Source organism: Peptacetobacter sp. AB845, from assembly GCF_047528295.1.
Lineage (GTDB): Bacteria > Bacillota > Clostridia > Peptostreptococcales > Peptostreptococcaceae > Peptacetobacter.
The window spans coordinates 461,372-692,057 of sequence record NZ_CP180001.1 but is presented as its reverse complement, the minus strand read 5'-3'; the positions used below and the strand labels follow the sequence as shown (position 1 = coordinate 692,057).

Genomic DNA, 230,686 nt, shown 5'->3' with positions numbered 1-230,686 from the left:
TTTCTCTCATCCTCAGTTAAAAGTGCAAGTGTTCCTACAATTGAGGCAAATACCCCACCTCGATCTATATCAGATACCAAAACAACTGGAGCATCGGCAATTTGAGCCATACCCATATTTGAAATATCTCTTTCTTTTAAATTTATCTCGGCGCAACTTCCTGCACCCTCCATAACAATAACATCGTACTCATTTTCTAAATCAGAAAATGTGTCCTTTAAAATATCTACTAATTCTAATTTATATTCATGATATTCAGAGGAGTGCATCTCTCCAACAACCCTTCCTCTAACAATCACCTGACTTCTATGATTTCCGCATGGCTTTAATAGGATTGGGTTCATGTCTGCTTTTGGCTTTATACCTGCTGCTTCTGCCTGAAACACTTGAGCTCTTCCCATCTCTAGTCCTTCATCTGTAATGAAAGAGTTTAATGCCATGTTCTGTGGTTTAAAAGGAGCTACTTTGTATCCGTCTTGAGCAAAAATTCTGCACATACCTGCAGCAATTATACTCTTTCCTACATTGGATGCAGTTCCTTGAAACATTATTTTTCCTTTCAAAAATTTCACTCCTTTCAACGTATAATTTTCCTATCTTATATTATACTATTTAACTACGATAATAATTATCTTTTTTAAGTATTTTGATAGCAAAATTCTTATTTTTTTGATATATAATTAAATAAACAAAAAATAGTAAATGTTTTTTACTTATAAAATTGTTGTAACACACTTCTCAAAAAGAAAATAAAATAAATAGGGAGAATTTATTATGAAAAAGCAAAAGCCAAGTATTTTTAATGATGTTATCGGCCCAATAATGAGAGGCCCTTCTAGTTCACATGTTGCAGCTGCAGCAAGAATTTGAGAAATTGTTAGACAGTCAGTAAATGCAGATATTAAAAAAATTGTCTGTGATTTTGATGTTAATGGATCTCTTGCAGAATCTCATGACGGACATGGAACAGATATGGGGTTTGCGTGTGGAATTTTAGGAATACCACTTACTGATTCTAGAGTAGACCAATATCACACTCTTGTCCCAGAAAATGGAATCGACCTTGAGTATAGAATTTTAGATTATGGTGTAGAACATCCAAACTACTACAGAATAGAAGTAACATCTGGAAGTGGAAAAGTAGTACATATAGATGCCATATCTACTGGCGGTGGAATGATAGATATAATCAAACTTGAGGGCTTTGAAATCTCTATGGTTGGGGACTATTTTGAATTATGCATAATTACAGATGAGAGCCCAGGTGAATTATGTGTTGTTGAAGAATTTTTAAGAAAAGAGATAAAATCTTTTGAAATGGTATCTATCTCAAAAAAAGACTCAAAATTCTGTATAAATCTAAAAACTTCTGCCAACCTTACAGAAGAAAACTGGTTCCTTCTTGACGGAACATGGCACATAATTGATAAATACTACTTCACTCCTGTACTAACTACAAGAGCAAAAGCAGATACTGTTGTACCTTTCTGCTCAGCTAGTGAAATGCTTGAATATAACAAAGATAAGAATCTAGAACTTTGGGAACTTGCAACAATCTATGAAAGTGTTAGAGGTGCTACAACAAAAGAGGCTGTTTTTGAGCAGATGAGCAATCTTGTCGAAATAATGGATACACGGGCAAAAACTGGTCTTGCTGGTACAGAGTATGAAGATAGAATCCTTCACTCTCAGTCTCATAAAATAAGAGAAAATGAAAGTAGATTAGTTCCAGGCTCTGTCATGAACTCAGTTATTGAAAATATAACTGCTATAATGGAAGCAAAAAGCTCTATGAATGTAATTATAGCTGCTCCAACTGCAGGTTCTTGTGGATGCCTACCTGGAACTCTTCTTGGTGTAGAAAAATCTCTAAAAACTTCTAGAGAAGAAACTGTTAAAGGAATGCTAGCTGCAGGACTTATCGGTGTATTTTTTGCCGAAAGAGCTACATTTGCCGCAGAAGTTGGTGGATGTCAGGTTGAATGTGGCGCTGGATCTGGAATGGCAGCAGCAGGTGTTTGCCAGATGATGGGTGGAGATGCTAGAGAATGTATAGATGCTGCATCTATGGCACTTCAAGGACTTACAGGACTTGCTTGTGACCCAGTTGCCAATAGAGTTGAGGTTCCTTGCTTAAACAAGAATGTTATCGGTGGTATGAACGCACTTAGCTGTACAAATATGGTTCTTGCTGGATTCGATAAAGTGATTCCTCTTGATGAGACTATAGATGCTATGTACGATATAGGTATGAAACTTCCTATAGAGCTTAGATGTACTTTTGGTGGTTTAGGTAAGAGTGAGACTTCTTTAAGGATAAGAAAAGATTTAGAATGTATTTCTTGTAAAGGATGTAAATAGATTATAAAAATTATATAAAAACTAGTATATACAAAATAAATGGGGCTATTGCAATAATCATCTGCTATAGCCCCTATTTTATTACTATATTATTTTTAACTCTATTTTACAAATCTCAATACATGGTCTGGTCCATACGAATATATTTTCATTGTCTTTTTATTTACTAAATAGTTTAAATCCCAAGAACTTAACTCATAATCTCCATATTCCATGTAGAAGTCATCTATACTAAATATATAATAATCTTTTCTTAAACTAGCCTTGTTTACGTAGTTTTCCTTTGGATTATATGTATAGCACATGCTATTTCTCTTGTTTCCTAATTTTTTGTATAGAGTTTCATAAGCCTTATATACACCTTTTCCTGCTGCTCCAGCTAAACAAGATGATTCTATATTTGGATGAAGAGTTTCAAAGTATACAAATAATAATTCTTTCGCTCCACTTAATACACTTTTATCGCTCTTAACATCTGCTAATACTATCGGCTGATTTGCTGTTATCGCCTGAAGTGCAAATGATCTATGTATTCCATTAGATTCTAATATCATAAATTTTTTACAACCTGGATAGAATTTCTGTATTATCTTTTTATTAGTTTCAAATCTATTTTTTCCACCAAGTCTTATTGCTTTTGTTTTCTTAACTAAACTTTCACTTATTACTGAATTTCCACCTATTGCATAAGTTTTTACTGAGCTTAGGTTAGAATTTAATTTTTTACCGTCTGTAACTATTACAGGCATTTTATTTTTTATAGCTGCAGAAGCTATTGAAACTGCATCGGCTTCTCCATTTTTTCCATTAACTATTGCTACATCGTCAACTTTTGTAAGTCTAGAAACTTCTTCAGCTACTCTATAACTAGTTTCGTATCTATTTTTTCCTGCTAATCTAGTTACATTATGTCCTGATTTTTTTAGTTTATTTTCTAGCTCCTTAGTTATTACCTGTTCCCCTCCGATTATATATACATCTTTTGTAAATATGTAGTCTTTAACAACTCCACTGCTTCCATGGCTTGTATAAACAGGTACTAAGTTTGCATTTGCTGCTCCAACAAGTCCACTTGCACTTAGTCCATCTGCCATATTTCTTTGAGAAACTAATACGGTTGCATCTGCATCGTTTTTTAGAAATTTTTCAAAGTTGTCGTATGAATCGTATGGACCTATGTTGACATATTTTGCATTTATTCCGTCATTTACATAGTCTGGTAGAGCAAATGTTGGAGATATTGTTGATAACGTTAACATCGCACCTAGTGCTATTGATAGTAGTTTTTTGTGCATATGGTTCGCCTCCTTTTGTTTGTTAGCTTTATAGTACTACTGATTTTATTTAAATTCAATGTTTTGTATTTAATATTTCTATACTCTTAATATTATATTTATTATCTTTCACTATAAGTGAATTTTGCCTTATCTGTTTGCATGCGATAATATTCATATATAGTGAAAGGAGTTTTATTATGTATTTTGAAAATGATAAAGAATTATTCAAAACAATAGGAAATAATCTTCGTATATTTCGTAAAAATGCAAATTTGACACAATCTCAATTAGCAGAAGCTGTTGGAATAAGCATAAGTTATTTATCAAAAATTGAAGCAAGTAATTGTGATAAGAGTATTTCTCTTTCTATTCTTAATCAAATTGCAAATTTTCTAGAAGTTGATATTATTGATTTTTTTAAGGGGGAATAATTTATGTCAAGAAAAGCTAATACACATGGTGGGGGAGCAAAAACTAATGAAAATGGTCTTTTATTTGAACAATCTACTTCTCTTGTAGATTCATTAATTAATGCTGGCTTTACAGTTAAAAATGATGAGGTCTTTTCTGATGGAAAACTTTTAGGTTATACATATAATAAATTTAAATTTTATAAGCATTTTTTATCAAAAAAAGGAATTAATTATAAGGATTATAACTCAAAACGATGGCTTCCTGATGATGTATTTATAAATGAAATCAACAAAACAGTGTATATAATCGAAAAAAAATTTCAAAATAGTTCTGGTTCAGTTGATGAAAAACTAGCAACATTCAAATTTAAAACATACGAATACGAAAAACTTCTTAATCCTATTGGATATAAAATCCAATATATTTATCTACTATCTTCTAATTGGTTCAAACAGAAGAAATATGATGATTATTTTACTTATATGGAACTACATAATTGTCCTTATTATTTTGATGAATTACCTTTATCAGCAATTGGTCTATAACTTTATAAAACAAGATATTCGTTATTAGAATTACTCTGGAAGATATATGACTTGGGAAATAATTCCTGAAAAATAACAAAAATACAAATTATATTTATTAACATAAAAAGGATGCATTTTTGCATCCTTTTTATAAATCATAATTTAAACAATTACCTCAGATATTATATTATTTTCTAAATCATCAATATTATAAATATGTTCCATAATATCAAATGTTTCTCTAAGATTCTCTCTAGCTGATTGCCAGCCTAAACCATCTGTAAACCAAACAAATTTAAATCCTTCTATTTCTTCGGCTTCCTGAGCTATCATCTTATAACTTCTAGCTGTTTCATTTAACTTCGATCCCTGACTTGCGTAAAAATTAGTCTCTATTGCATAAATTGTACTCTCTGTCTTTATCACAAAATCAAATCTTTTTACAACCTTACCTTTATTAGATAATACAGACAAATCTAAATTCCACATTTTTTCCATTTCAGTTGTTTTTAACTCTTTAAAATAGTTTACATCTTTTATAAATCCAGCTTTTTTTATGTATCTTTCAACAAGATCTTCCATCTGGTGACCTCCTCTATTTTTTCTACCATTAGAATCTAGACCTGTTTCTACACCATATACATAATCCACTAAATTATTAACTATATGATTTTGCAACATATCAAATAAACCAGTTTTTTTCATAAATATCTTGTACTGTTCTACACTCTGATTTATATTTTTAAAATTATAATCAAATGCACCTTCTTCATCTTGAGCATATAGTTCATCAGCTCTAACAGCTAATAACAATGGTATACATTTCAATGTTTCTGGGTACTTACCTACAACTTTTTCAAAATCACTTTCTATATTTTTAGAACCTACTAGAGAATTAAGTATATTAAGTTCTATTTTTATATCCTCAACATTTTTTTTAACTTTCTCAAAATCTACATAATAGTTATAACTTGATATGCTTTTTCTAAACTTACTTCTCCATAAGTCAAAATCTCTACCCTTCATAATCCTCTTTCTCCAATCTTTTTTTAGTTATATTTAGATATTCTATTTCATTATCTATACCGATAAATTTTCTTCCATATCTTTTTGCTATAACTCCTGTTGTTCCAGAGCCACAAAAAGGATCTACTATTATTTGATTTTCTTCAGTAGAAGAAAGTACTATTCTCTCCAATAAATATTCTGGCTTCTGTGTTGGATGCTTTCCTTCTGACTTTTCGCTTTTTTTAGTTAAGCTGCCAGTCCAAACATCCTTCATTTGTTTCCCACCATTCATATTTTTCATATCATTATAATTAAATAAATGCTTACTTTTTTTATCATTCTTCTTTGCCCATAAAATAGTTTCTGTAGAATGAGTAAAGCATCTACAAGCTAAATTTGGTGGAGGATTAGTCTTCTGCCATGTTATATTATTTATTATTTTAAATCCTTCTTGCTCTAAAGCCATCCCTATTGAATATATATTATGCATTGTTCCTGAAATCCAAATTGTTCCATTTGGTTTTAAAATTCTTTTACACATTTTTATCCATTTTCTATTAAATTTATGTTTTTCAGAAACACTATTTTCAACACTTAAAGTATCCCAACTTCCTTTATTTACAGATACCATTTTTCCACCACTACAAGTAATTCCATCATTACTTAAAAAATATGGTGGATCTGCAAATATCATATCAATACTTTCTTTTTTTATTTTAGAAAGTATTGAAAAAGTATCTCCTAATATAAGTTTACTTTTTTCATCCTCATAATATATTTCAATTGATTTAGATATTATTTTTTCTTCCATTTTTCTAGTAATTACAAATAATTACTTCCTCCCCTTTTCGATTTGATGCATCTGAATTTATCATTCTTTTTACACTGACAACATCTATTCTATATCCTTTATTTGAATACAGTTCATTTATAAATTCCGTATTGTGATTAGTCAACATGCAATAACATCCTCTTTCTGTTAGCTTATCATACAATTCAGCTAATCTTTTATGACTTTCTACATCAAAACCTTCTTTTGTGTATGCTTCAAATGAAGTTGGGTTTAGTGGAGCATAAGGACTATCAAAGAATATAAAATCTCCTTTTTTAGCATCCTTACAAGCCTCTTCAAAATCACCTTCTAATATATTTACTGTTTTCAAAAATTTTGCAGTTTCTCTAACAGCTTCTTCCTCTATAGAAGTTCTTCTACTTTTATTGTAAGGTACATTAAAAAGACCTTTTTTATTTACTCTATATAAACCATTGAAACAATGTTTATTCATAAAAGTAAATAATGCAGCAAGTTCTAAATCATATTCTTTTTTTAATAATTTATCATTGTATTTTTCTCTGATATCTAGATAGTATTCCTTCCCATCTTCCCACATTTCTGAATCTAATTTATTTACTAATTCTATAAATTCTTCAGTATTATCTTTAACTTGTCTATATACATTAATTAACGATATATTTATATCATTGATTGTAGCTTTTTCTGGTTGTAACTCAAATAAAACAGCCCCCCCACCTATAAATGGCTCGTAATAATCATTATATTCTTTAGGCATTCTCTCTTTTATCTGATTTAATAATTGTCTTTTTCCTCCTGCCCATTTTAAAAATGGGGCTACTTTCACATTACTACTCATACTTTGTCCTTTCTTTATTCTCAATCTATAGAACAATTATAGTTTGAAAAATAGAAAAAAACAAGTTAACGTAGTATTGACAAATTATTTAAATTTTATTTTTTAAATACAAATAAATATTCATGCTCTAGCAATAAAAAATTCATTTCAAAACTTTTCTTAATCCAATAATCTCTACTCTTACAGTTATACTGCTCCTTTATGATTATTTCTTTATTAATAAATCCTACCTTTTTGAAAATATTCATAACTTCAAACCCTAGTGGTATAACATTACCATTTTTTCTAATATCTCCCATAAGAATTGCACAATATTTTCCTTTTTTTAATACTCTGTAACTCTCTTTAGCAACTTTATCCATTTCTTCCAAAAAACTCTTATAATCTAATAAAGAAATATCTTCAACAATATCTTTACTGTATTTTATTGCATCTGCGTAAGGCGGATGTGTACAGATAAAATCAATTTTTTCATCTGGTATGAAATTTAAGTTTCTAGCATCCCCTCTTCTTAAATATACTTTGCCTGCATTCTCGTATTCAAAATTTGTACTAGACCTACATAGGGCTAATGCTTGAATATTTACATCTACACCTATAATATCTCTCCCTAGCAATTTTGATTCTATAAGTGTTGTTCCCCCACCAGCAAATTGGTCTAATATCATATCTCCTTTTTTCGAATATCTTAAAATTAAATTTCTTGGAACATAGGGTGAAAAATTTCCCCTATATTTTGGAGTATGTGTAGCCCAGCTACCTCTTTCAGGAAATCTCCATACAGTTCCCGTTTCAAGCTTAAAATTACTTGGTTGCCAATTTACCATAGTTCTCCTCCTTCCTTCTATTTAATATTTTTGACATTTTTTATAATTTATATTTAATTTTTTACAATAAAAAAGCAACAGATTTTCTGCTGCTCCAAATAATTATTTTTAAAACTTTAACGGCTCCATCTTATCCTCTTCCGTAATCTCTCTAAGCACCCTACAAGGGTTCCCAACAGCAATCACTCCACTTGGAATATCCTTAGTTACCACACTTCCAGCACCTATAATAGTCCCATCACCTATAGTCACTCCACCACAAACAGTAGAATTTGCTCCGATCCAAACATCATCCCCAATCGTTATCGGTGCAGATGTACCAATACCCTCCGCTCTTTGTTCAGCATCTATTGCATGACCTGCACAAGCTAAACAAACCCCAGGCGCAATAAACGCATTCTTTCCAATATTTACAGGAGATGTATCTAAAATCACGCAATTGTAGTTGATTATTGTAAGTCCATGTGTATGTATATTAAATCCGTAGTCGCATCTAAAAGATGGCTCGACAAATGTAAGTGGGTTACAAGTTCCAAAAAGATTTTGAAGAATCTCGGCTCTCTTTTCTGACTCATCAGGTCTACTCTGATTGTATTCCCAGCAAAGATTCTTTGCTTTTATCTGTAATTCGTTTGGCATATCTCGATGATCTGAGCAGTACTTCTGTTGTTTTTTCATTATTTCTAACATATCCATTTTTTTCACCTCTTAACTTTATTTACTAAAATTATAGCATACAAAAATTTTTCATATAATATTTAAAATAGGGAGACATTTTAAGAAATTCTTAATATGTTCTCCCTTTATTTTTAATATATAACCTCTATTAACTTTTCATACAACTCAGTATTATCATACATCCCACCAAATTCACTCTCTCCCACTCCTTCAGCAAATACAGCCATTGGAGCTGCTGTATGTGAAAACGAAGTAAATCCTATTCCACTCTTTTGAGCAAGTATTCTCGCAGCTTCCACAGTTATAGGTTCGTGACTTCCGTATAGCATACTTTCTTCCTTTGTTCTATCTTTTGAGCTTTTTTCAATAGTTAGCTCATATGCCTTTTTTAACCTTTCATATTCAGATTTACTAAGCTTCAAACTATTTTCGTCTGAATGCTTATGGTCATCATCTGAGTCTTTTTTTGCCTTTTCTTCCTTAAATATCAACGGTTTTTCAAGTCCAAATACATACTCTATATCTTTTAGTACATATTTAAAATCAGTTTTTTCCTTTTTATATTTAGAAACATACTCCTCATTAAATCTATCACACGAAATCTTCTGTAATCCTAGATTTTCAAGGTGTGTGTCGTATTCTGAGCTTGAATTTCCTATTGCTAAACCGCCTGTTTCATGGTCTCCAGTTACTATTATTAAAGTCTCATCTTTATGATTATTGTAAAATTTAAGTGCCTCATCAACCGCATTGTCTAAATCAATCGTTTCATGAAGTGCTGATGCTGCATCATTTTTATGACAGGCCCAGTCTATTTTTCCACCTTCAACCACCATTAAGAATCCTTTATCTTTTTTATCTTTTTTATCTTTTTTATCTTTTTCATTATTATCATATAAAATATCTATTCCCTTTTTTACATAATCTGAAAGAGATGCCGATTCCTCTGCTCCATTTTCTAATTCGTATCTTTTGTCTATACTGTACTTCATCGCATCTGTTTTTTCTCTATCCTCAGATATTACTAAGTACTTCTCATCTTTTGAGGAATTTTTCAATTTTTCAACATCAAAATCATTTCCCAATTTATCAAATTCTTTTTCACTATCAGCTACAGTATATCCTTTTGCCTCGGCTATTTTTTCAAGGCTTTTTTTATCTCTATTTTCACCGTTTTTATCTTTAAAATCTCCACCTGCAAAATAGTCAAATCCTGTGTTTAACATCTCTTTACCTATTTCATAGTACCCTTTTCTAGATTCCCGATGTGCAGAAAATCCAGCAGGTGTAGCGTGATTTATATTCACAGTTGTAGCAATTCCAATCTTATACCCATCTTTTTTTAATTTCTGCGTAATTGTTTCGTATTTTTTTGATCCATCCTCGCTTACATTTATATTTCCACTTTTAGTTTTTTTACCCGTAGCCATGGCAGTTGCTGTAGATGCTGAATCTGGAATTAACGATGTTTTATCTGGGTTTTGCATAGTTCCATTTGTACTAAGCCTTAAAATATTTAACCCATTATTTTCTGTCTCTTTTAGGTAATAGTCCGCCAACTGCAACTGAGAATAGCTCATACCATCGCCTATGAATAAGAATATATACTTAGGCTTTTTGCCACTGTAATTTTCTTTAGATGCAGTTATTTCAATAGTTTTCTTATTATTACCAATATCCAAATTAGTTCTATCTTTAGTTTTTATATTATATCCAAGCAAAAAACTAGCTATCAGAGAAATAATTACAGTCAATATAGATATTATTTTTATTTTTATTTTTTTATTTTTCATAATCCACTCCAAAAGTTATTTTTTAGCTTTTTTAATCCATTATATTTTTATAATTTTATGTTTTATTATTTTATTATTTTCTTATTTTTCATTATTTTTCTAAATCCGTTTTAATATAGCTTCAACTGGACAGACTTCCACACAATTTCCACAGCTTAAACAGTTTAAGTGATTAATTTTGACCTGATGCCAGTTCTTTTTATCCTCAACTATACAATTTTGTGGACAGACTTCTATACATCTTCCACAGTTTATACACTTATCTGTTACAAAATATCCCTTTTTCTCTTTTACTTCTCCCCCAAAAGAAAATTCATGTCTTTTTATAGGTCTGCTTCTTAAATCGAAGCACTCTCCTACACCTTTATTAATTTTAAAAACTGTAAGATTCATTTTTGATTTTTCTGTTGGATATATTTTTTTCATATATTCATTTTTTGAGAATAAGTATCCTATTTTCTCTGGCCCAATCTCTTTAACTGAACCTCTTATATTTATCGAAACTGTCTCTAATGTTGAATTTCCATTCATCGCACTTAGAGATATATTAACGTTATTTTTTAATCTTTTATAAAAACTTTTTCCTTTAGATGTTAGAAAATATATTCCTCCCTCATCATAATCCATTATATCTATTGCACATGTAACAGGTCGGTTATTTTCATCAACTGTAGCTATAATTGTAGAATGTATTTCTTCTACTATATATTTAAAAATTTCTTCTGTCGTTTTCATATTTATCCCACCTTTCTGTTTTATTCGGATAAATATATTATATAATATATGGCAAAAAAATCTCCTCTTTGAAGTATATTTTTTAATATTTCTTAAGAAAGTTCTAAATATATTTTGTCTATTTAAATTTTATTTGTTTAGAGATATAATTAAATCATAAAAAATACTTTAAAAATATACTTTTTTAAAGTCAAGTTCAGGTTTTTTAATAGGAGATATTCTTATGAAATCAAATAAGTTTTCTAAAATTATGGTTATAGGGTTTAGTGGCTCAGGAAAGTCTACAATTTCAAAGATGATTTCTAATACTTTAAATATACCTGTGCTTTATTTGGATAAGGTTCATTGGCTAGAAAATTGGGTTGAAAATGACAAAGAATCTGAGTGTAAGATTGTCTCTGATTTTCTAGAAAATAACGATAGCTGGGTAATCGACGGAAATTATTCTCATATGTCGTACAATAAAAGGTTAGAGTCTGCTGATTTGATTATTTTCATGAATTTTAATAGATTCAATTGCTTGTTTAGAGCTTTTAAAAGATTATTTGAAAATAGAGGAAAAACCAGAGAGTCTATGGCAGATAATTGTGTAGAAAAGGTTGATTTTGAATTTATCAAATGGATTCTTTGGGACTCTAGACAAAAATCTCAGACTAATAATTATAAATATGCATTAGAAAATTATCGAGATAAAGTTATAATTATAAAAAATCAGAAAGAATATGACGATTTTATAGATAATTTTAAGGTTAAATATCAAGCTTTTTAAATCCTCTAACCCTTCTCTTTCAAAATTTTAATTTTATATTTACTTCACTATTTTATCATGATATTTTTATAATAATGATTAAATTTGAGGAAACTTAGTATTTTAACTAAGTAGGAGGATTTTTTATGTCAACAAGTGAAATGTCAACCAAAAGACATTGGAAGAGAAATTATTTTACTATTTTAATAGGTCAAACTTTTTCTCAAGTAACCAGTGGTGCTTTACAGATGGCCATTGTTTTTTATCTTACACTAAAAACTGGCTCATCTATGGTCTTATCAATGGCTACGATGATGGGATTTTTACCACAGGCTGTTTTAGGCCCTTTTATAGGAACTTTAATAGACCGACACAGTAGAAAAAAAATTATGATTACATCTGATTTAGTAATTGCAGGGGCTGCAGCTATCTTAGCTTTTATTGCAACATATCGAGAGCTTCCTGTTTGGATGATTATGCTAGTTCTTCTTATAAGAAGTATCGGAACAGCATTCCACACACCAGCTTCTGGTGCGATAACTCCTATGATTGTTCCTGAGGAAGCACTTACAAAATGTACAGGATATAATCAGTCTATGCAGGCAATAGGGTATATTTTAAGTCCAGCTATTGCTGGAGTCTTATATGCTGCTTGGCCACTTGAAGCCATAATAATGTTGGATGTTTTTGGAGCTGTTGTTGCAAGTATTTCTGTAGCACTTATCCATATACCAGATCCTAAAAAGGATAAAAGCTCAGAAAAAGCAAACTACCTTCAAGATACATTGGATGGTTATAGGGCTCTTAGAGAAAATAAAGGTTTATTTGGAATGGTATGGGTTGGGACAATTTATATGTTCTTCTACATGCCTATAAGTGCACTTTTCCCTCTTATGAGTATTTCTTATTTTGGTGGAACTCCTGTTCACTCTTCAATAACAGAGGTCGCCTTTGCTGTAGGTATGCTTTTAGGAGGATTTGCTCTAAGTCATTGGAAAGGATTTAAAAATCGTATGACAACGATTGGAATTTCAATATTTGTCATGGGCTTTTGTATGGCTCTCTCAGGACTACTTCCTAGAGGATTTTTCCCTATGTTTGTAGTTTTCTGCACAATTATGGGATTCTCTGCTCCATTTTATGGACTTAGAAATGTATTATTCCAAGAACAGATTGCCCCAGAATATTTAGGAAGATGCTTCTCTCTTCTTTGGAGTACTATTTCTTTAGCTATGCCTGTTGGATTATTTTTCTCTGGGATTTTTGCAGAAAAAATCGGTGTAGAAAAATGGTTTATCCTTTGTGGAGTGAGTATTTTATTTGTAGCAGCATCTACATTTGTAATTCCAACACTTAGAACTGCAGATAGAAAATATCAGGACAGTTTAAATTCCTAAGAATAGGTATAGAGATATTAATCAAAAGATAAGCATATAAAAATAAATATCATGCTCTTAGTTTAGCTAAGGAATATTTAACTGAGTTATATAAATAAAAAAGATGTTTCCTTTTTGGGGCAACATCTTTTTTATTATAGCTTTTTAATTTTTCATTTATTATTATCTTATCTATTTATTATTATCTTCTTTATTCATTATTTATTATTTTTTATTTTTTATTCATAACACTTTTATATTTTACACTAGTTTTTCCTTCATCTTTCGTCTTTTAGAAAAAATCGGTTTATCTTGAGAAGAAAGCCACGCTCCTACAATCATAAATCCCAATGCTACAAAATAAGTAGACTTTGGAATTTCTCTAAAAATAATAAGTGACAATGCAACCGCTATAAATGGAGCAATCGCATAATATGCGCTTGTCCTAGCTGCTCCAAGCAATCTCTGTGCATAAACATAGAAGTATATACTAAGTCCATAGGCTACAAATCCAACTGCCAATACAGCTACAATACTCCAAATTTCAGTTACTCTCTCTCCAATTGCAACACCTATAATTATTGAGCCTAATCCAGAGAAAATTCCTTTTAAAAGTACTATCTCAAGAGGATCTTTTGACGATATTTTTCTAGTACAGTTATTTTCAAATCCCCAACATACCGCTGCAAGAAGTACAAACAATGAGCCATAAGAAAAATGAAGACTAGATATATCTTCAAATGATAATATCCCACATGAAATGGTAACAAAAATTATCCCAAGCCATAATCTAGGGCTTATTTTTTCATTGAATACAATTAGCGCAATTATAGCAGTTGCAACTATTTCAAAGTTATTTAACAACGATGCATTTGCTGCAGTTGTTTTTTTAAGTCCGTACATTAAACAAATCGGTGCAACTATATCTAACAAAATCATCGCTATTGTATATGGCAGTTCGTCTTTTGTAAGTCCCTGCTCTTTATGAGAAATTCCTCTAATTTTTCTTATTATCGCTATCAAAAGCATCCCTATTCCAGCACCTATATACAAAAATCCAGCCATAAGAGTTGGTGGCATAAAATCGAGTAATACCTTTGAAAATGGTGCATTTATCGCATAAAGTACAGCAGCTAATACTGCAAAAATAATTCCCTTTTTTATATTTTTATCCATATTTCTCCCTCCTTGACTAACTCTTATATATACGATATTATTTATACGTTATCGTACATTATGTTTGATTTTATCATGAGAAATTTTGCTAAACAATAATTAAAACATTCGAAATGTACGTTAATGAACATTTTAATAAATTTGTACGGAGAAATATTATGGATAGAAGACAACAAAAGACAAGAAAGGCTATTTTTGAGGCTTTTAGCAAATTATTAGAGAAAAAAAGCTATAATAATATAACAGTTCAAGAAATTATCGACGAGGCAAATATTGGACGTAGCACTTTTTACGCCCATTTTGAGACTAGAGATGAGCTACTAAATTCTATTTGTAGCGAAATATTTGGACATATTTTTTCCAATGTTTTAAATGCAGAGGAGCATCACGATTTTTCAAAGGAAGAGGGTAATTTGTCTAATAGGTTGATTCACCTTCTTTATCATCTTAGAGAGAAGAAAAATGATATAATTGTTCTACTTTCTGGGGAAAGTAGCGATCTTTTTATGGGCTATTTTAAGAAATATTTGGAGCAGCTTTTTAGGGAATACCAAGATAGTTATACTTTTGATGTGCCTACAGATTTTGTGATTAACCATTATGTCAGCAGTTTTGCTGATGATGTTAGATGGTGGATTAGAGATGATATGAGGACTTCTCCAGAAAAGGTTGTTGAGTATTATAACTTATTGACAAGAAAAAATAAAATATAGTGTAAATATTATTTCTTTAATAAAAAGAAGACTCTATAAATTTTTTTATATAATCTATAGAGTCTTTTCCATTATTTAGTTTTTATTTTTTTATTACATATTTTCTAGAATTTTTGAATATGCATTAGGTAATGCTTTAATTAACATTCTATCAGGAATAGGTATTATCCCTCTCTTTGCATAAATTTGTGGGTTATGCATTACAGGATAAACAACTATTTCTTTTGTTTTATTGTCTTTAGTTACAGTAATTTTATTTTCTTTATCTTCTATCTCAAATTCTTTATCAACTACAACACATTCCTTAAGTCCTTTTATTAATTCCTTTTGTATATTTAAATCTAGTTTTTTTGGTAAAGTTTCATCAATACACCAATTTAATAATTGTTTTGCTAAATGTCTATCTAAATCATCTTGAACTCTTTGATTATGATAATGTTTTAAACAATCGTGGCATGCCGTTTTACAATTATTTTTACACTCTAGTACTTTTTTAGTTTCATCAAATAACTTATCTATTTTATTTTCAAGCATTGAACTATATCCAGCACCACTTGAAAGACTATCAAATAGATATATATCTACATATGTGTAATCTCCATCTGTATATCTTATACGATATCCACTTTTTAAATCATTAAAATCAATATCTAACAACTGGCTTGCTCCTAAAGCCATTGCTTCCGATAAAGTAAGTGCCGCACTTTTTACCCATAGACTATCTGCACTTGTATCAATTTTTCTTTTATCTAATTTGATTTCAAATAAAATCATATCTGTTAAGAATTTATGTCCTAAGAATGTATTAACTATATCATGGTTACACTCTTTTGAACCTTTGTTTAAAGGTTTAAATGGTTTTTTTACACCATATAATTTTTCTTCTTTGTCACCTGGAACAGCCGCCCCACAATTTTTACATACACTGAACCCCTCACCTTTAGGTCCTTTATTTAAAATTAAAAGAGGCTGATTTTCAAGTTTAGCAAATCTCAATTTCTTATATTTTCCATATTTATTCATATTTTTATCCTCAATTGGAACTGAATAACTTGGCTCTTCTGCATATGATTTTTCTATATCTGCAACGGCATCTCCTATATTTTTACCATCCAGAGGTGCAAATCCCCATGGTTTTAATAAGTTTTGTTTTCCAATAGCCTCTGCACCACAGAAAGGACATTTGTCATCACTTGGTGATTCAAAGGATACCCAATTACAAGAACTATTATTACAATAATATATTCCTTTAAAATAATCTTTACTTTCAAAATAAGGTGCTGCTGGGCGATTAAGATAGTTTCTATCTTCATTAAATTTAGAATGGAAACTATAAATTCCTCCAGATTTATACGTTTTCTTATTTACAACTAACACTCTTCCTGGAGCATATTCACTTATTGCTAAATCTAAAGATCTATCAGGTTCTTGCTCTAAATTCTTACCTGATACATCTTCTATATTAAAACCAACAACATTTCTAGGGAATGAATATGTTGGTAATAATCCTTCTTCCAATAAAACATCTAATGTCTTCTTTTGTCTCTTTCTTTCTTTATTCCCTTCAAAATATCTAGATTCAAACTTTTCTACCTTTATTTTTAACTCTGATAATTCTTTAATCAAACTCCCCTTTAAAGAATCCACTATTTCCTTTTTAGAATTTGGAACCAATATAGAAAGTCTTTTATCATTAAATGAATAATTTATAACAAATTCACTAAATAAATCTAAATCATTTTTAACAAAATCAATAATACCTAATTTACTAGCATCTTTTTCTTTACTTAATAAAAATTCTGTTAAATATACAACATTTAAATGTCTATACAATAATCTAGCATTATCTATATCTATGCCTGGTGTACTTGGTTCCCCAGAAATAATATATTCAGGATTATTAAAGTAGTAATTATCATGAGGTCCATCATCTGTATAAGTTACAATTGTCGAAATCGCTGAACTACGTCTACCAGCTCTACCAGCTCGCTGCTGATAATTTTCTCTCATAGGAGGAATATTTCTCAGACCGACCGCCGTTAATGAACCTATATCTATTCCAACTTCCATAGTTGTAGTACAACTTAATACATCAACAGGTCCCTTTCCATCAATTCTTACATTTTGGAATCTTATCTCATACTCTTCAGTTGTAGACCACAAGTTATTTCTTTGATCTTTATGAGATAATTGTGCTGTATGTTCTTCAGTATTTATTCTTGTCATTAATGAATTTTTTTCTCCATTAACACTAGCAATAACTGGTTCTCTCCAGAATGATAATCCTTCAAACTCACTTTTTCCCATTATCTTTGGTTCTCCTTCTCCACAAAGAGCACATTTCCCAAACAAAGTAAATGGGAATATTCTACCACATCTAGGACACTTATACCATTCTTTATCTTTATCATATTTTAATATAATACAACTAGGATTTAAAAATCTCTCTCCTGAACCATCGTTATTGCTTGATGTAAATTCTTTTATAAATAAATCATATATTATATTTATTTCATCTTCATCAAATTTATTTTTTAATATTTTTTTTATATAGCCTTTTAATCTATTGTTTTGCGGTATTCCTACATCCGGATAATTTGTTATATTTCTTCTTACTTCATATCTAACAGATGGATCATATGCATAATGAGTTTTCAATACATCATTTACCCATACACAAAATATTTTTTTAAAATCATCTACATTTATTTCAATTCCTTCTTCCTCTTCTAATTCAGCTAAAATAGCAATTAATTTTTCATTGCATGGTTCTATCCAGCAAAGTCCTAAGTCTGTTAATGATTTGAAACTATCACATAAATGCTTTAATAAATATTTAGAATATAATTCTGGAATGGATTCATACCCTTTTAACTTATCAAACTTTATTTTTCCAAATATTTTGTATTGTCTTTTAATATCTTTTTTTATTTTTTCTATAGATTCAGTTATTTTTTCCTCATCATTTCCAAAGAAAAATTTAAGATTATTTTCATATGCTACTTTTAAAAATACTCTATATAATAAGTCCATTGTTGGCTCAACATCACTTTCTTTTGTACATTCTAAAAGCATGTTGGCCGAAACTACTATAGCCTTTCTTAATGCTTCTTCATCTGCTATAGATGTTAATTCTTTAGCTAATTTTGCAGCCTTTTGTCTACTATCAGAGAATAACAAGACCTTTCTTCCTCCATTTGGATTATATTCTAGCTCATCTTCATCAAATATATTTTGTGGCTGTACCGCAAGTTGTTCAGATATAAGATTGAAAAATGATTCATTTCCTTTTGTAGAAAAGTCTGTCAATTTTAAATCCTGCCTCTTGCATTTAGGACAATTTTTAAATGTATTTATATTAATATCTTCATCCGATTTATTTTCACTATATATAAGCCTTACATAATAATCTTTATCAGCATTATTTTCATTTGTTTCTAATCTTCCTGATAAAGAATTCATATATACACTTTTAATTCCATTTTTCTCATCACATTTAAAAGATTCATTCTTTAAAGGTATATAATAATGAATCTCATTGAATGAATCCTTATCAAGCATCCCTTTTTTATTCCAAAGATATTTTTTATCGCTATTCTCTTCATTTTTATTTATATATCCTCTGTAGAATAAAGCCCCACATGTACGATCATTAATTAACTCGTATATTTTTCCTCCACATTCACAAATATCGTCATGTGCACCAAAATAAATTTCACCTATTGGCAACGTTGAATTATGTGTTTTTTTACTACAGTTCGGATTTGAACACGCATATAATCCCTGTAATCCTCTAAACATTAGATGCAACCTAGTAGGGTACAATACCCTACCATCTTTATTCTTAGCTAAAGGAGCAATTGCAAGTATACTACTTACAGCTTTTTCAGCTGTTTCAAATTCATCATTTGGAAACACTTCTTTAACTAAATTTTTTAAACTTGTTGCATCTCCTCTTGTTTTTTCCATTATTTTTAGAAGTGGTCCAAATTTCGATAATTCTTCATATAACCAAACTTCAACATCTTCTTTATTAGAAAAACTACATTTACTTACATCTAATCCTGCTATTTCACCAAAACTTTTAATTGAACTTAATTTTTTATCCTCTTCTACATATAAACTGTTTATATCAAATTTAGCTAGCTCTACCGCTGAACATTTTAAAGAATTTTCATAGCTTATACTTTCTTTTTCTCCTGTTATAATTTCAAATCTTTGATTTTCAATTTTTTCTCCTGTTAAATCACATGCAAATTTTAATACATCTTTTTCCCCTTCACTTGGAATACTTGCACTGGTTAGTATAAACTGTATTCTATCTCTACTTATTTTTAATCTTTGCATAAATCTTCTTATAAGCAAGGCTACCTCTCCTCCAGAAGCTCCTTTATACATATGTGCCTCGTCAATAATAAATAGTAATTTATTATCTTCCGATGAATCTAGCCATTCTTTAGTGTCATCCCATATAGGTTGTTCTAATTTTCTCATTAACATATATTCAAGCATTGAATAGTTCGTAATTAGTATGTCTGGTGTATGATTTTGCATTTCAAAGCGTGTTATTAATTCTGCATCATTTTCATCATAATAATCTTTTTTTCCATCTTCTAATGAATCAACAAATTTTTCTAATTTGTATTTAGATGGATATTTTCCTAAATTAATTAATTTATCTTTAATTTCTTCATCTCTATCTAATAAATCTCTTCTAAATGTATCTGCAAGTTCTTTACATTTAGCTGTATCAAAATCACCAGCAAATGGAGTTCTACCAGTATACATTCCAAATTGTGGTCTTCTTTTATTTTCACTGTATTCATTAAATGCATTTAAAAATTTATTATCTTTATCTCCTATCATTTTTCTTAGACGGCCCATTTGATCCGCAACAAGAGCATTCATCGGATACATCATAATTACACGTATACCTCTATTTTCCCAAACTTTTGGAGATGTTTTTGCTTCATTAACCAATTTTGTAACTATAGGCCACATAAAACATTCTGTCTTACCAGAGCCTGTTCCAGTAGCAACAAATAAGTCCTTTCCTTTATAAAATTCTTCTATTGCTTTTACCTGATGAAAATATGGATTCGGGAAAACTCCAAGTTTATTATCTTGGAGAATATTTAATATTTCTTTAATATCTTTTGGAATTTCTTTACTTTCTTTTAGTCCATTTTTTATAACTTTATATGCTGGGTTCCCTTCAATATATGGTTCTTGCCATAGAACACCTTCTTTTTCCAATCTTTCAACACATATTTTTCTAAGTTCATCATTTTTACCAAAATATGCAGTTTTTATATAATCAATTAAACGTTTTTTAAGAGCTTCGTGAGTACTCTGTATTCCATAATTCTCCAATTACAAAACCTCCTCTATTTCTAAATATAAACTAATTAAAATATCTCTAATATATTCCCAGATTTCATTTGATACAATATATTCTCTAGGATTATACATATTATTACTTGGCCAACAATATGTTTTTAGTATCATCATTTCATTTATTGGTAAAGCTGCAAAAAGCCTTAATTTTTTGCAACTTCCAAGATTTTTAACTTGAACTTTTATACTATTCTCATATTTTTTTCTTAAAGCAAGTATTATTCTTCTACACTCTTTCCATTTCACTAAAATATTATTTATTCTAGATATATAATATTTATTACCATCTTCTATTTTTAAAAGAAAATATCTAGTTGCCCACTTATGGTTCATACTTTTATCCCTTGCTAAATAAATATCTCCTTCTAAAATCATCGACTTATTTAAATTCCAAGATTGAGATGGTATCTTTTTACTTTTAGGATCAAATACATCTAATATATCTATATCATTGAATCTTTCCCAAGTAGAATTTTTGATAAGCCAATTCAAAAAATCATCTGGATTAATGATTTTTGTACTTTCGATTTTTTCACTTTCTTCATATAATCTATTCTTTTCAATTCTTGTAATTCCAACATGAATAGATGTAAATTCATCTTTTTTTATTCCAATTTCCCTTTCAATATTTCTATAAATTTTCTTTTTATTATATTGTGGCAACCCTACATAGGCATTTGGATTTATTTCATATATTTCTCCTGAGTTTAACATTCGTTCTCTTATAGTTTTAATTGCTTCATCAACTTCAACAGCTATTTTCTTATTATTTTTCTCTTTACATAAAAAATAATCCGCACATTCTGGAAATAAATCTAAATAATTTTTTAAAAGATCCTTTCCCCTAGCCATAATATAATTTTTACTTTTTTTGTTTATATCGGAATCATTATTGGATTTATCCAGTATAAAATATCTAATCCAGCATGAAATTGCTGTATATATCAATCTAGAATAAAATTCTGCTTCTGATTCTCCTTTATAGCGTTCAATCTTTAAATCAGATGAAATTCTTGTAACCAACTGTTTTTTCATTTGTTTACTCCTCATTAACAAATAAAGATTTTAAAATTTCTTCTTCTGAAAAACCAAATTTAACCAAGTCTCCAAATAATTTAGCTCTATTAACATCACTTGCTTGCAAATATATATTATTAAGAAAATCTAAAGATATTATTTCTCCTATTTCTTTAGATAAGTTTGCATAAAGTGACATATCTAAATTATTTCTCTTATTTATATACTTCCTTTTATATAGTCTTCTACATGTATCTTCTTCCTCAAATAATTTTTTAAGTTTATATTCCTCAAAAATTCCGGATTTCTCAATATCAAATAACTTATCATAGTTTCCTATAATTTTTTCATTATCTCTTCTAAATCTAATTTTATCGTAATAATCAATATAAATAGAATAATTCCAAATTGATTTTGGTAGTTCAAGAAGATTTTCTTCTAAAAATCCTAAAATTATCCGCTTATTATTACAATTTTTATATATAGTAGATACCAAGTTGCTGTTAAATGTATCTAATAAGCCATCTATATATACTACAGATGATTTACTACCATTTATAATTTTAATTAATAGCTCTACATCAATATCTACATTTGTAATTGAAATATAATCTGCTGTAGATGAAGATATAATCATTGCTAAATCATCAGCAATTTTTCGTCCAAGGTATTCATCAACAACAATAAATTTTTTCATCAAAATTGACGTAATTATACTAATAGCTATATCCTCAGACTTAGAAAGATTTTCCTCTAAATTTTCCGATAGTGAATAGTATACATCTTCTAAATCTTCATACTCTTCTCTCCTATATATATCACTCTCTTCCAATTTTTCAGATTCAATATAAAGTATACTCTTATCCTTACTTTCTTTTTTTCTAAAATTATCTGTATTATAAGATTCAGCAACCCCTAATAATTTAGTTGTTTCTACTATATTAGACTTAAAATCAATTAATTGGTCTTCTATTTCAAGTTCTATATTAATTTTTTTATTTTCTAATTCATTAATAAAATCGTTCTTTTCAATGATAGATAAATCTAAGCTTTCAATCTCTTTTTTCTTTTCATCTTTTTTTAATTTTAAATTATCAATTTCAGATTTTATAATCTTAGATAACTCTTCCCATTCTTTTAACTCATTTTTTACCTTTGTTATCTCTTCATCTTTAGAGTTAAGCCATATTTCCTTTGCTAACTCAATACATTCTTTCAATACTTTTTCATTTTTTAAAAGATATTCTCCTACTAAATTATCTAATTTATCATTGCCTAAATATAAATCTAAAATAGGCTTAAATATAGATTCTACCGTTCTAATCAAATTATCATATGATAATCCTGTTATATTTATAATTTCTTTTATATATTTTTCATCTTTTAAAAAATTACTTATTATTTTTATTATTTTATATTTCTCATCATCCGTAATTTGAAAAACATTTTTCTTTTGTTCTATATATTTTATTGCAAATTTTTGTACTAAAGCATTTTTTTCCATAGTCACAAAATTTCCTTCTTTTTTAGGTAGTTCTAAACGATTATAAAAATATCTATTCTTTAGTATAATATTTTCTATATTTAAAATATCTGTTAATCCTTTTGTCGACACAGTTTCATTAGGTGGAATTTTATAAATAGGAATAGAAATAATATCGCTGTTTTGATTTAAAAAGTATGTTTCTCCATAACAATACTCATCATTTTCATATTCTTTTTTTTCAAAATCTTTTTTATTACATAGCAATGTAATCCAGTTCCCATTTTTATTTCCAACTAAAAGTAAAAATTCATTATCTACGCCAAATGGTATTTCAAATCCTTTATATAATTTATCTCTCACTTTTTTATAATCATATTCTAAAGTATCAATATTATCTTCTAAAAATACAATCTCATTTATTTTTCCAATATTTATAAATCCATTAAAAACTTTTCTCTTTTCTTTATCCCATCTTTTTAATACTGGTTTATTTTCATATTTTCTTTCTTTGGGATTTAAATATAGCTTTGCTATAATATAAGGATCATAATCAACTTCAGCATAATAATCTATATCTTCTAATTTGTTTAAATTATAATCAGCTATTCTATAATATTGTAGTTCATCATTCCAATTTCTATACGATATACACAATGAAATCGTTCCATCAAAGTAATTTGCCACCTTATTTTCCTCCTCTTAAAATCATATAAACTCTTAAAGGTACTCTATTTTCTACTAGATATTTTCTTAGTAAAGTCTTTATTTCTTTATTTTTTATATATTTTAAATTATAAGTTATCGTTTTCCTCACATCTTTAGAAATAGCTATAAGATTTGTTCCACTCGACTTCTTTATAGTCCTAAGCAATTGCTTCTCATCAAAGATTTTATTATTTATTATTTTTTCTTTTATTATTATTTCTGCTATTTTATTTATATTAGATAATAAAAAATATCTATCTCCAAATTTAACATCCTTTATTTTAAAATTATTTTTATTATGAAACTCTTCTACTTTACCACCATTACCTACCTTTATTAAATTAATATCACATAAAGATTCAATTGTAATATCTCTTGTATCATTCAGCTCTATTTTTCCTTTTATACTATCACCATTTTCTAAATTAATTAAAATTCTATCTTCTTTTACATATGGTAATTCATTTTTTCTAATTATAATTCCTGTTGATGTTACTTTTCTATCTACATTTATTAGAACTTCTTCATATGTAGCATCTATAGCAGATATTTTTTCTTTACCCATATAGTCAACTTTAATATTTAATGCATTAATTAAACTTTTTCTATAAGAATATACTTTAGGATTATCATTAGAAGATAACACTTTATTATATACTTTTGTTACTTTATTTACTTCATAACCATCATTACTTTTCACACAAGGAGGCCAAATAGGATAAATGTTAGACTTCTTTTCTAAAAGTATAACATTTAAATTTTCCTCTAAATAATTTGCTATTCTTTTATAGGTCTTTCTATTTTCTAAATTTACATTAAATGAACATTTAAAAACATTATAAATTATTCCTTTTAAACAAATTTTACCTACGTTCTCCATTTTGATTTCTTCATATGGAATAATTTTTTTCGATTTTTTAACCCAATAATACTCAGTATATGTTGATATATTCTCCCAAGGCCTTATTATTTTCCCTTCATTTTCTTCTGCTGAAAATAATGCACCGTTGATTGGTAATGGACAATTTATATAATTAGACCAATATTTTTTCAAAATATTTTCTACTGAACTCTCTGAATATCTTATATATAATCTCGAGCTATTTTTAGGTAATATAGATATTGTAATAAAGTTACTTTCGTCATCTAAAAACTTTCCTCTATTTAAATAAAATCTTTCATATTCTTTAATATTAAATTTATCATATATTTCAATATATGAATCTTTTTCTTTACATGCTAAAAAAGCTTTTGTAGGAATTTTTTTGAAAAGAATAGAAAAATAATAATCTCCATTACAATTTTTTCTTAGATATAGTGGCAACCCTAATTTTTCATAAACCGTTAAATTTTTACTTCCCTTTACTCTTTTATCACATTCTTTAGATATTTCAGTTTCTTTATGATGTTTAAAATACTTTGTTTTTTCTTTTTCTACAAAAGATACCTGTTCTCCACACTCGGGGCATATAAATTTATATCCCTCTGCCTCATATTTATTTTTAAAAATATTAGCATTTATTTCCTTTTCTTTTCCAAGCTCATATGCACAAATCGCAGTTTTCATACAATCTTCCTATTCTTCATTTTTATAAATTTTTAGATTAATATATTATTATTTTTTATTTTATATACTTATATTTATTTTCATAATTAATTTTCAACAATTTTATTATAACATCTTTATATATTACAGTCATTAAAATTAGTTCTAACTAAAAAAATAAAAAGGGGATACCACATTAACATTAGTTGATGTGATAGCCCATTTTCCGTTCTACGATTTCTATTTTTTAAGTAGATAAATGATTGCTGTTGCAAGTTTTCGCAATAGGTCTTTAAGTGATTAATCACAAATTAATTTGCATCGACAATTCCGCAAGCGCCCCACACCTTTAAATATTTTCCAATAATAATTGGGGCGCTGAGGACTGGAGAGCAAATAATTGTGATTAATCACTTAAAAAGGCCATTGCAAAAACTTACAACAGCCTAATCTTTTAATAAATTTCTCTTTACATATTTTCATTCATCAAAGCTTTATGCTCTCTATAAATCTTAACCATATAAACAATAGCAACCAACATAGTTACAAATTCAGCCATAAATATCGCCCACCATATACTATTTCCACCGAAGAACACAGGGAAAATCATAAGGAAAGCTCCATTCAAAATAACACCTCTTAATAATGAAACAATAGTTGCTTTTTTAGGATGCACAATAGACTGCAGATAGAATACGCAGTACACACAAACCGCCTGTGGGATATATGAAAGCGAGAACACTCTCATAATATATGGTGTAACTTCCTTAACCTCGGGAGTCATCTGCATGAATAATCCTGTCACTCCCACTGGGAAAATTATACTTATTGCAGCAAATACAATTCCATACATAAGTGCATTTTTCATCCCCAATCTTTCTACTGCCCAACAACGATCAATTTTTCCAGCACCGTAGTTTTCAGATGCAATTGGCTGAATTGCCTGCCCAATTCCAGAAAAAATACTTGTGAATAGAGATGAAACTGTACCTAAAACACCGTAAACAGCAAGTGCTGCACCTCCAAGGTAGTTCATTATCTGGTTATTGGCAATAAATGAAACCGCTATTACCGCAAGAGCACTCACACCAGAACTAAATCCGGTAGCCATAATCTTTTTAAATGCCTTAAACCAGTGATGTGGTCTTGCCAATTTTAAAGTAGTTTTTTTCATAAGTACATATCCTAGAATCATAATTGCCTGTACCGCAGAACCAAGAGCTGTTGCAATCGCTGCACCTCTCATTCCCATATTCATAGGGAATACAAAAATCCAGTCTCCTATTATATTTACAACTCCACCTGTTAAAATAGCTGTCATTACAAATTTAGGAGAGCCATCAGTACGCACAAATGCTCCTAAAAATGAAGTGATAACAAATGATGGTATAAATGCAAAAATCCATTCTCCATAATCTCTAGCAAATGGCATAAGCACATCGTCTGCACCACAAAGTCTGTAAAACTCATCTTGATACATCATTCCAGGTATCCATACAATCAATGTAATAATCGTAACCAATACAATCGAAGCTGCAAAGTACGCATCTCCCTTTTCCCTATTTCCTTCTCCACGAGCATGAGCCATAAGTACAGACCCACCTATTCCGCAAAGAAGTGCAATAAATAGAGCTATTGAAAATATAGGTAGCACTATTGCACAGGCCGCAGTCCCGTCTGGCCCAGCTCCATGTCCAATCGCTATAGTGTCTACAAGGCTGTAAATCGCTATAGCCAAAGAACTACTTATCGCAGGTATCAAAAATTTGTAGAATAGCTTTTTAATATCGTCTTTAATTAAGTTCATATTTTTCTCCCCTTTTAATTTTTATTTTTCCTCTTTTTCAAACTCCTCATCAAAAGCCTCTTTTAAACTCTCTCCAAAAAACTCAAGCCCCTTTATAAATTCATCAGAGTACTTATCTAAAGTTTTTTTAAGGGCTTTTTCCTCTGCTCTATAAATAAATCCCATAAAATCCTTAGCGTATTCACGTCCTGCATCTGTCAGAGTTATGTATTTTTCCCTTCTTTTCTCTGGAATTGGTGTAAGTGTCAATAACCCCTCTTTTTCCCATCGCTTAACTATTGTATTTACAGTTGTTTTTGGAACAAGCCACTCTTGAGAAATCTCTCTTTGTGAATGTGGCTTCCCGTCATCTAACGCGTACATGACACATAACTCAGAATATGCTAATTTTTTCTTACCTTCATTCATGTAATATATTTCATCTATTTTGTATAAAGCAAGCATCAATCTTCTTGCAATTTCTCTCATAATTTTATTCTCCTTTTTAAAATCCGTAATCGTACTTTAAATATTATAGTACGTTTTCGTACTTTAATCAACGATAATTTTACTATTTATATATTAAATTACATTGTTTCTAAAAAATAATAATTTATAATAAAAATCTTCAACTTCTCCAACAAAAAATAAAAAAGACCTCAATATTATTTCTAACAATGAGGTCTAATTATTTTGATTTAACTGTTATTTTTTATATCCTATTAAGCAATTATTACCGATAAACCACTCTTATACTATAAACAGTTTTTACATTATAAGCAATTCTTTAAGTATTCTTCGTCGTCTATTTTTGCACTTTCAACTGCTTTCTTTATAGCCTGTTCCATAACTTTAGCTGATAAGCTTCCTACAACATTTACATCACTTACAACTTCTCCAATGCTACAAGCGTATATACTATCTCCATCTGCCATAGTTCCAACAGGATTTATACATCTAGCATAAGCATTTCTAGTCATTGAAGCTATTTTATTAAGCTTAGCCTTGTCAAATTTTGCATTACATATAACACATCCTATTGTAGTATTTGTCTTAAATAAATTTTGAGGAGTAGTTACCATTTTTACAAAAGTTTCTTCTAAATCCCAGAAAACTTTTCTTTCTGGATCCATAAGTCCTGCAATCTTTTGTGCATTTGATGAGTCAAATATATCTCCAAATGCATTAACTACAACTATTGCAGCGATTTTTAAATCTCCTACCTGAACTGCATGTACTCCTAGTCCTGCTTTTGTTGCCTGTTTCATTCCAAGTAGTTTTCCAACACTTGCACCTGTTCCTGCTCCAACATTTCCCATAGAATCATCGCAACCTTCTAAAGCTTTTATACATGCTTCATAACCCATATCTGCATCTGGTCTAACATCTGATTTTCCATATCCTAAATCGAATATGCAAGATTGACAAACAAGCGGAACTTTTGCAAATCCTGTATCAAATCCAATTCCTCTTTCTTCAAGACAACGCATTACACCATCTGATGCAGCAAGTCCAAATGCACTTCCTCCAGATAATACTACAGCATTTAGAGGATTATCAGCAGTCATGCTACTTGTAAGAGGAGTTTCTCTTGAAGCTGGCCCTCCTCCACTTATATCACAACCGGCCTGTGCTCCATTTTTAAAGTATATTACACTTACACCAGTTTTTGCTTCATCATTTTGAGCATGTCCGATTGAAACACCGTCCATATCTTTAATAGAAATTTCTTTTATTAGACTTTCCATTCCTTCAACTCCTATTTATTAGTTTTATATTTATCGTTTTTATCATTAGTTTTATATTTATCTTTTTTATCTAGTATTTTAATTTATATCATTTACTATTCTTCATCTAAAAATTTTAAGAATTCTTCTGCTTGTTTTTTTAATTCTTCTTTCTTATCATCAGAAAGAGTTAACTCATTATTTGCCCAAGCTTCAGGATTTATTGTAACTCCTACTTGAGTTTCCATTACCTTCATTCCTATGATTTCTAATAAATCTTTTAATTTTCCTCTACTTCCAGCAGCTGCACTCTTTCCTGCAACCCCACTTATAGCAACCTTTTTACCTGTAACTGATGAACCATTTGCATAGTCATTTGGCTTGTGTGGTCTTGAAAGCCAGTCTAACAGATTCTTTAAAACTCCAGGGTAACTTGAGTTGTACTCTGGTGTGAATATCCATAGTCCATCTGCACCTTCAACTTCTGAACGTACACGAAGAATTTCTTCAGGTGTTGGGAATTCTATATCCTGATTCATAAAAGGAATATCCTCGTATGAAAGGAATGACACCTCTGCTTTTCCTTTGAGTTCTTCTGCTACCATTGTAGCCCGCTGTCTATTAAAAGACTCTTTTCTCATAGAACCTACAACAAATAATATTTTTTTCATGATAAAACCTCCATTTCCTTGTAAATAAAATTTTTTGTATTATACACTAGGAATTAATGTAGCTTTTCCATTACTTTAATTATAATACAAAGGAAATAAAAAACAATCTTTTACGTTTATGCCTTTATTTTTTATCATTTGAAACTTTTTTGTATTGCTAATGAAACTTATCTGTGATAATCTAAAAATGAGGTGAAATTATGAATAAAAGACAATCGCAAATATTAGATTTGCTTACACAGAATAAAAAACTAAAAGTAACTGAGCTTTCTGAGGTTTTAAACGTATCTCAAGTAACTATTCGTAAAGATTTATCTGCTCTTGAAGAAAGTGGAATAATAGTTAGAGAGCATGGATATGCAAAATTAAACGAAAGCGACGATATTAATAATAGATTGGCGTACCATTACGATATTAAACAAAAAATAGCAGAAAAAGCTGTAGAAAGTATAGAAGACGGAGAAACAGTTATGATTGAATCTGGATCTTGCTGTGCTCTAGTTGCATTAGAGATTGCTAAAACAAAAAAAGATGTAACTCTTATAACAAATTCTGCATTTATAGCTGACTATATTAGAAAAACAGGAAATGTTAGAATTATATTATTAGGTGGTGAATATCAGGAAGAATCTCAGGTTATGGTTGGCCCAATCACTAGAAAATGTGCTGAGGGATTTTTTGTAGATAAGCTATTTGTAGGAACTGACGGTTTTACAAAGGAAACAGGATTTACAGGAAATGATTACATGAGAAGTGAGGCTGTAAAAGATATGGCTAAACAAGCGAGCAATGTAATAATTGTAACGGACTCTGTAAAATTCCAGCAAAAGGGTGTTGTAAGCCTACTTGATACTAAAAAAGTATCTTATGTATACACAGACTCAAACATTCCTGAAGAAACTGAGGAATACTTAATAGAAAATAACATAAAAATCATAAAAGCATAAAAATTGTGATTACTCACTAAAAAGGCCATTGCAAAATTGCAACAGCCTATCATTTTTACTACTTTTTAGAAAAAGCAATTTAGTCCCTTATCTTCAAAGATTTTCTGATATTCTTCTAAATCTTCTGGATAAAGGGCTTTTTTGTTTTTATATTTGTAGTTTCTGTTTAGTAGTTCGTATTTTTTTTCGCCAAACTGGTGGAATGGAAGTAGCTGCACTTTTTTAGCTCCAACCTCTACTAATAATTTCGCTAATCCTTCTGCATCCTCTAATGAATCATTAAAATCTGGGATAACTGGAATTCTAGGAAGTACTTCTATTTCATTATCTATAGCCCATTTTAAGTTTTCCACTATTAAATCATTGTACACCTTTGTTCCGTTGTAGTGTTTTTCTCTGTCGTAGTGCTTAACATCAAATAGAAGTAGGTCTAACTCTCTAGCCAATTCTTCAAAAGTTTCCTTCTTTACATATCCTGTAGTTTCAATCGCAACATGTACTGAATTTTTCTTTAATTCTGCTATAAGTCTTTTTAAAAACTCAGGCTGGCTCATACCTTCTCCACCAGAGATTGTAACTCCTCCACCAGATTCTTCATAGAAATCTATATCCTGCATACATATATCTACAATCTCTTCTATTGTCTGGTAATCCCCTTCATAAGATAATGCTCTATTAGGACATGAATTTACACAAGTTAAACATCCCACGCACTTATCTTCATTTATAATTATCTTATTATCTTCGTGAGTTATCGCTCCATTTGGACATGTTGCCACACAAGATAAGCAATGAGAGCATTTACTCTGATCGTGTAAAATCTGAACATTTTTTATCTGAGATTCAGGGTTTGAACACCACTCACATCTAAGCGGACATCCTTTAAAGAATACTGTAGTTCTTATCCCTGGCCCATCGTGTATACTAAACTTCTGAATATTAAACGTAATTCCCTTTTCCAAAAAATCATCTCCTTATATATTAATCTCTATTATTTCCAAAATTTATCTTTTATTACATTTAAAATAATATCATTTACTCTCTTAAAAGTAAATATTAAAGTTTCATTTGAAACTTTTTAAACTTTTATTTGAAGTTTTTATTTATCTTTTTTGCAATACGTGGTATACTTTGATTGTAGAATGAAATACTAAATAGTTACGGATGAAACTAAAAGGAGGATATTTTATGAAAAATGTTGAGCATTTCGGTGATTTAACACCGAGAATGAATGAATTTAGAGAAAATGTATTAAACAAAAAGCCTTATATATGTGCAGAACGTGCATTATTAGCTACAGAATCATATAAAGAAAATCGCAATCAGCCCGTAGTAATAAAACGTGCTATGATGTTAAAAAATATATTAGAAAAAATGTCTATATATATAGAAGACGAAACTTTAATCGTAGGGAACCAGGCATCTGCTAACAGAAATGCTCCGATATTCCCAGAATATACACTAGAATTCGTACTTAATGAACTTGATTTATTTGAAAAACGTGATGGAGATGTTTTCTATATAACTGAAGAAACAAAAGAAGATTTAAGAAGTATCGCATCTTTCTGGGAAAACAACAACCTAAGAAGCAAAGGTGGAGCAATGCTTCCAGAAGAAGTTAGTGTATATATGGAAACTGGATTCTTCGGAATGGAAGGTAAACTAAACTCTGGTGATGCTCACCTAGCAGTTGACTACGAAACAGTTTTAAAACAAGGATTAGTAGGATACGAAAAAAGAGTTTTAAAATTAAAAAGTGAATTAGATTTATGCGTTGCAGAAAATATAGATAAATATCACTTCTATAGAGCAGTTTTAATAGTAATAGATGCTGTAAAAACTTATGCTGAACGTTTTAGCAAATTAGCTGCAGAAATGGCAGAAAAAGCTGAAGGTCAGAGAAAAGAAGAACTTCTTGAAATATCTCGTATATGTGCAAAAGTTCCTTATGAACCAGCAGAAACATTTAAAGAAGCAATACAGTCTACTTGGTTCATACAGTTAATATTACAAATAGAATCTAACGGACACTCTTTATCTTACGGAAGATTTGATCAGTATTTATACCCATACTATAAACACGATAAAGATTTAGGATTAATAACTGATGATGAAGTTGTTGAAATATTAGACAACTTATGGATAAAAACTTTAACTATAAATAAAGTTCGTAGCCAGTCTCATACATTTAGTAGTGCAGGAAGCCCAATGTATCAGAACGTTACAATAGGTGGACAGACTGTAGATAAAAAAGATGCAACTAATGAATTATCATTCTTAGTATTAAAATCTGTTGCACAGACTAGACTACCTCAGCCTAACTTAACAGTTAGATACCACAGAAATATACCAAAAGCTTTCTTAGATGAGGCTGTTGAAGTTATGAAATTAGGAACTGGTATGCCAGCATTCAACTCTGATGAAGTTATAATACCTTCATTTATAGAAAAAGGAGTTAAGGAAGAAGATGCATACAACTACTCTGCAATAGGATGTGTCGAAACTGCAGTTCCAGGAAAATGGGGATACAGATGTACAGGTATGTCTTACATGAACTTCCCAAGAATACTTCTTATGGTAATGAACGACGGTGTCGATATGACAAGTGGAAAGAGATTCTTTGAAGGAAGCGGATACTTCAAGGACATGAAATCTTACGAAGAATTAGAACAGGCTATAGAAAAAGCTATGAGATACTTAACTAGAATGAGTGTTATCGTTGAAAATACAATAGACTTAGCTCTAGAAAGAGATGTTCCAGACCTACTATGCTCAGCTTTAACTCAGGACTGTATAGGTAGAGGTAAAACTCTTAAAGAAGGTGGAGCAATATACGACTTCATATCTGGATTACAGGTTGGTATAGCAAATATGGCGGACAGTTTAGCTGCTATCAAAAAGCTTGTATTCGATGAAAACAAAATAACTCCAGAACAGTTATGGAATGCATTATTAGATGATTTCTCAACTGAAGAAAATAAAAAAATACAGCAGATGTTAATAAACGATGCTCCAAAATACGGAAATGACAACGACTACGTGGATCAGCTAGTGGTTGATGTTTACAACGTATACATAGATGAAATGAAGAAATATCCAAATACTAGACATGGTAGAGGTCCAATAGGTGGAATCAGATATGCTGGTACATCTTCTATATCTGCCAATGTAGGTCAGGGATTCTCAACTATGGCAACTCCTGATGGTAGAAATGCGAGAACTCCTCTTGCAGAAGGATGCTCTCCTGCTCATTCAATGGATAAAAAAGGACCAACAGCGGTATTCAAATCAGTTTCAAAATTACCAACTCACGAAATAACTGGTGGTGTGTTATTAAATCAGAAAGTAACTCCTCAGCTATTATCAAAAGAGGAAAATAAGGAAAAATTAGAAATGTTAATAAAAACATTCTTCAATAGATTAGATGGATACCATGTTCAGTACAATGTTGTTTCAAGAGATACACTTATAGATGCTCAGAAACATCCAGAAAAACACAGAGATTTAATAGTTAGAGTTGCAGGATATAGTGCATTCTTCAATGTATTATCAAAAGCAACACAGGACGATATAATCGGAAGAACAGAACAGACATTATAATAAAAAAATACATTATACTTTAAAAAGTTATTTTGTATTATAATAATATATGTTTAGATAAAATTTTTTAAAAAGCTATTATAGCTTTAGGGGGATATAATAAAATGGAATTTATAGTAGATACAGTTAATTTAGAAGAAATCAAGGATGCTGTTGAGCATATGCCAATAGTTGGGGTAACTAGCAACCCTTCAATAGTTAAACAGACAAATCCAGAAAACTTCTTTGAACACATGAGAAAAATAAGAGAAATAATAGGTATGGAGAGAAGCCTTCACGTTCAGGTAATTTCAAAAAATAGCGACGAAATGGTGGCTGAAGCTCATAGAATATTAAAAGAAATAGATGACCAGGTATATATAAAAGTTCCTGTTTCTTATGAAGGTATAAAAGCTATAAAAGCTTTAAAAGCAGAAGGTGTTAAGGTTACGGCTACTGCAGTTTACGATTTAATGCAGTCATACATGGCTTTAGCTGCTGAAGCTGATTATATAGCACCTTATGTTAATAGAATAGGAAACCTTGGTGCAGATCCAATGGATTTAATAAGCAATCTATCTGATAGAATAGCTGTTGACGGATATAATACTAAGATAGTTGCTGCATCATTCAAAGGTGTTCAGCAGGTTAGAGATTCATTCAACTATGGGGCACATGCGATAACTGCTCCAGTAGCTGTATTAAAACAGATATTTGCAAATCCAAACATTGAAAAAGCGGTAGATGACTTCAATAAAGATTGGTATGCAATGTATGGAGAAAATGTAGGTATTTGTGAATTATAAAATAGAATATCTTCGGGTTATTTTATAAATTAGAACCATAAAAATAACAACCGATTCCCACTCCAGGCTTCGACGTGATGTAAGTGATTTGTTTTATTGAAAATCATTATCAAGTCTGCAGATTGTCGTTGGGAATTCGGTTGTTATTTTTTATGGTATAGATTTTAAAATCATACCCGAAATTATTTCTATTTTATAATTACAAATTACTACATCTAATCGAAGATTTTTTATTTGTGATTTTATTAATACTTTTTTTATTTAGCCGTAGGCTTAGTGATAAAATAATATATTAATCTTTTTTATTTCACCGATAGGTTTTTATACTTTTTATGTATATGTATATTATATAATTTTTAGTCTAGTAAGTTTTTTAGTAGTATTTCTCTATTGTTTATGAACATTTCCGTTATTTTGTAGCTTTCTGTTTCTTCGTAGGTGCATTTGTGTATTTTTCCGTCATCAAAGTTGTATATTTCAGCATCTGGGATTCCGAGTAGTATTGGCGAGTGCGTTACGATTATGAATTGCGCTCCTTCTTTTGCATATTTGTTTATCTCCATCAACAATGTCAACTGTCTTTGTGGTGATAGTGCAGCCTCAGGTTCGTCAAATATGTATAATCCATTTGGTCTAAGGCTATTTTGAGCTAAAGCTAGGAAACTTTCTCCATGAGATCTCTCGTGGTATTTTGCAGAAGGATGTAAATCGTCTGCGTATGTTGCAACATTGTAAAAGCTCTCTGCTCTTAGAAAATATCCGTATTTTTCTTTTCTAAATCCTTTTACAATCCTTATCGCATCACATAATTCTGAATGAGTATCATGAGTTGAAAAAGAATAATTTTTAGTACCACCTTCAGGATTAAATCCATGAGAAACAGCTATTGCTTCAAGTAGAGTCGATTTTCCTGTACCATTTTCTCCTACAAAGAATGTGATTGGATTTGAAAATTCTAGACTTTCAATGTCTTTTAGAGCTTCAATTTTTCTAAGATAGCTATCTTCTGGTATATTGTCCCATTCAAACTTAATTCCTCTGATAAATTGATTATTCATATTTTCTTCTCCAATCTATTTGTATTTTATATTTTTTAATATTTATTATTCTATTTATTTTATTTTTATTATTTTATTCTTAAAAAATATGATTTATAACTTATACTCTAAAAATGCTAATTCTTCTTTTATCAGACCCTCTAACAGACTTTCATGATATCCGGCAATTCTAAATCCATTTTTCTTGTAAAGACTCTTTGCTGGCTCATTGTGTGCATAGGTATCTATTCTAATAGCCTTACATCCTAATTCTCTAGCATATTCTTTTGCATAATCGACCATCTTCTGACCGTATCCCCTACCTGCTTTCTGTGGTGGTATGCAAAGTGTGTGAATAACAAGAATTTCCTCACCTTCTCCTGGATAAATCCAATCAATCTCTTTGTATTCCTCAGCTTGAAAATGATTTAAAATCATACTTGCACAGATTTCTCCCTCTTCTTCAAGCACATACATAGTTCCTGTAGGAATCTTCTCCTGTGGAACTTTTATTGTTGGGTATACTCCTAATTTCCAATTTGAATTACTTCCATGTTTTTCCTCATAAGTTAAAAGTTCATTGTATGTATCTGATATTGCGTTTATATCTGACTCAACTGCTTTTCTTATCATAACTTTCCCTCCAATATTAAACTATATTTTATCAAGATTTAGATTGATTTTTTTATTATACTGATATTTAAACTGACATTAATGCCGACAGTTTTTTATTTTACCGACATCTAAACCGACATTAATGCCGACAGTTTTTTATTTTACCGACATCTAAACCGACATTAATGCCGACAATTTTTTATTTTACCGACATTTTATCAAATTAACCACATTTTTTTCTGGCATACTCAACAATGCCAATGCCACGATTACTAGCACAATTCCTACAACTGATAAAACTGTAGGAATTTCTGAAAAGAAAATAACTCCAAAAATCATGGCTGCAACTGGTTCTCCAGATGCCAAAATTGAAGCCATTCCCGCATCTATATACCTAATTGAAAAAGTATATAAAATGTATGGAAGTACTGATGTGCAAAGTGAGTGAATCACTAAAAATACACTCATTTTTATTGGATTTGCTACAACAACATTTGTTACCAATTTCCAATTTGTAAGCGGAATTACAACTAGCATAACCATAAATAAACAATAAAATGTAGTTGTAAATGCATGGTACCCTCTTTCCATTGCAGTTTTACTTATAATTCCATATAATCCATAGAAAAATGCACCTATTATCCCAACTATTATCCCTTTTACAGACCATCTCATAGTAGATGCAGATTCTAGCACTCCACTAGCAAGCACGCATCCAGCTATTGCAATAGTCATGCAGATTACTTTCTTTGATGTAATTTTTTCCTTAAATAATATCGCCGCCATGAAAAGAACAAACACAGGTGAAAGGCTCAAAAGAACTGCTGCTAACGACAATGACAGCTCACTTATTGCAAAATTATAGCAAATATTAAGCCCAAACATTCCAACTACTCCACCTGCTACAAAAATCCATAAATCTTTTAACTTTATTTTTAATAAATTCCTATCATAAATTCCTAACCATACTGCAAGTATAAGTACCGCAAGAATTACCCTAACTGACACAACTGTATAACTATTCATTCCTTGTTCTGTAAGTTTCCTAACAAAAATTCCAGCAGAACCCCACATTGCCCCAGAAATTATCGGCATTAAATATAAAAGCTGTTTCAAACTATCTCCCTCCTATTAATTTTTTGATTTTTATATTTTTTATTTTAATTTTTCTAATTCTTTATATGCTTCATTCAAAACCTTATAAAATTCCTTTTCTTTTATTTCAGGTGTCAAACCTGGCTCATCAATATAAATAATACAGGCATCTGCGACAGTATCAAGAAATTTTCTTTTAAATATCTCATTATTACAGCAATCAGCATATTCACCATAAAAAGGTTCTGCTATATCATAGTATTCTTCTTTTGTAATTTCTCCCTTGAGATATCTTCTTATCTGGTTTAATATTTCTTTCTTAAATTTTATCCAATCCATCTTATATTCTCCTTACTAATTCTTTCTTTAATAAGAATTATAGATATGTAGCAGAATTTTCCTAATTCATCTCTTCTTTATTTTAATTTAATTTCTTCTAAAAAGAAAGACATGGCAAATTTTCTTAAAGTATTATTTTGGGTTAAACTTTCAACTGAAACGCACTCGACAATCTGCAGACGTGAAAATTTTTCCCAATAAAACATATTACTCACACCACGTCGAAGCCTGGAGAGAAGTTCAGTTGAAAGTTTAATCTAAAAATAATTTCTTTAAAAATTTGTCATGTCTTTCTCTTTTGAGATATAAATAAAATAAAAAAAGAGATGCACACAGGAAAACCTGCGACATCTCTATAATTCTTATATTAATCTTATTCCCATTCTATTGTTGCACTTGGTTTTGGACTTAAATCGTAGCAAACACGGTTAACGTTTTTAACTTCTTTAAGTATTCTATTAGTTATCTTGTCTAATATAGCCCAATCTATGTGCTCTATTGTAGCTGTCATAGCATCTACAGTGTTTACAGCACGGATTATTACTGGGTATTCGAAGCTTCTTGCGTTATCTCTTACACCAACTGATTTGAAATCAGGAACAGCTGTGAAGTACTGCCATACAGTTTTGTCTAATCCAGCATTAGCAAATTCTTCTCTAAGTATTGCATCTGATTCACGAACAGCTTCTAATCTGTCTTTTGTTATAGCTCCAAGACATCTAACTCCAAGACCTGGTCCTGGGAATGGCTGTCTGTATACCATATCGTGAGGTAGTCCTAATTCTACACCACAAGCACGAACTTCATCTTTGAATAAGTAGTATAGTGGTTCAACTAATTCGAATCCTAAATCTTCTGGTAGTCCACCAACGTTGTGATGAGATTTAACAACTTTAGCTGTTTTTGTTCCACTTTCTACTATGTCAGGGTATATAGTTCCCTGTGCTAGGAAGTCTATTCCTTCTAATTTACGAGCTTCTTCTTCAAATACTCTTATGAATTCAGCTCCTATTATTTTTCTCTTTTCTTCAGGATCTGCTACACCTTCAAGTTTTCCTAAGAATCTTTCTTCTGCATCTACGTATATAAGGTTTGCATCCATCTGGTTTTTGAATATTTCAACAACACTTTCAGATTCACCTTTACGCATTAAACCATGGTTAACATGAACACATACTAACTGTTTTCCTATAGCTTTTATTAAAAGTGCTGCAACAACAGAACTGTCAACACCACCTGATAAAGCAAGTAGTACTTTTTTATCTCCAACCTGGTTTCTTATTAATTCTACCTGGTCTTCTATAAAGTTTTTAACGTTCCAGTTAGCTTCTGCTTTACAAGTATCGAAAACAAATGCTTTTAAAGTTTCTTCATCTGGCATTTCATCGAATTTTGTTTCACATTTTGAAGTTGGGTGGTCTATTGAAATCATTGGGAATCCTAATGTATATAGGTCTTCGTTGATTTCTACAGCTTCTCCATCTACTATTCTATTTTCTCCACCGAATAGAACAATACCTTTTAAATTTTTTAATTCTTTTATTTCCTCAGCTGTTATATCGTGTGGGTATATTTCACTGTATACACCTAAGTCACGTATAGCTCTAGCTAAGTTTGTGTTTTTTGTGCTACCTAAGTCTAAAATAGCAATCATATCTTGTTTCATAGCTCAACATCATCCTTTTCTTATTAATCTAATATAATTTTATAATTAAATTGTATCTCATTTTTTGACGACATACAATAAAAATGTATATTAGATTAAGTAATATTTTTTTACTTTAATAATTTTCCTTTTAATATATTATCAATATTCTCTATTTGAATACATTGAGAGAAATAATCTTCTACATTACTTGAATGATCTATCACAATAAGCGTCTTTCTTTTCTCTCTTATTTTATTCAAGTAATTTGCTACTGCATCAATTTCTATATTACTTAACCCTTTAAACGGCTCGTCAATGCCAATAACTTTTGCATTAGATTTTGATGCTTTCATAATTTTTATTCGAATATTTTCCCCACCAGATAATGTTTCCGTTGCTTGTCCAATTTGTAAATGTCCTAACATAATTTCCGATGCATTTGTACATATATTTGTAATTGATTTATCAATATCATTAAAAAATTCTATTGCTTCATTTATAGTCATTTTCCAAATATCAAAAATTGATTTATCTTTAATTTTATATTTTTTTAATCTTTTGTTAAAACCTGTTCCTTCACATTCTCTACATTCAATTTTTAAATTTTTGTGATAATCACCACCATACTCAATATATCCAGCTCCTGAGCATACTGGGCACATTCCTTCATTTCCAGTCAAGTTTGAAAAGAACTTTTTATCTTTTTTATACTTCTTTGAATATAATTCTGATATTTTATTTGATAAATCTAACACTGTGGCTACACAAGAGTTTTTATTTCCTAAAATAGGTTTCTGATTTATATACAAATATTTTTCAAAATATTGCGGAAAATACTCTTTTAACAAAGTGGATTTACCTACACCCGAATATCCTGTAATCAAATTCATGCAATTTGCCGCTAACGACAAATCAACACCTTTATATTTATATATATGACTATTTAGAACTATTCTAATTTGTTCCTTTGCAACTTCTGGAGTATATTTTTTTATAGTTCGTTGTTTTTTTAAAAATTTATCAACATCAACTAAATATCCCCCTTCTTTACCACCTTTTTCACCTAAAGCAATTATATTATCTGCTATTTTATAAAACGTATCTCCATGATCTACTAATACTACTGTATGTTTTTTTGATAGATAAATAATATTGTCATAAAGTGACTTCTTTTCATTACCAGATAATCCTGCTAGCGGTTCATCAAGAACAATAATTAAATTAGAAAGTTGTGTTATGAATACTTGAACCATTCTTAATCGTTGCAATTCTCCTCCAGATAATGTAGGTATTGCTCTATGAAAACATAGGTGACCTAAATTCAATTCAATAGCTTTATTTATAAATAATTTAAGATTTTTAATTGTAAAATTAAGCCTATCATCATAAATTTCTTTAGAAATTTCATCTACAATATCTTTTAAATCTGAAAACTCTTTAGACATAAACTCACCTATTGAAATACCATGTACCTTATATTCATCATATTGTTTGCCGTATTTCTTTCCATGGCAATATTCACATTCAAAGTCCGAATAATATGTTTTTCCAATATTATAATTAGGTAACATAGGTATTCCAGTCAACACACCATAATACTTAGATGTTCTTCTTGAAAAAGAATTATTTTTTTTATATCTTACAGAATATTTATCTGCACTTTCTCCATAAAGTATTAATTTTTTTTCTTCTTCATTTAACTCTCTAAAATTTTTTTCACTATCTATATTATATTCTTTACAAAAGTTAACAATCATCTGTGAATAATAATCTTTATATCTATTCCAGCATCTAAACGGAACTTTTTTTAATTGAATATTAAAATCAATTATTTTGTTGTAATCTAGTTTTTTTACAAAGCCAAGCCCATGACAATTTTCACATAAATTACACTCTTTATTAAGAACAAAAAAATCTTCTGAAAGACCTAGCATTACAGCATATATTAATCCTATACTTCTATTTAAACCAAAGTATGTTCCAATAGTCGACCTAATATTATTATTATAATTTGACTGCTTAATTGGAACAGCAGCTACCATATTAGAAAATGAGCTAACTTTATAAGATGGTTCACTTATTTCATCAGCAAACATGGCCATAAATTCATGTTGACCAATTTGCGCAATTGTATCATAAGCCAAAGATGATTTTCCACTGCCAGAAGGTCCTATAATTAAATTGATACCATTTTTTACAAGTTCAATATCAATATTTTTTAAATTATTTGTTTTTATACCTTCAATAACAATGTTATCATTCATTGATATCACCCTTCCTTTATTATTCTATATAAATCTTTTATCAAAAATTCTAAAGTCATTTTTGAGTGGGTACAAAAACGTTCATCTAAATCATGTATTGTATTTCCTTTTTTTATATGCATTGCATTTATAGGACATCCTCCACCACAAATACCAAGAGCTGGGCACTCTTGACACTCGTCTTTATTTATCGGGGTTAATTGAGACCATTCAATAAAATCTTTATGCTTTGATGCATTAAAATCTTTATCATCAATATTCGAAACAAAATACTGTTTATTATGCAAGCATCCATGACAAATTCCAATTTGTCCATTAGGTGCTATTACAATTTGTCCGCCACTAGTTGCCGCACAGTCAGAAAAATAAACTTGTGATTTTGAAAATGATTTTAGTTTTCTCATTATACGATCTTCATATATTCCACGTTTTCTTAATTCAATAAACTCATCAATTATGAATTGAGCAGCTTTTTCATTATACTCTTGTGGAAGCACAAAGTTTTCATCTGACATCATTATATTAAATCCAAATGATTTAATGCCATAATTATCTACAAGTTTAAGAATATCTTTTGTATCTTTTATCGTCTCTTCACTCAATGTTACAGACAAAGATACATCAACACCTATTCTATTACACATATCAAGTGTTTTGAGAATTTTATTATATACCCTATTTCCTGCGAGATCAACTCGCATTGCATTAGCTTCTTCAGTAAATCCATCAACTGAAATTGCAATAGAAACTCCTAGTTTTTTTAATTCAAGAGCTCTTTCTTCACTTAAAAGTAAACCATTAGAGACTACTGACATTTCTAAATTTTTCACACATTTTTCAATATCTCTAAGTCTATTAATTTTCTCAGCCACATAAACCAATACATCATAATTAACAAGAGGTTCACCACCGTAAAAAATAATAACTGGCTTATTTTCTTCAAAATCCATACCAGATAATTTAATCTGATTAATAAAGAAATCAACAGCTTTATCTGCAGTTTCAATTGACATATTTTCTAGAGAAAAATTACTTCTCTTACATGTATCATTATTTCCTAGAAAACAGTATTTACATGCAAGGTTACACTGTTCACTAGTAATTATATAACATACATTTATTGCTGGTTCTGGTATCCTACTTCTTACAAATTTTAAAACTTTATCATCATCTTCTTCTGAATGATTTAAAATTTTAAATTTTACTAATTCATTCACTTCATTTATAATATTTTTTGGTGCATCTTCATAATCATTACAAAAAGGACTTGCAAGCCATTCCTGCAAGTCCTCATAAGCCTTCTTATTTAAATACACCGGTTTCATTCTGAGTGAATGATATAACGCCACATCCTCACCTAAATCATAAACATGAGTATAACGCGATAATCTTACCATTCTATCTCCTCCATTGTATTTATATTTTGGCATCTGCAACAGCAATCATGCCACATAATGTAGTATTTACTGTCTTATATACCTAAAAATTTTAAATTCTAAAAACTGTATCATATCTTGTATTATTTAGACAGTATTACCAGTCAATTTCATCAAAGTCTGGAATATTACGACATGAACATGCACATGTACAAGAATTACAAGCTACGCAAGCACATCTAGCCATTACTGCAACTCCATCACAAATTATTCCAAACATCTTAGCGTATTCTACACTATTTGCAATCATTTTACATTTCCTCCCAATCCACATCTGCTATAATGCCACCAGAACAAGAACAACGGCAATTGCACATACATCCTGTACACTGAGATATGCAAGATGCAGCACTTTGAATTGTATTTTCTGTGATATTACCAAGCATTTTACCATAAGAGTCAACGTTGTAATTAATCATTGTAATTACCTCCTCGTATAGTCTATTAATTACATTATACTACTCAATAATAAAAAGTCAACAATTTACTATTTATATACAAAAATATAATCTATGATAATCTTTAAACTTAACTTTTCTTATTTAATTATAAATATCGAAAAAAGTGTGCCAGACACCAAATTTCATTCGGTATTTAGCACACTTTTTATTATCTAAAGCATTTAAAGTTCAATTTTTATCTTATTCCCATTCTATTGTTCCTGGTGGTTTTGAAGTTATATCATATAGAATAATTGACAAAATAAACGTTGATTTTCTTAGACTTTTAAAAAATAACTTAGGTATTTAACACATATATTTTATATGCTTTAATAGTAACATTTCTTAATATTGTTGTAAATAAAAAAAGAGAGTAAGAAATTAATCCTACTCTCTAAAATTTATCTATTACCGTTTTAAACCAGATAAAGAAGTCTTTGCAACCTCTGAATTATCTTTTAATTTATTATAATATTCTTTAAATACTCTTTCTATCTGCTCCAATTCTACCATCTGATAGTTATACTCATAACCTATATTAGTTATTAATTCAGATACCATTTCAGCAATTATTTCGCTATAATTTTCGTATTCTATCATATATTCTTTAAACGCTTTCATAGTCTTAATATCTCCTTTAATTATAATATTTATTTAATTCTTCTATTTCTGCTTCAAGATCCTTAGCTTCGGCTTTCTTTTCTTCTAACTCTTTCTCATAAAGCTTTATATAGTCACCAGGATATTCAAGTTCTTTTTCTATTGCTACATCTGACATATTATATAAATCAGCTATTAATAATTTTAGTGCATATTCAATCATTTCAACTTCTACAAATTGATATTCGTTATCTAGCCCCATTTCTAACAAATAATGCAGCTGCTCGCACATAATTTTACTATATTCATTAAAATCTAATATGTGTATTTTTTTCATTTTTTATTTATCCTCGCTTTCTATAAAATCTACTTTTTCTAAATAATAATCCATTAATTGATAAACTTCAGCTACATCTTTATTATTTTTAATGTATTCTACAACATAACTTGTTATCATTTCATCGATTGAGTTCTTATATTCTCCTATAAATATATCTCTTTCTTTTAATCTATTTGTTGCTTTATCTAGTATTAGAGTTGTGTCTTTTGGACTTGTACTCAATACTTTTATTTTTTTGCCGTGAGCTTGTTCAACTAAATATCTATCATTGATATGTCTTTCAGCTACATTTTTATTCTTTTCATTTAAAAAAATCATTTCTTTAGCTTTAAAAAATCTTTTAACAACTTCAATAATATCCTCGTTTTTTTCATTAACATAATAATTTATATAGTTAACAAAAAATTCTCTTATTTCCTTTGAAGCTTTTTTTCTCTTTACAATGTCCCGATAAAATTGATAGTCTCTATCTCTTTGGGTTCTTCTGGTGTGCGAACCACAATATATGTACCGTATAGGCTCTAAATCATATTTAGATAACACTTCATCTGGCCCATCTCTAAAATCCCATTTTCTTAAATATGTTGTAGGTTTATATATTGGATAGCCTTTACTTCTTTTGCCGAAGCAATCCTTCGGTATAGTAAATAATTTACCTTTTTCTTTATCGCACCGTCGTTTTATTTGTTCTAAATCATATATCATTTAATACCTCTTTCCGAACAAAATAAGATATTAAAAACTCTCTAAAAATGATATAATATATATGCGAAAATTTTAATTTATTATTCATTTTTAGGAGCAAAAAAATTATCTTTTTTGTTCTTTTTTTTATTATTAAAATTAAAATCAAATTTTTCCACTATTAAGTCCATTCGAGTATATTCTAAAAGTCCATTTGAGTATATTACTTAGTCCAACTTGATATATTACTTAGTCCAAACTTAATAGTATATTATAGTTAATTATAGTTATATTATAGTTAACATTATAGTTAGCATTAAGGTCGAAGAGGTTTTCTAATTATCTTCTATTTTAAATTTATATCTTTTTATATTTTTCCCCTCAACATATTCAAAATAATAACTATAATCAATTAGATCTTTTTCTTTTAAGTTGTCAATATATTTTTTTATAGTCCTGGCTGTATTCGTTTCAGATAATCCAATATTTTTAGCTATATAGCTTAGTTCAATATTTCGCCAGCTATAATCATATAATGTATATCTTAATACTAAATAAACCTTTATTTCATTACTTGTTAATGTTAAAAGCTTTTCTATTTCTTTATCAGATAATAGAACAAAATTATTTTCTAACTCGTTAAATTTATATATTTGTTTTAGTTCTAAATTATCATTTAATATTGTATCTTTTTCAACTAGATTAAATTTTAAAAATTTTCTAACTAATTTGTTCAAATTACCTTTACTAGTATTTAACTTTTCCGTCAAATAGTCTTTATTTGAATAATAGTTAATGTTATAGATGTATCTGTAATTTTCCTCTGGATAATAAGTGCTATCTTTAAAAAAAGTTAAATAAGTCCTATAATCAACATCTTTATTTGTCATATATTCAACTTTTGTTGATATAGGGTATATAGTTGAATTATTTCACCGTTTATTCATGCTTTTCACCTCCTATATTTCATTTAATATTCGTGTTTTCCTCCCTTCATCTACTATATTAATCTATAGTATAAAAGATTTCAAGTGATTTATTTTTAATAAATATATTGACTTGCCAGGCGTCTATTATTAAAATTAACTAGATTATTTTAAATATAAACCAAATCAAAAACATTGATATTTCAATATTTTTAAGCTATAAAAATCTACCTACTGCTTTATTTCGCATATTTATTTTTTTAGGTTTTTTATAAAAATACCCCCGTTATTATATAGTTCGTGTTTTAGACATAAATATACAATTATAACACTTTAATATTCGTATTTTGTTAACCCGGTTTTATATTAATATTAACCTCATATTATCAATATAAAATAAAGAATGTTTATTTATTAATATTTTCATTCACTCATACAGATAATATATTATTATCTGCCAGGACAAATATAATACGTTTGTGATACAAACTTTATAATTTATTTGTATTGTTGTTGTAGAATGTTTTAGAACTAAAAAATTTTTTTTAATAAAGTTATTGTATTTTATAGATTTTAGACAACTACAACATCAATAAAATTATTATTTTATTCTTTTAAATCAATTCTAAAATTTTAAAGGTATAAACACAAGCTGAAGTATTTAAAACTTCTTAAAATCGATTTTACGAGCTTGTTTTGTTGCTGCTAGTCAATAAAAAAGAGAAACTATTATAGTTCCTCTCTTAATTCTTTCTTATATTTATAATAGGTATTGCGTGATAGTCCAACAAGTTTCATTACTTCAACATCTGATAAAGTACCTTTAAAGTCTTTTGAGTACTTAACTATATCCTCTTTAGCTTTAAAAGACTTTTTAACTACTAATTTTTTACCTTCAGCTTGTCCGATCTGTTTACCTTGTTGTCTGGCTGTCTCAATACCTTCTTTAGTTCTTTCTCTTAAATCATTCACTTCCTTTTCAGACTGTTCAAAAGCTATTTTTATCTGTTCTTTAGCTAAAGTTATTAAATACTTATTAACTCCTATCAATATATCATCTACAGCTGTATTAGTCATTTGTATATTATTATTTAAAGCTTTTTTGTATGTTGTAGTATTAATATAACTTTCTTTTAAAAATACAAGTTCTATACCTTTATCATATAATTCAAAATATAGTTCTGTACCTTCTTCAGCATTTCTACTCATTCTACTAACACTATCAAATACAATTGTATCTCCTTCCTTAGCAGCTTTAAGAAGTTTCTTAAATTCTTTTCTACCACTAACTTTAGTACCAGTATATGCTTCTTGATAGATTATTGCGTTATTATCATAATTTAATATATTTCTTATCTGTCTTTCTATAGATTGTTTTTTAGTACTTATTCTTGCATAACCGTAAGTAGTCATTTTCTTGTCCTCTTTTCTATTTTTAGTATTAATTCTGACGAACGTTAATTTTGACACTTTAATATTAACCGATTTAATACTATATGTCAATACTTTTAATACTAATTTGCATAAGGTTAAAATTAATACTACTTTTAATACTATAAACTAGATACTTAATGATAATCTTTATCAATTAGTTAATAGGGGATATTTTCATAATTGGAGTGAGTTTATTTTGTGCTAGAACATTATTAGTTGATTTATTTTTATCTCTCAAGCTTTAGATCCTTTAAAAGATTTTATTTAACATTCATAAATTTTTTTATCTCAAAAAAATATATCTCGAAGTGGTATAAATTGAGCTGCTGAGCTGCTACAAAAAAAGAGAGTGTTTAAACTCTCTTTCTAATATTTATTTAAAGAATTTTTTCTTTTTTGTTGGTTTTGGTGCTATATCATCTATGATATTAACTATATCTCTAGGAGATGCGTTATAATATCTGTTTAATTCTTTCATAGTTGTATGACCGGTTATTTTTTTGAGTATCAAAGGACTAACATTTTGATTTACAGCATTGGTAATGAATGTATGTCTAAATAGATGAATTGAATATTTATTTACACCTCTTTTAAGATTATAATCTTTTATAGATTTTTGAACAGCTGTCTGAGATATTTTTTCACCGAACACATTACAAAATAAATATTCTTCACTTTCCCCACCTCTATATTCAAAATAATCTTGTAGTGCTTCCATTAAAGCCATTGATATGGGTAGTATTCTACTTTTTTTATTTTTGGTATCATTTAGTGTTATTGTTCTATCTATCATATTTACATTTTTTATTTTTAATTCTCTCAATTCTCTTAATCTAATGCCAGTACTGGCAAAAGTTATTATCATAGCCCACGTTCTAATTTCAACAAAATTTCTTGATTTTGGTTTTTCTAATAATTTATCTAGTTCTTCAGCTGTATAAATTTCTTTAACTTTTTCTTGTTCTTCAGCTGTTGGAAATTCAAAATCACTATAGATGTATCCTTTTCTATAACCATATTTAATTATAGGAGATAGGTTTCTTATGTAACTATTTAAAGTTGTACCATTTGTTAAACCTTTTTTATCTCTTAGATATAATAGATATTCTTCTATTAGATGTATATCTATATCCTCACATAAAAAGTTTTTTCCAATAAATTCAAGAAAATATTTTGAATGATATTTATATGCTTTAATTGTATATTCTGAACGGTTCAAAGCCTTGCTATATCTTAGATATTCTTCCAATAATTCTTCAAATGTTTTTCTTGTTACCTTCTTTTCACTAAATAATCGTTTCTGTTTGATGTCTTTACTCATGATGTTTAACCTCCCTAATGTCAAACACCTAAATCAATCAAAAAAGTGTGCTGAATGTAAATATTATATAAATACATCAAGCACACTTTTTATTATCTAAAGCATTTAAAGTTCAATTTTTATCTTATTCCCATTCTATTGTTCCTGGTGGTTTTGAAGTTATATCATAGACTACTCTATTAGCACCTTCAACCTCATTTACTATCCTATTTGAGATTTTTTCAAGAACGTCGTAAGGCATTTTGTACCAATCTGAAGTCATACCATCTGAAGAACTAACAGCTCTTATACCTACAAGGTATGCGTAAGTTCTTTCATCTCCCATAACACCAACAGTCTTAACATCTGGAAGTGTAGCAAATGCTTGCCATATATCTTTGTATAATCCAGCTTTCTTTAACTCTTCCATATATATAGCATCTGCTTCTCTTAATATGTCACATTTTTCTTTTGTAACTTCACCGATAACTCTTATACCAAGACCTGGTCCTGGGAATGGATGTCTGTATATAAGGTCTTCATCTATTCCAAGCTCTAAACCTATTCTTCTAACTTCATCTTTGAATAATTCTCTTAATGGTTCTATTATTTCCTGGAAATCAACATCTTCAGGAAGTCCACCAACGTTGTGGTGAGATTTTATAGTAGCTGCACCGTTTCCGTGTCCACTTTCTATAACGTCAGCATATATTGTTCCCTGTACAAGGAAGTCCATTTTTCCTAGTTTTTCTGATTCTTCTTCGAATACTCTTATGAACTCTTCACCTATTATTTTTCTTTTTCTTTCAGGTTCTGTAACACCTTTTAATTTAGATAAGAATCTATCTTCAGCATTAACTCTTATTAAGTTCATGTCGAATTTATCTCTGAATATTCTTTCTACATCGTCACCTTCATCTTTTCTAAGTAGACCGTGGTCAACGAATACACAAGTTAGGTTATCACCTATTGCTCTGTGCATTAATACAGCTGCAACAGATGAGTCAACTCCTCCACTTAATCCGCAAAGAGCTTTTCTATCTCCAACTTTTTCTTTTATTTCTTTTATTTTATCTTCTATGAATGAATCTGTAGTCCAGTCACCTTTTACTTTACATATATTGTATAAGAAGTTTCTTAAAACTTTATCTCCGTCTAAGCAATGTTCAACTTCTGGGTGGAACTGAACTCCATATATATTTCTTTCAACGTTCTGCATAGCAGCTATTGGACAATCAGCAGTATAAGCTATTACTTCGAACCCTGCTGGTAATTCAGATATGTAGTCAGTGTGGCTCATCCATACTGAGTTAGTGTTTATTCCTTCGAATAAAGCAGATTCTTTATAAGTTATTTCAGTTTTTCCGTATTCTTTCTGCTGTTTTCCACCTTTTTCAACTTTTCCGCCTAAAAGATGAGCTATTAACTGATCTCCGTAGCATATACCTAACACTGGTACACCTAATTCAAATATTTCAGTAGATATAGTTGGTGAATCTGGTAAGTATGCACTGTTAGGTCCACCTGTGAATATTATCCCTGTAGGGTTTTTAGCTTTTATTTTTTCGATGTCAGTTGTGCATGGAAGTATTTCACAGTACACATTGTTATCTCTTACTCTTCTAGCTATCAGCTGGTTGTACTGACCACCGAAGTCTATGACTAGTACTAATTCATGTTTCATATTTTGTTTCTCCTTATATAAATTTTTATTTTTTACACAATTATTATTATAATATATCTATTATACTTTAATTTCCCAACAATTAAAAGATTTATCATTAAATTGTCAACTTATATCCTTATATTTTTTAACTTTATTTCATAAAAACTTCATATTTTTTTCATAAAAAAAGATATTAATCCAATTTTAAGTTATTATATTTAAAATCGACTAATACCTTTTACTAACTTCTTTTAGTTTTACTATTTTTCATCTACAACTTTTCTAAGAATCATAAAGAATAGTATTATTCCTATTGCCATAACTATGTGCGCAAGTCCTGCTATTCCAGATATAGATGCGTTCATCGCTGTACTAAGTGCCATATATTTTACCTGAGTCACACCTCTAACTAAAAGCATAATTACCATTCCTATTAGCCCTACATTGTAAATTACAAAGAACTTATTTATTCTTTTGTCTGAAGATATTTTAAACTGTTTTTCTAAAAGTGCAACCACTAAGAAGAATATCATTCCAAGTACAAATAAATGTACATGTACCTTTCCAAGTGCTGTTACACCAACAAATTGATTAAACTTTGTAAACTCTCTGTAGAATACTCCACCTATCATTGCAAGTATTGCATATAAAAAAGATGTGTTTATAAATTTCTTTTCCATCATAAAAATCCTCCATTCAAGCTATTTGATTAAATCGTACAATCAAATGCAATATACTTATACTAGTATATTACCCAGCTAAATGGAGGATAAACAAATTTTATTTTATACTATAATGTTTTTTATATTTAAATATTTTTAAGAGGTATTTTGCTATATATAATTTTGTATTTAAATCTAAAAACTCATTACATCATTCCTGGCATTCCACCTGCCATAGGATCAGCTTCTTTTTCTGGTATATCTGCAACAGCTGCTTCTGTTGTTAAGAATACACCTGCTATAGATGCAGCATTCTGTAAAGCTGTTCTACTAACTTTAGTAGGGTCAACTATACCAGCATCTATCATATTTACATATTCTTCGTTTAATGCATCAAATCCTACATGAAGGTCTGCATCCATTACATTTTTAACTATAACTGCACCTTCAAGTCCAGCATTTATAGCTATCTGTCTTAATGGTTCTTCAAGAGCTTTTCTTATTATATTAGCACCTAGTTTTTCTTCACCTTCTAGTGAATTAACTAGCTCTTCTACTGCTGGTATTACGCTTACAAGTGCAGTACCACCACCAGCTACTATACCTTCTTCAACAGCTGCTTTTGTAGCATTTAAAGCATCTTCTATTCTTAATTTCTTTTCTTTCATTTCAACTTCTGTAGCAGCACCTACTCTAACAACCGCAACACCACCAGCAAGTTTTGCTAATCTTTCCTGAAGTTTTTCTCTATCAAAATCAGAAGTTGTCTGGTCTATCATGTATCTTATCTGATTTATTCTTTCGTCTATTGCTTCTTTAAATCCAGCTCCACCTACTATTGTAGTAGCTTCTTTTGTAACTTTAACTGATGCTGCATTACCAAGCATGTAAAGTTCTGTATCTTTTAAATCATATCCTAGTTCATCAGATATTACCTGAGCACCTGTTAATGTAGCTATATCTCCTAGCATATCTTTTCTTCTATCACCAAATCCTGGAGCCTTAACAGCTACAACATCAAATGTTCCTCTTAATTTATTAACTACTAATGTAGATAATGCTTCACCTTCTACATCGTCGGCTATTATTAATAATTTTCTTCCCTGCTGAACTATCTGTTCAAGTATAGGTAATATTTCCTGTATGTTAGATATTTTCTTATCTGTTATTAATATGTATGGATTGTCTAAAACAGCTTCCATTTTATCTACATCTGTTACCATGTAAGCTGATACGAATCCTCTGTCAAACTGCATACCTTCAACAGCGTCTAATTCAGTGTGCATAGTTTTTGATTCTTCAACTGTTATAACACCATCTTTACCAACTATTTCCATAGCTTCAGCTAATAATTTACCAACTTCTTCATCTCCTGAAGAAACTGATGCAACCTGAGATATTTCTTCTTTAGTAGATATATCTTTTGAATGAGCTTTTAACTGTTCAACTGCAACATCTACAGCTTTCTGTATACCTTTTCTTAAAAGAACTGGGTTAGATCCTGCTGTTACGTTTTTTAAACCTTCTCTGATTATTGCCTGAGCAAGTACTGTAGCTGTTGTAGTACCATCTCCTGCTATATCATTAGTTTTAACTGCAACTTCTTTAACTAGCTGTGCACCCATATTTTCAAATCTATCTTCAAGTTCTATTTCTTTTGCTATTGTTACACCGTCATTAGTTATAAGTGGAGTTCCAAATTTTTTATCAAGTATTACATTTCTTCCTTTTGGTCCCATTGTAACCTTAACTGTATCTGCTAATTTATTTACTCCTGCTGCTAATGCTTTTCTTGTATCTTCTGAGAATTTTATTTCTTTTGCCATTTTAACTACCTCCCCAAATTAAAACAAATATTATAAAATTAAATCGTTTAAATCTAATCTTTAATTAAATTTGAATTTAATTCTGTTAATCAAATCTTTTAACCACGCTTCTATAATTTTAATTATTCTAATACTGCTAATATATCTGCTTCTTTTATTATTATGTATTCTTCACCTTCAACTTTAACTTCTGTTCCTGCGTATTTAGAATATATAACCTTATCACCTTTTTTAAGTTCCATTTTTATTTCTTTACCGTCTACTATTCCACCTGGTCCGACTTCTATTACTTCAGCTATCTGAGGCTGTTCTTTTGCTGCACCTGCAAGTATTATTCCGCTTGCAGTTTTTTCTTCTGCCTCTGCTCTTTTTATTACTACTCTGTCTGCTAATGGTCTTATTTTCATTATTAGCGCCTCCTATTTTATATACATCAATTTATAAGTTTAATCGCTTATTTTTTCTTTAGCACTCTAAGACTATGAGTGCTAACAATTATTATAATATACCTTTTATTTTTATTTTTCAATACCTTATAAGCAAATTTTTATCCTTTATTTACAACTATTAATAACTACTTTTCATACTATTTTCCTATACCTAATTCTCTAGCATAATAGAACAGATACTGCTGTGCATATCCAGCTATATCACCAAATTTTTCAAGAGCAAATTTTCTCATCTTAGGTAGACTCATATCTTCTTCAATATAGAATTCCTGCATAACTCTCTTTACCCAAACATCCACTGGGAACGTATCTATCTTCTGCATTCCAAATAATGCTATGCAATCGCAAACTTTTGGACCAACTCCATTAAATTTTTTAAGCTCTTTACAGCAATCTTCTGTACTAAGTTTTCTAAAGTCTTTAACATCTAGTCCAAGCTCTACAACTGATTCACATGTACTCTTTATGTATTTATCTCTAAATCCAGTTTTACACTCTCTTATCTCTTCCTGTGTAGCCTTGTTTAGCTCTTCAGGTGTTGGAAATGCGTAGTATTTATTTCCTCTGTATTCTCCTATGAATTTTCCATATCTTTCAGATAGATTTTCTATAGCTCTCTGTATCATAGGTATTCTGTTGTTTGAAGATATTATAAATGATATAAGCATCTCCCAACTGTCCTGTCTAAGTATTCTGATTCCCCATCCAAAATCTACGGCTTTATCTAGATATTCATCGAATTCTTTAAGAGTGCTTTTTATTTTTCCATAATCTGTGTCCATGTCGAAGTAGTCACGCCATATATTTTCGTAGTCCTCTTTTGTTGTATTATCTATAGTTACATTGTTTCCTTCTCTTTTTACGTTAATCACTTTCCCCATAGCAACACCTGTGTATGATCCGTCTTCTTCTGCTTTCCATCTGAAGCACTGACCACATTCGAATATATGCTTTGGATCAAAGTCTTCCACATTTTCTAATATTATTCCATTTTCTTTTTCTATAATATTCATAATCCACCTCTTAAGTTCTTATTTTATATATAGTTTAATAAAAAAAGAAGAAACTATCAATAATATAGAATTATATCTATAATATTGATTAGATTCTTCTTTAAATAATTCTCTTATTATTAAACTTGTTCATTATATTCCCATTATTCTTTGATATACATCATTAAGATATGTCCATATTGAATCTGTAGACTTATATGTTTTTCCATTATCCTTATCTTTTACATTTAATACAAAATATTTATCTTTGTCTCTATCAAAAAATACTTTGAAATTATAATTTCCTGTTTCGCTATTTGTACTATCCATGTTAATTAATGTTCCATTGTCATAGGATTCAACTTCGTATATATCATAATTATACATTACTTCTGATATAGTGGTTGTTGCACCTCCCCACCGACATATAGAATTTAAAAAATTGTTCATATCATCATCGTATACTGTACAACTTCCACCAGATGGTAAATCAGAAGAATATGTGTATATATTTGATTTCTTTTCTTCTTCCTCTTCTACTTCTTCATCTTTTTTTATTTTGACAAATTCTTTCTTCAATTCTTTATTCTCTTTCTCAAGAGCTGATAATTCTTTTTCCATTTCTATGTGCTCTGATACACTACATTTTGGAGCTGTTTTTCCTCCTATAAAGAAACCTACACCTAAAAATATTAATGCTAGTATAGCAAATATAATTATTGTAGAAATATTTTTATTTCCTTTATTCATTTATTTACATCTCCTTTAATATATTAATATCTAGATACTTCTGTAATCATATTTAAAATATTTCTAACTTCTTCTGGTTTATCGCTGAAAGAATCCTTATATCTAGCTGCATTAATAAAGTACCTTTCTTCCTCTGGGTTACATTCTGCATATATTTCATAATTTATCATTTCATCCTCATAATATATACTTATTAAACCTTTATTATCTGGAGTAACCTCATAAGTTACAATACTAGCCCCAGGAAACATATCTGTCATTATTACACCTGTATCAAGATATTCACTTTGTTTAAAACTACTTTCAAATATTCCATTTTTTAATTTGAAATATCCACCTGGATATCCATTATAGCTATTAATTTTTTTATTTGTTTCTTTGTCTTTTGCTTTATTTTCTTCTTTGTCTTCCTTTTGTGCTTCTTCTCCTTTTTCTGCATTTATATAATTAGATAACTTATTATTTTCATCTTTTATAGAAGAAATTTTATCTTTTAGGTCGTCATGACTTGAATTAACACAAGCAGGAGCCACTTTTCTTCCCATAAAAAATCCTACACTCAAAAAAACTATTAAAATTATACCTACTACTCCTATTGTAGCAATTTTATTATTTTCTTCGTTTTTCATTATATATTACCCCTTCAATTTATTTTAATTTCCGCATGAGAAACATATTCCTGGTGTATCACTTTCAAATTCAAATAAACTATTTCCACAATTTTGACATGTTGGATATGACTCAAGACAACTTATATGAACTGTATATCCTATTCCATGTAGATGTTCTAAATTATCAAGAGAGTCCTGTTTTCCACATATAGCACATGTTCCCATCTTTTCGTTTGATGTAGTTTCTGCCTCAGAATCGTCTCTATCTTCATTTGGTGTTTCTTTTACTTCTTCCTCTTCTTTTATTATTTCTGGCTTTTCAACTGCCCAAGTAGTTTCTTCTTCACAAACTGAACAAACTTTTTTAAGTTCATTAGATTCTGAACCGCATTTTGCACAATATACCTTTATTTCTTGTTTAGGTTCTTCCTTAACAACTGCTTCCTCACTTTTTTTATTACAAGCCATTAGACTTGCGCTAATTATCATACTCATTATTAAAACACATAATTTTTTCATAAAATATCCTCCCTAATTGATAACTTTTAATAAAAAGCACTTGCTTAAATTACACATCTATTGTTGAATAATTTAAACAAGTGCTATAAATCTTTATTTAATACTTTTTATACTTAATTATAGCTGCATATAAACCCCTAGATCTTCATATTCTCCTATTTCTGGATTATATGCTGATAAGAATATGTTTCCTGTCATTTCATATTCAAATTTCATTTCTAAATTATATCCATCAACATCTGCTTCAATAATATATATATATGTTCCCTCATCGTAATCTGATTTTATAACTTTATACGAATATCCATTTATACTATTTTTTGTCACTTCTAGCTTATCACCAGTAAAATCATTTATCCATGTTCCATAACATTTTTCAAATCCATTTTTCATAGGGCTTTCTGTTAATAATGAAGATGGTTCAAATTTTCCTTTTTCCTCATTATATTTACAGAACATTACCCCTAATTCTGTCATGCCATCTATTTTATATTTTTTTACAGAGTTACCTTCATATACTTCAAATACACATTTATATTTATCTGGTGTACTGATTACCTTGCAAGGATGTCCATTAAATGTATCTTTTGTAAAAACTATTTTTTTGTTGTTATCATTTATATCATACCAAGCATTTTTACAGTATAAGCTCTGTATTCTTTTGCCTGTTTTTATTTTTCCCTTTTGAATATTATTTGCCTCCGCAAATGCTTTTTCATTTCCATTTCCGCCTACCTGAACTATCTTTTTAAACTTTTTACCATTAAAAATTCCCTTCTGTGATAAAGCTAACTCATTTGAAGCAATAAGCACAGGTGATTTTTCTTTTGCAGCTAATACTCCTACAGCTAGCGCATCTACAAGTTGGCTTGAACTTTTACTTCCATCTTTTGCTACATATATGTTGTTTAAATTCTTTGCACTATAGAACTTATTTATTACTTTAGCATTAGTTATATTTCTATTTCCCCCACTTATTCTTTCAGGATTAGGTAATGAATTCTGCACACTCTGAGAAACTGCAGCAGTCCCACCTATTATATAAGATTTTTTTATTCCTTCTTTTTTTATAAACTCTTTTGAAGCATTTATCCCTGATTTTTTATTAGATAAAATTATAGCCATATTATTTTGTGCTGCAGCTGCTGAAACACTAACCGCATCTGCTAAACCAGTCACACCATTTACTACTGCGACTTCTTTTATATCTACTTTTTCAGATAGTTTTTCTGCTATTTTTATAGCTGTTTCTTCTCTTGTATTACCTTTTATTCTTTCTACATTATATCCTTCTGATGATAAATTTTCTTCAATATTACTTGGAAGAACTGCTTCTCCACCTATAATATATACATTTTTTACTCCAAGTCTTTCAAGTTCTGCTTTTGTTTTAGCATTTAAGCTATTTTTTCCAGTAAGAAGTATTGGTGCATTTATATTTTTTGCAAATGGTGTTGCTGCAAGTGCATCTGCTATTGCAGAATCATTTACTATTATTGCGTTTTCTGCACTTTTCCATCCCTTCTGACTTATTTTAACCGCTGTTTCATGTCTTCCACTTCCTATTATTTTATCGGCTGTTGCTGCTTCACTTGTAGATGATACTGAAGCTACCATTCCAACAGACATTACTGCAGCCATTGATACACTTAAACCTTTTTTTAGACTCATTATAAATCACCTCATTTTAATAATTGTAGTATCTTGTTTCTGTATCATTATTTGATACCTCATAAGCTAATTTAAATTTTAAATTTTTTCATCCTCTCTTAATAATGATAAATACATATAATTGCCCCCTTATAAAAAAATTATTAATTAAAAAAGCACAAAGTAACCATATATTAATATATAGTTTCTCTGTGCTTTACTATCAAATCATTATTTTTTGCACCAAAAGAAAGAGGCATAAATCTTATCTGTCTCTCTTTTAATATATAAATATCTTTCAAAATAAAAAGCATTTCTGTCATCTTCCTTCTTATGATTTTGGTTTATATTAAAATTATATCAAAAATACAATCACTTTTAAACCTTTCATACTAAAATATCATCTATTTTTTTATAATTTTATTTATTTTTATAATATTTTATTTTATTACTAATATATTTTAAAATATTTATATATGTTATAATATACTAGAATTTCTAATTTTAACTATTTAGAAAGGGGCGAGAGATTTGTTAGAGGAATTAAAAACATTTATCGCTGTTGTTGAAATCAAGAATTTTACCAAAGCTGCAGAATATTTAAGTCTTTCACAACCAAGTGTAAGCGTACACATCAAAAATCTCGAAAACTATTTTGGAGAAAAACTAATAGATAGGTCAGTTAGACAAAAGTCGATAAAAATAACTGAACAAGGCTATCTTCTTTACAAAAGAGCAAAGGAAGTAGTTTGCATAATTGATGCTGCTAAGCTAGAAGTCAAAATAGATAGCGATTATGTCAGCGGAAGTATAAAAATTTCAGCAGTACCATCAGCTGCAAATTACATACTTCCAAAATACATAGCTAATTTTTCAAAAAAATATCCAAATATAGACATTGAGCTAGCTATGAAAAGTTTTGATGAGGTAAAAGAAGATTTAATAAATTTAAATGCAGATATAGGTATTATAGACAGAAAAATTATGTCTGATGATTTCGAACAACAGGAATTCTTTAAAGAAAGTATGAAGTTGATTTTCCCTTATGATTACAAAAGTTATATATCTAATATACATTCTTATGAAAATTTGAGTGGAAAAAATTGGATTTTAAGGGAAAAAGGATCTGGTACAAGATTCCTTACAGAATATTTTCTAAACAAAAAACAGATAATCCCCAAATCTGTTTTCATCATAGGAAGTAGTTATTCAATAAAAGAGGCTGTAAAAAATGGAATGGGAATTTCTATTTTATCTGGTTCCGCTTGTAAGCAATTTGAAAATTCTAATGAAATATTCTGCGTTGATATAGACAACGAATTTTCTAGAACATTCTATTCTATTTCTCAGAAAAACTTCAAACCCAAAAGATCAGTTTCATTATTTTTAGATGAGATAAAAAATGAATATAATCAAATTTAATAATTCTAAATAGTTCTATTCTAGTTATACAAATATTATTTATTTTTATAAACTATATTACAAATACCTTATAAATAAAAAAGTCATCCCTTTTCAGAGATGACTTTTTTTATTTTATAGATATTATATTATACCTCTTATTTCATCAAGAGATTTTATTCCTTCCCTATCCATAAAATCATTAAGGTCTTTTATTATTTTTGTTCCTATTTCTGGATCCATAAAGTTTGCAGTTCCTACCTGAACTACAGTAGCTCCAGCCATTATAAATTCTATAACATCTTCTGCTGTAGATATTCCACCTATTCCTATTACTGGTATGTTTACGGCTTTACTTACTTCGTATACCATTCTAAGAGCTATAGGTTTTATAGCAGGTCCTGAAAGTCCAGCAGTTACATTTTCAAATACTGGTTTTCTTCTTCTTATATCTATTGCAAGGGCTTTAAATGTATTTACTAAAGATACACCATCCGCACCTTCTTCTTCACAAACTTTTGCCATTCCAACTATATCCTCTGCATTTGGAGATAGTTTTACAACTAGAGGGTGTTTGCAAACTTTTCTTACTTCTCTTACCACTTCTCTAGCTACTTCATTTTTTATTCCGAAAGCCATTCCTCCAGCTTTTACGTTAGGGCAAGATATGTTAAGTTCTACCATATCTATATCCTGATTATTTAAAAGTTCAACACCTTTTACGTAATCTTCTAGGCATCCTCCACCAACGTTAGCTATTCTAACACAGTTTAGATTTCCGAAGAAAGGCATTTCGTGGTCTATAAATCCCTGTACGCCTGGGTTTTCAAGCCCAACACTGTTCATTATTCCTGATGGAGTTTCGTGTATTCTTAAACCATTATTTCCTGGTTTTGCATTTAAAGTTAATCCTTTACTACTTACTCCACCAAGTTCGTTTATATCATAATATTCATTGTATTCTTTACCAAATCCGAATGTTCCTGAGGCCATTACTATAGGATTTTTAAATTCTATTTCTCCAAATTTTACTCTTAAATCTGCCATTAGAAAATCACATCCTCTCCCCAGAATACTGGACCGTCTTTACAAGTCTTTTTATTTCCGAATTTTGTTTTACAAGTACATACTAGACATGCTCCTACACCACAAGCCATGTGATTTTCAAGAGAAATCATTATTCTTGTATTTGTACCTTCACACATTTTAACTAATTTTTCCATCATTGGTGTTGGTCCACAAGATAGTATGTAGTCGTAATCTTCTACATTTAGTATATCTGTTATGAATGTATTTCCTGTAGTTGTTTTTACTTCATTACAGAATTCTTTGTATTCATCTACTAATATCGCTTCTTCTCTGAATCCAAGATATGCATCGCATCCAGGTATAGTTTTAGCTACTAAGTAAAGAGGTGCTACACCTATTCCACCACCAACTAAAGCTATTTTTCCTTCTACTTTTTCGTATCCGTTTCCATATGGTCCCTGAAGTTTTATTTCATCTCCTGGAACAAGCTTAGCAAATATTTCTGTTCCTTCTCCTACTACTTTGTAAAGGAATGTTATTCCTTCTTCATCTATGTCATGTATACTTATCGGTCTTGAAAGTACAGGGTATTTGTCCCAAGCTCTTAGCATATAGAACTGTCCCATTTTTCCTTCAAATTTTCCTGCGACTTTCATTCTGTACATATCTTCGCCGATATAACTATTTTCTATTATTTTGTACATCTATATTCTCCTTCGCATTATTTTTTGATAGTTTATTCTGGGTCTTTTATTCCTAGAAGTTTCATTATTAGAGCCATTCTAACATACATTCCAAATTTTGCCTGTTCGAAGTAAACAGCTCTCTTATCATCGTCTACATCAGTAGATATTTCATTCACTCTTGGAAGTGGATGAAGTATTAACATATCTTCTTTTGCATCAGTTAATTTTTCTTTGTTTAATATATATGTATCTTTTAATCTTTCGTATTCTTCTATATCATCAAATCTTTCTCTCTGAACTCTAGTCATGTAAAGTATATCAAGGTCAGGTATAGCTGATTCTAAATCATTAGTTTCTACAAATTCGTGTCCTTTTATAGCTTCTTTAACGCTATCTGGCATTTTTAATTCATCTGGAGCTATAAATACAAATTTTGTATCTGGGTATCTAGACATTGCTTTTACTAAAGAATGTACTGTTCTTCCGTATTTTAAATCACCACAAAGTCCTACTGTGTGGCCGTTAAGATTTCCTTTTAAAGTTTTTATTGTTAGTAAATCTGTAAGAGTCTGAGTTGGATGCTGGTTTCCACCGTCTCCAGCATTTATGAAAGGAACACTACATGCTTCTACCGCTTCAGCTGCTGCACCTGCTACAGGATGTCTCATAGCTATTATATCTACATAGTTAGATACTGTTCTCATTGTATCCTGAAGAGTTTCTCCTTTAGATGTAGATGAAGCTTTAGGATCTGAGAATCCCACTACACGTCCACCAAGTCTGTTCATAGCTGATTCAAAGCTTAGTCTTGTTCTTGTTGATGGTTCATAGAATAGAGTTGCCAAAAGTTTTCCATCACACACATGTATGTATTTTTCTGGATTTTTCATTATTCTCTGTCCAAGAGATAGAACCTCATCTATTTCTTCAACAGTAAAGTCTTCTGGCTGTATTAGATTTCTTGATTTTAACATTTTTTAATTCCTCCTTCTCGGCCTCACTGGACCGAATTTAAAGCTATTAGTAGCTTATCACCTTTACCTATCTAATGTCAACTAAATATATTAATTATATTTTAGCATAATTACAAGAAAGATGATTGTATTATTTTCGCTCCAGGCGATCAAGTCGCATTGTCGCTAAAAATGATACAATCATCTTTCTTATCCACTAGTAAAATTAAATATATTTAGTTGAATCATTAGATAAGCTAAAATGTTCTGCGCCGTGCTGAAGCCTGAAGCAAAAACACATATTTAGGTATTCTATAAAATAATCAATATAAAAAGAGCCATCTTATAAATCTACAAGATGACTCGTTTATATCATTTAAATTTTATTATAATACTCTTCTTGCTGTTACAAAATGACTTGAGTAGTAATCTGATGTTATGTCAGTTACTTTTACTACTTCTCCACTGTGAGGTGAATGTATCATACATCCATTTCCTACATATATACCAACATGACTTACTCCACCACTTCCATCTGTTGTGAAGAATACTAAATCCCCTGGCTGAAGCTGATCTCTAGTTATTTCTGTTCCTACATTTGCCTGATCAGAAGATACTCTTGGCAGAGATACCCCTACAGAGTTTATATATACATACTGTACAAATCCTGAACAGTCAAATTTATCAGGACCTGTTGCACCCCAAAGATATGGGCTTCCTTTTTTAGAATATGCTAAGTTTAATACAGCCTGTGCACTGTAGCTATCTACAGAAGGAACATCTATTATATTTCCATCTACGTCTACAGTAGGTACTACAGGAGCTTCATCAGTTACATAATCAGCGTGAACATATCCTTCTTTTCCCTGATTTCTAACCTGTATCCAATCACCTTCCTGCTTAACTACTACTAAAGCACTTCCTTTATCTAATTCTTCTAATACTTCTGAAGATGTATTGTCCGCTGCTCTTAGGTTTAATGTAGATGCTGTAGTAAATGCAACACCTTCTGATATAGCAACATATTCAGAAGCTATCCAAGCATCATCTTCACCATCTTCAACATTAACCCATTCTCCCTGGATTCCTTTAACTTTAAACTGTTCTCCTTCTCCAGCTACTCTTTTAGTATTTCCATCCACTCTTACATTAACTGATTTACCATCTTTTACAGTTGCTACTTTATATGGAGATTCTTTATATTCATCTATTGTTATTCCTGTTTCTGTATCTGGTACAGCATTTATATCATCTATCTCATCCGCACTTGCTAACACTGTCCCTGTAGCTACCATAGCAACAGATACAACTAATGAAAGTAATTTTTTCTTATCCAAATCTAACCCTCCTCAAAATTTATTATTTATATATTTCTATTTACATTATCATCTTTTTTATTTTTATTTATACATTTCAAAATTATTATCTTATTGTTCTATTTTTCAATACATATACAATATATTATACCTTGTAGAATTTATAATGTAAATAATTATGTCACCTTTGAGTTGCAGTTATTTTCTGCTTTCATACTTTTTAAACTTATTATTTTTATATACTTATAAATAATAAATCTTATTATTTCATAAAAAAATACTGCCACAGAACACCTTTAAAAGGTGTTCTTGTGACAGTACCTTTACTGACACCTAACGGTCGTCAGTTTTTTTGTATTCAAATTTAGCTCCACAATTAGGACAAATTAATTCTGGCATATTTTTTTCATTTAGCGAAGCTATCGCTCCTGATGAAAAGAATGCATCTTGTCTTAATTCTTCTACTATAAATTCTGGTACTCCTTTTTCAAATCCACAAGACTTACATTCATAATTATATAACTTTTGTCCTTTACTCATTTCTTCTAATTCTTTTAACATACTATTTCTCCTAATAATTTTAATTACACTAATTATACACTATTATTTATATTTGAGTATAGCAAAGCTAGCCTATTTATTAATAGACTTTTAAAATAATTCTATTTGTGTTGTTGTATTCAAAGAAATTTCTTTTTCTATAATTTCTTCGTAGATTATTCTTTTATAATTTGATTTATCTAGTGCATTATATATTAATCCATATTTATAATGCCATATTTCCCATAGAATCATGTCTTTTCCACAATTTTTACAAATATAAGGATTTACTCCAAATGATTCTATCAATCTATCTTTAAAATTTTTCTTTACTGTATTCTTCTTTTTTATCAGCTTAGATATATTTCTGTGTCTCATAAAGTTATATAACTTCAATATTTCTATGCTTAATTTATTTTTTATTCTTGAATATAGACCGTATCTTCTTGCAACTCTAAAACCCTTCGGGTGAATATGTTGGGTTATTTTACCTATAAATTCTAATACATTTACAGTTATTTCTCTTTTTTCCTTAGGTTTTTTGTTTTCATACCAGTAAGTTACATTTTTTCCATCGTAATTAATTATTCTATATTCAGCGATAGCTGGTCTAGCCAAATATCTACCTATATATTGAGTTGCCTGTTTTATATTAGTTAAACGTCTTTCTGCATTTACATAGAATTCTTTCTTATATAGCTTATTTATCAAATTTTTAGTTTTTCTATCGCTAAAATTGTTTTTTATTATATCTAGTACCAACTTTCGCCATACCTTTTTCATATATGTATATGGTATGAAATCTAATTTTTTGAACCACTTATTATTTCTATCTATTCCACCTTCGGTGTATAAGGCGTGTATATGAGGATTCCATTTTAAATCTCCACCAAAGGTGTGTACTACAGCAATTACCCCTAATTCATAATTTCCCTTTGTTTTATTTTTATGAAAACTATCTAATACCTCATATGTAGCATCTTGTAAATCTTTTAAAAGCTCTCGCTTTCTGTAGAAATAAACTCTCAACTCCTCCGGAATTGTGAAAACTGCATGTCTATGAGAAACATCAAGCATATTTTCTACCTGTTTTTCTGCCCATTCCATAGAATATTTTCTTCCACACTTTGTACAAAACTTACTTTTACAAGTGAACCCTTGGATATACTCTTCTCCACAGTCTATACATTTGTGTTTTATATATCCGTTCTCTATATTTCCACAATTTAAAGCCTTTATTACAGTATTTTCTATCTGATCTCTCATTTCTCTTCTAACTTTATTCCAATATTTTAGTTTGAATTCTTCAAAGTGATTTTTTAATATTTTCTTAATGATTTTTTCATCTTTTTGTTTCTTCAATACATTCATATTACTATTGTACATAAGTTTTCCACAATTTTAAATTATTATAATTTCCTTAGGAATAAAAAAATAGTAGACACACCTATCTACTATTTCTTATTAATCAAAATAAAAAGGAGACACCATCATAAACATGGTATCTCCTATTAAATTCATTTAATATTTACAACTGTACTGTTGAGTTAAATCTTAGTACCATCCTCTTAATTTCATAGCTTCAGCTACTTTTTTAACTGAGTGCATGTAAGCAGATTCTCTCATTGTTACGTTGTATTCTTCTTTTATTTTCCATAGAGATTCGAAAGCTTTAACCATAGCTTCTTCTTCTTTAGCTTCTACGTCAGCTTCTGACCAGTAGTATCCGTATAAGTTCTGTACCCATTCGAAGTAAGAAACTGTAACACCACCAGCATTAGTTAATATGTCTGGAGTTAAAGTTATTCCTTTTCTAGCTAATACTTCGTCAGCTTCTGGAGTAGTTGGTCCGTTAGCTGCTTCACATATTAATTTAGCGTTTATAGTTTCAGCAACATCTGCAGTTATAGCATTTTCAAGAGCTGCTGGTACTATTATGTCAACGTTTAATGCCCAGAATTCTTCTAAAGATATAACTTTTGCACCTGGGAAGTCATATAAATCTCCATTAGCTGCTCTGTGATCCCACATAGCCTGGAAATCTAAACCGTCTTCTTTGTATATTACGTAAGTACCATGTTTAGGGCACCATTCAGCCATAGCTACAACAGTTCCGCCTAATTTCTGTATATTTTTAACAGTGAAAGCACCAACGTTACCGAATCCCTGAACAGCTAATTTAGCTTCTTTCATATCTATACCTAATTTTTTAGCTGCTTCTCTTGCAGTAACTGCAACACCAAATCCAGTAGCTTCATTTCTTCCTAATGATCCACCGAATGCAACTGGTTTACCAGTTATAACACCTATGTTGCTTGATCCTGTTAATTTATTGTATTCATCAACCATCCAAGACATTATCTGTCCGTTAGTGTTAACGTCTGGAGCTGGTACGTCTACTTTTTCACCTATTAATTTGTATATTCCGTCTATGTATCCTCTTGATAATCTTTCAAGTTCTCCCTGAGATAACTGGCTAGGGTCAACTATTATTCCCCCTTTACCACCACCATATGGTATACCTGTTACTGAACATTTGAAAGTCATCCATATAGATAAAGCTTTAACTTCTTCTAATGAAACGTTTGGATGGAATCTAACTCCACCTTTTGTTGGTCCAACTGCATCATTGTGCTGAGATCTGAATCCTTTGAATACTTTTATAGATCCGTCGTCCATTTTAACTGGTATGTTTACTTCTATAACTCTCTGAGGTTCTTTTAATAATTCGTAAACATTAGGTTCCATTCCTAATTTATCGCATGCTTTTTTTACCTGTGCCTGTGCGTTTTCAAAAACATTTCCTGACATTGTGTAAGCCCCCTTAAATACTCTAATATAAATAATTCATATAAACTTTCACGCTTGAAAAATCATTTTCCCGCGTCTACAGTTTGATTATAACATACTTTTTATAAAATAGTACAACATTTTTACAATAAATTTCAAATTATTTTGATATATTACTACAAAACTATTTATCTTTTATTTTATTAATATAAACATCAATTTTGCTAACATTAATTAATGTCATTTCTTCTACATTTCTTTTTATATTATGTTGAATGTTTTTTAAACTTCTAAACGCTTCTACATTTCTTATATTTATATTTGCTTTTATCTCTATTTTTCCATTAGAATCATCTACACTTATTCTATTTATTCTAGATATATTTGAATTTTGAAATATTGTATATTTTATAATTTGATTCAGTACTTCTGGCGCTATGTAGAACTTACCCATATAGCTAAAAGCTGGTCTAATCACAGTCTTTTCAAGCACTTTAGTCTCTTTATTAGATGTCATAAAAAACCTTCTTAAAGGATTTATTCTTAATCCATTTATCCTTTTCTTAATCTCTACAGTAGGAACTGGTATTATATGATTCCCTCCTTTTCTAGACTCTATAGCTTTTTTTATTTCTTCATCAGTACTTATATCGTTTATATCTATAATCTTATCTATCTCACCTAGTTCAAGAGCCGCACAAATTTGCCTTACCATTTTTATAGAAGTCCCTAAAACTAGTATACGTTCTATGTCCAATTCGTTAATTTTTTTCTTAACAGATTTTCTATGATTAATATCAGAAAATACAGCTCTTCTAACAGCCTCCATCCTAGTCTGTGACTGCTTTGCAGATATTCCTTCTACTATTTGTCCCTTATAAATAAGTAGACCATCGTCTATAATATAGTCTATATTATTTTCACAAGCTAATTCTAATGATTTATAGCTTTTTCCTGTCCCACTTTTTCCTACTAAAACATAAATTTTCAAAAGTATAGCCGCTTTCTGTGTTATCGTTTTCATATTGCATTCTATTTTTTTAAATTAAGTTATAAATAACTCTATTTAGATAGTATTAGTATATACTATTTATTGTGTATAATGTACACTAATACATTTAACATTATTTTTACGATAAAAATGCGACCTTATTCACCTCTTCTCTCTATTCTTTAAAATTGAAATTTTTTTAACATATTTTTTTTAACATGAAAATCTCAAATTAAAATGAATCTTCATTATAAATTAGATGCAAAAAAGAATCATTATTCTCCAACAAATTTTTTCAAATTTCTAGAAGTATTGAAGTTTCTATGTTTAAGTTATATGATACAAAAATATTTGCTTTTCATCAATTAATTTAATTGTTATAAGAAGACTTTTTTGTTATAATGTACTTACAATAAATTTATAATTATTAGGAGGAAACTAAAATGGCATACAAAATAACTGATGCTTGTGTAAGCTGTGGTGCTTGTGCAGCTGAATGTCCAGTTGGAGCAATATCTGAAGGAGATAGCATATACGTAATAGATGCAGATGCATGTGTTGAATGTGGTGCTTGTGCAGAAGCATGTCCAGTAGGAGCTCCTCAGGCTGAATAATTTTAGTAAACAAAAAGACTGATTTTTTCAAATCAGTCTTTTTTATTTCTCAATTTTTAATTTTTACAAATTCAATCAATTAAAATATAACAAATTTAACCCAAATAATTCTACTCAATACAATCAAGATTCTTTTTTTAAATTTACTTCTTCAAAAATTTACTTCTTTAATTCGTTATTTTCTTTCATTAAATAAGAAAGAGTAAATAAGCTTTCAGTTAAGTTAACATTCTCAACTATGATTCCTTTTGGAACCTCTGGATCTATTGGAGCAAAGTTCCATATACCTTTTATTCCAGCTCCAACTATTCTGTTTATTAGTTCCTGAGCTCCATTTTTTGGTATACATACGATTGCTATGTCTATTTCGTGTTCTTTTATATAATCTTCTATAACATCAGAATCTAATATTTCAAGCTCTCTTATTTTTAGACCTATCATTCTTGGATTCGCATCAAATAATGCCTTTATTTCAAATCCTGAATTTCTAAATCCTGAATAGTTTGTTATAGCCTGTCCTAGATTACCTACACCTATAAGTACTGCATTATAAGGTCTATCAAGTCCTAATATTTTACCTATTTCTTTATGTAGGGCCTCTACATTATATCCGTACCCCTGCTGTCCGAATCCTCCAAAGTTGTTTAAATCCTGTCTTATCTGAGAAGCTGTGAAACCTATTATTTCACTTAATTCTTTTGATGATATTCTCTGAACATCATTGTCTAGAAGTTCTCCTAAATATCTGTAGTATTTAGGTAGTCTTCTTATAACCGCCATCGAAATATTTTTATTTCCCATCTCAATTAGCACCCCCTAACTCTAATTATAATCCATCATGGTTTATTATATAACATACTTTTTTCTAAAACCATACATATAGCCTTGAATATATTATATCAAAACATTATAATTTTAGGTAGCTTGAGGAGGTAGAAATTTATGATTATTTTATCATGTAATAACTTAACTAAGAGTTTTGGCGTAGAATCAATACTCGAAAACATAAGTTTTACTGTTAATGAGGGCGATAAAATTGGTGTCATAGGTGTAAACGGTACTGGAAAAACCACTCTTTTTAAGATAATTTCTGGTATTTACGGATATGACAGTGGAGAAATCTATACATCTAAAGATTGTGAAATCGGTTATTTAGAGCAGAATACCAACTTCTACTCAGACAATACTATTTTTACAGAGGTTTTAGAAGTTTTTAGCGACCTCATAAAAATGGAGGAAGATTTAAGAAAAATGGAATGTGAGATTTCTGACAAAAGTTCAGAAAATAATTCTCCAGATTTACAAAAACTTATGGATAATTATTCACATAAACTAGAGCTTTTCCAAAACTCAAACGGCTACGGATATAAATCTGAAGCAAAAGGAGTTTTAAAAGGTCTAGGTTTTAACGATGACGAACTAGAAAAACCAATCAAAATTCTTTCAGGTGGAGAAAAGACTAGAGTTCTTTTAGCTAAGCTACTACTTAAAAAACCTACTCTTCTTCTACTGGACGAACCTACAAACCATCTTGATTCTGATGCTCTTGAGTGGTTGGAGTTGTTCCTTAAACAGTATAAAGGGACTGTCATCCTTATTTCCCACGACAGATATTTCTTAGATCAATCTGTAAACAGAATATTTGAGATACATAATAAGAAGTTAAAAGCTTATAACGGAAACTATTCTTATTATGTAGAAAAATCTGCTATAGATAAGGAAATAGAGAGAAAAACTTATGAAGACCAACAAAAAGAAATAAAAAAACAAGAAGAATCTATTGAAAGATTAAAGGCTTACGGAAGAGAAAAGCATTTAAAAAGAGCCAGAAGTAAGGAAAAAGCACTTTCTAAGATAGAAGTACTTGATAGACCTGATGGTGAAAGAAAAAGAGCTAAAATTAAGTTTATACCTGCAGTTGAAAGTGGTAATGATGTTTTAGCTGTTAGAGATGTGGGGATGAGATTCCCAGACAAGGTCCTATTTAAAGATTTAAACCTTGATATATACAGAGGTGAAAAAGTTGCACTTATAGGGCCAAACGGAGCTGGAAAATCTACATTATTCAAGATAATAATGAACGAATTACAGCCTATGGAAGGTGAAGTTAAATTTGGTACAAATGTAAATACTGCTTACTTCCATCAGGAACAGAAAACTCTAAACCTTGATAACACTGTAATTGACGAGATTTGGGATGCAAATCCTCATCTTACACAGACAGAGGTTAGAAATATGCTTGGAGCATTCTTATTCGAAAATGAAGATGTATTTAAGAAAATATCTTCTCTAAGTGGGGGAGAAAGAGCAAGGGTTGCAATCCTTAAACTGATACTATCTCAGTCTAACTTCCTACTTCTTGACGAACCTACAAACCACTTAGACATAGATTCAAAAGAAGTATTAGAAGAAGCTCTTGTAAACTATACTGGAACTATATTTACAATCTCACACGATAGATATTTCTTAAATAAAGTAGTCGATAAAATATTAGTACTTGGCGAAAATGGGGTAACAGAATACCTTGGAAATTACGATTATTATATTGAAAAGAAAAGACAGCTCAGTGAAATGAACAAAGAGGAAAATACTGAGACTAAAACAAAGACTCAGTTAAAAGAGGAAAAAAGAAAAGAAAAAGAACAGAGGGAAATCGAAAGACGGAGCAAAAATAAAATCAAAAAATTAGAAGATGATATTGAGCAGACTGAAAAGAAAATAGCAGGTCTTGATATGATGCTTTGTCAGGAAGAAATTTATTCAAATCCAGAAAAATCAAAAGAAGTAAACCTAGAAAAATCAGAATTAGAGGATAAGCTTGCCTCTCTTTATGAAAAATGGGAACAGATAATGGAGTAAATTATTGAAAAAACTATTTGCACTTGACGATTATAATAAGAGATTTTTCAGTATTCTTTTATCTTTATGCATACCTATAATTATTCAGAACCTTATCTCATCTTCTGTAAATGTAATAGATACAGTTATGATAAGTAGTTTGGGAGAGGTTTCTGTTGCATCTGTAGGTGTTGCAAACCAGTTCTTCTTTGTATTTAATATGTTTCTTGCCGGTGTTTTAGGGGGATCAGGGCTATTTATATCGCAATTCTTTGGAAAAAATGATATAACAAACATTAAAAAGGTTACAGCCCTAAGCATATTATTAGGACTTGTTATGAGCCTTCCTTTTGTAATAATAGCTTTTGTTTCACCTGAAAGCATAATACATATTTTTTCATATGACCCTGAGGTCGTAGCTTTATGCAAAAATTATTTTAAAATAGTAGTAATCAGTTACCCTTTAACTGCTATAAGTATGGGGTTTGGGGTATGTTCTCGTAGTATAAAAAATCCAAATATAGGTATGAAATGTAGTGCAATTGCAATAGTTGTAAATGTGTGTTTAAACTATGTTCTTATATTTGGTAAGTTAGGATTCCCTAAAATGGGAGTTGTAGGTGCTGCCCTAGCTACTTTAATTGCTAGGTTAGTCGAAGCAATTATAATGGTTTGGTATGTGTATCTATACAAAAAAGATTACATGCTTAGATTTAATATTCATCACTTTGGAATGTTTAAAAAAGACTTTTTAATAGCTTATGGCTCTAAGAGTTTTCCTATATTTATAAATGAGTCTTTCTGGGCAATTGCGACTGTTTGCTATTCTGTAGCCTATGCTATGGCTGGTACTTCTGCAATTGCTGCAAGCCAGATAGCTACAACAACTAGCAACTTCTTTATAATGACTGCAATGTGTATCGCTATGGGTTCATCTATAATGCTTGGAAATGAGCTTGGTTCTGACCATATTGAAAGGGCTTTAGACTATTCTAAAAAATTAGGTGTAATAATAACTATAACAGGATTCTTAATGGGTATTCTTTTAATAATATCAATACCTATGCTTTTAAAGGTGTTTAGTGTTTCTGAGACACTTGCACCAGATATAACTAAGATATTTATTATAATGGCTATTGTAATGGCTCTGAGGGCTTTTAATACATTTATAATTATAGGTGTACTTAGAAGTGGTGGAGACACTAAAATGGCTCTTATTATAGAAATGGGCTCTATGTGGCTTGGTTCAGTTCCTTTAACATTCCTTGCTGCAAAATGGGGATTGCCTATATATTTACTCGTACGGTGTACATCGGTTGAAGAAATAATAAAATTTGTCTTTGGAGTACCGAGGGCATTGAGTAAAAAGTGGGCAGTTAATATTGTAAAAGATTTATAAATTATACGGAAAAAGGGTATCGTATATCACAGTCGCTCCAGGCTTCAGCGACTCGCACTTTTATGTAACACATTTATAAGTTGCGAGTCGCTTGCAGAATTGTCGCTGAGTTGTGATATACAGATACCCTTTTTATAACATATAAGTTTTAAATTTTTCTACATATATTTTGATTCTTTACAATTATTAACTTATATTTAAGTAATAATTTTATTCTTTTTTTCTTAGTTCTTTTACCATGTCATCATATACATCAAGATTTTCTCCGTAACTATCTTTCATGTCAAATTCTACTTCTATACCTACTTCTTTTAATCTCTCCGCTATAGCTACCTTTTCTTTAGGGAATTCTACCGGATTTATAGTCATGAATACACCATGAGCAACATTGTAGAACATTTCTCTAGGCATTGATATACCTATTTCATCTTCTCCAAAAGCACCGTATTTTCTAGCACCTTTGCAGAATAGAGTAATATTTATATCATTATTGTAAAAAGGTTTTGATATTATATCTCCACACATAGCCTGATTACCTATAAAACTTATATTTTTAGGTGCACCGTAGTAGTATGCGTACCCTTGCATAATTCTCATCGCCTGTCTAGTATTGCAAACAACAAAAACTAAATCCGCATTATCTACTTCACTAATAGGTCCTATTTCTATACCTTTAACTTCTTGTTCTAGGTAATGTATGCTTTCAACTATTGAGCGCGCAACTGGTTTCCCACTGTATAAACCGCATGCTGCGTAACTCTGCCCTGAGGAGATAGTTATATCTGGATTTGATATACCAAGTGCAAATGCACCATATGTACATAAAATATGATTTTCATCTGCTTTTAAATGAGTTCCTTCAAGTCCTCTTCTACATAAAAGACATACACTTCCCTTTACTTCTGGAAGATCAAGTTCTTCATATTCATGTTTAAATTCTATAAAACGAGCAGCTGCTATATTTCTTTTTAAATTTAAAATAAGGTCTAAATACTTAAAAGCATTATTTTTATCTATCATTAAAAAACCTTCTTTCTTAAAAAATAATTTTCTTCTTTTATTAAGTACAATAATTAAATTATTCAACTATTATATCATCAAATTTTCTTTTTCCTTTATTGGATTTATTCTTCCAAACTACACCTATACCTAAATATGCCATTATTAACGAAACTATTGGAGAAAGGTAGTTTAGAAACGCGTAAGGAGCAAATTCTAATCCTGAAATTCCTAATGTAGAAAGACAAAATGCTCCAAAAGTAGTCCAAGGCATTAATGGTGCAGGCATTAGTGCTCCCTCACTTATCAATCTTGCCAACATTGCACGATTAAGCCCTCTCTTATCAAATTCTTTTTTATAAACAGAACCATTAAGTATAAACGATAAATAAGCTTCTCCTAAGCTAGCTGTTGATATAAATGAGCTAATTATAACTATAAGAGAAAGAGAACCTACGCTATTTACTTTTGTTAATAATCCGGAAACTATTGCATTTAAATAACCACATTTGTCTAAAAGTCCACCCATACATATTGCCAGGAATGCTATAGAGAATGTGTTTAACATACTCTGTAGACCTCCTCTGTTAAGAATTGGGTCAACGTACTGTGAACCTGTTTCAATAACAAATCCTGAGTTTAAAGCTTCTATACAGCTAGAAAGAGTTTCTCCTTGTAGAACTATAGAAACTACTATACCTGCAATTATGGCAACTGCCATACTAGGTAAAGATGGATATTTTTTTAATGATAAAATTAAAAGTATTACTATAGGAAGTAAAACTATTGGATTTAAATTGAAATTATCAGCTAAAACAGTCTGTGTTTCATTTATTATTTCATAATTTATGCTTGAACCTGCAAATTTAAAGCCTAAAACAGTGAAAAGAATAAATGAAATAATATAAGCCGGAGTCATAGTAGTAATCATAGCTTTAATAGATTCATATAAATCGGCACCACATGACATAGAAATTAAGTTTGGGGTATCTGATACCGGAGACATTTTATCACCAAATGCTGCTCCAGAAACTATCATAGCCGCTGTTATAGGTAGTGGTATTCCCATGCCTTGACCAAGTGCAATCAAAGCTATACCTATCGTTCCAACTGTACCCCAAGAAGTACCGGTACATAGTGCTGTTATACTGCATAATAATAAACCTGCTGGTAGGAATATCTTAGGACTTATGATATTTAATCCATAGTATATAATAGCAGGAACAGTCCCGGACATCATCCAAGAAGCTATTATACCACCTATAGCTATAAAGAATAATAATCCAAAAGTACTGTTTTTAAGACTTTCAGCCATTATATTCATTAACTCATCAAATTTATATTTAAGCTTTAAACAAGATATCGTACAAACTAAGGTAATAACAACTATCAAACAAGCTGGTATAGATATTGTCTTTAACCACATAACACCTATAAACATAATACAAACAATCATTAAAAGAACACCTATAGCAAGTCCAAAAGTTGCTTGCTTATGATTTGAAGAATTAACATTATTTTTTTCTTCCATATTTATTCTCCTTTAAATTATGATCTTAAATTTTTAACATGCATGTATATTGTTAAATATAGCAAAGAGAATAGAAAAAAACAATTAAATACATATTATATAGATAAAAAGTATACTTCATATAATAAATATTGAGAAAAACACTATATTTATATGATTAAATAGATAAATAATATACTTAAATGAAGTTATATAGATTTATATATATACATATTTTATATTTTTAAATGCTGTTCCTGTTCTTCGGTTTACAGTTTGTTGATGATAAAATAAAAAATAGGACTAATACGATGCAACAATTTGCAGACGTCTCACTTCATTTTATGGTTTTATATGATAAAGTGGGACGTCGAAACCTGGCGCAAGTATTAGTCCTATTTTTCTTGATGGTTCTATTTATCTGTAATCTGTAAGTTAGGAACAGCATTTAGATTCATATCATCTACTCTTCCTTTGATATAGTTATAATATCCCGCACATCCTATCATTGCTGCATTGTCTGTGCAAAGTATTAGCGGTGGATATTTTACTTCTATTCCGTTTTCTTTTCCTAGCATTTCTATTTTTTCTCTAAGTCCAGAGTTTGAAGCAACTCCACCAGATAGAGTTACTACGTTATATCCTTTTTCCTTAGCTGCTTTTATAGCTTTGTTTGCTAGTACATCTGTTACAGCATCCTGGAAAGATGCCGCAACATCTGCTTCTACTATCTCTTCTTTTTTCATTTTTTTAGCATTTAGATAGTTTAATACCGCAGATTTTATTCCACTAAAGCTAAAGTCGTATCCTTCATCCATATACGCTCTTGGGAATTCTATTGCATCTTTATTTCCTTCTTTTGCTAATTTATCTATTATTGGCCCACCTGGATATCCAAGTCCCATAGCTCTTGCTACTTTGTCAAATGCTTCTCCAGATGCATCATCTCTTGTTCTACCTAATATTTCATATTCTCCATAGTCCCTAACCTCAACTAGATGAGTATGTCCTCCAGAAACTATAAGTGTTATAAATGGTGGTTTTAAGTCCTTGTGAGCTATGTAGTTCGCACTTAGATGTCCTTCTATATGATTTACACCAACTAGAGGAATATCTAGCGCATAAGCCATAGCTTTTGCATAAGATAATCCAACTAAAAGCGCTCCAACAAGTCCTGGACCGTAAGTAACTGCTATATGAGTTATATCGTTCATAGTTATATTTGCTTCATCTAAAGCCTGCTGCACAACTATATCTATATTTTCTATATGTTTTCTTGAAGCTACTTCTGGAACTACTCCACCAAATTTTTTATGTATATCTATCTGTGTTGATATTATATTTGAAAGAACTTCTCTCCCGTTTTTAAGGACAGATGCAGCTGTTTCATCGCAGCTACTTTCTATCGCTAAAGTTATTATATCGCTCATTTTTTACACCTCCGAAAGCTGATTCCACATTATTATTGCGTCTTCTCTGTTATCGCTATAATACTCTTTTCTAACACCAGCCATTTTAAATCCGTATTTTTTGTACAGATTTTGTGCTACTAAATTGCTTCTTCTGACCTCTAAAGTCATAGCAACTATTTTATTTTCTTTACAAAGTTTTACCATCTCTTTTAGTAGTTCATTTCCTATTTTAAGTCCTCTATAATCGCTGTGAACTGCAACATTTGTTATATGTCCTTCATCGATTATAAGCCAAATTCCTATGTATCCTACTATTTTAGAGTCCTTTTCAGCAACTAAATATCTAGCATTGCTGTTTTTAACTTCATCTATAAATGACTGCTTAGACCAGAAATCTTCAAAGCAATTTTTCTCAACTTCGAAAACTCCATCCACATCGTCCATAGTCATTTCTCTTACTGTTACATCAGAAAGTTTTTCTGTATTTTCCATTTTCCCTCTTTTTATTTGAATCCCTATATATCCCTATATAGAAATTCAATTCCTTCTTTCTTTCAAATTTCTATTTATTATAATTTCCTATTAATTATAATTCTAGCTAATATATTTTTTATTTATTTTCGGCTTCTTTCTGAGCCTCTAATTTTTTCATTTTTTCTTCGTACTGTACTTCTGCCTGAGATTTTCTTATATAAATTGGATTTACATCGTAGCAGCTGTGCACTCCCTCACCTCTTTTATACTTAGCTAAAGCAACTGCACAAGCACTTGCTGCCTTAGTTACATTGTGAGAAACTGCTGGGATATGTATATTTTCTACTTCTGATAGCTTATCTTCGTATTTTGAAACAGCTTCTCCAAGAACTATACATTCTTCTCCTGAATTTTTTATAATCTCTATTAAATCATCTATCTCTTTTACATCCATTCCTTCAAGCTCTACAAGCTCGTCGTTTTTATACTCGTATTTTGCTGTGTATACCTGAGTTCTCTGTGCATCTAGTATTGGATATATTTTCTTATCGCAAAGGTCCATATTTCCAGCTAAGCTCTCTAACGCATTAACTGCTAGTATTGGAATATTATTTACATGAGATATAGCCTTTGCTGTAGCCATACTTATTCTAAGACCTGTAAAAGATCCTGGCCCTACAGAAACTGCTATTGCATCCATATCCTCTATACTTAAATCGCTCATATTAAGCATAGTTTCTATCATAGGCATTAATTTCTGTGAGTGAGTCTTTTTGTTATTTATAACAAATTCACATATAAGACAATCATTCTCTACAACAGCTACACTACAAGCTCTTGAAGATGTGTCCATTCCTAAAATTTTCATCTATAAATTCATCTCCTCAATCATTTTTTCGTATTTTTCTCCAACAGGCTCGAATGTTACCTCTCTACCCATTTCTTTATACTTCATATCTATTTTTAAATATTCATCTGGAAGTATATCCTCTATTAAATTTGCCCATTCTATTATACAAACCCCATCTGAGTTTATATATTCGTCATAACCTATATCGTACATTTCCTCACTGCATCCTATTCTGTAAACATCGAAATGATATAGAGGCAATCTACCCTGATATTCGTTCACTATTGTAAATGTAGGGCTAGTTATATAATCATCTACTCCAAGTGATTTTGCGAAACTTTGAGTAAATGTAGTCTTTCCTGCGCCTAAATCTCCAACTAGACAAATAACTGAACCTGCATCTACTAATTTTCCTAGTTTTTCACCAAGTTCCTTTGTCTTATTCTCGTCTTCTAAAAAAATTCTTTTCATATTTATCTCCTATAAACAACTTTTCCATTTATTATTGTACACATTACTTTTCCACCTAAATCAAATGGCGAACCTTCCCATAAAACTATATCAGCATCCTTACCCTCTTCAAGAGAGCCTACTTCTTTGTCTATTCCAAGTGTTTTAGCTGGGTTTATAGTTATCGCTCTAAGTGCTGCATCTTCTTTCATACCATTTTTAATAGCCATTCCTGCACACATTGGAAGGTGCTGAACTGGTATTACAGGGTGGTCTGTCATTAAAGATATTTCTATGCCCGCATTTGAAAGGATTCCCGCTGTTTCAAGAGAAAGATTTTTAAGCTCTGGTTTAGATCTATCTGTCAATGATGGCCCTACTATTATTGGATATTCTCCTTTTTCTTCAACAAGCTCATCTACTATTAGATGACCTTCTGTACAGTGGTCTATAGTTAGCTTTAAGTCGAATTCCTTTGCAATTCTCATAGCTGTAAATATATCATCAGCTCTATGTGCATGTGCTTTTAGAGGGATTCTTCTTCTAAGTACCGGTATTAAACTTTCAAGCTTCATATCGTACTCAGGTTTATCTATATCATTGTCATCGGCTTCACTGTAAAAGCTTAATTCTTCAAGATAGTCCTGTGCTTTTCTAAAATTCTCTCTAAGTGTAGCTGCAATTGCCATTCTTGTCTGAGGAGATTTTTCCTCCTGACCATAACAACTTTTTGGATTTTCACCAAATGCTATTTTTACAGCTACAGGATTTTTTATTACCATTTTATCTATTCTTTTTCCAAATGTCTTTATAGCTATACACTGTCCTCCCATTACATTTGCACTTCCTGGAGTTACACATACAGACGTGATTCCTCCTTCGTATGCTTCCTTAAATGTATGGTCCATTGGGTTTATAGCGTCTATGGGGTTTAGATTAGGTGTAATTGGATCAGTTTCTTCATTTCCATCTGCTCCCTCAAACCCTAGACCATCTTCCCAAAGTCCAAGATGTGTATGAGCATCGATAAATCCTGGAAATACATTCAATCCATCTGCATCGATTATTTCAACATCTTCAAGGCATGTTGTATCTATTGACTCTGCAATTTTTTCTATTTTTTTATTTTTTATAAGGATATCTCCTTTTATTTCTCCATTTGTTACTGTGTTTATGTTTCCATTTTTTATAAGAATCATATCAAATCTTCCTTTCTGTGAGATGATATACTATTATACAACTTCACTATATCATTGCATACTGTTTCATAATATATTATATTAAAAATTTTTAGCGTTATCAAATAAAAAGACTGCTAACGAATAATTGTAGCAGTCTTTTTCTGTTTATTTTTTATTTTTAATTTCAGACTCATACTTGAATCTATATTTTCCTCTTCCTTTTCCATTAACTTGTACTATTACATCTATCTCTTTCAATTTTTTTATAATTTCCGCGGTATTACTTTTAGATTTTTTCAATATATCACATATTTCCTTATTCCCTATAATTTGATTTGTTTCTACTTCATAATATAATTTAATAATATTTTCTTTTGTAGTATTTTTATAACTAGATTTTTCTAAAATTTCTTCTAATGTTTTTATCCATATTTTTGAATCTAGTTCCATTTTATTTCCCAAAGTCCGGTTTCCTTCACTTGTTATACCTACTTTATTTCCCAAAGTCCGATTTTCTACACCTGTTATACCTATTTTATTTCCCATAGGCCGGTTTCGTTCATCTGTTATACCTACTTTATTTCCCAAAGTGTCATCTGATTGTATAATATACTGTAGTTTTGATGAATCTACTTTATTATTAAATACAATTGCCTTTAAGATAAAGGTATCCATATAATACTCAACTTCTCTAAATCCAGCAGAATCTAACTCCTTATAAATACGATCCACACCTTCTCCGTATTCCTTAACATATCCAAAATATTTTAAGTACTCGGCAATCTTTGGATTTCTAGAAAAATGAGTGTGTCTCATATTATCCTTTTTAACAAGCCCTGGTAATTTTCCTGGACTCTCTACAACCAATCTATCGTCAAACATTTTTATTTGTATTTCTGTTCCTCTAATACTATAATCTCTATGGGTTACAGCATTAACCACAAGCTCTTGCCTTACAAATTTAGGATATTCTTCTACCATCACAAATCTACCATCTTTTTCTAAGAAAGTCTTTTCTTTTATTTGAGAATCTATATACTCTATAGTTTTATTTAGCATATCATATATTTTCCCCTCAAATACAATATCCTTAATTACATTCATCTCAGCTCCAGTTTTTTCTTCTATTCCTTCATATTTTATAAATCTAACTCTAGCTCTAGGAAGAAAATCTTGTGGTCTTTTTCCAAATAAAAGTATTGCTGCTGTACTCAAAACTTCTTTTCCATTCTTTTCTTTTAAAAATCCTTTATTTTCCTTTAGATAGCTTATTTCATCTTTTGAATACCCTATTCTTTTTATATAATCTTTTAAAAAAGGAATGTCTATATCATCTAATATCGCATCAACAACTTCTGTATCCTCAAAGTTTCTCTCTCCTTTATCATACATAAGTTGTATTCTCTCCTCAAAATTTAATTTTATAGACTTATCTCCAACCCTTATAAATACCTCATCTTGATGATTTTTATGTACAACAGAATCGGACTCTATCTCCATAAGTAATATATGATTTTCAAAACCATCAGAATCAATACACTCTATTCTTTTAGACTTTACTCTTATACTTGGAAAACAATACCTAAAAGGGACTTCTAAAATATCATTTATTTTTTCTTCATAGTAGTCTATCCCCTCAATGATTCTATTCTTATCTGTTATTCCTATAGCTATCATCCCACCATCTGAATTTGCAAATGCTATTATATGTTTGGCCAATTCCTTTGGCTTAATTTTAATACTTTTTCTATCAAATACAGATCCCTCTTCTAAACCTAATATATAATTTATATCCATACTCATACCCCTTTTCTTTGTCTATTTATCTCTATTTTCATTCTTTCCAAATAATTCAATAAATAAAAGAAAAGAGTATTAAAAAAATAAAAACAGCTGAGAAAAATCCCAGCTGCCATTTATCACTTTCTTTTTATATATTTTTCTAAAAAATTATACATTCATACTTAATGCTATTCTATTTTTTTCCTTGTCAACATTTATAACCTTAACATCTATTATATCCCCAACAGATACAACTTCCATCGGATCATTTACCTTTACACCCATCTCTTTCTTATGCACAAGTCCATCAGTTTTAACACCAATATCGACAAACGCACCAAAATCGACAACATTTCTAACAGTACCTTTAAGCACCATTCCATCTCTTAAATCGTCCATGCTAAGCACATCAGTTCTAAGAATTGGCTTCATACCATCTTCTCTAGGGTCTCTACCTGGTCTTTTAATCTCTGCAATTATATCTTTGATTGTAGGCACTCCTGATTCAAGCTCTTCAGCTAATTTAGTTAATCCCTTAGCCTTAACTTTTTCATCTATATCTTTTAAATTTCCATTTTTTATATCGTCTTTAGAATATCCAAGCACAGTTAGCATTTTTTCACAAGTAGCATAACTTTCTGGATGAACTCCTGTATTATCAAGAGGATTTTTAGCCTCTGGAATTCTTAAGAATCCCGCACACTGTGTAAATGCTTTTGGTCCAAGTTTGCTTACTTTTTTAATTTCACTTCTAGATTTGAATTCTCCATTTTCTTCTCTGTATGCTACGATGTTTTTAGCTACAGCTGAACTAATTCCTGCAACATGTTCTAAAAGCGATGCAGATGCTGTATTTAAGTCTGCACCTACACTGTTTACCGCATCCTCTACAACACCGTCTAATACTTCCTCAAGTCTTTTTCCATTAACATCGTGCTGATACTGACCTACACCTATGCTCTTTGGATCTATTTTTATAAGCTCAGCAAGAGGATCCTGAATTCTTCTAGCTATAGAAATCGCACCCCTGATAGATACGTTTATGTCTGGATGTTCTTTAGCTGCTAATTCTGAAGCTGAATACACAGATGCCCCTGCTTCACTTACAATAACGTATTTAACATCTAATTTATTTTCCTTTATCATATTTGCAACAAATGCTTCAGATTCCCTAGAAGCTGTACCATTTCCAATAGCTATTATATCTATATCGTGTTTTTTAATTAATCCAATTAATTCCTTTTCTGCCTCAGATTTTTTAGCCTGACTTCCTGTAACAAACACAACAGCAGAATCTAAGAACTTACCATTTCTATCAACTACCGCAATCTTACATCCAGTTCTAATTCCAGGGTCAAATCCCATAACATTTTTCCCATGTATAGGTGGCTGAAGAAGTAGGCTATTTAAGTTCTTACCAAACACACTTATAGCTCTTTCCTGACCTTTTTCTGTAAGCTCGTTTCTTATCTCTCTTTCAATCGCAGGGAAAATAAGTCTCTTATACGCATCTTCTATAGCTTCAACAACTATTTCCCTACATTTTCCAGATAATTTTTTAGTATATCTTCTTTCTATCCAACCTTTTACATATTCGTCATCTATTTCTATTTTAACCTTTAAGATTTTTTCATTTTCTCCCCTATTTACAGCTAATATCCTATGTGGCGCTATGTATTTCACTGGCTCTGAATAGTCGTAATACATTTCGTAAACAGTCTTTTCATCAGAGTTTCCCCTAGATACAACTCTACCTCTATTTCTAGCATTTTCTCTTAAATATTTTCTAACTTCTGCATCATCTGAAACAATCTCGGCAATTATATCATTAACACCTTTTAAAACATCTTCTACAGATTTTAAATCTTTTTCTTCGTCTATATATTTACTAGCTAGTCCATCTACATCATCAGTTTTACCATACATTATCTCAAGTGCAGGTTTTTCTAATCCCTTTTCCTTAGCAATAGATGCTCTAGTTCTCTTTTTCTTCTTGAATGGTGCGTACACATCCTCAACTTCCTGAAGAGTATTCGCCTTCTCAACAGCCTTAGAAATTTCCTTAGTCAATTTTCCTTGCTCATCAATAAGCCTAATAACATCTTCCTTTCTTGCCTCTAAATTTCTAAGGTAAACTAGTTTTTCGTGGAACTGTCTAAGAACAGTATCACTCATCTCCCCAGTCTTTTCCTTTCTATATCTCGCAATAAACGGAATAGTATTCCCCTCATCAATAAGCTCTATCGTATTAACAACCTGAAAATCCTTTAGGCTGAACTCTTCCTTCAAAATTTCCTTAATATCCAAGAAAATCACTCCAATCTTAAAATCATTTAATCTAAATAATATTATACTTCAAAAAACAAACTTCTCCAACATCTCACTCTTAAGATACATTTACTTAATTCGTTTTTTAACTCGGTAAAAAATTTAGAACTTGTAAATCAAAAGAAGGGAGTAGCTTGCACTACACGCCCGTAGCCTGTAGAGGCGCAGTATCGTCTACCTCAGATACATTTACTTAATTCGTTTTTTAACTCGGTAAAAAATTTAGAACTTGTAAACCAAAAGAAGGGAGTAGAATTGCACTACACGCCCGTCGCCTGTAGAGGCGCCAGTGTAGGCAAGCTACTCCCTTCTTTCCAATTTACTTACTTAATTTTTTCCGAGTTAAATACGAATTAATAAATATATCAATATTTCCATTCATCACAGCATCAACATTTCCTGTTTCCGTATTTGTTCTATGGTCTTTTACCATTTTATACGGCTGGAATACATAAGATCTTATCTGGCTACCCCAAGTTATCTGAGTATATTTGCCCTGTAAATCCTCAATCTTTTCCTTCTGTTCCATTTCCTTAATATCAATAAGTTTAGCCATAAGCATTCTCATAGCAACTTCTCTATTAAGGTGCTGAGACCTTTCATTCTGACACTGAACTGTAATTCCTGTTGGAAGATGAGTTATTCTAACAGCAGAGTCCGTAGTATTTACATGCTGACCACCTGCACCAGATGCTCTATATGTATCTATTTTTAAATCACTCTGATTTATCTCTACCTCTATATTTTCATCTAGTTCTGGTATTACATCAACAGATGCAAAAGATGTATGTCTCTTTCCAGAGGGGTCAAATGGAGAAATTCTTACAATTCTATGCACTCCTTTTTCTCCCTTTAAATATCCATAGGCGTTGTCTCCCTGAATAAGCATCACAGCTGTTTTTATACCAGCTTCTGGATCTGAGATTAAATCTAAAAGTTTAACCTTATAATCTCTACCTTCTGCCCATCTTATGTACATTCTAAGAAGCATCTGAGCCCAATCCTGAGCATCAAGTCCGCCAGTACCGGCATTTATAGAGACTATTGCATTATTCTTGTCGTATTCACCGCTTAAAAGCGTCTGAATTGTCATTTCATCAATTACATCTTTTAACTTATTTATAGAATCAGAAACTTCCTTTTCTATATCTTCTGAATCGTCTTCTTCAAGTCCAAGCTCGATTAATACTTCTATATCTTCAAGATTTTTTTGAAGTTGCTCAAATTTTTCTACAGTCTCACAAAGTTTTTTGTTTTCCTGAAGAACCTTATGTGCATTTTCATTATCTTCCCAAAAATCCTGTCTTTCCATATCTTGCTCGTTTTCTATTATCTTTTCTTTGAGTCTTTCTATGTCAAAGAGAAACACTCAATTCTTGTATATTTTCAGACATCGCATCTAATTCATGTCTGTATTCCTGCACATTTAGCATTGTTTCCTCCTAAATTGTCCAGTCCTCTAATTATCTTCCACAGCAGTTTTTATATTTTTTACCGCTTCCACAAGGACAAGGATCATTTCTTCCTACTTTTTTATCAGCTACAACTGGTTTTTTACCTGTTCCTTCTGTATCAGGAGATTCTAATTTATCTACGTCTACTACAGCTTTTCTTTCAGCTGGAACTTCAACAGTTATATTGAATAAGAACTTAACTGTATCTTCTCTTATAAGTTTGTTCATATCATCAAACATGTCGAAACCTTCCATTTTGTATGCTATGACTGGGTCTTGCTGTCCTAAAGCTCTTAGTCCTATACCCTGGCGTAACTGATCCATTGCATCTATATGGTCTATCCAATGGTTATCAACAGACTGAAGAAGTACTATTCTTTCAACTTCTCTCATTCTATCTGAACCTATATTTTCTTCTTTTATAGTGTATAACTGTATTGCTCTTTCATTAACTTTTTCAGCTAATTCTATAGAGTTTAATCCTGTAAAGTCTATATCTTCAAGACTTCCAACAGGCATAAATTTATTGTAAATATATTTTTTGAATTCTTCTGAATTGAATCCAGTTTCTAAGTCGTATTCTGAAACTGCATCTTCTATTATTGAGTGAATCATATCCTGAATCTGTTCCTGTAAGTTTTCTCCAGCAAGAACTCTTCTTCTTTCTTTGTATATGATTTCTCTCTGTTTATTCATAACATCATCGTATTCTAGGACATGTTTTCTTATACCGAAGTTTTTACCTTCGACTTTTTTCTGAGCAGATTCTATAGATTTAGTAAGCATTTTATGTTCTATTGGCATATCTTCTTCTAATCCTATTTTATCTACTAATCCCTGAATTCTTTCAGAACCGAATAGTCTCATTAAATCGTCGTCAAGTGCTATATAGAATCTTGAAGAACCTGGGTCACCCTGTCTACCGGCACGACCTCTTAACTGGTTGTCTATACGTCTTGATTCGTGTCTTTCTGTACCTATTATGCAAAGTCCTCCAGCTGCAAGAACTTCTTTCTGTTCAGCATCTGTCTGTTCTTTGAACTGTTTGTATAGTTTCTGGTATGTTTTTCTAGCTGCATCTAATTCTTCATTTTCTTCAACACCAGCTACTTCATTAGCTGCATTTACTCTGTTTATAGTTTCTTCAGTGAAGTTCATTTTCTTCATTTCTCTTATAGCCATGAATGAAGGGTTACCACCTAGAAGTATATCTGTACCCCTACCAGCCATATTAGTTGCTATTGTAACAGCACCTAATCTACCAGCCTGAGCTATTATTTCTGCTTCTTTTTCATGGTATTTTGCATTTAGAACCTCGTGTTTGATTCCTCTTTTTCTTAATATATCTGAAAGTATTTCAGATTTTTCTATTGAAACTGTACCTACTAGAACTGGCTGATTTTTAGCATGTCTTTCTGCTATATCATCCGCAACAGCATTGAATTTACCTCTTGTACTTTTGTAAACTGTATCTGGTAAATCTTCTCTTACCATTGGTTTATTTGTTGGTACCTGGAATACGTCCATTTTGTATATTGCTTTGAACTCTTCTTCTTCTGTTTTAGCTGTACCAGTCATTCCTGATAGTTTGTTGTACATTCTGAAGTAGTTCTGGAATGTTATTGTCGCTAAAGTTTTAGATTCTCTCTGAACTTTTAATCCTTCTTTAGCTTCTATAGCTTGATGAAGTCCATCTGAGTATCTTCTACCAAACATTAAACGTCCAGTGAATTCGTCAACTATTACGATTTCACCGTCTTTTTCAACATAGTCAACATCTCTCTTCATTATAACGTGAGCTTTTAAAGCCTGGTTTATATGATGATATAATTCTGTATGAGCTACATCAGTTATATTATCAACATTGAAGTACATTTCTGCTTTTTTAACACCTGATTCAGTAAGTGAAACAGCTTTATCTTTTTCTTCCTGTTCATAATCGTCTGGTTTTAAAGTATTTACAAATGTATTTGCATCTGTGTATAGATGAGTTGATTTATCCCCAGGTCCAGATATTATAAGTGGAGTTCTGGCTTCATCGACTAATATAGAGTCGACCTCATCGACTATAGCATAGTTTAATTCTCTCTGAACCATCTGTTCTTCGTGAATTACCATGTTGTCTTTTAAGTAGTCGAAACCAAATTCGTTGTTTGTTCCGTAAGTTATATCGCAGTCATACTGTCTTTTTCTAACTTTTGGACTCTGACCATGTACTATAACACCTACTGTCATTCCTAAGAATTCGTATACTTTTGCCATCTGATCGCGGTCACGTTTTGCTAGGTAGTCGTTGACAGTTACAACGTGTACCCCTTTTCCTTCAAGGGCATTAAGATATACTGGACAAGTAGCAACAAGAGTTTTACCTTCCCCAGTTTTCATCTCAGCTATTCTACCTTCGTGAAGTACCATACCACCTATTAACTGAACTTTGTAGTGTCTAAGACCTAATGTTCTTTTTGAAGCTTCTCTAACAACTGCAAATACTTCTGGTAGTATATCGTCTACTGTTTCGCCATTAGCTAATCTTTCTTTAAATTTATCAGTCATTCCCCTTAATTCTTCATCATTCATTGCCTCATATTTTGGCTCTAATGATTCTATAAGGTCTGCTGTTTTTTCGAATTTCTTTAAATCTTTTCTATCAGCCATATTAAACAGGCTATCTAAAAAACCCATAATTCAATCTCTCCTTTGAACTAATTTATGTTATATTTTTACATATTCTAATTTTATGCTATCTTTCATTTTACCATAAAAAAAAGGTGTATGTATGAAAATTTGAAAAATAGATTAAGTATATAATTATAGTATAGTTTTTTTCTATCGACTTGTCATATTGTATTGGAATAACTTTACTTTTAGCAAACATAGATTTAACATAATATTTAATTTTTAATTTATCATGATATAATTAAATCTAATATTAAAAATGAATTTTATTTACACGAGGTACGGTATATGAAAAATATAATAATAAAAGATAAAAAACAATATTTAATATTGTTGAAAAAATTATTTGATAAATGCGATTCTTTTAAAATAGTAGTCCCTTTAAACAAAAATTTTTTTAACTTAAATAATAACTCTATGCCATTAATAATACAAAAACTTTTGCCCTATTCTACTAATTCAGAAAATACAAGTACATGGTCTGGAACAAAGGTAAGCAGAGGACAAAAGAAAAACTATCGAATATATACTTTTAAAATATGTTCTCAAACATTTGACATAATGAAAAAGTACTCTAACTTTTTTAATGTAAAGGTTGAAAATGAAATAGAATACTATACTTCTTTTAATGAAGATATTCAGCTAGATATTTCTTTCTTTAAAGATAATAATTGTATATTCTATACTACTGTTCATGAAGGAATCTGTATGATAGAAAAAGAATTGTAAATATAAAAAAGAACCTATTAGAATAGATACTTATGAAAGTTATCTCTATCTATAGGTTCTTATTAACTATATTTTTATTTTATATTAAAATTTTATTATTTTTTTCTTTTAATATAATCAATTTCTTACATGATATTTTAGTATTCTTCCTGTTCTATTATACCATATCCACCATTTTTACGTTTGTAAACTAGAGTTATTGCATCAGTTTCATCATTTTTGAATATATAGAAATCATGTCCAACTAATTCCATCTGAAGAACTGCTTCTTCTTCACTCATAGGTTTAACATTTATTTTTTTACGTCTCTTGATTTCAAATGGTACTTCTTCAAAGTCTTCTAATTCTTCTTCTAGTATAGCATCATTTATTTCTGGACTATCGAATCTTATACTCTTATTGTCCTGATATCTCTTCTGCATTTTGTCTTTATATTTTTTAAGCTGTATTTTTAATTTATCAACTACAAGATCTATTGCAGGATATAAGTTTTCCTGAGATTCCTCTGCTCTTATAACATGACCATTTTTAGGAGTTATAGTTACTTCTATTTTATGTCTTCCTTTCTTAGCGCTTACAGTAACTTTTACATCTGTATCAGGACTTATGTATTTATCTAATCTACTTAATTTGCTTTCTACATTGTCCTTGATTCCCTGAGTTAATTCCATTTGTTTTCCAGATATAGTAAGTTTCATAACTACCTCTCCTTTCGGTATCAAGCTAATATTTCTATACTTTTTTAGTGCTTTTAAAGTACTCGCTTGATATTTATTTCTTGTTATATATATTCTACATATGTTTTATATTTCCTTCTTTTTTTGTATAAATTTTTATTTTTTTCTGACAATTTTGTAGAGAAAAGCCCTTTTTAATAGTTATTTTTACACACATATTCGTGGATAATGTGGATATTATTCTGTTGATAGTGTGGATAAGTTTGTTGATAAGTAATTTTTTGTGTATATTACTTTAGTGTAGCTTTTTATTTTTCCACAGAAAACTGTGTGCATTGTTATTAAATTGTTAATTATTTTTTATATATTTAACATAGCTTTTTTCATTTAATTTTGATTTTAATTAAACTTTACAAATAGTCTTAATTCTATAGTTTACACAAAAAGCTGTTGAATAAACTTTTCAACAGCTTTCAATATTAATTATTTTATTTTAGATATTGCATCTCTAAACTCATTTATCTTTTTAGAAACTTCTTTTTTTACATTTGAATAATACATATCTAATACATCATTAACCATATATTCTGCTTTTTCATCAATATCAACATAGTTTACTGAACTTTTTAAGTCTGATATAAATTCCTTTATCGCATTCATTACATTACAGTAACAATACATTGTTTTTTCTTTAGGGTTTCCTCTCCAGTCACTTCCAATATATTCATCTCTATCATCAACATCCATGTAACTTGCATAATCTGATAATTTAGTATAACTATTAGATCTAAATTCTGTCATTACACCAGATTTATCACTCTGTTCTTCGAAGTGAGCTAATTTATAAGTTACATCTTCAAATGGGAAATACTCTGTCTCTGGAAATACATTAAATTCTGTAAAGCTATCTTTTAAATTTATACTATTATTTGATATATATTTAGCTTCTGTAGCAATTTCATTTAATATTTTTTCAATCTTTAAATTAAATTTTTTATAAAATCCATTTTCATCTTTAGTATAATATTTTCTTAGTTTATCACTTTTGTATTGTACAAATAGCTCTATTAAAAACTTAGAATATTGTGAATATGCTATTTTATCAAACTCTTCCAAACCAGCTCTTTCAGCTCTGCTATAGCTACTATAACTATAACTATATTCTCCTCTAGGATATGCATGACAAACTGTGTATTCTTTTGTTTCAAATTTAAATTCTTTTGTTGTTGGATGGTACTCTTTAAAATTTAACTCTTTTGTCATAGCACTTAATAATTCATTTAATCCTTCTTTTCCATCATTTTTTGCTCTTCCCGAAGATACTATACTAATTGCATTTGTAGGACAAATCCCTACTATTTCTTCAGCTTTAGCAATATCCTCAATATATTTTTCTGATTTAGCTAAAGCCATTCCTCTTTCATCTTCTTCAAAAAAATCACTTGCTGTAAAACAAAGTCCACAAGCATTACATTTAGTTGATACTTCAAATTTTTTCATAATCTTCCTCCATAATAAACTCTATTTTTTATTTTAAATTATTTATTTTTTCTAAATATTCATTTCCAATAGAAATAATTTTTAAAGTTTCTTCTTTAATTTCTCCATTTTCATCTATTATAGGTGCATCTATTATTTTTTTTATTGCATCTGCTATATTTATACAAGTCATTAGTATATCTCTATCTTCCTTATTGTAATTTTTTCTATTAATTCCCTTTTCATTTATTAATATTTTACTTTCTTTTATAGATTTATTAAATAAAATATTTAACTTAGATAATAAACTTGCTATTTTACCACTTATATCTGTTATATAATCTAATATGACTGATATACTTTGAGCTTGTTCTTCTATAACTCTTGAAATTTTCATTTGGCTATTAGCAATTGATAAGTTTCTTTTTGAATCTGCTATCATTAATCCACCCACCCCAGTTAAAGCAAATTTTAAAATTATCTCTTTATCACTTAGAGGTAATGCCGCATTTGATACACTACATTTTAGCTCCGATATATTTTGTAAAGCTAGTGAACTTTGATTAAGTTTCTTTATCTCATCACTTTCAATAAAATTTATTTTTATAATTTTATCGTATATTTCTAAAAATTCTTTAATAGACGTGGATAAAATACCTCTTTTTCTATTTGCAACTCTTAACAAGGCATTATCCACTTGCTTTTGTTTTTCTTCTATCATATTTTTAGCATTAAATTCTTTATCATATGCCTTAGATAGTTTTTTTCTAGTTTGCCGATCAATCCTAGATGATTTTTCAGCTGATGCTGCAATTGCTAGTAAACCTGCCCCTACTAATATACTCATAACTTATTTCCTTCTTTCTATCTAAAATTGTAATATACTATTTTCATTATCAAAAAAGTAATCAAATTCATCTCTACTTTTAAAAAGAGACTCTTTATTAAATATTTTCAATATATCATCCAATCCGTTAGCTATTAATGAAACATCATTATTTATAGTTCCTTTAAATATATTTTTAAAACCTTGATCTACACTATTATCAAAATTAATATTTTCATTAGAAATTATTTCTTCTAAATTTTCTCTTTGTCTTTTTATTTCAACTATAGCTTCATTAGATATAGAATTTATTCTTGATATAATCATTTTGTTATGTTTAGAAATCTCTCTATATTCATTAACAATTCTATCAATTTCAGAAAGAACAAATGAAGTTACTGTTGATGCAACCATTGCCCCTATAGGTCCACCTAGTGATAATCCTAGTCCATATGCTAGCATTCCTATGCCATTATCAAGTATTTTTCTTACGCATTCTTCAGCTGTTATTTCATCATTTATAAAATCAATAACATAACTTCCCATGTTTATTGCAGTTAAAACTTCAAATATTGGTAAATCTTTATTTCCTCCAATACCTATTTCCTTTAAAAGTAATTGTATTCCATCTAATGATATCGCTTTTATTAAATCATTTCCTACATCTTTTCCAATATCCTTCATTGCTTCGTCAATCTCTTTTTCATTACTAGCAACCAACATAATATTGCTTATTGATGTTGTAATAAGCGACATAAAAATTACATCTTTTTTATTAGATATGATTTCCTCATTTGAAATATCATTTTTTATTTTTTCTGAATGATATTCCACACAACCTTTTGCATTCCTAAAACTCAATTGTACATCTGTTGATTTTTCTTGTACAACTCCATCTACAGCAAATTTAATTTTTTCTGTTGTAGAAAGATTTCTATAAACTTTTTCTTGCTTTAAAGCTTCTAAGTTAGTTTTCCGTCCCTTTGCGGTGTTAATCTCCTTCGTTATAATTTGTATATTACTTTTTCTATTAACAACTTCTCTTATATCATCGTCATTAATATACTTCTTATTTTTATTTCTAGAATGTGCATTTGATATTGGGTCTATATGATCCGGCTCTACAACATGACGTGCATAGGTACTACTTTTATATTTTCTTCTAGCCGCATTTGTATCTTTATGTAACATATTATTATTTGAATCAATTTTTACTTTTTCATTACCAAAGAAATCATCTTTTACTTCCTTTTGTATTTTCTTTTCTCTAGCTGTTTCATAATTGGCTCTATTATATTCTTGAGTAACACCATATTTTTTATCGTCCAATTTTTAATTCCCCCAATTATATAAAATATTAAATCGTCTCGCTTTTATAATAGCACTATTTTTATTTTAATTCAACCATTTATATATTAACAAAAAAAGAGATGAAGCATTTGCTTCATCTCTTTTTTTAGATATTCAGCCGACCTGGTCTTTTCCCCCACACTCGCCTACTGGAGGGTTCGCTCTGGTTCGCATCACTACTACTCTCTCTCGATTGGAATTTATTTTTGAATATCGGTAGGTCTTACTTCTAGGCCGCACTATGATCACTGCCCCGCTTTTAGGACTAGCTTACGTGGATCCCTTTGCCTGCGACTGGCTTGGACTTTCAACCACAGACCTGAACATCTTTACATATTTTAATATATTTATCTTAACTCGTCAATATTTTTCTTTATTCTAATAAATATTTCCCACGCTTAATCTATATTTCTAGTCAAGAATGTCAAAACTATTATCTCATCTACACCATATATTTTAAGCTTTTTAGAAATTTCATTTACTGTAGTTCCTGTTGTGAATATATCATCTATTAGAAGTACTCTTTTGCATTTTATTTTTTCACTACCATCTTTAACTTCAAATGCATTTTTTAATTCTTTTTCACGTTGAAATTTATTGAGTGCATAAAGTCTCTTTGTATTTCTATTTCTCTTTATACAGTCTATTATAGGTATTTTGGTATAATCAGATAGATAACTAGCAATCTTTTCAGCCTGATTAAATCCTCTAGTCCTCATTCTCTTTTTATGTAGAGGCGCTGGTATTACATAATCTGCAGAAAGCTGCTCAAATTCCAACTTATCCCTCATTACCTGGGCAATATATCTGGACATATATGTATTTCCGTAGTATTTCAACGAAAGCACTAACACCTTACTCTTATCACAATACTCTATGCAAGATATTGCCCTATCAAAATAAAAATTCTTATTCTCACAGAATTTACATCTACTGTACTCTACTTTTGAAGAGCTTAAATCTTTATTTTTATTTACTCCATATCCTTCTTTATACTCTTCAAATTTCTCTAAAATATATTCCTCATCATCGTAAATATTCAAATTCACTGCATTTTTTGACTCACTATTTCCCGTCAAAATTATACAGTTATCCTCTATTTCCTTAATATCCTCATCTGTAAATTTGTCCTCTTCATCATCGTCCTTTTCAAAATTTATCCTATTTATTACAGGTTTTCCACATTTAGGACACTCTTCTTTGATAAATGTCATCTCTTCAAAGCAGTCCTTACAAAGAGAATATGTGTTGTTTGGATCTATAGGCTTTTGACATATTAAACAGGTTATATTTTGTGGAAAGAAAAAATCCATAATCAATGATAGATAATTCAATTATTCTAGCACTCCTTCTCTTTTTATCCGGTTAAGCTTTAAGGCTAAGTTTGAATATCTAGCATTCACTCTATTATTTTGAATCATCTGTTTTAAATATTTAACATCTCCTACAAGTACAACTAATTTCTTTGCCCTAGTTATAGCTGTATATAGCAGATTTCTAGATAATAGCATAGGCGGTGCCCACGCTATTGGTATTACTACCACTGGGAATTCACTACCCTGACTTTTGTGTATTGTAGTACAGAAACTGTGGTCGAGTTCGTCTAATTCTTCAAAATTGTATTCAACTATTCTTGAACCTTCAAACATAACGTAGATAATTTTTTTATTCTTGTCTATATAATAAATATATCCAATATCTCCGTTATATATACCGTCTCCACTTTCTGTTTCATCCTCATTTTTCCAACTCTTTGTATAATTGTTTTTTATCTGCATTACCTTATCGCCTATTCTAAATATCCTCTTGTTTAGAGTAACTTCGACCTTTTTTTCTGATGGCGGATTTAGGTACCTCTGCAGAATTATATTCATATTTGTAACACCAATATCTCCTTTTCTCATAGGGCTTAATATCTGTATGTCATCCAATGGGTCTACATTATAGAACTTAGGTAATCTAGTTTCTACAAGCCCTATTATAGTGTTCATTATTTCCTCATTTGTAGCTGCATTTAAGAAGAAAAAGTCTTTATTTTTTACATTTAAATACGGAGCTTCTCCATTGTTTATCTTATGTGCATTAACTATTATCATACTTTCCTGAGCCTGTCTAAATATCTCATCTAGTCTTACAACTTTAATAACTTGAGAATCTATTATGTCCCTAAGCACATTTCCAGCCCCTACTGAAGGCAACTGGTCGCTATCTCCAACAATTATAAATCTCGTTCCAGGTTTTATAGCATTTACAAGACTAAACATCAGTAAAATATCTATCATAGATGCCTCATCTACTATTATTACATCTGCTTTTATAGGCTCATCTTCATTTTTAAAGAATACCAAGTCATCGTTTGTAGAATATCCCATCTCAAGAAGTCTGTGTATTGTCTTAGCCTCTTCATTTGATGTTTCACTCATTCTCTTTGCTGCACGTCCTGTTGGCGCTGCAAGTACTACTTCCTTCTTTTGACGCTTAAATATCTTTATTATAGTATTTATAGTGGTTGTTTTTCCTGTACCTGGCCCACCTGTGATAACACTCACACCACTCTGTAGAGCCTCTGTAACAGCCTCTCTCTGTCTATTAGCTAGTTTTATTCCTTCTTCTTTTTCTACAGTTTCTATTTCAATATTTATGTCTATTTTTTTATCTTTTTTAAAATCAAAAGTTGCAAGCTCTATAAGTTTCTTGCACACTCCATTTTCAGCAAGATAATAGTTCATAAGGTATACAAGTAGAAAATCTCCAACTTTATCTAGCTTAATCTTTTGAGCATATGCCAAATCCAATAGACAGTCATCTATTTTTTCTACATCTACTCCTAAAAGTTTTACTGCTTCTTTTTCTACAACATTTTCTGGTAAAAATGTATGTCCTTCTCCAAGTGCATTTTTCAACACATAGATTATCCCCTGACAAATTCTATCCTTAGAATCTCTATCTATACCTATCTTTTGAGCTAGGTTATCTGCTATTTTAAACCCTATTCCTCTAATATCCTCTGCAAGCCTATATGGATTGGATTTTATTAGCTTCATAGCCCTATTGTTGTATTTTTTATATATTTTTAAACACAGATTTGGGGTTATTCCAAATGGAGCCAATTCAAGAATTATCTTTCTAAGCTCTCTATCCTCTTCATAGCTTTCTACAATCTGAGCAACTTTCTTTTTTCCTATTCCATCTATTTCTTGAAGTCTTTCTGGAGCATTTTGGATTACATCTAGTGTATCAACACCAAATTTATCTATTATTTTATTTGCCATTTTTTCACCGATACCTTTAATCATTCCAGATGCCAAGTATACCCTAATTCCTTCAATAGATGTCGGTGTAACTGGTACAAAATTACTAACTTCAAACTGATTTCCATATACTTTATGTCTTCCCCATTTACCTTCAACTTCGACAGTTTCTCCTACAGAAAGAGTTGGCATACACCCTACAACAGAAATTTCTCCATCTTCATTCGTAAGTTTTGCAATTGTGTATCCATTGTCCTCATTTTGAAATACTATATCGGTTATCAATCCCTCTATTCTCTCCACTTTTTCACCCCCTATGTTATATTTTCACTGCATATAAGATTAATTATACTAATTGTACAAGTTTTTTTCAAACATAAGTTCGTTTTAAGATACATAGATTTATCTCTTTTTCATAACAGCATTTCCTGGAGCTCCTATTAATTCACATATACTTTTAAACCTTCTATCATGTCCACACGCTTCTTTATGAATATCATTAGCAGCATAATGTGCGTATTCATGTCTAATTATTCCAATAACTGTCTTTTCGTCAAATTCCCCAGATACTGTCTTTGGAGCAAATTCAAAACAAATAGGTATTATTTTTTTATCTTCTATTTTGAATTTATACATTCCAAGACTTCTAGTCATTCTCTTATTTATTTTTATAGGAAGCTCTGAGCCTTTTTTCCCAAGAATTTTATCCATCTTTTTCATTTCTTTTCTTATCTCTTCTACTGTCCAAGATTTACCCACAAAATCCACCTCTATTCAAATATTTCTATATTTATAATAATATATTTTACAAAAAAAATGCATACACTCATCAAATGAAAAGTGTATGCATATAAAAATTCTAGTTAATTTTTTAGATTTTATTATTCGCCTAGAGCTTCTTTTCTAAGTATTTCAGCTTTGTCAGTTCTTTCCCATGGAAGATCTATATCAGTTCTACCAAAGTGTCCGTAAGCTGCACACTGTTTGTATATTGGTCTTAGAAGATCTAAATCTCTTATTATTGCTCCTGGTCTTAAGTCGAAGTGTTTGTTTACTAGTTCTACTAGTTTTTCTTCAGAAACTTTTCCAGTTCCAAATGTATCAACGAATATAGATAAAGGTCTAGCTATACCTATAGCGTATGATAATTCTATTTCACATTTATCAGCAAGTCCAGCTGCTACTATATTTTTAGCAACATATCTTGCTGCATAAGCTGCAGATCTATCAACTTTTGTTGGGTCTTTTCCAGAGAATGCTCCACCACCGTGTCTAGAGTATCCACCGTAAGTATCTATTATTATTTTTCTTCCTGTAAGTCCTGTATCTCCCTGTGGTCCACCTACAACGAATCTACCTGTTGGGTTTACATAGTATAATGTTTCTTCATCAAGAAGTTCTGCTGGTATAACAGCTTTTATAACATGTTCTATTAAATCTGCTTTTATCTGTTCAGTTGTTACATCTTCACTGTGCTGAGTAGATATTAATATTGTATGAACTCTAACTGGTTTGTTGTCTTCGTATTCTACTGTTACCTGAGTTTTTCCGTCTGGTCTTAAGTAGTCAAGAAGTCCAGATTTTCTAACTTCTGTTAATCTTCTTGATAATTTATGAGCTAAAGATATTGGTAATGGCATAAGCTCTGGAGTTTCGTTACAAGCGAATCCGAACATTATACCCTGGTCTCCTGCTCCTACTTTTTCTATTTCTTCTTCAGTTACTTCTCCTGATTTACTTTCTAATCCTTCGTCAACACCCATTGCTATATCGCCTGACTGTTCATCTATAGATGTTATAACCGCACAAGTATCGCAGTCAAATCCGAATTTAGCTCTTGTGTATCCTATTTCTTTTACTGTTTCTCTAACTAATTTTGGTATATCAACGTATGCTGATGTACTTATTTCCCCTGCTACTAATACTAATCCTGTTGTTACTGTAGTTTCACATGCAACTCTTGATTTTGGATCTGTTTCAAGTAATGCATCTAATATTGAGTCTGATATCTGGTCACAGATTTTATCTGGATGTCCTTCAGTTACTGATTCTGATGTAAATAAATGTCTTGCCATTTTTTCTGTCCTCCCTTTTCTTTGAAATTACCTTTTATATTCTCGAATCTTCCTATAATGGATTTTTCCCATTGGATTTCTCCAAAAATTTATTTCTTATTACTTTCTTACACTGGGTATTGTTTAATTTCTTGTTGCTTCATATAGCAAAAGATTTTTCATAATAAAAAAACCTCTTCACTAAAAGAAGAGGTTAATTATACGTAACTAATTAACATAACCTCATCTTTCAGGATAAATCCTGTAGGAATTAGCACCTCTTCCCATTGTGGGTGGTTGCCGGGCTTCATCGGGCCTGTCCCTCAGCCTCTCTTGATAAGGTAATCAAGATTGTCTATTTTTTCAACGTATCTAATTTTATAATAGATTATATATTTTGTCAATATAAATTTCAAACTAAAAAACAAATTATTATTTTTGCATAAATTTATTTTTCTGTAAGTGCAAACATTAGCTCACCTTTGCACACTAATTCACCGTCAACATAAGCTGCGGCATCTGCTTTTCCTATATTTCTTTTTAAAGCCTTCATCTCAACTTCCATTCTTAGTGTATCTCCAGGTCTTACTTCTCTTTTAAATCTCACTTTATCTATACCTGCAAATACTCCTAATTTACCCTTATTTTCTTCAAGAGACATCATAGCAACTGCCCCAACCTGTGCCATTGCTTCTATTATTAAAACACCTGGCATTAGTGGATATTCTGGGAAATGACCCTGGAAAAACGGCTCATTAGCTGTTACATTTTTTATACCAACAGCTCTTTTTCCTTCTTCAAGCTCAACTACTTTATCTACTAAAAGAAATGGATATCTATGAGGTATTATCTCTTTTATCTGGTCTATATTTAACATAATATTCTCCCAATTACTCTATTTATTAAAGACTAAGGACTTTAAATAAATCCTTAGTCTTTCTAATATTTGATTATTTATACTCTATTATTTTTCTTCTGATGGCATTGATTTGAAAGAACCACCAGTTTTTAATATATCTAATGATCCTAATGCAGCACCAGTACCTGTTGCAACACAAGATAAAGGATTGTCAGCTATTTTAACTTTTATTCCTGTTCTCTGTTCTATTTTTTTGTCTAATCCATATAATAATGATCCTCCACCAGTCATAACTATTCCAGATTCACTTATATCTGCAGCTAATTCAGGTGGTGTTTTTTCAAGTACAGAGTGAGTAGTAACAACTATCTGTTCTACACATTCATCTAAAGCTTCTAATGTTTCAGCTGAGCTTATTTCAACAGTACATGGAAGACCTGTTATCTGGTTTCTTCCTGTTACTTTCATGAATTTTTCTTCTTCTCTTTTGAAAGCACTTCCTATTTCTATTTTAACTTTTTCAGCTGTTCTTTCACCTATTATAAGGTTGTGCTGTTTTTTCATATATTTTGTTATTGCATCGTCGAATTTGTCTCCACCCATTTTTATAGAGTCACTTACAACAGCTCCACCAAGAGATATTACAGCTATATCGACAGTACCACCACCGATGTCTATTATCATATTTCCGCTTGGTTCACCTATTTCTATTCCAGCTCCTATTGCAGCAGCTATTGGTTCTTCTATAACATAAACTTCTCTAGCTCCTGCCTGTTTTGTAGCATCTTCAACTGCTCTTTTTTCAACTTCTGTAACTCCTGTTGGTACACATACCATTATTCTAGGCATTACAAATTTTCCGAATCCTTTTTTCTCAACTATCTGTTCAACAAAATGTTTTAACATTTTTTCAGTTGTATTGTAGTCAGATATAACACCATCTCTAAGAGGTCTTATAGCTGATATATTTGCAGGTGTTCTACCTATCATTTTTTTAGCTTCCTGACCAACTGCAAGTATTTCATTTGTTTTGTTATCTATTGCAACTACTGAAGGTTCTTCAAGTACTATTCCTTTTCCACTTACGTATACTAAAACATTAGCTGTTCCTAAATCTATTCCTATATCAACACCAGATACTTTTGCCATTTCAAAAACTCCTTTGTTATAAATATTCTTTTTCTCTAAATCTTTTTAATTGTTTCAATCTCACAATTACATTATATCACATTTCAATTTATTATTATCTTGTATATTTATTATTTTGTGCATCATTAATAAACCTTAGGTATATTATCAAATCAAAATACTATTCTACTATTTCTATATTTCCACCTAAAGCTCTTATTTTTTTGTCTATATCCACGTAACCTCTCTGTATGTGGTATATTTCACCTATCTGAGTTTCACCTTCTGCTATAAGTCCACATAATATAAGTGCTGCACCAGCTCTTAAATCAGTTGCATTAACTTTAGCTCCGTATAATTTGTCAACTCCATTTACTATTGCACTTCTTCCTTCTATTTTTATGTCTGCTCCCATTCTGTTAAATTCAGCAACGTGCATAAATCTATTTTCAAATACAGTTTCTATAACAACTGCTGTACCATTAGCTATTGTAAGCATTGCCATAAACTGTGCCTGAACATCTGTTGGGAATCCAGGATGTGGAAGTGTTTTTATATCTATTGGTTTTAATACTTCTGGTCCTATTACTCTAACCGCATTTTCCATTTCGATTATTTCACATCCAGTTTCTCTTAATTTCGCTATTATTGGTTTTAAGTGTTCCATAAGTACGTTTTCCACAGTTATATCACCTTTTGTCATAGCTGCTGCAACCATATAAGTAGCTGCTTCTATTCTATCAGGTATTACTGTGTGTTCAGCACCTTTTAAAGATTCAACACCTTTTATTTTTATTGTATTTGTTCCTGCACCTTTAACGTTTGCTCCCATTTCATTTAAGAAGTTAGCTAAGTCTACTATTTCTGGCTCTTCTGCTGCATTTTCTATTATAGTTGTTCCTTCTGCTAATGCTGCAGCCATCATTATGTTTTCTGTAGCTCCTACTGATGGGAAATCAAGGTATAATTTATTTCCTGTTAATTTTTCTGTCTTCGCTTCAACGAATCCATGATCTATTTCTACTTCTGCTCCTAGTGATTTAAATCCTTTTAGATGTAAGTCTATTGGTCTTGTTCCTATAGCACATCCTCCTGGCATAGATATTTTTGTATGATTAAATCTAGCAAGTAAAGGACCCATTACTAAGAATGAAGCTCTCATTTTTCTTACTAATTCGTATGGTGCTTCACAAGTTGTTATATTGCTAGCATCTACTGTTAAAGTTGTTCCTTCATATGTTACCTCAGCTCCTAGATGTCTTAAAAGATCTGATATAACATGAACGTCTCTAAGATTTGGAACACCCTTTAATACTGATTTTCCATCTGCAAGTAATGTTGCTGCTATTATTGGTAATACGGCATTTTTTGCTCCGTCTATTTTAACTGTACCTCTTAAAGGTGCACTTTTTTTAACGATTATTTTTGGCATATTATTTTCTCCTCTAACTTATTTCTCTATTTAAAATTAGCTATCTATCTTTTTTTATCTATTCTATCTATCGCTTATATTTTTATATTTATCTCTCTATATATATTGAATACATTTTTAAATATGTTTTTATATTTATTTTTATCGTATTCTTTATTATATAATAATTCTCTAAAAATTTCATTACTATACCATAGTTTGTAACTTTTTTTAATTAGTCGAATTAATCGAAAAATTTGAATCATTTAATCATTTATTTTTTAAACCAAATTTTTCAGACCTTATCAATTATATCACTTTATGTAAACTTTATGAAGAGAATAACAAAAAAAAGACTGTATTTTTATAAATACAGTCTTTTCTAAAAAACAATCTATTATTTTATTTTAATTATTCACCTTTAACTAAAGCGTATTCGTACTGTTTAACACCGTCTGCATTGTAAACATCTGTAAATCCATTGTCCACTAAGAACTGTGCTAATTTTCCACTCTTATTTCCTGAGTTGCAGTATACTATTACTTTTTTGTCTTTGTACTGTTCTAATTCACCTAATTTATCTTTAGCTTCATCAACGAATACATTTATAGCACCATCTATATGTCCTTTTGCGAAGTCTTTAGCATCTCTTGCATCTATTACTACAGTGTTAGCAGTATCTTTCATTGCTTCTACTACTTCATCACCTTTCATAGTTTTAACTTCTGCTTTTTCTGCTTTAGGTTCTTCTTTCCCTTGAACTAATTCATATTCATACTGTTTAACACCATCTGCATTAGAAACATCAGTAAATCCGTTGTCTACTAATAACTGTGCTAATTTTCCTGATTTTTTACCAGAGTTGCAGTATACTATTACTTTTTTGTCTTTGTACTGTTCAAGATCACCAAGTTTAGATTCAGCTTCGTCTACAAAAACATTTAATGCTCCTTTTATATGTCCAGCTTCGTATTCAGAAGCATCTCTAGCATCTATTACTACAGTATTAGCATCTTTCATTGCTTCTACTACTTCATCACCTTTTATAGTTTTAACTTCTGCTTTAGCCTGTTCCTGTTTAGCTTCTTCTTTTGGTGCTTCTTCCTGTTTGCTGCATCCAACAGCACCTATAGATAATACTAATGCTGCACCTATTGCTAGAACTTTAAATTTTTTGTTTAATTTCATTGTGTATCCCTACCTTCCTTAGTTGATATGAGTTCTTGTTTTCATTATACCATATAAAAAGCTTTTTTTATGTTTTTACTTTTTTTAACTTATAGTTAATAACTATATTATACTATCTATGTATAGTTTTAATAAATAAAATTTTACTTTAGTTTTTTATAAGTAATACTTATATTCCTTGTATATTTGATGTGTAATTATTTATATAGATTTTTATATTAATATATATGTTTAATTTTCATGATATTATTTTTATACAAAATCATACTTTTAAACATAAAAAAAAGTGTATTTTCATACACTCTAATTTATTTCTTTATTTTTCATTTTTGTCTTTTATTCTAAATAATCTCTTTAACCCACGCCCAATTACCTGGAAGAAAGTTAAGGATTTTAGTAATTTGTCTGATTCTATATATTTATTTACAGCTCTTAAAGTAGCTTTATTATCTCTTGTAGAAAAGCTGTATGTTCCATTTTCTTTTGTAACTATTGCAAAACGAGATATCCATTTTCCACGAAAACTTACAGAACCTAATACATGATCTACCTCTGTCCAAGGAATCTGAATATAATCATTTACATTTTTTTCATTATAGAATTCAAACGCTTTATCACCAATCATTACATTTCCGTAGCTAGTTAAACCTAAGAATGATGTCGCAGGTACTGTATAGTCTACCTTTGTATTCATTGATTGAGCCATAAAACACCCTCCTAAAAAATCTTATATTTAAAGAAAAAGCTCAGATAACTGAGCTTTTCCTTTAAATATATTTGAAAATATTTAATTACATTATACCTAATAAGTGAGCACCTATACCAACTATGAATAATGCTATGATTATTACTATTGGAGATACATTTTTCTTTAATAACTTACAGCATAATAATGTTAATAATAAAGCTGCAAGTCCAGGTATTAACTGGTCTAAGTTACCCTGTAATGTAGTAGTTTTAACTACATCTAGAGCATTTCCACCTAATGAGTTATACATTGTAAGTGCCTGTTTTATACCTTCTGTTCCAGCTGGTAAGCTAGCCCAATCTATGTAAGCACCTTCAGACTGTGTAACCTGAGAAACTATTGGAGTAAATGATATACTTACCCAACGCTGAACTAGAGAACCTATTATGAACATACCAAGTATTGAAGCTCCCTGAGTTATTTTTCCTAATAATCCACCAGATAAATCCTGTGCTATTGAGTTACCAACTTTGTATCCGAATTCCTGAGTGTACCATAAGAAAGCCATACGGATTATGTTCCATGCTAAGAAGAATATTAGTGGACCAACTATGTTTCCACCTAATGCTAATGAAGCACCTAATGCTCCAAGTATTGGTCTTAGAGTGAACCAGAATACTGGGTCACCAACCCCTGCTAGAGGTCCCATCATACCAACTTTAACACCCTGTATTGCCTGGTCGTTAACTTCAGCACCATTAGCTCTTTCTTCTTCAAGTGCTAATGTAACCCCTATAACTGGAGCTGATACGTAAGGATGTGTATTGTAGAATTCCATGTGTCTTTTTAAAGCAGCAATCTGGTCTTCTTTATTTGTATATAATTTTTTGATAGCTGGTATCATTGAATAACACCATCCACCATTCTGCATACGTTCATAGTTCCAAGAACCCTGAAGGAACTGATGACGCCAAGCAACAGACATACGATCTTTTTTAGTTAATGATTTTCTTTCTGCCATTTTTCTTTTCCTCCTTCAAGATTAATATTCATTTAATATATCGCCAAGTGGATCTCCAGAACCACCATTTCCATTACCGCCGTTTCCAGCACTTTCTTTTAGTCCTAAGTATAATAGAGCTAAAGATACACCTATTACACCAAGAGCTATAAGTGTTAACTGGTTTATAGCAGCTAGAACAAATCCTAGAGCGAAGAATGGCCATGTTTCTTTTGTTGACATCATGTTTATAACCATTGCATACCCAACAGCGGCAACCATTCCACCACCGATTGTCATACCTGTTGCTAACCATTCAGGCATTGAGTTTAATGCACCTGTTACAACTGATGCTGGTACGAAACATAAAGCTGCAGCTGGTATAGCTATTCTTACACCCTGAAGTAATATAGCTATTATGTGCCACATTTCCATTTTTCTCATGTTTGCTTCTTCAGCAGCAGCATCCATGAAATGAACTATTGGTATAGATAATGTACGAACTATCATAGTTAAGAATAAACCTGCTACTGATAGTGGTATAGCAACTGCTATAGAAGTAGATATTGCAGTCTGAACATTAGTAGTTCCACCATTTAAACCTAATACCATTATTATTGCAGAAGCAACTGATGCTAAAGCAGCATCTGGTGCAACTGCTGCACCAACGTTTGCCCATCCAAGAGCTATCATCTGTAATGAACCACCAAGGATAACACCCTCAGTTAAATGTCCACTTACTAATCCTATTAATGTACATGCCACTAGAGGCTGATGGAACTGGAATTCATCTAGAACCCCTTCCATACCTGCTAGCAAGGCAACAACAATTATTAAAAGTACTGTTATCATTGACATAACTTTATATCCTCCTCGCCTTTATGCTTTTGCTAATTCAGCTTTTGCTTTTTTAAGAAGATCATCGATATTTTCTCCAGATTCACTTGGAACCTTACGAACATCAAATTTTATTCCCATATCTTTTAATTCTTCTATTGTTTCTATATCTTTTGCGTCCATAGCTATTGCTTTATTTGCAACAACTTTACCTACAGAGTGAGCCATAGAACCTAAGTTTAGTTCTTTAACTTCAACTCCACCTTTTATTGCTCTTAAAGCATCCTGTGGTGTTTCGAATAATAACATTGCTTCAGTATTTCCAAAACGAGTATCTTTCTGAACTTTTATCATTTTGTCGATTGGAACAACGTTTGCTTTAACCCCAGGAGGAGCCGCCTGTTCTATCATTTTTTTACGTAAATCGTCATGAGCAACAGAATCTGAAACTACGATTATACGATTTGGTTTTGTTGTTTTTGTCCAAGTTGTAGCAACCTGTCCATGTAATAAACGTGTGTCTATACGAGCTAACACGTATTTTATTTTTCCGTCACCTATTACTGTTCCTTCTGGTATTGCACCACCAACAGTTACCTGAGCTGGAGCAGCTTCTTCTTTTTTAGGTTCTAAAGATTCAGGACAAACTTTTATTCCTTCTCTTCCAGCACCTACTATATAAGCTGCTATTTCATGAGCAGTATCCATAGATAGACGTGCACCATATGCTTCTACAAGCATTGGTAAGTTAAGACCAGTAACTATAGCCCATTTTTCGTGTCCTTCAACAAGTCCTGTAGCCTGATTGAATGGTGTTCCACTCCATAAGTCTACTAAGAATAATACTTCTTCAGGATTTTCGAATGTAGCAATAGCTTCTTCCATCTTAGCTTTTAAATCGTTTGGTCCTTCACTTGGCTGTAAAGTAACAGCTTTGACATCCTGCTGTTCACCGAATATCATTGATACTGACTGTAGTATCCCGTTAGCGAAGTCACCATGACTAGCAAGAACAATTCCTACCATATCTCTTTTCCTCCATCCATTAATTTTTATATTTCCGAGTTTTTTTGATAGAGAAGACAAATTATCATCATAAAATTGCATTTTAAACCAACCTCTTAAAGTTAAAAATATCACAATTCGATTAATATAATAGCTTTCACTACTTAAAGTAGTACATTGTATTCTCTTCCCGAAACTCTTTAAATACATTATACATTATATAGAACATTAAAAAATTTTTCAACAATTATTTGACAAACTAAATTTGTTATGAAAATAGGATAACCTTTATCCACTTTAATTTCAAATAAAAAAAAGCTATGTATACTTTTTATTTACAAAGTTTACATAGCTTTACTTTATATTTTTATTTATTATTTTTATTACTAAATTATTTTTTCATTTTATTTATCAAAATTAACTAATGAATAGATTTTTTCAATACATTATTCAACTGTAACTGATTTAGCTAGGTTTCTTGGTTTATCTACATCAAGACCTTTCATTGTAGATACATAATAAGCTAATAACTGCATTGGAACAACTGCAACTATCGGAACCAACATGTCATCACAGTTTGGTATATATATTACCTCATCAGAAACTTTTTCTACACTTTTATTATGTTCCTGAGCTATTGATGCAACAAAGGCACCTCTTGCTTTTACTTCCTGCATATTTGATACCATTTTTTCAAATAATTTTTCCTGTGTTGCTACAGATATTACTGGAGTACCTTCTTCTATAAGGGCTATTGTTCCGTGTTTTAATTCTCCAGCAGCAAATGCTTCTGAATGTATATACGAAACTTCTTTTAATTTTAGAGAACCTTCCATAGCTAGTGAGTAGTCAACTCCTCTACCAAGGAAAAATACATGTTCTTTTGAAACTATTTTTTCTGCAATTTCTTTTATTTTATCTTGGTTGTCTATCACATTTTGAATTTTTTCAGGAAGCTTTTTCATTTTTTCTATAGTTTCTAGATATTCTTCTTTAGTTATTGTTCCTTTTTCAAGAGCAAAGTTTAGAGCTATCATATATAAAGAAGTTATCTGAGTAGTGTACGCTTTTGTTGATGCAACTGCTATTTCAGGACCAGCCCAAGTATAGAATACTTCATCTGCTTCTCTTGATATTGATGAACCTACTACATTTGTTACCGCAAGTATTTTAGCACCTTTAGCTTTTGAATCTCTTAACACCGCTAGAGTATCCGCAGTTTCTCCAGACTGACTCACTAGTATTACTAAAGAATGTTCATCTACAAAATTGTCGCTATATCTAAATTCTGAAGCTATATCTGTTATTACCGGCACTTTTAAGTATTTTTCAAGTGCATTTTTTCCAAGTAATCCAGCATGGTATGCAGTACCACAAGCAACTATATATATTCTATTTATATTATCTAAGTCTTCTTTAGTTAAATGGATTCCATCTAATACTATGTTTCCATTTTCATCTATTCTTCTTTCAAGTGTATTTTTAACACCTTCTGGCTGTTCATTTATTTCTTTAAGCATGAAACAATCATATCCACCTTTTGAAGCAGCTTCTATATCCCATTTTACATCGTATATTTCTTTTTCAACAGGATTTCTTTCTGCGTCGTATATTTTAAGTTCATCGCCTTTTATATGAACAACTTCTCCATTTTCAAGGAAGTATACTTTTCTAGTATATTTTAAAAGTGCTGGTATATCTGAAGCTATAAAGTTTTCTCCTTCTCCAACACCTGCTATAAGAGGACTGTCTTTTCTCACAGCTACTAATTCATCTTCATTATCTTTGCATATAACTCCTAATGCATAAGCACCTCTTAATCTAACTACTGTCTTATAAACAGCGTCAAGAAGATTTCCTTCATAGTATTTGTCTACTAAGTGAGCTATTACTTCTGTATCTGTTTCTGATCTGAATTCTACTCCATCTTCTTTTAATTCTTCCTTTAATTCCATATAGTTTTCTATTATCCCATTGTGGACAACTGCTATTGTTTTGTCCATATTGAAATGAGGATGAGAGTTTACATCTGATGGTTCTCCATGAGTTGCCCATCTTGTATGACCTATTCCTAGGTGACCTTTCATTTCATTTTTTTCAATGTCTTCTGCAAGTACAGCAAGTCTACCCTTGAATTTTCTGATTTCTAATTCACCGTCATTGCATACAGCAACCCCAGCTGAATCATAACCTCTGTACTCTAATTTTGATAGTCCATCAACTATCACCTCTGATGCATTTTTAGTACCTAAGTACCCAACTATTCCACACATATTTCTGTGCCTCCTAAAAATTATTTATAATATATATTTTTAGAAGTAGTGATAAAAAAATTATTTACTCAAATTTCCCTTTGTACAAAGAATCACTTCTAAGTTTTGAAGAAATTTTACGATGGTAAATACACCGCAGAGCACCCGCCGAATATTCGATTAACTCTGACCTCGTCAACTTGAAATTATATTCAATTTACAAGTTCTGGCGCTAAAAACAGAAGCGGAAACAAATAGTTTCCGCATCCGTAATTTTACAACTAAGCAAGTTTTTCTTTTATAAGTTCTGCAAGATTAGTTGCTAATTCCTTTATCTGTTCTACTTCTTTACCCTCTAACATTACTCTTACAAGAGGTTCTGTTCCTGATGGTCTTATAAGAACTCTTCCTTCTCCATCAAGAAGCTTTTCTATTCTTTCTATTTCAGCTTTAACCTCTGGGAATTCCATATATCTATTTTTATTTTCATTTTTAACCTTAGCATTTATAAGTACCTGAGGATACTGTTCCATAACAGATGCTAATTCAGAAAGAGTTTTTCCTTCTTCTGCTATTATTCCTGATAATACAAGTGAACTTAATGTACCATCTCCAGTTGTATTATTGTCTAAGAATATTAAGTGTCCAGACTGTTCTCCACCAAGAACATATCCTTCTTTTAGCATTTCTTCCATTACGTATCTATCCCCTACTTTTGTTATAGCAAGGTCTATATCATTTTCTTTTGCTGCTATTTTTAGACCTATGTTAGTCATTACAGTAACAACAAGAGTATTTTTAGCAAGTTTACCTTTTTTCTTTAAGTTTATAGCGCTTAGTATCATTATTCTATCGCCATCAACTATATTACCTTTTTCATCTACAGCTATTAATCTATCTGCATCTCCATCATATGCAAGACCGTAGTCTGCACCTTCTTCAACCACAACTTTCTGTAAATTTTCTGGATGAGTTGATCCACATTTATCGTTTATGTTTGTTCCGTCTGGTTCAGCAGCTATAGCTATTACTTCAGCCCCTAATCTTCTATATGCTTCTGGAGCTACTTTTGAAGCTGCACCATTTGCACAATCTAGAACTATTTTTTTACCAGTTAGGTCAACTCCCGCAGATTCTATTAGGAAGTCTATATATTCATTCTGAGCTTCGTGTTTGTGTATTCTTTTTCCAACTTCTGTTCCTGTTGGATTTGCATCTACTGCATCTATATCATCTATGTATTTTTCTATTTCTAATTCTATATTGTCGTCTAATTTGAATCCATCTTTATTGAAGAATTTTATTCCGTTAAACTCAACTGGATTGTGTGAAGCAGATATTACAACACCACAGTCAGCGTTATATCTTCTTGTTAGATATGCAACTGCAGGTGTAGGTATAACACCAACTGTTATTACATCACATCCAACTGACATAAGACCTGATATTAAAGCAGCTTCTAACATATCTCCTGATATTCTAGTATCTTTACCAACTACAACCTTTACTCTATGGTCTCCTTTTGCAAGGACGTATCCACCTGCTCTACCTAATTTGTATGCAAGATTACAATCAAGTTCTGTGTTTGCTACTCCTCTTACTCCATCTGTTCCAAAATATTTTCTCATACTTTTCTCCCTTTCTCGGTATAAAATTAAATCCCTATTAAGTTTAATTAACCCATTATTTTATAGTCTCTTAAATCTTACTAATTAATGTGTTCCTTACTTATTTTGATATTTATTTTATTTTTTTAAACATTCTTTTTACTTAATTAAATATTTATAATTTAAATCTACATCTATTAATATTTCTATTTATAAACGTTATCTTTTTACATAAGACTATTTTATTACTTATCTATAAAAAACTCAATAGAAATATTTTTAATTCATTTTTAATTCAATTAAAAAAGAAAGCCGTTGAATAATCAACGGCTTTCAAATCTATGATAATTTATTTTTACCTAAACAAAATTTATTATTTTGTAGCTTCTATACCTTTTTCTAATGCTGATCTATTTAATGGTATGAATTTAGCTTTTCTTTCTCCGAAAACTTTTTTGAATGCTTCTAATACAGAATCAACTTCAACAGTTCCTGATACTCCAAGGTAAGCACCTAGCATTATCATATTAGCAACTTTAGGGTTTCCTAATTCAGCTGCTATATCATTTGCTGGTACATAGTAAACATCTACGTCATCTCTTTCAACTTTTTCTTTTATTAAAGAAGAGTTTACTAATATTTTTCCTCCAGGTATAACATCGTTCTGGAATTTGTGGAATGCTGGTAAGTTCATTAATATAGCTGCTGTAGCATCATCAGTTATTAATGGAGAACCAACTTCGTGATCAGATACTGTTACCGCACAGTTAGCAGTACCTCCACGCATTTCTGGTCCATAAGATGGTAACCAAGAAACTTCTTTATTTTCTAGCATTCCTGCATAAGTTAGTAACTGTCCCATAGACATAACACCCTGGCCTCCGAAGCCTGCACATATTACTCTAGCTGTAGACATTTACTTCACCTCCTGTTCATCAAGATCTATATCTTTAAAGTTTCCTAAAGGATAGTATGGTATCATGTTATCTCTTAACCACTGTAATGCATCTGGTGCAGTTTTACCCCAGTTTGTTGGGCAAGTAGATAATACTTCAACTATAGAGAATCCTTTTCCAGCTAACTGAACCTGGAAAGCTTTCTTTATAGCTTTTTTAGCTGCTCTTACGTGTGCAGGAGTATCAACAGTTACTCTTTCTACGAATACAGCACCTTCTATTGTAGCTAACATTTCAGATATTCTTAAAGAGAATCCATTTATTTCTGGATTTCTACCATCCTGGCAAGTTGTAGCTTTCTGTCCAACTAATGTTGTAGGAGCCATCTGTCCACCAGTCATACCATATATAGCATTGTTTACGAATATAGTAGTTATTTTTTCTCCTCTGTTTGCAGCATGTACTATTTCTGCAGCACCTATAGATGCTAAGTCACCATCTCCCTGATAAGTGAATACTACTTTGTCAGGCTGGCATCTTTTTATTCCTGTTGCACAAGCTGGAGCTCTACCGTGAGCAGCTTCCTGTGTATCACAGTTGAAGTAGTTATATGCTAAAACTGAACATCCAACTGGAACAACACCTATAGTGTCACCTAAAACACCTAATTCTTCTAAAACTTCAGCTACTAATCTGTGGATTATACCATGAGTACATCCTGGACAGTAGTGAGTCTGGACTTCCTGAAGCCCTTTAGTTCTTTCAAATACAACAGCCATTATTTAGCACCTCCTGAAAGTATTTCTTTTGCAAGTCTTGTTAAATCTTTTGGTAGTGGAACCATACCACCTGGTCTACCATGGAAGTGAACTGGTAATTTACATTCACATGCAAGTTTAACGTCTTCTATCATCTGTCCCATAGACATTTCTACAACGAATAAATCTTTAGCATTAGGTATTTTTGTAAATGCTTCATTTGGGAATGGCCATAAAACTTTAGGTCTTATTAAACCAACTTTTAATCCTTCTGCTCTTAAATCATCAACTGCATTTTTAACAACTCTTGAAGTAGTTCCGTAAGCAACGAATACTAATTCAGCATCTTCTGTATGATACATTTCATACTGAACTTCATTAGCTTCCATAGCTTTGAATTTTTCATTTAAATGCCAGCAGTGTTCTTCTAGAACTTCTGGTGATAAGTATAAAGAGTTTATAACATTTGGTTTTCTCTGTCCTTTAGTACCAGTTGTAGCCCAGTCTTTTGGAGGTAATTCTCTTTTTCTTTCTGGAGCTTTAAATTCTACTGGTTCCATCATCTGTCCTATCATACCATCAGCCATAACCATTACTGGTGTTCTGTAGTAATCCGCAACATCAAATGCTTCCTGTATCATATCAACTGCTTCCTGAACTGTAGCTGGAGCGAATACTGGAGTTCTGTAGTCTCCGTTTCCTCCTCCTCTAGTTGACATATAGTAGTCTGCCTGAGATGGCTGTATACTTCCTAGTCCTGGGCCACCTCTCATTACGTTTAGTATAACGCATGGTACTTCAGCACCAACTGCATATGTTATACCTTCCTGTTTAAGTGCAACACCTGGTGAAGATGAAGAAGTCATAACTCTAACTCCTGATCCTCCTGCACCGTAAACCATATTTATAGCAGCAACTTCAGATTCAGACTGAACGAATGCTCCACCTATTTTTGGTAATTCTCTTGATAAATATTCTGGTAATTCACTCTGTGGAGTTATTGGGTAACCGAAGAAATATTTACATCCAGCTTCTATAGCTGCTCTACCAAACGCTTCGTTACCTTTCATAAGTATCTTAGCCATTAAAATTCCCCCCTATGATTATTTATTAAATAATTAGTCTCTTTCTACAGTTATAACTACGTCTGGGCACATCATTGCACAGCTAGCACAACCTATACATTTTTCCATTTCTATTACTCTAGCAGGGTTATATCCCTTTTCATTTGTTGTTTCAGTGTCTAGTGATATTATTTTCATTGGACATACTTCTACACACAATCCACAACCTTTACAGTACTTTTGATCAAAAGATACTCTTCCTTTAGCCATTTGCTTAAGCCTCCTTAAACTATCATTTTATTTGAAACCAGACTACATCATCCAGTCGTCTCTCATATATAGATCTATTGGAAGTATTTCTCCTTCCAATCCTTCTGGAAGCTGGCTTGCAACTTCTCTTAAACAAGCTACATATTTAATAGGTATGTTTCTCGCCTTAGAAACTTCTCTTGAAACTTCCTGTCCTTTTAATACATCTTCAACTGTAGTAGCTTTCAGCATATGAGTATTGTTTATAAGTCCAGTTACTTTCAACTGAGATGATGCTTCTATTTCGTCTATATACTCCATAACTTCTTCAGCAGTCTGAGTTCTTTCTCTGTTAGCATTGACAACGAAGAATAAATCATATTCGTCGTCAGGGATTGAGCCACGGAATCTTGCTATTACCCTAGCTCCTACTTTATCTCCACCTAAATCGATAACATACTGATAAGATTTATCGTTCATTGGAGCTGTAACTTCAGCAGATACAGCTGGTAAATCTAAACTTGGTGCATCTACTGAACTATCTATAGGGTGTATACCCATAGCTTTCATTTCTTCTTTTCTTTCTCTTGATCTGAAGTAAACATTTACTACGTCAAGATCTGCAAGTGCTACTTTATCTTCTGTTTCTTTTCTTAGCTGTACGACATAGTTAACGGCAACTTCACTTTTACCACTACCATAGTGGCCAGTTATTATTCTTATTCTTTTATCTTTATTTACCATATACTAAAGCCTCTTCTTCTCCATTAAGAACTCTTAGTCCACCCTGAGCTAAAGCTATCATTTCATCTTCTCCTGGATAAACTTTAACTTCTGCGATGAAGCCAACTCTTTCTGATATTTCTTTAGTGAATGATTTTGAATAAGCTATACCACCTGTTAATAATACAGCATCTACGTTACCTTTTAATACAGCTGCACATGCACCTATCTCTTTAGCTACCTGATATGCCATTGCGTCATATACAAGTTTAGCTTTTTCATTTCCTGCTTCTATCATTTCTTCAACTTCTCTTGCATCGTTAGTGTTTAGATAAGAAACAAGTCCTGCACTACCTTTTATTTTTTTCTTCATATCATCTAATGTATATTCTCCACTGAAGCACATTTTTATTAAGCTTCCTACTGGTAGTCCACCAGATCTTTCTGGAGAGAATGGTCCTTCACCATCTAATGCATTAGCAACATCTATAACTCTACCTTTTTCATGAGCTCCTACAGATATTCCTCCACCCATATGAGCTACTATTAGGTTAACATCTTCGTATGATTTTCCAACTTCTTTAGCATATCTTCTTGCTATTGCTTTCTGATTTAAAGCGTGGAATATACTTGTTCTTTCTATATCAGCCATTCCTGATATTCTAGCTACATCCTGTAATTCATCAACAACAACAGGGTCTACTATGAAAGAAGGTACTCCTACTTCATCACCTATCTGTTTAGCTATTATTCCACCAAGGTTAGAAGCGTGTTCTCCTGAAACACCAACTCTTAAGTCTTCTACCATATCAGCATTAACTGCATAAGTTCCACCTTTTATAGGTTTTAAAAGACCACCTCTACCAACAACAGCGTCTAATTCAGATGTTTTCACTCCACCTTCAGCTAAAGCGTCTTCTATAACACCTTTACGGAATTCGAACTGATCTGCTATTTTGTCGTATTTCCCTATTTCTTCTGAAGAGTGTCTAAGTGTTTTTTCAAATACTAGTGATTCATCATCGAAAACAGCTATTTTTGTAGATGTTGAACCTGGGTTAATAGTTAATATTCTATTTACTTTACTCATGTAGTTTTTACCTCCTGTAAAATTTAAAAACCTATTGTCTAATAAATTAATTAAAAAATATCAAATTTAAGCTAATTTGTAGCTTTTATACAATCTAAAATATTTTTTATTTTAGAGTTAATCAAATTTAAATTATTTTGCAGTTTTAGCTGCCATAAGAACTCCAAGTGCTATAGAGTTCAGTTTAGTTTCTTCTGTATCTGCTCTTGAAGTAAGTATTACTGGTGCTTTTGCCCCAACTATCACACCTGCATTTTTAGCCTGTGCAAAGAATACCATTGATTTGTAAAGAACATTACCAGCTTCTATATCTGGAACTAATAGTATATCAGCTTTTCCTGCACCTGGATGATTAACACCTTTGTGTGCTGCTGCTTCTTCTGAAACTGCATTATCTAGTGCAAATGGTCCACCTACTACACAACCAGTTATTTCACCTTTTTCACACATTTCCTGAAGTTCTGCTGCTTCAACTGTATCTTTCATTTTTGGATTTACTTTTTCTTTTGCACATAAGCATGCAACATTTGGTACTTCTATATCTAATGCATGTGCAACATCAACAGCATTTTCTATTATCTGTTTTTTAGCTGCAACATCTGGAGCTAAGTTCATAGCTGCATCAGTGATGAAGAATAATCTATCGAATCCATTAACATCAAATACTGCAACATGGCTTAATACTTTTCCAGTTCTTAAACCTATTTCTTTATCTAATACGGCTTTAAGAACTATTGATGTATCAACTATTCCTTTCATTACCATATCAGCTTTTCCTGATGAAACAAGTTCAACAGCTTTTCTTGATGCTTCTACTAAATCTTCTATATTTATTAATTCATAATTAGCTAAATCTATTCCTAATTCTTTTGCTATAACTTCTGTTTTAGCAACATCCCCAACTAATATAGCATTTGCTATGCCTTCTTTTCTTGCCATTTCAACTGCAAGTAAAACTTCTTTATCCTGGCAGCAAGCAACTGATATTGTTTTAGGTCCTCTTTCTTTTGCAAATTTTATAACTTCTTCAAAGTTTCTCATAAACTCCACCTCGTAGTAGTATTTTTTATTTGTATATCATAATTATATTATACTCTATTAATAAAATAAAATAAATCGTTTTCCAGTTATGTGTAATTTTATTTCTTAACAGAATATGTCTTCCAAAATACATTATATATTTATAATATCTCTAAAATAAATAAGTTGCAATAAAAATATAAATTTAACAAAAATAAATTTATATTTCATTGCAACTTCATTTTCATATAGTTCTAATTTTATATTTTTTGTTCTTATTTCTTTATTTTATTAAATACACTTCGCTTTTATTATTTTTATTTTCAGAAAATTTATTATTAAAGCTTTTTTATTAAATCTTTATTTTTTGAATTTTTACACATAATCGCTTTTTTATTAAATGTTAATATTCAACTTTTAAAGCCCTTTTCGTTATTTATGTATCAAATTTTTCATGAATATATAAATACATATATTTTCATCATTATTATTTATTTGTATATCACTTTTGCAATAAATTATTTTTATCTTTCTATATTCACTCTTATTTTTTCATCATCACATTTAATTCCTGCAGGAATTGTCAACTTTAATTCAACAATTTTTTTATCCTTAAGCTCATCTACATTAAGCTTTTCTGTCTCTATGTATTTTATATTTTTTATATCACTTTCTTTACCTACTATAGTTACATCTTTCTTGCTTAATTCATAATTTAAAGGTTCATCTTCATTATCAAGAGCAACCTTTACAGGAACTGATTTAGAAGCTAACATTTTTATGTATAAATTCACATAATTATTATTCATTTTTATTCCATTTACTTCCTTATCTTTTGAATCTACAGGAATAAGTCTAACTCTTTTAGTTATAGTTTTATTATTTTCGGCTTTTATAGAATCAACTTTACCAACAACTTTTTTAACTTTACTCATCTGACTTCTAGGACCTGATATATTTACATATTCATCCTCTAAATTAACTGACTCTATATTTTCTTTGTCCTTATCATTAATACTTAGTGATATTTTATATTCTTTGCTTATTTTTTTCTCTAAGTTTATAATTATTGTACTTTGAGTAAACTCATGGCTTACCCTTTCAGACATATTAGCCCTTAAATAAACCTCATTTTTCCCTTCTATGGGATTATCAATTTCTCCATATACCTTTATATCTTCTTTATCTACATTTTTTACATTAGATAATTTACCACTTACATTCATACTACACAGTAAAGATTCATCTGGATAAACAACTAAATCTTTTTCATCTACCTCATCTAAATTACTTACTGTTACTGGTATATCCTCTATTAATTTTGTATCTTCTGGATCAACTATCGCTATTACATACATCCACAACGCTATTGCACTAAAGAGCGCAATCAACTTTACTTTTGTATTATTTTTTAGTCTCATCATTTAAATAATCCTCCTATAAAAGAGCTTTTTTCTTCTTTTTTAGCCTGAAGATTATGAGATAGTATACTCTTCATTCTTTCTTTTGTAATATCTCTATATAATTTACCTGATTTTGCTATAGAAACTCCCCCTGTTTCCTCTGAAACTATAAGTGTTAGGCAGTCAGATACCTCACTAACCCCTACACCAGCTCTATGTCTTGTACCTAAATCTTTACTTAAATCCTTGCTCTGTGTCAAAGGTAAAAAACATGCAGCTGCTTTGATTTTTGACTCCCTTACAACAACTGCTCCATCATGTAATGGAGTGTTTGGTATAAATATATTTACTAATAACTGTCTTGAGATTTCAGAGTCTAGTATAGTACCTGTATTTATTATATCATTTAACTTAGTTTCTCTTTCCATAACGATTAAAGCACCTATTTTTTGTCTAGCTAGTGAATATAATGCTTCTACAATTTCATCTATTACATGATTAAATTTCTCTTCAGATACACCAGATTGCTTCTGGAATATTTTTAATTTTGTTCTCCCTATATGTTCTAGACCAGCTCTTAATTCTGGCTGGAATATAATGAAAGGAAGTATAAATCCAACTTCTAAAGATTTTACTAATAACCAGTAAATTGTATGTAATTTAAATATTTTACTTGCACCAGTTGCAACAAGTAATATTAAAAGTCCTTTTAAAACCTGTTCTGCTCTTGTATCTTTTATAAACATAAATATTTTATAGAATAAATATGTTACTATTGCTATATCAAGTATATCGTTAATACCCATCTGGTATATCATATCTAAAAATTCTCCAACAAAAGAACCAAAATCTAACATTTCTCTTCCTCCTTATATTTTTATTTATATTAAAAATATTTTAATTTATCATATCATTTCAACATCAATTTCTTACATTAAATATTATACTATATATAAGAATTAAAATACACAAATTATTTATATCATAAATAACTTATCAATTTCTTTATTAATGCTAAATTCATTTTTAATTTATTTTTATATTTTTATAAAGTTTTTATTATTTCATTCCAATTTAAATTTATTATTTATTTTTAAAGAGGCATATTAAATATTTTATAGATTATAAGTATAAATTGTAAAAAAAAAGATCCTGTTAAAAAACAGAATCTTATAAATGAGCGCAGAAGGATTCGAACCTTCGACACACGCCTTAGAAGGGCGTTGCTCTATCCAGCTGAGCTATGCACCCATATTAAATTTGGAGCGGGAAACGAGATTCGAACTCGCGACTTCGACCTTGGCAAGGTCGCGCTCTACCGCTGAACTATTCCCGCATATATAAAGTGGCGACTCGGATGGGGTTCGAACCCACGACCTCCAGCGTGACAGGCTGGCATTCTAACCAACTGAACTACCGAGCCACTTTATTTGGTGGGGTTAACAGGGCTCGAACCTGTGACCCCCTGCTTGTAAGGCAGATGCTCTCCCAGCTGAGCTATAACCCCATTTTGGAGCGGGTGAAGGGGATCGAACCCTCACAGCTGGCTTGGAAGGCCAGAACTCTACCATTGAGCTACACCCGCATATTTAGTTGGTGACCCGTAGGAGAATCGAACTCCTGTTACCACCGTGAAAGGGTGGTGTCTTAACCGCTTGACCAACGGGCCATTTAACGTGGCTACGTCCTACTCTCCCAGAGGCCTTCGCCCCAAGTACCATTAGCGATAGAGAGCTTAACTTCTGTGTTCGGAATGGGAACAGGTGTATCCTCTCTTCTATAATAACCACATTTTTGGAGCGGGTGAAGGGGATCGAACCCTCACAGCTGGCTTGGAAGGCCAGAACTCTACCATTGAGCTACACCCGCGTATTGAAAGCTATACTTTCAAAACTACATACATATTAATCAAATTACCAAATATTTACTTGGTCAAGTCCTCGACCTATTAGTATCGGTAAGCTGCATACATTACTGCACTTCCACCTCCGACCTATCAACCACGTAGTCTTCATGGGGTCTTACTTCCGAGGAATGGGAAATCTTATCTTGAGGCTGGCTTCGCGCTTAGATGCTTTCAGCGCTTATCCGTTCCGTACATAGCTACCCAGCCATGCCTCTGGCGAGACAACTGGTACACCAGCGGTACGTCCACCCCGGTCCTCTCGTACTAAGGGCAGATCCTCTCAAATTTCCTACGCCTGCGACGGATAGGGACCGAACTGTCTCACGACGTTCTGAACCCAGCTCGCGTACCACTTTAATGGGCGAACAGCCCAACCCTTGGGACCTACTACAGCCCCAGGATGTGATGAGCCGACATCGAGGTGCCAAACCTCCCCGTCGATGTGGACTCTTGGGGGAGATAAGCCTGTTATCCCCAGGGTAGCTTTTATCCGTTGAGCGATGGCCCTTCCACTCAGAACCACCGGATCACTAAGTCCGACTTTCGTCCTTGCTCGACCTGTATGTCTTGCAATCAAGCTCTCTTATGCCTTTACACTCTATGCACGATTTCCGACCGTGCTGAGAGAACCTTTGAGCGCCTCCGTTACCTTTTGGGAGGCGACCGCCCCAGTCAAACTGCCCGCCTGACAGTGTCCCAAGACCTGATTCAAGGCCTCTGGTTAGAGTCCCAGTACTACAGGGGTGGTATCCCAACGGTGGCTCATCCAAAACTGGCGTCCTGGAATCAAGGCCTCCCACCTATGCTGTACATGTAGTACCAAGACCCAATGCCAAGCTACAGTAAAGCTCCATGGGGTCTTTCCGTCCTGTCGCAGGTATCCGGCATCTTCACCGGAATTACAATTTCACCGAGTCTGTTGTTGAGACAGTGCCCAAATCGTTACGCCTTTCGTGCGGGTCGGAACTTACCCGACAAGGAATTTCGCTACCTTAGGACCGTTATAGTTACGGCCGCCGTTTACTGGGGCTTAAGTTCACTGCTTCGATTGCTCTAACAGATCCCCTTAACCTTCCAGCACCGGGCAGGCGTCAGCTCCTATACATCGTCTTGCGACTTAGCAGAAACCTATGTTTTTGGTAAACAGTCGCTTGGGCCTATTCTCTGCGGCCATCTTTCGATGGCACCCCTTATCCCTAAGTTACGGGGTCATTTTGCCGAGTTCCTTAACAACAGTTCTCTCGCTGGCCTTAGGATACTCTCCTCACCCACCTGTGTCGGTTTGCGGTACGGGCGCCTTTAAACTCGATAGAGACTTTTCTCGACAGTGTGAATGCAGATGCTTCGCTACTAAATTTCGCTCCCCGTCACACCCCAGCATTGTATCCGTGGATTTGCCTCCGGATACTGCCTCAGTGCTTGGACGCGCATAACCAACAGCACGCTCATCCTGTCCTACTGTGTCATCCCATTTCTCAAACGCTTATTGGCGGTACAGGAATTTCAACCTGTTGTCCATCACCTACGCCTTTCGGCCTCGGCTTAGGTCCCGACTAACCCAGGGAGGACGAACCTTCCCCTGGAAACCTTGGGTTTACGGCCTGTGGGATTCTCACCCACATCTCGCTACTCATGCCAACATTCTCACTTCTTTACAGTCCACATGTCCTTACGGTCATGCTTCTGCCCAGTAAAGAAAGCTCCCCTACCCATCATAAATGATGCCGTGGCTTCGGTAGTAGGTTTTAGCCCCGGAAATCTTCGGCGCAGGATCACTCGACCAGTGAGCTATTACGCACTCTTTGAATGAGTGGCTGCTTCTAAGCCAACATCCTGGTTGTCTGTGCAATCCCACATCCTTTACCACTTAACCTACATTTGGGGACCTTAGCCGACGGTCTGGGCTGTTGCCCTCTCGACCGTGAATCTTATCACCCACGGTCTGACTCCCAGATAAAAGATGACGGCATTCGGAGTTTGATAGTCTTCGGTAGGTGCAATACCCCCTAGGACATTCAGTGCTCTACCTCCGTATCTCTGAATCTGAGGCTAGCCCTAAAGCTATTTCGGGGAGAACCAGCTATCTCCGGGTTCGATTGGAATTTCACCGCTATCCACAAGTCATCCCCGAGCTTTTCAACGCTCGTGGGTTCGGTCCTCCACGAAATTTTACTTTCGCTTCAACCTGCTCATGGATAGGTCACCCGGTTTCGGGTCTACGTCATGCAACTAAACGCTCAGTTAAAACTCGCTTTCGCTGCGGCTGCATACATGAAGTACTTAACCTTGCTGCATAACGTAACTCGTTGGCCCGTTCTACAAAAAGTACGCGGTCACACAAGAAATGTGCTTCCACAGTTTGTAAGTACAGGGTTTCAGGTTCTATTTCACTCCCCTCCCGGGGTTCTTTTCACCTTTCCCTCACGGTACTATGCGCTATCGGTCACCGGGTAGTATTTAGCCTTGGAGGGTGGTCCCTCCTGCTTCCCACGGGGTTTCACGTGTCCCGTGGTACTCTGGATCATATCGGAAGTCTTCTCACTTCGACTACAGGGCTGTTACCTTCTGTGGCGGAGCTTTCCAAAACTCTTCGTCTGTAATAACCTCTTCCTGATGATATGTCCGCAACCCCTAAGAAGCGAACTTCTTAGGTTTGGGCTGTTCCGCGTTCGCTCGCCGCTACTAGCGGAATCGAATTTCTTTCTCTTCCTTCGGGTACTTAGATGTTTCAGTTCCCCGAGTTCCCCTCAACGAGCTATGTATTCACTCGAAGATACCATGACATTACTCATGGTGAGTTTCCTCATTCGGAAATCTATGGATCAAAGTTTACGTGCAACTCCCCATAGCTTATCGCAGCTTATCACGTCCTTCATCGGCTCCCGGTGCCAAGGCATCCGCCCTGCACCCTTAATAACTTGACCAGTTACAGTTGATATTTTTTTATAAGGTTATCGTCCTTATTTATCACATTAAGGAAATAAATGATGTCATATCATAATATATATGTAGTTTTCAAAGTACAGTTTTGAAGGAATGAACCTTCAAAACCGAACAGCAGATAATTCTCCCTAGAAAGGAGGTGATCCAGCCGCACCTTCCGATACGGCTACCTTGTTACGACTTCACCCCAGTTATTGATTCCACCTTCGACGACTTCTCCCAAAAGGTTAGATAGTCGGCTTCGGGTGTCTCCAACTCCCATGGTGTGACGGGCGGTGTGTACAAGACCCGGGAACGCATTCACCGCAGCATTCTGATCTGCGATTACTAGTAACTCCAGCTTCATGTAGGCGAGTTTCAGCCTACAATCCGAACTGAGAATGGCTTTAAGGGATTTGCTCCACCTCACGGCTTGGCTGCCCTCTGTACCATCCATTGTAGCACGTGTGTAGCCCTAGGCATAAGGGGCATGATGATTTGACGTCATCCCCACCTTCCTCCAGGTTATCCCTGGCAGTCTCTCTAGAGTGCCCAACTAAATGATGGCAACTAAAGACAAGGGTTGCGCTCGTTGCGGGACTTAACCCAACATCTCACGACACGAGCTGACGACAACCATGCACCACCTGTCACTTCTGTCCCCAGAGGGAAAGAGGAGATTAGTCCTCGGTCAGAAGGATGTCAAGCCTAGGTAAGGTTCTTCGCGTTGCTTCGAATTAAACCACATGCTCCGCTACTTGTGCGGGTCCCCGTCAATTCCTTTGAGTTTCACACTTGCGTGCGTACTCCCCAGGCGGAGTACTTAATGCGTTAGCTGCGGCACCGAAGGGGGTAACCTCCGACACCTAGTACTCATCGTTTACAGCGTGGACTACCAGGGTATCTAATCCTGTTTGCTCCCCACGCTTTCGTGCCTCAGCGTCAGTTACAGTCCAGAAAGCCGCCTTCGCTACTGGTGTTCCTCCCAATATCTACGCATTTCACCGCTACACTGGGAATTCCGCTTTCCTCTCCTGCACTCAAGTCAGACAGTATCAGGAGCTTACTACGGTTGAGCCGTAGCCTTTAACTCCTGACTTGAAAGACCGCCTACGCACCCTTTACGCCCAGTAAATCCGGATAACGCTAGCCCCCTACGTATTACCGCGGCTGCTGGCACGTAGTTAGCCGGGGCTTCCTCCTCAAGTACCGTCATTATCTTCCTTGAGGACAGAGCTTTACGACCCGAAGGCCTTCATCGCTCACGCGGCGTTGCTGCATCAGGCTTGCGCCCATTGTGCAATATTCCCCACTGCTGCCTCCCGTAGGAGTTTGGACCGTGTCTCAGTTCCAATGTGGCCGATCACCCTCTCAGGTCGGCTACTGATCGTCGCCTTGGTGGGCCATTACCCCGCCAACAAGCTAATCAGACGCGGGTCCATCCTGTACCGAAAAATCTTTGATATAAAAGTCATGCGACCCTTATATATTATCCCGTATTAGCATACCTTTCGGTATGTTATCCGTGTGTACAGGGCAGGTTGCCCACGCGTTACTCACCCGTCCGCCGCTCTTCTCCGAAGAGAATCGCTCGACTTGCATGTGTTAGGCACGCCGCCAGCGTTCATCCTGAGCCAGGATCAAACTCTCAAAATAAAATTTCTTCGAAATTTTATATCGCCAACGAATTTTTCGCTAATGCTCAAAATTCCGTTGCTCAAAATAAAATTAGTTTGTTAAATCCGCTCAGATGTTATCTCAAAATATCTGGCATGGTTTGTATGGCGTTCGAATTATTCATTCGAACTAAATATATCTGCTATTCAGTTTTCAAAGTTCATAATCACTAATAATATAGCTCAGTAGCGGTAACAGGAGTCGAACCTGTGACCTTTCGGGTATGAACCGAACGCTCTAGCCAACTAAGCTATACCGCCATGTTCTATGGTGCCCAGAGGCGGAATCGAACCACCGACACGGGGATTTTCAGTCCCCTGCTCTACCGACTGAGCTATCTGGGCATAATCATAATAAGTGGGCCTAGCTGGACTCGAACCAGCGACCTCACGCTTATCAGGCGTGCGCTCTAACCACCTGAGCTATAGGCCCATAAATGGTCGAGGTGAAGGGACTCGAACCCCCGGCCCCATGGTCCCAAACCACGTGCGCTACCAAACTGCGCTACACCTCGATTTTTGGTTCTATATGGCAGGGGTAGAGGGACTCGAACCCCCGGCGCACGGTTTTGGAGACCGACGCTCTACCAACTGAGCTATACCCCTATGTTTTTTTTAGATAAAAAAAGATGGACCATCAGGGACTCGAACCCCAGACCTACCGGTTATGAGCCGGGCGCTCTAACCAACTGAGCTAATGGTCCATAAAATTGGTCGAGGTGAAGGGACTCGAACCCCCGGCCCCATGGTCCCAAACCACGTGCGCTACCAAACTGCGCTACACCTCGATTTAAATATAAATGGCGGAGAAGGAGGGATTCGAACCCTCGCACCGGTGTTACCCAGCCTAAACCCTTAGCAGGGGCTCCTCTTATAGCCTCTTGAGTACTTCTCCTAATATGGCGGAGAGGGTGGGATTCGAACCCACGGTGCCGTTAAGCATCACTGGTTTTCAAGACCAGCTCCTTAAACCACTCGGACACCTCTCCATATTAAAAAATGATCTATCCGCGATTCGAACGCGGGACACCTTGATTAAAAGTCAAGTGCTCTACCGACTGAGCTAATAGACCATAAAAAATGAGCGCAGAAGGATTCGAACCTTCGACACACGCCTTAGAAGGGCGTTGCTCTATCCAGCTGAGCTATGCACCCATATCAAATATTTGGAGCTGGTGATAGGACTCGAACCTACAACCTGCTGATTACAAGTCAGCTGCTCTACCAATTGAGCCACACCAGCATATTGGCGGGAATAACAGGACTCGAACCTGTGACCCAATGATTAACAGTCATTTGCTCTACCAACTGAGCCATATTCCCACATTTTTAGTATTTATTTTTTTATAAAGTGGCGACTCGGATGGGGTTCGAACCCACGACCTCCAGCGTGACAGGCTGGCATTCTAACCAACTGAACTACCGAGCCACTTTATTTGGTGGGGTTAACAGGGCTCGAACCTGTGACCCCCTGCTTGTAAGGCAGATGCTCTCCCAGCTGAGCTATAACCCCATTTTGGAGCGGGTGAAGGGGATCGAACCCTCACAGCTGGCTTGGAAGGCCAGAACTCTACCATTGAGCTACACCCGCATATTTAGCTGGTGACCCGTAGGAGAATCGAACTCCTGTTACCACCGTGAAAGGGTGGTGTCTTAACCGCTTGACCAACGGGCCATTTAACGTGGCTACGTCCTACTCTCCCAGGGGCCTTCGCCCCAAGTACCATCAGCGATAGAGAGCTTAACTTCTGTGTTCGGAATGGGAACAGGTGTATCCTCTCTTCTATAATAACCACATTATTTTTGACAAGTATTATATTAACATATCCATTCGAAAGTGTCAATATATTTTTTCAGAGATTGTACTCTGAAAACTACATACATATTAATCAAATTACCAAATATTTACTTGGTCAAGTCCTCGACCTATTAGTATCGGTAAGCTGCATACATTACTGCACTTCCACCTCCGACCTATCAACCACGTAGTCTTCATGGGGTCTTACTTCCGAGGAATGGGAAATCTTATCTTGAGGCTGGCTTCGCGCTTAGATGCTTTCAGCGCTTATCCGTTCCGTACATAGCTACCCAGCCATGCCTCTGGCGAGACAACTGGTACACCAGCGGTACGTCCACCCCGGTCCTCTCGTACTAAGGGCAGATCCTCTCAAATTTCCTACGCCTGCGACGGATAGGGACCGAACTGTCTCACGACGTTCTGAACCCAGCTCGCGTACCACTTTAATGGGCGAACAGCCCAACCCTTGGGACCTACTACAGCCCCAGGATGTGATGAGCCGACATCGAGGTGCCAAACCTCCCCGTCGATGTGGACTCTTGGGGGAGATAAGCCTGTTATCCCCAGGGTAGCTTTTATCCGTTGAGCGATGGCCCTTCCACTCAGAACCACCGGATCACTAAGTCCGACTTTCGTCCTTGCTCGACCTGTATGTCTTGCAATCAAGCTCTCTTATGCCTTTACACTCTATGCACGATTTCCGACCGTGCTGAGAGAACCTTTGAGCGCCTCCGTTACCTTTTGGGAGGCGACCGCCCCAGTCAAACTGCCCGCCTGACAGTGTCCCAAGACCTGATTCAAGGCCTCTGGTTAGAGTCCCAGTACTACAGGGGTGGTATCCCAACGGTGGCTCATCCAAAACTGGCGTCCTGGAATCAAAGCCTCCCACCTATGCTGTACATGTAGTACCAAGACCCAATGCCAAGCTACAGTAAAGCTCCATGGGGTCTTTCCGTCCTGTCGCAGGTATCCGGCATCTTCACCGGAATTACAATTTCACCGAGTCTGTTGTTGAGACAGTGCCCAAATCGTTACGCCTTTCGTGCGGGTCGGAACTTACCCGACAAGGAATTTCGCTACCTTAGGACCGTTATAGTTACGGCCGCCGTTTACTGGGGCTTAAGTTCACTGCTTCGATTGCTCTAACAGATCCCCTTAACCTTCCAGCACCGGGCAGGCGTCAGCTCCTATACATCGTCTTGCGACTTAGCAGAAACCTATGTTTTTGGTAAACAGTCGCTTGGGCCTATTCTCTGCGGCCATCTTTCGATGGCACCCCTTATCCCTAGGTTACGGGGTCATTTTGCCGAGTTCCTTAACAACAGTTCTCTCGCTGGCCTTAGGATACTCTCCTCACCCACCTGTGTCGGTTTGCGGTACGGGCGCCTTTAAACTCGATAGAGACTTTTCTCGACAGTGTGAATGCAGATGCTTCGCTACTAAATTTCGCTCCCCGTCACACCCCAGCATTGTATCCGTGGATTTGCCTCCGGATACTGCCTCAGTGCTTGGACGTGCATAACCAACAGCACGCTCATCCTGTCCTACTGTGTCATCCCATTTCTCAAACGCTTATTGGCGGTACAGGAATTTCAACCTGTTGTCCATCACCTACGCCTTTCGGCCTCGGCTTAGGTCCCGACTAACCCAGGGAGGACGAACCTTCCCCTGGAAACCTTGGGTTTACGGCCTGTGGGATTCTCACCCACATCTCGCTACTCATGCCAACATTCTCACTTCTTTACAGTCCACATGTCCTTACGGTCATGCTTCTGCCCAGTAAAGAAAGCTCCCCTACCCATCATAAATGATGCCGTGGCTTCGGTAGTAGGTTTTAGCCCCGGAAATCTTCGGCGCAGGATCACTCGACCAGTGAGCTATTACGCACTCTTTGAATGAGTGGCTGCTTCTAAGCCAACATCCTGGTTGTCTGTGCAATCCCACATCCTTTACCACTTAACCTACATTTGGGGACCTTAGCCGACGGTCTGGGCTGTTGCCCTCTCGACCGTGAATCTTATCACCCACGGTCTGACTCCCAGATAAAAGATGACGGCATTCGGAGTTTGATAGTCTTCGGTAGGTGCAATACCCCCTAGGACATTCAGTGCTCTACCTCCGTATCTCTGAATCTGAGGCTAGCCCTAAAGCTATTTCGGGGAGAACCAGCTATCTCCGGGTTCGATTGGAATTTCACCGCTATCCACAAGTCATCCCCGAGCTTTTCAACGCTCGTGGGTTCGGTCCTCCACGAAATTTTACTTTCGCTTCAACCTGCTCATGGATAGGTCACCCGGTTTCGGGTCTACGTCATGCAACTAAACGCTCAGTTAAAACTCGCTTTCGCTGCGGCTGCATACATGAAGTACTTAACCTTGCTGCATAACGTAACTCGTTGGCCCGTTCTACAAAAAGTACGCGGTCACACAAGAAATGTGCTTCCACAGTTTGTAAGTACAGGGTTTCAGGTTCTATTTCACTCCCCTCCCGGGGTTCTTTTCACCTTTCCCTCACGGTACTATGCGCTATCGGTCACCGGGTAGTATTTAGCCTTGGAGGGTGGTCCCTCCTGCTTCCCACGGGGTTTCACGTGTCCCGTGGTACTCTGGATCATATCGGAAGTCTTCTCACTTCGACTACAGGGCTGTTACCTTCTGTGGCGGAGCTTTCCAAAACTCTTCGTCTGTAATAACCTCTTCCTGATGATATGTCCGCAACCCCTAAGAAGCGAACTTCTTAGGTTTGGGCTGTTCCGCGTTCGCTCGCCGCTACTAGCGGAATCGAATTTCTTTCTCTTCCTTCGGGTACTTAGATGTTTCAGTTCCCCGAGTTCCCCTCAACGAGCTATGTATTCACTCGAAGATACCATGACATTACTCATGGTGAGTTTCCTCATTCGGAAATCTATGGATCAAAGTTTACGTGCAACTCCCCATAGCTTATCGCAGCTTATCACGTCCTTCATCGGCTCCCGGTGCCAAGGCATCCGCCCTGCACCCTTAATAACTTGACCAGTTACAGTTGATATTTTTTTATAAGGTTATCATCCTTATTTATCACATTAAGGAAATAAATGATGTCATATCATAATATATATGTAGTTTTCAAAGTACAGTTTTGAAGGAATGAACCTTCAAAACCGAACAGCAGATAATTCTCCCTAGAAAGGAGGTGATCCAGCCGCACCTTCCGATACGGCTACCTTGTTACGACTTCACCCCAGTTATTGATTCCACCTTCGACGACTTCTCCCAAAAGGTTAGATAGTCGGCTTCGGGTGTCTCCAACTCCCATGGTGTGACGGGCGGTGTGTACAAGACCCGGGAACGCATTCACCGCAGCATTCTGATCTGCGATTACTAGTAACTCCAGCTTCATGTAGGCGAGTTTCAGCCTACAATCCGAACTGAGAATGGCTTTAAGGGATTTGCTCCACCTCACGGCTTGGCTGCCCTCTGTACCACCCATTGTAGCACGTGTGTAGCCCTAGGCATAAGGGGCATGATGATTTGACGTCATCCCCACCTTCCTCCAGGTTATCCCTGGCAGTCTCTCTAGAGTGCCCAACTAAATGATGGCAACTAAAGACAAGGGTTGCGCTCGTTGCGGGACTTAACCCAACATCTCACGACACGAGCTGACGACAACCATGCACCACCTGTCACTTCTGTCCCCGGAGGGAAAGAGGAGATTAGTCCTCGGTCAGAAGGATGTCAAGCCTAGGTAAGGTTCTTCGCGTTGCTTCGAATTAAACCACATGCTCCGCTACTTGTGCGGGTCCCCGTCAATTCCTTTGAGTTTCACACTTGCGTGCGTACTCCCCAGGCGGAGTACTTAATGCGTTAGCTGCGGCACCGAAGGGGGTAACCTCCGACACCTAGTACTCATCGTTTACAGCATGGACTACCAGGGTATCTAATCCTGTTTGCTCCCCACGCTTTCGTGCCTCAGCGTCAGTTACAGTCCAGAAAGCCGCCTTCGCTACTGGTGTTCCTCCCAATATCTACGCATTTCACCGCTACACTGGGAATTCCGCTTTCCTCTCCTGCACTCAAGTCAGACAGTATCAGGAGCTTACTACGGTTGAGCCGTAGCCTTTAACTCCTGACTTGAAAGACCGCCTACGCACCCTTTACGCCCAGTAAATCCGGATAACGCTAGCCCCCTACGTATTACCGCGGCTGCTGGCACGTAGTTAGCCGGGGCTTCCTCCTCAAGTACCGTCATTATCTTCCTTGAGGACAGAGCTTTACGACCCGAAGGCCTTCATCGCTCACGCGGCGTTGCTGCATCAGGCTTGCGCCCATTGTGCAATATTCCCCACTGCTGCCTCCCGTAGGAGTTTGGACCGTGTCTCAGTTCCAATGTGGCCGATCACCCTCTCAGGTCGGCTACTGATCGTCGCCTTGGTGGGCCGTTACCCCGCCAACAAGCTAATCAGACGCGGGTCCATCCTGTACCGAAAAATCTTTGATATAAAAGTCATGCGACTCTTATATGTTATCCCGTATTAGCATACCTTTCGGTATGTTATCCGTGTGTACAGGGCAGGTTACCCACGCGTTACTCACCCGTCCGCCGCTCTTCTCCGAAGAGAATCGCTCGACTTGCATGTGTTAGGCACGCCGCCAGCGTTCATCCTGAGCCAGGATCAAACTCTCAAAATAAAATTTCTTCGAAATTTTATATCGCCAACGAATTTTTCGCTAATGCTCAAAATTCCGTTGCTCAAAATAAAATTAGTTTGTTAAATCCGCTCAGATGTTATCTCAAAATATCTGGCATGGTTTGTATGGCGTTCGAATTATTTATTCGAACTAAATATATCTGCTGTTCAGTTTTCAAAGTTCATTTCCGTTTTGTTTCACTGCCCTCTCTCAAGGACAAGTATTATATTATCATCTTTTAATTTCATCGTCAACACTTTTTTTAAACTTTTTTTATTTTTTATTCTAACTTTCTTCTTTCTTACGAAATATAAAAATATTCAAAGCCGAAATTCTACTTATTCCAATGCATTTAGAAATAATATAAAAAATCGGCTCCTGACAATAACTATTAAATTTTACATTTATAATTTCTATCTTTTTTAAATTTATATACATTTTTTAAAAAAATCGGTTAAAATACATTACAATGAAAATTTTAAAATTAATTTAGCTCTAGAAAATAATTTACTTCTAGAAAACCTTCTCATATGCAACTCTTTCAGCACCATCTTCTAAAAGAATAACGCCACAGTATTCAAATCCATTTTTTTCTAATAATCCTCTCATAACAAAATTATCTCTATGAGTGTCTATTTTTATACTGTTATAACCTAATTCCTTGCACATATTCTGAGAAAATTTCATTATTTCATGAGAAAGCCCCTTCCCTTTATGCTCATTACTTACAGCAACTCTATGCACAACCCCGTATTTTCCATCGCTTAGCCAATTTCCTTCGTATATCTTGTCGTAAGTACTTTCTCCTCTAAAAGAAATAGCTGTAGTAGCCACTATTTTACCGTCAAGCAGCATAACATAACTCTCGTCAGCCTCTATATCCCCTCTCAAATTCTCTTCATTAGGATAGCCATCTTGCCACTGATCTATATCTTTACTTTTAAAATATTCCTGTGCCTGTCTAACAATTTCCATCATTTCTGGTATATCTTCTATCCTAGATTTTCTAAATTCCATAATCCTCTCCAAAACTCCCTTTTCAAAATGTAAATCTAAATCTAAATTATTTTAACTACAATTTCAAACATATCTAAAAGCCTAATTTGCAGTTAATATCTAAATTATATCAAAATTGCCAAAGAAAAATATATAAAATCCTAAAAATCACAGATAATATCTTAAAATTTAAAATAACCTACAGTAAAATAAACTAAATCAAATAAATCATAAATATATCTCCTATAAAATTCCTATAACACCAGAAGTTTTCTACATATAAAAAGCTCCCGATATAATCGAGAGCTCTCATTTACATAAGTATTTTTACATAACTACTTAAATTTAAAGATAAATTTAAACACAAAAACTTAAATACTAAGCGTTTTTGCCACAGCATTTTTTGTATTTTTTACCACTTCCACAAGGACATGGATCATTTCTTCCAACTTTGTGTTCTTTAACTATAGTTTTGCTTTTTTTGTATTTTTTGTGTAATTCTTTTCTTGTTTCAGCAGAAAGTATTCCATCCCATTCAGGTAAAGTGTATAACCATTCAGCTTCAACAGCACACATATTGTAGAATAATTTTTCCCAGTCTATTTTTATAGATACTTCCCCATCAGCTTCTATAGCGTCTAAGTCTAGATCTTCTTTTAAACTTTCGCTTATTCCATCTATGAATCCCATGAAGTATTCTGGAGATGTTTCGTATTTAGCTGCTAAATCTGCAACTTTTCCTTCTACAGTTTCAGTTTTTTCTTCTAATATTTTTCTGTATATGTCTCTTTCAACATTTAAATACTCTTTCCAGAATTCTATTTCAGCATCCTGGTTTTCGTGAGTTTCGCTAACTTTTTTCCATGCTTCGTATAAACTCATTGTAATTTTCCTCCTAAATTAATCTCGTCTTCTAAAAGACTTTCTTTCAAATCTACTATATTATATCATAATTGAACAGTTCTTTTAATACTTTTATAGCTTTATCTTGTTCAATAAAGTACGGACTTGTAGCTATTGTAATAACCTTAGCACCTTTAATAAGCTCCTGTATCCTATCAAATCTATCAGAAAAAGGTATATAATCCATATCCCTTGAGAATATATCTAAATCTATATCTAGCACATATTCTCCTTCTGCCTCTTCCTTTAGACTATAAGTACTGTCCATTATTATAAGTTTTGAAAAAATTTCATGCTCCATTGCAGGCTTAATAAAACTTCCCACATTAAGCACTTCATTTGTATATCTAAATACATCATCTAAATCGTCTACATCTACATCATAATTAGGCGGAACTCTAGTATCCTTGTGCTGATCCACGTGTACCAAAGTGCACCCTCTATTAAAAAGACCTTCATTTAGGCATTTCATCCAGAAGTAGAACGAATGGTTATGGTTATCAAAAATATACACTCTCTTACCGTCTTTAGTATCCATTCTAACCATATTTTCTATACCATAAGCCTTAAACTCTGTATACTCATCTATCTCATTAAACACAATTTCTGTACCTTCCCTTACATCAGACAAATCTCCTTTTATAAGCTTTGGTACAAAAATCTTCTTATTCTCCCTCTCTTCAAAGGAAAAAATATTATTTCCAACTGGTTTTTCTATAAAAAATCCGCAATATCTTTCCATACAATCAATCAGCCTTTCTAATCAAATACATTTTCTTGCCGATTACATTAAATTTTATACATACTAGCTTAATTTTTCCATAAATTTATTTTTAATTACTTATCAAAAACATTCCATGGATATTCTTTTGGTGGCTCACAGACAAACTCCATCTTCTCTTTAGTAACAGGATGAACTATCTCAATCTTATAAGACCAAAGCGCTATCTGCTGACCTACCTTGCTATTTTTACCATATCTCTGATCACCAACAAGAGGATTGTTTCTTGAAGCAAACTGAACTCTAATCTGATGTGGTCTACCAGTCTTTAAATCTATCTGAACTAGACTCATCTTATCCTTAAATGCTAGAGTTTCGTAGCTAAGCTCAGCATACTTAGAATCCTTGTGATTTTCAGAGACCACACTTACCATATTAGTTTTCTTATTCTTATAAAGATAATCCTTTAAAGTATCACTCTGCTTTCTCATCTTTCCATTGATAACCGCTCTATAAGTCTTTTTAAACGTCTTATTTCTAACCTGCTCAGAAAGTCTTGATGCTGCTTTAGAAGTCTTAGCAAATACCATTGCTCCTCCAACAGGTCTATCAAGTCTATGAACTAACCCTAAATAAACATTTCCCGGCTTATTATACTTCTCTTTAAGATATGCCTTTAACAGATTGACCATATCCGTATCATTTGTATTATCCCCCTGAGAAAGAATATTTACAGGCTTTTCAACTACTAAAAGATGATTATCTTCATAAAGTACATTTATATTTACACTAGCCAAAGACTATCTCTCCCATCTACCAAATATACCACAAGGAAGTATTTTACCATCTCTTGACGCTGGTATTCCAACTTCTCCACCGTATATCTGTCCGCCTTTTACTTTCTTTCCTATAGTAGTAGAAAGCACGTTTTCAAGTACTATTGGAGAAAATCCTGTAGTATAAGAGTTTATTAAGAAGAATAATGGATCATCAGATAATACACCCATACATAATTCAACGAAATCGTATAATTTATCTTCTATTTTCCATACTTCACCTTTTGGTCCTCTTCCGTATGAAGGTGGGTCCATTATTATAGCGTCGTATTTTCTTCCTCTTCTTATTTCTCTTTCAACGAATTTAACAACATCATCTACTATAAATCTTACTGTCTGATTCTGAAGTCCAGATAATGCTATATTATCTTTTGCCCAGTTTACCATACCTTTTGCTGCATCAACGTGGCAAACTTCTGCCCCAGCTGAAGCACAAGCAACAGTTGCTCCACCAGTATATGCAAATAAATTTAAAACCTTTATAGGTCTTTTTGCTTTCTTTATTTTATCTATCATCCAATCCCAGTTTGCTGCCTGTTCTGGGAAAAGACCTGTGTGTTTAAACCCTGTAGGTCTTATGTTGAATTTTAAATTCTTGTAGTTTATTGTCCAACTTTCTGGATATTTTTTCTTCTGCTCCCAAGAACCTCCACCTCTATTACTTCTGTGGTAGTGTCCATGTGGATTTTTCCATAATGACCATTCCTTTTCCATTGGCCAAACAACCTGTGGATCTGGTCTTCTAAGGACGATATCGCCCCATCTCTCTAGCTTCTCTCCGTTACCCATGTCTATAAGCTCATAATCTTTCCAACTATCTGCTAAAATTAACATCTTTTCCTCCTTCTCTCTTATCTAATTAAATTTATATTTCTTAAAATATTTTCCATCTCATTTTTTAACCTAATTATTAATTATATCATACACACACAACCATTTGCACTACTTTATCTCACCAATAACATATAAATTAAAACTAAATCAAATTATCTATTTCCACCATCTATCTTCTCAAAAGAAAACAACATATAGAAAAAATACACTAAAAGATTTTCTAGAATCAGAAATATAATTTTAAAACAATTTTTGGAAAATGGCGTCTTAAATATTTTGTGTCAAATAAAATAATCAAGCTTAGAATTACAAATTAATTTTCAACCGACAATCTACAAGCGCTACACATCATTTAAATGTGTTATAAAAATGGGTGTAGCGCTGAAGCCTGGAGGTAAAAATTAATTTGTAACTCTAAGCAATAAAAATAGGCTGTCACAAAATATTGCGACAGCCTACCCATAAATTTTAAATTATATTTCTGATATGTTGTAAACTTTTAGCGTATCTTTATCTATATGCTGTTTCTTAACATCTACCATTGCTTTTAATGTATCAAGAGAAGTCATAACTTCTGTAGAGAATTCTATAGCTGTTCTTCTTATCTTGAATCCATCTCTATTAGAGTCGTTACCTTTTGTAGGAGTATTTATAACCATATCTACCTGTTTATTTCTTATAGCGTCAAGTATATTTGGTCTAGCTTCTTCTACTCTATTTACAGTTTCAACTTCTATTCCGTTTTCTCTTAATGCTTTAGCTGTTCCTTCTGTAGCCATGAAAGTATATCCAAGCTCTTTCATATCTTTAGCTATTTCTATGAACTCTTCTTTATCGTGGTTGTTTATTGTAGCAAGTACGCAACCTCTTTCATCAGCTATACCTTTACCAGCTGCAAGGAATCCTTTGTATAATGCTTCTTCTAAGTTAGCACCTACTCCAAGAACTTCCCCTGTTGATTTCATTTCAGGCCCTAGTGATACTTCAACCTGCGCAAGTTTTGCCATTGAGAATACTGGTACTTTAACAGATACTATATCTGGAGTTTTGTATACTCCTGTTCCGTATCCAAGGTCTTTTAATTTAGCACCTAACATACATTTAGTTGCAAGGTCTACTATTGGCACACCTGAAACTTTTGATATGTATGGTACAGTTCTACTTGCTCTTGGGTTAACTTCTATTATGTATAATTCATTCTGGAATTCTATGAACTGGATATTAACCATACCTATAACATTTAGGTCTAGAGCTATTTTTTTAGTGTAGTCTAATATTTTTTCTTTTATTCTGTCAGATATATTCTGGCTTGGGTACATTGTTATACTGTCTCCAGAGTGAACCCCTGCTCTTTCAAGGTGTTCCATTATACCAGGTATTAATATATCTTCTTTATCGCATATAGCGTCAACTTCTATTTCTCTACCAGTTAAGTATTTATCTATAAGAACTGGGTTTTTGCTATCTCTTTCGAATGCTGCTTCTAAGTACTGAACTAATCTAGCTTCATCGTAAGTTATTTCCATACCCTGTCCACCAAGTACGTATGATGGTCTAACAAGTACTGGGAATCCTAAGTTGTGAGCAACTTCAAGACCTTCTTCAACAGTCCATACACCTCTACCTTTTGGTCTGTTTATGTCTAATCTTTCTAGTAATTCATCGAATTTTTCTCTATCTTCAGCTGCATCTATATCTTCGAAATCAGTACCTAATATTGGTATATTCTTTTCGTGAAGGAATTTAGCTAGTTTTATAGCAGTCTGTCCACCGAACTGAAGTATAACTCCGTCTGGATTTTCTTTTTCTATTATGTTAAGAACTTCTTCTTCTGTTAATGGTTCGAAGTATAATTTATCAGAAGTATCGAAGTCTGTTGATACAGTTTCAGGGTTGTTGTTTATTATTATTGTTTCTATTCCCTGTTTTCTTAATGATTTAACACAGTGAACTGAGCAGTAGTCGAATTCTATACCCTGTCCTATTCTTATTGGACCAGAACCAAGAACTATAACTTTTTTCTTATCGCTTACTGTTGCTTCATCGTATTCTTCATAAGTTGAGTAGTAGTATGGAGATAATGCATCTACTTCTCCAGCGCATGTATCAACCATTTTGTAAGCTGGTTTTATATTGTAAAGCATTCTTAATTCGTATAACTGCTCTGGGTTTATTTTCATTAAGTCAGATATACCTTTATCAGAGAATCCTTTTTTCTTTAATTCAAGAAGATATTCTTTAGTAAGGTCTTCTATTTTCATACCTTTTAATTTTTCTTCCTGTTCAACTATCCATTTGAATCTATCTAAGAACCATTTATCCATCTTAGTTATCTGTTCTATCATTTCAACTTTGTAGCCTCTTCTTATCATTTCAGCTATGTCGAATAATCTTTCATCATCTGGAACAACTACTCTAGCTTTTAATTCTTCTAGAGATCTCTGTTCTGATGGTGCATGAACTAATGAATATTTTCCTATTTCTAGAGATCTTATACCTTTAAGTATAGCTGCTTCAAAGTTGCTTCCTATACTCATTATTTCTCCAGTAGCCATCATCTTAGTTCCTAATCTCTTATCAGCTTTCTTGAATTTATCGAAAGGCCATTTTGGTATTTTAGCAACTACGTAGTCTACACTTGGTTCGAAGCAAGCTTTAGTCTTTTTAGTTACTGCATTTTCTATTTCATCTAATGTATATCCAAGAGCTATCTTAGCAGAAACTTTTGCTATTGGATAACCAGTTGCTTTTGATGCTAGTGCTGATGATCTTGAAACCCTTGGGTTTATTTCTATAACAGCGTATTCGAAACTATCTGGGTTAAGTGCGAACTGTACGTTACATCCACCCTGAACTTCTACTGCATTTAATATATCAAGAGATGCTTTTTTAAGCATTGCACATTCTTTAGCACTTAATGTCTGAGTTGGAGCAACAACTATACTGTCTCCTGTATGAACACCAACAGGGTCAACATTTTCCATGTTACATATAACTATGCTGTTTCCTATGCTGTCTCTCATTACTTCGTATTCTATTTCTTTCCAACCTTTTATACTTTTTTCTAAAAGTACCTGGCTAACTGGACTTAGCTGTAAACCGTGAACTAATATTTCTTTTAATTCTTCTTCGTTTTCAGCTATACCACCACCAGTTCCTCCTAGTGTATAAGCAGGTCTAACTACTAATGGATAACCTATTTTATTAGCATAAGCTAAACCATCTTCAAGAGTAGTTACTATATCACTTTCTATAACTGGCTGGTTTATTTCTTTCATTACTTCTCTGAATATATCTCTATCTTCACCTTTTTTGATAGATTCAACAGAAGTACCTATTACTTTAACTCCGTATTTATCAAGTATTCCACTTTCGTATAATTCAACTGCTAAGTTAAGTCCTGTCTGTCCACCCATTCCTGCAAGTAAACTGTCTGGTCTTTCTTTTTCTATTATTTTTTCTATGAATTCTAAAGTAAGTGGTTCTATATATATTTTGTCTGCTATTTCTTTATCTGTCATTATTGTAGCTGGGTTAGAGTTTATTAATACAACTTCTATCCCTTCTTCTTTTAAAGCCTGACAAGCCTGAGTTCCAGAATAGTCGAACTCTGCAGCCTGTCCTATTATTATAGGTCCTGACCCAAGTACTAATGTTTTCTTTATACTATCTATTTTAGGCATAACATTCTCTCCTTTAATCCGTTTTTTATTTTTCTTAATCTATATCGTCTCTATTATAATCTTATCTATTATAATGCAAGGAATTTACCATATACGCATTCTTTGTCGTCTGTTGATGTGAATGCTGGTATAAACTGTACACTCATTATAGGAAGTTCTTTATGTTTTAAACCTTCTATAGATCCATCGTTAAGACTTGTATAAGTTACTTCTGTGTTTTCAGGCATTTCAGTTATATTGAATCCATGGTGCTGAGTAGTTATTAATACTCTACCTGTTTCCATATTTTTAACTGGAACACTTGCTCCTCTATGTCCAAATGGTAATTTACCTATTTTTCCACCAAGAGCTAAAGCTATAACCTGATGTCCTAGACCTATACCTACAAGTGGTTTAACACCTGCTATTTTTTTAGCTGCTTCAACTGCAAAGTCAGCATCTTCTGGATTTCCAGGTCCATTTGATAATAATACAACGTCTGGATTTACACTAAGTATTTTTTCAGCTGGAGTAGTAGCTGGGAATATTGTTATATCACATCCGTATGCTTTAAGTGCTTCAACAACACTATTTTTAACACCTAAATCTAATATAGCTACTCTTCTTCCTGTTCCATCTATTTTTTTAACATCTTTGCAAGTTACTTCTTTAACAGCATCTTTGTTGCAGTAAGAAGCGAATTTTTCTTTTAATTCTGTTTCATCTTTATCTTCATAAGCTATAACAGCTTTCATTGTTCCATTAGCTGTTATCATTTTAGTAAGTGCTCTAGTATCTATACCTTCTATACCTACTATTTTGTTCTGTTTCATGTATGTAGCTAAGTCCATTTCACATCTGAAGTTGTTAGGACTGTCACATTTATTTCTAACTATAAGTGCTTTTGCATGCACTCCATTAGATTCTACATCTTCTAAGTTTATTCCATAGTTTCCTACTAATGGATAAGTCATTACTACGAACTGGCCTCTGTAAGTTGGGTCAGTAAGAAGCTCTTCATAACCTGCCATTGAAGTATTAAATACTACTTCTCCTACAGTTTCTTTTTCATATCCAAAAGCCTTTCCTTCAAAAACTGTTCCGTTTTCTAATATTAATTTGCATTTCATATTGGATTTACCCCCTACGCATTTTCTATTTCTCTTACTATACTTTCAGCTGCTTCTTTAGGATTTTCAGCCTGTGTGATAGGTCTTCCTACAACTATATATTTAGCTCCTCTTCTTATTGCATCTGAAGGAGTTACTACTCTTTTCTGATCCCCAACTGCTGCTGTTGCAGGTCTTATACCAGGGCAAACTGTAACAAAATCATCTCCGCATATTTCTACTATTTTGTCTACTTCTCTAGCTGAACAAACAACACCGTCTATTCCAGCTTTCTGAGCTAATTTTGCTCTCTTTATAACTAATTCTTCAGCAGTCATACTGCATCCTATGTCTTCAAGGTCTTCATTACTTAATGATGTAAGTACTGTAACACCAACTATTAATGGTTTTTCTATATTAAGTCTTGCAGCTTCTTCTTTAGCTATTTCCGCACACTGTCTCATACCTTCCATATCAGAAACATGTATAGTCATTAGCCAAACATTATCTCTAACTGCTGCTTTTACTGCACTTTTCATAGTATTTGGTATATCGTGGAATTTTAAATCTAGGAATACTTTTTTCCCTTTTTCTTTTAAATAATCAAGAGTTTTACCTCTTGTAGCAACATACTGTTCTAGACCAACTTTGAATATATCTACGCTATCTTCTAATTTGTCTATCATTTCTTTTGCTTTTTCGAAATTGTCAGTGTCAATTGCCACTATCAGTTTTTCTTTTCCATTGACCATATCTATTATTCTCCTCTTCATTAGTTTTTAACAAAGCCTCGTAATACACAAAAAATCCTTATACCACAAAAAGAGGCATAAGGATTTTATCTTTCCATAACAAAAAAACGCTATGAGATATCTTTCCCAGTCTCTCTGGACTAGCTTAAAAGACTTTATCATAAATATTTTTATTTCTTCTAATTTAATTATTTTAGTATTTATACCATTATAACCATTTAAGAGTTTATATGTCAATAACTTATTAATCCTCTTCTTTAATTAAGGTTTTTATTTTTTATGAAAAGTACATTACTCTTATATTATACATCGTTTTCCAATAAATTTGGATATTATTATGTTATTTATGGCAATTATTACTACATTTTTTCATAATTTTACTCTTCATCGTCTAAATCGTCAGCAACATAGTTTCTTGGCTCTGCTGATATAAAATACTCTCTTCCACCTATTCTATTTCTTAAATTCATGTCCTTGTAGACAACCGTCATTCCTTTTTCTCTACAAGCTAAGTCAAAATGCTTTAATGCTATTCCCATACTAATCTTACTCATATCTCTAAGTGCTGCTTTTTTAGGAACTTTTTCAAAGAAATGAATTCCCTTTTTATCTCTTAAAACATACCAAGGTTGTGTATTTTTAACAGATGGTGCACGTCTTATAAGCTCCATCACTTCTTCCCATTCGCCTTTCATTCCTTTAGAGATTTTAGAAATATTTCTTCTGTCTGGTATGGCAAATCTTGTTCTAAATAATGGCTCTGATTTTATAGGCATACCAAATGCAATTATTATACATGGCTCACCTATACTTTCATCTAATTCCGCATCTTTCATCATCTCTGCAACTTCAAAACCTTCATCTCTTACAAAATCTCTTTCGTCCTCTTCTGTTTTTAGGCAGTCTAAAATATCTGCTTTTGTAAGATGAGAATCTATCCAACATGTAGCTATTCCAAGACTAGTCATAAATAAAACTACCTCTTCCATAGCATACCCTACATTTTGTAGATGGTCTTTCCCTCCATCAGATGTAACAACTATATAATGAGGTGCTTTTATCTTGCATTCTTTCCCCATTAAAAAGTGGATTAAATGTCCCTTGTCGATAACATGTGCCTGTATATTTAAATCCTCATTTATATAAGTTATATTGTTACATGCTCTTCTAACATCTTCTATTAAATGGTCTTTGAGTTTTTTATTTGAAAAGAACTCAGTTGTTTTTCTATAGTAAATGGCTTCACATAATTCCATATTAAAAATCCTCCCGAAAAAATCAAAAAAACTAATTATTCTATCATATACATTATAATTATTTTTCATAAATTTGTATATAGTGCAACTGTAGAATAACTCTTTTATATACCTCTTAATTTTTCAAAGTGATATAATTAAAACATACAAATATAACTTGGTTGGAGGTATTAAAAAATGAATTTTGAAAGAAATTTAGACAAATATGCTGAACTATCAATAAAAGTTGGGATGAATGTTCAGCCTGGAGAAACTTTACTTGTTCGTTCTCCTATAGACTGTGCCGATTTTGTAAGAAAAGCAGTTAAATATGCATACGAATGTGGAGCAAAACATGTGTATGTAGAGTGGAGCGATGATGAATGCTCTAAACTAACTTACAACATGGCCCCAGATGAATCATTTAACGAATATCCTCAGTGGCAGGCAGATAAATATACTCAGATAGCAAAAGAAGGTGGCTCTTTCTTAACAGTAGTTGCTCAAGACCCAGACCTTCTTAAAGGTGTTGACCCTCAGAGAATAGCAAACTTCCAGAAAGCTTCTGGAAAAGCACTTAAAGAATGGAGATCTTATACATTAACAGACAGATGTAAGTGGAGTATAGTTGCTTGTCCTTCTGTAAACTGGGCTAAAAAAGTATACCCTAATTGCTCTGAAGAAAAAGCTGTAGAAAAACTATGGGAAGGAATATTCCAGTGTACTAGAGCAGATTTAGAATCTCCTGTAGATGCTTGGAACGAACATATAGCAAATCTTAAAAAAAGAACTGACTTCTTAAACGAATCAGATTTCAAAACATTAAAATACTCATCAGCTAAAACAAATCTTTCAATAGATTTACCAGAAGGACATATTTGGTTAAGTGGAGATGCAAAAGATCCAAATGGAGTATCTTTCGTACCAAATATACCAACAGAAGAAATATATGGAATGCCTCATAAATTTGGTGTAAACGGAACTGTAGCTAGTACAAAACCATTAGTATTTGGTGGTAATGTAATAGACGATTTCACAATAACATTTGAAAACGGAAGAATAGTAGACTTTACAGCTGAAAAAGGATACGAAACTCTTAAAAATCTAATAGAAACTGATGAAGGTTCACACTACATAGGTGAGGTTGCATTAGTTCCTTATGATTCACCAATATCAAATACAAATACAGTATTCTACACTACTCTATTTGATGAAAATGCTTCTTGTCATTTAGCTATAGGTTCTGCTTATAGAAGCTGCATAGAAAATGGAAATGACTTAAAAGAAGAAGATTTAGATAAATTAGGTGTTAATGATAGTTTAACTCATGTAGATTTCATGGTTGGATCTGCAGATATGGATATAACAGGAATAACTAAAAATGGAGAAGAAGTTGCTATATTCAAAAAAGGAAACTGGGCATTTTAGTTGATCAAGGGTTATAGATTGTAAAATGACAAAGAGATAGGAGGAGTTGTTTCTGCTCCAGGCAATCAAGTTGCATTGTCGCTGGAAACAATCTCCTCCTATCTTTTTTACCGATTTTAAAATTATAACCGATGATTAATCTAAAGTGTGGGAAAAGTAGGTAAAATGTGGAAAAATTATCCCCTTTTCAGAAAATATTTCTACTCTGTGGATATTTATCTATGTTAATTATGTGGATAAGTGGATAACTAGTAGTGTTTTGCAATTTATAGATATAATTTAATTAGAAAATTGCTGAATAGTTGTTCAACACCGACAATCTGCAAGCGATGTAGGTACTCCAATTTGTTGGACTTAAAAATCTAACGATTGGAGTATTTTTTATGCCTAAATATAGCGAAGATTTTAAGAATAAAATTGCAAGTGAATATTTCGATACTGAAATTACGCAAAGTGAACTTTCGAAAAAGTATTGTGTATCACAAAGCAGTGTTTTCAAATGGATTGAAAAATATAAAAATAACTCAAAGGACTTAGCATTAATAAAAAAGTCGAAGACTAAAAGTAAGTATACAACTACATTTAAATTGAAAATTATTCAGGAATATATTGTTTCTGGATGTATGCAAAAGGAAATAGAAGTAAAATATGATTTAAAAAAAGGTACACTATCTAATTGGTTCAATCAGTTCATAAATGAAATCGGAGATGAATCGTTATGTCTTCGACCTAAAAAAAGAACTTTTTCAAAGGAGTTTAAACAAATGGTTCTTAAGGAATATATAAATGAAGAATGTAGATGTAAGGTATTAATGAAAAAATATGATATTCCTTCTCGTTCTGACATATCTAAATGGTACATGGATTACGTTAGAAAAGTCGGAGATTATTCAAAAATAGCTCCTAAAAGAGGAAATTATTCTTTTGAATATAAAATGCGTGTGGTAAAGTTATACTTAGAAGGTAATTTTTCATATCAAAGCCTAGCTGACTATCTAAATATGAGCGATAGATCAACAATAAGATTATGGGTAATAAAGTATCTAAGGTATGGGACTAGTGCCTTAAAACCGAAGGTAAAAAGAAAGGATGATAAAGAATGGCTAAATCCAAAAGTGAAAAAAGAAAGTTAGATAATATAGATGAAAAAACGTTAAAAAGAATCGAAGAACTCGAAGCAGAAAATCTTAAACTAAGAATACAGAATGAATTTTTAAAAGCAAAGAGGAGATTATATCTGGAAGAAGAAAAGCAACTTCCGAAGAAATAGCAAGAATAGTATATAATCTCCGAGGATTATTTAAATTAAAAGATATTCTTGCTGCTATCAATTTTCCAAAATCAACATATATGTATTGGCAAAAGAGATTTAACAGAAAAAATAAAGACCAGGAAATAGAACAGTTAATATTAGAAATTAGAGCTCAGCATAAAGACTATGGATATAAACGTATACATCGGGAACTTAGAAAAACTATGGTTGTTAACATAAAAAAAGTACATAGAATAGTAAAAAAATTAGGTCTACAGGTAAAATCCTTTTCAAGAAAAAGTCGTAAATATAACTCATATAAAGGTAATGTAGGTAAAACTGCAAAGAATAGATTTAGACAGAAATTTTATACAAGTGTCCCTCATCAAAAGATAGCAACTGATACTTCAGAGTTTAAGTATTATGAAAAAGGAAAAAATGGCGAAGCTATAGTAAAAAAACTCTATCTTGATGCGTTTATGGATATGTATAATAGTGAAATATTAAGTTTTAGTATATCCGAAAGACCAACTGCAAATAATGTAATGTCTGCTCTAAATAAAGCTATAGAAGTGACATCCGATTGTAAGTATAGAAGAACATTTCACTCAGATCAAGGTTGGGCATATCAGATGCATTTATATAGAAATAAGTTAAAAAAAGAACGAATTTTTCAAAGTATGTCCAGAAAAGGAAACTGCCTTGATAATGCTGTTATGGAGAACTTTTTTGGTATATTGAAACAAGAAATTTATTATGGATATGTATATAATGGCTATAACGAACTCAAATTGGCTATTGAAAATTATATAAAATATTATAATGAGAAAAGAATTAAAGCGAAGCTTGGTTGGATGAGTCCTATTGAGTATAGGCTTCGCCTTTCAGCTGCTTAAAAATGCGAGATAGTTTATTAAAACTATCTCGCAAAGTTCAACAAATTGGGACCCCTTCACGACTCGCAACAATTAAATGTATTACATAAAAGTGCGAGTCGCTGAAGCCTGGAGGGTTGAACAGTATTCAGCAATTTTCTGCTTAAATTAAGAGTATAAATAAAAAACACCGTATGGTTTCGCTAATCCCATACGGTGTTTTTTATTGTTGACGATAAATTGATAAAATATTTCCATCTAAATCACAAATATCCACTCGCTACTTTGGATAATTGAGACTTTTCTCTTGGTTATATTATATACAAAATATACATCTTAGTATACACTAAATCTGAAGATTTTTAAACAGTTTTTTTAATTTTATAAGATAATTTTTGCTATTTCTACTGCAGACTTAGCATCTTTTGCGTAAAAATCGGCTCCTATTTCAGATGCATAGTCCTCTGTAAGCACTGCACCACCAACAAAAATCTTTACCTCAGGCATCTTTTCTTTTAATGCTTTTATAGTTTCTTCCATACTTTTTACAGTTGTAGTCATAAGTGCACTAAGCCCTACTAGTTTTATATTTTCTTCAATAGCTTTTTCCACAACTTTATCCACAGGAACATCTCTTCCTAAGTCGATAATTTCGTATCCGTAGTTTTCAAGCATTATTTTTACAATATTTTTACCTATGTCGTGGATATCCCCTTCTACAGTAGCTAGGATAATCTTTCCTTTTGATACATCTTCTTTTTTATCACCATTTTTGTTGATTAAATTTTCTTTAATAACAGTAAGCGATGCCTTAACAGCTTCTGCAGATTGAATCATCTGTGGAAGGAATATTTCCCCTTTTTCAAATTTTTTCCCAACAACATCAAGTGCAGGAATTAAGATTTCATCTAAAATATAATTCTCATCAGTATCCTTTAACATCTCTATAGTTTTGCTTTTAGCCTCATCTTTAATTCCTTTTTCTACAAGATCAAATAATGACATCTCTGAAGAACTACTAGCTGATTTTACATCTTTTTTGTTGTCTACATCGCTGTATCTTTCAACAAATTTTGTGCATCCCTTGTCTATATTTCTAATAACCTTGTATGAAGTTATAGCTTCCATCATTCTTTCATTATTAGGATTTATAATGGCTAAATCAAGACCAGCATCTAAAGCTAAAGTTAAAAATGCAGAGTTTACTGCCTGTCTATTTGGAAGTCCAAACGAAATATTAGACACCCCAAGAGTTGTATGCACACCTAGTTTTTTAACTTCTTTCATAGCTTTTAAAGTCTCATAAGCTGCTTCTTGCTGAGCTGAAACTGTAAGAGATAGACAATCTATGTAAATATCCTCTCTTCTAATTCCAAATTCCTCAGCTCTTTTTATAATCTTCTTAGCAATATCTACTCTTTCCTCAGCTTTTTCAGGAATTCCTCTTTCATCAAGAGTAAGGCCTACAACACAAGCTCCGTATTTTTTAACTAGAGGAAGAATAGTTTCTAATGATTCATCCTTTCCATTTACTGAGTTTACTATTGTTCTACCATTACAATATCTAAGCCCAGCCTCTAAAGATTCAACAACTGATGAATCTATCTGAACAGGTGTATCTGTAACAGACTGCACCTCTTTTAAAATATCTACCATAGCTTTTCTTTCATCTATTCCAGGAAGTCCTGTATTTATCTCTAAAATATCTGCACCGCCATTTACCTGCTCTATAGCAAGTCTAACTGCATAATCAGTATTTCCTGATTTTAAAGCTTCTTTAAATGCCTTTCTTCCAGTTGGATTTATTCTCTCCCCAACAACTCTAGGTTCATCAATTCTCACAACCTTAGATGGAGAACAAACTGCACTTACATATTCATTATTTTTATCTCCAATTTCTACATTAGATAGATTATCAGAAATCTTCTTTATATATGAAGGATCTGTACCACAACATCCACCTATAATGCTAGCTCCTGCCTCGATAAATTTCTTAACACCTTCCCAATACTCATCAGGGCCTATATCATAAGTAGCCTGTCCATCGTGCATTGAAGGAAGTCCAGCATTTGCCTGTACCATAACAGGAATCTGAGAAACAGCACAAATCTTCTCAACTATTGGTAATAGCTGCACAGGACCAAGTGAACAGTTTACACCTATTGCATCTACTCCAAGCCCACCTATAGTGTAAACCATACTTTCTGGAAGACATCCTGTAAAACTTCTTCCATCTTCATCAAATGTCATAGTCGCAAAAACTGGTAAATCAGAATTTTCCTTAGCTGCAAGAACAGCGGCTTTTATCTCAAGTAAATCCATCATTGTTTCAATTACTATAACATCTACTCCAGCTTTTACACCCCGTACAACCTCTCTTTTAAAAATCTCATACGCTCTATCAAAGCTCAAAGTTCCCATTGGCTCAAGCATCTCACCTATTGGGCCAATATCTAAGGCAACAAATTTTTCCTTATCTGAGCTAGACTCTCCTATTGCCTCTCTTGCTGTTTTAACAGCGTTATCTATTATCATCTCAACAGTATATCCTTTTGGAAGCTTTAACTCATTACATCCAAAAGTACAAGTAAGAACTGTATTCGTTCCAGCATCTAAATACTGTCTATGTATATCTCTTAAAATATCTGGATTTTTATATGCAAAAATCTCAGGATTTTCACCCATTTTTAGTCCATTTCTCTGAAGCATAGTTCCCATTGCTCCATCAAACATTAAAACCTTTCCTGTTTTTAAATACTCTCTAATTTCCATAGCAAGATCCCCCTCTTTCCCTTCTATATATGCAGTTGTTGTAATTTGGGCAATCTAAACAACTTTTTTTACCTTTTTTAACTTTATTATTTTTGTCTTTACTTGAATCATATATTCCAATAATTGCACTTACCGACTTTCTTGGTATCATAAGTCCGCTACTGCTTGTAGTAAGTCCTATTTTTTTCTGAGACTGCAGAATATTCAGAATTTCCTTTCCACACTCTAGCGGTAAGTCACCATATCCTGGACTATATCTCATAGTTATACATTTCCCAGATTTTTCAACATCTTTTTCAATTATTTCCTGAACATAATCACAGGTCCGCTCTACAAATGTTGTAGCAGCAGAGTCCATTATTATACTTTTTGCAAGGTCTACATATTCAGCCTTTCTAGTTTCCATTTCTACCTTAGTTCCAATAGTGGCTGCAAATAAAATGCATTCATCGCAACCTCTAAGAAGTTTTGAAATATCTTTACTTTTTAAAACTAAATTTGTTCCCTCTACTTCAATTCTATCTTCAAAAAATTTAAGCGGATATCTTTCGTATACCGCTCTAGGAGTTATTATGGATCTAGTTTGCTCAATTGCTAAATCTATCTTCTCTGAAAAACTACTCTCTATCTCTTGGCCTTTATACCGGAGATATCTAAGAACTTCGGCTTTTTCAATAGATATCTCCGTATTTTTTAAATTCTTTACAATGCTCAATAGCTTAGTCCTATTCTCCGTATATATTTAAAGAGAATCCTTCATCTAAAGCTTTTTTAGCATATTCTTTTGCACCAAATAGAGATAAATCTCTGTAGTTTCCACATTCTACTGCTGTTGCAGCTGGTATTTCATCAGTATTTAATACCATTTCAAGAGCTTTTTCTAACCCTTCTTTAACGTATGCAGGTTCAACATCTCCCCACATTATTAGATAATAACCAGTTCTGCATCCCATTGGAGATAAGTCTATTATATCGTCCATAGTTTCTCTTAAATATGTAGCTAAAAGATGTTCTAATCCATGAAGTGCAGCTGTACCAAATGCTTCAACGTTAGGCTGTAAAAATCTTAAATCAAATTTTGTAACTTTGTCTCCATTTTTACCATCTAATACGCAACATTTTCTAACATAAGGTGCTTTAACTTTTGTGTGATCTAGTTTGAAGCTTTCTACTTTTTCCATTTTTTAATCCTCCTAAAAAATTTATCTTACAATAAAAAAAACTCTTCTCATCAAATCGACAAGAAGAGCAATCTTTTCATTCTATCTTATCGATGTCAGCAGGACCACCTTTAAATTTAGGTTGGTATCGGGATACGAGCTGACCCTCTGCCCCGATTCTTGATAAGTTTATTAAACTGATTTTTATTATATATTATATCAGCTAAAATGTAAAGCAAGTTACATTTCTATTTTGCATATCATTTGTGTTTATCACTTATATTTCAAATTTGAACAAATTATGTTTAATTAACTTCGATTCTATGGTATATTTAACTAGCTATATAAAAGTTTTGATATTTATTTTAGATATTCAAATAGAAAATGATAAGGATAGTGAATTTAAATGATAAAAAAATTAGAAAGCTACAATATTGTGTTTATTGGATTTATGGGAGTCGGAAAGACAACTATATCTTCACATATTGCAAAGTTATTAAATAAAGAGTTAATTGAAACCGATGTATATATAGCAGAAAAAGCTAATATGGATATTCCTTCTATTTTTGATAAATTTGGAGAAAACTACTTCAGAGATTTAGAATCTGAGGCAGTTGCAGAAATTTCTAAAAAACGTGGGGTTATTATATCTTGCGGTGGTGGAGCCGTTATTAGAGAAAAAAATGTTTTAGAATTAAAGGAAAGTGGTATAATAATCAAATTAACAGCTACTCCAAATACAGTACTTCAGAGAGTAAAGGGTTCAAAAGAAAGACCTATATTAAATGGACATATGAATACTGAGTTTATCGCATCTTTAATGGAAAAAAGAGATAATTTCTACTCAAATGCAGCAGATATAACAATATCTACTGACGGAAAAACTGTAGATGAGGTAGCAAAAGAATGTATAGAAAAATCTATATTATTTATAGAAAGTAAATAATTTTTAGTACAAATCATAAATTAAATTTTAAATAAGAGGACGGTGAAATAATGGCAAAAAATACATTACAAAATCTTTTAAGTAAATCAAGAAAAGCAATTCAGGACTTTAATCTTATACAGGATGGAGATAAGATAGCTATTGGATTATCAGGTGGTAAGGACAGTATGGCACTTCTTCACGTACTTAGTACATATAGAAGATTTTCTCCAGAAAAATTTGAGTTAATGGCGATCTGCCTTCAGATGGGTGGCGCTGATAACTCATCACTTCATGAGTTATGTAAGGAATTAGACGTAGAATTCCACGAAATTCCTACAGATATAAAAGAAGTCGTTTTTGATGTTAGACAGGAAAAAAATCCATGCTCTCTTTGTGCAAAGATGAGAAGAGGTGCATTAAATGACTATGCAGTAAAATTTGGCTGCAACAAGGTTGCTCTTGGTCATCATAAAGATGATGCCCTTGAAACATTCCTTATGTCTATGTTCTATGAAGGTAGAGTGAGTACATTCTCTCCAAAATCATACTTAGATAGAACAGGACTTACAGTTATCAGACCGATGGTTTATGTTGAGGAGTATTTAATCAAGAAAACTGCTGAAGAAATGGATTTCAAAATAGTTAAGAATCCTTGCCCAGCAGATGGTAATACTAAGAGACAGTATATAAAAGAGCTTATAGCTAGACTTCAGGACGAGATGCCTGACTTTAAAAAGAATATGTTTATAGCAATGAATAACCCAGAACAGTGCTTCTTATGGGATAAAGAGAAACTAAAAGATGTTCATTTCAGTCGTTAATTATGGAAATATATACAAATAATTAAAAAGGACTTTTCAATATTACAAAATTAAAAAGTCCTTTTCTTAATTATTTTGTATATATTTCCACATATTATCTAACTAAAATACTATTCTATTCTCTCTATAGTAACGCCACCTTTTTCTTTTGGGTTATTCATTTTTATTAGATATTTTCCTTCTGCGCCGTTTACTACTTTGTTAGATATTTTTATTTCTTTAGCTTCATCTCTATTTCCATTTTTGTATACTATTACTTTTGTGTCTTCACCGTTTTTTATTATCATTTCAGCTTGGTCATTTTTTTCTAAATCCATTATTCCCATAGCCTTTTCTACAATTTTTACTGCAGCTTTAGGCATATTTTCTTCGCTAAATACAACATAACCATCTGAGTTACTTTCTTCTTCTCGTTCTATTCTTTCTACTGTAACTTCTCCCACAGCTTTTTCTCCTTCTACAGTAACCTCATATATTCCATCTTCTGGTGCTTTAATTTCAAAATATGATGTCCGTAAATTTTCACCTTCATATAGAGTTTCTCCATCATCTTTTTTCACTATATCCAGATTTAAAGTCCCTCCGTCACTTAAAACATCTACCTCTAGGGAATCCCCTTTTTGCAATTTCAAATCCTGAGAATCAGATCCATTAAACATTTCATACTCTAAAATAAACTCTGAATCATTACCTGTTCTTTCACCGTCAAACTTTACATTACTTTTACAAGCTGTAGTTGAAAGCGCTGTTACTATAATTAGTCCTGATATAAATACTTTTCTCATATTTAAGTCCTCCACAAAAGAATAATTTCTTATCTTGTAATTTAATGTTTCTTCTTACTTTATATGATAATGCCTAGTATCCTTATTTTCAATTAAGGTAATCTTAACTATCTCTTAATTTTTTCTAAAGTTTTTGTATTTTAATAACTAAATTATTAATATAGTTTATATATAAAAAAGCAAGAGCAATAGCCAAATAATAGGTTATTCTCTTGCTTTTATTTTTTTATTCAGTTCTCTCAATAGACTCTACAATAGAGATATTTCTCATTTCAACAAAAGGCAGATAAGAAACCAATGCTCCTAATCCAACATTCATTAAAAATACCCCTGCAAATGTAATTGGATTAACCAAGAATTTTGGCGAAATCAAGAATTCTGCCATAGGACTATATATTCCCCAGCATACTATCAATGCGACAATTACTGAAATCACACCAGAGTACAACCCATACATCAATCCTTCAGATAACACAATTTTTCTAAACATCTTATTATCCGCACCAACGGCTCTGATTATTCCAAACTCAGCTCTTCTCGAAACCATGCTATACTTGATATTATTCACTATATTGATAATACTGATTAAGAATAATATCCCTATAATCGCATTAATAAACATCTGCTTATTTTCTTCCATAGCAGCTAGTGTCATTCTTTCCTCTGTTAAATCAGAAAATACATTTCCACTAGTTCTATTCGCTATAGCTAAGATTTGTTTTGCTACCTTTTCTCTATTTGCATTGTCATTCATTTCTATATTTACAATCTGTGCATTTTTGTACCCGGAAAATTTTTCAAACTGCTTATTTGATAAAACTAGATTTACAGAACGGTCATCCACATAATAGTCAGAGTAATCCACAAGTTCATTTACAATACCCACAATTTTAAACTCTTTTGTGATATATTTCCCACCTTTGTCAGTCATTTTTAAATATTCCTCGCTAGAAATACCATCTTCTCTAAAAGTAACCTTTAATTTATCCCCAATATTTACACCTACTGTGTACTTTCCATTATTCTTTGGAACCATTGCAATGGCTACTTCTTCATTGTTCATCTCTTTTAAATCCACATTTCCTTTAGCCAAATGTTTATCCAATTTTTTAAGGAGAGTATCATTATATCCATATACTCCAGATTTTAAAATCTTATCCCCATTTCCACAATCTACTAACAATCCTCCTAAAACATTTTTAGTATATGTACCTTCATTTTCCTTTTTAAAATATTCTTTATCTAAAATCTGATTTTCTTTCAAAAACATCCTAGCATACAGACTTCTTATTTCATCTACATTTTCAACACCATTTATATTTCTAATATCCTCTATATCCTTAGCCGAATATCCTGCATACATAGGTTTTGTTATAATCATACTTATCTTAAAATCTGTATTCACCCTTGATACCTCGTCTAGCTTCTTCTGCTGATCTTTCATCAAGTCAGAGTAGAATGAAGAAGCTAAAAACATCACACTTCCAAGACACATAGAAATCAAAGTAATTGCAAATCCACTCTTGTTTCTAAGTACATTTTTCATCGCCATCTTTATCTCAATTGGGATAGTTTTGCTATAAGAAAGGCTATTATTTTTTCTTTTTCTACTCATTTTGTGATTTCTTTTCTTCTCTACAGAAGATTTTATATTTCCTCTAATCTCATCAATTGGGGAAATTCTCTTTATTTTCCAAGCCAAAAGAACCACTATAAATACAATTATCAACAGAGATACAACACTTGCAAATCCGATTATTTCAATAGGTACGCTAATTGTCGATAATTCCACAGCAATTTCGGTAAATACATTTCCTGAAACCTTTTTAAGCAATACCGCTACTAAATATCCAACAGCTACACCTATTGGAAGGGAAACCAGCCATATTAAAAGAAGCTCTGTTAAAAGTAGTTTGACTATATCTGATAATTTTCCACCTATTGCTCTAATCAACCCATACTCAGAAATTCTCTGTATTATAGATATGTTGAATACCCCATATACAACTATTGCAAGTACAATAGCTGCTGCAATTGCCGAATAGATTAAGTTATAATCAATTTCTTCAAGCTGCCCCATTGCCTCTAGTAGCATACCATTTATTCCCATATGTTCCTCATCTACTCCTAAAGCATCAGAAATTGTATAAATATTTTTTAAAATATTTTTATCATCCTCAAATCTTACATAAGCATCTGTTTTTTCATTGCTCTTTTTTAAATCTCTATTTAGGAATATTTCCATAATTCCAGAAGATTTTTCTCTGGCTCTGTCCTTCAAAACTCCAGATACTACAAAAGTTTCCTTTTTCTTTCTTCCAAATAAATCTACAGTTACTTTTTGTCCTACTTCTGCTTTTACTTCAAGATTATCTAAAACCCATTTCTCTATAACTACTTCATTTGTCTTTTTAGGAAAATTACCTTTTATAAGCTCAGTATTTTGAAGTTCTAATAGTTCTCTATTTACGCTGACAATATTCATTAAATCATCACTATCAGGAGTAGATGAATCATAGTATGTTAAAAGACCAAGCTTCGATATATTCGGATTATTATTATTTTTTGATTTAGAATTATCTTCATTTAATCCATTGACCTTAATATTCTCAATATCATTAACTTGAGTATCATTCAAATCTCCATATCTTACAAAATAACTTCCTAATTCGTATTCAGTCTGTTTGATATTTTGTTCCTTTGCACTAAACGAAAGAGATCCCACTCCAACAATAAGTGCTATCCCAAGAACAATGCCTATCCCTATAGAAATAGACCTATTTTTATATTTTTTAATATAAGATTTTCCTGCTTTAAAATACCACATGAAAAAACCACCTTTCTTCAGATTATTTATTGTCTTTCAATTTCATTTACTCAAATAATTTAAAGTCATTTCTTACCCTTAAATTATCATCTAAGAAATTTTTAAACAATATAATCTGTTTGAATGGTGGTTTTTACTGTCTAAACAGCAATTGGTATCATAATCCTTACCTTAAAGCTGCTTTCGTCGTAATCTATTTTCATATCTCCGTTGTACTTTTCTACACAACTTCTTACATTATCTATACCTATTCCATGAATAGACTTATCTTTTTTACTAGTCAAAATCTTACTTCCGTCTTTTTTAATCTCATTTTCCTTTGAATTTTCTACAATTAAAAGGCTAAAATTATTTACTATACTATTGCTGATTTTTATATATCTATCGCTATGTTCCACGTGTAAACACGCCTCTATTGCATTATCTAAAAGATTTGATAAAATCGTACAAAAATCCGCCATATCTAAAAAATCATACCTAGAAAAATCTACCTTACACTCAAAGTTTATCCCATACTCATCACACATGCTCTTTTTATTCTTCAATATAGAATCCGATATTATATGTCCTGTGTTAAACTCATTTCTTACAGATTCATATTTTTTTAAACTTCCCTCTATCTTTTGTATATACTCACCTGCTAGTTCAGAGTTTCCAGATTTATATAGCTCATCTATACAAATTATATGATTTTTTATATCGTGGTACATTTCCCTAACTTTTTGATTTTCTCTACTCGATGCTATGTAGTTCTTAACCTCTTTATCTACACTTTCTCTAAGTATTTTATTTTCATTCTTTATCTTATAGTCTTTAATAATCCTATTTATTGTTAAAATAATACATATATTGGATAATAGAACTAGAAAGGTAGTAAGTATACCATATTCAACAGAATTACCTATATCAAGCATAGTCATTGAAATCATCTTAAAAATTCCTATTATAACTAAAATATTCAATATAAACATCATAATTATAGATAATCTTATTTTTTCTTTGTTTTTCTTGCTATTTAAAATATACAAGTAGATTACTACAAAGAAAATTGTTATTATAACTGAAATAATCCTTGCTTCAAAATATGGATATATTGCATCATTTCCTATGATAACTATTCCGTTGTGCACCAATTTATTCATATCTTCAACTATAAAATCTATTAAATTTTTTATAATTAATTCTACAATAATAAAATAAGATATTACTTTTACAGCTATTTTTTCTTTTGAACTAGAATAATTTAAAAAAGCATATATCATATATGTTATTGATTTTAATAAAAATCTATTCTTAGCCGTAATCTCCTCATATAAAATCAAATGACTAATAAATGTTATCGTAAAAAAACTAACCCATGAAAAAACTTTCGATTTATTTCTACTTTCACAAAAATCCATTGTAATTTTTAAAATCAAATAGTAAACTATAAAATCAGCAAAATTAAATACTATCCAAAAGATATTTTCTATCATGCTCACCTCCCAAAGAAAACTTTATGTTTTTTATAAATTTATCCTTTTTTATTATTTCATTACTTTTTCTATATAATCCATTACTATTTCTTTCAACTCTTTTATCTTATCTCTGCTGATCATTACCTCATTTCCAGCAACTATAGCAGTTCTTCCTTTTATGCTCTCAATCCTAGATATATTTACAATATATCCTCTATGTACCCTAAAAAACATCTCGCTATCTAGTTTTTCCTCCATACTTCCTATACTTTCATACACTCTGTACACATTTTTCTCTGTATGTATAAGAAGGTTTCTTCCATAAGTTTCTACAAAAAGTATACTTTCTGTAGGAACAACCACTGTCTTACCCGTATTTAAATCATTTATGATTATGCTACTTTCTTTATTATCCTCGATTTCCTCTAAGCATTTATCAAAATGTTTACAAAAATCTTCATATCCTATTGGTTTTAGCAAATATCTAAATGCCTTAACCTCGTATCCATTAGCTAAAAAATCGGGAACTGCTGTGATAAATATTATCTGCAACTTTTTGTTCCACTCTCTAATTTTTCTGGCCACATCCATTCCATTAATACCATCCATTTGAATATCTAAAAGAACTATATCCAAATTTTCTCTGTAGCTTTCATCTTTTTCAAATCTCTCTAAAAAACTCTCTCCATTCTCAAATTCTTCTACACTATACTTTTTTTGTTCTAAGAATTTTTCGAGAAACTCCTTTAATTTATCTCTATATATCTTTTCGTCTTCACAAATTGCTATCGAAATCATTTCTATTCCTCAATTCTTCATAGTCTGTTTAATATAATAATATAATAAACAAAACTATCTTGCAAAACATATAAAAATTTAAAGTTAATTTACACTATAATTTCTTTAAGCAACCTATTATTCAAAATAATAATAAATATGTATACTTAAAAATTATAGAAAAAGTTGCATATTTTTATACTTTTGTTATACTGAATTAAACCAATGGTTTTATATATCTTAGGAAATTTTAATATTCGAGGTGATTATTATGACTAAAGATTCTAAGAATTTCAAATCGTTGTTTTTAAACATTTATGCTGCTATTTTCCCAGTAATTATACTTTTCTTCTCATTCCTTTCTAAGAATGCGTTGGTGAAATATCAGCAAATGGAAGGTAATTCTTATATTTTTGTTGGATTAGGGTACATGCTTTTCTTAATAGTATTTGTATTAGTTCTAACTACATTTAACAAGGATGTCAGTTTTATATCTGTAATAATAGGCATTCTTTTATCAATTTTCTTTGCTACACCAAAATTCTTACCAGTTTCATTTATTAATACTTTTTATTCTAATATTTTCTTAGTGTTTAATAATATGATTGTAGCAATAGGAATGTATATAGCATATTTTATAAGTAAAAGAAGAAAATCTATATAGTATATTAATAAGATAATTTACATACAAAAGGACTTTCATTTAAACAATTTGTTTATCTGAAAGTCCTTTTATTTTTTATATTTTTACAGAATAAAAATAATCCCATCTTTGTAATTCTATATTTTTTCCTTTAAATCATTATGCCAACTATATTTAATATATCCATCATTTTGCAGTCTTCCAACCACTATTCCACCAGCTATTCCTATTTTATGTGAAAACCCTTCAATTGCATTTTTACTAAAGTTTCCAGATTTTATAAATAAATCGTAATCATCTTTAGGAATCAATATATCTCTTGCAAAGTCATCCGCTTCCTTTTCATCTTCTTCTGTTGTTCCATTAGTATTATTAATGTGACCTTTTATTATATGCCCCAATTCATGGAAAAGGCTGAACCAAAATATATCTGCATCCTTTCCTCTAGCTGTCATACCTATTATTATTTTTCTTTCTTCATAAAAAGTTGCTCCTTGTAAAAACGATCCCATTAAGTTGGGTAGTATAACTAAAGCTATTCCACATTTACTAAGGACATCTGTAAGAATTTCGCTAACTTCAGTTGTTTTTTTCAATGTCAAATTCCTTATTTCTTCTATGCTATTTTCTAATTGCTTTATATTTATTGCCTCTATACTTCTATCCCTTGCTTCTATTTTTGCCTTTTGTGCCATAGCTAAAAGACAATAGTCACTCTTTTGAGTTATAGCTGTTCTTCTACATGCTATTTTATTTAATTGTGGATTACTTAAAATAGCAAGATTAGCAACTTCAAAATATTTTCTAAGTTCTATCACTTTTTCTGATTTTTCATCAACTTTTTCTATCCATCCATTCTTTAGCATCTCATTATATGGAATTTTTTTAAGTATTTCAAAATCATTATCCATTTGATTTTCTTCTTTTATTTTTTCTATATCTTCTCTATATATTGCTTCAAGATTGTTCCAAAATCTAGCTGGGATTCCCAAAACCATTTCCAATCTCATTGCAACTTCTGGTGTTAGCTTAACATTTCCTCGAATTAAATTACTTATATGTTTTTCAGACATTCCCATTCTAGCTGCAAATTCCTTTTGACTAAGCTCTCTATCTTCTAGCTGTTCTTTAATTGTTGCACCTGGTGGTATAGCTATTGTAGTTTTACTCTTTATTAACATCAAAATTACCTCCCCCTAACAAATTTAATGATAATCCACTATCTCTTTTATGCTTGCTATTTGAATTTCATCACCTTTCTTCTCAAAAATAAGTCTATATGGATGAACTAAATCAAGAGCATATTCATTCTTTCTATTTCCTTTTAATTTATGGCATCTTCCTATTCTATACATAATCATCATTTCAACTGTATCAATTGATTTTAATTCTTTTATTCTTTGGTGTATTGTGATTGCCATTTTATTTCCATGCTTTTTTATCGCATAATCAAAATTTGTACAAATTTTCTCTATTCCCTTATTCTTATATTCTACTTTCAATACATCACCTCATTTTGACTTTATTGATGTATTTTATATAGTTATTTTCAAGTCAATAATATCATAGCTTTAATTAACCTACAAGGTTAATTTTGTAATATTTGACAACTATAAATTACATCTTCAATAATATTATTTCTAAATATCTCTAGCATTATTCAAAATAATATTATTAAAGAATCTTTAATTATATATTTTTTGCATAAAAAAGAGGTACCTCGTAGTTTGAGATACCTCGTTATTATTTATTTAATTATCTAGTAGCAAATTTTTCAGCTATTTTAACAACTAACTGAGAAGCTTTTACCATTGAGCTAACTACTAATAATTCGTTTTTACTGTGGAAGTTTAATCCACCACCGAATAAGTTAGGGCATGGTAATCCCATTTTAGATAATTTAGATCCATCAGTACCACCTCTTATAGGTATAACTACTGGTTCTACATCTAATTCTTTCATAGCTTCTGTAGCTATGTCAACTATATGCATAACTGGTTCTATTTCATCTCTCATGTTGTAGTACTGGTCATGTATTTCTACTGATACTCTACCATTGTATTTTTCAGTTATTTCAGCTATTTTAGCTGCGAAGAATTCTTTTCTTGCTTCAAATTTAGCTTTGTCATGGTCTCTTATTAAGTATATCATTTTAGCTCCATCAACATTTCCGCTTAATTCATTTAAGTGATAGAATCCTTCATATCCTTCAGTAGTTTCTGGTCTTTCATCTTCTGGGAATAATTCCATAACTTTTCCTGCTATGTATAAAGCATTAACCATTTTGTTTTTAGCTGATCCTGGATGAACGTTTTTACCTTTTATAGATACAGTTGCTAAAGCTGCACTGAATGTTTCGAAGTTTAATTCACCTTCTGCTCCACCATCTAATGTGTAAGCGTATTTAGCACCGAATTTTTCAACGTCGAATTTATCTGCACCAGTTCCTATTTCTTCGTCTGGAGTGAATCCAACTTTTATTTCACCGTGTTTTATTTCTGGATGGTTTACTAAGTATTCCATAGCTGTCATTATTGCTGCTATACCAGCTTTGTCATCCCCACCTAGTAATGTAGTACCATCAGTAACTATTATTTCTTCTCCTACAAATCTTTTTAATTCTGGAGTGTCTTCTACAGTAGTAACTACTCCTAGTTCTTCATTTAGAACTATATCATTTCCATCGTAGTTTTCTATTATTCTAGGGTTTACGTTTGTTCCTGAAACGTCTTCATTAGTATCCATATGAGCTATAAATCCTATTGTGTCAACACCTTCAGTATTTGCTGGTAATGTTGCCATTAGGTAGCAATGTTCGTCTAAAGAAACATCCTGTAATCCTATTTCTTTTAATTCTGCTTCTAATACTCTAGCTAAATCGAACTGTTTTTCAGTTGATGGACAAGTAGTACTTGATGAGTCTGAAGTAGTATCGATTTTAACGTATCTTAATAATCTTTCTAAAACTTTTTCTTTCATAATTTTACACCTTCCGTTAAAAAAATATAAATTTAAGGTTCGCAGATTGTCTGTAGAAAACCTTTCTCCTTTAGTATAACAATAAATTCTTAGAAACTCAAACAAAAAAGCTATTTTTTCCGAAAATTTTTATTATTTTTTTAAGTTTATCATATTGATTTATTTTTATTATATAAATTTATATTTTATATACTATACTACTTATTCATCAAAACCTTTGAAAAATATTATAAACAACGCCCAAATGAATAGTATTAACAACATACTTATCGCACTAAAAATTAATCCTATTTCTTCTGGATTTAAAAATATACCGTTCTTTACTATACTCTGTGGGATAAAATAAATTAACCCAGAAATAACTACTAAAACAACTACCTTAAACTGATTGATTTTGCCCATGTAAATCACTCCTTTTGAATAATATTCACTATTATTTACATACTATTCTAACCAAAAAAAATGAAGTTTCAATATATTTTAAATATTTGTAATTATTCTGTAATCCTTTTTATATAATTTACAATATCATTACAATCTTATTGAAAGCCTCAACTTTAAATAAAAAAATATATATAATTATTATATAGAAAACAATATTTCTACCCTAAAAAGGAGTGATTACTTATGAAAAAATTCCTATCAATCTTACTAATGATTACACTTATATTTTCATTAGTTGCATGCTCAAAACAAAATGAAGAACTATCAAAATGGGATTGCTCAGTAGCATGTGCAGAGGAATCCACTGAAAACAACTATGTAGTTACATACAGCGATGAAAAAATCCTATCAAAAACAGGATTATTAACTATCCAAAACAGAAACGACTTTGACATAGCGGTTTCACTACATCAAACTTCTGGTAAAGAAGAAGAAAAAACTGTAAAAATAAAAGCTAACAGCGTAACAATATTACACAACATAGAAAAAAACAAAGAATACACACTTGGCTGCCATGCTGACGTAAAAGAAGGAACTGAAATAAAAATCATGGTTTATGATGGAGAAAACTCTGAACCATATCAAAACTAATAATTTGAAAAATAAGACATAAATAACAATTATCTTATTTACTACCTTCAAACAAAACATATTCTTAACGCAAAGAGGAAGCAGAACAACAATGTATTAAATTGTTTATAAAAAATAAATTGAAAAACAATATTAAAGGAGATATCGGATTTTTAATGGTATCTCCTTTTTGCTTGAAGATAAATATGCCAACCGCACTCGACAATTCTGCAAGCGCCTCGCAACATATAAATGTGTTACATATATGGGCGAGGCGCTGAAGCCTGGAGGCTAGGTTGGCATATTTATTTCAAGCTTTAAAAAAGGGATGCCATAAAAATCTGACATCCCTAAATATTCTTCTTCAATTTATTTTAAGAAACAATTTAATATCTGCTGTTCTGCTTCCTCTTCAGTTAAACCTAGAGTCATTAATTTTAATATCTGATCTCCAGCTATTTTACCTATTGCAGCTTCGTGAACTAACATAGCATCTGGATGCTCTGCAGATATTTCTGGTATTGAACTTATCTTAGCATTTCCCATAAGTATTGAGTCACACTGAACATGTGCTGAACACTGGTTTTCACCTATTACTCTTGGGTTGAATACCTGAACAGAATTATCCTGACCAACAGTACGAGATATAACCTGAGCTGAAGAATCTTCTCCCTGAAGAACAACTTCCATATTAGATTCAGCAAACTGGTCGTCATGAGTTAATAATCTTTCAAGAACAACTATTTTTGCATTTTTACCTAAAGTTGCTTCAAGGTCTCTCTTAGTAGAGTCAACTCCTCTTATCTGAACTGTTTCCATTTCGCAGTATGAATCTTCTTCCATTTCAACTATTGTCACAGGATTTAAGATTCTCTTTCCTCCACCTTCAGTTCCTTCTCCGTAGTGTTTTTCAGTGTATTTTAATTTTGCTCCTTTTTTAAGAACAAATCTATGTATACCATCATGCTGGCTATCATCGCAACCACAGTTGTGTATACCACAACCAGCTATTATAGTAACTTCTGAATTTTCTCCTATTATAAAGTCGTTGTATACTTTATCACTAAATCCAGACTGAGTAACTATTACTGGTATATGAACATCTTCTGGTTTAGAATTTGGTTTTACTATTATATCTATACCTGGTTTATCTGTCTTAGGTATTATATCTACGTCTTTAGTAGATCTTCTTTCTATACCTTCTCCATTTTTTCTTATATTAAATGCCCCAAGAATTGGATTACCCATTCTCATATCGGCAACTTCTTTTAATAAGTCTAAATCAACTCTATCCATTGTAAACCGCCTTTCCCTGTATTTCACATACAGTTCCATTTACCTGGTTTAATATTTCAGGTAATATCTCATCTTTGCTTCCACTAGTTTTTATTTTTCCATCTTCTAATACTATTATCTGGTCAGCAAGTTCTAGTATTCTTTCCTGATGAGATATTATTATTATAGTCTGGTCTTTTTCTTCGTGCATTTTCTGGAAGCTTTCATTTAATTTACCAAAGCTCCATAAATCTATCCCAGCTTCTGGCTCGTCAAATATAGATACTTTTAAATCTCTTGCAAATAAAGTAGCTATTTCAATTCTTTTCATTTCCCCACCAGATAAAGAGTTGTCCACTTCTCTAGTTAGGTATTCTTTTGAACATAGACCAACTGCTGCTAAATACTGGCAACAATCTTCTTTTGGAAGGTCTCCACCGTGAGCTAATTTTAATAAATCTTCTACAGTCATACCTTTTATTCTAGGTGGCTGCTGGAATGCATATCCTATTCCCATTTTAGCTCTTTCTGTTATAGATTTTTCTGTTATATCTTCTCCATCTAAAAGTATCTGTCCTTTTGATGCTTCTGATATACCCATTATAACCTTAGCGAGACTCGACTTTCCTCCACCATTTGGACCAGTTATAACATATAACTTTCCTTTTTCAAAATTAATGCTTAAATCATCTATTATATTGCGTTCTTCTCCGTTTTCATCTACTACATTAAAGAACACATTCTTTAACTCTAGCATTCTCGTTCCTCCATTCATAAAATAAACCATCTATTTGGATAAGTTTTTAGTCTTTTTTTAAAAATAATTCTACATTATATATGTTATCAATATTATCTATTTTTATCAATAAAATAGAGTTCAAATAATCAAATTTTTCTTACTAAATATACTTTTTTCCTATATACGAAAAAACGGCTATCAATCAAATCTATAATTTGATAGATAACCGTCGAGTTTTTTATTATTTTTTCTTCCTTTTGTTTCTTCTCTTTTCTTGTTCTCTAATTCTTATAGCTTCTTTATCAGTTTTTGGAGCTCTTGCAGCTTCCTCTTTTTCTCTTTTTTTAACTTTATAATAGAAGTATCCTAAGTCTCCCATAATAAGAGCTAAATATACACACGTAAATATTATAGAGTTTCTATTTAATTCAAAATTGTAGCTTTTATAGAATATAAGAACATACACTGGTAGTGAGAATAAAATTCTCATTGCTGGATTCTCTCTCAAAATTTTTACCCCCTTAAAATCCTCTGAATATTTAAACTCTCCACTACATAGTATATAGCTTTTTTAACATAATATACAGTCCTTTTTTATTTATTATTTATAATATGGACTTTCTTATACTTTATTTAAATAAATTTCTAAGCTGTGCTGTTACTGTAGCATTAGAGCCACCGCCAACCTGAGAAATTTTTTCTACACTTTTTCCTGATAGTGCAGATTTCTGACCATTAGATAGTTTTTTTCCTGCTAATATTATAGGTGAACTTGTCTTAGCAGCAAATGCTCCTACTGATAATCCATCTATTAATTTATCCTGTCCTTCTGAACCATCTTTCACTACAAAAAGATATTCAAATGCAGATTGATTGTAGAATTTCTTGATTATAGCAGCATTTGTTTCACTTCTATTTGAGCCACTAACTCTTTCTGGATTTTTTAAAGATGATTCTACACTTTCTGGTACAGCATTTTTACCACCTATTATATATGTTTTTTCTACCTTATCATCAGAAAGAATTTCTTCTGCTCCTGTAGTTTTTCCATTTTTATCAGATAGTATTATTGGTATATTTTTTTGTCCGGCTGCTGCTCCAAAACTTATTGCATCTGCAAGTCCGCTTACTCCATTTACAACAGCTACTTGATCTATGTTAGCTCCTTCTGATTTCATCTCATTTGCTATAGCTACACTAGTCGCATATCTATTACTTCCTGATATTCTTTCCACAGAAATTCCCATTTTTTCTATCTGTGATTGAACATTTTTAGATATAACTGAGCTACCACCTATTATATATACTTTACCTACTCCAAGTCTTTTTAACTCATTTTTGGTAACATCTTTTAATGTATCTTTTTCAGTAAGTAAAACTGGTGCATCCTTATATGCTGCAAGAGGTGTTGCAGCAAGTGCATCTACTATTGCACTACCATTTGAGATTATAGCAGTATCCGCAGTATTCCAACCTTTTTTGCTTGTTTTAACTGCTGTATCATATCTATTTGTTCCTATTATATCGTTTGGGTTTACATTGCTTTTAGTTATAGCTTTTATTGCAAAGTTTATATTATCATTTGTCTGAGTGTTTATATCTATAAATCTTCCATTTACTAATTGGAAGCTTTCCCCTCTATTAGCCTTAGCCTTAAACCAAGGTACATTTTCTGTATTTCCTTCTGCAAATATAGTTGCTGTATTTGGATTTTTCATTTTTACAACTATTGCACCTTTTCCAGAAGGTATTTTAACAGAATTTACTGGAATAGTTATATATCCAGTTTCGTTTATAGTTCCTGATGCCAATAATTTTAAATTGCTATTTTGAGGAACACCTTTTTTCACAGGAGCATAGTATATCTGGTATGTACTTCCTAAGGTTGTATTTCCTATTGTTACACCTTCTATAGTTTCATTTTGACCATTAAAATTAAATACATTTGCTACTGCAAAATTTTTGCCTCCATATTCTGTATATCCACCTTTTTCAAGCTGGTATATCTTATTTCCTGATTTATCTATTTTTTTTATGGAATAATTATCACCTGCTTGAAGAAGAGTTTTATCTTCATAAGAAACCCAGAAATAACCTCCTTCTGAGTTATAATTTCCCCAACTGTTTTTAACTAGCCAAGCACCATCGTATTTAGGTTTAGCCTTACCTGTGAAATGTTCTCTACTGTAGCTATCATCCCAACCTACAACAGTAACTGCATGATTTTGACCTATATTATAATCTACATAATATGCATTTTTATCTTTACTACTATATTCATCAAAATCTCCATAACCTGACACTACTCCGCCGTATTTAGTTATAGCATTTTTTATATCCATTCTATTATTTCTTATAAATATAACTTCACTAGCTAAATATCCTGTTCCTTTGGCTGTATTCATATTTGAAGGTCTAGTGTTGTGAGTGTTATATTTTAACTCTGATTCAAGCTTTGGCCCATCACCAGAAGCAAAATATCCCATAGAAAGTAAATTTGATGTTCCTTCATGATCTCCTACATTCCATCCATTTACTCCACCTTTTGCCCACCATCTCATATGTTCTTCTGATAAATCATTTATTCCATATCCATTTGTGGCCATATATGATTCCATTCCTGCTATACCAGCAAATGCCCAACAAACTCCTAGATTTTCTTGATTTCTTATTCCTGTATCTTTACCCTGCTTTCTAGGATCATAGTCTTTTGGAAGGTATCTGGTTATTCTTGATGCATTTCCTGAAACATTAGTCCCATCTACATCTATTGCCATTGGTACTCTCTCTGATTTATCAACTAATCCACTTTCTGCATCTTCAACATATTGCTTAAACTCTTCAGTAGATTCTAATTGTTTTATAGAAAGGTCTTTATCTTTTATACTTAAACCAGTATCAGCAAATGCTAAAGGCATTGAGCTTACAGTTATGGCTGTTGCTGCTAACACTGATATTGTCTTTTTATTTATCATTTCCAATCCTCCCATATATCTTAAATGTTTATCCTTGTCAGATATAGTTGTCACCTGACAAAACCACACCATATCTTATTTTTCATTATACATTATTTTATAAACCTATTCGATAATTTTTTTATATATTAACAAAATCGTCATAATTTAAAGCAAATTAATTACTAAATGTAACCTTTTGAATTTATTCTAAAGCTTGACTTTTGACATTTTTTAAAGTATTATTTGTGAGTATGTGTCTTTAAAAAGATACTTACTAAATTTTTATCTATATTAAAAAAATATCTATAAATTTTTATTTTCTTTAGATTTTTTTTAGTTTTTATAATAAATATTTTAAGATTTAAAGGTCATAATATAAATATAGAAAATAATTTGATGGAGGTGATCGTTATGAAAAAAATATATATAGTTTCTACATATACTGGAACAGTGCTTGCCCATTTAATAAGGACGATCACTAGAAAGCCATATTCACATATTTCTATTTCACTTGATGATAGTTTAGATACTATGTACGCTTTTGGAAGGATAAATCCTAAGAATCCTTTAATAGCTGGATTTGTTGAAGAAGGAATAGACAAGGGTCTATATGAGATAAAAAAGAATACTATATGTAGAGTATATTCTCTTGAAATAACTGATGATGAATTTGAAAAGCTTAAAACTAATATAAATCAGGTTAAATCAATTAGGACTCTTTATAGCTATGATTTACTTTCTTTAATAGCTATTCCTCTTGGTCTAAATAGACATCCTGATTTTGGTTATGTTTGTTCGACTTTTGCTGCAGACATGCTAAATAAAAGTGGAATAAATTTATTTGATAAACCTTTCAATTTTGTTCAACCTAATGATTTTTACAACCTTAAAGGTTTAAATTTAGAATACGAAGGTTTATTGAGAGAATACAACAAATATAGATTTAAATATAAACTTAATACAGTTTAATTTTATTGAGAAGTGTCTAAAAGACACTTCTTTTTTATTTTTTTAACATTTACAATTTATTACAAATTCAAATAAAACCTATATTTTTAAATTATTTATGTTATATTAAAATAAAAAAGGTCTTTTTATCAGAGTTGCAAAAAACAATCTACAACTACGATAATTGTATTTATAAATATATAATCTTTTTATTTATCGGGAGGTTTTAATGTCTAAAAAATTAATTTATTTTTTTAAAAATTTATATACAGCGTTATTTCCTATTATAATTTTTGTTTTTTCATATATGTATAGAATTGCTCTAAATGCATTTCAACATATGGAAATTAATTTCCACATTTTCTTGGGAATTGCCTATGCACTTTGCTTCTTATTATTTTTATCAATTATTGTTTTGAGCAATAAATCAATAAGCATCGTATCAGTTATAACAGGAATACTACTTGCAATTATTTTATTAATACCTTATATTATGCCTTTTTCGGTAGTAAATAGCTTTTATACAACACCTCTTTTGATTTTTAATATGTTGTTTGTATGTATTGCTATTTATATATTTTTCTTTATAATTAGAAAATCCAACAGTGATTTCTAATATATTATTTTTAAGGAGATGATTTTATGAGATTTAAAAAATCCGCATCAATACTTCTTTCTGCAGCTCTTGTTTTAGGTGCAATTGCTATAAACCCTACTACATCTGAGGCTGCAACAACTGCCCAAATATTAGCTGGTTCAAATAGACATAGTACAGCTATACAGGTCAGTCAAAAAGGATGGAGTTCTGCTGAAAATGTAGTACTTGTCAACGACTCTGCAATAGCAGATGCACTAGCTGCAACACCTCTAGCAGAAGAATTAAATGCACCAATACTACTTACTGGCAAAGGTAAGTTAAACAGAGAAACAAAATCTGAAATATCAAGATTAGGTGCAAAAAATGTTTATCTTATCGGTGGTAAATCTGTACTATCTGATGATTTAGCATCTGAAATTAAAGGAAATACATATAGAATCTCAGGAAATAGTAGAGAAGAAACTGCACTTGCTATTGCCAAAAAAATTCAGGAATTAAAACCTATAAAATCAATTGCTGTTGTAAATGGTAAAACTGGACTTGCAGATGCAGTAAGTATAGCCGCTGTAGCAGCAGAAAAAGATATGGCCATAATTCTTTCAAATGCAAAATCAGGTGTACAGGATTCTGCAGATTTTATCAATTCTATCGGTGTTGAAAAATCATACATTATAGGTGGAAATAAAGCAGTTTCAAACTCAATAATGGCAACACTTCCTGGTGCTGAAAGAGTAAGTGGATCAAATAGAAATGATACAAATGCAAAGGTAATAGAAAAATTCTATACTAATGCAAGTTTAAATAATTTATATGTAGCTAAAAATGGTTCAAAGGGAGAAGGTCATTTAATAGATGCCCTTGCAGTTGGTGTTTTAGCTGCTAAAAACAATTCTCCAGTTTTAATAGTTTCTAATAGTTTGAGTAATAGCCAGAGAAATGTTGTAAAAGCTAAAAATATGAGCGTTATTACTAGAGTCGGTGGAAACGGAAACGAAAATGCATTTGAAGAAATAAAAGTGCTTAAAGGTATGAAACCTGCTGAATTGAAGTTACCTAGTAGTGCAATGGGAATCTGGTATGGTGCATATAAGGCTTATGATGAAAATGGTGAAGAAAATAACTTCTATAGTTATAGAGATATAGCAACTATTTCAAAAGATTATATGACTTTTGCTTCTATTGGTAAATGTAAATATAAAATAACAAAGGTTGATGGAAATAAATACTACTACAATATAGATTATCCTGAAGAATGGGGTGGTCCAGATAAAGAAATGTTAGTTTTAAACAATAATTCTGTAACTTTCTATTACATGGAAAATGGAAAATATGGGTATATAGAATTTTTTCTGTAAATAAGCCCTCTATGGCTTAAACTACCGTTAGGTAGTATAATAGACTTAAAATAATTTATGAGTAAATGGCTAACGCCTTTGAAAACATAATATTATTTATTTTGTTGCATGTCAAGAAAACCAGCTAAAAAGCGGTTTTCTTGACTTTTTTAATTATTACAATCTATCTTCATACATTATAGAAAGTTCTCCGTAAATATAACCCCAGTTTCTAATAGGCATACTCCATTTTTTGCTTATTTTTTCAACTGATAGGTATAGTGATTTTTCTAGAGAAATCTTATTTGGAAAAACAGTTCTTTTTTTATTTATTTTTCTTAGCTGCGAATTTACACTTTCAATAGCATTTGTAGTATAAATTACTTTTCTAGTCTCTGGTGAAAATTTAAATATCGGTATAATTGAATCCCAGTTACTAAACCAAGATTTCATAGAATTTGGATATTTTTCATTCCATTTTTCTGAAGTACGTTCTAAATTAGCTAGAGCCTGTTCTTCATTAATGGCATGATATATTGTTTTTAAATCATTAGCAAATTCCTTTCTATCTTTGTATGATACATATTTTAATGTATTTCTAACTTGATGAACAATACATCTTTGATATTCAGTATTTGGAAAAGCAGAGCTTATCGCTTCTTTTATTCCTGATAGTCCATCAGCACAAACGATTAAAATATCTCTTACACCTCTATTTTTTAATTCATTTAGCACAGAAAACCAATACTTAGAGCTTTCAGTATCTCCAATATACAATCCTAGAATTTCTTTGCATCCTTCGGAACTTATACCAAGAATTACATAGACAGCTTTTTTCTTAACAGAACCATTTTCTTTAACAGAGAAATGGATAGCATCTATATATACAACAGGATACACACTTTCAAGAGGTCTATATTTCCATTCTTCGATTTTAGGTATTATTTTATCAGTTACATCTGAAATCATTCCTTCAGATAGTTCAAATCCATAAATATCCTCTATTTGAGAAGTTATATCTCTATTACTCATGCCTAAAGCATACATATTTATTATCTTTTGCTCTATTTCAGAAATATCCTTTTGTCTTTTTTTGACAATTTGAGGTTCGAAAGAAGAATCTCTATCTTGAGGAACATCAATTTCATATTCTCCCATTCCAGATCTTACTCTTTTTGTTTTATATCCATTTCTTGAGTTGGTATTTTCACCACGTTCATATTTTTCATATCCAAGATGCTCATTCATTTCAGATTCAAGCATTTCTTGAATAGTATCCCCCAAAAGATCTTTAAGTGCATCCTGAATGTCTTGAGCGGTTTTAATTTCATATGTTTTAATTAGCTCCGCTATTATATTTTTCTTTTCTGGATTCAATGGTTCTCTTTTCTTTCTGCCCATAAAAAATCGCCTCCTATGATTAATTTGATATTACCATAGAAGGCGATTAAATTTACAGACTTTTTTTCATATACTCGAAAATATATAAAAGGTAATACTTTATCAAGAACATTAACACTTCCAAATTATGTTTATAGAAATTATTATAGAGGCAATAAGGCTAGCATGAGTATAGATAAGAAATATATTAAAATATTTGGTAAAAAATATAGTTATACTACACACTGCTTTAGATATCCTGGTTATAATGATTTCATCTTAAAATCAAAAGACAATGGAAAAACAATATACTTCTATGTTCATCAGTGGGGAAATAAAGTAGCTGTATACTATGCATACGAAAAAGACTTCCATAATCTTTCTCCTGAAATAAGTAAATGGAAAGGTATAGCTAATTTTGCTGTGGATCCTTGTCCTGTAGATATACTTGGAGGCGTAGACCATATTCTTCCTGGGATGAGAGTATAATTATAAAATTTCAATAAATAAGGGGTTTTCGCATTAACGCTAGTTAATGTGATAGCCCCTTTTCCATTCTTTAAGTAGATAAATGATTGCTGTTGCAATATTTTACAATGGCCTTTAATTAAGTAATCACAAATTAATTTACATCGACAATTCCGCAAGCGCCCCAAACCTTTAAATATTTTTCAATAATAATTTGGGCGCTGAGGACTGGAGAGCAAATAATTGTGATTACTCAATTATAAAAAGGTCATTGCTTAACCGCAACAGCCTACTTTTATTTCCTATAATATTTTTTCTAAATAAGTAGCAATCCCATCGTCTGCTATAGCATCAGTAAACTCATTTGCTACCTCTTTAAGCTCTGGTACTGCATTTCCCATAGCTATCCCATGAGCTGCGGTCTGTATCATCTCTATATCGTTTCTTCCGTCTCCAAAAGCATAAGAATCTTTTAATTCTACACCTTCAAGTTCTATAGTCTTTAAAAGACCTGTTCCCTTAGAATTTTTTATTGGATACATTTCATATACTTCACCTGGATAGTTTTTAAAACAGTTAAACTCTCCCTGATCTAATGATTCACAGTATTTGCATCCTTCTTCATCTGCTGGGAACATCTCTATCTTAAATACATCTACATCATCTAAATCAAAATTAAACTCTAAAAAATCTCTAGTTACACCGTATTCTTTATAGTATTCTAATATTCTAGTGAAATCTTCTTTTAAATAGCTGTATTTTGGTCCCTGTAAACAGTAGTCTATATTTAATCTTTCACAGTTTGAAACTACTTCCTTAACAAGTTCTTTGTCTATTCCACTAAAGAATTTTGTTTCATCGTTTATTAAAACCTGAGCTCCATTCCCTAATACAAATCCATCAAATCCAAATTCTAATAGCTCTTTATTTAAAAAAGCATAAGGTCTACCACTAGATACAAATGCTACGTTTCCAGCTTTCTGAAAATCTTTTATAGCTTTTTTTACTCTATCACTTATATCCATAATTCCTATTGTACAATCTATTAACGTTCCATCTACATCAAAAAATGCCGCTTTTTTCATATAATTTCTCCCCTCTTAAAAGTATTTCATACCTATCTTATTCTTAACTATGAAAAACTCATAGGTCAAACCTTTTCCTATTTTGTATAAACTAAAAGCAGCCTGTAAAATACAGACTGCTTTTTATGTTAATCAATCATTATCAATCAATTATTATTTGTTTGATTCTTCTACTGCAACTGCTACTGCAACTGTTGCACCAACCATTGGGTTGTTACCCATTCCTATAAGACCCATCATTTCAACGTGAGCTGGAACTGATGAAGATCCTGCGAACTGAGCATCAGAATGCATTCTTCCCATAGTATCTGTCATACCGTAAGAAGCTGGTCCTGCTCCCATGTTGTCTGGGTGAAGAGTTCTACCTGTTCCACCACCTGAAGCAACTGAGAAGTATTTTTTACCCTGTTCTATACATTCTTTTTTGTATGTTCCTGCAACTGGATGCTGGAATCTTGTTGGGTTAGTTGAGTTACCTGTTATAGATACGTCAACACCTTCATGATGCATTATAGCAACACCTTCTCTAACATCATCAGAACCATAGCATTTAACTTTAGCTCTGTCTCCGTTTGAGAATGGAGTTTCTTTTACTATTGTTAATTCACTTGTGTAGTAGTCGAACTGAGTCTGAACATAAGTGAATCCGTTTATTCTAGATATTATGTAAGCAGCGTCTTTTCCAAGACCGTTTAATATAACTCTTAGAGGTTTTTTTCTAACTTTGTTAGCTTTTTCAGCTATTTTTATAGCTCCTTCTGCTGCTGCGAAACTTTCGTGTCCAGCTAGGAATGCGAAACATTCAGTTTCTTCTCTTAATAACATTCCACCTAAGTTACCATGTCCTAAACCAACTTTTCTGTTGTCAGCAACAGAACCTGGTATACAGAATGCCTGAAGTCCTTCACCTATAGCTTCAGCTGCATCTGCTGCTTTTGTGCATCCTTTTTTAAGAGCTATTGCAGCACCTAAAGTGTATGCCCAACCTGCATTTTCGAATGCTATAGCCTGAGTTTCTTTTACTATTTCATATGGATCAAATCCTTTGCTTTTGCAAAGTTCTCTACAATCTTCTAAAGTTCCTAATTCGTATTTTTCTAGAACTGGAGTTATCTGGTTTATTCTTCTTTCATAACTTTCAAATAATGCCATTATTTTCACCTTCCTTATAGATATTATTCGTGTCTTGGGTCTACGTATTTAACAGCGTCGTTAAATCTTCCGTAAGTAGCTTTTGCAGCTTCCATAGCTTCGTTAGCGTCTTTTCCGCCTTTTATCATTTCCATCATTCTTCCTAGGTTAACGAATTCGTATCCTATTATTTCGTCATTTTCGTCAAGACCTACTCTTGTTACATAACCTTCAGCCATTTCAAGGTATCTTGGTCCTTTAGCTAATGTTCCGTACATAGTACCAACCTGGCTTCTTAGACCTTTTCCTAAATCCTCAAGACCTGCACCTACTGGAAGTCCACCTTCAGAGAAAGCAGTCTGGCTTCTTCCGTATACTATCTGTAAGAATATTTCTCTCATTGCAGTGTTTATAGCATCACATACAAGGTCAGTATTTAATGCTTCTAATATAGTTTTTCCTGGTAATATTTCAGATGCCATAGCTGCTGAATGAGTCATTCCTGAACATCCTATTGTTTCAACTAATGCTTCTTCTATTATACCATCTTTAACATTTAGAGTTAATTTACAAGCACCCTGCTGTGGAGCACACCAACCTATACCGTGAGTTAATCCACTTATATCAGTTACTTCTTTAACTTTTACCCATTTTCCTTCTTCTGGAATTGGAGCTGGACCGTGGTTTGGTCCTTTTTTTATTGTACACATATTATTAACTTCAGCTGAATAAATCATAAAATTCTCCTCCTTATTTTTATTTTTTTTATTCAGATTGCATATCATTTTAACCTATATTATATGCGTTTAAAAAATATCAATAGCTACACTAAAAATTTTTTTGTTTCCTTTTTATCCCCTGCTATTTCTAGTTTTTTAAACGTCTTTCATGATTAATATTATCACAAAATACAGCTTTTAAAAAGCATAATTTTTAACAGAATATTAAAATTTAGCCACTTTTTCGCTTTATTTTTTAGATTTCACCCTCATTATTGAAATCAAAAAACACTCAAAAATACATCTAAGCTTTGAAAATAAAGTTTTCCTATAGCTCTTTATTTTTAATATCCATATACTTTTTTACAATAACTCTATTCAAAAATTTTTTATTTTTTTGTAAAAAAAAAGATAGCTCCTCTTTGGAACTATCTCTTTTATGTTGAGTTTTTTATGAAAAGCAGCATCTATTTTCTACATTTATAATAGACATTCATTTTATTAGTCTTCATCACAATCATCGAAGTCATCATGATCATGTCTATCATCGTCATATTTGTCATCATGGTCATCATCGTACTTATCGTCATCATACTTATCATCATAATCGTCTTTATCGTCGCATCTATCATCATCATATTTATCATCATCGTATATTACGTCATTATTTGGTTTGTTTTGGCTATTATTCTGATTCCTGTTCTGATTGTTGTTTTGATTACCCTGATTACTAGAATTATTATTATTCTGATTTACTACGTATTCTTTGTCAAAATCAGTTATATTTCCATTTAATGAATCTACTTCTATTTCATATACTTCATTTCCCTTTTTAACTATAGCTTTATACTCTCTATCTCTTTCATCTAAGTATATTTTTTCTATTTTTCCATTAGGTATTTTATTAAGCATTATTTTTTCAGCATCTGCCTGAGATATTGTTTTTCCACCTTCCTGAGTTGCTGCAAATGATAATCCACTTATTAATAAAACTCCTGCTAATCCTAATACTAAACTTCTCTTTGTCATTTTCTTTTCCTCCCTTTACATTTATAGAATATTCTATGTAAGTTTGCTTTCTTTTTTCTTTTCACTATACAATACAGAGGGAGGTTTTATTTTGGGGAAGTTTTTGAGATATTTTTTTAAATTTTTATTTTATTTTTTTATTTTGAAGTTCATACCACCTATTTGGATTATATTTTTCCCATTTAATATACTATTATCTGTGTTTTCAGATACAAGTACTATTCCATCTTCTTTTGCTAAATTTGAACTAGTAAGTGCATCTACAAGAGTTCTTCCATTCGCTATATAGAGTTTACTTTTATTTTTATAAAATTTAGCTATAACTTTTCTATTTGTTTCATATCTATCTTTTCCAGATATTCTAGTTGCTGATAATTCTTTTACTATACTATTATCTACAACAGCTTCTCCACCTATTACATAATACTCTACATCTTTTTTATCTACTTCAATATTTTTCCCATTTGTCAAAATTATCGGTGCTTTGTATTTTGCAGCTATAGGTGATGCTGAAATAGCATCTGCCTCACCTTTATATCCATTTACAACAAATGCTTTTGAGTACTCTTTTATCTCTCTTGCTACTGCTTTAGATGTTTCTACTCTATCTTTTCCTGCTAATCTTTCAATAGATTTTATATTTTTTATGTTTTTTAGTTCAGCTTCAACATTTTCGCTTATAGCGTTATTTCCACCTATTATATATACTTTATCTACGTTTTTTAGTTTTTCTAAAGTACTCTGAGGAATACTGTCTCTTTTAACTAGAAGTATTGGAGCTTTTTCTTTTCCAGATAAACCTGCTGCTGATAGTCCGTCTGACATACTATTTTCTGCATTTACTAATATCGCTTTATTGTATTTACCTAAGTTAGTAGCTACCTTAGCTGCAGTATCGTATCTATCTTTTCCAACTATCTTTTGACTCTCAAAATTTACCTTATCATCTTTTACTTCTTTGTCTTTTTCTATTTCTTTATCTTTATCAATCTTATTTTCTTCTTTAGTTCCTTCTTCAAACTTATCCTCATCTATTTCCATATCATTTGATTTTTTATCTTGATCCTCGTTCTGTACTAATTTTATTTCATTTGAATTATTTTCTGAAATAAAATGTCTTTCTATATTTTCTCCATTAGCATATAGATTTATACGATTTTTATTTCCAATTAAATTTGAAATATCTGTAGTACTTATATTTTCATGGACGTATATATTCAATTCATCATCATTTGAGAATAAGTAGTTATCGCCAAATATCATATTTCCAACTATTCCAGCTGAATACCCTTTTACACCACCACTTATTTTACTCGCTGTGTTGGTATTAGCAAAAACATCAGCAGTATTGTAGATTTGACCAACTATCCCACCTACTACTCCTCTATCATGGTTAGATATTACATCCGAACTATTTTTATTCTCTTTTACTGATATTTTACCTATTTTCCGTTCATCTCCATGATTGTTGTAGCTTATCAAACCAATTATTCCACCTGCAAATCTGTCTGCTGTTACAGTAGTACTATTTTTATTAAAAAATACATCTCCGTATGTTGTCTGTATTCCTACTATTCCACCAGATATAACTGAGTTTGACTCTTTTACATTTTCTGGAGATACATTTTCATTTTCAAAAACATTAGCTGATGAAAATCCTACTATCCCACCTGTTACACTTGCTTTTTCATTTTCTTTAATAGCCCCATAAGAGCCAATATTTGCATTGTTTATATTGTTATTTATATCTATATTAGAATCTATATAGTATGTTTTTCCAACTATTCCACCTAATATCGCTTCATTTTGATTTGTATTTACATCTACTTCATTTTTGTTGTTGTAAATATTTCCTGAATTAACCGCCATACCTACAATTGCTGCTCCACTTCCAATTGAAATATTTCCACTTTTTACAGTTACATCGTGTACATCACTTTTTCCAAGTGATACGCCTACCGCTGTTCCTGTAATAGTCTGTAGGTTTTGTGAACTCTGATCTAAATCTTTTATATCTATATTTACATCTGTAAATACTAAATTCTCAACTTTTGCATTTCTTATCGCTCCAAATAAGCCTAAAGTATTTGAATCAGCATATATATTTTTTAGTCTTAATCCAGAAATTTCGCATCCATTTCCATCAAATTCTCCCTTAAAACTTCTTTCACCTTCAGAAGAATTTTTTCCATTATGTATATCTATTCTAGCCTTTCCTATTGGAGTCCACTCTCCAGAAAGTTCTATTTTTTCTATTTCTTTAGGTATAACTACTTTTTTGCCAGCAAAATCTTTTCCAGAATTTACCATCTCAGCAAATTTTCTAAAATCTGATTCACTCCTTATTTCAAATGATGAGCTTTCCTCGTAATCATCACCAAAATCTGAAGTATCAGTTTTGCTTTCTACTATTTCATCGATGTTGCCTATTTCCATTGCATTTACTTGAGTTATAGGCACAATAGTCATTCCAAATGCCATAATAACTGCCACTAATTTGTTTTTATTTTTTCTCATATCTCTACCACCTCATCGAATAGTTTTAAATTGTTTTAACTTTTAAAGCTATTAAATTTTTCTACTTCCGGGATTTCCTTTTTATTTAGAGATAACTGCAATTTTCCCTTACAGTCTCTCTATTATACACATATACCCTTTGGTTGCAATAGTAATCTTAAATAACAAAAACAGATTTGTAACTATTTTTGAAAATAGAAAGAATTTGAATTGAATAAATGGAATTTTCTAAAAAAATAAAAATACAGTCTAAAAGTATATTAGACTGTATTTTTCAATATTTTTATTCGTTCTTATTTAATTTTTAACACTTAATTTTATTAAGTTGAATTTTTATAGATTTTTATCCTAATTATATATTTTTTTAGTAGCTATATTTCCAAATGCAAATTATTTTTATCTTTAAATTACTTTTGTCTTATTTATAATATCTATATTCACTTTCTTTATATTTTGGATATTTTTCTAGAGTGCATAAATCTTCTACATTTAATATTTTTCTATATTTTTTATCCAACTGCACTCCCATACGAGTTACTTCATCAACATAATTTGAATATGGCAATATATGAGGAGTCCCATATACTCCCATAATTCTCTTGTCTTCTAATTTTTCATACTCATTTACAAAGTTCTTAATCATTGCTTTTTCTCTATATTTTCTATGTATACCATCTTTTTCAGTCGACTTATAATTATAATATTTCTTCCCCTGATTTACAGATTCAACAGCTCTATTATAATCATCAGTTCCAACTTTTCCATTTTCTTCAAGATATTTTAAATATCTTTTTCCACCTGTTTCATATGTATGACATATATCTGTTCCATAAAATACTGTTTCAGGATATTTTTCTTTTATCTCTTTAAAGAAATTTAAATTTTCTTCTGTATGAGCAAATGTACCTTCAAAATCATCATAAAGTTGATTTAAAATCTTATCGTCTTCTGACTTCATCCACATATTCAAAAATTGAGCATCTATATATGAATACTCCATAAATAAGTTTCTCATACCATATTTTTTATAGTATTTTCCCCATAAATCAACTTCTACCTTTTTTATACCTTCGTAATCATGAGTTTCTCCGTATAGAAACATTACTTCTTTACTTTCTTTTGAAAACTCATCTAAATCCCTATAATTTACACTAATTCCACCCTTGTGTTTTTTAGATTTTATCGTAACTATAACTTCAGATGGAACTTTTATATTAAATACTTCTAATTCCGCATAATTAGCTAAACCACCATGTACAGTTTGATTAAATAGTATCTTTCCGCTTTTATCCTTTACTTCTACATCAATTTTTCCTTGTTCTACAATTGGACAAACAAACAAATTATTTCCTTTTCCTTTTAGATTTACTTTTTTCTCCCCACTAAAAAAATCATAATTACAGCTCCATGAAGATTCATTTTTTTCCTCAAAAGAATTTATTATTATTCCTTCATTTGTCTTGAATTTTAAAAATAGAAATACAATTATCAAGATTATCACATATACTGCTATTAAAAATGGTGATGTTAATACATCTTTTGTACTTTTTTTCATTACCTCTTTCCCCCCATAATTTATTTTATTTAAATATATCTTCTTTTCTACTTAATTTCAATAGAATAACTAGTAAATAGATATTTTCTATAAAAAATAGCCTTCTATGTATTAAACTAATATATTGTTTAATTACAATAGAAGACTATTATATAAATCTTATTATGCTTTTTTTACAACACTTGATTTTAATTTCATAGCTCCGAATCCATCTATTTTACACTCTATATCGTGTCCATCCGCAGCATCTGGAACTAGTCTTATATTTTTAACTTTAGTTCCTATTTTTATAGAAGAAGAACTTCCTTTAACTTTTAAATCCTTAACAACTGTAACTGCATCTCCGTCGTTTAATACATTTCCGTTTACGTCTTTTATCACACTCTCATCAACAGTTGTTTCTGGATTCCATTCGTATCCACATTCTGGACAAACTAAAAGGCTTCCATCTTCATAAGTGTATTCTGAATTACATTTAGGGCAATTTGGTAAATTTTCCATTTTTTAATTTCCTCCGTTTTTTAATATAGTCTTTTCCATTATACTATACAAACTGGAGTTTTTTAATTAAATTTTTATTATTTATTACAGATTTATTACAAAACCAAAAAAATGATTTTTATATCAAAAAATATTGTATAATCTAGTAAACAATAATACAAAGGAGCTGATAATTATGAAGATTTTATTAAAAGATATAAACACAAATAAAGATGAAATTCCTGAAAAAAGACTTAACAGTGTATCTTACAATGCTATTGGATCACTCCTATTTTTAATATTAATTGTAGCTGATTACTCAAATGATGCTTATTTCTTTGAGAATATCTCTTCATTCTTGACTACAAAGATTGTTTTCTACACATTTGTAGCTTTGCTTATCATCAATTTAGTAGCATCAGTTCTTAGGTTTGTATTTATGAAATTGGGGAAAGATTTTACTTTTGTAAATGATGTTGTATTACTTGTAATAGTATCAGCCATACTTATAGTAAATTTTGTAATAAGTTTAGCTACTAGTGGATTTAATTTCCAGCTTTTTTCAATTTCAGCAGCATTTGTTCTACTTACAGCTTATTATGTATTCAAAGAAATTAAAAATAATTAAATAAAATAAAAAACTGCTATAAATCATAAAAGTTATAGCAGTTTTTTATTTTATTTATTCATTATTTGATATATATATTTTCAATGCTTTTATCAGTAAAAGTAGTGCTCTAATTGATAATACTACTATTCCCCCTATTCCTATATAAACCAAAGCCATTACTAGAACTAATATACTTTCCATATCCATATATTCCTCCTTAAACTTTTTTTACTATATTACTATGATTTATAGTTCATATGCAATCACTTTCTTATATTATATTATTTTCGTATAAACTATAATATTTAAATAGTAAAATATTATATATTCAATTAAATATACTTATAATTTTTCATATTTAATTATTTTTTTCAAATCTTGCTCTTATATGAAAATCTTCGTATCTATCTCCGTCTTTGGCTAACCACTAATAATCGTCTGCAACAACTCCTCTAGTAGCCTTGCAAATTTCCCAAACATTATAATTATCCATGCCTAACATTTCGAGAACTTTATCTGCTCTACATTCTGGAATAGTTCTTTCTTCTAAAAACTCTATAATTTCTTCATTTGTTGGAATATGATTAACATCAAAATATCTATAATCGAATAGAATTGGTGGATATTTAAACTTATCTAATGTTTTATTTATAGTTTCATAAGAAAATTTTCTACTCTCTGTATCATAACTTAAAATCCCAACAGAAATATTTTTATATTTTAGAGCATATTTTTCTAACATAGTCTAACCTCTCTTTCAATAGAATCATAACTGCTTCTTTAAATAGAGAATACCTTAAATAAGATAGTAGTCAAGCTAAATCTTTTAAATATTAATCCATTTTATTTTTCTAAATATTACAGATTTATTACAGAACAAAAAAATGATTTTTATATCAAAAAATATTGTATAATCTAGTAAACAATAAGATAAAGGTGTTGATAATTATGAAATTCATTACAAAAGATATAAATAAACCCAAATCAAATATTCCAGATGAAAAGATAGGAGAAGTGCGAACATTAGCATTATTTTCTACAATAATTCTACTGTTATTTTTCTCTGATTTAGCTTATGGTGGTTTTGTGTTAGAAGTATTTTTAACTGCAGATACAATGTCATTTTTCGCATATCCAATTATTGCAGTTATTATCTTAGGATTAATATTTTTAACATGTTTTTCTAGCATTTTAAGATTTATTTTTATGGAGCTAGGAATAAATTTTACGTTTATTAGTTCTGACGCATTTAGTGCTTTGTTGGTTCTTTTTTTAGCAATAAATGTTGTACTAGATATCGCTTTAGGAAAAGAAGTTAATTCGTTCTTCTTTATCTTGGTTGGATCTTTAGTAGTTGCAGCTATTATAAGGATTTTCAAAAATATGAAGTTGAATAAATAGACTATATCTGTTTACAAAGATTCCAAAAAATTAAAAATAGTAAAGATAGATTAGAGGTGATTTTTATGAAAGTTATTATTAAAGACATAAACAATCCTAAATCTGAAATTCCTAAACAAAGAATTTCAGAAATCAAAAATAAAGCTGCTTCTTCTCTTTTACCTATAGCATTATTTACTTATGGTATATTTAAAAAAGAACTCAATTATACAGCAGCTTCGCATCTTTTTACGACAAAATCTATCTACTATCTGTTTTTAGTATTGCTTTTCATAGTATCAATTTCTGGTATTTTAAGATTTATATTTATGATTTTAGGTAAAAATTTTAGTTTCATAAATGATAATGTATTTGTTATAATATTTTCAGTTTTATTCATTATAAATTTTGGTATTAACTTTGTTTACAATGGTTTTGATATGTATCTTTTGATATTCCCTATTTTATCCATAGGAATTTTAATTTATAATATAACAATAGAAAATAAAGATAAATAACAACAAAAAAGACTGTTATCTAACTCAAAAGTTAGCTTAACAGTCTTTTTTCTATTTATGATACGGTTCATTATTATTTATTCTATACGCTCTATACACCTGCTCCAAAAGAATCAGTCTCATAAGCTGGTGTGGGAATGTCATCTTAGAAAAAGATAACTTATAATCTGCTCTATCAAGCACCTCATCAGAAAGCCCAAGTGATCCACCTATTACAAAAGTAATATTGCTATTTCCTCTAACTGCTAAATCACTCATCTTATCGGCAAGTTCCTCAGAAGATAGATTTTTACCATCTATTGCAAGTGCAATAACATAGCTAGTGTCTTTTATCTTAGAAAGTATCTTTTTACCCTCTTTTTCCTTAACCATTATCATCTCTTTTTCGCTAAGTTTTTCTGGAGCTTTTTCGTCATCAAGCTCGATTATATCTAGCTTACAGTATTTCGATAATCTCTTTTTAAACTCATCTATCCCTAGTTTTAAATATTTTTCTTTAATCTTTCCTACTCCGATTACATTTATATTCATACTATTACCTTCCTTTTAAATTAAGGATTTACCTTGTACACATCAGAAATATCATTTCTTAAAAGTACATCCAATTTTATATCCTGTCCAACGATAAAATTATTCTGCGTAAGTATTCCCTTTGATGTTTCGTAAGCCAATTCAGGGAAGTTATTCTCCTTACTCAAATGTGCTAAAAGAATTCTCTCCGTTCCATTCTTTATTAAGTCCACACAGAATTTTCCTGCCTCATCATTAGAAAGATGTCCTACCTCAGACATTACCCTTCTCTTTAACGCATAAGAATACGAACCTGCCATAAGCATATTCTTATCGTAATTAGACTCAAGGACAACTAATTTAGACTTATACAAATTTTTTCTAACATTCTCAGTTATTGTACCTATATCTGTAGCTATCGACATTTTTTCACTTCCACCTTTTGCACAAAGATTGTAGCCAACAGGGTTTGCAGCATCGTGCTCTATTGAAAAAGGTCTTATTATTATATCTCCTATAGAATAGTTTTTATCATTTTCAAATACAACCATATTTTCGCTTTCTATCTTTCCAAGCTTATCCCTCATTGCCCTCCAAGTTTTAACATTTGCAAATATAGGTATATTAAATTTTCTCGAAACTATTCCAGCCCCACGAATATGATCTATATGCTCGTGTGTGATAAATATTCCTTTTAGGTTGTCTGGATTTTCTCCAATATCCTTTATCCCGTCCGTTATTCTCTTTCCACTAAGTCCTGCATCTATTAAAATATTTGTATCTTTATATCCAACAAAATGACAGTTACCACAACTTCCGCTGCCAACTGAACAATATTTTATCATTTACTCACCTCTCATCTTTTTCCACGCCTATCTATTATACCAATTTTACAACTTTTTTGCTCGATTGTTTTGCTTTTTATTTATACCCATTTTTGAAAAATTTTATCCTCTATATTTTACTTCATTTGACATCTATACATAATACCACCTTTAGCCTACAAATGATATAATTAGTAAAGAACAATTAATTTTTTAAGGAGATAATTATGCTTAATATTTCAATATGTGAGGATGAAAAAATCCAAGCTGACGAGCTAGAAAAAATGATTCAAGAAAAATTAAATAGCATAAATATAGATTACTCTATCCAAAAATTTTCATCTGGAGAAGAACTTCTAAGCGATTATAAAGATACAGATATTATTTTCTTAGATATAAAGATGAGTAAATTATCTGGAATGGATACTGCTAGAAAAATTCGTGAGATTGATAAAAATGTAGAGATAATTTTTACTACTGCACTTCAAGAATATGTATTTGAAGCTTATGAAGTCAGAGCTTTTAGATACCTTCTAAAGCCAATAGATAAAGAGCTGCTATTTAATTATCTTGAACTATGTATAAATGAGTTAAATAGCAGAAATAAAAAAATCTGCCTAAAAAATAAATCGGATATGATAGTTTTAAATACAGATGATATTTTGTACGTCGAGGTTATTAGAAAAGAGATTACTATATACACAGAAACAGAGAAATATTCGATAAAGATGAGTCTAAAAAGCCTAGAGGATATGTTAAATGGGAAAAATTTCTTCAAGTGTCATAATAGCTATCTTGTAAACTTAGATAAGGTTAGCCATATAGACCAGAATTTTGCAACTATCAAGGATTTCAAGATTCCTATTAGTAGACCTAAGTACAAGGATTTTAAAATTGCTTTAGCCTCTCATCTTGGAGATTTCTTATGCTAAAAACATTAACTATTCTTCAAGTGATAAGTCTTTTTTCATTTGTTATCGATGTATTTCTGCAAAAGAAGGTTTACGATTCTCTTTCTTCAAAGAGAATGAATTTATACTATCTTCCCTTTGTAATAACTGTGGTTGTAATATCAACTAGCTTTTATTTAGGTGTAAATCCAAATGTAATATTTGTGGTTATAGCTACTCTTTCATTCATATTCTCTAGTATAGAGTACGATATTAAACCATTAAAAAGTCTTTTAATCTCTGCTTTATATTGGACTTTTTTAATGATTACATACTACATAGGGTTTAAAATTACAGACAGTATTTACGATTTTATGTTCTTTGAAGGGGTAATAAGCCAAAATAATTACCAATATATTTCTATATTGGTTGAAAAAATTATACTGATTCTATGCTTTTATATATACATTTTTCTATCGTATAAGTATCTATATAAAAACAAAGGCTCTTGGAAAAAATACATAAACTATCTTGTAGTTCCAGTAGCTACTAATACAGTTTATTTTTTCATTTTGGCTAATGTAATAAATGAATTAAGGAGCAAAAATTCTTTGGGTAATTCTAATATTTTTATTTTAACTTTGCTTTTGATAGTTGTAGCTAATTTTTCAGTTTTACTTGTAATATTCTTTAATTCTAAGAACAAAAAGCAGGACTTTTATATGGATATGCTGCATAAGAATCAGGAAAAATCTCGTGAATTGTATCATGATATGAAAAATCATATAATCTGTATGAAGTATAGCGATGATCATAAGTCTGATGAGTATATAGAAAAAGTAGAGCTACTTTTAGATGAGTATAGCAATAAATTTAATACAGGTAATGTTATTTTGGATACTTTGCTACACGAAAAAAATACTATCTGCCTACAGAATAGAATTAAATTTATCTGTGATATTAACTTCAAAAAATGTGGATTTATCGAGGATGAGGATATTTGTACTATTTTCTCAAACCTTTTGGATAATGCTATCGAGTCTTGTTTGAAGATTAAAAACAAGGAAACAAGTATAATTCTTAGGGGAATTGCTATAGATTCGTTGTTTGTCGTGAAACTTACAAATACTACAAACGGTGAGATTGATTCTACAGGGGATAATTTAAATACTACTAAAAAGAATAAATCTCTACATGGATTGGGATTAAAGAGTGTTAGGAGAACTTTAGATAAATACGATGGAGAACTTGTTATTGAATATGATAAAGATGTATTCTCCGCTAAAATTCTAATTCCTATACCGTAATATATTTTCTAGGAAAAGTTGTTATTAGGTTATTTACTTTTAATAAGATAACTACTTTCTAGAAAAATGAAAGGTGTCATTATACAGATTTTAAATCTATACAATGACACCTTCTTTATTTTAAACTTTCATTTAGAACTTCATACTGAAATTCTGACCAGGTTTCTATTACTTTTTCATATAAGTCCTTATAATCTTCTTTTAACGAACTTATTGTACCTAATATTTCCGCTCTATGAACAATAGTTTGTTTATGTGTTCTTATATACGAAACTTTTTTTAGTTTCAAATCTGGATATTTTTCTGGATCTATCTTTATATCATACTCATTATCCAAATTTTCCTTTTTAGAAACTGATGATACTGGTAATATTATGTAATCATTATTTCTTGGCCCTGCTATAACTAACGCAGGTCTTTTTTTAAAGGCTTTTTTCTGATTTTTACTGTCATAAAACGGAGACAATATAGTACATATTTTACCAATCATTATTAATATTCGTCACCTTCAACATAGTCTTCAAACTCATCATAGTACATATCCCACACATAATCATATGGTCTTACTTTTTCAGAATCTAATTTTATATCTTCAAGTTTTAATTCTATATCTCCATTTTCTCCTTCAGATAATCCTTCTCTCGAATTAAGCCATGATTTTTCCTTATGTGATAAATCACTCAACTTCCAAGCTGCCATAGCTCCATATTCTTCAACTATATTATTTATTATATATTTACTAGTCTCAGATATTTCTTTAGTTTCTATTAATATCCCACTCTTTAAGTCTTTATAATAGGCCCTTACATCCCTAGAAACAGGACCATATTTCCACCCTTCAAATTTTCCTAAAAATAAAGGCTCATTATTAATAGCAAAAGACTCTCTCTGTGCAAAATAAAGTAGTTTATGAAGCTTCATTTCGTCAATTATATTATCTTCTTTAGATACCATTTTATATCTATCTATAAGATACTTTGCAATATCTACTATACTATCCATATACATGCACCTCCTATTTTACCTTTATTTTAGAATATTATTAGTTTAGAAGTCAATATTTATGAAATTATTACCAGTATTAGAATTTCTATAGATACAATAGTAACAAAACCTTTCTAACTGTACTATTTACTATTTATTAATCTTCTATACTTGTAATAATAACTTTTTTATTGATTCTTTATTTTAATTTTCTAACCATAATCATACTTCCATCTACATCCGATACATACACCATTTCACCTGCTTGTATATCCTCTTCCTCTGGAAAAACTTTCGCTCTTTCTCCATTAAAATCTACAAAACCCTTGCACTTTCTCTTCATATCTGTTGCAGCTTTACCTTCTTTTCCAATAAAATGTTTTGCTTTCTTCTTTAAATGTTCATGTATTATTTTTTGAAGTAGCCCATTTATAACAATCAAAGGCAATCCAACCAAGAAAAATATTTGTATATTTACAGATATAAAAACTGCACCAACAATTGTATTAACAAATCCATTAATTACACCTTTTGCCTGATACCTTGAACCAAAAAACGGCATCCCTAAATATCTCTCAACTATCGACATTACATATCCGTATATAACGAAGAAAATTCCTACACATACTCTAAGTATTTCCATTGTTGATTCTGGCATAATGTATCACCTCACTACATTTATTAACTTAATTATATAATATCAGTTACTATAATTAATCTGTTTCTAAAAATTAATCTCTATTCTCTTAAAATCATACAAAAAGCACCTATAGGTATAGACATATTTATAATCATCTACTCTATAGGTACTTTTCAAAATATAGCGACACATTTTTATTTCAATTTTTTTACCTTAATAATATTGCCTTCAAGATCTGATACATACACCATTTCACCTACTTGTATATCCATTTCTGCGTACACTTTAGTTTTTTTACCGTTAAAATCTGCAAATCCATTATGTTTTCTCTTCATATCTGTTGCAGCCTTTCCTTCTTTTCCTATGAAATGTTTTGCTTTTTTCTTTAAGTGTGCTAATACTATTGCCTGAAGTATTACACTTATTAAAATCAAAGGCAATCCCAATAAGAAAAATCTCTGTACACTTGTCGATATTAAAAGTACACCACCAAGTGTTGCAACAAATCCATTGATTATACCTGTTGGTTGCTCCCTCGCACCAATAAGCGGCATACCTAAATATCTTTCTTTTATAGAAGCTATATATCCAAATATTACTAAGAAAAATCCTATACACACCCTAACTATTTCTACTACTGATTCTGGCATAATATTTCACCACACTATATAATTTTTTACTCTATTTCATTCTTTTCTTTATATCTCTTATCCATAAACATTCTAACTGCTATAGCTACAGCTATAAGAACAAGAGTTAAAACAACTTCACTTGCTATACTGCTTCCTATTAATCCTGCTCCAATACCCATAACTACAAATGAATTGGCATTAGATCCACCACTTTGACTTCTTCCGTAGAAGTAAGGAAGCTGCATCTTTGTTTCCATTATTGTGTAGATTAAACCTAAAACGAATATTCCTATTCCTATATATACAAAACTTTTCAAAGGTAAGCCTGCCATTTCTGCTCCTACACTATTCTTTAGATAAAATGCAACCATAGAAATTACCAACATTGTAACTGCTCCAAATAAATCTATTTTTCTTCTTTCCTTCATTTTCTACACCCCCTGTATATTTATCTCCTTCTTTAATTTCATTATATTACATCTATTTTTTTTAACAATATATTTGGTATAGCTTGCTGTTTTAACGGTACAACTTGCAAAGTATACTTTTTCATTTACATTTTAAGTTTGTAAAACTTAAATATTTTTTATTATTTCCATTTAACATTATTCTATGCGTTTCTTTTTTGTATGATATAATTATTCTTGAGGTGATGTAATGTTTTTTATAGAAGAAAATTCAACTAACTTTGGAGCATCTATAATCTCCAACGTTTTTATAGATATATTTATGCCTATGGCAGATGGCTTGGCTGTTAAAGTATATTTACTTGGATATAGAATGGCTACAGATATACGTTCTAATCCACGTTTTGATAATTCATCAATAGCTCAGAATCTTAATATACCACTTTCTGATGTTGTAAATGCTTGGAAATTCTGGGAAAATGCAGGACTTATTAAAATCCATTCTGAAAGCTTAGATGATGAATTTAATTTTTCTGTAGAGTTTATGGATTTGGATGCACTTTATATAAGAAATTCATCTAAACAAAAGGAATCTATTTCTTCAAGTGCTGATAGTGTTGTTGAAAGAAATTCAAATCCTAAAATGAGAAAAATGTTTAATGAAATAAACAAAATTATAGGTAGATATTTGGAAGCTTCTGAAAAAATATCTATAATGGAAATTATGGATAAGTATAATATGAGCGATGATATGATTGTATGTGCATATCAACATGCAAAGGATCAAACCGGTGCTGTTAAACCTCTAAAATATATAGAGGCTATTATTAGAAACTGGTACGATTCAAACCTTTATACTGTTAAAGATGTCGAGGATAGTTTTGCCGAAAGAAGCCAGAGATACTCAATGTATCGCATTGTTTTCAATGAACTCGGCTTTAGAAGGGAGCCTACTCGTGCAGAAAAAGAAGCTATGGATACATGGTTTGATGTGTATAATGCCGACATCGAGCTTGTACTTGAAGCTTGTTCAAAATGTAAAAATATATCCACTCCTTCAATATCTTATGTCAACGGAATAGTCAAGAATTGGGCTAATGAGGAAATACATACTCTTGCTGAGCTTAAAGCTGTTGAGGAGTTTAAACGGAAGGAAAAAGAAAAAGAACTAGAAAAACAAAAAGAGCAAAATGCTAAAAAATCGACTTATTCATATAACAGAAATATTTCTAAATCTCCTGTAAACCATAATAAATTTAAAAACTTTGAGGAAACAATTACAAAATATACTCCTGAACAACTTGAAGAAAAAATTAGAAAGAGTCAAGAAAAGAAATTTAAGTAACTTTATCTTTAGAAAGGATGAAATTATATGAAAGAGGAAAAAATTAGAGATATTCTCCTTAAATATCAACGAAGAAGAGATGATAATGAAGAAAAATTAGAAAAAAGGAAACGCTCTATTTATGAATCTCTTCCTGAAATAAAGAAAATAGACGATGAAATTGCAATGTCTGGTCTTAGACTTACAAAAGCTGTTTTAAAGGACACTAAGGCTAGAGAGGAAATTGTCTATGAATGTAAGCGTGAAATGGAAGAACTTGTTAATAGAAAAAAACAAATTTTAGCTGAAAATAGAATCCCAGAAAACTACCTTGAAATGCAGTACAACTGTCCTAAATGCAAAGATACAGGTTTCTTAAGTGGTGGTAAAAAGTGTACGTGCCTTAAACAAGCAATTATCAATGAAGCATATAAAATGTCAAATTTAAGTAGGGTTTTAGAAAAAGAGAACTTTGATAATTTTGATATAAATATATTCTCTGATGAAATTATAAAAGAAAAGAATATATCTCCAAAGCAAAATATTCTTAAAATTTTATCTGTGTGTGATTCTTTTGTAAATGAATTTGCAGAGGACAATAATGTAAATTTATTTTTCTATGGTGGAACAGGTTTAGGAAAAACTTACATGTGTAACTGCATAGCAAAAGCTTTGCTAGATCAAGGTTACAGCGTTATTTATCAGACCGCATTTAGAATACTTGAGATTTTAGAGAATTATAAATTTAGAAAAGATGAAGATTCTAGAATAAACGATGAAAATTATAAAAATCTTTTTGATTGCGATTTACTTATTATAGACGACTTAGGAACTGAGCTAAACAACTCGTTTACAAGTGGAGAAATTTTTAATATAGTAAATACTAGACTAATCTCTGGCAAAAAGACTATTATATCAACTAATCTAAGTCCTATGAAAACTGCGGAATTATATTCTCAGAGAACTTTTTCCAGAATCGTTGGAAACTTTAAGTTATTAGAGTTTCTTGGAAATGATTTACGTTGGGAATTTTAGAGAGAATAGGTTCTAATCGTTCTGGTTATTGGAAAATAAAAATATAAACAATAAAAAGTGCTGCGTAAGTATTTATACGACAGCACTTTATTTTATCATACAACTTTTATAAGTCTACCTCATCTCCAGGATTTAGTATAACTACCTCTGCATACTCTGCTCTCTTTTTAAATTTCTTAGGGTCTGCTTTTATTAAATCAAAAGTATCATAATGCATTGGTACTACTCTATCTGGCTTAATAAATTCACAAGCTCTTGCTGCGTCTTTTATATCCATTGTAAAGTTTCCACCTATTGGAAGAAATGCCAAGTCTATATTCTCATCTTCAAGAAGTTTCATATCCATTGTAAGACCTGTATCTCCAGCATGGTATAATTTCTTGCCATCAATTTCTATTAGAAATCCACAAGGGTTTCCTCCATAAAGCATATCATCTCCGTCTTCTATTCCTGAGCCATGAAGAGCTGGAGTCATTTTTACACTTACAAAATCAAAATTAAATTTTCCTCCTATATGCATAGAATGTACTTCTAAGCCCTTTTTAGTTAGGTAATGAGCTATTTCATGGTTAGCAATTACTGTAGCATCACATTTTTTAGCAAGCTCGATACAATCTCCCATATGATCTGAGTGTCCATGTGTTATAAATATATGAGTCAAATCGTTTAATTCATCAACTTTGATTGGACATAGTTCATTTCCTGTAATAAATGGATCTATAATAGCTTTAAATCCATATTTTTCTATTAATACTACTGAATGACCTAAAAATGTAACTTTCATAATTTATCCTCCAATAATTAATATTTTTTTCATTATATCACAAAAAAGAAGGACATCGCATAAATACATATGCAATATCCTTCATTTGTAATGATTATAATTTTGAGTAGTACTCTACCACTAATTCTTTAAAATATCTTTTCTTCGTAAAAAAGGGTAAAAAAAAATCCGGCCTAAATATCCAGATTTAAAGTATATATGGAGCTGGTGATAGGACTCGAACCTACAACCTGCTGATTACAAGTCAGCTGCTCTACCAATTGAGCCACACCAGCGTGTTCAGTTTTAATGGTGGGGTTAACAGGGCTCGAACCTGTGACCCCCTGCTTGTAAGGCAGATGCTCTCCCAGCTGAGCTATAACCCCACACTAAAAAATATTAATAAAAAAGATGGTGACCCGTAGGGGAATCGAACCCCTGTTACCACCGTGAAAGGGTGGTGTCTTAACCGCTTGACCAACGGGCCATGAAGTGGTGATCTATCCGCGATTCGAACGCGGGACACCTTGATTAAAAGTCAAGTGCTCTACCGACTGAGCTAATAGACCACATCCTGTATTTTTGAAGGTTTTTAATGTGTTCCCTCAACCACAAGTAATATTATATCTATAATATGCCTTCTCGTCAACACTTTTTTTTATTTTTTTTGCATAAATTTATTCAAAAAAGTTATCAACATTTATCAACAATTCACTTGTGGATATTGTTGATATCCTATTTGTTTATTTTTCAACATTTTATCTTTTAAACATAAAAATATCCACAGAAACCAAGGCTTACGAACCTATATTCTGTGGATATAAAACTTTATAAATCTTTTACTTTATCACCAAAACGCTGTATAGAACCCATCCAAACTAGCTCAACTGAGCCAGTTTCTCCGTGTCTATTTTTAGCAATTATTATTTCTGCTAGGTCTTTTTTCTCTGAATCTGAATGATAATATTCATCTCTATAAAGGAACATTACTATATCGGCATCCTGTTCTATAGCTCCAGATTCTCTTAAATCTGAAAGAACTGGTCTGTGGTCTGCTCTCTGCTCTGGTGCTCTTGATAACTGAGATAGTGCAACAACTGGGCAATCCAATTCCTTAGCTAGTATTTTAAGAGATCTAGATATTTTAGATATCTCCTGTTGTCTACTTTCATTCTTAGAATCACTTTCCATAAGCTGAAGGTAGTCTATCATAACTAAATCCAATCCCTGTTCCATTTTCAACTTTCTGCATTTAGATCTAAGCTCATTTATTTTTATACCAGGAGTATCATCTATAAATATTTTTGCGTCTGACATAACTGCCATAGCACTTATTATCCTAGGCCAGTCTGCATCATTTAATGTACCTGTTTTCATTTTCTTAAGCTCTACATTTGATTGAGCTGCTATCATTCTTTGAGCAAGCTGCTCCTTAGACATTTCCAAACTGAATACTGCAACCGAAGCATTTCCTTTTATTGCTGCATTTTGTACTAAATTAAGTGCAAATGCGGTTTTACCCATAGCAGGTCTTGCAGCAACTAGTATTAAGTCTGTTCTCTGTAGTCCATTTATTTTTTTATTTAAATCCTTAAATCCTGTCGTTACTCCTGTTACATCGCTTTTGTTAGAGTATATAGACTCTATCATATCGTACGTATCCATAAGTACTTGATTTATAGGTTTAAAATCATCGCTTGTTCTTTCCTGAGAAATATCGAATATCTTTTTTTCAGCAAAATCTAGTACATCCTCAGCATTTTCTCCACTTCCATACCCTAAATTTATTATGTCGTTGGAAGCTTTAATAAGCTGTCTAAGTACTGATTTTTCTTTTACTATTTCTGCATAATATTTTACATTCGATGTAGTAGGAACTATTGTAGATAAGCTTGTTAAATATGTTACTCCACCTATATCATCTAGGTAACCTCTTTTTCTAAGCTCATCCGTCAATGTTACCATATCTATAGGTTCATTCTTGTTGTTCAGAGCCATCATACTCTCATATATAATTCTATGTGCATCTTTATAGAAATCTGTTGGAGTTATTGTCTCTGCTACTGTGATTATAGCGTCTTTATCAAGCAGGATTGAACCTAGAATAGACTGCTCTGATTCGACACTATGAGGTGGTATTCTGGTTATATCTGCCATTTTTCTACCCTATCTTATTTATTTTTTTCTTTAACATCTACTCTTATGTTAGTAGTTACTTTTGGATGTATTTTTATTTCTACTCTTCTTGATCCTAAAACTCTTATTGGTTCATCAAGATTTATTTTTCTTTTATCTATAGTTATACCTTTCTGTTTTTTAAGCTGTTCTGCTATTTCTTTAGAAGTTATTGAACCGAATAATCTTCCGCCATCTCCAGCTTTAGTGTATATTTCTATGTTTATTTCTTCCATCTGTTTTCCAAGAAGTACTGCTTCATCATATTCTTTCTGAGCGTGGAATTCCTGTGATTTCTGTTTTTCTTTTAATTCTTTTATATTTCCTGCATCTGCCTGTACAGCCATTTTTTTAGGGAATAAGAAGTTTCTTGCATAACCATCACTAACTTCTTTCATTTCTCCTTTTTTACCTGTACCTTTTACATCTTTTAATAATATTACTTTCATCTATTTATCCTCCTCTAAGAATTCTTCTATTATTTCATGTACCATATTATATGCTTTTTTAAGAGATACATTTTTAAGCTGTGCTCCGGCTATATCTATATGTCCGCCACCGCCTAATTTTTCCATCATTACATGTACATTTATATCTCCTAAAGATCTAGCACTAATAAATACTTTTCCATCTTTCTGACCTAGTACAAATGAAGCCTCTACCTGTCTGATATTTAAAAGCTCATCAGCTGCTTTAGCTATTATTACATTTACATTGTCAATTTCTGAAGAAGTATATCCGATACAAATTCTATTATTTATAATTTTTGTGTTTTGAATAATTTCTGCTTTAGTTGTAAAGTCGCTTATATCCGCATTAAATAGCTTTTTAACCTCTATTGTATCAGCACCGATTTTTCTTAAATAAGAAGCCGCTTCAAATGTTCTAACTCCTGTCTTAAATGCAAAGTTTTTAGTATCTAGGTTTATACCCGCTAGAAGCCCCTCTGCAGTCATTTTATTTATTTTAATATTTTCGTCCATATACTGAATAAGTTCTGTAACCATTTCACAAGTAGAAGATACATAAATTTCGTGGAATAAAAGCACTGTATCGCTTATAAATTCAACACCTCTTCTATGATGGTCTATAACAACAACCTTATCTGATATATCTAAAAGCTGAGGGCATTCTGTAAAGTTTGGTCTATGTGTATCTAAAACTATTACAAGTGTATCCTCTTTACATCTTTCTATTGCGGTTTCATGATTTATAAAAATACCCTTGTAGTATTTGTCCCTTTTTATCTTTTGGGCAAATATTTCTATAGAATCATTTACATTTTCTAAAACTATATTTGATTCTTTACCACAAGCCTTACAAAGGTCGTATATACCTACAGCTGCACCCATTGCATCCATATCTGGATATCTATGCCCCATTATAAGAATATCTTCACTCTGATTTATTATTTCTCTAAGTGCATGACCTATCAGTCTTGATTTTACTTTTGTCTTTTTCTCAACAGCCTTCGATTTACCACCGTAGAATGAGAAATTATCTTTAGTTTTTACAACAACCTGGTCTCCACCTCTACCTAATGCTAAATCTAATGCTCCGATTGCCATTTTAAAATTATCATTTATAGTTTCACCATCTATACCTATACCCATACTTATTGTAACTGGGAAAGTATTTCCATGGTCTATATTTCTAATTTTATCCAGTATTTCAAATTTATCAAATTCTATTTTTTTAAGTTCTTCTCTGTTCATTACTAGGAAGAATTTATCTTTAGAGACTCTCTTCATAGCAGCTTTTGACTCAGTTTCAAATGTAGATAGTATTCTTTCTATATCCGCAGTAATAAGAGGTCTATTTTCTTCTTCAGCACTTTTAAGTACTTCCTCATACCCATCTACTTCTATAAGACCTATAACTGTCTTTTCATTTATATATCTCTCTTTAAGCATTAGATAATCTGTTATATCTAACCAATAAAGAACCATCATATAGTCTACATCTGAGCTTGTTTTATTCTTTATCACTCTATATACGATTTTATATCTTCTTTCTTTGTATTCTATTTCAGAGTACATTTCATTTTCATCATTTAATGCCTTTGTTAAATCTATATCTCCTACAAGATCGTTTATATTTTCGTCGAGCAATCTTTCTCTACCAGTAACTTCTGAAAATTTTTCATTATGCATGATTATTTTCCCATTAAATTCTATAACACACATTGGTATAGGAAGATATTTTATAGATTTTTTTGCTGTTTTATCCATATTTAAAGATAGATCTTCAACATATTTTAACCATTCTAATTTTTTAGACTCGCTATTTCTTAAATTTAAGTAGAATACAAGTCCTGATATAGCGATAAATCCAATTCCTATTAAAACGTTATAATATGAAAGAGCTAATCCTCCAAAAAGCATTATAACCATATATATTTTAATTTCTCGGTTACTTCTATCTAAATTTGGCTTTACATTCATTTCAATCCTCCTACATGGATTTCTTCATTTTATTTATTTTAAGCTTTCTGAAATCCATAATACAATCAAGCATACCTAGTAGGGCTATAAGTGTACCTCCACCCATTACTCCTAGAGTAACAATCAATATAACTGGGAATACTATTCCCCCTCTTCCTCTTACAATTCTATTCTTTATTATGTATATACATACTGATATACCTTGAACCATAAACATTAAATTGAAGATTATCTGTAGATTTCCCATTATTGCAATAACATTTAGAGATGTATCCATATAAGAAAGTCCATATACTCCTAGATATATAACAAATGTTATAACTACTGCATTTCCTGGTAAATATAGTTCAGACATTCTAACTCTATTTAGATTTTTTTCTGTTAATTTTTTTGCTATTGAACCACCTAAGAAATACGTGAAAAATACACACATACAAGATTGTACAAATAACAATGATACTATCATGTTTCTGAACATATTTGTAAGTTCTTCAGGTGTTGCATCTCCAATAAGTTTTAATTGTTCCTTAGGCATAGTTTCTAGCCGTGTTTTAGCCATATTAGAGAATGTATCTGTTAGCTGTTTTAATACATCTATATTCATCATATATTTGGCTACGATAATATATGCTATCGTCGATAAAATGAAAATAATTATTCCCATATAAAGTGGATCTTGTCTATCATCGTCATCTTTTTCACTTACCGAATCAACAAGTCTTCCTAAAATAAGAGAAGGTATAACAAAGGTCATAACAACCTCAACAGCATATTTAACATCAGTTAAACCAAATATAGCTAAAACTGAAACTATAAAAGCTATCATGCTCTGTCTTTCGTTGGAAATCATACCGATAACCGCAAAAGGTATACAAACTGTAAAAATTATAGCTACCGACGCTGCAGTAAGATTAGATGTTCCAACAGTTAAAAATATTGCAATTACAGTTGATAGCATAACAGTTATCGCTTGGTTTTGCTTTTTCATTTTTCCTCTCCTGTCATATCTATTTATTAGTTTATTTGTAATCACACCTTATGTGATTTAAAAATTAAAATCCTTTTAATCGATAATTGTATACAGCAAAGTGTACACTTTTATCATTTATTCAACTAATACCCTAATATTATTATTATATCATAAATAACTATATATAAAAGTCTTTATCTAATACATCACTTTATGCTAATATATACAAATTTTTGTTACACTACTCTTTTAAAAATTTCATTTTTTTATATTTCATTTATCGCATACTATTTATTTAGTTTCAAATTTTTTTGTTTTTAAAAACTTTATAATAACGAAAAAAATCCTATCGAGTATAACTCGATAGGATTTTATCCGTTATTATTTACTAGTCTAATGTGTAAGGTAAAAGTGCTATATTTCTAGCTCTTTTTATAGCTTTTGTTAATTCTCTCTGATGTTTAGCACATGTTCCTGATATTCTTCTTGGTAATATTTTACCTCTTTCAGTAACATATCTCTGTAATCTCTGAGTATCTTTGTAATCTATTTTAGCGTTTTTATCAGCGCAGAACTGACAAACTCTTTTTTTCTTACGTCTTCTTTTGTTCATCATGACTAATTCCCCTCCTTTTTAAAATGGTACGTCGTCATCGTCAACCGCTCCAAACCCATTTATGTCCAAGTCCGGAGTTGGAGAAGGACCAGCAGGTTCAAAAGCTGGTTTATTCTGATTATCGTTTATATTATTACTGTAATTATTCTCAAAACTATTATAAGATCCTTCACTAACAGCTTTTTTGCTTTCAAGTGCATCGACCTGTCTGCAGCTAACTTTAGTAAAAGTCTTCCATTCGCCTGCCTGCTGATAGTTATCAATTCTTAACTGTCCACTGCACGCTACTAATCTTCCTTTTGTAAGATAGTTTGCACAGAATTCAGCGGGTTTTCCCATAACTTCTATAGGAATAAAATCGGCTTCTCTTGTGCCATCTCTCTTTGTAAAATCTCTATTTACTGCAAGAGTAAAAGTGGCAACTGGTGTTCCACTTCCTGGAATATATCTTAATTCCGGGTCTTTAGTAAGTCTTCCTACTAATACTACTTGATTCATTAAAACACCACCTATTTAAATAAGATATGATTAGTCACAAACAACTACCATGTGTCTTATTACGTTTTCGTTTATTTTTAAGTTTCTGTCTAATTCTTTTGGTAATTCTACAGAAGCTTTGAAGTTAACTAGTGTGTAGAAACCTTCAGTAAATTTAGCTATTGGGTAAGCTAGTTTTCTATTTCCCCAAGCGTCAACTTTAGTTACTTCTCCACCATTAGCTTCTATTATTTCTTTTATTCTGTTCTGTACACCTTCTCTAGTTTCTTCATCTAGAACTGGTTTCACAACGTAAACTAATTCGTAATCTCTCACTACAATTCACCTCCCTTTGGACTTAACGGCTCTAAATTATTTAGAGCAGAGAAATGAGAATCTAATTCTCATACTTGTATATATTATCATGTAGATATGTTATTGTCAACTATATTTTTACGTTATAACGCAAGAAAAAAGTTTATTTTGGACGTTTTTATGATATTATAAAAATATATAATTTATTGCAAGAAATTTTTATAAATACAATAAAATTTTAAAGAGGGCGAGCGTATGTTAGGAGAGAGAATTAGAACTTTTAGGAAGGGTAAAAATATTACTTTACAAAAATTATCAGATGATACAGGTCTATCAATAGGTTACATATCACAAATTGAGAGAAATTTAGTCGACCCGTCTCTTTCTTCTCTTAGAAAAATTTCAATGTCCCTTGGTATTCCTACATTTCTTTTATTCGACCAAGAAAAGACATCTGAAATTTTAACTACAAGAAGTGAAGATGTTTTGATAATGAAACAACCAAATTCACTTGTTGAATACCATATACTATCTACCTTACCTCATGAAGAATTTACACCACAAGCAGTAGCAATAAAGTTCTTTCATAAACCTATGTGCTGTGACTCTGAATTTCATCTTGTTCATGAGAGCGAAGAAATCGTTTTATTAGAAGAAGGAGAGCTATTAATCCATCTTCCAAATGAATCTATACATCTAAATTCTGGAGATAGTACTATTATAAAAAGTAATGTCCCACATATAATTGAAAATGTAGGTAGTTCAGAAGCTAAGGGAACATTAATATTTACACCAGCATTTTGGACACCATTTTCTAAATACAAAAATATAAAATAAATCGAAAATAGTTTAAATCCTATTTATACGTAAGTTAATTGTGTTTCTTGTATAAAGTAAATAACCTTATAAAAAATAAACCCCCTGGTAAAAGCCAGAGGGTTGTTTTTTATTTTGATATTAAATTTAGATTTTAAAAGAGATTATTCACCTAATTCTTCTCTTAAAACCTGTCCCATTCTCTTGATACCTTCAACTATTTTGTCTTCTGGCATGTTAGAGTAGTTTAATCTACAGCAGTTGTATACTCCACCATTAGGGAAGAATGAATCTCCTGGTACGTATGCAACGTTCTTTTCAAGACATTTAGTAGCCATTTCAGCTGCTTTTACGTTTTCTGGAAGTACTACCCAAGTGAATAGACCACCCTGTGGATGAGTGAATTTAACACATGCTGGGAATTCTTCTTCCATAGTTTTTAGCATTAAGTCTCTACGTTTAACGTAGCAAGCTTTTATGTTTTCAACATGAGCATCTAAATCATATTCTTCTATGAATTTATTAACTTCCATCTGAGATATTGTAGAAGCCTGTAAGTCTGCTCCCTGTTTGCATATATTGTATTTGTTTAATATTTCTGGAGCTGCACAAGTCCATCCTAATCTGTATCCTGGGCAGAATATTTTAGAGAATGTTCCAAGGAATATTACTAAACCTTTAGTATCCATAGCTTTTAATGATGGTAAGAATTCACCTTCGAATCTTAATTCACCGTATGGGTTATCTTCTATAACAGGTATTTCATATTTGTTTATTATTTCCATGAATTTTTCTCTTCTTTCCATTGGCCAAGTTCTTCCTGATGGATTCTGGAAATCTGGTATAACATATATCATTTTTACTCTGTCATTTTCTTCTAATACTTTTTCAAGTTCTTCCATTATCATACCGTTATCATCTGTTGGTATTTCTATGAATTTTGGCTGATATGATTTGAAAGCATTTAAAGCACCCATGTATGATGGACTTTCACATAATACTATGTCACCTTCATCTAGGAATACTTTACCAGAGAAATCAAGCCCCTGCTGAGATCCACTTGTTATAAGTATATCGTCTGGACCTACATTAGTTTTTAATTTTCTGTTCATTCTTTCTGCTATTTTTTCTCTTAATGGTTTGTAACCTTCAGTAGTAGTGTACTGTAAAGCTACTTTTCCCTGTTCTTCAAGAACCTGAACTGATATTTTTTTCATTTCTTCTACTGGGAATAATTCTGGAGCAGGCATACCACCAGCGAATGATATAACTTCTGGTCTAGCTGTTAATTTTAATAGCTCACGTATTGCTGATCCTTCTAAGTTGTCTAATCTTCTTGCAAATTTTACTGCCATTTTTATAGCACCCCCATGAAAATGTTTATTTCAATGAATTTATTCATTTTACAATTACATTATATCAAATTTTTCTTAAATAATATACGTTAAATATTAAAAAAACACGTTATTTTTATATCATTTTTTTGCATATAATATTTATCATTTAATTTATTAAGTACAATATTTACAATTTTAAGTTTTAAGTAAAGTTTGGATTTTTCACTAATATATACTATTCACTAACTTTATTTATCTTTTTAACTCTTTTTTCAAAAGTCTCTCTATCTAGCATAATTAGCCTTCCACATTGTTTACATTTGGCTTTTATATCCATACCTACTCTAGTTATTTCAAAATCTTTACAACCACAGGCATGAGGTTTCTTTAATTCTACTATATCGCCTTTTTCAAGATTTAACGGCATAATAATACCTCCATTAGTTTAATTCTGAGGCGCTTCTTTTTCCACCTTCAAGTTTTTCTATCATGAATAAACCTTTGTAGCTTATTTCATTTTCATCAAGAATAGTTTTTACTCTATCCATATCTTCTTTTTCAAATTTTATTGATATTCCACAACTAGCACTTATTTCTCTTGGTGTTGGAAGTGTTGTAGCTTTTATATCATCTTTCTGTAATAATTTTTCTGTTTTTATAGCGTTGTGAGTTGAGTTGAATGCAACTATATACATTGTTTCCATTATTATTTCCCTCCTAAATTTTGTGAATTTTATGACACTAGTTCTATTCTAGTATTTTTTATTTTAATTATTTTTAAAACCAACAATTTTTTCTACATTATATTATAGTTTAGAAAGCAAATATTTTCCATTTATTTTTATTTTTTTATTGACCTTTACGCTGCGTAATAGTTTATTATGAGATTAAAGTTAGCTAATTTTTATTTCTATAGAAATATATATGCTTATTAGGTGGTGATTTTTTGTACAGTACCGGAAAACTTTCTGAAATATCAGGTGTAAGCTCGAGAACACTTAGATATTACGATGAAATTGGACTATTAAAGCCGAATTTTATAAATGAATCTGGTTATAGATACTACGGAGATAAGGAGGTAGCTCTTTTGCAGCAGATACTTTTTTACAAAGAAAGAGGATTTGACCTTAACACAATCAAAGAAATAATATATAGCAAAGATTTTGATTTATCCGATGCACTTGAGGAGCATCTTTCAAGCCTTGAGGAACAAAAGCTTAAAATAGATAGGATGATTAATTCTGTAAAATTATCTATAAAATCATTGAAAGGAGAATATAATATGACAGATAGAGAAACATTTGAAGTCTTTAAAAAGAATTTAATAGATAAAAATGAAAGAACTTATGGAAAAGAAATAAGAGAAAAATATGGAGATGATTCAATAGATGAATCTAATAGAAAAATGCTTAATATGAGCGAGGAGGATTATCAGATGTTTAAAGAATTAGAAGAAAATATCCTTACTCTAGTTGAAAAATGTGTAAAAGAAAATCTAGATTTAGACAGTAAAGAGGCAAAAGAACTTGTTAATATGCACCAGAAATGGATAAAAATGACTTGGAATAAATACAGCGTAGAGGCACATAAATCTCTAGCTATGATGTATACAATGGATGAGAGATTTAAAGAATATTATGATAGAAATATTGAAGGTTGTGCTGATTATCTATCTATGGCTATAGAAAATAATTTATAAAATAAAAAAGCTATTATAGTATAAAATTACTGTAATAGCTTTTTCTTTGCTCAATTTTTATTTATCGTATTTAATTTTAAAAATTATCCTATTGTTATTGTATTTGATGCACCTTTTAATGTTTCAACTATGTCATACATATTGCTTACTACACCAGCTTTTAACTGATCTTTTAATCCATAGTAATCTAAGCATGTTCCACAAGATAATACCTGTACACCAGCTTCTTCTAATTTTTTAAGATTTTCTACAGTGGCTTCATTTTCAGTAGATAGTGTAACACCACCATTTACAAGAACAACCGCTTTTGGATATGGTTTTGTTTCTGTTAAAGTGTATATGAATCCTTTTATAAGAACTTTTCCTAATTCATCATTTCCTGAACCCATTCTATCAGATGATATGAAAACAACCTGATCGCATAAATCGTCATTTGATTCAGTAGCTACTTCAGCTGCAGCTTCTCCTTTAACTATCTGAACTTCTATTTCACCGTCTTCTTCTTTTATAACTGTTGCTTCACAGTTAAGAGATTTAGCTAATTTTAAAAGATTTTCTTTTGCAGTAGTGTTGTCAACAGTTGTAACTACTGTTCCTTCAGATATTTTTTCTAATTCTTTTTTAGTGTTTATAACTGGTTTTGGACAAGCTAATCCTCTAGCATCTACTTTTATCATTTTTAAACATCTCCCTTAAAAAAATTAATTTATTTTACTTTTTAATTTTATCACATCTAAAAATATATAGTGATATACTTTTTTATAGATTTTTTCTATATCTATATATTACAACTTCTATATCAAGTTGTCACATTTTTTTCATAATATATACTTTTAGGTTACAACTTTTTCATTAATCATAACTTTTTTAAAAGACGTTGTAATTCTTTTGTATCCCTAATATTTTAAAAGTATAGTATAATATAAAAAAGCACTTAATTAATTGAACTCGGTAAATTCAAATATTTGCCATTCAAAATATAATTCTATTAGAATTTTTAATTAGGAGGAAAGTATTATGAAAATAAAAAAATTAACATCTCTTGCAGTAGCTCTTGTACTTGCATTTGCATTTGTAGGATGCAGTAAAACAGACGCAGGAAACAATACAGAAGATAAGGACAACAACACAACTCAGACTCAGCAGGAAAGTTCTGATAAAGAAGAGGATAAAAAAGACGACAAAGAAGAAAATGATAAATTAGCCAGTGAAGAAACAGAAGAAGAAAGCATAGTAGTATATAATTACGATTTAGAAAATGAAAAATTAATTGAAAATGAAGTTAAAGCTAAAAAAGAAGACCCTAAAGTTGTATTTGAAGAATTAAAAAATTTAGGTGTTATTCCTAAAGATGCTAAATTAAATAGTTTTGATGTAACAGAAGCTAATGGAACAAAAACTGGATTATTAGACGTAAATTCAGCTTTTATAAATAATAATCTAGGTAGTGGTGCAGAATCACTTATGCTTGATGCTGTTGCTCAGACATTTATAGAAAACTTTGATGTAGATCAGATTCAGCTTACAGTTGACGGTAAAGACTATGAAAGTGGTCATATAGTTTTAGGTGAAGGCGATTATCTAAAACCAGAAAGAACTGGATTAAATCAGGGAACTGGTGAAGATGTTGAAGCCGATAAAAACTAAATATTTTAAGCATACAAAAAGGTCATCTTTAATTGATGACCTTTTATTGTTTATACTTTAAAGTTTATATATTTATGCGTTCTAAATTTTTATTCCCCTAACAGCATATTAATTATAGCTTCTAAATCCTCGTCGCTATAATACTCTATCTCAATCTTTCCACTCTTTTTGCCCTTAGTGATATTTACTTTAGTACCTAGTATATTTCTCATAGTGTCCTCTGCTTGAAGTACAAATAGATCCTTCTCATATACAGGTTTGCTGTTTTCTTTCTTTTCCTTGTTCTGCATATTATTAACTATAGACTCAAGCTGTCGTACAGAAAGTTTGTCTCTTATAATCTTTTTCGCAAGTCTTTCTTGCTCATCTTTATTCTCAACTCTTAAAAGTACCTTTCCATGCCCAGAACTTATTTCACCCTTATCCAACATATCCAACACCTTTTCACAAAGGTTTAATAGTCTCATACTGTTTGTTATATAAGGCCTGCTCTTTCCTACAGATTCGGATAGCTGCACCTGTGTAAGATTGTATTTTTCAATTAAGCGTCTATAGGCCTTTGCTTCTTCAACAGGGCTTAAATCCTCTCTTTGAAGGTTTTCTATTATAGCAAGTTTATCTATTTCCTCGTATGAAACATCTTTTATTATCGCAGGTATTTTTTTCATTCCTAGTTTTTTACATGCAGTAAATCTTCTTTCACCTGCGATTATCATATACTCTCCGTTTGAGTCTTCTTTTAGGATTATTGGCTGCAATAGTCCGTATTTATTTATTGAGTCAGCTAATTCCTGTATTTTTTCTTCGTCAAAATTCTTTCTAGGCTGATTTTTATTTGAATATATTTTATACATTTCAATTTCTTTCATATTTATCATCTTCCTTTAATATTTGTTCTCTTATATTATATAACCTGAACCTATTTTTTTATATCTATTTTTTTAATAAATAAAAAAATAAGAATATGTTTCCATATCCTTATTTTTTGACATTCATTCATTTTTTTAATTATACTCTAACTTTGTTTATATCGTAAGGAGTTGTCTGGTATACAAAATAATTAAGCCAGTTTGAATAAAGAAGATTTGCGCCAGATCTCCATGTTACCATAGGTTGTTTTGTATCGTCATCATTTGGATAGTAGTTTTTCGGAACTTCTATCTCAAGCCCTGCATTTTTATCTCTCAGATATTCAGCTTCAAGAGTTGTTGCATCGTATTCTGAATGTCCCATTATAAATATCTGATTTCCAGACTCTGTAGCAACTGCATATACCCCAGCTTCATCAGAAGAAGAAAGTATATCCAGTTTTGGCTCTTTTTCTATATCATATCTGCTTACTGTCGTATGTCTTGAGTGAGGTACATAGAATGTATCATCAAATCCTCTGAAAAGCGTAGAGTTTTTGAATTCAACTTTATGAGGAAATACCCCAAACATCTTCTGAGGAAGTATTTTTTTATTTATACCATAGTGATAATAAAGCCCAGCCTGTGCTCCCCAGCATATATGGAATGTACTGTGTACATTCTTTTTAGACCATTCCATTATTTCACATAGTTCATCCCAGTAATCTACCTTTTCAAAAGGCATCATCTCAACCGGAGCTCCTGTTATTATCATACCGTCAAATTTCTGGTCTTTTATATCATCAAATGTTTTATAAAATGACAGCATATGTTCTATCGGTGTATTTTTTGATGTATGATTTTTTGTAGCTATAAGTTCAAGTTCTACCTGTATTGGAGAATTTCCAAGAAGTCTTGATATCTGTGTTTCTGTTTCTATTTTTTTAGGCATCAGATTCAAAAGTACAACTCTAAGTGGTCTTATATCCTGGGTTATAGCTCTTTTTTCTGTCATTACAAATATATTTTCTTCTTTTAGTGTCTTCGCTGCCGGAAGTGCATCCGGTATTTTTATCGGCATATAAACACCCCCTATAAAAGTGCCTGTTTTAAATCTTCTATTATATCTTTCGGATCTTCAAGTCCTATTGAAAGCCTTACAAGATCTGCAGAAACTCCTGCATCTACAAGCTGTTCATCAGAAAGCTGTCTATGTGTTGAGCTTGCTGGATGAAGACAACATGTATGAGAATCTGCAACATGTGTTTCTATATTAGCTATTTTAAGTTTTCCCATAAATTCTTCAGCAGCTTTTCTTCCTCCTTTTACACCAAAGCTTATTACTCCACAGCTTCCATTTGGAAGATATTTACTTGCTGTTTCATAGTATTTATTACTTTCAAGTCCAGGATAATTTACCCATGCTATATTTTCGTTTTCTTCAAGGAATTTTGCTACCTTAAGTGCACTATCACAATGTCTTTTTACTCTTAGATGAAGACTTTCAAGTCCTATGTTAAGAAGGTATGCAATCTGTGCCTGCTGATTTGAGCCGAAGTCTCTCATAAGCTGAGCCACACATTTAGTTATAAATGCTCCCTCTATACCAAATTTTTCTGTATATGTAACACCGTGATAACTTTCATCTGGAGTACATAATCCAGGGAATTTGTCAGGATATTTTGTCCAATCAAATTTTCCTGAATCAACTATACATCCACCTATTGCAGATGCATGACCGTCCATATATTTACTTGTAGAGTGAGTTACTATATCTGCTCCCCATTCAAAAGGTCTACAGTTTATAGGTGTAGCAAATGTATTATCAACTATTAGAGGAACACCGTGTGCATGTGCTGCTTTTGCAAATTTTTCTATATCAAGTACTGTAAGTACAGGATTTGCTATTGTTTCACCGAATACAGCCTTTGTATTTGGTTTGAATGCCCGGTTAAGCTCTTCTTCTGTACAATCTGGTGATACAAATGTAAAATCTATTCCCATTTTTTTCATTGTTACAGAGAAAAGGTTAAATGTTCCACCATATATTGTAGCTGATGAAACTATATGATCTCCAGCTTCAGCTATATTGAATACTGCAAAGAAGTTTGCTGCCTGACCTGAGCTTGTAAGCATTGCCGCTGTTCCACCTTCAAGATCAGCTATTTTTTTTGCCACAAAATCACATGTAGGGTTTGCAAGTCTTGAATACATATATCCATCTGATTCAAGGTCGAATAATTTGCCCATATCTGAACTTGTATCATATTTAAAAGTTGTACTCTGATATATAGGAAGCTGTCTTGGTTCTCCATTTCCTGGTTTGTATCCTGATTGTACACATTTTGTTTCTATTCCTGTCATTTTAAATTCCTCCTGTTAAACTTAAATATTTATAAATTTAAAATATATATTATTTTTCTGACAATGTCAATTATAATTTTCAGACTTATAAATACGATAGCATCTTTTTATTATTCATATGAAATTTTCATTGCAAAATTTCCATAAAAAAAGTAACTACAAAATAATCATTTCATAGTTACTTTTTATTTTTATTTATTTTCTTTTTGGTATTCTTACAATTACATCGACATAATCGTCTTTTTCAACTTCTTTATACTGGGCATCTATTCCAGTATTTTTTATCATGTCATAAGCCTGTTTTATAGTATTTAGATATATTCTCATATTTATCATAGCTTTGACATTTCTTTTAGGTGGCTCTTCCTCTGTCTTTGGTTCCTCTTTAGGATTTTCAAGAATATCTTTTATCATTGTTTCAGCTTTTTTAACTGTCATTTGATTTTTAGATATTTTATCTATTGCTTTTATGATAATTTCTTCATTATCTAATTTTAAAAGCTTTAAAAGAGCTCTAGTATGTCTTTCTGATAGACCTTTTTCCATAGCCTCATTTCTTATATTTTCAGGAAGTTTTAAAAGTCTTATCTTATTGGCTATTGTAGATTGACTTTTTCCTAATTTTTCAGCAAGCTGCTGCTGTGTAAATCCATGTTCTTTTATTAGATTGCTATATCCTACAGCTTCTTCTAAATAATCTAGATCCTCTCTCTGTAGGTTTTCAAGCATTGCAACAACCGCAGATGCTTCATCATCCATATCTGTTATTATAACTGGTACTTTTTCAAGTCCTGCTAACTTAGATGCTCTAAATCTTCTTTCGCCAGCAACTATTTCATACTGTCCATCCTTTTCTCTAACAGTTATAGGCTGTATAATTCCATGCACTTTTATAGATTCAGCTAATTCTTTTAGTGCAGCATCAGAAAAGTGAAGTCTAGGCTGATATGGATTTGGCAGTATACTATCTATTTCTACTTCTATTATCTTTTTTTCTCCCATAATTATCCTCTCTTACTCTATAGAATTATTTTCCGGGAAATTATTTTATCGGTGATTTTGCTGGTTTACCAGCTTTTCTCGGATATTTTGAAGGTGTTTCAGATACTTTTTTGAATACTAGTATGTTGTGATTTAAATCTGTCTCTGGTAGCTTTATATCTAGCTTTTCAACAAATTCTATGCCTAGAACTTCCATCGCTTTTTTAGATTCTTCAAGTTCTAAGTCAGCATTAGGCCCTTTTAAACATACAAAGTATCCTCCAACTTTTATAAATGGTACACAAAATTCCATTAATATTGGAAGTCCAGCAACAGCTCTAGCTGTAGCTATATCGTACTGTTCTCTGTAATCTGGATTTTTTCCAAAATCTTCTGCTCTACCATGTATAAATTCTACATCTTCAAGCTCTAACTGATTACAAACTTCCTGAAGGAAGTTTATTCTTTTGTTTAAAGAATCTAATAGTGTTACCTTTGTATTTTCTAAACACACCTTTAATGGAACCCCAGGGAATCCTGCACCTGTTCCTACATCTATTATAGACATTTCGTCTTTTATATATCCACCTGTTACAGCAGATACAGAATCTAGGAAGTGTTTTATGTATGTTCCTTTTTCGTCGTCTATTCCTGTTAGATTCATTTTCCGGTTCCATTCAGCAAGAAGTTCTCTGTACATTCTAAATCTATCTAATGTTTTATCGTCTGCTTTCAGACCAAATTCTTCTATTCCATTTTTTAATAGCTCTCTATTTGCATTAGTCATTTTTCTTACCTCTTCTCATCTGTTCAAGGTATACAAGAAGTACAGATATATCTGCTGGAGAAACACCAGATATTCTCGATGCCTGTCCAACTGAGTTAGGTTTTATTGCATCTAGTTTCTGTCTAGCTTCTAATCTTAATCCTTCTATTTCAGAGTAATTTATTGATTCGCTTAATTTTTTGCTTTCTAGCTTTTTAAACTGATCTATCTGTTTTAGCTGTTTGTCTATGTATCCTTCGTATTTAGTTACTATTACACATTGCTCTTTTACGTAGTCAGGCACATCATCACCAGCACCTTTTCCAAGTTCGTCGATTAATGCATAGTCAACTTCAGGTCTTTTTAAGAATTCGTATAAAGATAATCCTACATTTAGCTTAGCAAATCCATGAGCTTCCATTATTTCATTTGACTCTTTTGGAGTTACTCTAACTTCTTTTAATCTTTCAAATTCTTTTTCTACCATTTCTTTTTTAGCTAGGTATTTATTATATCTTTCTTCAGTTACAAGACCTATTTCGTATCCTTTTTCAGTAAGTCTCATATCTGCGTTGTCCTGTCTTAAATATAATCTATATTCACATCTTGAAGTCATCATTCTATAAGGCTCATTAGTTCCTTTAGTTACAAGGTCGTCTAAAAGAACGCCTATATATGCTTCTGATCTATCTAGTGTAAATGGCTCTTTTCCTTCTATTTTTCTAACCGCATTTATCCCAGCTATTAATCCCTGTGCTGCAGCTTCTTCGTATCCAGATGTTCCATTGAACTGTCCTGCACTGAATAAGTTTTCTACGCCTTTTATTTCAAGATTTAGTTTTAGCTGTGTTGGGTCTATACAGTCGTATTCGATTGCATAAGCAGGTCTCATTACTTTAACATTTTCAAGACCTAATACAGTCTTGTACATGTCCTTTTGTATTTCAAAAGGTAAACTTGTAGAAAGCCCTTGAACGTACATTTCTTTTGTATTTAATCCTTCTGGTTCTATGAATATCTGATGAGTTTCTTTGTCTGAGAATCTCACTATTTTATCTTCTATTGATGGACAGTATCTAGGCCCAACTCCTTCTATTTCCCCACCATACATTGCAGATCTTTTTATATTTTCTTCTATCATCTGTTTTGTTTCGGCAGTAGTTCTAGTTAGGTAGCATGGAACCTGTTCTCTTTCTATTTTATCGTTCATAAATGAGAACGGAACTATTTTTGCATCTCCATCCTGTCTATCCATTTTTGAAAAATCTACACTATCTCTATGTACTCTACAAGGTGTTCCAGTTTTGAATCTTCTCATTCTAAGTCCAAGCTCTTTTAAGCTATCTGTTAGATATGCTGCATATCCTAATGCATTTGGCCCTTCATTAAATGATACTTCACCTATAAATATTTTTGAATTTAGATATACTCCAGTAGCAAGTATTGTAGCCTTTGCTCTGTATATAGCTCCCATTCTAGTTATTACCCCTGTTACAGTCTGACCATCATGGGCTATTTCTACAACCTCGTCCATTATTAAATCAAGATTTTCCTGATTTTCTATAGTTTTTTTCATTTCTTCATGGTATCTAAATTTATCTGCCTGAGTTCTTAAAGAATGTACAGCAGGTCCTTTTGCAGTATTTAACATTCTACTCTGGATAAATGTTTTATCTATATTTAGACCCATTTCTCCACCAAGCGCATCTATCTCTCTAACTAGATGTCCTTTTCCTGTTCCACCTATTGAAGGGTTACAAGCAAGTGCAGCTATAGAATCTAGTGACATTGTTATCATAGCTGTTTTGTGTCCCATTCTTGCAGAAGCAAGTGCAGCTTCACATCCAGCATGTCCAGCTCCGACAACTACTATATCGTAGCTTTCAGCTTCAAATTTTCTCATCTTTTTCCACCTTTCTTATATAATTTATACGTTCTAATTTTTCATATATACTTTGTTCTACAAATGTTCCATGAAAAACCTTTATATAAAAAGCGAATTTCGCCCATATTTTTCAACTTATTTAGTTGTTTATTATAATTATTTTCCTATACAGAAATTATGGAATATGTTGTCTAGTAAATCTTCACTTACTGTATCTCCGTTTATATATCCTAGATAATCCCATATATTTTTTAAGTCAACTTCAACAAAATCAAGAGGCATTCTATCTTCTATTGCTCTCATAGCATCTTCCGCAGATTTCATAGCTCTATAAAGTGCATCTTTATGTCTTGAGTTTGTTATTATAACATTTGAAGAGCTTTTTATATCTCCCTTATATACCATAGCTTCTATTCTATCATGTACATCTTCTATCCCTTCGTTATGAAGTGCAGAAATTTTGATTATATTTTCTTCATTTACATATTTTTTAACTTCTTCTTCATCTATTACCTGAGGTAAATCTGTTTTGTTAAGTAGAATTATAGTTTCCTTGCCCTGCACTTTTTCCAGTATTTCTCTATCTTCTTCAGATAGTTCTGATGAAGAGTCTACAACCATTATTATTAGGTCTGCTGTATCAAATGATGCCATTGATTTTTCAACACCTATTTTTTCAACTACATCGTCTGTTTCCCTTATACCAGCAGTATCTACTATTTTTAAAGGTATTCCTTTTATATTTACAAACTCTTCTATAACATCTCTAGTTGTTCCTGGTATATCAGTTACTATCGCTCTATTTTCACCAAGAATACTATTTAGAAGAGATGATTTACCAACATTTGGCTTACCAACTATTACAGTTTTTAAACCTTCTCTAAATATTTTTCCACTTTCTGATGTTTCATATAATTTTTTAATATCTTTGTTTAATTCCCTAGTTTTTTCTTCTAGAGTAGTGTATGCTATAAATTCTATATCCTCTTCTGGATAGTCTATAGCAACCTCAACTTGAGCTAATAACTCAGTTACTTTATCTCTAAACTCTCTTATTCTATTAGATAAAGATCCATCAAGCTGATTTTCAGCCACTTCATGTGCCTTATCTGTTTTTGCATTTATTACATCTATTACCGCTTCTGCCTGAGATAAATCTATTCTTCCGTTTAAGAATGCTCTCTTTGTAAATTCTCCAGCTTCAGCAAGTCTTACATCTTTAGATAATACTAATTCTAGTATTCTTTTTACAGAAATAAATCCACCATGACAGTTTATTTCTATAACATCTTCAGCTGTATAAGAGTTTGGCCCTTTCATATATGCAACTAGTACCTCATCTATTTTTTTATCTCCGTCTTTTATATTTCCAAATATTAATGTTCTAGCTGGATATTCAGAAATTTTCTTTCCTGACATTGAGAAAAATATCTCTTCAGCAACTTCTAGTGATTTTGGTCCACTTATTCTTATTATCCCGATTCCACCTTCTCCAGGTGCTGTTGCAATTGCTGCTATTGTATCATCTATAAACAAATTTATCACCTCTTTGCACGTTTAAAAAATATATATACTATTATACCAAAAATAAAACCTCCTATAACAATAGGAGGCAATATTTTTCTTTATCTTTTGTATTCTATTACTAATCTTCTGTATGGATCAGTTCCTTCACTATATGTTATAACATATCTGTCATTCTGAAGAGCTGAATGTATTATTCTTCTTTCATATGGGTTCATATAGTCAAGTTTTTTTGTTTTTTTAGTTTTGGCTACTTCTCTAGCCATTTTATTAGCGTATCTTATTAAAGATTCTTCTCTTTTTTCTCTGTAATTTTCTATATCTACAAGTACTCTAGTGTGAGAATCTTTGTTTATTTTGTTTAAAGCTAATCCTGTTAAGAACTGGATAGAATCAAGAGTATCTCCTCTTCTACCTATTAAACAAGCTGCTTCATCGCCTTTTATATTTACTTTTATAAGGTTGTCTTCCTGTTTAACTTCAACATCAGCATTTACTTTTGCATTTTTAAGAAGTGTTTCTATAAATGATTTAGCAACATCTGTTTCTCTTTCTATAACAGTTATTTCATAAAGACCTTCTTTAGATCCTATAAATCCTAGAAATCCTTTGCTTGGAGCTTCTAACTCTACAACTTCTATATCGTCTTCTGATACATCAAGGTCTAAAAGAGCTTTTTTTATAGCTTCTTCCTGTGATTTACTTTTTATTTTTATTTTTTTTGCCATTTTTACTAGCCTCCTTCATATCAGCTTCAAATTTAGCTTTTAGAGGTTTTGTTACTATTACCTGCTGTAATATAGCGAATATATTACTTATTGTCCAGTATAAAGTAAGCCCTGCAGGGAATATGAATCCCCAGTAGAATGATAGACCAGCCATCATGTATGTCATCATTTTCATCTGGCCGTTAACCTGTTCTTTTGGAGTCATTATTTTCTGCATTATAAATGCACTTGCCCCAGATAATATAGCTAATATAGTATCCGGATTAGTAAGATTCCGCATCCATAAGAACTGTCCGTTAGCCTGGTTGAAAGCAGCCTGACTAGCAAAAGCTCCTAAGCCTACTGGATCTTTAAGTAAGTTGAATAATCCTATTAATATAGGGAACTGTATAAGTAGAGGTAAGCATCCTGCCATAGGATTTATGTTAGCTCTCTGGTATAGTTCCATCATTTCTTTGTTCTGTCTTTCAGGATTGTTTTTGTATTTTTCCTGTATTTCATTAACTCTTGGTGTTATCTCCTGCATTGCAACAGTAGATTTTGTCTGCTTGATTGTAAGTGGCATTAATAGTAATTTAACTAAAAAAGTGAATAGTATAATTGCTATTCCGTAGCTTCCTGTAAAGCCATATATTGCCCCTAGAATGTTTCCAAATAATTTTCCTATTAAGTTGGTCACTTCTTGTACCTCCTACAAAATAGATTTACTTCAATGGATCGTAGCCCCCTGGATGAAACGGATGACATTTTAAGACTCTTCTTATTGTCAAATATAATCCTTTCAAAAATCCATATTTCTTAAATGCTTCTATAGAGTATTGAGAACAGGTAGGATAAAATCTACATGTTGGACCTTTTAAAGGCGATATATATTTTTGATAAAATCTCACCAATCCAATACATCCTTTTGTAAGAAGTTTTCCGATTTTATCTATATAATTCCTTATTGTATCCAATCTATAAGACCCCCCTTATTCATTTAAAAGCTTATTTTTTCTCATTAAATGAGTCATAGCTTTTTCAATATCCTTGTAAGTTGCATCTTTAGCCGCTACTCTGGAAATAAATACTAAGTCGTAGCCTTTCTTTATATTTTCATCGATATTTAATCGATAGGTCTCTTTTATCAGTCTTCTGATTCTATTTCTAGTAACAGCATTTCCTACTTTTTTAGATATAGAAATACCTATTCTAGTTTGATCAGTTTTATTCTTTAATATATAGACTACTAAATATTTATTTGCAAAAGATTTACCGTGTTTATATATTTTTCTAAATTCGTAGTCTTTCTTAATACCTTTAGTGTTATTAAATTCCATAATTTCCTCCAATAAACACAGTTTAACTCGATAAATTTTACAAAAAAAGCCACTCTACAAGCGGCTTTTTTTAATTAATGAGTTAATCTCTTTCTTCCTTTAGCTCTTCTTCTTCTTAACACGTTTCTTCCGTTAGCAGATTTCATTCTTTTTCTGAATCCGTGTTCTTTTTTTCTCTGTCTTTTCTTTGGTTGATAAGTTCTTTTCATTCTATAGCACCGCCTTTCACATTAATTTCCATTTATAAAAAATATACTTTTACCCTCAAAGTAAACATAACACATATTATTATAATTACTTTGCCTGGTGTTGTCAACGAATTTTTCACGTTGAATAAATAATTTTTGATTATCTGTAAACATTTTTTGCAACACCTTTTGTGAGGATAAAATTAATTTCCATATAATGATATAAACTCTTCTATCTTTTGAAAGTTTCCTTTATATTACCAAAATATACCAACACCTTGCAAGACCTTTTTTAGAAACCATTTTTTTGATAAAAAAATTAGCTCTATTTACCTCAAATTTAATTGTTGATAAATAATAAATTTTAATACGTTTATATTGTGGATAAGTTATTGAAGTTTCGTTGTTATTTTGATATTATAATTATACTTGTTAATAATGTTGATAAATGTTATTAACATATCAACAGTTATGCACAGTCTGTGGATATATCTGTGTATAAAATTTAATCACTCATCACAAAACGTTATTATTTCATTGAATTTAACGTGTTTAAAGTCTTTATAATTATATAAACAGATTTGTTTATATTTTTTAAACATGTTAATTTTTTTAATTTATATAACATTTATCAACAGTATTTATATAATATCAACAATGTATCTATTTTTTCAATATCCACAAAAAATTTTGTTGATAATTATGTTGAAAACTATGCATCGGAAAATGGAGGATAAAAATATGGACATCAATTCTCTGTGGGAAAAAGTGCTTCAAATTTTAAAAGGAGAAGTTTCTGCTGTAGCTTTTAAAGCCTTTTTTGCTACAGTTAAACCTTTATTATTAGACAACAATACATTGTATATCTGTGCTAATAGCGATTTTAATAAAGATATATTAAATAATAGATACCACTCTCTTATTGTTGGAATAGTAAAAGAGGTTACTGCAAAAGATATAAAGGTTATAGTTTTAGGCAGTGAAGAAGAAATGGATTCTCTAATTAAGGATATAAATTCTGAATCTACAAGTTCTACATCTAAATCTGCAAAAGCTCCTACTAAATACGAAAGTAATTTAAATCCTAAATATACTTTCGATACTTTTGTTATAGGTAATAGCAATAGTTTTGCTCATGCTGCATGTGTTGCAGTAGCAGAGTCTCCAGCAAAATCTTATAACCCTCTATTCCTTTATGGAGGCGTTGGACTTGGTAAAACTCATCTTATGCAAGCTATAGGGCACCATATATTAGAAACTGACAGCACTCAAAAGGTTGTATATGTTTCTTCTGAAAAATTTACAAATGAACTAGTAAACTCTATAAAAGATGATAAAAATGAGGAATTTAGAAATAAATATAGAAATGTAGACGTTCTTTTAATAGACGACGTTCAATTTATTGCCGGAAAAGAAAGAACTCAGGAGGAATTCTTCCATACATTTAATACTCTTCATGAAGCAAACAAACAGATAATAATTTCTAGTGATAGACCGCCAAAGGATATACCTACACTAGAAGAAAGACTAAGATCTAGATTTGAAATGGGCCTTATAACTGATATTCAGCCGCCAGATTTTGAAACTAGAATAGCAATACTTAGAAAAAAAGCTCAGATGGATAACACAGAAGTTCCTGATGAGGTAACTGACTACATAGCTAAAAATGTAAAATCTAATATAAGAGAACTTGAAGGAGCTCTTACTCGTGTAATGGCTTATTCTTCTTTAACTAAAAAGAAAGTTTCTCTTGAAGTAGCAACAGAGGCTTTAAAGGATATAATCGTATCTTATAATACTTCTGAAATAAATGTAGTAAGAATTAAAGAAAAAGTTGCCGAAGTTTTCGATATTAAAATGGAAGATTTTAATTCTAAAAAGAGAACTAGAGCAATTGCATATCCTAGACAGGTTGCAATGTACCTTTCTAGAGATTTAACTGATCTTTCACTTCCTAAGATAGGTGAAGAATTCGGAGGTAGAGATCATACTACTGTAATACATGCTTGCGACAAAATAAGCAAAGATTTAAAAGAAAATATTGATTTAAAATTAAAAGTTGAAAAAATCATAAATGATTTAAAAGGGTAGTGCAACAAAAATTGGGATATTTTAATAAATGCTGATAAAAACTATTAACATTATCCTTGTTGATAAATATAGAATAAAATGTTGATAACTTTTATCCATATTTTATCAACATTTTAATATACTATTGTCAAGGTAGATATACACAATCTATCTACAGGCTTTTTTATTGAAATTTTAAGGATAATCGACATTATCAACATTAATAACAGCCCCTACTACTATTACTACTAAGTTTCTTATATAATTATTTAGTTTTAGGAATAAAAAAATATCCACAAAACAACTAAGGAGGAAAAAAATGAAACTTATATGCAATCAGAAAATTTTATCTCAAAAGATAAGTATAGTTCAAAAAGCTATTAATAGTAGAACAACTATAGACTTATTAAAAGGTATCTTATTATCAACTGAGAATGGAGCTTTAAAACTTACTGGATCTGATGCAGAGATAAGAATAGAAACTTTTGTTCAGTCTGAAATAGAAGAAGATGGAAAAATAGTACTTGATGCCAAATTATTTGGAGATATAGTTAGAAAACTACCGGATTCATTTGTACAGATAGAAACTGATTCAAATAGTAATGTACACATCTACTGTGAAAATTCTAGATTTACAATAAAGGGACATCTAGCAGAAGAATATCCAGCTTTTTCTGATGTAGAAGAAAGTGAAATGTATACTATTCCTCAAGAATTATTAAAGGATATGATAAAACAGACGTCTTTTGCAATATCTCAGGATCAAACAAAACCAGTTTTAATGGGAGAACTTTTAGAAGCAGAAAATGGAAAAGCCAGTCTTGTGGCAATAGATGGATATAGATTAGCGGTTAGAAGTTGCCCAATAGATAGTTTTACAAAAGATGTAAAAGTTATAATACCTGGAAAAACATTAGTAGATATAAATAGTTTAATGTCAGGTGAAGGAAGTATAAACGTAGGATTTACTGAAAAAAATGCTGTGTTCATGCTAGGAGATACTAAAGTAATAACAAGATTATTAGAAGGAGATTTCATAGATTATAACAGACTACTTCCAAAAGAATATAATTCTAGAGTAAAATTAAAAGCAAAAGCACTTTTAAACAGTATAGAAAGAGCCTCACTACTTTCTCAGTCTGAAAGAAATAACCTTATAAAATTATCTATAAGAGATGATGCTATGGTTATAACTTCAAACACTGATAGAGGTAATGTTTATGAAGAAGTTGCATTAGAGCTTGAAGGTGAATATTTAGATATAGCGTTCAACTCAAGATATTTAATGGAAGGTCTTAGATATATAGACAGTGAAGAAATATATATAGAATTTACAACAAATGTAAATCCTTGTATAGTTAAACCTGTAGATGATGAAATAGATTATACATACTTACTTCTTCCTGTAAGAATGTCTTCTAATATGTAATAAATAAAATTTTATAAAATATATAAATAGCAGCCAAAAGTTTAATATTTTTAGGCTGCTTTTATTTTAGAAAAATTAGGAACGTATGTTTTGTACAAAGAAGGCTTGAGGTAGCATATAAAAATATATTCATAAGGCTATTAAATCGAATATAAAGCCTTATATAAAAGTCTATAAGGTATTTTGTCTATAGTGAATAAATTTTAAAAATATGGTATAATTATATAATTAGGTATAGTATAGATTACCGTTTATATTTTTTAAAGGAGGATCGAGTATGATAGAAATCAAAATAGATTCTGAATACATAAAACTTGATCAGGCTCTTAAACTTGCAGACATAGCCTCTACAGGAGGACATGCTAAGTTTCTTATAGCAGAAGAGCTTGTAAAAGTTAATGGAGAAGTTGAAACAAGAAGAGGTAAAAAACTTTTCGACGGAGATATAATCGAAGTTGAAGGCGAAGTGATAAAAGTTGTAACAGAATAAAGGAGAATTTTTGTGAAACTAAAAAATCTTCAATTGGTTAATTATAGAAATTACGACAAGCTATATATAGAATTTAACGATAGAATAAATCTTCTTTTGGGGTCTAATGGCCAGGGAAAAACAAATATAGTAGAGGCTATTTATTTGCTTGCTTTTGGAAAATCTTTCAGAACAAATAGAGATAGAGAACTTATTAAGTTTAATGCAGAAAATTTATATGTTGGTGGGGGATATGAAAAAGAAGAAAGAAAAGGAATGGTTGAAATTGCTATAAGTAAGACAAAGAAGGGGATAAAAGTTAATAAAATACCTATTGTAAAATTGGCTGAGCTTTTGGGAAATATTAATGTCGTTATTTTTTCGCCTGAAGATTTGAGATTGGTTAAAGACGGACCTAAGATTAGAAGAAGTTTTATAGATAGGGAAATAAGTCAGATTATACCTGGATATTACAGTCTTTTAACTGGTTACAACAAAATTTTGGCGAATAGAAACAAACTTTTAAAAAATATAAATCCAGATTTAAATCTTCTGGACGTGTATGATGAAAGTTTGGCGGAATATGGAAGTAAAATTTTTATATTTAGGAAAAAATTTATAGAAAGAATTGCCGAAATTTCAAAGGATATGCACTCTAGATTGACAGATAATAAAGAGGATTTGAGTGTTATTTATAAGAGTCAAATTCAACTAGATGATGAATCTAGTGTAAAAGATAAGTTTCTTGATATGTTAAAGGATAAGAGAAAACACGATTTAGATATGAGAATCAGTGGATATGGTATACACAAGGATGATATTTTAATTCAGATAAATGGTTTAGATGTTAGACTTTATGGTTCTCAAGGGCAGCAGAGGACTGCATCTATATCGTTAAAATTATCAGAAATAGAGCTTATAAATAAAGAAGTTGGAGAATATCCGCTTCTGATTTTGGATGATGTTTTTAGTGAACTCGACGAAAAAAGGCAAAAGCTTTTAGTCGATAATCTTAAAGACGTTCAAATGTTTATTACAACTGCTGAATATCTACATAAAAACGTATTAGATATAGAGAATACTACTATTTTTTATATAGATAATGGAAAGGTAGTTAAAACGGAGAATGGAGGAAATTAAATGAAACAGGAATACGGTGCAAGTCAAATTCAGGTTCTTGAAGGTTTAGAAGCCGTTAGAAAGAGACCTGGAATGTACATTGGATCAACTGGTCCTAGAGGACTACATCACCTAGTGTACGAAGTAGTAGACAACAGTATAGATGAGGCACTTGCAGGAAACTGCTCAAAAATATACGTTGCTATAAATGCAGATGGAAGTATAACTGTAGAAGATGATGGTAGGGGGATACCAGTAGAGGTTCATCCAAAGACTGGATTATCAACTCTTGAAACAGTACTTACTGTTCTTCATGCCGGTGGTAAATTCGGCGGTGGAGGATATAAGGTATCTGGAGGTCTTCACGGTGTTGGGGTTTCTGTTGTTAATGCACTTTCTGAATGGCTAGTGGCTGAAGTTCACAGAGATGGAAAGGCTTATAGACAGGAATATAAAAAAGGAAATCCTCAGACTAAATTAGAGGTAGTTGGAGAATCAGACCATACAGGTACTATAATATCTTTTATGCCTGATGCAGAAGTTTTCGATGAAATAGAATTTAGCTTCGATACTCTTGAATACAGACTTAGAGAGCTTTCATTCTTAAATAAAGGTATAAAAATAATATTTGAGGATAAAAGAGAAGGTAAGGAAAAATATAGAGATTTCCACTATACAGGAGGTCTTGTTGAATATGTTAAATTCCTTAATAAGTCTAGAACAGGAATACACGAGGATATAGTATATATAGACAAAAAAGTAGATGATTGCTTAGTTGAAATAGCTATGCAGTATACAGATGGATATACAGAAAATATATATTCATTTGCTAATAATATAAATACTCACGAAGGTGGTTCACACCTTGCAGGATTTAAAGCTGCTCTTACAAAAACTATAAATGAATACGCTAAGAGAAATGGAGCTTTAAAAGATAAAGATTCAAATCTTTCTGGGGAAGATATAAGAGAAGGTCTTACAGCAGTTGTTTCTGTAAAACTTCCAGATCCTCAGTTTGAAGGTCAGACTAAGACAAAACTTGGTAATACATTTATGAGAGGTATAGTAGATGGTGTTACTGTTGAGGAATTAGGATCATTCCTTGAAGAAAATCCAAACACAGCAAAAGTTATAGTTGATAAAGCACTTAGAGCACAGAGAGCAAGAGAAGCTGCTAAGAGAGCAAGAGAATTAACTAGAAGAAAAAGCGTACTTGAAAGTACTTCCTTACCAGGTAAGCTTGCAGACTGCTCAGAAAAAGACCCATCTAAGAGTGAAATATTCTTAGTCGAAGGGGATTCTGCCGGTGGTTCAGCAAAACAGGGTAGAGATAGAAATACTCAGGCAATACTTCCTTTAAGAGGTAAAATATTAAACGTTGAAAAATCAAGATTAGATAAAATTTTAGCTTCTGATGAAATAAAAAATATGATAACTGCTTACGGATGCGGTATAGGTAATGATTTTGATTTAGAAAAAGCTAGATACCACAAAATCATAATAATGACCGATGCCGATGTCGATGGGGCACACATCAGAACACTTTTATTAACATTCTTCTTCAGATATATGAGACCGTTAATAGAAGAGGGATATGTTTATGCAGCACAGCCACCTCTATACAAGGTTACTAAACAGAAGAAAGAATACTATGTATACTCAGATAAAGAATTAGACGATTTACTTAACGAAATAGGTAGAGATAAATACGATATACAGAGATATAAAGGGCTTGGGGAAATGAACCCAGAGCAGCTTTGGGATACAACAATGAATCCAGAAACAAGAACTCTTCTACAGGTTACTATAGAAGATGCTGCAATAGCTGATGAAATATTCTCTATGCTTATGGGAGATAAAGTTGCTCCAAGAAGAGAATTCATACAGGAAAATGCAAAATATGTTAGAAATCTAGACGTATAGGAGAGGAGATAAAAAATGCAGGACGAAAAAAATACTAGCAGAATACTTCCGATAGAAATAGCTAGTGAGATGAAAAAATCTTACATAGAATACTCAATGAGCGTTATCGTCGGGCGTGCTCTTCCAGATGTAAGAGATGGATTAAAACCAGTTCATAGAAGAATACTTTATTCTATGAATGAATTAAATCTTTCTCCAGATAAACCATATAGAAAATCAGCCCGTATCGTCGGGGACGTTCTAGGTAAGTACCACCCACATGGGGATAGTTCAGTATATATGGCAATGGTTAAAATGGCTCAGGACTTCTCAACAAGAGTTCCTCTAGTTGATGGTCATGGGAACTTTGGTTCAGTAGATGGGGACTCACCTGCTGCAATGCGTTATACTGAAGCCAGAATGAGTAAATTATCGATGGAATTACTTAGAGATATAGATAAAGAAACTGTAGACTTTGGGCCAAACTTTGATGAGTCTTTAAAAGAACCACTAGTTCTTCCAGCTAGATTCCCTAACTTATTAGTAAATGGATCTAATGGGATAGCAGTTGGTATGGCTACATCTATACCTCCACACAACTTAGGAGAAGTAATAGATGCTACAGTTCATTTAATAGATAGACCAGATGCAGATGTTGAGGAATTAATGGGATATGTTAAAGGGCCTGACTTCCCAACTGGTGCAATAATAATGGGAACTGAAAGTATAAAAGAAGCCTACAGAACAGGTAGAGGTAAGATAAAAGTTAGAGCTAGAGCTGAAATAGAAGAACTTCCAAAAGGAAAACAGCAGATAGTTGTAACAGAAATACCATATCAGGTAAATAAAGCAAGATTGGTTGAAAGAATAGCTGAGCTTGTAAAAGATAAGAAAATCGAAGGTATATCAGACCTTAGAGATGAAAGTAACAGAAATGGTATGAGAATAGTTATAGAGCTTAAGAGAGATGTAAATGCAAACATCATATTAAACAATCTATACAAACATTCTCAGATGGAAGAAACTATAAGTGTTATTATGATAGCACTTGTAAATGGAGAGCCAAAATGTTTAAATCTTAAAGAAGTTATTCACTATTACATAGAACATCAGAAAGATGTTGTAACAAGAAGAACTAAATACGAGCTAAACAAAGCAGAAGCTAGAGCTCATATTTTAGAAGGTTTAAAAATAGCATTAGATAATATAGATGCTGTAATAGAAACAATAAGATCTTCAAAAACTTCTTCAGAAGCTAAAGAAAAATTAGTTGAAAGATTCGGTTTAACAGAAATACAGGCTCAGGCAATCCTTGAAATGAGACTTAATAGACTTACAGGATTAGAAAGAGAAAAAATAGATGCCGAATACGATGAATTAATGAAAAAAATAGCTGAATTAAAAGAAATACTTGCAAGTGAAGAGGTATTACTTGGAGTAATCAAAGATGAAATAATAGAAATAAAAAATAAATATACTGATGAAAGAAGAACTGAAATTCAGCATGCTGAAGGTGAAATAGATGTTATAGACCTTATAGATGAAGAAGAAATAGCTATAACTCTTACTCACTTTGGTTATATAAAAAGACTTCCTGCAGATACTTACAGAAGCCAGAAGAGAGGCGGAAGAGGAATATCTGCTCTTACAACAAGAGAAGAAGATTTCGTAAAACATCTAATAAGTACAACTACTCATAGTAGATTATTATTCTTCACTAACAGAGGTAGAGTATTTAGATTAAATGCATACGAAATACCAGAAGGAAAGAGACAGGCTAAGGGAACTGCAATAGTAAATCTACTTCAGCTTGGACCTGGAGAAAAAATTGCTACTCTAATAGATGTAGATGGCAAAGAAGAAAATAAATACCTTCTAATAGCTACTAAGAAGGGTATGGTTAAAAAGACTAAGATAAGCGACTTCAAAAATATCAATAAATCTGGATTAATCTCAATAGGTCTTAAAGAAGGCGATGAGGTTATAGGAGTTAAATTAACTGATGGCGAACAGGATGTTATGCTTGTAACTAGAAAAGGTATGTCTATCAGATTCTCTGAAAAAGATGTTAGAGGTATGGGAAGAACTGCTATGGGTGTTAAAGGTATTACACTTGGCGAGGGAGATACAGTTGTATCTATGAGCTTAGCTAGTGAAGGTACTGATATGCTTGTAGTAAGTGAAAATGGATTTGGAAAGAGAACAGACCTTGAAGAATACAGAAGTCAGATAAGAGCTGGTAAAGGTATAAAAACTTATAACATATCTGAAAAAACTGGCTCAATTGTAGGTGCTGAAATGGTATCTGAAGATGATGAAATGATGATAATAAACTCTGATGGAGTTTTAATAAGAATCAAAGTAAACGAAATATCTATATTTGGAAGGGTAACTAGTGGAGTTAAACTTATGAATGTAGATGAAGAAGTTAGCATAGTATCTATAGCAAAAATAACTACTGATGAAGAAGATGAAGTAGAAGAATAGATAAAATTAAGGGGTATGCTTGGTTAAAGAGCATACCCCTTTTCTTATATATTATTTTATAGTTATTTCAAGATTATTATTTTCTGCTGTTATAGGAAGTGTTGCATTTACAGAAGTATTGTCTATTTCAACTGAATAAGTTTTGTGTATTAAGCAGTTTACAGGGTCTTCTGTTGTTATAACTAGTGCAAGGCTATGACCAGGTTTAACAGTATATCTAGTTGCATTTAGATATATGTTGTATTCATGATATTCACCTTTTTTAAGCTCTATGCTATTTGTAGCAGTTTCTGGTTCATATCCAGCTTCTGGGTTACAAAGGTCTGCATAAGCACGAGTTATTGGGCGGTAATTTTTGTGAACAGTTTCAAATTCACAAAGGTCAAATGCTGGTAAATCTCCACCATTTATTACACCATTTTCCTGAACTTTTACAACAGGTATTACATTTCTTTCTGGGTCTACTGTCTGTATACTATCAAATTTTTCGTCGCATACATCGTATAACATAGCTACTAGTTTAACGTCGTCCATTCTTCCAGTAACTTTAGAATCTCCAAGTTTCATAGTTAAAGAGTCCGCATCATTTCTATTTTCTGGATTAAAGTTATTTTCTATATCTCCATCTTTTAATGCAGCTTTTAAATTTAAGTGAACTGTTCCTTGGATAGTAAGTTCTTCATCAAGAGGAGCTGTTACAAAACGTTTATTCATATTTGAAGATTTAAGACTCATAGCTTCGTCGAAGTTTTCAGCACAAACACCAGCTGCTTCCCAATCAGTGTCTATTACAGATACACCTGATTCAGCACTTTCTAGTTTCATAGAGAATGCAGTTTCCCAAGAATCGCAAGCTTCCCATTTGTTCTGGTTGTAGTTTGTCTGAACTAAAACTTCTGGCATTTCTTCTGCACAGTTGTCTAAATCATATAAATAATGAGATATCCATTTATTTACTATATCATCATAGAAGTTTCCGTCTATAAGTATTCCGTAGTTTTTATTTGCCATAGTAGGAGTTATATGTGGACCCTGATGAACTATTGTTTTAACTGTCTGTCCTGATTTTTTATATGCTTTGTACATCATTTCAAACTGTTTTGTAGATACGTTTTCGTCGTTTAATCCCTGAACTATTAAAGCACTACATTTAATTTTATCGTAGTTTAGACGATAGTTTCCAGCACCCCAGAATTCTTCATCATAATCAGAACCACAGCTTAACTGCTGAAGGCTAAGTTCATGGTGGAATGCAGCAATATCATCTAATTCTTTTTCAGATAATGTTTCATCGTTGTATCTACTTGAGCAGAAGTAAGCAAGGAAGCTATTTAAAACTTCTTTTGGCCAATAACGCTGAGAACCCTGCATATTCTGCTGGCTGTACCAGTCAGATATTCCAGCAACTGGAACTATTGTTTTAAGCCCCTCAACACCTGTTGTAGCAACTGCAAAAGGCATAGTTCCCGCATAAGATCTACCTGTCATAGCTACATTTCCGTTAGACCAATCAGCTTTTGTTTCTATTGTACCTTCTCTATCTGCATAAGCAACACGATCTCCGTGAAGCCATTCAACAACAGATTTAAAAGCATCTCTTTCAAATTCAGAACCAACAAAGTTGAATCCATCAGAACCAAGAGCTCCAAATCCTGCACTTATGATTACAGCGAAACCACGAACAAGGTAGTAGTTGAAGTTTTCAAGGTTTTCATATACCATGTTGTCGTTATTTCCTTTGTCTTTGTAATACCAATCAGAAGCATTTGATTTTAATGCAAGATCCATAGCACTTATAGAACCTGTAGGTATACGAGCTGGAACTTCTTTTTTAAGGTCTGCAAAGTCAAATTTTCTATATTCTTTTTCTGCAACTTCTTTCATATGGTCGTAACCATCTTCGTTTACACCAGCGCAGTATGGACGAGCTTCAAATAAAGATGCTGCTTTGTAGTTTCCTTCAACAGCACTTTTAGGAACCTGTATAAGAGTTTTTATAAGATCTCTTTTTCCATCTCCATCCATGTCATAGTCTGATTCAACGTACACACAGTATCTTACTATTTCTGAAGTAGTTGGATCGTAATTTTCTCCTGTTTTCCCATCTGTGAAAGGAAATACAGGCTGAGCCATTCCGTTTTCAAATACTGGAACTTTACTATATTTAGTCATAACTTTTCTCCCCCTTTGACTATAAGTATAAATATTTTATTCAACAATAAAATGTTTACAAAAATAGTATAGATTTTATCGAAAAATTAGTCAACATTGCAAATTAGATTAAAAAAGTCTGGTATAGCATTAATCTATATTGTTATAAATCTATATTGTTATAAACGATAGTATTTTCAAGCACTTCAATTGAAAATCATAAAGGAATTGTGTTAAATTTAAAATGTCAGATATTTTGAATACGTTTGTTTAGTAAATATCTAAAAAATTATGTTTTTAAGGGGGATTTTAAAAATGGCAGATTATCATAAAATGTGGGAAGATCTAGGTATGGATCTTGAAACTCATGACCAATTATGTGAAGTATTACCTCAGGCTTTTGGAGATGTTTATTTATCTCAGGAAAACCGTCCAGAATCAATGGATTACTATGATTTTGTAGTATCTGAAATACACGGTGTTAGACCAGCAGAACTAGTTGAACATCAGAAAAACGGTGGAAAAGTATTCGGTACTTTCTGTGTTTATGTTCCAGATGAAATAGTATTTGCAGCTAAAGCAATAGCTACAGGTCTTTGCGGTGGTTCTCAGTTCTGGGTACCAGGTGGAGAAAAAGTTCTTCCATCTAATACATGTCCATTAATAAAAGCATCAGTAGGTGCTAGATTAGATAGAACATGTCCATTCTTCCGTATAGCAGATATGTACGTTGGAGAAACTACTTGTGATGGAAAGAAAAAAGCATGGGAAATATTAGCTGAAGATGTCCCTGTTCATGTAATGGATTTACCTCAGATGAAGAGAGAAAAAGATATAAAAGCTTGGGCTGAAGAAATAAAAGACTTCAAAAAAGTTGTTGAAGAAGTAACTGGAAATGAAGTAACAGCAGAAAGCTTAGGAGAAAGTATAAAACTTATAAACGATAAGAGAAGAGCTCTTAAACGTCTATATGAATTAAGAAAAAATGAAAAATTACCAATAAGTGGTAAAGACGTATTATTAATATCTCAGATAGCATTCTACGATGATCCAACTCGTTTCACTCAGATGACTAATAAACTTTGTGACGAATTAGAAAAGAGAGTAGAAGAAGGTGTTAGTGTATTCCCAGAAGGAACTAAGAGAATACTTCTAACTGGTACTCCTTTAGCTATACCAAACTGGAAAATACACAACATAATAGAAACTAGTGGTGGAGCAGTTGTATGTGAAGAAATGTGTACTGGTGCTAGATACTTTGAAAACTTAGTAGACGAAACTCAGACAGATTTAGATGGACAGATAGATGCTCTTGCTAATAGATACATGGGTATAAACTGTGCATGCTTCACTCCAAATAGAGCTAGAATAGATGATATAATAAGATACGCTAAAGAATACAATGTTGACGGTGTTATAGATGTTAACTTAAAATTCTGCAGTACTTACGATGTTGAAGGATTCCTAGTAGAAAGAGAACTTAAAAAAGCAGGAATACCAGTTCTTGGAATAGAAACTGATTACACAGACAGTGATGCTCAGCAGATGAGAACAAGAGTAAGTGCTTTCATAGAAATGCTTGAAAAATAATATATTATTGTTAGAATAATAGTATATTATCATAGAGAACAGATTGTTCTTTAAAGCAAAGGAAATGATGTAAATGAAACAGTATTATGTGCTTTTTAACAACCATGAAAATGGTATGAGATTAAAAAAAGAACTAAATAATGCAAAGATAAAAGCGGTCATAGCTCCAACACCTAGAAAGCTTAGTAAATGTTGCGGAATTTCTCTTATGATTGAAGAGAAAGATATTGAGAGCATAAGAAAAATTGCAGAAGAAAAGAAAATAGAGATTTTGGAAATTGACTGGATTGAAAAAGACTTTAACGCATCTAGAGATAGATATTGCTAAAGTAAATTTAAAAAATTTTATAGAGTTATATAAGGAGATTCCTTTAGAAGGGAGTCTCCTTTTTTATTCCTAAGGAAATTATAATAATTTAAAATTGTGGAAAACTTATGTACAATAGTAATATGAATGTATTGAAGAAACAAAAAGATGAAAAAATCATTAAGAAAATATTAAAAAATCACTTTGAAGAATTCAAACTAAAATATTGGAATAAAGTTAGAAGAGAAATGAGAGATCAGATAGAAAATACTGTAATAAAGGCTTTAAATTGTGGAAATATAGAGAACGGATATATAAAACACAAATGTATAGACTGTGGAGAAGAGTATATCCAAGGGTTCACTTGTAAAAGTAAGTTTTGTACAAAGTGTGGAAGAAAATATTCTATGGAATGGGCAGAAAAACAGGTAGAAAATATGCTTGATGTTTCTCATAGACATGCAGTTTTCACAATTCCGGAGGAGTTGAGAGTTTATTTCTACAGAAAGCGAGAGCTTTTAAAAGATTTACAAGATGCTACATATGAGGTATTAGATAGTTTTCATAAAAATAAAACAAAGGGAAATTATGAATTAGGGGTAATTGCTGTAGTACACACCTTTGGTGGAGATTTAAAATGGAATCCTCATATACACGCCTTATACACCGAAGGTGGAATAGATAGAAATAATAAGTGGTTCAAAAAATTAGATTTCATACCATATACATATATGAAAAAGGTATGGCGAAAGTTGGTACTAGATATAATAAAAAACAATTTTAGCGATAGAAAAACTAAAAATTTGATAAATAAGCTATATAAGAAAGAATTCTATGTAAATGCAGAAAGACGTTTAACTAATATAAAACAGGCAACTCAATATATAGGTAGATATTTGGCTAGACCAGCTATCGCTGAATATAGAATAATTAATTACGATGGAAAAAATGTAACTTACTGGTATGAAAACAAAAAACCTAAGGAAAAAAGAGAAATAACTGTAAATGTATTAGAATTTATAGGTAAAATAACCCAACATATTCACCCGAAGGGTTTTAGAGTTGCAAGAAGATACGGTCTATATTCAAGAATAAAAAATAAATTAAGCATAGAAATATTGAAGTTATATAACTTTATGAGACACAGAAATATATCTAAGCTGATAAAAAAGAAGAATACAGTAAAGAAAAATTTTAAAGATAGATTGATAGAATCATTTGGAGTAAATCCTTATATTTGTAAAAATTGTGGAAAAGACATGATTCTATGGGAAATATGGCATTATAAATATGGATTAATATATAATGCACTAGATAAATCAAATTATAAAAGAATAATCTACGAAGAAATTATAGAAAAAGAAATTTCTTTGAATACAACAACACAAATAGAATTATTTTAAAAGTCTATTAATAAATAGGCTAGCTTTGCTATACTCAAATATAAATAATAGTGTATAATTAGTGTAATTAAAATTATTAGGAGAAATAGTATGTTAAAAGAATTAGAAGAAATGAGTAAAGGACAAAAGTTATATAATTATGAATGTAAGTCTTGTGGATTTGAAAAAGGAGTACCAGAATTTATAGTAGAAGAATTAAGACAAGATGCATTCTTTTCATCAGGAGCGATAGCTTCGCTAAATGAAAAAAATATGCCAGAATTAATTTGTCCTAATTGTGGAGCTAAATTTGAATACAAAAAAACTGACGACCGTTAGGTGTCAGTAAAGGTACTGTCACAAGAACACCTTTTAAAGGTGTTCTGTGGCAGTATTTTTTTATTAAAAAGCATCGAATTATTTTGGAATATAAAATCACTTTTGAATGAATAAAATATAATTATTTTTTGTTAGGAGTAGCAATAGTTTTTATAATTAAGTTATAGTTTTATATGTTATAATAATCGTATACGAAAAAAGAGAGGAGCTGATTTTCAATGAGCGGCAAAAAAGGTGGATTGATGATATTTGGTGCAATAGTAGGTTTTGTAGCAGGACTATTTTTAGCACCTAAAAAAGGATCTGAACTTAGAAGGGACGCTAAAGAAAAATTTGACGATATAAAAGAAAATCCAGAAGAAACATTTAAAAGTACTTTTGAGTCTATGAAAAATAAATTAGATACTTTTTCAGAAACTTTATTTGAAGTAGATGAAGATGGATACGAAGATGTTGATTTGGATGATGAAAATATAGTGATAAGCAGAACATTTAAAGAAGTGGAAGATGATATTGATGAAGATATTATCCTAGACCCAGACAAAGAAGAAGAGGAGCTTTAAAATATGAGCGCAATTGGATGGCAGGTATGTGGAGTTTTATTAGGTGTTTCTGCAATAATAATTGCTGTTTATTTAGCAAAAACTTTAAACAGTGCATCTAAAACAATAGATAATGCAAACGGACTTGTGAGTAGGGTTACAAAGATAGTAGATGAAAATGAAAAAGATTTAAATACTATTGTAAAGAGTGCAGCATCTATAACAGAAAATGTAGATAGTATAGTTGAAACTGTTACTAGTATAGGAAGTTACATAAATATATTTAGTTTTGTAAAGAAAAAAAGAAAAAATAAGAAGAAAAAAGATAAATAGAAAAAGGAAGTATTTTTAGGGATATAGTTTAAATTTGGAGGTGTGATATGTCGATAAAAATAGAGTCAGCTTTTAATTTAGAAGAGAATATGTGGAATGTTGCTCTTATTGGAGAACTTGATGTTTCTAGTGCAGAAGTATTTAAAAAATCTCTTAATGATCTTGTTGACGAAAATTCTCAGGATATAAAGATAGACTTAGATAGACTTGAGTATATAGATTCAACTGGATTAGGAGTAAT

General features: G+C 31.5%; 205 protein-coding genes, 28 tRNA genes, 6 rRNA genes and 1 riboswitch (2 of these 240 cut by a window edge). Of the genes, 49 read left to right on the top strand and 190 right to left on the bottom strand.

Annotated elements, in window-relative coordinates; all coding sequences use genetic code 11:
* Positions 1–563: the 5' portion of a cobyric acid synthase gene (locus ACK2WO_RS03530; protein WP_414698374.1), read on the bottom strand. 1,000 nt of this gene lie to the left of the window's left edge; the window shows 563 of its 1,563 coding nt (coding positions 1–563); the start codon lies at positions 561–563; the stop codon falls past the left edge of the window.
* Positions 564–972: 409 nt separating this feature from the next.
* Between ACK2WO_RS03530 and ACK2WO_RS03525 the strand changes: the two genes are divergently transcribed.
* A complete protein-coding gene (locus ACK2WO_RS03525; RefSeq protein WP_414698373.1) occupies positions 973–2,361 on the top strand; it encodes an L-serine ammonia-lyase, iron-sulfur-dependent, subunit alpha in 1,389 nt (462 codons plus the stop codon).
* 101 nt (positions 2,362–2,462) lie between these two features.
* Here ACK2WO_RS03525 and ACK2WO_RS03520 read toward each other — a convergent pair whose 3' ends face one another.
* Positions 2,463–3,656 (bottom strand): cell wall-binding repeat-containing protein, encoded by a 1,194-nt coding sequence (locus tag ACK2WO_RS03520; RefSeq protein ID WP_414698372.1) that lies wholly within the window; start codon positions 3,654–3,656, stop codon positions 2,463–2,465.
* 179 nt (positions 3,657–3,835) lie between these two features.
* Between ACK2WO_RS03520 and ACK2WO_RS03515 the strand changes: the two genes are divergently transcribed.
* Positions 3,836–4,069 (top strand): helix-turn-helix domain-containing protein, encoded by a 234-nt coding sequence (locus ACK2WO_RS03515; RefSeq protein ID WP_414698371.1) that lies wholly within the window; start codon positions 3,836–3,838, stop codon positions 4,067–4,069.
* A gap of 3 nt (positions 4,070–4,072) precedes the next feature.
* Complete coding sequence (locus tag ACK2WO_RS03510) at positions 4,073–4,597, top strand: PD-(D/E)XK nuclease superfamily protein (RefSeq protein WP_414698370.1); 525 nt, start codon at positions 4,073–4,075, stop codon at positions 4,595–4,597.
* A 144-nt stretch (positions 4,598–4,741) separates the two neighbouring features.
* Here the strand turns inward: ACK2WO_RS03510 and ACK2WO_RS03505 are convergent, their stop codons facing one another.
* The 7 genes from ACK2WO_RS03505 to ACK2WO_RS03475 all read right to left on the bottom strand — a co-directional run bounded on the left by ACK2WO_RS03505 (position 4,742) and on the right by ACK2WO_RS03475 (position 11,272).
* A complete protein-coding gene (locus tag ACK2WO_RS03505) occupies positions 4,742–5,605 on the bottom strand; it encodes a type II restriction endonuclease (RefSeq protein ID WP_414698369.1) in 864 nt (287 codons plus the stop codon).
* Positions 5,595–6,398 carry a DNA-methyltransferase gene (locus tag ACK2WO_RS03500; protein WP_414698368.1) on the bottom strand — a complete coding sequence of 268 codons (804 nt, stop codon included), beginning with the start codon at positions 6,396–6,398 and terminating at the stop codon, positions 5,595–5,597. Before ACK2WO_RS03500 ends, ACK2WO_RS03505 begins: the two co-directional genes overlap by 11 nt.
* Positions 6,399–6,402: 4 nt before the next feature.
* Positions 6,403–7,239 (bottom strand): DNA adenine methylase, encoded by an 837-nt coding sequence (locus tag ACK2WO_RS03495; protein WP_414698367.1) that lies wholly within the window; start codon positions 7,237–7,239, stop codon positions 6,403–6,405.
* Positions 7,240–7,334: 95 nt separating this feature from the next.
* Positions 7,335–8,066 carry a TRM11 family SAM-dependent methyltransferase gene (locus tag ACK2WO_RS03490; RefSeq protein ID WP_414698366.1) on the bottom strand — a complete coding sequence of 244 codons (732 nt, stop codon included), beginning with the start codon at positions 8,064–8,066 and terminating at the stop codon, positions 7,335–7,337.
* A gap of 108 nt (positions 8,067–8,174) precedes the next feature.
* On the bottom strand, positions 8,175–8,762 hold the full coding sequence (locus ACK2WO_RS03485) for a sugar O-acetyltransferase (protein ID WP_414698365.1): 588 nt from the start codon (positions 8,760–8,762) through the stop codon (positions 8,175–8,177).
* A 113-nt stretch (positions 8,763–8,875) separates the two neighbouring features.
* On the bottom strand, positions 8,876–10,537 hold the full coding sequence (locus ACK2WO_RS03480; protein WP_414698364.1) for an alkaline phosphatase: 1,662 nt from the start codon (positions 10,535–10,537) through the stop codon (positions 8,876–8,878).
* Positions 10,538–10,636: 99 nt separating this feature from the next.
* Positions 10,637–11,272 carry a 4Fe-4S binding protein gene (locus tag ACK2WO_RS03475; protein ID WP_414698363.1) on the bottom strand — a complete coding sequence of 212 codons (636 nt, stop codon included), beginning with the start codon at positions 11,270–11,272 and terminating at the stop codon, positions 10,637–10,639.
* Positions 11,273–11,495: 223 nt separating this feature from the next.
* On the opposite strand from ACK2WO_RS03475, the gene ACK2WO_RS03470 reads away from it, so the two are divergent.
* Together ACK2WO_RS03470 and ACK2WO_RS03465 are read left to right on the top strand one after the other, a co-directional pair.
* A complete protein-coding gene (locus ACK2WO_RS03470) occupies positions 11,496–12,041 on the top strand; it encodes a DNA topology modulation protein (RefSeq protein ID WP_414698362.1) in 546 nt (181 codons plus the stop codon).
* Positions 12,042–12,181: 140 nt separating this feature from the next.
* Positions 12,182–13,417 carry an MFS transporter gene (locus ACK2WO_RS03465; RefSeq protein ID WP_178411634.1) on the top strand — a complete coding sequence of 412 codons (1,236 nt, stop codon included), beginning with the start codon at positions 12,182–12,184 and terminating at the stop codon, positions 13,415–13,417.
* A 240-nt stretch (positions 13,418–13,657) separates the two neighbouring features.
* Here the strand turns inward: ACK2WO_RS03465 and ACK2WO_RS03460 are convergent, their stop codons facing one another.
* Positions 13,658–14,572: a DMT family transporter gene (locus tag ACK2WO_RS03460; protein WP_414698361.1), complete on the bottom strand. Its 915-nt coding sequence runs from the start codon at positions 14,570–14,572 to the stop codon at positions 13,658–13,660.
* A 158-nt stretch (positions 14,573–14,730) separates the two neighbouring features.
* Here ACK2WO_RS03460 and ACK2WO_RS03455 point away from each other — a divergent pair, with 158 nt between their 5' ends.
* Complete coding sequence (locus ACK2WO_RS03455) at positions 14,731–15,285, top strand: TetR/AcrR family transcriptional regulator (RefSeq protein ID WP_414698360.1); 555 nt, start codon at positions 14,731–14,733, stop codon at positions 15,283–15,285.
* A 93-nt stretch (positions 15,286–15,378) separates the two neighbouring features.
* Here ACK2WO_RS03455 and ACK2WO_RS03450 read toward each other — a convergent pair whose 3' ends face one another.
* From ACK2WO_RS03450 to ACK2WO_RS03415, 8 genes are all read right to left on the bottom strand, one after another.
* Positions 15,379–20,658 (bottom strand): DEAD/DEAH box helicase, encoded by a 5,280-nt coding sequence (locus ACK2WO_RS03450; RefSeq protein WP_414698359.1) that lies wholly within the window; start codon positions 20,656–20,658, stop codon positions 15,379–15,381.
* Complete coding sequence (locus tag ACK2WO_RS03445; RefSeq protein WP_414698358.1) at positions 20,659–21,717, bottom strand: hypothetical protein; 1,059 nt, start codon at positions 21,715–21,717, stop codon at positions 20,659–20,661. It lies immediately after the preceding gene.
* 4 nt (positions 21,718–21,721) lie between these two features.
* Complete coding sequence (locus ACK2WO_RS03440) at positions 21,722–23,869, bottom strand: hypothetical protein (RefSeq protein ID WP_414698357.1); 2,148 nt, start codon at positions 23,867–23,869, stop codon at positions 21,722–21,724.
* Between the two features lies 1 nt (position 23,870).
* Positions 23,871–25,457, bottom strand: a complete 1,587-nt coding sequence (locus ACK2WO_RS03435) for a hypothetical protein (RefSeq protein ID WP_414698356.1) — start codon at positions 25,455–25,457, stop codon at positions 23,871–23,873.
* Between the two features lie 448 nt (positions 25,458–25,905).
* Positions 25,906–27,243 (bottom strand): MATE family efflux transporter, encoded by a 1,338-nt coding sequence (locus ACK2WO_RS03430; RefSeq protein WP_414698355.1) that lies wholly within the window; start codon positions 27,241–27,243, stop codon positions 25,906–25,908.
* Positions 27,244–27,264: 21 nt separating this feature from the next.
* Positions 27,265–27,711: a MarR family winged helix-turn-helix transcriptional regulator gene (locus ACK2WO_RS03425; protein WP_414698354.1), complete on the bottom strand. Its 447-nt coding sequence runs from the start codon at positions 27,709–27,711 to the stop codon at positions 27,265–27,267.
* A 284-nt stretch (positions 27,712–27,995) separates the two neighbouring features.
* Positions 27,996–28,970: a P1 family peptidase gene (locus tag ACK2WO_RS03420; RefSeq protein WP_414698353.1), complete on the bottom strand. Its 975-nt coding sequence runs from the start codon at positions 28,968–28,970 to the stop codon at positions 27,996–27,998.
* A 95-nt stretch (positions 28,971–29,065) separates the two neighbouring features.
* Positions 29,066–29,620 (bottom strand): NADPH-dependent FMN reductase, encoded by a 555-nt coding sequence (locus ACK2WO_RS03415; protein ID WP_414698352.1) that lies wholly within the window; start codon positions 29,618–29,620, stop codon positions 29,066–29,068.
* Between the two features lie 200 nt (positions 29,621–29,820).
* Between ACK2WO_RS03415 and ACK2WO_RS03410 the strand changes: the two genes are divergently transcribed.
* On the top strand, positions 29,821–30,567 hold the full coding sequence (locus tag ACK2WO_RS03410) for a DeoR/GlpR family DNA-binding transcription regulator (RefSeq protein WP_414698351.1): 747 nt from the start codon (positions 29,821–29,823) through the stop codon (positions 30,565–30,567).
* 65 nt (positions 30,568–30,632) lie between these two features.
* On the opposite strand, the gene ACK2WO_RS03405 is transcribed toward ACK2WO_RS03410, so the two are convergent.
* The gene (locus ACK2WO_RS03405; RefSeq protein WP_414698350.1) at positions 30,633–31,529 is read right to left on the bottom strand and encodes a glycyl-radical enzyme activating protein; all 897 of its coding nucleotides are present in this window, start codon (positions 31,527–31,529) and stop codon (positions 30,633–30,635) included.
* Positions 31,530–31,755: 226 nt separating this feature from the next.
* Here ACK2WO_RS03405 and ACK2WO_RS03400 point away from each other — a divergent pair, with 226 nt between their 5' ends.
* Together ACK2WO_RS03400 and ACK2WO_RS03395 are read left to right on the top strand one after the other, a co-directional pair.
* Positions 31,756–34,167, top strand: a complete 2,412-nt coding sequence (locus ACK2WO_RS03400; RefSeq protein ID WP_414698349.1) for a glycyl radical protein — start codon at positions 31,756–31,758, stop codon at positions 34,165–34,167.
* A gap of 104 nt (positions 34,168–34,271) precedes the next feature.
* Positions 34,272–34,952, top strand: coding sequence for a fructose-6-phosphate aldolase (locus ACK2WO_RS03395; protein ID WP_414698348.1), 681 nt, complete (start codon positions 34,272–34,274; stop codon positions 34,950–34,952).
* Between the two features lie 356 nt (positions 34,953–35,308).
* Here ACK2WO_RS03395 and ACK2WO_RS03390 read toward each other — a convergent pair whose 3' ends face one another.
* The 24 genes from ACK2WO_RS03390 to ACK2WO_RS03275 form a co-directional block, all read right to left on the bottom strand.
* A complete protein-coding gene (locus tag ACK2WO_RS03390) occupies positions 35,309–36,010 on the bottom strand; it encodes an AAA family ATPase (RefSeq protein WP_178411275.1) in 702 nt (233 codons plus the stop codon).
* Between the two features lie 93 nt (positions 36,011–36,103).
* Positions 36,104–36,622, bottom strand: coding sequence for an N-acetyltransferase family protein (locus ACK2WO_RS03385; protein ID WP_414698347.1), 519 nt, complete (start codon positions 36,620–36,622; stop codon positions 36,104–36,106).
* A 186-nt stretch (positions 36,623–36,808) separates the two neighbouring features.
* Entirely contained in the window at positions 36,809–37,720 is a 912-nt protein-coding gene (locus ACK2WO_RS03380) for a DMT family transporter (RefSeq protein ID WP_414698346.1), read from the bottom strand.
* A 39-nt stretch (positions 37,721–37,759) separates the two neighbouring features.
* A complete protein-coding gene (locus ACK2WO_RS03375; RefSeq protein WP_178411272.1) occupies positions 37,760–38,038 on the bottom strand; it encodes a hypothetical protein in 279 nt (92 codons plus the stop codon).
* Positions 38,039–38,411: 373 nt separating this feature from the next.
* Positions 38,412–39,704: a glutamine-hydrolyzing GMP synthase gene (guaA, locus tag ACK2WO_RS03370; RefSeq protein WP_178411271.1), complete on the bottom strand. Its 1,293-nt coding sequence runs from the start codon at positions 39,702–39,704 to the stop codon at positions 38,412–38,414.
* Positions 39,705–39,814: 110 nt separating this feature from the next.
* On the bottom strand, positions 39,815–41,950 hold the full coding sequence (locus tag ACK2WO_RS03365; protein WP_414698345.1) for an ATP-binding cassette domain-containing protein: 2,136 nt from the start codon (positions 41,948–41,950) through the stop codon (positions 39,815–39,817).
* Positions 41,951–41,955: 5 nt separating this feature from the next.
* Positions 41,956–43,392 (bottom strand): FibroRumin system radical SAM peptide maturase, encoded by a 1,437-nt coding sequence (locus ACK2WO_RS03360; protein ID WP_414698344.1) that lies wholly within the window; start codon positions 43,390–43,392, stop codon positions 41,956–41,958.
* Between the two features lie 91 nt (positions 43,393–43,483).
* Positions 43,484–43,636 (bottom strand): FibroRumin family radical SAM-modified Cys-rich RiPP, encoded by a 153-nt coding sequence (locus ACK2WO_RS03355; protein ID WP_414698343.1) that lies wholly within the window; start codon positions 43,634–43,636, stop codon positions 43,484–43,486.
* A gap of 1 nt (position 43,637) precedes the next feature.
* Entirely contained in the window at positions 43,638–43,805 is a 168-nt protein-coding gene (locus ACK2WO_RS03350; RefSeq protein WP_414698342.1) for a FibroRumin family radical SAM-modified Cys-rich RiPP, read from the bottom strand.
* Between the two features lie 429 nt (positions 43,806–44,234).
* Positions 44,235–44,447, bottom strand: a complete 213-nt coding sequence (locus tag ACK2WO_RS03345) for a hypothetical protein (RefSeq protein ID WP_414698341.1) — start codon at positions 44,445–44,447, stop codon at positions 44,235–44,237.
* A gap of 16 nt (positions 44,448–44,463) precedes the next feature.
* A complete protein-coding gene (locus ACK2WO_RS03340; RefSeq protein ID WP_414698340.1) occupies positions 44,464–44,763 on the bottom strand; it encodes a hypothetical protein in 300 nt (99 codons plus the stop codon).
* 3 nt (positions 44,764–44,766) lie between these two features.
* Entirely contained in the window at positions 44,767–45,471 is a 705-nt protein-coding gene (locus tag ACK2WO_RS03335) for a hypothetical protein (protein ID WP_414698339.1), read from the bottom strand.
* A 314-nt stretch (positions 45,472–45,785) separates the two neighbouring features.
* Complete coding sequence (locus ACK2WO_RS03330; protein WP_414698338.1) at positions 45,786–46,340, bottom strand: hypothetical protein; 555 nt, start codon at positions 46,338–46,340, stop codon at positions 45,786–45,788.
* 765 nt (positions 46,341–47,105) lie between these two features.
* On the bottom strand, positions 47,106–47,789 hold the full coding sequence (locus tag ACK2WO_RS03325; protein ID WP_414698337.1) for a recombinase family protein: 684 nt from the start codon (positions 47,787–47,789) through the stop codon (positions 47,106–47,108).
* 394 nt (positions 47,790–48,183) lie between these two features.
* Entirely contained in the window at positions 48,184–49,131 is a 948-nt protein-coding gene (locus ACK2WO_RS03320; protein ID WP_414698336.1) for a tyrosine-type recombinase/integrase, read from the bottom strand.
* 124 nt (positions 49,132–49,255) lie between these two features.
* Positions 49,256–50,794: a glutamine-hydrolyzing GMP synthase gene (gene guaA / locus ACK2WO_RS03315; protein ID WP_178411269.1), complete on the bottom strand. Its 1,539-nt coding sequence runs from the start codon at positions 50,792–50,794 to the stop codon at positions 49,256–49,258.
* A gap of 242 nt (positions 50,795–51,036) precedes the next feature.
* On the bottom strand, positions 51,037–51,459 hold the full coding sequence (locus ACK2WO_RS03310) for a DUF2871 domain-containing protein (protein ID WP_414698335.1): 423 nt from the start codon (positions 51,457–51,459) through the stop codon (positions 51,037–51,039).
* Between the two features lie 185 nt (positions 51,460–51,644).
* On the bottom strand, positions 51,645–53,264 hold the full coding sequence (gene groL, locus ACK2WO_RS03305) for a chaperonin GroEL (protein WP_178411267.1): 1,620 nt from the start codon (positions 53,262–53,264) through the stop codon (positions 51,645–51,647).
* A gap of 122 nt (positions 53,265–53,386) precedes the next feature.
* Positions 53,387–53,671: a co-chaperone GroES gene (gene groES / locus ACK2WO_RS03300; protein WP_178411266.1), complete on the bottom strand. Its 285-nt coding sequence runs from the start codon at positions 53,669–53,671 to the stop codon at positions 53,387–53,389.
* Between the two features lie 179 nt (positions 53,672–53,850).
* Positions 53,851–54,726, bottom strand: a complete 876-nt coding sequence (locus ACK2WO_RS03295) for a DNA-3-methyladenine glycosylase family protein (RefSeq protein ID WP_414698334.1) — start codon at positions 54,724–54,726, stop codon at positions 53,851–53,853.
* Positions 54,727–54,858: 132 nt separating this feature from the next.
* Entirely contained in the window at positions 54,859–55,455 is a 597-nt protein-coding gene (locus ACK2WO_RS03290; RefSeq protein ID WP_414698333.1) for a hypothetical protein, read from the bottom strand.
* Between the two features lie 23 nt (positions 55,456–55,478).
* Entirely contained in the window at positions 55,479–56,084 is a 606-nt protein-coding gene (locus ACK2WO_RS03285) for a hypothetical protein (RefSeq protein WP_414698332.1), read from the bottom strand.
* Positions 56,085–56,108: 24 nt separating this feature from the next.
* Positions 56,109–56,585 carry a hypothetical protein gene (locus ACK2WO_RS03280; RefSeq protein WP_414698331.1) on the bottom strand — a complete coding sequence of 159 codons (477 nt, stop codon included), beginning with the start codon at positions 56,583–56,585 and terminating at the stop codon, positions 56,109–56,111.
* Between the two features lie 117 nt (positions 56,586–56,702).
* Positions 56,703–58,256: a cell wall-binding repeat-containing protein gene (locus tag ACK2WO_RS03275; protein WP_414698330.1), complete on the bottom strand. Its 1,554-nt coding sequence runs from the start codon at positions 58,254–58,256 to the stop codon at positions 56,703–56,705.
* A gap of 510 nt (positions 58,257–58,766) precedes the next feature.
* Here ACK2WO_RS03275 and ACK2WO_RS03270 point away from each other — a divergent pair.
* A complete protein-coding gene (locus ACK2WO_RS03270; protein WP_414698329.1) occupies positions 58,767–59,657 on the top strand; it encodes a LysR substrate-binding domain-containing protein in 891 nt (296 codons plus the stop codon).
* A 123-nt stretch (positions 59,658–59,780) separates the two neighbouring features.
* On the opposite strand, the gene ACK2WO_RS03265 is transcribed toward ACK2WO_RS03270, so the two are convergent.
* From ACK2WO_RS03265 to ACK2WO_RS03230, 8 genes are all read right to left on the bottom strand, one after another.
* The gene (locus ACK2WO_RS03265) at positions 59,781–60,683 is read right to left on the bottom strand and encodes a dihydroorotate dehydrogenase (protein WP_178411579.1); all 903 of its coding nucleotides are present in this window, start codon (positions 60,681–60,683) and stop codon (positions 59,781–59,783) included.
* Positions 60,683–61,369 carry a dihydroorotate dehydrogenase electron transfer subunit gene (locus ACK2WO_RS03260; RefSeq protein WP_178411578.1) on the bottom strand — a complete coding sequence of 229 codons (687 nt, stop codon included), beginning with the start codon at positions 61,367–61,369 and terminating at the stop codon, positions 60,683–60,685. The genes ACK2WO_RS03265 and ACK2WO_RS03260 overlap by 1 nt, the downstream gene beginning before the upstream one ends.
* Before the next feature lie 32 nt (positions 61,370–61,401).
* Positions 61,402–62,325: an aspartate carbamoyltransferase gene (gene pyrB, locus ACK2WO_RS03255; RefSeq protein WP_414698328.1), complete on the bottom strand. Its 924-nt coding sequence runs from the start codon at positions 62,323–62,325 to the stop codon at positions 61,402–61,404.
* Positions 62,326–62,690: 365 nt separating this feature from the next.
* Positions 62,691–63,641 (bottom strand): C40 family peptidase, encoded by a 951-nt coding sequence (locus ACK2WO_RS03250; protein WP_414698327.1) that lies wholly within the window; start codon positions 63,639–63,641, stop codon positions 62,691–62,693.
* Between the two features lie 312 nt (positions 63,642–63,953).
* Positions 63,954–64,181, bottom strand: coding sequence for a hypothetical protein (locus ACK2WO_RS03245; RefSeq protein WP_414697468.1), 228 nt, complete (start codon positions 64,179–64,181; stop codon positions 63,954–63,956).
* Between the two features lie 90 nt (positions 64,182–64,271).
* Positions 64,272–65,546 (bottom strand): transposase, encoded by a 1,275-nt coding sequence (locus tag ACK2WO_RS03240; protein ID WP_414697469.1) that lies wholly within the window; start codon positions 65,544–65,546, stop codon positions 64,272–64,274.
* A 168-nt stretch (positions 65,547–65,714) separates the two neighbouring features.
* Entirely contained in the window at positions 65,715–66,971 is a 1,257-nt protein-coding gene (gene gluD / locus ACK2WO_RS03235; RefSeq protein ID WP_178412499.1) for an NAD-specific glutamate dehydrogenase, read from the bottom strand.
* 163 nt (positions 66,972–67,134) lie between these two features.
* Entirely contained in the window at positions 67,135–67,974 is an 840-nt protein-coding gene (locus tag ACK2WO_RS03230) for an ATP-binding protein (protein ID WP_414698326.1), read from the bottom strand.
* Between the two features lie 410 nt (positions 67,975–68,384).
* Here ACK2WO_RS03230 and ACK2WO_RS03225 point away from each other — a divergent pair, with 410 nt between their 5' ends.
* On the top strand, positions 68,385–68,555 hold the full coding sequence (locus tag ACK2WO_RS03225; protein WP_006438960.1) for a DUF362 domain-containing protein: 171 nt from the start codon (positions 68,385–68,387) through the stop codon (positions 68,553–68,555).
* A 159-nt stretch (positions 68,556–68,714) separates the two neighbouring features.
* Here the strand turns inward: ACK2WO_RS03225 and ACK2WO_RS03220 are convergent, their stop codons facing one another.
* Entirely contained in the window at positions 68,715–69,356 is a 642-nt protein-coding gene (locus ACK2WO_RS03220; RefSeq protein WP_178412497.1) for a redox-sensing transcriptional repressor Rex, read from the bottom strand.
* Between the two features lie 141 nt (positions 69,357–69,497).
* On the opposite strand from ACK2WO_RS03220, the gene abc-f reads away from it, so the two are divergent.
* Together abc-f and ACK2WO_RS03210 are read left to right on the top strand one after the other, a co-directional pair.
* A complete protein-coding gene (gene abc-f, locus ACK2WO_RS03215; RefSeq protein ID WP_414698325.1) occupies positions 69,498–71,414 on the top strand; it encodes a ribosomal protection-like ABC-F family protein in 1,917 nt (638 codons plus the stop codon).
* A 4-nt stretch (positions 71,415–71,418) separates the two neighbouring features.
* Positions 71,419–72,792, top strand: a complete 1,374-nt coding sequence (locus ACK2WO_RS03210) for an MATE family efflux transporter (RefSeq protein ID WP_178412495.1) — start codon at positions 71,419–71,421, stop codon at positions 72,790–72,792.
* Between the two features lie 210 nt (positions 72,793–73,002).
* Here ACK2WO_RS03210 and ACK2WO_RS03205 read toward each other — a convergent pair whose 3' ends face one another.
* The 11 genes from ACK2WO_RS03205 to secA form a co-directional block, all read right to left on the bottom strand.
* Positions 73,003–73,812: a DUF169 domain-containing protein gene (locus ACK2WO_RS03205; protein ID WP_414698324.1), complete on the bottom strand. Its 810-nt coding sequence runs from the start codon at positions 73,810–73,812 to the stop codon at positions 73,003–73,005.
* Between the two features lie 58 nt (positions 73,813–73,870).
* Entirely contained in the window at positions 73,871–75,322 is a 1,452-nt protein-coding gene (nhaC, locus tag ACK2WO_RS03200) for a Na+/H+ antiporter NhaC (protein WP_414698323.1), read from the bottom strand.
* A 392-nt stretch (positions 75,323–75,714) separates the two neighbouring features.
* Positions 75,715–76,731, bottom strand: coding sequence for a tRNA (adenosine(37)-N6)-threonylcarbamoyltransferase complex transferase subunit TsaD (gene tsaD / locus ACK2WO_RS03195; protein ID WP_414698322.1), 1,017 nt, complete (start codon positions 76,729–76,731; stop codon positions 75,715–75,717).
* Positions 76,732–76,734: 3 nt separating this feature from the next.
* Entirely contained in the window at positions 76,735–77,205 is a 471-nt protein-coding gene (rimI, locus tag ACK2WO_RS03190) for a ribosomal protein S18-alanine N-acetyltransferase (RefSeq protein WP_178412368.1), read from the bottom strand.
* Between the two features lie 118 nt (positions 77,206–77,323).
* Positions 77,324–78,055, bottom strand: coding sequence for a tRNA (adenosine(37)-N6)-threonylcarbamoyltransferase complex dimerization subunit type 1 TsaB (gene tsaB, locus ACK2WO_RS03185; RefSeq protein ID WP_414698321.1), 732 nt, complete (start codon positions 78,053–78,055; stop codon positions 77,324–77,326).
* On the bottom strand, positions 78,056–78,508 hold the full coding sequence (gene tsaE, locus ACK2WO_RS03180) for a tRNA (adenosine(37)-N6)-threonylcarbamoyltransferase complex ATPase subunit type 1 TsaE (protein WP_178412366.1): 453 nt from the start codon (positions 78,506–78,508) through the stop codon (positions 78,056–78,058).
* A 2-nt stretch (positions 78,509–78,510) separates the two neighbouring features.
* Positions 78,511–79,686, bottom strand: a complete 1,176-nt coding sequence (locus tag ACK2WO_RS03175) for an amidohydrolase (RefSeq protein WP_414698320.1) — start codon at positions 79,684–79,686, stop codon at positions 78,511–78,513.
* A gap of 147 nt (positions 79,687–79,833) precedes the next feature.
* Complete coding sequence (locus tag ACK2WO_RS03170; protein ID WP_414698319.1) at positions 79,834–81,465, bottom strand: ATP-binding protein; 1,632 nt, start codon at positions 81,463–81,465, stop codon at positions 79,834–79,836.
* 153 nt (positions 81,466–81,618) lie between these two features.
* Complete coding sequence (locus ACK2WO_RS03165) at positions 81,619–83,757, bottom strand: Tex family protein (RefSeq protein WP_414698318.1); 2,139 nt, start codon at positions 83,755–83,757, stop codon at positions 81,619–81,621.
* A gap of 340 nt (positions 83,758–84,097) precedes the next feature.
* A protein-coding gene (gene prfB, locus ACK2WO_RS03160; RefSeq protein ID WP_414698317.1) for a peptide chain release factor 2 occupies positions 84,098–85,211 on the bottom strand; the annotation gives its coding sequence in 2 pieces (ribosomal slippage) (positions 84,098–85,135 and positions 85,137–85,211; 1,113 coding nt in all).
* A 30-nt stretch (positions 85,212–85,241) separates the two neighbouring features.
* Positions 85,242–87,914 carry a preprotein translocase subunit SecA gene (gene secA / locus ACK2WO_RS03155; protein WP_414698316.1) on the bottom strand — a complete coding sequence of 891 codons (2,673 nt, stop codon included), beginning with the start codon at positions 87,912–87,914 and terminating at the stop codon, positions 85,242–85,244.
* A 282-nt stretch (positions 87,915–88,196) separates the two neighbouring features.
* Here secA and ACK2WO_RS03150 point away from each other — a divergent pair, with 282 nt between their 5' ends.
* Entirely contained in the window at positions 88,197–88,637 is a 441-nt protein-coding gene (locus tag ACK2WO_RS03150) for a hypothetical protein (protein ID WP_414698315.1), read from the top strand.
* A 137-nt stretch (positions 88,638–88,774) separates the two neighbouring features.
* On the opposite strand, the gene hpf is transcribed toward ACK2WO_RS03150, so the two are convergent.
* The 66 genes from hpf to ACK2WO_RS02820 all read right to left on the bottom strand — a co-directional run bounded on the left by hpf (position 88,775) and on the right by ACK2WO_RS02820 (position 141,490).
* Positions 88,775–89,335: a ribosome hibernation-promoting factor, HPF/YfiA family gene (gene hpf / locus ACK2WO_RS03145; RefSeq protein ID WP_414698314.1), complete on the bottom strand. Its 561-nt coding sequence runs from the start codon at positions 89,333–89,335 to the stop codon at positions 88,775–88,777.
* Between the two features lie 462 nt (positions 89,336–89,797).
* Positions 89,798–90,814 (bottom strand): ferredoxin, encoded by a 1,017-nt coding sequence (locus ACK2WO_RS03140; RefSeq protein ID WP_414698313.1) that lies wholly within the window; start codon positions 90,812–90,814, stop codon positions 89,798–89,800.
* Between the two features lie 28 nt (positions 90,815–90,842).
* Positions 90,843–91,640 carry a hypothetical protein gene (locus ACK2WO_RS03135; protein ID WP_414698312.1) on the bottom strand — a complete coding sequence of 266 codons (798 nt, stop codon included), beginning with the start codon at positions 91,638–91,640 and terminating at the stop codon, positions 90,843–90,845.
* A 21-nt stretch (positions 91,641–91,661) separates the two neighbouring features.
* Positions 91,662–92,948 carry a hypothetical protein gene (locus tag ACK2WO_RS03130; RefSeq protein WP_414698311.1) on the bottom strand — a complete coding sequence of 429 codons (1,287 nt, stop codon included), beginning with the start codon at positions 92,946–92,948 and terminating at the stop codon, positions 91,662–91,664.
* A 419-nt stretch (positions 92,949–93,367) separates the two neighbouring features.
* Positions 93,368–94,303, bottom strand: coding sequence for a ComF family protein (locus ACK2WO_RS03125; RefSeq protein WP_414698310.1), 936 nt, complete (start codon positions 94,301–94,303; stop codon positions 93,368–93,370).
* A complete protein-coding gene (locus ACK2WO_RS03120) occupies positions 94,304–96,523 on the bottom strand; it encodes an ATP-dependent RecD-like DNA helicase (RefSeq protein ID WP_414698309.1) in 2,220 nt (739 codons plus the stop codon).
* A gap of 99 nt (positions 96,524–96,622) precedes the next feature.
* Positions 96,623–96,979, bottom strand: coding sequence for a SprT-like domain-containing protein (locus ACK2WO_RS03115; RefSeq protein ID WP_178411316.1), 357 nt, complete (start codon positions 96,977–96,979; stop codon positions 96,623–96,625).
* Positions 96,980–97,101: 122 nt separating this feature from the next.
* Positions 97,102–98,295 carry a methionine adenosyltransferase gene (gene metK / locus ACK2WO_RS03110; RefSeq protein ID WP_414698308.1) on the bottom strand — a complete coding sequence of 398 codons (1,194 nt, stop codon included), beginning with the start codon at positions 98,293–98,295 and terminating at the stop codon, positions 97,102–97,104.
* Between the two features lie 219 nt (positions 98,296–98,514).
* Positions 98,515–98,617, bottom strand: a riboswitch (SAM riboswitch).
* A gap of 105 nt (positions 98,618–98,722) precedes the next feature.
* Positions 98,723–99,151 (bottom strand): 3-hydroxyacyl-ACP dehydratase FabZ, encoded by a 429-nt coding sequence (gene fabZ / locus ACK2WO_RS03105; protein ID WP_178411318.1) that lies wholly within the window; start codon positions 99,149–99,151, stop codon positions 98,723–98,725.
* Between the two features lie 87 nt (positions 99,152–99,238).
* Entirely contained in the window at positions 99,239–100,282 is a 1,044-nt protein-coding gene (locus ACK2WO_RS03100) for a rod shape-determining protein MreB (RefSeq protein ID WP_178411319.1), read from the bottom strand.
* A gap of 160 nt (positions 100,283–100,442) precedes the next feature.
* A complete protein-coding gene (gene murA / locus ACK2WO_RS03095; protein WP_178411320.1) occupies positions 100,443–101,693 on the bottom strand; it encodes a UDP-N-acetylglucosamine 1-carboxyvinyltransferase in 1,251 nt (416 codons plus the stop codon).
* Positions 101,694–102,083: 390 nt separating this feature from the next.
* Positions 102,084–102,860, bottom strand: a complete 777-nt coding sequence (locus tag ACK2WO_RS03090) for a rhodanese-like domain-containing protein (RefSeq protein WP_414698307.1) — start codon at positions 102,858–102,860, stop codon at positions 102,084–102,086.
* Between the two features lie 316 nt (positions 102,861–103,176).
* Complete coding sequence (locus tag ACK2WO_RS03085; RefSeq protein WP_006438935.1) at positions 103,177–103,566, bottom strand: DUF956 family protein; 390 nt, start codon at positions 103,564–103,566, stop codon at positions 103,177–103,179.
* A gap of 85 nt (positions 103,567–103,651) precedes the next feature.
* The gene (locus tag ACK2WO_RS03080; RefSeq protein WP_178411448.1) at positions 103,652–104,569 is read right to left on the bottom strand and encodes a mannose/fructose/sorbose PTS transporter subunit IID; all 918 of its coding nucleotides are present in this window, start codon (positions 104,567–104,569) and stop codon (positions 103,652–103,654) included.
* 21 nt (positions 104,570–104,590) lie between these two features.
* The gene (locus tag ACK2WO_RS03075) at positions 104,591–105,406 is read right to left on the bottom strand and encodes a PTS mannose/fructose/sorbose transporter subunit IIC (protein ID WP_178411449.1); all 816 of its coding nucleotides are present in this window, start codon (positions 105,404–105,406) and stop codon (positions 104,591–104,593) included.
* Positions 105,407–105,427: 21 nt separating this feature from the next.
* Positions 105,428–106,411: a mannose/fructose/sorbose PTS transporter subunit IIA gene (locus ACK2WO_RS03070; RefSeq protein WP_414698306.1), complete on the bottom strand. Its 984-nt coding sequence runs from the start codon at positions 106,409–106,411 to the stop codon at positions 105,428–105,430.
* 425 nt (positions 106,412–106,836) lie between these two features.
* Entirely contained in the window at positions 106,837–108,663 is a 1,827-nt protein-coding gene (glmS, locus tag ACK2WO_RS03065; protein WP_414698305.1) for a glutamine--fructose-6-phosphate transaminase (isomerizing), read from the bottom strand.
* Between the two features lie 260 nt (positions 108,664–108,923).
* A complete protein-coding gene (gene glmM, locus ACK2WO_RS03060; RefSeq protein ID WP_178411452.1) occupies positions 108,924–110,270 on the bottom strand; it encodes a phosphoglucosamine mutase in 1,347 nt (448 codons plus the stop codon).
* A 352-nt stretch (positions 110,271–110,622) separates the two neighbouring features.
* On the bottom strand, positions 110,623–111,165 hold the full coding sequence (locus ACK2WO_RS03055) for a 2-oxoacid:acceptor oxidoreductase family protein (RefSeq protein ID WP_414698304.1): 543 nt from the start codon (positions 111,163–111,165) through the stop codon (positions 110,623–110,625).
* Positions 111,166–111,924 carry a thiamine pyrophosphate-dependent enzyme gene (locus tag ACK2WO_RS03050; RefSeq protein WP_118549024.1) on the bottom strand — a complete coding sequence of 253 codons (759 nt, stop codon included), beginning with the start codon at positions 111,922–111,924 and terminating at the stop codon, positions 111,166–111,168.
* On the bottom strand, positions 111,924–112,988 hold the full coding sequence (locus ACK2WO_RS03045; protein WP_178411454.1) for a 3-methyl-2-oxobutanoate dehydrogenase subunit VorB: 1,065 nt from the start codon (positions 112,986–112,988) through the stop codon (positions 111,924–111,926). Before ACK2WO_RS03045 ends, ACK2WO_RS03050 begins: the two co-directional genes overlap by 1 nt.
* Before the next feature lie 33 nt (positions 112,989–113,021).
* Positions 113,022–113,237, bottom strand: coding sequence for a 4Fe-4S binding protein (locus ACK2WO_RS03040; protein ID WP_178411455.1), 216 nt, complete (start codon positions 113,235–113,237; stop codon positions 113,022–113,024).
* Positions 113,238–113,279: 42 nt separating this feature from the next.
* A complete protein-coding gene (locus tag ACK2WO_RS03035) occupies positions 113,280–113,960 on the bottom strand; it encodes an ATP-binding protein (RefSeq protein WP_178411456.1) in 681 nt (226 codons plus the stop codon).
* Positions 113,950–115,029 carry a butyrate kinase gene (gene buk, locus ACK2WO_RS03030; protein WP_006438924.1) on the bottom strand — a complete coding sequence of 360 codons (1,080 nt, stop codon included), beginning with the start codon at positions 115,027–115,029 and terminating at the stop codon, positions 113,950–113,952. Before buk ends, ACK2WO_RS03035 begins: the two co-directional genes overlap by 11 nt.
* Before the next feature lie 132 nt (positions 115,030–115,161).
* A complete protein-coding gene (gene ptb, locus ACK2WO_RS03025; RefSeq protein ID WP_178411457.1) occupies positions 115,162–116,070 on the bottom strand; it encodes a phosphate butyryltransferase in 909 nt (302 codons plus the stop codon).
* A gap of 503 nt (positions 116,071–116,573) precedes the next feature.
* Entirely contained in the window at positions 116,574–117,473 is a 900-nt protein-coding gene (locus ACK2WO_RS03020) for a YbbR-like domain-containing protein (RefSeq protein WP_414698303.1), read from the bottom strand.
* Positions 117,470–118,309 (bottom strand): diadenylate cyclase CdaA, encoded by an 840-nt coding sequence (cdaA, locus tag ACK2WO_RS03015; protein WP_006438921.1) that lies wholly within the window; start codon positions 118,307–118,309, stop codon positions 117,470–117,472. Before cdaA ends, ACK2WO_RS03020 begins: the two co-directional genes overlap by 4 nt.
* A gap of 320 nt (positions 118,310–118,629) precedes the next feature.
* Positions 118,630–118,703 (bottom strand) — tRNA-Arg (locus tag ACK2WO_RS03010).
* A 10-nt stretch (positions 118,704–118,713) separates the two neighbouring features.
* Positions 118,714–118,788 (bottom strand) — tRNA-Gly (locus ACK2WO_RS03005).
* Positions 118,789–118,798: 10 nt separating this feature from the next.
* Positions 118,799–118,875, bottom strand: a tRNA-Asp gene (locus tag ACK2WO_RS03000).
* Positions 118,876–118,883: 8 nt separating this feature from the next.
* Positions 118,884–118,959 (bottom strand) — tRNA-Val (locus ACK2WO_RS02995).
* Between the two features lie 4 nt (positions 118,960–118,963).
* Positions 118,964–119,037: transfer RNA gene (locus tag ACK2WO_RS02990), tRNA-Gly, on the bottom strand.
* A gap of 9 nt (positions 119,038–119,046) precedes the next feature.
* Positions 119,047–119,121 (bottom strand) — tRNA-Glu (locus ACK2WO_RS02985).
* Positions 119,122–119,126: 5 nt separating this feature from the next.
* Positions 119,127–119,243: ribosomal RNA gene (gene rrf / locus ACK2WO_RS02980) — 5S ribosomal RNA — on the bottom strand.
* 4 nt (positions 119,244–119,247) lie between these two features.
* Positions 119,248–119,321: transfer RNA gene (locus ACK2WO_RS02975), tRNA-Gly, on the bottom strand.
* Between the two features lie 59 nt (positions 119,322–119,380).
* A 23S ribosomal RNA gene (locus tag ACK2WO_RS02970) occupies positions 119,381–122,282 on the bottom strand.
* 151 nt (positions 122,283–122,433) lie between these two features.
* A 16S ribosomal RNA gene (locus ACK2WO_RS02965) occupies positions 122,434–123,936 on the bottom strand.
* Positions 123,937–124,143: 207 nt separating this feature from the next.
* Positions 124,144–124,217: transfer RNA gene (locus ACK2WO_RS02960), tRNA-Met, on the bottom strand.
* An 8-nt stretch (positions 124,218–124,225) separates the two neighbouring features.
* Positions 124,226–124,301, bottom strand: a tRNA-Phe gene (locus tag ACK2WO_RS02955).
* A gap of 14 nt (positions 124,302–124,315) precedes the next feature.
* Positions 124,316–124,389, bottom strand: a tRNA-Ile gene (locus ACK2WO_RS02950).
* Between the two features lie 5 nt (positions 124,390–124,394).
* Positions 124,395–124,471: transfer RNA gene (locus ACK2WO_RS02945), tRNA-Pro, on the bottom strand.
* A gap of 15 nt (positions 124,472–124,486) precedes the next feature.
* Positions 124,487–124,562 (bottom strand) — tRNA-Trp (locus tag ACK2WO_RS02940).
* Between the two features lie 24 nt (positions 124,563–124,586).
* Positions 124,587–124,660, bottom strand: a tRNA-Ile gene (locus tag ACK2WO_RS02935).
* Between the two features lie 7 nt (positions 124,661–124,667).
* Positions 124,668–124,744 (bottom strand) — tRNA-Pro (locus ACK2WO_RS02930).
* Positions 124,745–124,757: 13 nt separating this feature from the next.
* Positions 124,758–124,851 (bottom strand) — tRNA-Ser (locus ACK2WO_RS02925).
* Positions 124,852–124,856: 5 nt separating this feature from the next.
* A tRNA-Ser gene (locus ACK2WO_RS02920) sits at positions 124,857–124,945 on the bottom strand.
* Between the two features lie 11 nt (positions 124,946–124,956).
* Positions 124,957–125,029: transfer RNA gene (locus ACK2WO_RS02915), tRNA-Lys, on the bottom strand.
* Between the two features lie 8 nt (positions 125,030–125,037).
* Positions 125,038–125,111, bottom strand: a tRNA-Arg gene (locus ACK2WO_RS02910).
* A 12-nt stretch (positions 125,112–125,123) separates the two neighbouring features.
* Positions 125,124–125,199 (bottom strand) — tRNA-Thr (locus tag ACK2WO_RS02905).
* A gap of 4 nt (positions 125,200–125,203) precedes the next feature.
* A tRNA-Asn gene (locus tag ACK2WO_RS02900) sits at positions 125,204–125,279 on the bottom strand.
* Positions 125,280–125,308: 29 nt separating this feature from the next.
* Positions 125,309–125,385, bottom strand: a tRNA-Asp gene (locus ACK2WO_RS02895).
* Positions 125,386–125,393: 8 nt separating this feature from the next.
* Positions 125,394–125,469 (bottom strand) — tRNA-Val (locus tag ACK2WO_RS02890).
* Between the two features lie 4 nt (positions 125,470–125,473).
* Positions 125,474–125,547: transfer RNA gene (locus tag ACK2WO_RS02885), tRNA-Gly, on the bottom strand.
* Positions 125,548–125,556: 9 nt separating this feature from the next.
* Positions 125,557–125,631: transfer RNA gene (locus ACK2WO_RS02880), tRNA-Glu, on the bottom strand.
* A 5-nt stretch (positions 125,632–125,636) separates the two neighbouring features.
* Positions 125,637–125,753: ribosomal RNA gene (gene rrf, locus ACK2WO_RS02875) — 5S ribosomal RNA — on the bottom strand.
* A gap of 112 nt (positions 125,754–125,865) precedes the next feature.
* Positions 125,866–128,767: ribosomal RNA gene (locus ACK2WO_RS02870) — 23S ribosomal RNA — on the bottom strand.
* Positions 128,768–128,918: 151 nt separating this feature from the next.
* Positions 128,919–130,421: ribosomal RNA gene (locus ACK2WO_RS02865) — 16S ribosomal RNA — on the bottom strand.
* The 16S, 23S and 5S rRNA genes sit together here with 24 tRNA genes alongside, the layout of an rRNA operon.
* A gap of 513 nt (positions 130,422–130,934) precedes the next feature.
* Positions 130,935–131,438, bottom strand: a complete 504-nt coding sequence (locus ACK2WO_RS02860) for a GNAT family N-acetyltransferase (protein WP_414698302.1) — start codon at positions 131,436–131,438, stop codon at positions 130,935–130,937.
* A 357-nt stretch (positions 131,439–131,795) separates the two neighbouring features.
* Entirely contained in the window at positions 131,796–132,299 is a 504-nt protein-coding gene (locus tag ACK2WO_RS02855) for an SEC-C metal-binding domain-containing protein (RefSeq protein WP_178411812.1), read from the bottom strand.
* A gap of 55 nt (positions 132,300–132,354) precedes the next feature.
* Positions 132,355–133,062 carry a UPF0489 family protein gene (locus ACK2WO_RS02850; protein ID WP_414698301.1) on the bottom strand — a complete coding sequence of 236 codons (708 nt, stop codon included), beginning with the start codon at positions 133,060–133,062 and terminating at the stop codon, positions 132,355–132,357.
* 95 nt (positions 133,063–133,157) lie between these two features.
* Positions 133,158–133,838 carry an RluA family pseudouridine synthase gene (locus ACK2WO_RS02845; protein WP_414698300.1) on the bottom strand — a complete coding sequence of 227 codons (681 nt, stop codon included), beginning with the start codon at positions 133,836–133,838 and terminating at the stop codon, positions 133,158–133,160.
* Between the two features lie 3 nt (positions 133,839–133,841).
* Positions 133,842–134,711 (bottom strand): class I SAM-dependent methyltransferase, encoded by an 870-nt coding sequence (locus ACK2WO_RS02840; protein WP_006441051.1) that lies wholly within the window; start codon positions 134,709–134,711, stop codon positions 133,842–133,844.
* A gap of 473 nt (positions 134,712–135,184) precedes the next feature.
* Entirely contained in the window at positions 135,185–138,394 is a 3,210-nt protein-coding gene (gene carB, locus ACK2WO_RS02835) for a carbamoyl-phosphate synthase large subunit (RefSeq protein ID WP_329998829.1), read from the bottom strand.
* A 68-nt stretch (positions 138,395–138,462) separates the two neighbouring features.
* Positions 138,463–139,503: a glutamine-hydrolyzing carbamoyl-phosphate synthase small subunit gene (gene carA / locus ACK2WO_RS02830; protein ID WP_178411808.1), complete on the bottom strand. Its 1,041-nt coding sequence runs from the start codon at positions 139,501–139,503 to the stop codon at positions 138,463–138,465.
* 14 nt (positions 139,504–139,517) lie between these two features.
* Positions 139,518–140,234: an orotidine-5'-phosphate decarboxylase gene (pyrF, locus tag ACK2WO_RS02825; protein WP_414698299.1), complete on the bottom strand. Its 717-nt coding sequence runs from the start codon at positions 140,232–140,234 to the stop codon at positions 139,518–139,520.
* Between the two features lie 377 nt (positions 140,235–140,611).
* Positions 140,612–141,490, bottom strand: a complete 879-nt coding sequence (locus ACK2WO_RS02820; RefSeq protein ID WP_178411806.1) for a nitroreductase family protein — start codon at positions 141,488–141,490, stop codon at positions 140,612–140,614.
* 177 nt (positions 141,491–141,667) lie between these two features.
* Here ACK2WO_RS02820 and ACK2WO_RS02815 point away from each other — a divergent pair, with 177 nt between their 5' ends.
* The 4 genes from ACK2WO_RS02815 to ACK2WO_RS02800 all read left to right on the top strand — a co-directional run bounded on the left by ACK2WO_RS02815 (position 141,668) and on the right by ACK2WO_RS02800 (position 145,045).
* Positions 141,668–142,897 carry an aminopeptidase gene (locus ACK2WO_RS02815; protein WP_414698298.1) on the top strand — a complete coding sequence of 410 codons (1,230 nt, stop codon included), beginning with the start codon at positions 141,668–141,670 and terminating at the stop codon, positions 142,895–142,897.
* A 383-nt stretch (positions 142,898–143,280) separates the two neighbouring features.
* Positions 143,281–144,030, top strand: a complete 750-nt coding sequence (locus ACK2WO_RS02810) for a transposase (protein WP_178411908.1) — start codon at positions 143,281–143,283, stop codon at positions 144,028–144,030.
* Entirely contained in the window at positions 143,997–144,167 is a 171-nt protein-coding gene (locus ACK2WO_RS02805; protein ID WP_158573270.1) for a hypothetical protein, read from the top strand. Before ACK2WO_RS02810 ends, ACK2WO_RS02805 begins: the two co-directional genes overlap by 34 nt.
* Complete coding sequence (locus ACK2WO_RS02800; RefSeq protein ID WP_414698731.1) at positions 144,107–145,045, top strand: IS3 family transposase; 939 nt, start codon at positions 144,107–144,109, stop codon at positions 145,043–145,045. The genes ACK2WO_RS02805 and ACK2WO_RS02800 overlap by 61 nt, the downstream gene beginning before the upstream one ends.
* Positions 145,046–145,405: 360 nt before the next feature.
* Here the strand turns inward: ACK2WO_RS02800 and ACK2WO_RS02795 are convergent, their stop codons facing one another.
* From ACK2WO_RS02795 to ACK2WO_RS02785, 3 genes are read right to left on the bottom strand one after another with little or no spacing between them, the layout of a single operon-like run.
* On the bottom strand, positions 145,406–147,796 hold the full coding sequence (locus ACK2WO_RS02795) for a homocysteine S-methyltransferase family protein (RefSeq protein WP_414698297.1): 2,391 nt from the start codon (positions 147,794–147,796) through the stop codon (positions 145,406–145,408).
* Positions 147,786–148,511: a vitamin B12 dependent-methionine synthase activation domain-containing protein gene (locus ACK2WO_RS02790; protein WP_414698296.1), complete on the bottom strand. Its 726-nt coding sequence runs from the start codon at positions 148,509–148,511 to the stop codon at positions 147,786–147,788. Before ACK2WO_RS02790 ends, ACK2WO_RS02795 begins: the two co-directional genes overlap by 11 nt.
* Positions 148,512–148,521: 10 nt before the next feature.
* The gene (locus ACK2WO_RS02785; protein WP_178411802.1) at positions 148,522–148,977 is read right to left on the bottom strand and encodes an S-ribosylhomocysteine lyase; all 456 of its coding nucleotides are present in this window, start codon (positions 148,975–148,977) and stop codon (positions 148,522–148,524) included.
* 385 nt (positions 148,978–149,362) lie between these two features.
* Here ACK2WO_RS02785 and ACK2WO_RS02780 point away from each other — a divergent pair, with 385 nt between their 5' ends.
* Together ACK2WO_RS02780 and ACK2WO_RS02775 are read left to right on the top strand one after the other, a co-directional pair.
* Complete coding sequence (locus ACK2WO_RS02780; RefSeq protein WP_414698295.1) at positions 149,363–149,902, top strand: shikimate kinase; 540 nt, start codon at positions 149,363–149,365, stop codon at positions 149,900–149,902.
* 50 nt (positions 149,903–149,952) lie between these two features.
* Positions 149,953–150,705, top strand: coding sequence for a tRNA 2-thiocytidine(32) synthetase TtcA (locus ACK2WO_RS02775; RefSeq protein ID WP_006441041.1), 753 nt, complete (start codon positions 149,953–149,955; stop codon positions 150,703–150,705).
* 110 nt (positions 150,706–150,815) lie between these two features.
* Here ACK2WO_RS02775 and ACK2WO_RS02770 read toward each other — a convergent pair whose 3' ends face one another.
* The 4 genes from ACK2WO_RS02770 to ACK2WO_RS02755 form a co-directional block, all read right to left on the bottom strand.
* The gene (locus ACK2WO_RS02770) at positions 150,816–151,490 is read right to left on the bottom strand and encodes a hypothetical protein (protein ID WP_414698294.1); all 675 of its coding nucleotides are present in this window, start codon (positions 151,488–151,490) and stop codon (positions 150,816–150,818) included.
* Positions 151,491–151,716: 226 nt separating this feature from the next.
* Complete coding sequence (locus ACK2WO_RS02765) at positions 151,717–154,317, bottom strand: ABC transporter permease (protein ID WP_414698293.1); 2,601 nt, start codon at positions 154,315–154,317, stop codon at positions 151,717–151,719.
* 140 nt (positions 154,318–154,457) lie between these two features.
* Positions 154,458–155,792 carry a GHKL domain-containing protein gene (locus tag ACK2WO_RS02760; protein ID WP_414698292.1) on the bottom strand — a complete coding sequence of 445 codons (1,335 nt, stop codon included), beginning with the start codon at positions 155,790–155,792 and terminating at the stop codon, positions 154,458–154,460.
* A gap of 51 nt (positions 155,793–155,843) precedes the next feature.
* Positions 155,844–156,572 (bottom strand): LytTR family transcriptional regulator DNA-binding domain-containing protein, encoded by a 729-nt coding sequence (locus ACK2WO_RS02755; RefSeq protein ID WP_178412306.1) that lies wholly within the window; start codon positions 156,570–156,572, stop codon positions 155,844–155,846.
* A gap of 250 nt (positions 156,573–156,822) precedes the next feature.
* On the opposite strand from ACK2WO_RS02755, the gene ACK2WO_RS02750 reads away from it, so the two are divergent.
* Positions 156,823–157,215 (top strand): hypothetical protein, encoded by a 393-nt coding sequence (locus ACK2WO_RS02750; protein ID WP_178412305.1) that lies wholly within the window; start codon positions 156,823–156,825, stop codon positions 157,213–157,215.
* 116 nt (positions 157,216–157,331) lie between these two features.
* On the opposite strand, the gene ACK2WO_RS02745 is transcribed toward ACK2WO_RS02750, so the two are convergent.
* From ACK2WO_RS02745 to ACK2WO_RS02730, 4 genes are all read right to left on the bottom strand, one after another.
* Complete coding sequence (locus ACK2WO_RS02745) at positions 157,332–158,375, bottom strand: helix-turn-helix domain-containing protein (RefSeq protein WP_414698291.1); 1,044 nt, start codon at positions 158,373–158,375, stop codon at positions 157,332–157,334.
* A 24-nt stretch (positions 158,376–158,399) separates the two neighbouring features.
* Positions 158,400–158,696, bottom strand: a complete 297-nt coding sequence (locus ACK2WO_RS02740) for a type II toxin-antitoxin system RelE/ParE family toxin (protein WP_178412303.1) — start codon at positions 158,694–158,696, stop codon at positions 158,400–158,402.
* A 253-nt stretch (positions 158,697–158,949) separates the two neighbouring features.
* Positions 158,950–160,173, bottom strand: a complete 1,224-nt coding sequence (pepT, locus tag ACK2WO_RS02735) for a peptidase T (RefSeq protein ID WP_178412302.1) — start codon at positions 160,171–160,173, stop codon at positions 158,950–158,952.
* Positions 160,174–160,374: 201 nt separating this feature from the next.
* A complete protein-coding gene (locus tag ACK2WO_RS02730) occupies positions 160,375–160,575 on the bottom strand; it encodes a hypothetical protein (protein WP_414698290.1) in 201 nt (66 codons plus the stop codon).
* A 225-nt stretch (positions 160,576–160,800) separates the two neighbouring features.
* Here ACK2WO_RS02730 and ACK2WO_RS02725 point away from each other — a divergent pair, with 225 nt between their 5' ends.
* Positions 160,801–161,208 carry a lipoprotein gene (locus ACK2WO_RS02725; protein ID WP_414698289.1) on the top strand — a complete coding sequence of 136 codons (408 nt, stop codon included), beginning with the start codon at positions 160,801–160,803 and terminating at the stop codon, positions 161,206–161,208.
* A gap of 348 nt (positions 161,209–161,556) precedes the next feature.
* Here ACK2WO_RS02725 and ACK2WO_RS02720 read toward each other — a convergent pair whose 3' ends face one another.
* The 4 genes from ACK2WO_RS02720 to ACK2WO_RS02705 all read right to left on the bottom strand — a co-directional run bounded on the left by ACK2WO_RS02720 (position 161,557) and on the right by ACK2WO_RS02705 (position 166,176).
* Positions 161,557–162,483, bottom strand: a complete 927-nt coding sequence (locus tag ACK2WO_RS02720) for a SufB/SufD family protein (RefSeq protein WP_414698288.1) — start codon at positions 162,481–162,483, stop codon at positions 161,557–161,559.
* A complete protein-coding gene (locus ACK2WO_RS02715; protein WP_040410713.1) occupies positions 162,476–163,219 on the bottom strand; it encodes an ABC transporter ATP-binding protein in 744 nt (247 codons plus the stop codon). The genes ACK2WO_RS02720 and ACK2WO_RS02715 overlap by 8 nt, the downstream gene beginning before the upstream one ends.
* A 223-nt stretch (positions 163,220–163,442) precedes the next feature.
* The gene (locus ACK2WO_RS02710; protein WP_414698287.1) at positions 163,443–163,709 is read right to left on the bottom strand and encodes a hypothetical protein; all 267 of its coding nucleotides are present in this window, start codon (positions 163,707–163,709) and stop codon (positions 163,443–163,445) included.
* Between the two features lie 121 nt (positions 163,710–163,830).
* Positions 163,831–166,176 carry a cell wall-binding repeat-containing protein gene (locus tag ACK2WO_RS02705; protein WP_414698286.1) on the bottom strand — a complete coding sequence of 782 codons (2,346 nt, stop codon included), beginning with the start codon at positions 166,174–166,176 and terminating at the stop codon, positions 163,831–163,833.
* Positions 166,177–166,569: 393 nt separating this feature from the next.
* Here ACK2WO_RS02705 and ACK2WO_RS02700 point away from each other — a divergent pair, with 393 nt between their 5' ends.
* The 3 genes from ACK2WO_RS02700 (at position 166,570) to ACK2WO_RS02690 (ending at position 169,059) form a co-directional block, all read left to right on the top strand.
* Positions 166,570–167,127, top strand: a complete 558-nt coding sequence (locus ACK2WO_RS02700; protein WP_414698285.1) for a hypothetical protein — start codon at positions 166,570–166,572, stop codon at positions 167,125–167,127.
* Positions 167,128–167,335: 208 nt separating this feature from the next.
* Entirely contained in the window at positions 167,336–167,722 is a 387-nt protein-coding gene (locus ACK2WO_RS02695) for a hypothetical protein (RefSeq protein WP_414698284.1), read from the top strand.
* A gap of 26 nt (positions 167,723–167,748) precedes the next feature.
* Entirely contained in the window at positions 167,749–169,059 is a 1,311-nt protein-coding gene (locus tag ACK2WO_RS02690; RefSeq protein ID WP_414698283.1) for a cell wall-binding repeat-containing protein, read from the top strand.
* A gap of 156 nt (positions 169,060–169,215) precedes the next feature.
* On the opposite strand, the gene ACK2WO_RS02685 is transcribed toward ACK2WO_RS02690, so the two are convergent.
* Positions 169,216–170,439 (bottom strand): IS256 family transposase, encoded by a 1,224-nt coding sequence (locus tag ACK2WO_RS02685; RefSeq protein ID WP_414697228.1) that lies wholly within the window; start codon positions 170,437–170,439, stop codon positions 169,216–169,218.
* A gap of 165 nt (positions 170,440–170,604) precedes the next feature.
* Between ACK2WO_RS02685 and ACK2WO_RS02680 the strand changes: the two genes are divergently transcribed.
* Entirely contained in the window at positions 170,605–170,907 is a 303-nt protein-coding gene (locus ACK2WO_RS02680) for a hypothetical protein (protein ID WP_414698282.1), read from the top strand.
* A gap of 281 nt (positions 170,908–171,188) precedes the next feature.
* On the opposite strand, the gene ACK2WO_RS02675 is transcribed toward ACK2WO_RS02680, so the two are convergent.
* The 7 genes from ACK2WO_RS02675 to ACK2WO_RS02645 all read right to left on the bottom strand — a co-directional run bounded on the left by ACK2WO_RS02675 (position 171,189) and on the right by ACK2WO_RS02645 (position 179,423).
* A complete protein-coding gene (locus tag ACK2WO_RS02675) occupies positions 171,189–171,971 on the bottom strand; it encodes a Cof-type HAD-IIB family hydrolase (protein WP_414698281.1) in 783 nt (260 codons plus the stop codon).
* A 153-nt stretch (positions 171,972–172,124) separates the two neighbouring features.
* Positions 172,125–173,123 carry a GGGtGRT protein gene (locus tag ACK2WO_RS02670; RefSeq protein ID WP_118549455.1) on the bottom strand — a complete coding sequence of 333 codons (999 nt, stop codon included), beginning with the start codon at positions 173,121–173,123 and terminating at the stop codon, positions 172,125–172,127.
* A gap of 23 nt (positions 173,124–173,146) precedes the next feature.
* Complete coding sequence (locus ACK2WO_RS02665; RefSeq protein ID WP_118549456.1) at positions 173,147–173,839, bottom strand: iron-sulfur cluster assembly scaffold protein; 693 nt, start codon at positions 173,837–173,839, stop codon at positions 173,147–173,149.
* A gap of 483 nt (positions 173,840–174,322) precedes the next feature.
* On the bottom strand, positions 174,323–174,850 hold the full coding sequence (locus ACK2WO_RS02660) for a hypothetical protein (RefSeq protein WP_414698280.1): 528 nt from the start codon (positions 174,848–174,850) through the stop codon (positions 174,323–174,325).
* Between the two features lie 129 nt (positions 174,851–174,979).
* Entirely contained in the window at positions 174,980–177,367 is a 2,388-nt protein-coding gene (locus tag ACK2WO_RS02655; RefSeq protein ID WP_414698279.1) for a cell wall-binding repeat-containing protein, read from the bottom strand.
* Positions 177,368–177,785: 418 nt separating this feature from the next.
* Positions 177,786–178,922, bottom strand: a complete 1,137-nt coding sequence (locus tag ACK2WO_RS02650) for a hypothetical protein (RefSeq protein WP_414698278.1) — start codon at positions 178,920–178,922, stop codon at positions 177,786–177,788.
* Between the two features lie 162 nt (positions 178,923–179,084).
* Positions 179,085–179,423 carry a zinc ribbon domain-containing protein YjdM gene (locus ACK2WO_RS02645; RefSeq protein WP_414698277.1) on the bottom strand — a complete coding sequence of 113 codons (339 nt, stop codon included), beginning with the start codon at positions 179,421–179,423 and terminating at the stop codon, positions 179,085–179,087.
* 175 nt (positions 179,424–179,598) lie between these two features.
* Between ACK2WO_RS02645 and ACK2WO_RS02640 the strand changes: the two genes are divergently transcribed.
* Entirely contained in the window at positions 179,599–180,030 is a 432-nt protein-coding gene (locus ACK2WO_RS02640) for a hypothetical protein (RefSeq protein WP_414698276.1), read from the top strand.
* A gap of 54 nt (positions 180,031–180,084) precedes the next feature.
* Here the strand turns inward: ACK2WO_RS02640 and ACK2WO_RS02635 are convergent, their stop codons facing one another.
* Positions 180,085–180,219: a hypothetical protein gene (locus ACK2WO_RS02635; protein WP_414698275.1), complete on the bottom strand. Its 135-nt coding sequence runs from the start codon at positions 180,217–180,219 to the stop codon at positions 180,085–180,087.
* 220 nt (positions 180,220–180,439) lie between these two features.
* Positions 180,440–180,754, bottom strand: coding sequence for a hypothetical protein (locus ACK2WO_RS02630; RefSeq protein WP_414698274.1), 315 nt, complete (start codon positions 180,752–180,754; stop codon positions 180,440–180,442).
* 206 nt (positions 180,755–180,960) lie between these two features.
* On the opposite strand from ACK2WO_RS02630, the gene ACK2WO_RS02625 reads away from it, so the two are divergent.
* Together ACK2WO_RS02625 and ACK2WO_RS02620 are read left to right on the top strand one after the other, a co-directional pair.
* A complete protein-coding gene (locus tag ACK2WO_RS02625; RefSeq protein ID WP_414698273.1) occupies positions 180,961–181,413 on the top strand; it encodes a hypothetical protein in 453 nt (150 codons plus the stop codon).
* A gap of 65 nt (positions 181,414–181,478) precedes the next feature.
* Positions 181,479–181,910: a hypothetical protein gene (locus ACK2WO_RS02620; protein WP_414698272.1), complete on the top strand. Its 432-nt coding sequence runs from the start codon at positions 181,479–181,481 to the stop codon at positions 181,908–181,910.
* 51 nt (positions 181,911–181,961) lie between these two features.
* Here ACK2WO_RS02620 and rlmH read toward each other — a convergent pair whose 3' ends face one another.
* Positions 181,962–182,441, bottom strand: coding sequence for a 23S rRNA (pseudouridine(1915)-N(3))-methyltransferase RlmH (gene rlmH / locus ACK2WO_RS02615; protein ID WP_006440992.1), 480 nt, complete (start codon positions 182,439–182,441; stop codon positions 181,962–181,964).
* A 20-nt stretch (positions 182,442–182,461) separates the two neighbouring features.
* The gene (locus ACK2WO_RS02610) at positions 182,462–183,265 is read right to left on the bottom strand and encodes an MBL fold metallo-hydrolase (RefSeq protein ID WP_414698271.1); all 804 of its coding nucleotides are present in this window, start codon (positions 183,263–183,265) and stop codon (positions 182,462–182,464) included.
* A 206-nt stretch (positions 183,266–183,471) separates the two neighbouring features.
* Between ACK2WO_RS02610 and ACK2WO_RS02605 the strand changes: the two genes are divergently transcribed.
* Together ACK2WO_RS02605 and ACK2WO_RS02600 are read left to right on the top strand one after the other, a co-directional pair.
* Positions 183,472–184,176, top strand: a complete 705-nt coding sequence (locus tag ACK2WO_RS02605) for a LytR/AlgR family response regulator transcription factor (protein WP_414698270.1) — start codon at positions 183,472–183,474, stop codon at positions 184,174–184,176.
* On the top strand, positions 184,170–185,441 hold the full coding sequence (locus ACK2WO_RS02600) for a GHKL domain-containing protein (protein ID WP_414698269.1): 1,272 nt from the start codon (positions 184,170–184,172) through the stop codon (positions 185,439–185,441). The genes ACK2WO_RS02605 and ACK2WO_RS02600 overlap by 7 nt, the downstream gene beginning before the upstream one ends.
* 115 nt (positions 185,442–185,556) lie before the next feature.
* Here ACK2WO_RS02600 and ACK2WO_RS02595 read toward each other — a convergent pair whose 3' ends face one another.
* The 5 genes from ACK2WO_RS02595 to ACK2WO_RS02575 form a co-directional block, all read right to left on the bottom strand.
* Positions 185,557–185,931, bottom strand: coding sequence for a type II toxin-antitoxin system PemK/MazF family toxin (locus tag ACK2WO_RS02595; protein ID WP_329999219.1), 375 nt, complete (start codon positions 185,929–185,931; stop codon positions 185,557–185,559).
* A 2-nt stretch (positions 185,932–185,933) separates the two neighbouring features.
* Positions 185,934–186,443 (bottom strand): Panacea domain-containing protein, encoded by a 510-nt coding sequence (locus ACK2WO_RS02590; protein WP_414698268.1) that lies wholly within the window; start codon positions 186,441–186,443, stop codon positions 185,934–185,936.
* Between the two features lie 181 nt (positions 186,444–186,624).
* Positions 186,625–187,083: an NfeD family protein gene (locus ACK2WO_RS02585; RefSeq protein ID WP_414698267.1), complete on the bottom strand. Its 459-nt coding sequence runs from the start codon at positions 187,081–187,083 to the stop codon at positions 186,625–186,627.
* A 176-nt stretch (positions 187,084–187,259) separates the two neighbouring features.
* On the bottom strand, positions 187,260–187,715 hold the full coding sequence (locus ACK2WO_RS02580) for an NfeD family protein (RefSeq protein ID WP_414698266.1): 456 nt from the start codon (positions 187,713–187,715) through the stop codon (positions 187,260–187,262).
* A 26-nt stretch (positions 187,716–187,741) separates the two neighbouring features.
* Entirely contained in the window at positions 187,742–188,125 is a 384-nt protein-coding gene (locus tag ACK2WO_RS02575) for a hypothetical protein (RefSeq protein WP_414698265.1), read from the bottom strand.
* Positions 188,126–188,354: 229 nt separating this feature from the next.
* Here ACK2WO_RS02575 and ACK2WO_RS02570 point away from each other — a divergent pair, with 229 nt between their 5' ends.
* Positions 188,355–189,449 (top strand): DnaD domain protein, encoded by a 1,095-nt coding sequence (locus tag ACK2WO_RS02570; protein WP_414698264.1) that lies wholly within the window; start codon positions 188,355–188,357, stop codon positions 189,447–189,449.
* 27 nt (positions 189,450–189,476) lie between these two features.
* Positions 189,477–190,463, top strand: coding sequence for an ATP-binding protein (locus ACK2WO_RS02565; RefSeq protein ID WP_414698263.1), 987 nt, complete (start codon positions 189,477–189,479; stop codon positions 190,461–190,463).
* Between the two features lie 106 nt (positions 190,464–190,569).
* Here the strand turns inward: ACK2WO_RS02565 and ACK2WO_RS02560 are convergent, their stop codons facing one another.
* The 12 genes from ACK2WO_RS02560 to rpsF form a co-directional block, all read right to left on the bottom strand.
* Positions 190,570–191,247: a metal-dependent hydrolase gene (locus tag ACK2WO_RS02560; RefSeq protein WP_414698262.1), complete on the bottom strand. Its 678-nt coding sequence runs from the start codon at positions 191,245–191,247 to the stop codon at positions 190,570–190,572.
* A gap of 199 nt (positions 191,248–191,446) precedes the next feature.
* Positions 191,447–191,522, bottom strand: a tRNA-Thr gene (locus ACK2WO_RS02555).
* 14 nt (positions 191,523–191,536) lie between these two features.
* Positions 191,537–191,612: transfer RNA gene (locus ACK2WO_RS02550), tRNA-Val, on the bottom strand.
* Between the two features lie 26 nt (positions 191,613–191,638).
* Positions 191,639–191,713: transfer RNA gene (locus tag ACK2WO_RS02545), tRNA-Glu, on the bottom strand.
* 6 nt (positions 191,714–191,719) lie between these two features.
* Positions 191,720–191,795 (bottom strand) — tRNA-Lys (locus tag ACK2WO_RS02540).
* 259 nt (positions 191,796–192,054) lie between these two features.
* Positions 192,055–193,383, bottom strand: coding sequence for a replicative DNA helicase (gene dnaB, locus ACK2WO_RS02535; protein ID WP_178411405.1), 1,329 nt, complete (start codon positions 193,381–193,383; stop codon positions 192,055–192,057).
* Positions 193,384–193,397: 14 nt separating this feature from the next.
* A complete protein-coding gene (rplI, locus tag ACK2WO_RS02530) occupies positions 193,398–193,850 on the bottom strand; it encodes a 50S ribosomal protein L9 (RefSeq protein WP_118549581.1) in 453 nt (150 codons plus the stop codon).
* Positions 193,851–195,845 carry a DHH family phosphoesterase gene (locus tag ACK2WO_RS02525; RefSeq protein WP_414698261.1) on the bottom strand — a complete coding sequence of 665 codons (1,995 nt, stop codon included), beginning with the start codon at positions 195,843–195,845 and terminating at the stop codon, positions 193,851–193,853.
* A 10-nt stretch (positions 195,846–195,855) separates the two neighbouring features.
* Entirely contained in the window at positions 195,856–196,833 is a 978-nt protein-coding gene (locus tag ACK2WO_RS02520; protein ID WP_414698260.1) for a DUF2232 domain-containing protein, read from the bottom strand.
* Positions 196,834–197,203: 370 nt separating this feature from the next.
* Positions 197,204–197,431: a 30S ribosomal protein S18 gene (gene rpsR / locus ACK2WO_RS02515; protein WP_040410706.1), complete on the bottom strand. Its 228-nt coding sequence runs from the start codon at positions 197,429–197,431 to the stop codon at positions 197,204–197,206.
* An 18-nt stretch (positions 197,432–197,449) separates the two neighbouring features.
* The gene (locus tag ACK2WO_RS02510; RefSeq protein WP_178411402.1) at positions 197,450–197,929 is read right to left on the bottom strand and encodes a single-stranded DNA-binding protein; all 480 of its coding nucleotides are present in this window, start codon (positions 197,927–197,929) and stop codon (positions 197,450–197,452) included.
* 30 nt (positions 197,930–197,959) lie between these two features.
* Entirely contained in the window at positions 197,960–198,244 is a 285-nt protein-coding gene (gene rpsF, locus ACK2WO_RS02505; RefSeq protein WP_178411401.1) for a 30S ribosomal protein S6, read from the bottom strand.
* Positions 198,245–198,478: 234 nt separating this feature from the next.
* Between rpsF and ACK2WO_RS02500 the strand changes: the two genes are divergently transcribed.
* Entirely contained in the window at positions 198,479–199,060 is a 582-nt protein-coding gene (locus tag ACK2WO_RS02500; protein ID WP_414698259.1) for a helix-turn-helix domain-containing protein, read from the top strand.
* A 143-nt stretch (positions 199,061–199,203) separates the two neighbouring features.
* On the opposite strand, the gene ACK2WO_RS02495 is transcribed toward ACK2WO_RS02500, so the two are convergent.
* From ACK2WO_RS02495 to ACK2WO_RS02485, 3 genes are all read right to left on the bottom strand, one after another.
* A complete protein-coding gene (locus ACK2WO_RS02495; protein WP_006440965.1) occupies positions 199,204–200,394 on the bottom strand; it encodes a PLP-dependent aminotransferase family protein in 1,191 nt (396 codons plus the stop codon).
* Positions 200,395–200,611: 217 nt separating this feature from the next.
* Positions 200,612–200,803: a DUF951 family protein gene (locus ACK2WO_RS02490; protein WP_178411399.1), complete on the bottom strand. Its 192-nt coding sequence runs from the start codon at positions 200,801–200,803 to the stop codon at positions 200,612–200,614.
* A 13-nt stretch (positions 200,804–200,816) separates the two neighbouring features.
* A complete protein-coding gene (locus tag ACK2WO_RS02485; protein WP_414698258.1) occupies positions 200,817–201,080 on the bottom strand; it encodes a DUF3343 domain-containing protein in 264 nt (87 codons plus the stop codon).
* A gap of 242 nt (positions 201,081–201,322) precedes the next feature.
* On the opposite strand from ACK2WO_RS02485, the gene ACK2WO_RS02480 reads away from it, so the two are divergent.
* Positions 201,323–202,075 carry a MerR family transcriptional regulator gene (locus tag ACK2WO_RS02480; protein WP_414698257.1) on the top strand — a complete coding sequence of 251 codons (753 nt, stop codon included), beginning with the start codon at positions 201,323–201,325 and terminating at the stop codon, positions 202,073–202,075.
* A gap of 83 nt (positions 202,076–202,158) precedes the next feature.
* Here ACK2WO_RS02480 and yedF read toward each other — a convergent pair whose 3' ends face one another.
* Positions 202,159–202,752: a sulfurtransferase-like selenium metabolism protein YedF gene (yedF, locus tag ACK2WO_RS02475; RefSeq protein WP_414698256.1), complete on the bottom strand. Its 594-nt coding sequence runs from the start codon at positions 202,750–202,752 to the stop codon at positions 202,159–202,161.
* A 340-nt stretch (positions 202,753–203,092) separates the two neighbouring features.
* Here yedF and ACK2WO_RS02470 point away from each other — a divergent pair, with 340 nt between their 5' ends.
* On the top strand, positions 203,093–203,722 hold the full coding sequence (locus ACK2WO_RS02470; RefSeq protein ID WP_414698255.1) for a GerMN domain-containing protein: 630 nt from the start codon (positions 203,093–203,095) through the stop codon (positions 203,720–203,722).
* Between the two features lie 89 nt (positions 203,723–203,811).
* On the opposite strand, the gene ACK2WO_RS02465 is transcribed toward ACK2WO_RS02470, so the two are convergent.
* The 12 genes from ACK2WO_RS02465 to rpmH all read right to left on the bottom strand — a co-directional run bounded on the left by ACK2WO_RS02465 (position 203,812) and on the right by rpmH (position 214,346).
* Positions 203,812–204,591 carry a ParB/RepB/Spo0J family partition protein gene (locus tag ACK2WO_RS02465; protein WP_414698254.1) on the bottom strand — a complete coding sequence of 260 codons (780 nt, stop codon included), beginning with the start codon at positions 204,589–204,591 and terminating at the stop codon, positions 203,812–203,814.
* A gap of 139 nt (positions 204,592–204,730) precedes the next feature.
* Positions 204,731–205,651 (bottom strand): homoserine O-acetyltransferase MetA, encoded by a 921-nt coding sequence (gene metA, locus ACK2WO_RS02460; RefSeq protein WP_414698253.1) that lies wholly within the window; start codon positions 205,649–205,651, stop codon positions 204,731–204,733.
* Positions 205,652–205,662: 11 nt separating this feature from the next.
* Positions 205,663–206,934 carry an O-acetylhomoserine aminocarboxypropyltransferase/cysteine synthase family protein gene (locus ACK2WO_RS02455; RefSeq protein WP_414698252.1) on the bottom strand — a complete coding sequence of 424 codons (1,272 nt, stop codon included), beginning with the start codon at positions 206,932–206,934 and terminating at the stop codon, positions 205,663–205,665.
* 195 nt (positions 206,935–207,129) lie between these two features.
* Entirely contained in the window at positions 207,130–207,936 is an 807-nt protein-coding gene (gene noc, locus ACK2WO_RS02450; protein ID WP_414698251.1) for a nucleoid occlusion protein, read from the bottom strand.
* 40 nt (positions 207,937–207,976) lie between these two features.
* A complete protein-coding gene (gene rsmG / locus ACK2WO_RS02445) occupies positions 207,977–208,702 on the bottom strand; it encodes a 16S rRNA (guanine(527)-N(7))-methyltransferase RsmG (protein ID WP_178412869.1) in 726 nt (241 codons plus the stop codon).
* The gene (mnmG, locus tag ACK2WO_RS02440; RefSeq protein WP_178412870.1) at positions 208,695–210,584 is read right to left on the bottom strand and encodes a tRNA uridine-5-carboxymethylaminomethyl(34) synthesis enzyme MnmG; all 1,890 of its coding nucleotides are present in this window, start codon (positions 210,582–210,584) and stop codon (positions 208,695–208,697) included. The genes rsmG and mnmG overlap by 8 nt, the downstream gene beginning before the upstream one ends.
* A gap of 138 nt (positions 210,585–210,722) precedes the next feature.
* The gene (gene mnmE, locus ACK2WO_RS02435) at positions 210,723–212,102 is read right to left on the bottom strand and encodes a tRNA uridine-5-carboxymethylaminomethyl(34) synthesis GTPase MnmE (RefSeq protein WP_414698250.1); all 1,380 of its coding nucleotides are present in this window, start codon (positions 212,100–212,102) and stop codon (positions 210,723–210,725) included.
* A gap of 89 nt (positions 212,103–212,191) precedes the next feature.
* A complete protein-coding gene (jag, locus tag ACK2WO_RS02430; RefSeq protein WP_178412872.1) occupies positions 212,192–212,818 on the bottom strand; it encodes an RNA-binding cell elongation regulator Jag/EloR in 627 nt (208 codons plus the stop codon).
* Positions 212,790–213,497 carry a membrane protein insertase YidC gene (locus tag ACK2WO_RS02425; RefSeq protein WP_178412873.1) on the bottom strand — a complete coding sequence of 236 codons (708 nt, stop codon included), beginning with the start codon at positions 213,495–213,497 and terminating at the stop codon, positions 212,790–212,792. The genes jag and ACK2WO_RS02425 overlap by 29 nt, the downstream gene beginning before the upstream one ends.
* Before the next feature lie 25 nt (positions 213,498–213,522).
* Positions 213,523–213,765 (bottom strand): membrane protein insertion efficiency factor YidD, encoded by a 243-nt coding sequence (gene yidD, locus ACK2WO_RS02420; RefSeq protein WP_178412876.1) that lies wholly within the window; start codon positions 213,763–213,765, stop codon positions 213,523–213,525.
* Positions 213,766–213,789: 24 nt separating this feature from the next.
* On the bottom strand, positions 213,790–214,137 hold the full coding sequence (gene rnpA, locus ACK2WO_RS02415) for a ribonuclease P protein component (protein ID WP_178412874.1): 348 nt from the start codon (positions 214,135–214,137) through the stop codon (positions 213,790–213,792).
* Positions 214,138–214,211: 74 nt separating this feature from the next.
* On the bottom strand, positions 214,212–214,346 hold the full coding sequence (rpmH, locus tag ACK2WO_RS02410) for a 50S ribosomal protein L34 (protein ID WP_118549727.1): 135 nt from the start codon (positions 214,344–214,346) through the stop codon (positions 214,212–214,214).
* 720 nt (positions 214,347–215,066) lie between these two features.
* On the opposite strand from rpmH, the gene dnaA reads away from it, so the two are divergent.
* The 6 genes from dnaA to gyrA all read left to right on the top strand — a co-directional run bounded on the left by dnaA (position 215,067) and on the right by gyrA (position 223,801).
* Positions 215,067–216,416 (top strand): chromosomal replication initiator protein DnaA, encoded by a 1,350-nt coding sequence (dnaA, locus tag ACK2WO_RS02405; protein ID WP_414698249.1) that lies wholly within the window; start codon positions 215,067–215,069, stop codon positions 216,414–216,416.
* A gap of 298 nt (positions 216,417–216,714) precedes the next feature.
* Positions 216,715–217,824 (top strand): DNA polymerase III subunit beta, encoded by a 1,110-nt coding sequence (gene dnaN, locus ACK2WO_RS02400; protein ID WP_414698248.1) that lies wholly within the window; start codon positions 216,715–216,717, stop codon positions 217,822–217,824.
* A gap of 277 nt (positions 217,825–218,101) precedes the next feature.
* Positions 218,102–218,314 carry a S4 domain-containing protein YaaA gene (gene yaaA / locus ACK2WO_RS02395; RefSeq protein ID WP_178412371.1) on the top strand — a complete coding sequence of 71 codons (213 nt, stop codon included), beginning with the start codon at positions 218,102–218,104 and terminating at the stop codon, positions 218,312–218,314.
* Between the two features lie 12 nt (positions 218,315–218,326).
* Entirely contained in the window at positions 218,327–219,433 is a 1,107-nt protein-coding gene (gene recF, locus ACK2WO_RS02390) for a DNA replication/repair protein RecF (RefSeq protein ID WP_414698247.1), read from the top strand.
* Positions 219,434–221,335, top strand: coding sequence for a DNA topoisomerase (ATP-hydrolyzing) subunit B (gene gyrB / locus ACK2WO_RS02385; protein ID WP_006440943.1), 1,902 nt, complete (start codon positions 219,434–219,436; stop codon positions 221,333–221,335).
* A gap of 15 nt (positions 221,336–221,350) precedes the next feature.
* Positions 221,351–223,801 (top strand): DNA gyrase subunit A, encoded by a 2,451-nt coding sequence (gene gyrA, locus ACK2WO_RS02380; protein ID WP_414698246.1) that lies wholly within the window; start codon positions 221,351–221,353, stop codon positions 223,799–223,801.
* Between the two features lie 51 nt (positions 223,802–223,852).
* Here the strand turns inward: gyrA and ACK2WO_RS02375 are convergent, their stop codons facing one another.
* A complete protein-coding gene (locus ACK2WO_RS02375) occupies positions 223,853–225,973 on the bottom strand; it encodes a CocE/NonD family hydrolase (RefSeq protein ID WP_414698245.1) in 2,121 nt (706 codons plus the stop codon).
* A 294-nt stretch (positions 225,974–226,267) separates the two neighbouring features.
* Between ACK2WO_RS02375 and ACK2WO_RS02370 the strand changes: the two genes are divergently transcribed.
* The 7 genes from ACK2WO_RS02370 to ACK2WO_RS02340 form a co-directional block, all read left to right on the top strand.
* The gene (locus ACK2WO_RS02370) at positions 226,268–227,542 is read left to right on the top strand and encodes a double-cubane-cluster-containing anaerobic reductase (protein ID WP_040410702.1); all 1,275 of its coding nucleotides are present in this window, start codon (positions 226,268–226,270) and stop codon (positions 227,540–227,542) included.
* Positions 227,543–227,615: 73 nt separating this feature from the next.
* The gene (locus tag ACK2WO_RS02365) at positions 227,616–227,870 is read left to right on the top strand and encodes a DUF3343 domain-containing protein (protein ID WP_414698244.1); all 255 of its coding nucleotides are present in this window, start codon (positions 227,616–227,618) and stop codon (positions 227,868–227,870) included.
* A gap of 107 nt (positions 227,871–227,977) precedes the next feature.
* Positions 227,978–229,252 (top strand): transposase, encoded by a 1,275-nt coding sequence (locus tag ACK2WO_RS02360; protein ID WP_414697469.1) that lies wholly within the window; start codon positions 227,978–227,980, stop codon positions 229,250–229,252.
* A 90-nt stretch (positions 229,253–229,342) separates the two neighbouring features.
* The gene (locus tag ACK2WO_RS02355; RefSeq protein WP_414697468.1) at positions 229,343–229,570 is read left to right on the top strand and encodes a hypothetical protein; all 228 of its coding nucleotides are present in this window, start codon (positions 229,343–229,345) and stop codon (positions 229,568–229,570) included.
* Positions 229,571–229,788: 218 nt separating this feature from the next.
* Entirely contained in the window at positions 229,789–230,133 is a 345-nt protein-coding gene (locus ACK2WO_RS02350) for a YtxH domain-containing protein (protein WP_178412376.1), read from the top strand.
* Positions 230,134–230,136: 3 nt separating this feature from the next.
* On the top strand, positions 230,137–230,445 hold the full coding sequence (locus ACK2WO_RS02345) for a DUF948 domain-containing protein (RefSeq protein ID WP_178412377.1): 309 nt from the start codon (positions 230,137–230,139) through the stop codon (positions 230,443–230,445).
* A 47-nt stretch (positions 230,446–230,492) separates the two neighbouring features.
* A protein-coding gene (locus ACK2WO_RS02340; RefSeq protein WP_178412378.1) for an anti-sigma factor antagonist crosses the window boundary here: on the top strand, positions 230,493–230,686 show its 5' portion. The gene runs 124 nt beyond the window's last position; 194 of the gene's 318 nt are visible here — the first part of the coding sequence; its start codon is at positions 230,493–230,495; its stop codon lies off the right edge, out of view.

Excerpts from the sequence above, each read along its gene's own strand:
- ACK2WO_RS03525 (WP_414698373.1), top strand. The coding sequence starts at position 973 with ATGGGGTTTGCGTGTGGAATTTTAGGAATACCACTTACTGATTCTAGA.
- ACK2WO_RS03520 (WP_414698372.1), bottom strand. The coding sequence starts at position 3,656 with ATGCACAAAAAACTACTATCAATAGCACTAGGTGCGATGTTAACGTTA.
- ACK2WO_RS03515 (WP_414698371.1), top strand. The coding sequence starts at position 3,836 with ATGTATTTTGAAAATGATAAAGAATTATTCAAAACAATAGGAAATAAT.
- ACK2WO_RS03510 (WP_414698370.1), top strand. The coding sequence starts at position 4,073 with ATGTCAAGAAAAGCTAATACACATGGTGGGGGAGCAAAAACTAATGAA.
- ACK2WO_RS03505 (WP_414698369.1), bottom strand. The coding sequence starts at position 5,605 with ATGAAGGGTAGAGATTTTGACTTATGGAGAAGTAAGTTTAGAAAAAGC.
- ACK2WO_RS03500 (WP_414698368.1), bottom strand. The coding sequence starts at position 6,398 with ATGGAAGAAAAAATAATATCTAAATCAATTGAAATATATTATGAGGAT.
- ACK2WO_RS03495 (WP_414698367.1), bottom strand. The coding sequence starts at position 7,239 with ATGAGTAGTAATGTGAAAGTAGCCCCATTTTTAAAATGGGCAGGAGGA.
- ACK2WO_RS03490 (WP_414698366.1), bottom strand. The coding sequence starts at position 8,066 with ATGGTAAATTGGCAACCAAGTAATTTTAAGCTTGAAACGGGAACTGTA.
- ACK2WO_RS03485 (WP_414698365.1), bottom strand. The coding sequence starts at position 8,762 with ATGGATATGTTAGAAATAATGAAAAAACAACAGAAGTACTGCTCAGAT.
- ACK2WO_RS03480 (WP_414698364.1), bottom strand. The coding sequence starts at position 10,537 with ATGAAAAATAAAAAAATAAAAATAAAAATAATATCTATATTGACTGTA.
- ACK2WO_RS03475 (WP_414698363.1), bottom strand. The coding sequence starts at position 11,272 with ATGAAAACGACAGAAGAAATTTTTAAATATATAGTAGAAGAAATACAT.
- ACK2WO_RS03470 (WP_414698362.1), top strand. The coding sequence starts at position 11,496 with ATGAAATCAAATAAGTTTTCTAAAATTATGGTTATAGGGTTTAGTGGC.
- ACK2WO_RS03465 (WP_178411634.1), top strand. The coding sequence starts at position 12,182 with ATGTCAACCAAAAGACATTGGAAGAGAAATTATTTTACTATTTTAATA.
- ACK2WO_RS03460 (WP_414698361.1), bottom strand. The coding sequence starts at position 14,572 with ATGGATAAAAATATAAAAAAGGGAATTATTTTTGCAGTATTAGCTGCT.
- ACK2WO_RS03455 (WP_414698360.1), top strand. The coding sequence starts at position 14,731 with ATGGATAGAAGACAACAAAAGACAAGAAAGGCTATTTTTGAGGCTTTT.
- ACK2WO_RS03445 (WP_414698358.1), bottom strand. The coding sequence starts at position 21,717 with ATGAAAAAACAGTTGGTTACAAGAATTTCATCTGATTTAAAGATTGAA.
- ACK2WO_RS03435 (WP_414698356.1), bottom strand. The coding sequence starts at position 25,457 with ATGAAAACTGCGATTTGTGCATATGAGCTTGGAAAAGAAAAGGAAATA.
- ACK2WO_RS03430 (WP_414698355.1), bottom strand. The coding sequence starts at position 27,243 with ATGAACTTAATTAAAGACGATATTAAAAAGCTATTCTACAAATTTTTG.
- ACK2WO_RS03425 (WP_414698354.1), bottom strand. The coding sequence starts at position 27,711 with ATGAGAGAAATTGCAAGAAGATTGATGCTTGCTTTATACAAAATAGAT.
- ACK2WO_RS03420 (WP_414698353.1), bottom strand. The coding sequence starts at position 28,970 with ATGGAAAGTCTAATAAAAGAAATTTCTATTAAAGATATGGACGGTGTT.
- ACK2WO_RS03415 (WP_414698352.1), bottom strand. The coding sequence starts at position 29,620 with ATGAAAAAAATATTATTTGTTGTAGGTTCTATGAGAAAAGAGTCTTTT.
- ACK2WO_RS03410 (WP_414698351.1), top strand. The coding sequence starts at position 29,821 with ATGAATAAAAGACAATCGCAAATATTAGATTTGCTTACACAGAATAAA.
- ACK2WO_RS03400 (WP_414698349.1), top strand. The coding sequence starts at position 31,756 with ATGAAAAATGTTGAGCATTTCGGTGATTTAACACCGAGAATGAATGAA.
- ACK2WO_RS03395 (WP_414698348.1), top strand. The coding sequence starts at position 34,272 with ATGGAATTTATAGTAGATACAGTTAATTTAGAAGAAATCAAGGATGCT.
- ACK2WO_RS03390 (WP_178411275.1), bottom strand. The coding sequence starts at position 36,010 with ATGAATAATCAATTTATCAGAGGAATTAAGTTTGAATGGGACAATATA.
- ACK2WO_RS03385 (WP_414698347.1), bottom strand. The coding sequence starts at position 36,622 with ATGATAAGAAAAGCAGTTGAGTCAGATATAAACGCAATATCAGATACA.
- ACK2WO_RS03375 (WP_178411272.1), bottom strand. The coding sequence starts at position 38,038 with ATGGATTGGATAAAATTTAAGAAAGAAATATTAAACCAGATAAGAAGA.
- guaA (WP_178411271.1), bottom strand. The coding sequence starts at position 39,704 with ATGAAACAAGATATGATTGCTATTTTAGACTTAGGTAGCACAAAAAAC.
- ACK2WO_RS03365 (WP_414698345.1), bottom strand. The coding sequence starts at position 41,950 with ATGAATGATAACATTGTTATTGAAGGTATAAAAACAAATAATTTAAAA.
- ACK2WO_RS03355 (WP_414698343.1), bottom strand. The coding sequence starts at position 43,636 with ATGATTGCAAATAGTGTAGAATACGCTAAGATGTTTGGAATAATTTGT.
- ACK2WO_RS03350 (WP_414698342.1), bottom strand. The coding sequence starts at position 43,805 with ATGATTAATTACAACGTTGACTCTTATGGTAAAATGCTTGGTAATATC.
- ACK2WO_RS03345 (WP_414698341.1), bottom strand. The coding sequence starts at position 44,447 with ATGAAAGCGTTTAAAGAATATATGATAGAATACGAAAATTATAGCGAA.
- ACK2WO_RS03340 (WP_414698340.1), bottom strand. The coding sequence starts at position 44,763 with ATGAAAAAAATACACATATTAGATTTTAATGAATATAGTAAAATTATG.
- ACK2WO_RS03335 (WP_414698339.1), bottom strand. The coding sequence starts at position 45,471 with ATGATATATGATTTAGAACAAATAAAACGACGGTGCGATAAAGAAAAA.
- ACK2WO_RS03330 (WP_414698338.1), bottom strand. The coding sequence starts at position 46,340 with ATGACAAATAAAGATGTTGATTATAGGACTTATTTAACTTTTTTTAAA.
- ACK2WO_RS03325 (WP_414698337.1), bottom strand. The coding sequence starts at position 47,789 with ATGACTACTTACGGTTATGCAAGAATAAGTACTAAAAAACAATCTATA.
- ACK2WO_RS03320 (WP_414698336.1), bottom strand. The coding sequence starts at position 49,131 with ATGAGTAAAGACATCAAACAGAAACGATTATTTAGTGAAAAGAAGGTA.
- guaA (WP_178411269.1), bottom strand. The coding sequence starts at position 50,794 with ATGAAACATGAATTAGTACTAGTCATAGACTTCGGTGGTCAGTACAAC.
- ACK2WO_RS03310 (WP_414698335.1), bottom strand. The coding sequence starts at position 51,459 with ATGATGGAAAAGAAATTTATAAACACATCTTTTTTATATGCAATACTT.
- groL (WP_178411267.1), bottom strand. The coding sequence starts at position 53,264 with ATGGCAAAAGAAATAAAATTCTCAGAAGATACAAGAAAAGCATTAGCA.
- groES (WP_178411266.1), bottom strand. The coding sequence starts at position 53,671 with ATGAAAATAAGACCATTAGCAGACAGAGTAGTAATAAAAAGAGCAGAG.
- ACK2WO_RS03295 (WP_414698334.1), bottom strand. The coding sequence starts at position 54,726 with ATGAATATTATAGAAAAAGAAAATGGAATAATATTAGAAAATGTGGAA.
- ACK2WO_RS03290 (WP_414698333.1), bottom strand. The coding sequence starts at position 55,455 with ATGAATAAAGGAAATAAAAATATTTCTACAATAATTATATTTGCTATA.
- ACK2WO_RS03285 (WP_414698332.1), bottom strand. The coding sequence starts at position 56,084 with ATGAAAAACGAAGAAAATAATAAAATTGCTACAATAGGAGTAGTAGGT.
- ACK2WO_RS03280 (WP_414698331.1), bottom strand. The coding sequence starts at position 56,585 with ATGAAAAAATTATGTGTTTTAATAATGAGTATGATAATTAGCGCAAGT.
- ACK2WO_RS03275 (WP_414698330.1), bottom strand. The coding sequence starts at position 58,256 with ATGAGTCTAAAAAAAGGTTTAAGTGTATCAATGGCTGCAGTAATGTCT.
- ACK2WO_RS03265 (WP_178411579.1), bottom strand. The coding sequence starts at position 60,683 with ATGGCAGATTTAAGAGTAAAATTTGGAGAAATAGAATTTAAAAATCCT.
- ACK2WO_RS03260 (WP_178411578.1), bottom strand. The coding sequence starts at position 61,369 with ATGTACAAAATAATAGAAAATAGTTATATCGGCGAAGATATGTACAGA.
- pyrB (WP_414698328.1), bottom strand. The coding sequence starts at position 62,325 with ATGTTAAAATCAAGAAATCTAATACAGCCAGAAGACTTTACTGTTGAA.
- ACK2WO_RS03245 (WP_414697468.1), bottom strand. The coding sequence starts at position 64,181 with ATGTTAAAAGAATTAGAAGAAATGAGTAAAGGACAAAAGTTATATAAT.
- ACK2WO_RS03240 (WP_414697469.1), bottom strand. The coding sequence starts at position 65,546 with ATGTACAATAGTAATATGAATGTATTGAAGAAACAAAAAGATGAAAAA.
- gluD (WP_178412499.1), bottom strand. The coding sequence starts at position 66,971 with ATGTCAGGAAATGTTTTTGAAAACGCACAGGCACAGGTAAAAAAAGCA.
- ACK2WO_RS03230 (WP_414698326.1), bottom strand. The coding sequence starts at position 67,974 with ATGAAAACGATAACACAGAAAGCGGCTATACTTTTGAAAATTTATGTT.
- ACK2WO_RS03225 (WP_006438960.1), top strand. The coding sequence starts at position 68,385 with ATGGCATACAAAATAACTGATGCTTGTGTAAGCTGTGGTGCTTGTGCA.
- ACK2WO_RS03220 (WP_178412497.1), bottom strand. The coding sequence starts at position 69,356 with ATGGGAAATAAAAATATTTCGATGGCGGTTATAAGAAGACTACCTAAA.
- abc-f (WP_414698325.1), top strand. The coding sequence starts at position 69,498 with ATGATTATTTTATCATGTAATAACTTAACTAAGAGTTTTGGCGTAGAA.
- ACK2WO_RS03205 (WP_414698324.1), bottom strand. The coding sequence starts at position 73,812 with ATGATAGATAAAAATAATGCTTTTAAGTATTTAGACCTTATTTTAAAT.
- nhaC (WP_414698323.1), bottom strand. The coding sequence starts at position 75,322 with ATGGAAGAAAAAAATAATGTTAATTCTTCAAATCATAAGCAAGCAACT.
- tsaD (WP_414698322.1), bottom strand. The coding sequence starts at position 76,731 with ATGAGCGATATAATAACTTTAGCGATAGAAAGTAGCTGCGATGAAACA.
- rimI (WP_178412368.1), bottom strand. The coding sequence starts at position 77,205 with ATGGAAAATACAGAAAAACTTTCTGATGTAACAGTAAGAGAAATGACT.
- tsaB (WP_414698321.1), bottom strand. The coding sequence starts at position 78,055 with ATGAAAATTTTAGGAATGGACACATCTTCAAGAGCTTGTAGTGTAGCT.
- tsaE (WP_178412366.1), bottom strand. The coding sequence starts at position 78,508 with ATGAAAAGAATTTTTTTAGAAGACGAGAATAAGACAAAGGAACTTGGT.
- ACK2WO_RS03175 (WP_414698320.1), bottom strand. The coding sequence starts at position 79,686 with ATGATTCTTATAAAAAATGGAAACATAAACACAGTAACAAATGGAGAA.
- ACK2WO_RS03170 (WP_414698319.1), bottom strand. The coding sequence starts at position 81,465 with ATGGATATAAATTATATATTAGGTTTAGAAGAGGGATCTGTATTTGAT.
- secA (WP_414698316.1), bottom strand. The coding sequence starts at position 87,914 with ATGGGTTTTTTAGATAGCCTGTTTAATATGGCTGATAGAAAAGATTTA.
- ACK2WO_RS03150 (WP_414698315.1), top strand. The coding sequence starts at position 88,197 with ATGAAAAATATAATAATAAAAGATAAAAAACAATATTTAATATTGTTG.
- hpf (WP_414698314.1), bottom strand. The coding sequence starts at position 89,335 with ATGAAACTTACTATATCTGGAAAACAAATGGAATTAACTCAGGGAATC.
- ACK2WO_RS03140 (WP_414698313.1), bottom strand. The coding sequence starts at position 90,814 with ATGAAAAAATTTGAAGTATCAACTAAATGTAATGCTTGTGGACTTTGT.
- ACK2WO_RS03135 (WP_414698312.1), bottom strand. The coding sequence starts at position 91,640 with ATGAGTATATTAGTAGGGGCAGGTTTACTAGCAATTGCAGCATCAGCT.
- metK (WP_414698308.1), bottom strand. The coding sequence starts at position 98,295 with ATGGCAAGACATTTATTTACATCAGAATCAGTAACTGAAGGACATCCA.
- fabZ (WP_178411318.1), bottom strand. The coding sequence starts at position 99,151 with ATGTTAAATATAGACCAGATAAAAGAGATAATACCTCATAGATATCCA.
- ACK2WO_RS03100 (WP_178411319.1), bottom strand. The coding sequence starts at position 100,282 with ATGGCAAAAGTATCTGGTGTTGATATAGGAATAGATTTAGGAACAGCT.
- murA (WP_178411320.1), bottom strand. The coding sequence starts at position 101,693 with ATGCCAAAAATAATCGTTAAAAAAAGTGCACCTTTAAGAGGTACAGTT.
- ACK2WO_RS03090 (WP_414698307.1), bottom strand. The coding sequence starts at position 102,860 with ATGAAATTAAACAAAAAATTTAAAGTTCTAGCAATAGGTGCAGCATTA.
- ACK2WO_RS03085 (WP_006438935.1), bottom strand. The coding sequence starts at position 103,566 with ATGGCTCAATCAATGAATACAAAGGTAGACTATACAGTACCTGCGACA.
- ACK2WO_RS03080 (WP_178411448.1), bottom strand. The coding sequence starts at position 104,569 with ATGGCAGAAAGAAAATCATTAACTAAAAAAGATCGTATGTCTGTTGCT.
- ACK2WO_RS03075 (WP_178411449.1), bottom strand. The coding sequence starts at position 105,406 with ATGTCAATGATAACAGTACTTTTAATAATTGTTGTTGCCTTGCTAGCA.
- ACK2WO_RS03070 (WP_414698306.1), bottom strand. The coding sequence starts at position 106,411 with ATGGTAGGAATTGTTCTTGCTAGTCATGGTGACTTCGCTAACGGGATA.
- glmS (WP_414698305.1), bottom strand. The coding sequence starts at position 108,663 with ATGTGTGGAATAGTTGGGTACTTAGGTACTAAAAATGCATCAGAGGTG.
- glmM (WP_178411452.1), bottom strand. The coding sequence starts at position 110,270 with ATGAGAAAATATTTTGGAACAGATGGAGTAAGAGGAGTAGCAAACACA.
- ACK2WO_RS03055 (WP_414698304.1), bottom strand. The coding sequence starts at position 111,165 with ATGTCTACAGCTAGAGTAATATGTGCAGGCTTCGGAGGCCAGGGTGTT.
- ACK2WO_RS03050 (WP_118549024.1), bottom strand. The coding sequence starts at position 111,924 with ATGGCTGTTGTATTTGAAAGAACTAAAGGGCTTCAGGAAGTCCAGACT.
- ACK2WO_RS03045 (WP_178411454.1), bottom strand. The coding sequence starts at position 112,988 with ATGGCTAAGATACTTATGAAAGGTAACGAAGCGTTTGGTAGAGCAGCT.
- ACK2WO_RS03040 (WP_178411455.1), bottom strand. The coding sequence starts at position 113,237 with ATGGCTAAAGGAAGAGTATCTTTTGATCAAAAGTACTGTAAAGGTTGT.
- ACK2WO_RS03035 (WP_178411456.1), bottom strand. The coding sequence starts at position 113,960 with ATGGTAAATAAAGATAAAAGAATAAGAATAATAACTGGCCACTATGGT.
- buk (WP_006438924.1), bottom strand. The coding sequence starts at position 115,029 with ATGAGTAAAGTAAATAGAATATTAACTATTAACCCAGGTTCAACATCT.
- ptb (WP_178411457.1), bottom strand. The coding sequence starts at position 116,070 with ATGAGAAACTTTGAAGAAGTTATAAAATTTGCAAAAGAAAGAGGACCT.
- ACK2WO_RS03020 (WP_414698303.1), bottom strand. The coding sequence starts at position 117,473 with ATGATGAGACTAAAAAATAATACAAAAGTAAAGTTGATTGCGCTCTTT.
- cdaA (WP_006438921.1), bottom strand. The coding sequence starts at position 118,309 with ATGTTAGATTTTGGTTCTTTTGTTGGAGAATTTTTAGATATGATATAC.
- ACK2WO_RS02860 (WP_414698302.1), bottom strand. The coding sequence starts at position 131,438 with ATGGAATTTAGAAAATCTAGGATAGAAGATATACCAGAAATGATGGAA.
- ACK2WO_RS02855 (WP_178411812.1), bottom strand. The coding sequence starts at position 132,299 with ATGAGTTTATACGAAGCATGGAAAAAAGTTAGCGAAACTCACGAAAAC.
- ACK2WO_RS02850 (WP_414698301.1), bottom strand. The coding sequence starts at position 133,062 with ATGGAAAGATATTGCGGATTTTTTATAGAAAAACCAGTTGGAAATAAT.
- ACK2WO_RS02840 (WP_006441051.1), bottom strand. The coding sequence starts at position 134,711 with ATGTTAATTTTAGCAGATAGTTGGAAAGATTATGAGCTTATAGACATG.
- carB (WP_329998829.1), bottom strand. The coding sequence starts at position 138,394 with ATGCCTAAAATAGATAGTATAAAGAAAACATTAGTACTTGGGTCAGGA.
- carA (WP_178411808.1), bottom strand. The coding sequence starts at position 139,503 with ATGAAATGCAAATTAATATTAGAAAACGGAACAGTTTTTGAAGGAAAG.
- pyrF (WP_414698299.1), bottom strand. The coding sequence starts at position 140,234 with ATGGTCAATGGAAAAGAAAAACTGATAGTGGCAATTGACACTGACAAT.
- ACK2WO_RS02820 (WP_178411806.1), bottom strand. The coding sequence starts at position 141,490 with ATGGAATTATGTGAAGCCATTTACTATAGAAAAACAACTGAGTTCTTT.
- ACK2WO_RS02815 (WP_414698298.1), top strand. The coding sequence starts at position 141,668 with ATGAATTTTGAAAGAAATTTAGACAAATATGCTGAACTATCAATAAAA.
- ACK2WO_RS02810 (WP_178411908.1), top strand. The coding sequence starts at position 143,281 with ATGCCTAAATATAGCGAAGATTTTAAGAATAAAATTGCAAGTGAATAT.
- ACK2WO_RS02805 (WP_158573270.1), top strand. The coding sequence starts at position 143,997 with ATGGCTAAATCCAAAAGTGAAAAAAGAAAGTTAGATAATATAGATGAA.
- ACK2WO_RS02795 (WP_414698297.1), bottom strand. The coding sequence starts at position 147,796 with ATGGAAATTAGAGAGTATTTAAAAACAGGAAAGGTTTTAATGTTTGAT.
- ACK2WO_RS02785 (WP_178411802.1), bottom strand. The coding sequence starts at position 148,977 with ATGGAAAAAGTAGAAAGCTTCAAACTAGATCACACAAAAGTTAAAGCA.
- ACK2WO_RS02780 (WP_414698295.1), top strand. The coding sequence starts at position 149,363 with ATGATAAAAAAATTAGAAAGCTACAATATTGTGTTTATTGGATTTATG.
- ACK2WO_RS02775 (WP_006441041.1), top strand. The coding sequence starts at position 149,953 with ATGGCAAAAAATACATTACAAAATCTTTTAAGTAAATCAAGAAAAGCA.
- ACK2WO_RS02770 (WP_414698294.1), bottom strand. The coding sequence starts at position 151,490 with ATGAGAAAAGTATTTATATCAGGACTAATTATAGTAACAGCGCTTTCA.
- ACK2WO_RS02765 (WP_414698293.1), bottom strand. The coding sequence starts at position 154,317 with ATGTGGTATTTTAAAGCAGGAAAATCTTATATTAAAAAATATAAAAAT.
- ACK2WO_RS02760 (WP_414698292.1), bottom strand. The coding sequence starts at position 155,792 with ATGATAGAAAATATCTTTTGGATAGTATTTAATTTTGCTGATTTTATA.
- ACK2WO_RS02755 (WP_178412306.1), bottom strand. The coding sequence starts at position 156,572 with ATGATTTCGATAGCAATTTGTGAAGACGAAAAGATATATAGAGATAAA.
- ACK2WO_RS02750 (WP_178412305.1), top strand. The coding sequence starts at position 156,823 with ATGACTAAAGATTCTAAGAATTTCAAATCGTTGTTTTTAAACATTTAT.
- ACK2WO_RS02745 (WP_414698291.1), bottom strand. The coding sequence starts at position 158,375 with ATGTTAATAAAGAGTAAAACTACAATAGCTATACCACCAGGTGCAACA.
- pepT (WP_178412302.1), bottom strand. The coding sequence starts at position 160,173 with ATGAAAGAAAAAGTTTTAGAAAGATTATTAAGATACGTTAAAATCGAT.
- ACK2WO_RS02730 (WP_414698290.1), bottom strand. The coding sequence starts at position 160,575 with ATGGGCAAAATCAATCAGTTTAAGGTAGTTGTTTTAGTAGTTATTTCT.
- ACK2WO_RS02725 (WP_414698289.1), top strand. The coding sequence starts at position 160,801 with ATGAAAAAATTCCTATCAATCTTACTAATGATTACACTTATATTTTCA.
- ACK2WO_RS02720 (WP_414698288.1), bottom strand. The coding sequence starts at position 162,483 with ATGGATAGAGTTGATTTAGACTTATTAAAAGAAGTTGCCGATATGAGA.
- ACK2WO_RS02715 (WP_040410713.1), bottom strand. The coding sequence starts at position 163,219 with ATGCTAGAGTTAAAGAATGTGTTCTTTAATGTAGTAGATGAAAACGGA.
- ACK2WO_RS02705 (WP_414698286.1), bottom strand. The coding sequence starts at position 166,176 with ATGATAAATAAAAAGACAATATCAGTGTTAGCAGCAACAGCCATAACT.
- ACK2WO_RS02700 (WP_414698285.1), top strand. The coding sequence starts at position 166,570 with ATGAAAAAAATATATATAGTTTCTACATATACTGGAACAGTGCTTGCC.
- ACK2WO_RS02695 (WP_414698284.1), top strand. The coding sequence starts at position 167,336 with ATGTCTAAAAAATTAATTTATTTTTTTAAAAATTTATATACAGCGTTA.
- ACK2WO_RS02690 (WP_414698283.1), top strand. The coding sequence starts at position 167,749 with ATGAGATTTAAAAAATCCGCATCAATACTTCTTTCTGCAGCTCTTGTT.
- ACK2WO_RS02685 (WP_414697228.1), bottom strand. The coding sequence starts at position 170,439 with ATGGGCAGAAAGAAAAGAGAACCATTGAATCCAGAAAAGAAAAATATA.
- ACK2WO_RS02680 (WP_414698282.1), top strand. The coding sequence starts at position 170,605 with ATGAGTATAGATAAGAAATATATTAAAATATTTGGTAAAAAATATAGT.
- ACK2WO_RS02675 (WP_414698281.1), bottom strand. The coding sequence starts at position 171,971 with ATGAAAAAAGCGGCATTTTTTGATGTAGATGGAACGTTAATAGATTGT.
- ACK2WO_RS02670 (WP_118549455.1), bottom strand. The coding sequence starts at position 173,123 with ATGGCATTATTTGAAAGTTATGAAAGAAGAATAAACCAGATAACTCCA.
- ACK2WO_RS02665 (WP_118549456.1), bottom strand. The coding sequence starts at position 173,839 with ATGATTTATTCAGCTGAAGTTAATAATATGTGTACAATAAAAAAAGGA.
- ACK2WO_RS02660 (WP_414698280.1), bottom strand. The coding sequence starts at position 174,850 with ATGACAAAGAGAAGTTTAGTATTAGGATTAGCAGGAGTTTTATTAATA.
- ACK2WO_RS02655 (WP_414698279.1), bottom strand. The coding sequence starts at position 177,367 with ATGAGAAAAAATAAAAACAAATTAGTGGCAGTTATTATGGCATTTGGA.
- ACK2WO_RS02650 (WP_414698278.1), bottom strand. The coding sequence starts at position 178,922 with ATGAAAAAAAGTACAAAAGATGTATTAACATCACCATTTTTAATAGCA.
- ACK2WO_RS02645 (WP_414698277.1), bottom strand. The coding sequence starts at position 179,423 with ATGGAAAATTTACCAAATTGCCCTAAATGTAATTCAGAATACACTTAT.
- ACK2WO_RS02640 (WP_414698276.1), top strand. The coding sequence starts at position 179,599 with ATGAAGATTTTATTAAAAGATATAAACACAAATAAAGATGAAATTCCT.
- ACK2WO_RS02635 (WP_414698275.1), bottom strand. The coding sequence starts at position 180,219 with ATGGATATGGAAAGTATATTAGTTCTAGTAATGGCTTTGGTTTATATA.
- ACK2WO_RS02630 (WP_414698274.1), bottom strand. The coding sequence starts at position 180,754 with ATGTTAGAAAAATATGCTCTAAAATATAAAAATATTTCTGTTGGGATT.
- ACK2WO_RS02625 (WP_414698273.1), top strand. The coding sequence starts at position 180,961 with ATGAAATTCATTACAAAAGATATAAATAAACCCAAATCAAATATTCCA.
- ACK2WO_RS02620 (WP_414698272.1), top strand. The coding sequence starts at position 181,479 with ATGAAAGTTATTATTAAAGACATAAACAATCCTAAATCTGAAATTCCT.
- rlmH (WP_006440992.1), bottom strand. The coding sequence starts at position 182,441 with ATGAATATAAATGTAATCGGAGTAGGAAAGATTAAAGAAAAATATTTA.
- ACK2WO_RS02610 (WP_414698271.1), bottom strand. The coding sequence starts at position 183,265 with ATGATAAAATATTGTTCAGTTGGCAGCGGAAGTTGTGGTAACTGTCAT.
- ACK2WO_RS02605 (WP_414698270.1), top strand. The coding sequence starts at position 183,472 with ATGCTTAATATTTCAATATGTGAGGATGAAAAAATCCAAGCTGACGAG.
- ACK2WO_RS02600 (WP_414698269.1), top strand. The coding sequence starts at position 184,170 with ATGCTAAAAACATTAACTATTCTTCAAGTGATAAGTCTTTTTTCATTT.
- ACK2WO_RS02595 (WP_329999219.1), bottom strand. The coding sequence starts at position 185,931 with ATGATTGGTAAAATATGTACTATATTGTCTCCGTTTTATGACAGTAAA.
- ACK2WO_RS02590 (WP_414698268.1), bottom strand. The coding sequence starts at position 186,443 with ATGGATAGTATAGTAGATATTGCAAAGTATCTTATAGATAGATATAAA.
- ACK2WO_RS02585 (WP_414698267.1), bottom strand. The coding sequence starts at position 187,083 with ATGCCAGAATCAACAATGGAAATACTTAGAGTATGTGTAGGAATTTTC.
- ACK2WO_RS02580 (WP_414698266.1), bottom strand. The coding sequence starts at position 187,715 with ATGCCAGAATCAGTAGTAGAAATAGTTAGGGTGTGTATAGGATTTTTC.
- ACK2WO_RS02575 (WP_414698265.1), bottom strand. The coding sequence starts at position 188,125 with ATGAAGGAAAGAAGAAAAATAGATTTATTTGGAGCAGTTACAATGTTG.
- ACK2WO_RS02570 (WP_414698264.1), top strand. The coding sequence starts at position 188,355 with ATGTTTTTTATAGAAGAAAATTCAACTAACTTTGGAGCATCTATAATC.
- ACK2WO_RS02565 (WP_414698263.1), top strand. The coding sequence starts at position 189,477 with ATGAAAGAGGAAAAAATTAGAGATATTCTCCTTAAATATCAACGAAGA.
- ACK2WO_RS02560 (WP_414698262.1), bottom strand. The coding sequence starts at position 191,247 with ATGAAAGTTACATTTTTAGGTCATTCAGTAGTATTAATAGAAAAATAT.
- dnaB (WP_178411405.1), bottom strand. The coding sequence starts at position 193,383 with ATGGCAGATATAACCAGAATACCACCTCATAGTGTCGAATCAGAGCAG.
- rplI (WP_118549581.1), bottom strand. The coding sequence starts at position 193,850 with ATGAAAGTAATATTATTAAAAGATGTAAAAGGTACAGGTAAAAAAGGA.
- ACK2WO_RS02525 (WP_414698261.1), bottom strand. The coding sequence starts at position 195,845 with ATGAATGTAAAGCCAAATTTAGATAGAAGTAACCGAGAAATTAAAATA.
- ACK2WO_RS02520 (WP_414698260.1), bottom strand. The coding sequence starts at position 196,833 with ATGAAAAAGCAAAACCAAGCGATAACTGTTATGCTATCAACTGTAATT.
- rpsR (WP_040410706.1), bottom strand. The coding sequence starts at position 197,431 with ATGATGAACAAAAGAAGACGTAAGAAAAAAAGAGTTTGTCAGTTCTGC.
- ACK2WO_RS02510 (WP_178411402.1), bottom strand. The coding sequence starts at position 197,929 with ATGAATCAAGTAGTATTAGTAGGAAGACTTACTAAAGACCCGGAATTA.
- ACK2WO_RS02500 (WP_414698259.1), top strand. The coding sequence starts at position 198,479 with ATGTTAGGAGAGAGAATTAGAACTTTTAGGAAGGGTAAAAATATTACT.
- ACK2WO_RS02495 (WP_006440965.1), bottom strand. The coding sequence starts at position 200,394 with ATGGCAGTAAAATTTGCAAGAAGATTAGACAACTTAGAAGGATCAGCA.
- ACK2WO_RS02490 (WP_178411399.1), bottom strand. The coding sequence starts at position 200,803 with ATGCCGTTAAATCTTGAAAAAGGCGATATAGTAGAATTAAAGAAACCT.
- ACK2WO_RS02485 (WP_414698258.1), bottom strand. The coding sequence starts at position 201,080 with ATGGAAACAATGTATATAGTTGCATTCAACTCAACTCACAACGCTATA.
- yedF (WP_414698256.1), bottom strand. The coding sequence starts at position 202,752 with ATGATAAAAGTAGATGCTAGAGGATTAGCTTGTCCAAAACCAGTTATA.
- ACK2WO_RS02470 (WP_414698255.1), top strand. The coding sequence starts at position 203,093 with ATGAAAATAAAAAAATTAACATCTCTTGCAGTAGCTCTTGTACTTGCA.
- ACK2WO_RS02465 (WP_414698254.1), bottom strand. The coding sequence starts at position 204,591 with ATGAAAGAAATTGAAATGTATAAAATATATTCAAATAAAAATCAGCCT.
- metA (WP_414698253.1), bottom strand. The coding sequence starts at position 205,651 with ATGCCGATAAAAATACCGGATGCACTTCCGGCAGCGAAGACACTAAAA.
- ACK2WO_RS02455 (WP_414698252.1), bottom strand. The coding sequence starts at position 206,934 with ATGACAGGAATAGAAACAAAATGTGTACAATCAGGATACAAACCAGGA.
- noc (WP_414698251.1), bottom strand. The coding sequence starts at position 207,936 with ATGGGAGAAAAAAAGATAATAGAAGTAGAAATAGATAGTATACTGCCA.
- rsmG (WP_178412869.1), bottom strand. The coding sequence starts at position 208,702 with ATGACTAATGCAAATAGAGAGCTATTAAAAAATGGAATAGAAGAATTT.
- mnmG (WP_178412870.1), bottom strand. The coding sequence starts at position 210,584 with ATGAGAAAATTTGAAGCTGAAAGCTACGATATAGTAGTTGTCGGAGCT.
- jag (WP_178412872.1), bottom strand. The coding sequence starts at position 212,818 with ATGGCAAAAAAAATAAAAATAAAAAGTAAATCACAGGAAGAAGCTATA.
- rnpA (WP_178412874.1), bottom strand. The coding sequence starts at position 214,137 with ATGGAATTTAATAACACTAAAGGTATTAAGAAAGACTACGAATTTAGA.
- rpmH (WP_118549727.1), bottom strand. The coding sequence starts at position 214,346 with ATGAAAAGAACTTATCAACCAAAGAAAAGACAGAGAAAAAAAGAACAC.
- dnaA (WP_414698249.1), top strand. The coding sequence starts at position 215,067 with ATGGACATCAATTCTCTGTGGGAAAAAGTGCTTCAAATTTTAAAAGGA.
- dnaN (WP_414698248.1), top strand. The coding sequence starts at position 216,715 with ATGAAACTTATATGCAATCAGAAAATTTTATCTCAAAAGATAAGTATA.
- yaaA (WP_178412371.1), top strand. The coding sequence starts at position 218,102 with ATGATAGAAATCAAAATAGATTCTGAATACATAAAACTTGATCAGGCT.
- gyrB (WP_006440943.1), top strand. The coding sequence starts at position 219,434 with ATGAAACAGGAATACGGTGCAAGTCAAATTCAGGTTCTTGAAGGTTTA.
- gyrA (WP_414698246.1), top strand. The coding sequence starts at position 221,351 with ATGCAGGACGAAAAAAATACTAGCAGAATACTTCCGATAGAAATAGCT.
- ACK2WO_RS02375 (WP_414698245.1), bottom strand. The coding sequence starts at position 225,973 with ATGACTAAATATAGTAAAGTTCCAGTATTTGAAAACGGAATGGCTCAG.
- ACK2WO_RS02370 (WP_040410702.1), top strand. The coding sequence starts at position 226,268 with ATGGCAGATTATCATAAAATGTGGGAAGATCTAGGTATGGATCTTGAA.
- ACK2WO_RS02365 (WP_414698244.1), top strand. The coding sequence starts at position 227,616 with ATGAAACAGTATTATGTGCTTTTTAACAACCATGAAAATGGTATGAGA.
- ACK2WO_RS02360 (WP_414697469.1), top strand. The coding sequence starts at position 227,978 with ATGTACAATAGTAATATGAATGTATTGAAGAAACAAAAAGATGAAAAA.
- ACK2WO_RS02355 (WP_414697468.1), top strand. The coding sequence starts at position 229,343 with ATGTTAAAAGAATTAGAAGAAATGAGTAAAGGACAAAAGTTATATAAT.
- ACK2WO_RS02350 (WP_178412376.1), top strand. The coding sequence starts at position 229,789 with ATGAGCGGCAAAAAAGGTGGATTGATGATATTTGGTGCAATAGTAGGT.
- ACK2WO_RS02345 (WP_178412377.1), top strand. The coding sequence starts at position 230,137 with ATGAGCGCAATTGGATGGCAGGTATGTGGAGTTTTATTAGGTGTTTCT.